The sequence below is a fragment of the Janthinobacterium sp. GW823-FHT01H08 genome (assembly GCF_058797855.1).
Map to the genome: position 1 here is coordinate 2,620,965 of NZ_CM179504.1, position 225,788 is coordinate 2,846,752.

Here is a 225,788-nt window from a genome sequence, read left to right on the forward strand (position 1 = left end):
CGGCGCCCGCGCCGCCGACAAAGTCCACCGCGCCCGAGTTCGATCCCAGCATCTGGTTCCAGATCGGCCGGGACGGCATCGTCACCGTCAATATCGCCAAGGCGGAAATGGGCCAGCACATCGGCACGGCCCTGGCGCGCATCGTTGCCGAAGAACTGGAAGCGGACTGGAGCAAGGTACGCCTGCATTACGTGGACACGGACCCGAAATGGGGCTTGATGGTGACGGGCGGCAGCTGGTCCGTCTGGCAGAACTTCGATCCGCTCAGCCGAGCCGGCGCGGCCGGGCGCCTCGCGCTGGTCGAGGAGGGCGCGCGCCTGCTGCGTGTGCCCGTGTCCGCCTGCCACGCCCGGCTGGGAGTCGTGCATGGCCGGGGACGCTCGATCAGCTATGGCGACATCGTGCGCCGTGGCAAGCTGGCGCGCCAGTACACGCCCGAGCAACTGAAAGCCATCGTGCTGAAAACGCCGCAGCAGCGCAGGCTGATCGGCCAGCAGGTGCAGGCGCTCGATATCCCCGCGAAAATCAATGGCACGGCCGTGTACGGCATCGATGCGCAGGTGGAGGGCATGCTGTACGCGCGTCCGAAGATCCCGCCCACGCGCTACGGTGCCAGGGTGGTCTCCATCGACGACTCGGCGGCAAAGAAAGTGAACGGCTATCTGCGCAGCGTGGCGCTGCAGGACCCCAGCGGCACGGTGCCCGGCTGGGTCATGGTGGTGGCCGAAACGTATGCGGCCGCCATGCGCGCGGCCGACCTGGTGCAGGTGAAATGGCGGGCCGGCGCGGCGGCCCACGTGTCGGAGCAGGATATCATCAGCTATGCGGGCAAGCAGTTGGCCGACGCCAGCCTGGGCGCCCGCGTGGTCGACGATGATGGCGTGGAGCAAGCGTTCAAGGATGCCAGCCTGCAACTGGAACGCCATTACACGACCAGCACCGTGCTGCATTTCCAGCTGGAACCCGTGAACGCGCTGGCGCAGGAAGTCGACGGCGTCTGGCATATCCATGCGGGCAACCAGTGGCAATCGTTGATCCTGCCCGTGCTGGCGCAGGCGTTGAAGGTGCCGGAGAGCAAGGTCATGCTGCATACCTATCTGCTTGGCGGCGGCTTCGGCCGGCGCCTGAACGGCGATTATTGCGTGCCGGCCGCGCTGGCGGCGCAAGCCGTGGGGCGGCCCGTCAAGATGATCTGCACGCGGGCCGACGATGCCCGTTTCGATTCGCCCCGTTCGCCGTCCGTGCAGCACGTGCGCATGGCGTTCGACGAGGCCGGCAAGGTGTCGGCGATGGTGCACGAGGCCAGCGCAGGCTGGCCCACGCAAGCGATGATCCCCGCCTTGCTGGCCAAGGATAAGCAGGGCCATCCGTACGACCCGTTCGCCATCGCCGGCGCCGACCACTGGTATGCGGTGGGCGCGCAGCGCGTGCGGGCCGTGTCGAACGACCTGGCCAACAGCAGTTTCCGCCCCGGCTGGTTGCGCTCCGTGGGGCCGGGCTGGACGAATTGGGCAGTGGAAAGTTTCATGGACGAGGCGGCGCAGGCGGCCAAGGTCGACCCGCTGGCGTTTCGTTTGTCCTTGCTGCAGGCGACGGGGCGCAATGCGGGCAGCGCGCCGAATGCCGTCGGCGGCGCCGCGCGCCTGGCCCACGTGCTGCGGCGGGTGGCGGACAAGGCGGGCTGGGGCACGGCCATGCCGCCCGACACGGGCCTGGGCATCGCCGCCACGTTCGGCCAGGAACGCGACATGCCCACCTGGACGGCCTGCGTTGCCCGGGTGAAAGTGGACCGCAGCACTTGCATGGTGAAAGTCGAAAAGCTGTTCATGGTGATCGACGCGGGCAGCATCGTCGATCCCGATGGCGCGCTGGCGCAGGCGGAAGGGGGCGCTTTGTGGGGCGTGAGCATGGCCTTGCATGAAGGCACGGCTTTTCTCAATGGCGAAGTGAAGGATACCAACCTGAACACTTACACGCCGTTGCGCATGGCCGACGTGCCCGAGCTCGACATCGAATTCGTGGCCAGCACGGCAACGTCGACGGGCATGGGCGAGCCGCCCACGACGGCCGTGGCGCCCGCGATCGGCAACGCCATCTTCGCCGCCGTGGCCTCGCGCGTGCGGCATTTGCCGATCCGTCCGGAAGCCGTGCTGAAGGGATTGGACCGGTACGGCGCCGTCTGATGCGGGCGCAGGGCAAATTTGACGTGCGCCGCGCGCGAACGGACGCAGGCTGGTACACTGGGGCTTGCCGCTCAGGGCGCGCAGGCGGTGCCCGTTCCGGCAAGATCAGCGCAAAATCTGTGCAATAGCAGCTTGATTTCAGCTCGATAGCGGAGGCAGCCATGCAAGAACAATTTGTCAGCATCACGGCCGATGAACTTCAAATGGACGGCGTGCTTGAAATGCCCGAGCGGCCTGTGGGCATCGTCCTGTTTGCCCACGGCGCGGGCGCCGATAGCGACTATCTGGGCGCCTCCAGCCACGCCACTTCCCAGGATTTTTTGCGAGCGGGCATCGCCACCTTGCGCTTCGATCAGGGCGGTATCGAGCCTGGCGGCGGCAGCAATGGCCACGCCTACTTCGTGCGCAGCGATATCGTGCTGCTGGCGCGCCAGCTGGAAAAAGCCCTGAGCTGGCTGCAAATCGACCCGTCCACCCGACGCTTGCCCTGCGGCCTGTATGGCTATGGCACCAGCGCCGCCGTCGTGATGCAGCTGGCGGCCTGGCGCAGCGCGGAGATCGCCGCGCTGGCCGTCTGCGATGGCCAGGTGGAAATGGCGGGCAAGGCGGCGCTGGAAAACGTGCGCGTGCCATCGTTGCTGATCGTGGGCGGGCGCGACCCCGACGTGGCCGGCCTGAACCGCATGGCGTTTGCCACCTTGCGCTGCGACAAGCAGCTGGAACAGATCGCCGCCCCTGGCGGCCCCGACACGCGCCACCAGGCGGCCCTGCTGGCCACGGACTGGTACACGCGCCATTTCAACGGGCATACCAGCACGGCGCAGTAAGGCGGCAGATCAGGCGGCGCGCAGCGTGCGCGCATGGAAGCGCACGTGCTCTTCCATGAAACTGGCGATGAAGTAATAGCCGTGGTCGTAGCCGGCATGGCGGCGCAGCCGCAAGGGCTGGCCGGCGTCGCGGCATGCCGCTTCGAACACCTCGGGGAACAGTTGCTCGGGCAAAAACTTGTCGGCCAGGCCCTGGTCGATCAAGATGCCTTCGGGGAACAGAGGCGGCCGGCCCTGCAGCCCGCGCATCAGCGCGCTGGCGTCGTACGGCTGCCAGCGGGCCGCGTCGCCGCCCAGGTAGCCCGTGAATGCCTTTTTGCCCCAAGGACACTGGCTCGGCGCGGCGATGGGGGCGAAGGCGGAGACGGAGCGGAACAGGTCCGGGTTGCGCAGGGCCAGCACCAGCGCGCCGTGGCCGCCCATCGAATGGCCGAAAATGCCCGTGCGTTGCGCATCGATCGCCAGTTCCTGTTCCAGCAGCGCGCGCAATTCCAGGATGTAGCTGTACATGCGGTAGTGGCGGCTCCAGGGCGCCTCGGTGGCGTCCACGTAAAAGCCGGCGCCCGCGCCGAAATCCCAGGATTCGCTCTCGCCCGCGATGTTGGCGCCACGGGGGCTGGTATCGGGCGCGATCAGGATCAAGCCTTCCTCGGCCGCCACGCGCTGCGCGCCGCCCTTGATCATGAACGTTTCTTCCGTGCAGGTCAGGCCCGCCAGGTAAAACAGGGCGGGGCGTTTGGTGGTGACGGCGCTGCCTGGCGCCATGTCGGGAATGAAGGCCGAGAAACGCATGGGCAAGCCGATGGCTTGCGCGTCGTGGCGATAAAAGCGTTGTACGCCGCCAAAACAGGCGTGTTCACTCAACAGTTCCAGCATGAATTCTCCTCGTTAATTGCACAGTATAGCCAGAGCGGCGCGGGGCCGGCACGGGATCACTCCAGCATGGCCGCTAATGCAGGCAAGATGTCTTGTGCCGGGGCATCGGTCTTGAATGCCAGCAAATGGTCGGCGCGCGTCTTGCCCATGTTGATGGCGGCCACGGGCTTGCCCGTTTCGGCCGCCATGCGGCACAGGCGAAAGCTCGAATACACCATGACGGACGAGCCCACCACCAGCAGGGCGCTGGCCGCGTGCATCTTGCTTTCGGCTTCGGCCGCGCAGGCGGCGGGTACGCCATCGCCGAAAAACACCACGTCGGGCTGCAGGGTGCCGCCGCAGCGGGGGCACACCGGCACGTGGAAGGTGGCCAGCTGGGACGGCTCCAGCAAGGCGTCGCCGTCGGGCGCCGGCGTGGCCGTGGCACCCAGCATCCGGGGATTGTCGCGTTCGAGCTGATCCTGGATCAGGCGGCGCGTATGGCGGGTCCGGCAATCGAGGCAGATCACGCCATGTATGCTGCCGTGCAACTCCGTGACGGCGGCGCTGCCTGCCTGCTGATGCAGGCCATCCACGTTTTGCGTGACCAGGCCGCCGATGCACTGGCGCTGCGCCAGTTGCGCGATGGCCAGGTGGCCCGGGTTCGGCGTGGCGCGCGCCAGGGTCGGCCAGCCCACCATGCTGCGCGCCCAGTAGCGGCGGCGCACGGCTTCCTGGCGGCGAAAATCGGGGCCTTGCACGGGGGCATTGCCGCGCCGCACGCCTTCCGTGTCGCGGTAAGCGGGGATGCCGGACGCCGTGCTGATGCCGGCGCCCGTCAGCAGCAGCACGTCGGGATGGCGCTGCAGGAACTGCGCCAGCTGCTCGAGGGCGTGGTGCGCGCTGGCGGGCTGCTGGCTGGATGAAGGAAAGTTGTGCATGATGCGCCATGCTAACCGAAAAGCGCGGCGCCGTTGCGAGGGCGAGGTTTACTCCAGTTTCATGCCGAAACGTTGCAGCCGTGGCTGCCAATGCTCCTCGATATTGGCCGAGACGAGGATGCGCTCGGCCTTGCCGATCAGCAATGCGCGGGGCACGAAGCCGAAATAGCGCGAGTCGGCGCTGTTGTCGCGGTTATCGCCCAGCATGAGGAAATGGTCAGCCGGCACCGTCACGGGGGCAAAGCTGCGCGCCGCACCGGCGATTTGCGGCAAGACCTGGATGCGGTGCTGCTCGGTCGCGTTGCGCTCGCTGATGCGCTGCGCTGTCAGCTGGCCCACGTGGGCGATGGTTTCGGGCGCCGTGTCGAGCGCCGTGTACTGGGCCGGCTGGCCATTGATGACCAGCTGTTCATTGCGCATTTCCACCGTGTCGCCGGGCAGGGCGATGATGCGCTTGATCAAGCGCGTGCCGTCTTTCGGCGAGGAAAAGGTGACGATGTCGCCCCGTTGCGGTTCACCGAGGCGCTGCAGCACGATATCGGTGAGCGGCACTTTCAGGTTGAAGGCGAGGCGGTTGACGAAGACCACGTCGCCCTCGAGCAGATTGGGGCGCATGGACGCCGACGGGATGGGATTCCAGTCCGCCACGGCCGTGCGGAACACGCCGAACAGCAGGAGAAACATCAAAAAACCTTTGTTGGCGCGCATCCATGTGCTCATGTCGGCTCTTTCGCTGGGCTGTGCCCGTGATGGTGTAGGGAGGCGCCATTGCTGCTGGCGTCCTATGCACGATGCACGGCGAGGCTGAAGCCAGTCTTAAATCCAGCGCATGCGGGGCCGATGGCGTGACCGCTGTTGCGTGCACGCATCACCGTGTCAGCCATCAGGGATGGCGGCACGGCGCTTGCGTGTCGTCGTTGCCGTTCGGCAGGCGCTTGCCATGCATTTCATCCCACAGTTCGCCCAGCGCCACCAGCAGGCCGCCGGCCACGAGGGGGATCGCCACCAGCCATGGAATGCTGTCGAGCCAGGGACCCAGCACGATGGCCGAGGCCACGGCGATGACAAGGGCGCTGCACCAGAAACGGCGCGGATGCCGGAGCGTGAACAGGTAATGAAGGTGCTTCATACATCCTCCTTGGTGAGCATGCGGAACAGCCGGGCGGCCAGGATGCTGCTGACGGCGATGACGATGCAACCGTCCAGGAAAAACAGCACCTTGCCCACCAGGTGCATGCCCTGTATCAGGTAGGCGGGCAATTCCTGCGCTTCCGCCCATTGCGTCATGCGTGCCAGCACGATGGCGGCGGCAAAGATGACGAGGGCCAAGGCCAGCACCAGCAGCACATGTTCGAACAGGCGTAGCCGCAGTTTCATGTTGGACTTGGCAAGGTAGGGAAGATTCCCGGACCTTGACGTTATCAGTCCGATATCGCCGTGCTTTGCGCTGTCACAAAGGCGCGCCCGATAGGATGAAAACGACGTTGGCGCGGGAAAATGGCTTATGTGAAGGCCTTGATGACGGCATCGAGCTTGACCTTCAGCGACTTGTCGTGCGCGTGGATGGCCGGCACGTCGCGCTGCACGCCGAGCAGCTGGTAGACGGCCGTCTGCGCCGCGCGCACCGAGTATTCCACGGTAAACACGACATCGTCGGCGATTTCCACGAACTGGCTCACGAAGGCCAGGTTGACGGAGCCGGCCGGCACGGGCAGCGGGCGGTCGCTTTTTGCGCGGGGCATGAACATGCTGGTGATGTAGGGCATGCGGCAGGGAATGCAGTTGGCCGTGGCCATCATGTCGAGGTCGAAATTCAGATGGCCGCACAGCTCGCGCAGGATTTCCTCGCCGCTGCAGTCGGACATGGGCTTGGCGACGAAGTTGCCGATGCGGTCGGGGTGCAGCGCATAGCCCCAGAACACTTGCACGCCCTCGGGCTGGCCCGCGAAATGGGGCTGGTGCGCCAGCACGATGGACATGAACCAGTTGCTGTCCTTGAAGGTGACGAGGCCGCCCGTGCCCGCGCTGTTGCCCGTGAATTGTTCCATCCTGTCGAAGAAGGCGCTGTCTTTCAGGGTGACCGTGTACGAGGCCCAGTACGATTCGGGAATGCTGCTGTTGAAGGCGGCGGGGCGACCCAGTTGCGGGCGGCCCTCGGCCAGCTTTTCCCACAGGCGCCAGCCGTGGCTGTCGTTCTTCGTGCGCTTGGCCGGCGCGCTGTGCATGCTGCCATAGCTCGATGCATCCGTCATCGAGGCATTCTGGAAAAAGACCAGGTCGCCGGCAGCGACAGGAATCACGTCGGCCATGCCGCGGCGCTGGCAGGCAATGGCGGTGGCGCTCAGGCGGCCTTCGGATTCCTGCACTTCGATATCGGTTACCGCGCAATCCATGATGACGTTCACGCCTTGCTCCTGCAGCCACGCGACCAGCGGACGCACCAGCGAATCGTACTGGTTGTAGACGGTGCGCTTGACGCCGGCCAGCGTCTCGATGCGCGAAAACTCCATCATGAAACGGTGCAGATAGCGCTTGAACTCGACGGCGCTGTGCCAGGGCTGGAAGGCGAACGTGGTGGCCCACATGGTCCAGAACTTGGTGTCGAAAAATGCGGGCGAGAGCCAGTCCGTGATGGCGCTGCTGCCCAGGACGTCTTCATCGGCTTCCGTCAGCTTCAGCAGTTCCAGCCTGTCCTGCATGGAAAAGCCCATGCTGCTGACGTCGACCTTGAAACGGTTGCGGTCAACGAGGCGCGCGCGCGAGTGGGGAATATGCCGTTCGTTGAAGGCGATGGTTTCGTCGTAGACGCTCTGGCCCGCATGCTCGAGCGAGGGGATGCTCTTGAACAAGTCCCACGTGCATTCGTAATTGTCGGTGGTCAGCATGCGCCCGCCGCGCAAGGTGTAGCCATCCTCGGCATTGCCGCCGCCATCGAGGCTGCCGCCCGTCACGGGCGCCGCTTCGAAGATGGTGATGTTGCTGCCTTGCATGCCGCCGTCGCGTATCATGAAGGCGGCCGCGGCCAGCGAGCCGATGCCGCCGCCGACGAGGTAGGCTTTTTTATCTGTATTGTGCATATTGTTCCCTGAATGTGATATTTGCCTATTTTATAACATCAGGGCAGAAGCGGCCTCACAATAGAGCAACTGCTCGGTTTTATTCCATGCCGGCGTGCTCGTTGCGCCGTTCAAAATACAGCAAGTCCGACCAGGCGCCCTGGAAATGCATGGCTTTTTCCGAGCGCCCATACTGGTGAAAGCCGTTGTGCTGCATGACTGCGACCGAGCCCAGGTTTTGCGGCCGCGCCGTCGCTTCCAGGCGCCACAGTTCCAGTGGACCGAACGCTTCTTCCAGCAGCAGGGCCACGACGCGCGTGGCGTAGCCGCGTCCGCCGAATCGTTCGCCGATGCGGTAACCGAGCGCCGCCTTGTTGAAATACGGGCGCGTGACGGCCGTCAGGTTGACCCTGCCGATGATTTGTCCGTCCAGCCTGGCCAGATACTGGTAGGCGCGGTCTTGCTCGCGCTCGCGCTGCGCCTGCTCGATGGCGGCGGCGATGGCCTCCTCGCTATAGTAGGACGGCGCCCGGGCCGTGACCCAGGATTCAAAATAGGCGCGGTTTTCCAGTTCGAAGGCGAGCAAGGCGCAGAGGTCGGCGCTGGTCGGAGGGGACAATTGGAGGCGGTCGATGTCTGGCATGGGATCTGGTCCGAAAGAGATGCGCCATTATAATCAGCTGGCGCATTCCGCCGCACACCCGTTTCTAACCATGAAGGAGCAGCATGCTGTCCCATCTCTGCCTCGGCACCAACGACTTTCCCCGCGCCTACGCCTTCTATACGGCCTTGCTGGGAGAACTCGACCTGATCGAAAAATTTCATGATCCGGCCAAGCCCTGGGCGGGCTGGATGGCGCGGCAGGCGCCGCGTCCCCTGTTCGTGCTGACGGCGCCGCACGACGGCTTGCCGGCTACGTCCGGCAACGGCCAGATGACGGCCTTGCTGGCGGCCAGCCGCGCGCAGGTGGACCGCTGCCACCAGGCCGTGCTGGCGCTGGGCGCCGTGTGCGAGGGGCCGCCAGGCTTGCGCCCCCATTACCACGATAATTACTATGGCGCCTACTTCCGCGACCTCGATGGCAACAAGCTGTGCGTCTGCTGCCACGGCGAGGAGTAACTCAGCGTTCTGCCCACACCTCGTCTTCCGTCCAGCCCAGTTCCAGAAAATCCTGCGCCCGCTCGTCCGCTTCGCCGGCGCAATAGAATTCGTCGAGCTGCGGCGGCGCGATGCGCGTGCCGGCCAGCATGGCGTGCACTTGCCCCCGGTGGTGGATCTGGTGCTGGAACACATGCGCCAGCAGGCGTTGGCGCGTGTCGACTTGCGGCGTGTCGCGCAAGATCGTCACGGGCCGCGCCAGGTCAAGGTCGCACAGACTGCGGCAATGGGCGATCAGGCGCAGGTCCGATGCGCGCTGCGCCGCGTGCAGGGCCGCGCAATCGGTGAACGGTTCATCCTGTGCAAAGAAGACGTAGCAGTCGGCATGGGGCGCTTCGCCGCGCAGCTCGCGCTCGAGCGCGTCGAGATAAAACCAGTCGCATGTGAGGATGTGGTTCAAGGTGAACTGGATGGTGGGAAAAAAACTGACGCGCGTGGCCTGGAACTCGGCCCGGGTCAGCTGCCCGCAAGCTTTCAGCAGGCGGTGGTTGGCCCAGGCGTTGTTGTACGCCTGGCTGGTGATGTAGTGCGCAAGTGGATTGTTCATGATGGATCGCTGGTTAGGCAGGACAGGGGGCATGTCGTGCTACTTTAGCATGTTGCGGCAGGTGGACAAAGCGCTCACGCCCGCCGCACCGGCGCCGCTGTCATCAAGTAAAATCGCGGGGCGGATTTCGCGATAGTGATGCACATAGGGCTGGAAGAATAAAATGGGTTGGATAGGAAAATTACTGAGCGGCGGCGGAGACAAGGCTGCGCACCTCACGGCAGCGGCGGCGCCCGAGGCGGCACGGCAGCCGGCGACCATCACCGAAATCGATGCCATTTACTACCGCTGGCTGGCGGCCGCCGGTTCGGCGCAGGCGCCGGCGGAGGCGGAACAGCAGATTCTGGACGAATTGGCGCGCCTGGTCCGTGAACCGGTCGCTGGCGCTGCGCTGATACCGCGCATTCCGGCCATCATTCCCCAGTTGATGCGTACCTTGCAAGATGAAAACATGAGCGCGGCCAAGCTGTCGGCCCAGCTGGCCCAGGACGTACTGCTGGTCGCCGAGGTCTACCGCGAAGCGAACCGGCCCCGCTACCATTCGCGCTACAACGCCAGCCCGTCGATCAACAACATGGAAGGCGCCATCATGCTGCTCGGGCAAAACGGCATGCGCATGCTGCTCGCCCGCGTCGCCTTCCGTCCCATCGTCAGCATGCAAAGCGGCGGCCTGACCATACGCACGGCGCCGCTGATCTGGCGCCAGTCCGAGAAATGTGCACTGGCGGCCAACCTGGTCGCGCCGGCCATGCAGGCCAACGCCTTCGACGCGTATCTGGCGGGACTGATGGCCAATGTCGGCCTGGTGGTGGCCTTCCGGCTGATCGACCAGATGCATGCGCCCGATGCCTTTCCGCAATCGGACGCCTTCATTGCCCAGGTGTTTGCGCAAGCGCGCATCTTGTCGGTACGGATCGCGGAATTATGGGAGTTTCCCGTGTCCGTCACCCGCGCGATCGCTCAGGTGGGGCAAGCCGATGCCGATCCGCAGGCGCAGGCGCTGGCGCTGGGCGAGCGCTTGAGCAAGCTGCGCATGCTGCTCGATACCGGCCGCTTTCCTGCCGATGATCCCTTCGTGATGACGGGACTGAGCAAGGCCGAGCTGCAGGTGTTTGACAAGCTGGCCGACGACGACGACGAGGACGACGATGAGGAGTGATGGCCGCAGGCCGCTCAACCTCGGCGGCGGCCATGCCGCTCAGCGTGCAAAATACAGCGCATGCAGATGTTCGAGGTCGACATCAACCGCCGCCTGCGACAGCGCCACCTTACCGCTTTGCATCAGGTAGACGTGATCGGCCACGCCGACGGCGCGCGCCGTGTTCTGCTCCACTAAAATGATGGTGCGCTTGCCGTCGTTCAGGCGCGCGAGGATCTCGAACAGCTCGTTGACCACCAGCGGCGCCAGGCCCAGCGACGGCTCGTCGATGATCAATAACGACGGATCCGACATCAGGCCCCGCGCCATCGCCAGCATCTGCGCCTCGCCGCCGGAGAGCGAGCCGGCCAGCTGGCGGCGCCTCTCGTGCAGGCGCGGGAACATGGCGTAGGCTTCGGCCAGGCGCGCCGGCATGTGGCTGCGGTGCTCCTTCGGAAACGCGCCCATGATCAGGTTTTCTTCCACGCTCATGTCGCGAAACGTCATGCGCCCCTCGGGGATCATCGTCACGCGTGCGTCGCTCATCTTCCAGGTGGGCGTGCCGTTGATGGGTGTGCCGTCGAGCGCGATGCTGCCCGCGCCCACGGGCAGCAAACCCATGATGGCGCGCAGCAGGGTCGTCTTGCCGGCCCCGTTCGGGCCGATGATGGTGGTCAGCTTGCCCTTCTGGATCGAGAGCGACACATCCCACAGCACATTGATGGCGCCATAGCCGGCGCGCAGATTACTAATTTCAAGCATCGTTTCAGGCATCGTTTCAGGCATGCGCGGCTCCCGTATAGCTTTCGATGACGGCCGGATCGCGGAAGACGGCATCGGGCGTGCCGTCGGCGATCAGCTGGCCAAAATTGAGCACGGCCACGCGCTGGCACAGATTGCTGATGGTCTCGATGTCGTGCTCGATCATGACGATGCCCACGCCAAAGGCGGCGTGCAAGTCCTTGAGCATGCCCATGAAGCGGCGCTTGCCGTTCGTTTCCAGGCCGGCCAGCACTTCGTCTAACAGCAGCAGTTTCGGATTGGTGGCCAGCGCCTTGGCCACTTCCAGCGCTTTGAGTTCCGTCAGCGCCAGTTCGCTGGCCGCGTCGCGCTGCGCCTTGTCCGCCAGGCTCGTGAAATCGAGGATTTCATCGATCTTGCGCATGTCCACCTTGCCCGTGCCGAAGCGCTGCGCCACGACGAGGTTTTCGCGCACCGTCAATTCATGCATCGGTTGCGGGATCTGGAAGGTGCGGCCCAGCCCCAGGCGCGCGCGCTGGTACATGGGCGTGGCCATGATGTCGCGTCCCTCGAAGCGGATGCTGCCGCCGGTGGGGCGCACCAGGCCGGAAATGGCGTTGAACAGGGTGGTCTTGCCGGCGCCGTTCGCGCCCACCAGGCCGATCACGTCGTGGCTGCCCACTTTTAACGTGACAGAATCGACGGCCGTCAGGCCGCCGAAGCGCACGGACACATTATCGAGTTCAAGCATGTTGTTTCTCCTTCGTTTTGAAGGTGTTTTTCAGCCATTTTTGCAGCAGCGGCAGCAAGCCGTTCGGGCTGAAGACGATCATCGCCACCAGCAGCACGCCCAGCACCAGCTGGTGGCCCGTGGGGATCAGCGACTTGAAAATGAGCTGGTCGACCAGGTAGACCACGACGGCGCCCAGCACGGGGCCGAGTATCGTGCGGTAGCCGCCGAAGATGGCCGCCACGATCGGCAAGGTCACCCACAGGCTGTTGAAGGCGTAGTCGGGCTCGAGGAAGTTGATGTAGTGGGCGTTGAAGGCGCCGAACAGGCCCGCCATGAAGGCCGACACGAGCAGCATCGCGCCTTTCAGCAAGGTGCTGTTGACGCCGACGACGCGCGTGGCGTCCTCGCTGTCGTGCATGGCGCGCAGGGCGATGCCGTAGTGGCTGGCGCGGATGCGGCTGTAGGCAAAGGCGCACGCCACCACCAGGGTCAGCACCACCAGGTAGGCGCCCGTCTTGCTGGCCAGGTCGAAGCCGAAAACGGTGGGTAAGGCCGGGATATTGTTGATGCCGCCGGCGCCGCCCGTCACGGCACTCCATTCCGTGGCCAGGATGCGGAAGATGTGGGCGTAGGCGAGGATGGCCAGCGCAAAATACGGCCCGCGCAGCCGCAGCACGGGCAGCATGATGACGGCGGCGATGGCCGCGCCCGCGCCGCCCAGCAGCATGGCGGCAAACACGGGCAGGCCCAGTTTCACGGTGGCCAGCGCGGAGACATACGCGCCCACGCCGAAGAATGCCGCATGGCCGAAGCTGACCATGCCGCCCAGGTTACCCAGCAGGGCCCAGGACATGGCCACGCCGCCGATGATCAGTGCCGCCACCACCATGCTCATCACATACTGGTTGGCGCCCAGGGCCAGCGGCACGGCGACATACGCGGCCAGCAGCAGGACTGCCGTGGAAATCAAAGTCGAGCGCTTCATCCGCGCCTCCGTTGTGCGCCGAACAGGCCGTTCGGCATGATGAACAGCACCAGCAGGAACAGCACCATGCCCGACAATTCCTGCAGCGCGGAGCTGGCCAGGGTGACGGTCAAGGCTTCTGCCACGCCCAGCAGCACGGCGGCCAGCAGCACGCCGGGAATCGAGCCGATGCCGGCCAGTACCGTGATGATGAAGGCTTTCACCGTCAGCGCGCCGCCGTAGGCAGGCTGGATCACGCCATAGCTGAACAAGGCGACGCCGGCGAAGGCAGCCAGGATGCCGGCGACCAGGAACGACACCAGTTCTGTGCGGCCCGGATCGATGCCCATCAGCTTGGCCGCGTCGCGGTTGCTGGAGACGGCGCGCACGGCGCGGCCATACCAGCTGGTCGACAGCCAGCGCCACAGGGCCGCCATCAGCACCAGGCTGACGCCGAAGAAAATCACTTCACTGCGCATGCTGAAAAACGGGCCGATCTCGAAGCCTTCCTGCAGCCAGCTCGACGAGGTCGAGCGGATGTCGGCCTTCCAGACCAGCAAAATGAAATTGGTGAGGATCACGCCGATGCCGTAGGTGAGGATCAGCGAATTGATTTCGCGGTCTTTCTTGATGCGGCTGACGATCAGGTAGACGCCCACGGACGTCAGACTGACGATCACCAGCGCGATGGGAATGGCGAACATCGGCCCCAGGCCCAGGCCCGATTCCACGCTGTAGGCGATGTAGGCGGCCAGCAGCACCAGTTCGCCGTGCGCCAGGTTGATCACTTTCATGGTGCCGAAGACCAGCGCCAGTCCCAGTGCGATCAGGGCGTAGGAGCCGCCCTGCAGCAAGCCCGAATACAGGGCTTGCAAGATTAATTCTGTCATATCGTCATCCCGTCAGGCGGCCCAGGCGCATCGCGAAGAGGCACCAGGACCGCCGTTCATCGGTGCACGCCCGGCGGGCGCGCGCGTGTGCAGCGGGAGGCTGCTTACCAGGGCAGGGCAGGATAGTTCAGCTTGCCCGTCGCGTGTTCCTTCGGCCAGACAATCACCACTTTCTTGTCCTGGTGCTGCGCCATGCGGTGCACGAAGTTCTGGTTGTCGCCGTTGGCGGCGAACTGCACGCGGCCGATCAGGGTTTCGCGGTCCGTCTTGCGCATCTCGTCGGCCACGCCGCCTTTCTTGAGCGTGCCCTTGTCGGCCGCGCGCGCGATCGCTTCGAACAGCAGCATCGACTGCACATAGCCGAACTGGCCCAGGTAGTCCGGCTCCTTCTTGTACAGCTGCTTGTAGGCGTCGCTGAAGGCCTTGCCGTCGGCCGTCTTGAATTCCGTCGGGAAGGGCAGAAGGGCCGTGCCGAAGACGTTCGGCATCAGGTCGGGGAAGTCGGCCGCCATCTTCGGCGTGGCCAGCGACCACACGCCCACCATGGCCTTGATCTTCGGTTTCAGCACGCGGGCGGCGCGGATGATGCCCACGTAGTCGTTTTCGTAGCCGACCATGGCCACCACTTCCGATTTGTCCTGCAGCTTGATCTTGTTGATGATGGGCTTGAAGTCGGTAATGGCCGGGTCGAACGAGTGCGTCGTCACCTTCACGCCCTTGGCCGCCAGGGCCTTTTCCACGTCCTTGGCCAGGCCCGTGGTGGCATCCTTGGTCGAATACACGATGGAGACGGACTTGGCGCCCACATCCTGCAGCAGTCCCAGCATGGCTTTTTCGTAGCCGGCCGTGTTATTGATGCGGAAAAAATTCTTGCGTCCGCTGGCCACCAGACTGTCGTCCACGCCGCCCGAGGTGATGTAGACCAGTCCCAGTTTATTGGCCGTGTCCGAGGCGGGCGAAATATTGTTCGAGCCATAGCCGCCCGTGATGGCCACCACGCCCTGACTGGCCAGCTTTTCCACGGCGGCGATGGCCTTGGCGGGCGCCGATTCGTCGTCGACGGTGATGATCTTGATGGTGTGCTTGCCGTTGGTCTTGTTGAATACCTCGGCCGCGACCATGATCCCTTCCTGCATGCCGGCGCCGACCCGCGCCAGGTTGCCCGTCAGCGGGATTTCCGCGCCGACCAGGAATTCGTCGGCGCTGGCCTGTGCCATCCAGGCGCTGGCAACCAGCGCTGCCATGGCGATGCGTGTGTAGGTGCGTTTCATCGTGTCTCCTCCGGTGATGTGGCTTGGTTTTATTGTCGGGTCTGCTACTACATGGTCAACTTATCGTGCATTCTGCGCCATTTGCCGCAGCTGCCCCTTTAAAATCTTGCCCGTGGCGGCTGCCGGCAGCGCTTCCATGACGATGATGGCGGACGGGCACTTGTACGGCGACAGGGTCTGCGCCAGCCAGGCCTGCAATTCTGCCACGCTGGCGGGCTGGCGCGGGTCCAGCTCCACATAGGCGATGACGTCCTCGTTGCCATCGGCCAGGGTGCGCCCGACCACGGCCGACTGCACCACGGAAGCGTGGGCGTTCAGGGCCGTTTCCACTTCCAGCGGATACACATTGAAGCCGGAGCGGATGATCAGTTCCTTGGTGCGGCCCACGATGAACAGGGCGCCGTCCGGGTCCTGGCGCGCCATGTCGCCCGTATTGAGCCAGCCGCCGTCGCGCATGGTGGCCGCCGTCATGGCCGGTTCGCGGTAATAGCCGGCCATGATGTTCGGCCCGCGTATCCACAGTTCCCCCGGCTGGCCCGGCGTCACGTCCTGGCCGGCCAGGTCGACCACGCGCACTTCCACGCCGGGGATCGGCATGCCCACGGAATCGTCGCGGCGCGGCGTTTCCAGGCGCGTCTGGCTGATGGTGGGGGCGCTTTCCGTCATGCCGTAGCCATTGTGCAGCGCGGTGCCCAGCAGCTTTTCCACGTCGCGCTTGAGCGACGGCGCCAGCGGCGAGCCGCCCGCATACGCAAAGCGCAGCCGCGTGGGCAGCGGCGTATCGGCGCCGCCCAGGGTTTGCAGCAGCTTGGCGTACATGGCGGGCACGCCCTGCACGATGGTCAGTTCATCGTCCCTCAGTGCCGAGAGCAGGCCGTCGACGGAAAAGCGCGGCACCAGGTACAGTGCGGCGCCCGCATACAGGGTGCCCAGGGCCACCGAGGCCAGGCCGTACACGTGCGAAATCGGCAGCACGCCATAGGCGCGGTCGCTGCTGGTCAGGCCGCGCAGGGTGCTGGAGACGGCGGCGATGAACAGCAGGTTGCGGTGCGTGAGCATCACGCCCTTCGACTGCCCGGTGGTGCCCGTCGTGTAGATCAGCGCGGCAACCTGTTCGTTGCCGGGCACCGTGTCTTCCGCGATGGCCGCCTCGTTCAAGTCGCCCGCCAGCAGCTCGCCCATGCCGTCGACCGCGGCGCTGGCCGCGCCCAGACGTGCCGCATGCGCGGCCGCCTCCGGCGAAGCGCCGGCCAGGAACAGCATCCGCCGCGCCGAACTGTGCGCAGCGATGGTGTCGATCTCGCGCGCCGACAGGCGCGCATTGACGTTGACGATCCACGCGTCGATGCTGGCCGCCGCAAAGATCAGCGCCACCTGCAGCGCGCAGTTCTCGCCCACCACCATCAGGCGGTCGCCGGCGCGCACGTTCAGCTGGCGCAGCAGCTGCGCGGCGCTGTCCACACTGTGCTGCAGCTGGGCGTAGGTCCAGCTGCGCCCACCTTCATGCAGCGCGGGCGCGTCGGGCGCGCGCGTCGCCCAATAGATGGAGATGGCCGACAGGCGCGCCGGCAAGTGGGCCAGCAGGGCGGGAATGTCCATCGCGGCCTCCTTCACTTTTGTGCTGCCTTGATCATGTTGCGGGCGATGACGATCTGCTGGATCTGCGTCGTGCCTTCGTAGATGCGGAACAGGCGCACGTCGCGGTAGAAGCGCTCGGCCGCGTATTCGCTGATGTAGCCGGCGCCGCCGTGGATCTGCACGGAGCGGTCAGCCACGCGGCCGCACATTTCGGAGGCGAACAGCTTGCAGCACGACGCTTCCGTCGAAATGTCTTCCTTGTTGTCGCGCCGCCGCGCGGCGTCCAGCACCATGCTGCGCGCCGCGTAAATCTCGGCCTTGCTGTCGGCCAGCATGGCCTGGATCAGCTGGAACTCGGCGATGGGCTGGCCGAACTGCTGGCGTTCCATCGCGTAGGCGAGGGCGTCGGCCAGCATGCGTTCGGCCGCGCCCACGCAGACGGCGGCGATGTGCAGCCGGCCCTTGTCGAGTACCTTCATGGCTGTCTTGAAACCCACGCCTTCCTTGCCGCCGATGATGTTGGCGGCTGGTACCCGGCAATTTTCGAAGATGACGTCGCAGGTATGCGCGCCTTGCTGGCCCATCTTTTTATCGATTTTTCCCAGCGAGAGGCCCGGCGTGTCCTTTTCCACGATGAAGGCGGAAATGGCCGAGGCGCCCCGCTTGACGGGGTCCGTGCGGGCCATGACGGTAAAGATGCTCGCTTCGGGCGCGTTGGTGATGTAGCGCTTGCTGCCGTTGAGGATGTAAAAGTCGCCGTCGCGCACGGCCGAGGTGCGCAGCGAGGCCGCATCGGAGCCCGATCCCGCTTCCGTCAGCGCGAACGAGCCGATGATCTCGCCGGCCGCCAGCTTGGGCAGATAGTATTGTTTTTGCGCTTCCGTGCCGTCGATCACGATGCCTTGCGAACCGATGCCGTTGTTCGTGCCGATCAGCGAGCGGAAGGCGGGCGAGGTGCGGGCGATTTCAAACGCGACCCGCACTTCCTCTTCCATGCTCAGTTCCAGGCCGCCGTAGGCTTCCGGAATGGACAGGCCGAACAGACCCAGTTCGCGCATCTGCGCCACGATGGCGGGCGGGATCGTGTCCGTTTCAGCCACCAGCGCCTCGTTCGGCACCAGCACTTCGCGCACGAAACGGGCGATGCTGTCGAGCAGGATGTTCAGGGTTTCTTCGTCGCGTATCATCGGGTTCCTCGGCGCTTTGATTTGATCTGTTGTTGAGAGGGGGCGCGCAGTCTAACCGCGGCCCAGGTTTTTTTCCACTGTCTTGACCAGGGCGACCAGGCGCGGTCCCAGGTCCGATTCGAGTTTTTCGCGCGACAGCAAAAAGGCGGGGCCGCCGCAATTGAAGGCCATCACCTGTTCGCCGTCGGCGCCCAGCATGGGCACGCCCACGGCATGCACGTCGTTCTGCCATTCGCCGGCCGAGATGCAAAAGCCCCGGTCCTGGTAATCCTTGAAGCCTTGCTCGATGCCGGCCTTGATGCGCGGCCAGCGTTCCGTCTCGTGCACGCGCGCATGGTCCATCAGGTAGTCGCGCTCGGCCTGCGGCAGGATGCACAGCAGGGCCTTGCCCATGGCGGTCGTCATCAGCGGAATGCGCGAACCGACGTCGAGGCGCAGGGTGACGTTGGCGCTGCTGCGGCACGTTTCCACGTACACCATGCTGAGGCGGTCGCGCGTGCCCAGCGACACGGAGGCCTGCGCATGTTCGGCCAGTTCCTCCATCAGCGGGCGCGCCATCTTGCGCACGTCCAGGTTCGACAGCATGCGGTAGCCGAGGGCCAGCACGCCGGCGCCCAGCTGGTACTTGCCCAGGCTATCCGAATAATTGAGGTAGCCGAGTTTGGTGAGGGTGTAGGTGAGGCGCGAAATGGTGGGCTTGGGGATGCCCGTGCGCTTGGCCATGTCCGCATTCGACAGGAAGACTTCGCCGGGGCGAAAGCACCGCAGCACTTCGAGGCCGCGCGCCAGCGCGTTGACGAACTGGCGGTCCTTGCCTTCTTCGTCATCGCTGAAGACGATGATTTCCGGATCGGCTGCGGCCTGAATATTTGTCATATTTGCATTCATTTGCTGGCTCCCTGGAAATCAGTTTGCCTAGCCGACTCGCGCATGTCAACCGTTTTGTGAAACATTCGTTCGCACAGCGAAATGGTGCGGTGCATGAAAAATCGCCGGAAAATTGACTTGCGCGCCCGTTTTGCCTCTCCCCGCTTGAGCATCGTTATATACATCTGTATATTGCGCTGTTGGATGACGGCCGCCGCACGAGTGGCCGCTTTTTTGCATATCGCTATATAAGGCGATATATAACGGAAGAGAACAAGATGACGATGGTGAAACAGGTAGTGGCAGGCGCCGTGATGCTGGCGCTGGCGCAGCAGGTGGCTGGCAAGGAAGACGTGGATGCGGCGGCGCCGTTCGTGCTGGGCACGGTGAAGGTGATCGGCCAGCGCGAGCAGGGCCAGGTGGAACAGCCGGTGGGTGCGCAGGTGAGCCGCGTTGAGATGCGCCGCTTTAACCGCGACAACGTGGGCGACGCCCTCAATTTGCTGTCCGGCGTGTCGCTGTCGACCAATGCGCGCAATGAGAAAACCGTCGCCATCCGCGGCTTCGATGCGCGCCAGGTGCCGCTGTACATCGACGGCATTCCCGTCTACGTGCCGTATGACGGCTATGTCGATTTCAACCGCTTCACGACCAGCGACCTGGCCGCCATCCAGGTGGCCAAGGGCTTCAGTTCCGTGGCCTACGGCGCCAATACCCTGGGCGGCGCCATCAACCTGGTGTCGCGCAAACCGACGGCTTTGATGGAAGGCGATGCGTCAGTGGGATTCGGTTCGGGCAGCGAGCGCCAGGTGTCGGCCAACGTGGGTACGAATCAGGGCCTGTGGTATCTGCAGGCGGGCGTGTCCTACATCGACAGCGACGGCTTTCCCCTGTCGTCCGACTTCCGCCCCACGGCCACGGAAGACGGCGGCATGCGCAATAACGCCTATCGCAAGGACCATAAGGTGTCGTTCAAGGTGGGTCTGACGCCCGATGGCGCGCACGCGGGCGATGAATATGCGCTCAGCTACTACAAGCAGCATGGCGAAAAGGGCCAGCCGCCATCGACGAACCCCGTCGGCGCGCGCTACTGGCAGTGGCCGTACTGGAACAAGGAAAGCGTGTATCTCGTCTCGCAGACGCGCCTGGGCCAGCAGGAACGCCTGAAACTGCGCCTGTACCACGACAGCTACGACAATGAAATCGCGTCCTACACAAACGGCAGCTACACGACCCTGAAAACCAGCGGCCAGGGCAGCGTCAGCGGCGGGCGCAGCATCTATAACGACCGCACGAACGGCGGCGCGGTGGAACTCGAATCTTTCCGCCTGGCCGCGCATAGCCTGCGCGTCGTGGCCAGCTACAAGGCCGACGAGCACCAGGAACTCGACGCCAGGGGCGTGCGCACCACCTGGTACAAGGATGCCCTGTGGACGCTGGGCGCGGAAGACAGCATCGCCCTCAATGCGGCGACGGAACTGTCGCTGGGCGTGTCGCGCAATGAGCTGCGCCCGGACATGGTGTATAGCGCCGGCAATGCCTACACCTTGCCGGACAATCAATCGGCCACCGACCTGCAGGCGGGATTGTTCCACAAGACCGGTCTTGAATCGCGCGTGTACGCCACGGTGGCGCGCAAGTCGCGCCTGCCGACCCTGAAGGACCGGTACTCGCAGCGCCTGGGCACATATATTGAAAACCCGGCCTTGCGCGCGGAACAGGCGATCAATTATGAGCTGGGGTATCAAGCAACCGTGCGCGGGCTGGCGCTCGATGCCGCCCTGTTCTACAGCGACGTGAAGGACAAGATCCAGAGCGTGGCGAATGTGGCGGGCGTGCGTGCGCAGATGCAGAATGCGGGCAGGGCGCACATCAGCGGCGTGGAACTGGGCGTGCGCGGCCGCGCCGGCGCCTGGCTGGAGGTCGGCGGCAATTACACGTACACGGACATGAAGAACGTCAGCGACCGCGCCATCCGCCTGACGGACGTGCCGCGCCACAAGCTGACGGCGCACGCCGTGCTGCACGCGGCGCGCCAGGTCGACGTGGTGGCCATCGCGGAAGCGAATAGCGGGCGCTGGGTTTCGAACACGCTGGAGCTTGGCGGTTTTACGACAGTGAACCTGAAGGCCGTGTACCGCCCCTTGCCGGCCTTGAGCCTGGAAGCGGGCGTGAGCAATCTGGCTGACCGCAACTATGCGCTGGCCGACGGTTTTCCCGGCGCTGGCCGCACCTGGCTGGCCAATGCGCAATACCAGTTCTGAGTTTTCACTGTCATGAAAGGACACAGCATGTTGAAGAAAATATTCCTTGGTTTGGCTTCGGCCGCACTGCTGGCGGCGGCCCCCGCATGGGCCGACCCGGCGCCGGCGCGCGAGAACATGAGCCGCGCGCTCGCCGTCACGGGCAAGGTGGCAACGCCGTTGACCCTGACGGTAGCCGACCTGCGCCGGCTGCCGCAAGCCAATGGCGGGGACATCGCCGTCACGCGCCACAACGGCGACAAGGCCGAAACCATCACCAGTTACAAGGGCGTGCGCCTGCGCGACATCCTCGACAAGGCGGCGCTCGATGCGCCCGGCCACAACGACGTCAAGAAGCTCGCCATCATCGCCACGGCCACCGATGGCTATGCGGTGGTGTTTTCCTGGGGTGAGCTGTATAACGCGCCGGCCGGCGAGGGCGTGATCGTCTACTACGAAAAGAACGGCAAGGCGCTCGACGACAGCGATGGCGAGATCGCCCTCATCTCGGCGAAGGATATCCGCACGGGTCCGCGCCATGTGAAGTGGCTGAACGGCGTCGAGGTGCGCAAATTGGTGGAATAGAGGCATGCTGGGGTCTGACCCGCCGGGTCAGACCCCAGAATTTTTCTAGTGGACTATTTACGCAAACATGGCACTTTTCATTGCTTGGCCCGCCACGTCGAACAATCCCCGCGCCTTTGGTGCCAAGCCCTGCATGTGTATCGACGCATGGATCATGCCGTCGAGCTGCACGCATTGCGCCGCCACGCCGTCGTCGCGCAAATACCGCGCATAGGCTTCGCCCTCGTCATGCAGCGGGTCGTACTCGCATACCAGCACCGTCGCCGGCGGCAAGTCCTTGAGCGACGTTGCCCGCAGGGGCGCCGCGTAGGCGTTCGCGCCGTCGGCCGGCTCGTTCAGGTAGGCCGACCAGCAAAAGCGCATGGCTTCCCGCGTCAGCGAGTGGCCCTCCGCATAGCGCTGGTAGGACGGCGTGTCGAAGGCAAAATCGAGCGCCGGGTACAGCAGCAGCTGATGCGCCAGCGCGGGACCGGCCTGGTCGCGCGCCATCAGGGCGGCGGCGGCCGCCAGGTTGCCGCCCGCGCTGTCGCCGCCCACGGCCAGCCGTTTCGCATCGATGCCCAGCGCCGCCGCATGTTCGGCGACCCAGCACAACGCGCGGTAAAAGTCGTTCAACGGCACGGGGAACTTGTGCTCGGGCGCCAGCCGGTAGTCGACGGAAACGATCACGCAGCCGGTGGCGTTGGCCAGCGCACGGCAGGGATTGTCGTACAGGTCCAGCGAGCACAGACACCATCCTCCGCCATGCGCAAAGACGATGGCCGGCAGGGGCTGGCTTGTGTCCGCGCCGGCGGGCACGTAGGCGCGCACGGTCAGCGCATGCTCGCCCGGCAGCACGTAATCGGTGATGGATGCGACGTCTTCCAGGGGGCCATGCAGCTGGCGCAACCCCGTTTCCGTGGCCACGCGCAGGTCCGCCAGCGAGGCGGGCGGCGGCGCATCTTTTATCTCTTCCAGCCAGGCGGCAATCAGCGGATCGAGGCTCATGCTGATTTTTCTCCGGCCAGGAAGGGCAGCAGGTGGGCGATGAACGCTTCCGGCTGTTCTTCCATGATGAAGTGGCCGCATTCGGCAACGATGGCGCCTTTCAAATTGTCCGCCTTGCCCTGCATGGTCAGCAGCGGCGCGTCGTTGGTCGCATGGTCGGCGCCGATGGCCAGTACCGGCATGGTCAGGCTGCGTTTTGCCCGTTCCAGATTTTGACGGATGGTTTCGGGTATGGCGCGGTAGTAGGCAAAACCGGCGCGCAGGGCGCCCGGCGTGGCATAGGCATCCGCATACACGTCGACGGCGACCTTGTCGCGGCGGTACGACCAGCGGTCGAAAATGAAGCGGATGTACTCGCGCTCCTTGCCCGCCGTGAGCATTTCCGGCAAATCGAGCACCTGGTTGAACATGAAATGCCACAGGAAGATGTTGTCGGACGGCGCGACGAAAATCGGCGGCGCGGGCGCCAGACCGGGAATCACGGCTTCCGTCAGCGCCAGTTTCGTCACGGCCTGCGGGAAATCGCTGGCCAGCGCATAGCCGACCCACATGCCGATGTCGTGACCGACCACGTCGTATTGCGCGTGGCCCAGGGCCAGCATGGCGCGGTGCAGGGTGGCGGCAACGGCGCCCGTGTCATAGCCGCCGGCCGGGCGGTCCGAGTGGCCGCTGCCCGGTGGATCGATGGCGATGGCCTGGTAGCCGCTGGCGGCCAGCGCCGCCATCACGTGGCGCCATGCATACCAGGTTTGCGGCCAGCCGGGGATCAGCAGCACGGGTTTGCCGGTGCCGGGACCAGCGATGACGCAATGCAGGCGCTGGCCGTCGATGCGGACGTAGTCGTGAATGAAGTCGTTCATATGTTTCCTTGATTAGTGATGCTCGATGCCGAGCAGGGTATTGATCTGTTGTGCGCTGACGGGAGCGCCGGCGAAGTCGTCGAAGATCTTGTCGGTGACGGGAATGATGTGGGCATTGATGAAGGCCACGCCTTCGCGCGCGCCCACCTCCTGATCCTTCAGGCAGCATTCCCATTCCAGCGTCGCCCAGCCCGCGTAATCGTTTTGCGCCATCTTCGAGAAGATGGCCTTGAAATCGACCTGGCCGTCGCCCAGCGAGCGGAAGCGCCCGGCGCGGTTTTCCCACGACTGGTAGCCGCCGTAAATGCCTTGCCGCCCCGTCGGATTGAACTCCGCATCCTTCACATGGAACATGCGGATATGGTCCTTGTAGATATCGATGAATTCCAGGTAGTTCAACTGCTGCAGCACGAAGTGGCTGGGGTCGAACAGCATCTTGCAGCGCGGGTGGCGGCCTACGCGCTCGTAAAACATCTCGAAGCTGATGCCGTCATGCAGGTCTTCGCTGGGGTGGATTTCGTAGCACAGGTTGACGCCCTGTTCCTCGCACACGTCGAGGATGGGCAGCCAGCGGCGTGCCAGTTCGTCGAAGGCCGCCTCGATCAGGCCGGGCGGGCGCTGCGGGAAAGGGAACAGGTAGGGCCAGGCGAACGAACCGGAGAACGTGCCCATGTCGGTCAGGCCCAGGCGTTTCGACGCCATGGCTGCCAGCTTGACCTGCTCGATGGCCCACTCGGTGCGCGCCGCCGGCTGGCCGTGCAGATGTGCCGGGGCGAAGCTGTCGCACAGCGCGTCATAGGCCGGGTGCACGGCCACCAGCTGGCCGAGGATGTGCGTCGTCAGTTCGCTGATGACCAGGCCATGGCCGGCCAGCATGGCAACGAGGTCGTCGCAGTATTGCTGGCTGTGCGCTGCTTGCGCCACGTCGAACAGGCGCGCATCCCAAGCGGGAATCTGCAGGGCCTTGAAGCCCATGCCGGCCGCCCACTCGGCGATGGCGGGCAGGGTGTTGAAGGGCGCCGTGTCGGCGGCGAATTGTGCCAGGTGCAGGCTTGGTCCTTGGATGGTTTTCATATCGGCTCCTATTGTTTGTCGATCGACAAAGAATAGGTGAAATTGTTGGCGCGGTCAAGCCCGTGATGCAAAATAAATGGCGAACGCGGCGCGGGCGCCAGGCGTTATACTGGCCGCCACTTCGCAAGCAGAGGATCAAGATGGCAGGAAGACCGAGGGAATTCGACCGCGCGCTGGCGCTGGCAAAAGCGCGCGACGCGTTCTGGACGCGTGGCTACGAGGGTGTGTCGATGGCGGACCTGGTGGCGGCGCTGGGCATCGCCTCGGCGCGCATCTATGCGGCGTTCGGCTCGAAGGAGCAGCTGTTCCGCGAAGCCGTGGAGCTGTATGAAACGGGAGAGGGCGCGTTTGCCGTGCACGCGCTGGCGGCCAGCCTGAACGTGCGCGATGCGGTGGCGCGCATGCTGGAAGAAGCCGTGCTGCTGTATACGCGCAGCGGCCAGCCGCAAGGCTGCATGGTGGTCACGGCCGCCACCAACACGAGCGCGGAAAACGCGGGCATCGCCGACTGGCTGGCGCAGCACCGCCGCGCGCGCACGCAAGCCGTCATCGAGCGCCTGCGCGCGGCGCAGCTGGCGGGGGAATTAAAGGCGGAGGCGGACGTGCAGGCGCTGGGCGACTACTATGCGGCCTTGCTGCATGGCTTGTCGGTGCAGGCGCGCGACGGCATTCCGGCCGAACGGCTGCTGGCGCTGATTGCGCCGGCGATGGCGCCATTGGCGCTGGAAATGCAAAAGCAAGCTATCTAAGCGCTAGTGACTGTGCTTAAGTCTTGACGTCGATCAGGCTGCCCAGGGCCTGGTCGGCCGCCTTGACGACGTTCGCCGACAGGTTGAAACCGGCCTTGTAGACGAGGTTATCGGTCAGTTCGGAAGCGAGGCCCACGCCGTTCGGCCGGCTTTCGGCCGCCTTGGCCGCATTGGCATTGGCGCCGCTGACGCTTTCGCTGGCGGCCAGCTTGCGCCCCTCGACGGAGAGGGTGACGCCCGTGCCGGCCGGGCTGGCTTCCTGGAACTGGGCTTGCTGCGGCTGGAAGCCCGGCGTATTCGCATTGGCGATATTGTTGGCGGCCACATCCAGCGCGCGCTGGTTGGCGGTCAGCCCCGAGGTACCGGTGGTGAGGGCGGATATGGACATGGCAACTCCTTCAGAATACGCCCAGTTTACTCCCGTCTGCGGAAAAAGTGTGGTGGCGCAAGGCAACAATTTTTCCCGCAGGTGCTTGCCGCAAAAAATATGTACGTCACGTAATTTTTTTATATTGTTCTGTGGCATTTCACTGCCTAGACTGGCAGGGAAGTCATCCACGGAGTGCGCCATTTTCCACCTGTTACGCCCCATTTTTCTGGGTTTGCTGCTCAGCCTGCCTTGCCTGCCCCTGAAAGCCCAGCTTGTTCCCTCCCAGCTACCGCTCGATGCGCGCCTGAACGAGCAAGTCATCATGGTGCCGGCCGGGGACGGCTTGCGCGAGACGCTGGAGACGACGGTGTTTCGTCCCCCCGGCTCCGGCCCGTTTCCCTTGCTGCTGATGAATCACGGCAAGCAGGCCGGCCCGGCCCGGCTGCAGCAGCGCGAGCGCTTCATCTATATGGCCACCGAGTTCGTGCGCCGCGGCTATGCCGTGATGCTGCCCATGCGCGCCGGCTTTGCGCGCTCCACGGGCGCCTACCGCGATTTCGGCTGCGACATGCTGGGCAACGCCCAGGGCCAGGCGCGCGACATGCTTGCCGCGCTGGCGTATGCGCGGCGCCAGAGCTGGGTCGACCCGGAGCGCATCGTCGTCGCGGGCCAGTCGTATGGCGGCATGGCGGCGCTGGCGCTGGCCACCCGGATGGTGCCCGGCGTGCGCGGCGTGCTCAACTTTGCTGGCGGCCTGCGCGTCGACATGCCGGGCTGCGACTGGCAAGGGGCGCTGGCCAAGACGTTCGCCACCCTGGGCGCCTATAACCACATTCCCAGCCTGTGGTTGTATGGCGCGAACGACTCGTATTTTTCGCCGGCGCTGGCACGGCGGTTGTTCAATTCCTTTACCGGTTCAGGCGGCCGGGCACAACTGCTGGCCTATGGCCCGTTCAAGCGCGACGCCCACCTGACCCTGGGCAGCCGCGACGGGGTGGCCGTGTGGCTGCCCGCCACCGAGCGCTTTCTGCAGAAGATAGGCATGCCGGTGCGGCAGGTCTACCGCGTGGCCGATGCGCCGCCGCCGCCCGCCACGCATTTCGCGCCGCAGGACGATATCGCCGCCGTGCCGTATCTGGAAGAGCAGGGGCGCGCGGCCTACCGCGTCTTCCTGGAAAAAACCGCGCCGCGCGCCTTTGCCTTGTCGGCCAGCGGCGCCTGGGGCTGGGCCGAGGAGGGCGAAAGTCCCGATGTGCGCGCACTCGCTTCTTGCCAGCGCCGCAGCAGCATGCCGTGCCAGCTGTATTCGGTCGATGAAAGCGTTGTTTGGCCCGGCGCCAGCGCCGTCGGCGGTACGCAATAGGCCGCCGCGCACGATAGTTGTCGCCGAAACGGGGGATGGGCGAATATACTAGGCGAAAAGGGAGGCGTTGCGCTTCCCGTCCGCCCTTATTATCCAGCGAGAATTCACCCTTATGGCGTCATCCCCAGAAAACCTCAGCATGGCCGTGTTTTGCGACTTCGAGAACGTCGCGCTCGGCGTGCGAGATGCAAATTACGAAAAATTCGATATCAAGCCCATCCTCGAACGCTTGCTGCTCAAGGGCAGCATCGTTGTCAAGAAGGCATATTGCGACTGGGACCGTTATAAAAGTTTCAAGGGCACCATGCACGAAGCGAACTTCGAGCTGATCGAAATTCCCCACGTGCGCCAGTCCGGCAAGAATTCGGCCGACATCCGCCTGGTCGTCGATGCACTGGACCTGTGCTACACCAAGGCCCACGTGAACACCTTCGTCATCATCAGCGGCGATTCCGATTTTTCGCCGCTGGTGTCGAAACTGCGCGAAAACGCCAAGCAGGTGATCGGCGTGGGCGTCAAGCAGTCGACCTCCGATCTGCTGGTGGCCAACTGCGACGAATTCATTTTCTACGATGACCTGGTGCGCGAGAGCCGCCGCACGGCCGCCAAGCGCGACGCGCGCGAAAGCCCGGCTGCCGCTGTCAAGCGCTCGCCCGACGAAGAAGTGCGCCGCAAGGAAAAATACGAGTCGCGCAAGACGGAAGCGATCGACATGGCCGTCGAAACGTTCGACGCGCTGGTGTCCGAACGGGGCGACAGCGGCAAGATCTGGGCTTCGATGCTGAAAGAAGCGATCAAGCGCCGCAAACCGGACTTCAGCGAATCGTATTACGGTTTCCGCACCTTCGGCAACCTGCTGGAAGAAGCGCAGGCGCGCGGCTTGCTGGAATTTGGCCGCGATGAAAAATCGGGCGCCTATGTCTACCGCAGCAGCGGCCTGGTGGCCGTACCGGTTGCAGTGAACGCGGATGTGGCCAGCGAGACAAGCGCCAGTGGCGAGACCGGCGCGACGACGGAAGAGGGCAATCACCGCGATGGCGGCAGCCGCCGCGATTCGCGCCGCAATGGCCGTGGCGGCCGCAAGCAGAACGAGCAACGCCGCGGCGAGTCCGCGCCACAGGCCTTCGTGCCGGTGGCCGAGGCCGAATCGGCTGTCATCGAGCAGTATGCGCCGGCGCCGCAGCCGGAAGTGCTGCACGAGGTGGCCGAAGCCGTGGCAGCGGTGGCCGAAGAGGGCAACGCCAAGCGCGGTTCGCGCCGCAATGGCCGTGGCGGCCGCAAGAATGGCGACGGCGCCCGTGAAGCGCGCGCCGAGGCAGTCGAGGTGGCGGTGTTGGAAACCATGCCAGTGCCTGAACCTGTAGCTGAAGTGATTCTGGAAACCGTCGCCGAAGCGAAGACTAAGGCCAAGGCGCGCACGCCGGCGCGCAAGACTGCCGCGGCGAAAAAGCCGGCCAAGAAGGCGGTTGACGCCGTAGTGGAAGCGGCGCCTGTTGTCGAAGCGGCGCCGGTGGAAGCGGCCGTCGTGGCGGAAGACAAGCCGGCCAAGGCGCCGCGCAAGACGCCTGCGCGCCGTCCCGCGCGCAAGAAGGCGGAAGCGGCTTGATAGTTTGAGCAGGAACAAGCGGGGCGGCATTCGCATGCGCCCCGGCTTTTCCCGGCCCTGCGTTGCGCAAACCGCGCACCCCGATCTCCCCAAGCGTGTAGGATGAGCCTGTTTTTAACGCAGCGGGCGGTCAAGCATGTACCACGGTGAACGGTTCAACAGCATTTCCCATACGGTGGGCGCCGCGCTGGCGGCCATCGGCGGCGTCATCCTGATCGTCGTGGCGGCGCGCACGGGCGACCCCTGGAAAATCGTCAGCTGCAGCGTGTATGCGGCCATGCTGCTGACCCTGTACCTCACTTCCACCCTGTACCACAGCGTGCGCGGCAAGGCCAAGGCCGTGCTGCAGCGGCTCGACCATTGCGCCATCTATCTGCTCATCGCGGGAACCTACACGCCCTTCATGCTGGTGACCTTGCGCGGGCCGTGGGGCTGGTCGCTGTTCGGCGTCGTCTGGGGCCTGGCGCTGTTTGGCATCGTGCAGGAATATGTGTACGCAAAAGGCGCGCGCATCCTGTCGCTGGTGATTTACGTGGCCATGGGCTGGCTGATCGTCATCGGCATCAAGCCGCTGCTGGCGGCGCTCGAGTGGAACGGCTTCCTGTGGCTGGTGGCGGGCGGGCTGTGCTACACGGGCGGCATCGCCTTCTACGCCACCGACCACAAGCTGCGCCATGGACACGGCATCTGGCACCTGTTCGTGCTGGCCGGCAGCAGTTGCCACTTTATCGCCATTTTGTTCTACGTTGCCTGACGTAGCGCGCAGCCGGGCCACCCTCGCTGACTATTGCCTGTAATCCATTATAATGCCCTGATCTGTGAAACAAGGGCAAGAATGGACATCAACTCGGACGACCTGAAAATCTTCGTCACCGTCATCGACAGCGGCACCCTGAGCGCGGCCGCCGTGCACCTGGGACAAACCACCTCCGGCGTCAGCCGCGCGCTGTCGCGGCTCGAAGACAAGCTGGCCACCTCGCTGCTGACGCGCACCACGCGGCGCATGGAACTGACGGAAGAGGGACAGCTGTTCCTCGACAAGGCGCGCGCCATCCTCGCCTCGATGGAAGACGTGGAAGAGTCGATCCGCATCCGCCGCCAGAAGCCGGCCGGGCGGCTGTCCGTCGATGCCGCTTCGCCCTTCATGCTCCACTGCGTGGTGCCCCACGTGGCCGAATTTCGCGCCATGTATCCGGAGATCCGCCTGGAGCTGACCAGCAACGACCAGATCGCTGACCTGCTCGAGCACCGTACCGATATCGCCATCCGCATCGGCGCCCTGGTCGACTCGACCCTGCATGCGCGCGCGCTGACTGCCAGCCCGCTGCACGTGCTGGCCACGCCCGCCTATCTGGCGCGCCACGGCGAACCGGCCACGCCGGAAGCGCTGGCCGGCCATGCGCTGCTGGGCTTTGCCCAGTACGACCTGGGGAATAACTGGCCGCTGCGTCACGAAGCCGGCAACAGCCTGCAGATCGTGCCCGCGCTGGCCGCCTCCAGCGGCGAAACCCTGCGCCAGCTGGCCCTGCACGACCAGGGCATCGTCTGCCTGTCCGACTTCATGACGAAGGACGACATCGCCGCCGGTCGCCTGGTGAAAGTGCTGCAGCCGTTCTACACGGGCTACCGCCAGCAGATCCATGCTGTCTACTACCGCAACACGCAGCTGGCGCAGCGCATCAGCTGCTTTCTCGAATTCCTGCAGCACAAGCTGTAGGCCGGGCATGAACGAGAAGGGCATGCAGTGTCCCACCTGCGGCGAATACGGCGACCTGATTCTTGCGAAAGTCAGAAAAACGGGGCAGGAGGTGGTCGTTTGCACCGAATGCGACAACCTGTGGGCCGAGCCGGGCAGCGCGCCCGACATCGATGCCAGCGAGGGCGTGGCGGAGTTTCTGGCGGCAGCCGGCCTCGCTGACGACTGGGAGGAACTGGCGCTGCTCGCCAGACTGCCGGCCGGCTAGCCTGCGCGCACGCGCGTCAGGCCGCAGCGTTCGCTTCCTTCGTTTCGGCCCGCAGCAGCAGTTCCACCTCGTGCGCAGGCAGCGGGTGACTGAAGTAATAGCCTTGCGCCTCGTCGCAGCCGTGCTGACGCAGGTAATCGAGCTGCTCGGCCGTTTCCACGCCTTCGGCCACCACGCGCAGTTTCAGATTGTGCGCCAGGGCGATGATGGAGACGACGATGGCTGCGTCGTCCGCGTCGCGCGCCACGTCGCCGACGAAACTGCGGTCGATCTTCAGTACGTCGATGGGGAAGGTGCGCAGGTAGGCGAAGCTGGAATAGCCGGTGCCGAAGTCGTCGATCGACAGCTGCACTCCCAGTGCCTTCATGTCGTGCAGCTGGCTGACGGCCAGCGCCACATCGTGCATGAACAGGCTTTCCGTCAGTTCCAGTTCCAGGCAGGCGGGCGGCAGGCCCGTTTCCAGCAGCACTTCGGCGATCGAGGCGACCAGGTTCGGCTCGTTGAACTGGCGCGCCGACAGGTTCACGGCCAGGCGCAGCGTGTCCAGCCCCGCCGCATGCCAGCGTTTCACCTGCGCGCACGCCTCGCGCATGACCCAGGCGCCGATCGGCACGATCAGGCCCGTATCTTCCGCCAGCGCGATGAAGCGCTGCGGCGCCACCATGCCCAGGTCCGGATGCTGCCAGCGCAGCAGCGCTTCCACGCCGACGATGCGCCCGCTGGCCAGGTCCAGCTGCGGCTGGTAATGCAGCACGAACTGTTCGCGCTCCAGGGCGTTGCGCAGCGCCGTCTCGATGCGCAGGCGCTCCAGGGTGGCCTGGTTCATGGCCGTCGTGTAGAACTTGATGTTGTTGCGGCCCTGTTTCTTGGCGCAGTACATGGCGATGTCGGCCTGCTCGATCAGGTTCTGCGTCTCGCCGTTCAGGGTCACGTCGCCGGGAGCGTCGTAGCGCGAGATGTCGTAGACGGCTACGCCGATGCTGCAGGTGACGAAGAATTCCTTGCCATCCAGCAATACCGGCTGGGCCACGGCATCCATCACGCGCTGCACGATGGCGGCGCTGAGCGCTTCGTCGGCCTGTTCGCACAGGATGGCGACGAATTCGTCGCCCGACAGGCGCGCCACCGTATCGGTTTCGCGCAGGCTGGCCTGCAGGCGCGTGGCGATGGTTTTCAGCAGCAGGTCGCCGGCCTTGTGACCGAGGCTGTCGTTGACGAACTTGAAGCGGTCGAGGTCGATCAACAGCACCCACAGCGCGCGGTTCTTGCGGCGAGACAGGGCCATCGCTTGCGCCAGGCGGTCGCGCAGCAGGGCGCGGTTGGGCAAGCCCGTCAGCACGTCGTGGTGGGCGATGTGCTGGATTTGCTGCTCGGCCAGCTTGCGTTCCGTGATTTCGGAACCCGTGCCCCGGTAGCCGCGAAATTCGCCGAACTCGTTGAACAGCGGTTCGCCATTGACGCTGAACCAGCGCAGCTGGCCATTGCGGTCGTGCATCGCATATTCGAGGTTGGAAAAGGGCAGGTGGGCTTCCAGATTGGCGATATGCTGCTTGCCCCAGCGCGAATTGCGCATCTCCGGGTTGTTGTCCCAGCGCGTCATGCCGATGAAGCGTTCCAGCGGCATGTTCGACTTGTCCGTGAAGCCGCTGGTGATGTGGGTGAAGCAGAAGTTGGCGTCCTGCTCCCAGTACCAGTCCGAGGACAAGGCCAGCAGGCGGCGGAAGCGCTTTTCGCTTTCCTGCAGGGCGCGCTCCGTGCGCTGGCGCGCGCGCACGTCGGCGCTGAGCAGCTCGTTGCTGCGCTTGAGGTCGGCAGTGCGCTGCTCCACCAGCAGCTGCACGCGGCGCGAGCGCTGCGTCAGCGATTGCACGAAGGCGGCCGTCAGCAAGCTGAACAGCAAGCCCATGATCACGGTGAATAGCGAGCCCAGGTGGTCGGCCAGGAAGGGCCGCGGATGGGCCACCACGCGCACGTGCCAGGGCCGGCCGGCGGAAAAAAAGGCACGGTCATAATGGCTGTGGTAAGCAAAGTGCAGCCAGCGCGGCAGCACCTCCCAGGTGACGCCCGCTTCGTCGGCAGGCGCCTGGCCGTGCCGGAAGATCAACTGGCGCGGGTCGGCGCCGGCGTCGGCATAGACGCTCAGTTCAAGCTGCGGGTCGCCCAGCAGGTCGGCACCGGCGAGGATTTTCTGCACCAGTTCTCCGGCGCGCACGATGGCCGCCGTATCGCCGATCAGCGCCGCGCGCCGCTGCTGCACCGTTTGCAGGGGCACGCCGTGGCGGTACACGGGCCGTACGATGACGAAGCCCTGCTGCGGTCCCTGCGCCAGGGTCAGCAGGCCTGTGGCGGTGGTCTGGCCGCTGATGATCGATTGTTCCAGCGCGCGCGCCAGCATGCCGCTCGGGCTGACGTTCAGGCCGAAGGCGGGGCGGTTGCCCTGCAAGGGTTCGAGATAGTCGACCACCATGTAGCTGGCCCGCGTCGTCGCGGGCACGATGACGCCGTCGCGCATTTCCATCATGGCGTAGTCGGGCACGATGCGCCGCAGCTCGGCTTCGAATGCCGCGCGCTGCGCATGCGGCACGATGCGGTGGAAATTAAAGGCCTGGATGAACGGGTGGCGCTGCAGCAGCGGCGTGGTGAAGTCGTGGAACTGTTCGCGCGTGACGGGCACGACGGCGGCAAACAGCTGGTTCGTCGTGGTCAGTACCTCGACCGCGTCGTCGAGTCCCTGCTCGATGGCGGCCACCCTGGCGCCGGCGCGTTGCTGCAGGCTCAGGCTCATCTTGTCGTATTCGAGCTGGCTGATGGCGGCGAACAGCACGGCCGTCACGCTGACGCCGCAGGCGAAGGTCAGCGCGGCCGCGGCGGAAATCGACAATGGCAGGCGGCCACGCAGCATGGTTTTTCCTATCTCACTTCATGGACACAATTGCTCGGCAGCACCTGCCGGCCCGCGCAGGCCGTAGTTTGTCATAAACCACATCCATCATGCGAATTTTGTACCAGATCGCTGCTAATAAGCAACAATATAGATGGCCATGGCGGACGACTATCAGTTGTCGCGTGCGCCTGATTGCCGGCGCAAACGCCACAGTTGCCATGCCGGCAGCAGCCGGTTCAGGAAAGCCAGGCCGCATACGCGGCGCCAGCGCACCAGGCGCACGACGCGCACGGCGCGGCCGTCGGCGCCTTGGCCTTGCTCAGGCTTGGCGGCGAAGATGATGCGGTTGTTGCCGGCGATGCCGTCGAAGTGACAGACGGCGCCGCGGAAGGTGAGCATCAGGCGCGCCAGCATGGCGGGATAGTGCTCGTCATAACTGAACAGGTTGGCCGCCAGCACGCCGCCGGGCAGCAGGGCGCGCAGGCAGTCCGCATAGAAGCGCGCGCTGCCGAGGGCGGGCGGCAAGCCCGTTTCGTCGTAGCCGTCGAGCAGTAGCACATCGGCGCAGCCCGGATGCTGGCGGATATAGCTGATGGCATCCGTCTCGATGATGCGCAGGCGTGCATCGTCGGGCGGCAGCATGAACTGCTCGCGCAGGGCGATCACGTCGGCGCGCAGTTCCAGTACCGTGATGCGCGTGTCGGGCAGGTGGCGGTGGCAGAATTTCAGCAGCGAACCGCCGCCCAGGCCCACCATCAGGATGTGCCGCGGGCGCGGCACGAACAGGGTAAAGCACATCATGGCGCGCGCATAGCGCAGCAGCAGATGGTCGGGGCGCGACAGCAGCATTTCGCTCTGGATCATGCCGGGCTGGAATTCCAGGCGGCGCCGGTCGCCACAGGTATGCACCTGCGGGGCAAGTGGGGTGGTGCTTCTGTGTTCCGGCATGGGACGACTTCGCTGAGTGGACTGGGGAAGATGCTTTGTTGCATTCAGAGAAATCTGATAAGCTCCCGTGAGCATACCCGATTAATCCGCGCCGAGCATGCGTATATGCAGATATACGGCGCGCGGCGGCACGGCCGCGCAGTCGGGCACCATGGAGACAAGCATGTTTTTGGATCACCCCATCATTACGGCGACGAACAGTTTTACGGAGCCTGACCGCATCGAGCGGCTGACGCGCGTGTACGGCTACGCGGCGGCGCTGGCGGACCAGGCCGGCAATGTCGGCTTCATTGAAAAAGTGGCGCAGATCCACGACCACAAGGGCACCCTCATCGTGTTCTGGCACGAAGCGCCCAGCGACGTGGAAAAGCAGTATTTCGTGCAGGCGTGGGCCAGCAAGATCGGCGACGGCAGCACCAATGTCGAACACGAAATCTGACACAGCGTGCCGCGGATTCGCGGCGATGGCGTAGCCCATGGATATCAAGACCCTGGTACTGGCCCTGGCGCTCGGCAACCTGAGCCTGTGCGCGGCCCTGTTTTTCTTCGAATACGAGCGCAAAAAGTCGCTCAGCATGTCCACCTGGGCGGTGGCCAAGCAATGCCAGGCCATCGCCTGGTGCCTGCTGTATTTCCGCGGCGTGCTGCCCGATTTCCTCTCCATCCTGCTCGGCAACAGCCTGCTGTTTGCCGGCATGGCGCTCGATGCGGGCGCGCTGTGGCAGGCGGCCGGGCGCGGCGGCTGGCGACGTTATGTCTTGCCGGCGCTGGGCCTGTCGGTGGCCCTGTTTGCCGCCTGCTACCTGTTCGACGTGGCGCCGCTGCTGCGCAGCGCCGGCGGCTCGCTCATCGTGGCCGGCTTTTTCCTCGCCGGCGTGGCCGCCCTGTGCCTGAAATGGCGCGAGGCGAGCATGCTGCGCCGCTTCCTCGTCGTCAGCATGGGCGTGCTGTCCTTGCTGATCGCCGCGCGCGGCGTGCTTGCCGCCACCGTTCCCGGTTTCGATGCGGAGCTGATGCAGCTGGCCGGCTTCGGCGCCCTGTACCTGATGATGCTGACGAACGCCTTCGGCTATCTGCTGCTGTCGCGTGAAAAACTGGGCGGCGAGCTGGCGCGCCTGGAAGTGCTCGACGCGGCCACGGGCGTGCCGAACCGGCGCGGCTTTTACCAGGCGCTGGCGCCGTGGATGGCGCTGGCGCGCCGGCCCGGCTTGCCGACGGCGCTGGTGGTGCTCAATATCGACCACTTCAAAAGAGTCAACGACAGCTATGGACATCCGGTGGGCGACGCGGTGCTCAAAACCATCGTCGACACCTGCCGCCAGCAGCTGCGCGACAGCGACCTGATGGGCCGCCTGGGCGGCGCCGAATTCGCCATCCAGCTGCCGCGCACGACCCTGGCCGATGCGCTGATGGTGGCCGAACGCATCCGCGCCGCCGTCGAAGCGCTGCCCGTCAAGACGGAGCGTGCCGTGCTGCAGCTGACGGCCAGCCTGGGCGTGACCACCATCCGCGCCGAAGACAGCACCGTCAGCCTGTTCAAGCGGGCCGATGAGGCGCTGCAGGCGGCCAAGCAGGCGGGCCGCAACAGGGTGGTGGAAGCGCAGGGCGCCAGCACCCTCGATATCTAAGGCTCTGTTCCCGCTAAGTAGGGGAAGTTCAGGAATCTTCCCCAGCCCCTGCTGTCTGACTGTACATATCAGACAAACGGGAGCCTTTCATGCAGTCAGCCGAATGGAAAACCTTCATCGCCCAGTTCGCCGCACTGAGCCGTCGCCAGCGTTTGGCGAGCACTGCTCTGCTGCGCGGGGCAGGATCGCAGAACGCCGCCGTGGCACTGATCGAAAGCGTGGCCCGGCAGCGGTTACACTGTCCCGCCTGCAACAGCAGCCATGCGCACCGGCACGGTCATGCGCACGGACTGCAGCGCTACCGCTGCGTGCCGTGCGGGCGCACCTTCAATGCGCTCACCGGCACACCGCTGGCCCGCTTGCGCCACAAGACCTTGTGGCTCGACTACGCCGATTGCCTGCTCGAATCGGCTTCCGTGCGCAAGGCGGCAAGCCAGCTGGGCGTGCACCGCAACACCGCCTTTCGCTGGCGCCACCGGTTTTTAAGCCTGGCCAAGACGGACCGGCCCCATTGCCTGCATGGCATCGCCGAAGCGGATGAGCTGTATGTGCTGGAATCGGAAAAGGGCGCGCGGCATCTGACGCGTCCGGCGCGCCGCCGTGGCGGCCATGCCCACAAGCGCGGCATTTCCAGTGAACAAGTCTGCATCCTGGTGGCGCGCGACCGCACGGGACAAACCCGCGATTTCGTCGCGGGAAAAGGGGCGCTGACCAAGGCGCAGCTGCATGCCTGCCTGCCGCCCGTGATCGACAAGGACATCTTGCTGGTCACCGATGACCACGCTGCCTATCGCGCCTTCGCGCGTGAAGCGGGCATCAGTCACCAGGCCGTCAATGTGGGCGCCGGCATCCGCGTGCAGGGCGCCGCCCACGTGCAGAACGTCAACGCGTATCACAGCCGCTTGCGGGCTTGGCTAGGCCCCTTTCACGGCGTGGCGACGCGCTACCTGCCGAATTACCTGGGCTGGCGCTGGATACTCGACGCCGGGCGCATCCGCTCCCCAGAAACATTATTGAAGGCAACACTGGGCGAGTTCCCACATTTGACGGTGACATAGCCATATCTAAACCGGATTATTTTTTGCGCGAGCCCAGCCAGCTGGGTTCCTTGCCGCATTCCTTGGGCAAGAACAGGGCATCGAGGCCCGGATCGCAGCGCCGGTCAGGCGCCTTCATCGGCTCGACGCTGAGCCATTCGCTCTTGGGCAGTATCTTTTCTTCGCGTGGCGCCACGGGCGGCGCGGGCGGCAGGCTGTCTTGCCAGCGTGCCTCCGGGGCAGGCGCGGGCGCAGTGGCCCAGTTGGCGTCAACCTGCGCTGCCTGCGCCGGCGGTGTGTCCGCGTGCGCGGCGGCGCACAGCAGGCTGCCCGCGAAGAAGAACGCGCGCATGGCTGTGCTGTTTATGGAAATCATGGTTTGTCCTTGGTCGGTGCCCGGAAGGCGGACCCTGCATTATGACGGCGGCAGCAAGCAAAAAGACAAGAAAATTGCAACGACATGTTACCAAAGGGACTATAGTTACTGGTAGCAAGCAGGTGCACTGTGGCAAGGTGATTGAAAGGCGGGTCAGGCGCGGGTCGCCGTCACTCGAGATGTGTATTCCCTAACTTGCATTTAAGCTAGGCAAGTTATGCTGTGGCATGCACGCCAGGCTGTCCTTTGCCGTCCGCACCGCGCCCCTCTTTTTTTACTCTTGCCAGGCTCATAATGAAAATGCTCAAATCCCTGCCTGTATGGCCGCTTGCCGCCCCGCTTGCCGGCTGGCTGTTCCTGTTCGGTTCCACCCTCAATCTCGGCGGCGCCTATCAGATCCTGCTGGTGGCTGGCCTGATCGGCAGCGTGCTGGCCGCCGTGTACCACGCGGAAGTGGTCGCGCACCGCATCGGCGAACCGTATGGCACCCTCGTGCTGGCGCTGGCCGTGACCCTGATCGAGGTGGCGCTGATCGTCTCGCTGATGCTGGCCGGCGGACCGGAAACGACGGGGCTGGCGCGCGACACCGTGTTTGCCGCCATCATGATCATTTTGAACGGTATCGTCGGCATCTGCCTGCTGCTGGGCGCCGGGCGCCACCGCGAGCAGACCTTCGGCTTGCTGGGCGTGAGCGCGTCGCTGGCCACCCTGGCGGCCATCGCCATTTTGACGCTGGTGCTGCCGAACTACACGTCGAGCGCCGCCGGCCCTTACTACAATTCCAGCCAGCTCATTTTCATCGCCGTCATCTCGCTGGTCCTGTACGGCACTTTCGTGCTGGTGCAGACGGTACGTCACCGCGATTACTTCCTGCCCAAGGAAGCCGTCGGCGATGAAGAGGTGCATGCGGCGCCGCCCACGCCCACCGTCGCCTGGGTCAGTGCCGGTGCGCTGCTGGTGTGCCTGGGCGCCGTGGTGCTGCTGGCCAAGTCGCTGGCGCCCGCGCTGGAGACGGCCATTGCCGCCATGGGCGCGCCGAAAACCCTGGTCGGCATCGTCATCGCCGCCATCGTGCTGCTGCCCGAAGGCCTGGCTGCCGTGCGCGCCGCGCGCGCGAACCGCCTGCAAACGAGCTTGAACCTGGCGCTCGGCTCCGCGCTGGCCAGCATCGGCCTGACTATTCCGGCCGTGGTGGTGGTGTCGCTGGCCACGGGCCTGACGATTACGCTGGGCCTCGATATCAAGTCGACGGTGCTGTTGCTGCTGTCGCTGATGGTCGCTACCCTGTCTCTGGGCACGGGCCGCACCACGGTCATGCAGGGCACGGTGCACCTGGTGATTTTCGCCGTGTATCTCTTTACCACCATCGTCCCATAAGCTGCCGCACGGCTGCCGTTTTGTCACAATCCTGTCACGCCGCTGTCATACGATGAGGGTAGTGTGGTAGGATTTTTAAATCGTTTAAATGATTTATATAGTTTAGCAACTGAATTTGCCAACTTTTTCAGTTGGCACAGTCATGACAAGACAAGAGGCCAGTATGTATGCAGCGGTGGACCTGGGGTCCAACAGTTTTCGTTTACACGTCGGCAAGCATGATGGCGACACCATCCGCGTGGTCAAGAGCGTGCGCGATCCGATACGCCTGGCCGCAGGCCTGGACGCCAATGGCGACCTGACCGAAGCGGCCATGCAGGGCGCACTGGCCTGCCTGCAGCGCTTTCGCGCCATTCTCGCCGGCTTCGAACTCGATGCCGTGCGCGTGGTGGCCACGTCGGCCATGCGCGTGGCACGCAACGGCGCCGTCTTCCTGCCGCTGGCCGAGCAAGCCATCGGCTACCCGATCGAGATCATCTCGGGCGAGGAAGAGGGCCGCCTGATTTACATGGGCGTGGCCAATGCGCTGGCCATTCCCGGCGAACGCCGGCTGGTGATGGATATCGGCGGCGGTTCGACCGAACTGATACTGGGGCGCGGCAACGATATCGAACGCGTCGAATCCTTCAGCCTGGGCACGGTCAAGCAAAGCTTGTCGTTCTTCATCGGCGGACGCATCGACGCGCCGTCGTTCGAGGCGGCCATTCTGTCGGCGCGCAGCCATTTCGAGGATGCCGCGCCGCCGTACCATCCGCAGCACTGGAAGACGGCTTACGGCTCTTCCGGCACCATCCGCACCATCGCCGACATCATCGCCCGCAACAAGCTTGGTGACGGCTTGCTCACCAGCGTCAGCCTCGATGCGCTGGCGCGCCGCTTCATCGAAATCGGTCATACCAGCCGCATCGACATGCCGGGCTTGCGCCCCGACCGCGCCAGCACCATCGTCGGCGGCCTGGCCATCCTGATCGGCTTGTTCCGCGAACTGGCCATTCCCGCCATGACGCCGATCGAGGCGGGTTTGCGCATGGGCGTGATGTGGGACCTGTACCTGCGTTCGACCAAGCGCGACCGCCGCGAACAGTCGGTGCAGGGCTGCATGGAGAAATTCCATATCGACCAGCAGCGCGCCGGCCGGGTGGCCGAGCAGGCGCTGGCCATGTACGCGCAGCTCAAGCCCACGTCCGATGCCCTCGTGAAATGCCTGCGCTGGAGCAGCCTGCTGCACGAGGTGGGTCTGGCCGTGTCGCAGACGGGCTATCACAAGCACGCATCCTACATCGTGGAAAATGCGGACTTGCCCGGTTTTACCACGCGCGAACAGAAGACCATGAGCCGGCTGATCCTGGCGCAGAAGGGCAACTTGCGCAAGATCGGCGAGGTGCTGTCCGACCCCGATTTCGCCAAGGCCGTGCTGGCGCTGCGCCTGTCGATTCTGCTCATGCATGCGCGCATCGAGGCCGATTTCAGCGAACTGCGCCTGCGCATGAAGAGCCGCATCGAACTCGACATCAAGCGCGGCTGGGTGGCGCACCATCCCACCGTGTCGTTCTGGATCGAGAAGGAGCAGGAATTCTGGGATGAGGTCGGGGTCGATTTCACCATCCGCGCCAGCGCCTAGAAGGTCATGGCATGCGCATGACTTGATGTGCAGCAAGCAAGATTTCAAAAAACAGTATATATTGTTTATATTATTTACTAGATTGGAGAATTCATGACCAAAACCACCCCAGCGAAAAAGGCCGACAGCGCGCCCGTATCGATGTTCCCGACAAGCGCATCGATCAACGCGGCAGCGGCCAAGGCCGCACCGGCTGCCAAGCCTGCAGTGAAGCCCGCCGCGAAGCCGGCAGCCAAGCCGGTGGCCAAGGCCGCCGTCAAGCCAGTGGCCGCCAAACCGGCCGCTGCGAAACCTGTGGCCGCCAAGCCCGCCGCCGCCAAGGCGCCTGCCGCCAAGCCGGCGGCCAAGGCCGTCGTGGCCAAACCTGTCGCCAAGGCCGCTGCCAAGCCGGCCGCCAAGACGGCAGTAAAAACCGTTGCCAAGCCAGCGGCCAAGGTTGCTGCAAAGCCCGCCGCCAAGCCGGCAGCGAAAACCGCCGTCAAACCGGCTGCCAAGGCCGCCGCCAAGCCTGCGCCAGCGAAAAAAACGCCGGTCGCCAAGGTCGCCGTCGTCAAGGAAAAAGCCCGCAAGCCGAAACTGGTGCGTGACAGCTTCACCATGCCGGAAGCAGAATACGAAGTCCTGGGCCAGGTCAAGAAAGCCTGCCTGAAGGCCGGATTCGAGATCAAGAAAAGCGAATTGCTGCGCATCGGCGTGGCGCTGATCAGCCAGATCGACCTGGCCACGCTGCAAAACGTGCTGGCCGGTTTGCCGCAGCTGAAAACGGGCCGTCCGAAGAAGGATTGATGGCGCGGGCAGGGGCCGCCCCCTGCCTGGCCGTTCTGGTTTACCATGGGGCCTGTGATAGTTCCCCATGGTTGCCATGTCAGAAGAAACAGAGATCGAACGCGCCGGCTTCGTCCAGCGCGCCATTGTCCGCCACTGCGGCGGCGAATCCACTGCCGCCATCGACCACGTCGCCGAGGAAATCCCCGTCGCGCTGGTCTTCAATGGCATTTCCCACGTCGTCATGATGGCCACCCCGCGCGACCTGGAAGCGTTTGCCTACGGTTTCGCGCTGACGGAAGGCGTGGTGGCATCGGCTGCCGCCATCTTCGATTGCGAAGTGTTGCTGCGTCCCGATTCCGCCGAAGTGGCTTTGAACATCGCGCAGGAGGATTTCGTGCGCCTGAAGGACCGGCGCCGCCAGCTGACGGGCCGCACGGGCTGCGGCGTATGCGGCATCGACAGCATCGACATGCTCGATTTGCGGCCCGCGGCGCTGCCGCCGTCCCTGATCCGCGTCGACTTGCCCGCCGCGCTGGCGCGCGCATCGGCCGGCTTGCGCGAGCACCAGGCGCTGATGCGGGAAACGGGCGGCGTGCACGCGGCCGCGTGGTGCACGCCCGACGGCGACATCGTGCACGTGTTCGAGGATGTCGGCCGGCACAATGGTCTCGACAAGCTGATTGGCTACCTGGCGCTGCACGATATCGACATGCGGCGCGGCTTCGTCTTCCTGTCCAGCCGTGGCAGCTACGAGCTGGCGCGCAAGGCGGCGCGCATGCAGATACCCTTGCTGGCGACGATTTCCGCCCCCAGTTCGCTGGCCATTTCCATCGCCACGCAGGCCGGCATGAAGCTGGTGGGTTTCTGCCGCCAGGACGCGTACGTGGACTACACGCCGGATATCGTCATCTGAACATTCGCCGCTTGTAGCAGCACCGGCACGGACTTCGACGTCGGCGTGCCGGCGCCGTCGGCCGTGCTGGCCGGCGGCACCAGCGCATTCGTCTCCGGGTAGTAGGCGCCCAGGCAGCCGCGCGGGATGTCATAGGCGACCAGCCGGAAACCGTCGGCCCGGCGTGCCACGCCATCGTCCCAGCCGCCTATCAAATCGACCATGTCGCCATCCGTAAAATCCAGCATGGCGATATCGGCTGCATTGGCGGCGACGGCCTTGGCGCCGTTTTCGCAAATGGCGAACGTGGACGCGTGGTGGCGGTCGGGCCAGGCGCAGCCGGGGCAATCGAAACCGTCCGGCTGGTTTTGCGCCAGCAGCGCCTTCAGATTCCCGGGCGCGACGCGCTCCTGGCGCAGGCTGATGGCCGCGTGTTTCAAGGCGTCCCAGCCGGCGGCAGGCTTGGTGTAGGGCGTGATGTGGACGGCGTCGGTGTCTGTCATGGGCTCTTTCGGCCGGGCGAGTGTGGTAATTATGCACGATCCCCACATGGCATTGCCTTGCGTCATGGAAATGACATTCGGCTGTCATTTTCCTGACATATTAGGCAAGTACGCTGGAGTCGTCTTGATCACAGGGGGATGAAACCATGCAAAACATAATCGCATCAAACGAAGCCAAGGCCCGGCCGGTCCAGCTGGTGCTGAGCCAGGCCTCCACGGCGGCGGAATTGCGCGAAGTCCAGCGTTTGCGTTACAAGGTGTTTATCGAGACGATGGGATTGACGTCGCTGGCCAACGCCGATGGCCTCGACAGCGATGAATTCGACGCGCACTGCGATCACCTGATCGTGCGCGACGCCGACACCCTGAAAGTGGTGGGCACCTACCGCGTGCTGAGCGCGGCCAAGGCGGCCAAGATCGGCCGCCTGTATGCGGAAAACGAGTTCGACCTGAGCCGCCTGAAGAACCTGCGCGGGCGCATGGTCGAAGCGGGCCGCGCCTGCATCCACCCGAAATACCGGGGCGGCAGCGTGATCATGCTGCTGTGGTCGGGCCTGGCCGAATACATGCGCCGCGAGCGCTGCGACTACCTGGTCGGCTGCGCCAGCATCAGCCTGGCCGATGGCGGCCACAACGCCGTCGCCGTGTACCAGGCGCTGGCGGAAAAGCACATGGCCCCAAGCGAGTACCGCGTCACGCCGCACCTGCCTTTCCCCATCCACCAGGTGGAAGCGGCGCACAAGCCGCAAGTGCCGCCGCTGATCAAGGGCTATCTGCGTTCGGGCGCCTGGATTTGCGGCGAACCGGCGTGGGACCCTGATTTCGAAAGCGCCGACATGTTCATGATGATGCCGCTGGCGAATCTGGACGAGCGCTATGCGCGCCATTACGGGGTGGTGCCTGGCTAAGGCTGCCAGGGCTCGCGCCGGGCAGTGAGGCCTGCAGCTGGCTGGCCAGCGCCTGCACGGCGCTGCGCAAGCCGGTCTCCGCGCCGTCGGGCGGCAGCAGTTCGAGCAGGAAGCGCAGCGGCGCCGTGATCGTTTCGGGTTCGCCGATGCTGCCGTGGCGCCGCACGGCGTCGTGGTACAGGGCCAGGAAGGCGGCGCGCGCGGGCGCGTCGAAGGGCTGGCCGTCCGGCGCCTGCCACAGGGCCGCCAGCAGGGCGGCGCGCACGGGGGCGCCGGCGTCGATGGCGCGGTGTTCATCCGCGTGGCGCTGGCGCGCATAGGCGATGGCGTCGTGCAGCAAGTCGCCCAGCTGCGGATCGAGCGCGCGCCAGGCGCCGCCGTCGCCATGGGCTTTCAGCAGCAGGGCGCCCGCCAGCGCCTGGAAAATCAGGTCGCAGTCGGCCGCGCCGCTGCGCCGCCGCGCTTCTTCCAGCGCGGCCAGGCAGGCGTCCGTCATGGCGCGCAGGGCCGATGCGCCGGAGTTTCCTTCGCGGCAGGCCAGGCGCGCCTGCAAGGCCCAGTAGCGTCCCAGCAGGGCCAGGCGCTGCGCCGTGGGCGCCAGCGCCACCAGCAGGTCGATATGCTGTTTTCCATCCTGCAGCAGCTGGCGTCCCTGGGCCGGGTCGGGCACGGCGGGCACTTCGATGCCGGCGCCCGCATCGAGGCCGCACAGGGCCGCGCCCTGGCGTATCTCCAGTTCCGCCCAGTGCGCGAGCGCGCGCAAGCCCACCTTGCCGTCGGCCGCGCTGTGCGCCGCCCGGTAGTGTTCGATGGCGCGCAGGGTGTTCTCCAGTCCACCGAGACCGGCGCGCGTGGCGGCCATGTTTTCGCGGATGTCGGCGCAGCCGAAGAAGCGCGCGCGCACGGCTTCCTCGATGCTGCCCAGCTTTTCCTCGATGGCCGCGCGGCGCGCAGGATCGGCGCCCGCCAGGCGCGCGTGCAGGGTTTCCAGGTCGGCCAGCAAATGGCCGTGGTAGTGGTAATCGGGCGCTTGCCAGGGCCGGCTCTGCGTGTTCGGAAAGCGGTAGCGGTCGTCGCCGTACGCCTGGTAGGCGCCCCAGGTGTTCGAGGCGGGGAACTGCAGATACGCCGCCTCGCGCGCCAGGCGCACGGCGTCGCCGAAGTATTCGCCGCTCAGCATGGCGTGATAAAAGCTGTGCGCGAAGATGCTGGCCGCCTGGTCGTCGATGCGCCAGCCGGCCGCGATCACCGCCTGCGAACCCATTTCAATGAAGGCCGTGGCCAGGCTGGCGGCCAGTTTCGACCATGGCGCGATGGCGTCCGGGCGCATGTCGCCCAGGTGGCAGCAATTGATGAAGACGAATTGCGGCACGCGCTTCAATTTCCCCACCTGCGCCGCCGTCAGCCGCGTCTTCGGTCCCAGCACCAGGCCCGTATGGGCGATGCCGGGGCCGGCCACTTCGCCATGGCCGGCCAGGTGGATGGCGAAATAGCTCTCGTCGAACAGGTGCACCAGCACGCGCTGCGCCTGCGGGCGCAGCAGCTCGCGTACCTGGTAGCCGTACGCGCCGAACATGCGCGCCACGTCCTGCGCCTCGGCCTGCGCGGCGGGCAGCTCGGGCAGGCCGGAATCGGTGTCGCCGATCACCAGCACGCTGTTGCTGGGCGGGCTGACGGCCGGCGGCTGCTCGCGCAGGCTGGCCAGCTGGCGCACCATGCCGATGCGCGTCGACAGGGGGCTTTCCTCGCTGCCCGCCTCGTCGCGCATCAGCTCCCACGGGTAGATGGCGGCGCTCTGGTCGACGGCCAGGATCAGGCCGCGCATCTCGGGGATGGCCGCCTTCAGGCCATTGGGCAGCATCAGTTCGTACAGCGCGCGCGACAGGCCCGGCTGGTCGGTGGTGTTGTCGGTGGCATCCATGATCAGGCCATCGACGGCTTGCCGCTGGTTCGGCTCCTCGTCGACGCTGTTGTGGGCGCGGTCCGTCAGCACGGTGAAGCGCAGGGCGCCGGACAGATCGGCGGCGACGATCTGCACGCGGCGCCAGCCGTTATCGCCGCTCAGGCTGGGCAGAATGCGCCGGTAGCCGCCGGGGCTGTGGCGGATGCGCCGCTCGAACGTGAAGCTGCCCTGGTAGCGCGCCTCGGCCATGATCTGTTCGATGGCCACGGCGGCGGCGATGGCGCGCGCCTCGGACTGTTCGTAGATGGCGATATGGCCGATGCGGCAGGTCATGCCCGCGTCTTCGAGGCGCCGGTTGGCGCTGCGCGCGCCGTCGATCAGGGCCCGCGCGCACAGGGCGATGCTCAAGCCGCCGTAGCCGGAACCGGACAGCAGGCTGGCCACGCGCAAGCCGTGCTCGCCCATCGGCGGCGTGGCCACATGGCCGGCGGCGCGCACCTGCAGGCAGACGCACGCGTATTCGAGCAGGCCGCCGGCAAAGGCGCGCGCCAGTTCGCCCGGCGTCAGCTCGCCCAGCGCGCCCAGGCCGATGACGATGGCGCCGCCGGGCCGGCGCGCCGCATCGGGCTGCAGCACCACGAGGGCGGAGTCGGGACGCTGCGGGAAGCGCCCGAGCGCGTGGATTTCCTGCAGCTTGCCGGCCAGCAGGCGGTCGAGAAAGCTCATGCTGCCGCGCAGCGATTCGGACGCGTAGCAGCCGCTCATGACGGGCGCATCGGCCGAGGCCATGCTGCCGTGGATGACGGATAGGCTCAGCTGCGGCGCGCTGCTTTCCGGCGCGCTGGCGGGGCCGGCGGCGCCGATGGCCGCATCGAGCAGTTCCTGCGGCTGCGGGTACAGCGGCGTGGCGTCGGGCACGTAGGGATGGAAGCGGGGCGGGGCGCCGCCAGGCACGTGCGGCGGGTGCCGGGGCAGGGCGGCGCCCTGGCCGCCGTCGAGCAGCTGCGCGATGGCCGGATAGTATTCTTTTTGCAGCAGCAGGTCGCCATGCGCCACCGGCAGGTAGCAGGCCGCCACGCCGTCCGGCACCGCGCCTTGCCAGGCCGTGCGGCCATCGCCGTCCGGCGACCAGGCCGTCTCGATGGCGCCGTCGCGCAGGCGCAGCGCCACCGGCGTGTCGGCGCAGCCGGCCAGGTAGCTGCAATGGCGCGCGTCGAGCGGGGCCGCTTCCAGCAGCGCCACGGTGGCGCGCGCGGCGGCCAGCGCCGGCGCCTCGGGCGCCTGCCAGCCGCCGGGCAGGCCCGCTTGCGCGTCGCCGGTGGCCAGCTGCGCCCAGGCGCCGGCGTCGAAATAATCGATGCCGCCCGCCTGCGGCCACGGCAGCATGTCGAGCACGCCGGGAAAGGCGCGCACGAAGCCGAGAAACTGGCGCCGCGTGTGCTTCCAGCCGATCCAGCAGGCCAGCATCTGCACCAGCCGGTCACGCCCCAGCAGCACTTGCACCATCGCCTGCGTGCCACGGTTGGCCGTGCCCACCTGCAGCAATCGGCTGCCGGGCAGGGCGCCGAAGCGCTGCCAGCGGTCCTTCAGGGCCAGGCGCGCCACCAGTCCACCCATGCCGTGGGCGACGATGCGCAAGGGCTGGCCGCGCTGTTCGGCATCGCGCATGGCGTCGTCGAGCACGGGCAGGAAGGCGCGGCACGACTCCTGCAGCGACAAGCGCCAGTCATAGGTAAAGGGCCGCACTTCCTGGCTTTGCGCGAGAAAGCGGGCGAACGGTTCATAGCAGGACTCGAGCCAGCCGGCGCTGACGATGTGCGGCTGGCCCACGGCCAGGCGTTCGATGCGCCCTTCGACCAGGTTGACGGGGTCGAACCAGATGCGGTTGCTGCCCACTTGCAGGTGGCTGCCCATGATGTCGGGCAGCAGCAGCACGATGGGCGCGTGCGCGCGCCGTTTCGGCACTTCGCCGCCGCGCGCCAGCGGGCCGTGCTCGATGCCGGGCAGCGGCTGGTAGGCGGTCTCGTCGCCGGCGAGCGCCTGCACGGCGGCCTGGCTCGATGGCGCGCGCTCGAAGTAGTTCAGGTGGTGCGTGTGCGGCCCGCGCAGCAGCAGTTGCCGCACGGGCGTGCTGCGCGTGGCGCCGCCGGCCATCGAGGCGCAATTGACCACCAGGTCGTTCTGCCCGCCGTACAGCTGGTCGTCGAGGCAGTCGCCCAGCCAGCCCAGCAGGCCGTCGCCGCTGCACGCGCCGGCCAGCACGTGCAGCGGACTGGCCACGCGCACGTCGGGCGCGTTGAGCAGCGCCACCAGGGGCGAGTCGGGCATCATCGCTTCCAGTCCCGGCAGGATGCGCGCGTCGCAGCGCTGCTGCACCACGGCCAGCAGGAAGGCCATGGCGCCGTCGGGAACGCCGCCGTGCAGCAGCAGGTTGAACATCACGCTGGCCCAGCGGTCCAGGCGGCCCGACATCAGGGTGGTGCCGCGCGACGGGCAAGCCACGCGCACGAAACGGGCGATGCGGATGGCGCGTGTTTTCAGTTCCACGCTCAATTCGCGCAGGCGCACCGCATCCGCGTCGTAGCCGCCGCGTCCGCCCAGCCGCGCCTGTGCCGTGAAGTGTTCGATATCGTGGCTGTTGAACGCTTCGCCGCCCACCGTGTTTTCGCTCAATCGCTCCAGGCCGTCGCCGGCCAGGTCGACGGCGCCGCGGCTGTCGATGCGCTGCGCCCGGGCCAGCAATTCGCCCACCAGGCCGCCGCGCGAATGGGTCAGCAGGTGCAGCACGGCGCCGTGCGGCAACTGGCGCACGAGGGCCAGCGCGTTCTCGATGGGACTGTCGCTGAGGCTGCGGTGCTCATAGCCGTAGATGCGGTTGCCGTACTGCGCCGCCAGTTGCGGCGCCAGGCCGTTGCGCCACAGGCCGGCAAAGCTGCGCTGGGTCGACGAGGCCGTGCCGTGCAACAGCAGCAGCACCGGTTCCGGCCCGGCGGGCAGGCTGGCGACGGCCGTCATGCCGCCCGCCTCGATGCCGCAGCGGTACAGGCCCAGCCGTTGTTCCAGCTGGCGGTCCTGGAAGGCGCCGGCCGCCGCCAGCGCCGTCATGGCGGCGGCGCCGCAGCGGTACACGCGCACGGCCCGCAGCATCCAGGCGCCCAGGCCGTCGCGGCTGGCGCCGGGCGGCGGGCGCGCCGCCTGCGGGCGCAGGGCCAGCCCCACTTCGATGCTGGCGGGCGCGCCGTCGCGCGCCAGCGTGGCCGGCCCCAGGTAGCGTGGCAGGTCCAGGCTGCCTGCCAGCAGCGAACTGCCGTCGCACAGCAGCAGCTGCACCACGTCGGCCGGGCCGATATCGAGGGCGATGCGGCAGCTGCCGATGCCGCGCGCGCTCGACAGCACGTGGGTTTCGCTGTGCCAGCCGGGCGCGGCGGGGCAATCGCCGGCGCTGGCGAGGGGATCGCGCGTGAGCGTCAGGCGCAGCACGGGCGGCGCAAGGGGATTGCTGGACATGCGGTTGGGATCACTGGTTAAAAGCTGACCTTGATGCCTGCGCGGACTATGCGTGTTGTGTCAGATCAAGTATGTGTGGAAATGCAGGGGGAGAAGCTGGGAGGGCTGGCGCGGCAGGGCAGAGAAACGGTCAGCATGGTTTGGGCTGGGTCTCTTCGCTATCGTGCTCGGATGTTGTGCGGTGAGCGAACTACGCGAATTGTATGGCAAAAGTTCATGGCGCCGGGGACCTGGGTGCCTGGCATGGCATTACAACAGCGGGTGGTTCAATGGACTGGTGTGGCGGACAGTTCCTTCAGTTCGCGGATGGTGATGTCCGATTTTTCATGCATGCGCAATAAAATCGTTGCACCGACCGACAGTTTGCCGTGCCGAATCTTGCTGATGATGGGAGGCTGAACTTCCAGGACGCGGCACAGTTCCGCATCATTTTTCAAGTTCAGCTTCTCGATCAGGGTATCGAGCAGCTTGTTCGGCACAAAACTCGATGGTTCGAGCGCACGCGCCCGGTTCATCGCTTCAATCATTTCCAGCTTCTTTTGTCGAACGTTCATTTACTCCTCCTTCAGGTTATGCAAGGGACGAGACCACTTTATATGGTCCCGGCTATAGTTCGTCATCGCAGTACGGCTGTCTGGGTGACGTGACAACATTCGCGTTACAACATTGATAACCAGGCAAGTGTTTTCAATAATACTACGATAACAAAACTTGTGACAGATGGTCAGTTAAATTAACCGATTGTTTGATCAATTTGGTTGACGGTTGTTGTATTTTGTAAGCCGCTTTTCGTCAGAATCATGGTCCGGTCCGCCATTTCGGCGGCGGCCAGCGAGTGCGTGACCATGATCGCGCAGCTGCCGTTGGCCTTGATTTCGGCGCGCAGCAATTGCAGGATGCTGTGCGCCGTGTCCGGGTCGAGGTTGCCGGTGGGCTCATCGGCCAGCACCAGCGCCGGCTTGTGCACGAGTGCGCGGGCGATGGCCACGCGCTGCATTTCGCCGCCCGACAATTGCTGCGGAAAGTCGCCGCCGCGTCCGCCCAGGCCGACGGCCTCGAGCATGCTGGCGGCACGCTCCTGGGGCAGTCCGTTGAGCAGCAGCGGCAGGGCCACGTTTTGCAGCAGGGTCAGGTGCGGCAAGACGTGGAAAGCCTGGAAGATAAAGCCCATGCGGGCGCGACGCAGCCGGGTGGCGGCGGCGTCATCGAGGCTGGACATGGCAATGCCGTCCACCAGGATAGGGTGCGCTTCGGCACCCGCATCGGGCGTATCGAGGCCGGCGATCAGGTTCAGCAAGGTCGACTTGCCCACGCCCGAATCGCCCATGATGGCGATGAATTCCCCCGCCTTGAAGCGGCAGGAAATGTTGGCCAGCACGGGACGGGCATTGGCATAGGACTTCGACAGATGGCGCAATTCGAGCATGGTGATCTTGATTAATAACGGCTATCGTAAAGGGAGGCACGCGGGGGAGAGGGGGGCCTGGGAACTGCAAGGGGCGCGGATTGTTTGGCCGGCAATGTGTAGTATACGACAGCCTTATCATTTTTGCTGGGTAATACCAATTTTATGTGCATGCCGGCTGTTCGACCTTAAGTTACCTGCCGCACGGCTGGCTTGCGCGGATTCCGCTATGATGGAAAAAAGTCATCGGCAAGGCGCCCGCACACCGCTGCGGCAGGGGCGGCGCGCCCGGTGGCTGACCGTGCAAGCCCTTCGTGAACCTCATATTGACGACGCCAGCCCATGACCATGCCACTCGCGCAACAGCAGTCCGATTTGTATCCCGCCAGCAACGCCAGCGCGGCCAGCGCCACTCCTGTCACGATAGCCGAGATCAGCGCAGGACTGTTGGCGCGCGATGCCTGGACGTCGCCCAAGTACCTATACGACGCGCTCGGCTCGAAACTGTTCGAAGCCATCTGCGCCTTGCCCGAGTACTATCCGACGCGTACCGAGGCGGCCATCTTCGCGCGCCACGGCGCCGAGATCGCGCACGCCGTGGGGCCGGGCAGCACCCTGATCGACCTGGGCGCGGGCAACTGCGCCAAGGCCGCCAGCCTGTTTCCGCTGCTGCATCCGGCTCAATATGTGGCCGTGGATATTTCCTACGATTTTCTCAGTGAATCGCTGAGCCGGCTGCAGCAGCGCTTTCCGCATATCGAGATGACCGGTCTGGGCCTGGATTTCTCCAGCCGCCTGGACTTGCCCGACAGCGTGCGCGAGGCGCGGCGCCTGTTCTTCTATCCCGGCTCGTCCATCGGCAATTTTGCGCCTGAGCAAGCGACCGCTTTTTTGCGCCGCCTGCGCGCGAACGCGGACGGCGATGGCGGCCTGCTGATCGGCGTCGACCTGATCAAGGAGGATGCCATCCTCGACGCCGCCTATGACGACGCGCTGGGCGTCACGGCCGCCTTCAACCTGAACATGCTGCGCCACGTGAACGGCCTGATCGGCGCCGACTTCGACGTGCGCGCGTGGCGGCACCACGGCTTTTTCAACGCCGACGAGCACCGCGTCGAGATGCACCTGGAAGCACGCAGCGAACAAGTTGTCCATTGGAAAGGTGGCCAGCGCCGTTTCGCGAAAGGTGAACGCATCCATACAGAGGACAGCTATAAATATACGCGCCCGGCCTTCGTCGGCTTGCTGGAGCAGGCGGGGTTTTCCACCGTGCAAGTCTGGACGGACCCGCAGCAGTGGTTTGCCGTCATTTATGCGCGCATCATCAGGGACTAAGAAAAAGATGCTGATCGATCATTACAATACAGTGCGCCAGCACTCGCTGCGGCTGGCCGAACCCCTGTCCGACGAGGATTGCGGCGCCCAGTCGATGCCGGACGCCAGTCCCGTCAAATGGCACCTCGCGCATACGACCTGGTTTTTCGAAACGTTTATCCTGGAAAGCATGGAAGCGGCGTTCGCGCCATTCCACCCGGCTTTCCGCGTGCTGTTCAACTCGTATTACAACGGCGTGGGCGAGAAGCACCCGCGCGCCCAGCGGGGCTTGCTGACGCGCCCCGGCATGGCGCAGGTGCGCGCTTACCGGGCCGACGTCGATGCGCGCATCGCGCGCCTGCTGGCGGGCGAACTGGCGCGCGACGAACGCGAACGGCTGACCATGCTGCTGGCGCTGGGCCTGGAACACGAGCAGCAGCACCAGGAATTGCTGTTGACGGACGTCAAACACTTGCTGGCGCAGAGCGCCCTGTTTCCCGCCTATCTAGACGGCGCGGTGGCGCCAGCGCAGGAGCACGCGCAGCCCACGGCCTGGCTCGCCTTCGACGGCGGCCTGGCGCAGATCGGCCATGCGGGCGACGGCTTTTGTTTTGACAATGAATTGCCGCGCCACCCGCAATACGTGGCGCCGTTCGAACTGGCCAGCGCGCTGGTGACGAATGGGGAATTTCTCGCCTTTATCGAGGCGGGCGGCTACCGCACGGCGCATTGGTGGCTGGCTGAAGGCTGGGACTGGGTCCGCACGCAACAGCTGTCCTGCCCGCTGTACTGGCAGTGCGACGAGGCGGGCCGCTGGCAGGAATTCACTTTATCCGGCTTGCGCCCGCTGGACCCGCAGGCGCCGGCCACGCACTTGTCGCTGTTCGAGGCCGATGCGTATGCGCACTGGGCCGGTGCGCGCCTGCCGACGGAAGCGGAGTGGGAAGTGGCGGCGCAGGGCGTCGACATGCAGGTGGGCCAGCTGCATCCGGCGGCCGGCGCGCCGGGAACGGGACTGCGGCAGATGTTCGGCCATTGCTGGCAATGGACCAGCAGCAGCTATGCGCCGTACCCGGGCTACCGCACGGCGCCCGGGGCGCTGGGCGAATACAACGGCAAGTTCATGCTGAACCAGTATGTGCTGCGCGGCTCGTCGTGCGCCACGCCGGCTGGCCATGCGCGCGCCAGTTACCGCAATTTCTTCCCGGCCGGCGCGCGCTGGCAATTTACGGGCATCCGCCTGGCGCGCCAGGTGGAATAAGCAAAGGTGGAATAAGCAACTTAGTGCAGGCGCGGGACGGCGGGCGCGTCAGGGCGGGGCGGTGCCTTGGCGCTGGCGTTCTGCTCGAGCTTGAACTGGCTGACGAGGGTTTCCAGGTCGCCCGCCTGTTCATGCATGGCCGCCGCCGCCGCGGCCGCTTCCTCGACCAGGGCCGCGTTCTGTTGCGTCGTCTGGTCCATCTGCATGATGGCCGCATTGATCTGCTCGATGCCTTCGCTCTGCTCGTGGTTGGCGACGCTGATTTCACCGACGATGGCGCTGACCCGGCCCACGCTGGCCACCACTTCATCCATCGTGGCGCCCGCCTGGCTGACCAGCTGCGCGCCCTGGCCGACCCGCGTGACGGAGTCGGCAATGAGTTCCTTGATCTCTTTAGCCGCCGCCGCCGAGCGCTGCGCCAGGTTGCGCACTTCGGATGCCACGACGGCAAAGCCGCGGCCTTGCTCGCCGGCACGCGCCGCTTCCACGGCCGCATTCAGTGCCAGGATATTCGTCTGGAAAGCGATGCCGTCGATGACGGCGATGATGTCGACGATCTTGCGCGACGAAGCATTGATGGCGTCCATGGTGCCGATCACTTCCGCCATGGCCGAGCCGCCGCGCTGCGCAATGGCCGACGCCGAGCGGGCCAGGCTGTCGGCCTGGCGCGCATTGTCGCTGTTGCTGCGCACGGTGCCCGTCAGTTCAATCATCGACGAGGCGGTCTCTTCCAGCGCGCTGGCCTGCGCCTCGGTGCGGGCCGACAGGTCGGCATTGCCGCTGGCGATCTGGCTCGACGCCACGGCGATCGTACCCGTGCCGCCGCGCACTTGCCCCACGAGGGTGGCCAGGTTGGTGTTCATGTCGCGCAAGGCCTGCAGCAGCTGGGCCGCTTCATCCTTGCCGTCGGCCACGATCTTGCTGCTCAAGTCGCCTCCAGCCACGGCTTGCGCCACGCGCAGTGCATACGCGATCGGCGTGGTGATCGAGCGCGTGACCCGCCAGGCAAAGAGCACGCCCAGCAGCAGGGCGGCCGTGCCCAGGCTGGCCATCAGCACATTCGCCGCGGAAATATTCTGCTGGATTTGCTGGCCGCCATGCACGACCACGCCGCGCTGGATTTCATTCAGGCGGTTCACCGTCTTTTGCAGTTGGTTCAGGGCGGGCAGGGTATCGTCGCGCACGTGCTTGGCCGCTTCCGCGCGCTGCCCCGCCACCAGCAGCTTGTCTGCCTGGCTGAACGAGACGACATAGGCCTTGCGCTGCTGCTTCAGGGTGGCCAGCAGTTCCTTGCCTTCCGGCAGCACGATCAGGCGGTCGAGGATGGCCAGCGCATCGGTGATGGTGGCCTTGTTGGCATCGATTTCGCCATGGATGGCGTTGGCGCGGGCTGGATCTTCATGGATGAACAGTTCCAGCACCAATGCCGCGTTCGAACGCGTCGTGCTGCGGATGGTGGCGATGGCGTCCGCCTTGGCCCAGTCTTTCTCGATGATGGACTCGCTGAGCGCGCCGATCTTGTCCAGCCGGAACAGGCCCGTTCCCACCAGCACTGCCATCAGCAGCAGCACCACGCCAAAGCCGGCACCCAGGCGCGCGCCTATCTTCATATCCGTCAATTTCATACTCATTCACTCATTCCCTCGGTAGCGAAAGTAATCCTCAAGAAATTATTGGCAATTTATAGCGAACAGAAACAGATGTGATGCTAGGCGCGCTCTGCGACGCAGTGCAAGCACTGCTAGCGGAGGGCAACAAAGCAGCACGCTGTTTATGGAAGCTAGAAATGACAAGAATTTATTGGGGGTTACTTTTAAATCTGTCCCCGGTGGTCTTATTATGAGTCGATTATACGGCGCGTGATACTTCTTTTGCAGCAACAATTGCCTTGCGGAAATGAAAAAGCGGCACGGCGATCAAGCCGTACCGCTTTTTTTCCCTGTGCGAGAGGGAATGCAGTCCTTAGACGGCGCTCGCCGCCACGTTGGCCGTTGTTGTTTTTTCGGCTTCCGTCTGCCCGATGCGGCGGTTCACGGCCGACAGCACGGCCTTGAACGAGGCGGTGACGATGTTGCTGTCGATGGCGGCGCCGAACAGGGTCGGGCCGTTATCGAGGCGCAATTCCACGTAGCACGCCGCTTGCGCGTTGGCGCCGGAGCCGATCGAGTGTTCGTGGTAATCCATCAGCTTGATGTCGAGACCGAGCGCATTGACGAAGGCGTCGATGGGGCCGTTGCCGCCGCCTTGCAGGGCCAATGGCGTCTGGCGGTGCGACAGGCTGATGTCGATCTGCACGGACTCGTCGCTGCTGGTGTCTTCCACCATGCGGTGCGAAGCGTAGGCGTACGGCGCCGTTTGCTCCAGGTATTCCTTCTGGAAGATTTCATGGATATCCTGCGCGGCGATTTCGCGGCCCGTGGCGTCGGCCACGGCTTGCACGGCGCGCGAGAATTCGATCTGCAGGCGGCGCGGCAAGACCAGGCCGTATTCCTGTTCCAGCAAGTACGCCATGCCGCCCTTGCCGGACTGGCTGTTGACGCGGATCACGGCATCGTAGCTGCGGCCCAGATCGGCCGGGTCGATCGGCAGGTACGGCACTTCCCAGATGCTGTCCGGTTGTTGCTTGGCGAAACCTTTCTTGATCGCATCCTGGTGCGAGCCGGAGAAGGCCGTAAACACCAGGTCGCCCGCATACGGATGGCGCGGATGGACGGGCAACTGGTTGCATTCTTCCACGCACTTGCGCACGGTATCGATATCGGAGAAATCCAGGCCCGGGTGCACGCCCTGCGTGTACAAGTTCATCGCCAGGGTGACGAGATCGACGTTGCCCGTGCGCTCGCCATTGCCGAACAAGCAGCCTTCGACGCGGTCGGCGCCCGCCATCACGGCCAGCTCGGCCGAGGCGACGGCCGTGCCGCGGTCGTTATGCGGGTGCACGCTGATGATGATGGAATCGCGGCGCGCCAGTTTGCGTGACATCCATTCGATCTGGTCCGCATACACGTTGGGCGTGCTGCATTCCACGGTCGATGGCAGGTTGATGATCATCTTGTTGGCGGGCGTCGGCTTCCAGATGGCGCTGACGGCGTCGCAGATATGCTTGGAGAAATCGAGTTCCGTGGTGGAAAACGATTCCGGCGTGTATTCAAAGCCCCATTCCGTTTCCGGATGCTGGGCCACCAGCTGTTTTACGAGGGTAGTGCCGGTGGTGGCGATAGTCGTGATTTCTTCGCGCGACATGCCGAACACGACCTTGCGGAACACTGGCGCCACGGAGTTGTACAGGTGGACGATGGCGCGTTTGGCGCCGACGACGGATTCCACCGTGCGGCGGATCAATTCTTCGCGCGACTGGGTCAGCACGATGATGGTGACGTCGTCCGGAATGCGGCCTTCATCGACGAGCTTGCGCACGAAATCGAAATCCGTCTGCGATGCCGATGGGAAACCCACTTCGATTTCCTTCAGGCCGATGGCGATCAGCATCTCGAAGAACCGCAGCTTCTTTTCCGCGCTCATCGGCTCGATCAAGGACTGATTGCCGTCGCGCAAGTCGGTGCTCATCCAGATCGGCGGTTTGCTGATGATCTGGTTCGGCCATTGACGGTCGGTCAATTTAACTGGAGGAAAGGCGCGGTATTTGGAAGCTGGGTTTTGCAACATCATGATCGGGTACTCCTGAAGATAGGGGGGAAATCAATGGTTGTGGCGCAAGCTTGCCGGGCGGCCACGCAACACTAGGCCAGGCAAGCGATCGTTAGCGGTAGCAGTGCGGCCGCGATGCCGGCAGGGGCGGTCGCAGCGGGGATTACGTGTACGTATGGGGATGGTGCAAACATCATCAAACCTTCCAGGGTTTTTGAAACACGCCGGCGTGTGGCCAGGCGAAGCAATGCGGCAAACTTATGCGCGTGCTAGTAGTAGTCGCGATAGCGACAGCAGGGAAGGGGAAGAATGTTTGAAGGAGGACATGCACTCAATGTAAGGGATGTCGGGCGGGGCTGTCAAGCGTTTCCGTTTTACATGTAGTGCACGTGTGATGCCCCGTTCGGCATTTCCTGCCGCGCGCGTTCCAGGCAGCGCCGCAACAGGGCCGCATCGCGGGGCAGCCGCGACGCGAGCCCCTGCCAGCCCAGCAGCTCCAGTTGTTGCGGCATGTCCACCAGGCCCGTGATGGCATCCCATAACGCATCCCAGTTCATGCCGTAGAAGGAAGGGAAATCCAGTGCGGCCGCCAGCGCCGCGTGCAACTGGCGCGCGGTGTTGATCTCGCTCAAGTCGATTGTCACCAGCGCCGGTCGATTCACAATATGCCCTTGAGCAAGTTCTGCAGGTTTTGCCGCATGCCGCCCACCACCGCCTCGTGCTGCTCCAGGATGGCGGGCGTATCCTTGAATGGTGCCGGGTCCAGGTACAGGCGCGGCAAGTCGGCCACGGCCACGCCGCGCGGGCCGCCGCGCAGGATCTCGTCCACATGCTTGTTGATCGCGTGGATGGCAGCCTGGACGCGCGGCGTGGAAGATGCCGCCAGGCAGGCGGCCAGCGCGGCGTCGAGTTCGGCGCGCGCGGGCGCCTGCGGCAGCACGGGGGCGGCGATCTGTTCCAGCGGCGACATGTTGACGGCTGGCTTGCGGTAGGCCAGCAGGGTATCGAGCGCCATCAGCCGGTGTGCGCCGCCCCGTTGCAGCCAGTCAACGATTTGCGGCCACGGCGTGTCCAGCAGGGCCGCCGCCACGCCCCATTGCCCCGCCACGGGCGAGCCGATATTGGCGTCGATCCAGGCGATTGCGGCCGGATTGCCCGTGTAGGCCAGCAGGATGGCGTTCGACGAGCGCAGCGCGGGCGCCTGCGTGGCGAGGATGGCGCTCAGCCAGGCGAGGGCGCCGTCGGGCGGCTGCCCCGATAGCTGTTGTGCAAATGGGGCGCTCAGGACGCGGCTGTCGGAAAATTGATATTCGTTGGACATGTTGACTGATTCGGCGAGTGAGAGGCGGTTGGGACGATTCTGCATGCGAGCCAGCTACCCCGCGGGTACTCTTCGCTTGGCCCATGGACCGGACGCTGCTATTGCTCCGATTTTTGGCAGCGTGCGGAAAATGGCAAGGCGGTGCTGTTTTCAAACGGAGAATTGAATTCGCCCTTTACTTGCGTCAAGTTGCCGCTAAAGCGCATGGTCAGCGGGCCGCTGCTTGGTCCCGCGTCATATGTGCAAGACAAGCTGTCGCCGCTTTGCCGGCAATCGTAGAAATTACTCGCTTTGCCGCGCCCGTCAATGATGTGGGTGCCTTGCGCGCCGTGCCGGTCGGGGGCGTCGAAGCTGAGTTCAATCGTGTGCTCCCCCTGATCATTGGGAATCTGTATGTTACCCGTGCAGGTAACGCCCGCCATCCTTTCCGCGATGCTATCTGGGCGCTGCGCCGCGGCGGGGGTGGCGTTGGCGCAGGCTGCGCCGAGCAGGACGGCAACGAGCAAGCATGGGTGCGCGATGAAGCGGAACAGGTCTGTTTTCATAAGCCAGGAGGTGGGGAGGTGGGAAACCAGGCGCCAGTCTAGCAGCCGGCGTGGCGCGCACGGTTCGCAATCTTGTCACTATAAACATTTAAGACCGCCTTCAGTGCGGCCGGCCCCGCTTGCGCTACAATCGGCTCTCCTTTATTGCCACTGCCGCGCGCGGTTCTCTTCTGCCACCATGTTCCCTAAACGCCTGACCCTGCTTGCCCTGGCCGCCTTCGTGCTGGCCGGCTGCGATACCACCGCCCCGAAACCCGTACAAGTATTGACGCCGCCCGAACCCGTCGTCGCTCCCCGCAAGATCAAGATCGGCCTGGCGCTGGGCGGCGGCGCGGCGCGCGGTTTTGCGCACATCGGCGTGATCAAGGCGCTCGAATCGCAGGGTATACATGCCGACATCGTCACCGGCACCAGCGCCGGCAGCGTGGTGGGCGCCCTGTATGCGGCAGGCAATTCCGGCTTCGTCCTGCAAAAGATGGCCTTCGACATGGACGAGGCGGCCATTTCCGACTGGGCCTTGCCCCTGTTCGGCAAGTCGTCCGGCGTGCTGAAAGGCGAAGCGCTGCAAAGCTATGTCAACAAGGCGGTCGGCGGCGTGTCGCTGGAAAAGCTGAAGATTCCGTTTGGCGTGGTGGCGACCGATCTGAAGAATGGCCAGCCGATCCTGTTCCAGCGCGGCAACACCGGCATGGCCGTGCGCGCCTCGTCGGCCGTGCCCGGCGTGTTCCAGCCCGTGACGATCGCCGGCCATACCTATGTCGATGGCGGCCTCGTCGCTCCCGTGCCCGTGCGCTTTGCGCGCGACATGGGCGCCGACTTCATCATCGCCGTGAATATTTCGTCGCAAACGGATACGCAAAAGGCCATCAGTTCGATGGAAGTCATCATGCAAACCTTCGCCATCATGGGTCAGCGCATCAACCAGTTCGAATTGAAAGATGCGGACGTGGTGATCCAGCCCAGCCTGGGCACCATGAAAGGGAACGATTTCAACAGCCGCAACCAGGCCATCCTGGCGGGCGAGCAGGCGACGTTTGCCGTCATGGCGCAACTCAAGCAAAAGCTGAAAGCCAAACGCGAGCAGTAGGCGATGGCGCCGCTGCGCATTTCGTATACAATTTTGTTTCAACATAACAAGGATGCACCATGCAATCGAAACCGATTTTGACCCTGGACGACGTAAAGAAAATCGCTGCCGCCGCCGAAGCGGAAGCGGTCAAGAATAACTGGGCGGTCACGATCGCCATCGTCGACGACGGCGGCCACCTGCTGTGGCTGCAGCGCATGGACGGCGTGGCGCCGATCTCGTCGCACATCGCCCCATCGAAAGCCAAGACGGCCGCGCTGGGCCGCCGCGAATCGCGCATCTATGAAGAGATGATCAACGGCGGCCGCGTGTCGTTCCTGAGCGCGCCGGAAATCGACGGCTTGCTCGAAGGCGGCGTGCCCATCGTGTACGACGGCCACTACGTGGGCGCCGTCGGCGTCTCGGGTGTCAAGTCAGCCGAGGACGCGCAAATTGCCAAAGCGGGCATCGCCGCTTTGACGGCCTAAGTAGTAACCGATATTGCTTTGCAAGCCGCTCCGCGCAAGCCGGGCGGCTTTTTTCATGGGGCGCAGAATTTATGTTGCTGCGCAAAAAAATGCCGGGCTTTCTGAATTTTCTTCCTTGTGGAAAAGCTTCCTTTTGGTTATAATTCAAAGGTTTAGCCAATCACACATATACCGTAGCGACTACCCATCCCCTCATTCAAAATGACCGTTGAAACACCCTGAGTGCATCTGGCTCGGGTATCTAGGCGGTCGGTCTGACGTGGCGCAGCTACGGTAACTTTATCAGGAGTTGCCCTTGCCGCCATTTTTTTCTGGCCCTGCCGTTCCAGCCATATTAGCGCTTGCTGATGGAACGATCTTTAAAGGTTTTTCGATCGGTGCCGCCGGTCATACCACGGGCGAGGTTGTTTTCAACACCTCGATGACCGGGTATCAGGAAATCCTTACCGACCCAAGCTATTGCCGCCAGATGGTCACCCTGACCTATCCGCATATCGGCAATACGGGCGTCAATCCCGAAGACGTCGAGTCTTCCAAGGTACACGCCGCTGGCCTCATCATCCGCGATCTGCCATTGCTGGCATCCAATTTCCGTTCCACGCTCTCCCTGTCCGATTACCTGAAAGCTGAAAATATCGTCGCCATCGCCGGCATCGATACACGCAAGCTCACGCGCATCCTGCGTGAAAAAGGTGCGCAGGGCGGTGCCATCCTCGTCGGTACGCAAGGCAACGAGCCATCTAGCGCCCAAGCGCTGGAACTGGCCCGCTCCTTCCCCGGCCTGGCCGGCATGGACCTGGCCAAGGTCGTCTCGGCCAAGGCGCCGTATGAATACCGCGAAACGGAATGGACCCTGGGCGAAGGCTACGGCCAGCTGGCTGACGCGGACGCGAAATACCACGTGGTCGCCTTCGACTACGGCGTCAAGCGCAACATCCTGCGCATGCTGACGGCGCGCGGCTGCAAAGTCACCGTGCTGCCCGCGCAAGCGACGGCGGCCGACGCCCTGGCACTGAATCCGGACGGCATCTTCCTGTCGAACGGCCCCGGCGACCCGGAACCGTGCGACTACGCCATCGCGGCGACCCGCGAGTTGATCGAGAAGGGTATCCCGACCTTCGGCATCTGCCTTGGCCACCAGATCATGGCGCTCGCTTCCGGCGCGAAAACCTTGAAGATGAAGTTCGGCCACCACGGCGCCAACCACCCGGTGCAAGACCTGGAAACGAAGCAGGTCTTGATTACCTCGCAAAACCACGGTTTCGCGGTCGACGCGGCAACTCTGCCCGCGAATTGCCGCGTGACCCATGAATCGCTGTTCGACGGCTCCCTGCAGGGCTTTGCCCGCACGGACAAGCCGGCCTTCTGCTTCCAGGGCCACCCTGAAGCGTCGCCGGGCCCGATGGATGTTGCTTACCTGTTTGACCGCTTCATCAACTTGATGGCTGCGGAGGAGAAAAAGAAAAATGCCTAAACGTTTAGATATCAAAAGTATTCTGATTATTGGCGCTGGCCCGATCGTGATCGGCCAGGCCTGCGAATTCGATTATTCCGGCGCGCAAGCGTGCAAGGCCCTGCGCGAAGAGGGCTACAAAGTCATCCTGGTCAACAGCAATCCTGCGACCATCATGACGGACCCGGAAATGGCCGACGTGACCTACATCGAACCGATCACCTGGTCGGTTGTCGAGCGCATCATCGCCAAGGAGCGTCCTGACGCGATCCTGCCGACGATGGGCGGCCAGACGGCGCTGAACTGCGCGCTGGACCTGTTCAACAATGGCGTGCTGGCAAAATACAACGTCGAGCTGATCGGCGCGTCGCCGGAAGCCATCGACAAGGCCGAAGACCGCTCGAAGTTCAAGGACGCGATGACCAAGATCGGCCTCGGTTCGGCCCGTTCCGGCGTGGCGCACTCGATGGAAGAATCGTGGGCCGTGCAGCGCACCCTGGGCTTCCCGACCATCATCCGTCCATCGTTCACCATGGGCGGTTCCGGCGGCGGCATCGCCTACAACGAAGAAGAATTCGAAACCATCTGCAAGCGCGGCCTGGAAGCATCGCCGACGAAAGAGCTGCTGATCGAAGAATCGCTGCTGGGCTGGAAAGAGTACGAGATGGAAGTGGTGCGCGACAAGGCGGACAACTGCATCATCATCTGCTCGATCGAAAACCTCGACCCGATGGGCGTGCACACGGGCGACTCGATTACCGTCGCTCCTGCGCAAACGCTGACGGACAAGGAATACCAGATCATGCGCAATGCCAGTCTGGCAGTGCTGCGCGAGATCGGCGTCGACACGGGCGGCTCGAACGTGCAATTCTCGATCAACCCCGTCGATGGCCGCATGATCGTCATCGAGATGAATCCGCGCGTGTCGCGTTCGTCGGCCCTGGCATCGAAAGCGACGGGTTTCCCGATCGCCAAGATCGCCGCCAAGCTGGCCGTCGGTTTCACCCTGGACGAGCTGCGCAATGAAATCACGGGCGGCGCCACGCCGGCATCGTTCGAACCGTCGATCGATTACGTCGTCACCAAGATTCCCCGTTTCACGTTCGAGAAATTCCCGACCGCCGACCACCACCTGACGACGCAGATGAAATCCGTCGGCGAAGTGATGGCCATCGGCCGTACCTTCCAGGAATCGTTCCAGAAAGCCTTGCGCGGCCTGGAAGTGGGCGTGGATGGCATGAACGAGAAGACCAAGGACCGCGAAAAGATCGAAGAAGAACTGGGCGAGCCTGGTCCTGAGCGTATCTGGTACGTGGGCGACGCGTTTGCCCAGGGTTTTACCCTGGAAGAAGTGCACCAGCTGACCAAGATCGATCCATGGTTCCTGATCCAGATCAAGGAAATCGTCGACCTGGAATTGTGGCTGGACACGCAGAAGCTGGAAAACCTGGACAAGAACACCTTGTACAAGTTGAAGCAGAAGGGCTTCTCGGACCGCCGCCTGGGCTTCCTGTTACAGACGACCGACACGGCCGTGCGCCAGCAGCGCCATGCGCTTAACATCCGTCCCGTCTACAAGCGCGTCGACACCTGCGCGGCCGAGTTTTCGACCGACACGGCGTACATGTATTCCACGTACGACGAAGAGTGCGAATCGAACCCGACCGACAAGAAAAAGATCATGGTGCTGGGCGGTGGCCCGAACCGTATCGGCCAGGGTATCGAGTTTGACTATTGCTGCGTCCACGCGGCCCTCGCCATGCGCGAAGACGGCTACGAAACCATCATGGTCAATTGCAACCCGGAAACGGTTTCCACCGACTACGATACTTCGGACCGCCTGTACTTCGAGTCCTTGACCCTGGAAGACGTGCTGGAAATCGTCGCCATCGAAAAACCGGTCGGCGTGATCGTGCAGTACGGCGGCCAGACGCCATTGAAGCTGGCGCTGGACCTGGAAGCGAATGGCGTGCCCATCATCGGCACCTCGCCCGACATGATCGATGCGGCCGAAGACCGCGAGCGTTTCCAGCAGATGCTGCACAAGCTGGAACTGCGCCAGCCGCCTAACCGCACCGCGCGCACGGAAGCCGACGCCCTGGCGCTGGCGCAGGAAATCGGCTACCCGCTGGTCGTGCGTCCATCGTACGTGCTGGGCGGGCGCGCGATGGAAATCGTCCACGAGCAACGCGACCTCGAGCGCTACATGCGCGAAGCCGTCAAGGTTTCGCACGATTCGCCCGTGCTGCTGGACCGCTTCCTGAACGACGCCATCGAGTGCGACGTCGATTGCATCTCCGACGGCGAAACGACCTTCATCGGCGGCGTGATGGAACACATCGAACAGGCTGGCGTCCACTCGGGCGACTCGGCTTGCTCCTTGCCGCCATACTCGCTGGCACCGGAAACCATTGAAGAACTGAAACGCCAGACGGCGCTGATGGCCAAGGGTTTGAACGTGGTCGGCCTGATGAACGTGCAGTTCGCGATCCAGAAACAGGAGATCGATGGCGCAATGAAAGACGTCGTCTTCGTGCTGGAAGTCAATCCACGCGCGTCGCGCACCGTGCCTTTCGTCTCGAAAGCCACCGGTCTGCAACTGGCGAAGATCGCCGCCCGCTGCATGGTCGGCCAATCGCTGGCGTCGCAGGGCATCACGCAGGAAGTCGTGCCGCCATATTTCAGCGTCAAGGAAGCTGTGTTCCCGTTCGTCAAGTTCCCGGGCGTGGACACCATCCTCGGCCCTGAAATGAAATCGACGGGCGAAGTCATGGGCGTAGGCCTGACGTTCGGCGAAGCGTTTGTGAAATCGCAACTGGGCGCCGGCGTCAACCTGCCAAAATCGGGCAAGGTCTTCATCAGCGTGAAAGCGTCGGACAAGCCGCGCGCCGTGCAAGTGGCGCGCGACCTGGTCGAGTCCGGTTTCACAGTGGTCGCCACCAAGGGCACCGCCGCCGTGATCGCTGCTGCCGGCATCGCCGTCACGCCAGTGAACAAGGTGATCGAAGGCCGTCCGCACGTGGTCGACATGATCAAGAACCATGAAATCGTGCTGGTGATCAACACCGTGGAAGAAAAGCGCAGCGCCATCGTCGATTCGCGGGCCATCCGCACCTCGGCCCTGGCCTCGCGCGTGACGACCTACACGACCATCGCGGGCGCGGAAGCGGCCGTCGAAGGCATCCGCCATCTGGATGAGTTGCGTGTGTATGATTTGCAAGGTCTGCACAAGACCTTGAACTAAGTGCGTTTGCAGTGACCGCCGTTAGGCGGTACACTGCATGCTTATCAACCACAGAGTTCCGTGCAGAGCAGCGCGCGGCCTCTGTGGTTTTCACTTGGTAAGTCCGTTAACCGTGGCAAAACACGGACAACGGCGCCGATAACTAGCAGATAGTAGAGATAACATGACCTCAGTCCCATTGACCAAATACGGCGCAGAACTCCTGAAGGAAGAGCTGCATCATTTGAAGACCAAGGAACGCCGCATCGTCATCGATGCGATCGCCGAAGCGCGTTCGCACGGAGATTTGTCGGAAAACGCCGAGTACGATGCCGCCAAGGAACGCCAGGCCTTCGTCGAAGGCCGCATCGCCGAGCTCGAAGGCAAGCTGGGCGCAGCGCAAATCATCGACCCGACCGCGCTCGACGCGGAAGGCCGCGTGGTGTTTGCCTCGACCGTGAACCTGGAAGACCTGGAATCGGGCCAGAAAGTCACGTACCAGATCGTGGGCCTCGATGAAGCCGACCTGAAAATGAACAAGGTGTCCGTGACGTCCCCGATCGCCCGCGCGCTGATCGGCAAGTACGCCGGCGACGTGGTGGAAGTGCAGGCGCCGTCCGGCCCGCGCGAATACGAGATCCTGGAAGTACTGTACATCTGATGCTGGGCCGCGTGCGCTTCCTCGTTGCCACCCTGTGGGCGGGCAGCCTGTGGACCATCGGCTTCATCGTGGCGCCCACCCTGTTCGGCACCCTGAGCGACCGCGTGCTGGCCGGCAATATCGCCGGCAGCATGTTCCGCGCCGAGGCGTGGCTGTCCATCGCCTGCGCGCTGGTACTGCTGGCCTTGCTGCAATGGGCGCCCGGTGCGCTGGAGCGCAAGCGCCGCCGCCTGCTGGGCGCGCTGGTGCTGTCCATGCTGGTGTGCGCGCTGCTCAGCCATTTCGGCATTTCGCCGCTGATGGCCGAACTCAAGGCGCAAGCGCCGTCGGGCATCATGGACGAGGCCATGCGCAGCCGCTTCGGCATGCTGCATGGCGTGTCGACCCTGATCTTTGCCGTGCAAAGCCTGCTGGCGGGCGTGCTGATCTGGAAGCAGCAGTAATTGCTGGTGTTTGTCGGATTACGCGCTGCGCGCTAATCCGACCTACATGACTGATGGTCGATATCGTAGGTCGGATTAGCGGCGCCTTGGCGCCGTGTAATCCGACAAGCGCAATTGCAATAAAAAAGCGGAGCAGGGAATATCCCGTGCTCCGCTTCTTGTTTCAAGCCCGGCCGCCTTGCGATGGCCGGGTGAACAGGCTTACTTGCTGCCCAGTGCGCTTTTCTTGGCGCTTTTCTGACGTGGCTTGGCACGCTTGATGGAACCGCCTTCGGTAACGCGCTCATTGCCCTTGATCATGACTTTCGTCACGCTGGGGCGCTTGGTGCCGCTGGCGCTGGCCTTGACGATGGTCACTTCGCGCATGCCTTTGCCGGCGCTGACCTTCTCCTTAACCACTTCTTTTTTCGGACGGTAGATTACCAGCAGTTTGCCAATATGTTGTACCGGGGCGGCGCCGAGATTGCCGCAAATCGTATCGTACATTCCGACGCGGGCTTCGCGGTCGTCGCCGAACACGCGGACTTTAATCAGGCCGTGCGAATCCAGGCCAAGGTCGATCTCTTTGAGGACAGCAGGTGTCAAGCCCGCTTCGCCAATGATGACGATAGGCTTCAGCGCGTGTGCTTCGGCGCGCAGTGCGCTGCGCTCTACGGGTGTAAGTTTTAGCATAATAATATTTAGTAATTCCCTTAAAAGCAGTATTCTACGCGAATGGCAAAGAAGAAATTAAACAAAAACTGGTTGCACGACCACATAAATGATCCTTATGTGAAGTTGGCGCAAAAAGAGGGCTACCGCGCCCGGGCAGCATACAAGCTCAAAGAAATCGATGAAGACGAGAAACTGATCAAACCTGGCCAGGTGATTGTCGACCTTGGTTGTACTCCCGGCAGCTGGGCCCAGTACACGCGGCGCAAGCTGGCCGGCAAGGATGGCGGCGGGGTCAATGGTACCCTGATTGGCCTGGACATGCTGGAAATGGAGCCGATCGCCGATTTCCACTTCATCCAGGGCGACTTCCGCGAAGCGCGCGTATTGCGCCAGCTGGAAGTGGTGTTGCAAGGCCGCAAGGTCGATCTGGTCCTGTCGGACATGGCGCCCAACCTGTCGGGCATTGCCACGGCGGATGCCGCGCGCATGGAACATCTGATCGACCTGGCCATCGAATTTTCGCAATTGCACCTGAAGCCGTCTGGCGTATTGCTGGTGAAATGCTTTAAAGACATGGGTTTCAGCCAGATCGTGGAGAAATTCCGTGCTGAATTCAAGGTCGTGGTACAGAAAAAGCCGAAGGCCAGCCGCGATAAATCGTCGGAAATCTTCCTGATGGGCCGTGGAATCAAGAATCCGCTGAAAAATGCCGTAGAAGAAGATGATCCCGCCCTTGATATTTAAGAGGGAATCCGCACATGGGAACGAGAAGTGCAGTAGCGTCTGATGGCATAAAAGCCTAAATTGTTTATACTGCATTTTTTTGCGTGAACGCGGTTTTTTCGCGCGCACGGATCGGCGGGCTTTGGCACGGCCCGCTTATTGCGAGTAAAATCGTGTTTCTAGCTATAGGTAAAGAGATGCGCACTGCATCCAAGGAGTCTTCGTGAATAACATGTTTTCCAAATCTGCCATCTGGGTAGTCGTATTGCTGCTGTTGTTCATGCTGTTCAAGCAATTCGACAGTCATGGCGCCACAGGCGGCAGCAAGGCCATCGCTTATTCCGATTTGCTGGATGAAGTCAAAGCCAAGCGCGTCAAGGATGTCGTGATCGAAGGTTCGTCGATCACCGCCAAGCTGATGGACGACACCAAGGTGCGTACCACTGCCACCAGCCTCGACAAGGGCCTGATCGGCGACTTGCGCGACAATGGCGTGCATTTCGATGTGCGTCCGCCCGAGGAAGCGTCTTTCCTGCAAACTATTTTTGTTTCCTGGTTCCCCATGCTGCTGTTGATCGGCGTCTGGGTCTTCTTCATGCGTCAGATGCAAGGCGGCGGCAAGGGCGGGGCATTCTCGTTTGGCAAGTCGAAGGCGCGCATGATGGATGAAGCCAGCAACACCGTCACCTTCGCCGATGTCGCCGGTTGCGACGAAGCGAAAGAAGAAGTCAACGAAGTGGTCGACTTCCTCAAGGATCCGAGCAAATTCCAGAAACTGGGCGGCCGTATTCCCCGCGGCGTGCTGATGGTCGGTCCTCCTGGCACGGGTAAAACCCTGCTGGCGCGCGCCATCGCCGGCGAAGCCAAGGTGCCGTTCTTCTCGATTTCCGGTTCCGACTTCGTGGAAATGTTCGTCGGCGTCGGTGCCAGCCGCGTGCGCGACATGTTCGAAAACGCCAAGAAACACTCGCCGTGCATCATCTTCATCGATGAGATCGACGCTGTCGGCCGTCACCGCGGTGCCGGCATGGGCGGCGGCAATGACGAGCGCGAACAGACCCTGAACCAGTTGCTGGTCGAGATGGACGGTTTTGAAGCGAACTCCGGCGTCATCGTCGTGGCCGCCACCAACCGCGCCGACGTGCTCGACAAAGCCTTGCTGCGTCCGGGCCGCTTCGACCGCCAGGTGTCCGTCGGCTTGCCCGATATCCGCGGCCGCGAACAGATCTTGAACGTGCATATGCGTAAAGTGCCTATCGGTACTGACGTGAAAGCCGATATCCTGGCCCGCGGCACCCCCGGTTTCTCGGGTGCCGACCTGGCCAATCTGGTCAACGAGGCAGCCTTGTTCGCCGCCCGCCGCAGCAAGCGCCTGGTGGAAATGGCTGACTTTGAAGATGCGAAAGACAAGATCTACATGGGTCCCGAGCGTAAATCGATGATCATCCGCGAGGAAGAGCGTCGCAATACGGCTTACCATGAGTCCGGTCACGCCGTCGTCGCCAAGCTGCTGCCGAAGGCTGATCCCGTGCATAAAGTGACGATCATGCCGCGCGGCTGGGCCCTGGGCCTGACCTGGCAGTTGCCGGAACACGACAACTTGTCGGCCTACAAGGACAAGATGCTGGAAGAAATTTCCATCCTGTTCGGTGGCCGTATTGCCGAAGAGATCTTCGTCGGACAGATGTCCACGGGCGCGTCGAACGACTTCTCGCGCGCCACCAAGCTGGCCCGTTCCATGGTGACCCGCTTCGGCATGTCCGACAGCATGGGCGTGATGGTCTACGAAGACAGCGAAAACGAAGGTTTCTTCGGTGGCGCCACCAAGACGATCTCGGAAGCGACCCAGCAAAAGGTCGATGCTGAAATCCGCAACATTCTCGACAAGCAATATGCTTTGGCGCGCACCTTGCTGGAAGGCAACCGCGACAAGGTCGAAATGATGACGAAAGCGTTGCTGGAATGGGAAACCATTGATGCAGAGCAAATCAATGACATCATGGCCGGCCTGGAGCCGCGTCCACCGAAAGTCATTCCGCCACGCCGCAATGCGGGCGACAGCGGCACGGGCGGCATCTCGCCAAACGTGACGGCACCAGCCTGATTAGTGCCGCCCTGACGGGCGGCACGCAAGGGGATGGCAAGAACGAGGGTAAGGAGCAATCCTTGCCCTTTTTCGTTCCAGCAGCAGTTTTTTCCTGACGACTACAAAGATTCACATGCGACACTATTTGCAATTCGGCCGTTTCGGCTTCAACCTGTCCGGCGCGCAGGCGCTGGTGATGGGCATCCTGAACATCACGCCCGACTCGTTTTCCGATGCGGGCCAATACCAGCACCTGGAATTTGCCCTGTCGCGCGCCGAGCAGATGATGCTTGATGGCGCCGACATCATCGATATCGGCGGCGAATCGAGCCGCCCCGGCGCGCCGCCGCTGCCGCTGCACGATGAGTTGCAGCGCGTCATGCCGGTGCTGTACGCCTTGCGCGACTGCGGCAAGCCCTTGTCCGTCGACACGTACAAGCCGGAAGTCATGCGCGAAGCCATCCTGGCGGGCGCCGACATGATCAACGACATCAACGGTTTTCGCGCGCCAGGCGCCATCGAGGCCGTGCGGGACAGCGATTGCGCGCTGTGCATCATGCACATGCAAAACGTGCCAGAAACCATGCAAGCCCAGCCGCAGTACGACGACGTGGTGCGCGAAGTCATCCACTTCCTGCGCGAACGCATCGATATCCTGACGGCCGCCGGCATCGCCCGCGAGCGCCTGTGCGTCGATCCCGGCTTCGGCTTTGGCAAAACGGTGGAACAGAACTACGCTTTATTGCGCGCCACGCGCCAGCTGCGCAGCGAGCTGGACCTGCCTGTGCTGGCGGGCCTGTCGCGCAAGTCGATGATCGGCGCCGTGACGGGACGTCCCGTCGAGCAGCGCCTGGCCGGCAGTGTTGCCGGTGCGCTTGCGGCGGTAGCGCAAGGCGCGGAAATTATTCGTGTGCATGATGTAGCAGAAACCGTCGATGCCCTGAAGGTCTGGCGCATGGCGCACTGAAGCTGTAAGATTCATTATAAACAACAAAAGAGAAATTTATGACGCGTAAATATTTTGGCACCGATGGCATCCGCGGCCTGGTGGGCACCGCTCCGATCACCCCCGATTTCGTCATGCGCCTCGGTTATGCGGCCGGCAAGGTGCTGGCCAAGTCGGAGGGCGGCAAGGCGCGTCCGACGGTACTGATCGGCAAGGACACGCGCATTTCCGGCTACATGCTGGAAGCGGCGCTGGAAGCGGGCCTGTCGGCCGCAGGCGTGGATGTGATGCTGGCCGGCCCCATGCCGACGCCGGCGATCGCTTACCTGACGCGGGCGCTGCGCCTGTCGGCAGGTGTGGTCATTTCCGCCTCGCACAATCCGTATCACGACAATGGCATCAAGTTCTTTTCCGGCCAAGGCACCAAGCTGCCCGACAGCGTGGAACTGGAAATCGAGGCGGCGCTCGACGAGCCCATGGCTTGCGTGGCGTCGGACAAGCTGGGCCGCGCCAAGCGCCTCGACGATGCCCAGGGCCGCTACATCGAATTTTGCAAGAGCACCTTCCCGAACGAGCTGGACTTGCGCGGCCTGAAGATCGTCGTCGATTGCGCGCATGGCGCCGCCTACCATATCGCGCCGCACGTCTTCCATGAGCTGGGCGCGGAAGTCATCGCCATCGGCAACAAGCCCGATGGCTTCAACATCAATGCGGGCTTTGGCGCCACGGCAACCAAGGCCATGGCCGAAGCCGTCGTCGAGCACGGCGCGGACCTGGGCATCGCCCTTGACGGCGATGCCGACCGCCTGATCATGTGCGACGCCACGGGCCGCTTGTACAACGGCGACGAATTGTTGTACGTCATGGTCAAGGACCGTCTGGCGACGGGTCCCGTGGCCGGTGCCGTCGGCACGTTGATGACGAATATGGCGCTGGAAGTGCTGTTCAAGCAGCAGGGCATCGGCTTTGCGCGCGCCAAGGTGGGCGACCGCTACGTGCTGGAAGTCATGAAGGAAAAGGGCTGGATACTGGGCGGCGAGGGCTCGGGCCATTTGCTGTGCCTGGACCGCCACACGACGGGCGACGGCATCGTCTCTGCGCTGCAAGTATTGTCCGCGCTCAAGCGCAGCGGCCAAAGCCTGCAGCAATGCCTGGCCGAACTGGTGCTGTTCCCGCAAACCCTGATCAATCTGCGTGTGGCGCCCGGTTTCGACTGGCAGAAAAATGCCGCCATGGTGGCCGAGAAGGAACTGGTCGAGGCCGAACTGGGCGACACGGGCCGCGTGCTGATCCGCGCTTCGGGCACCGAACCGCTGATCCGCGTGATGGTGGAGGCGAAGGACAAGGAGAAGGCCGAGAGCATGGCGCGCCGCATCGCCGACAAGGTCGCAAGCTGAAAACGCCCAAGGCGGCGTTGCACTGCCTTGCCCTGAACGTTTTCAGCAAGCCTCTTCAAGCAGGCGCGATAGTTATTTCCATCTAATTCGCCTGGGGCAATTGACGAAATTGGGCAGGGGCGTTATTATCTTGTCTTCGGAGTGTGGCGCAGCCCGGTAGCGCACCTGGTTTGGGACCAGGGGGTCCAAGGTTCGAATCCTTGTACTCCGACCAAAGTCATAAGCGGGCTGTCAGAAATGACAGCCCGTTTTCTATTGTGCGACGCCTTGGCATTGCTGGCGCGCATAGACTAAAATGCTGCACCTTTCCGCCCATCGTTCAACGGATAGGACAACGGTCTTCTAAACCGTGAATGGGGGTTCGATTCCCTCTGGGCGGACCAGTTCATGCTGGTCATGCACGCGACAGCCTGTCGCATTGCCATCACTCTTCATCTTTTACCTGCCTGCCGTGTCACGGCTGCGCAAACAGTACCACGCTCAGCAAATATAACAGCGGCGCCGCGCACAGCAGCGCGGATAGTAGCGACCCCATTTTCTTGCTGGCCAGCCGGGCCAGGCGCAGCCGTTCCCGCGCGGGCAAGTGCTGGCGGATCACGCTGCGCGCGCGTGGCTGAAACGGTTGTTCGTGCATGAGATCTCCCTCGTCGATCAGCAGTGGATGCCGTCGAGCATAGCGAGGGGGATCTAAAAATGGTGTAAAAAGCGTGCCTGGCGCCGCAAGCGCGGTGTAAAGATGCGGCTGGCATGGAGGCGGCAGCGGGCGATGTTGCGCCGCTGCCGCTGGTGATGCTTACTTTCCCTGGCGGCGGCGTGCCAGGAAGCCCAGCAGGCCCAGGCCGGCGAGCAGCATGGCATAGGTTTCAGGTTCCGGCACGGCGGAAATGAAGGCCCTGTAGTTGCTCAGGTCCTTGGGCAGGCCCGCCACCGTGAACGTGGTGCCGGCAGCCACTGGCGCGGCCCAGTGGAACACCAGTTCGCCCTGGCCGAAGTGGATGGCCAGATAGTCATAGGCGGCCGCGCTCGTATAGGAATTGACCCCGCCGCTCAGGCCTGCCGTGGTGCCGGCAGTGCAGCCCGAAGTGGCGCTGTCGCAATACGAAACGGCGGCGCCCAGACTGCTGCCGAACACGCCATTGATGTAGCCCTGGATGTCCGAGGGGCTCTGCGGCACCAGATTATCGTCATAATATTTCACCTCCAATGCCGGTGATGGCGAATAGGTGACGGTGCTGCCGGCAATGACGAAACCGCTGGCCGGCCCCACATCAACCCAGGTGGCCGCTTGCGCTGCACTTGCCAGTACGGTCATTGCGGCCAGCATGGATGCCTTGACGGCAATGCTTTTTATGCTTTTCATGAAAATCCCCTTGTGCTTGAGACAGTTGCTACATCGTGTAGGGATACGCCCCTGCCTGCCGGGGAAGTCATCCCATTGCCCGTTTTTAGCTGCTATTTCCTGCGCGTACTGGGTACGCAAATGCAAGCTTACTCTTGATGTAAATTAATACAATTTTAATAATTCTATTGGTTTGCTTGACAACATCGCATACGGCTATGTATGGATGTGCTAGCGATGGCCACCATGACGTTAGGAAATAGCGTGACAAGGCGCGCCAGCTTGTGCTAGCGGCGTTCGGACTTGGGAAAAGGGGAGGCGGGTGCTTCAGTCGCTGTTGTTGCTGACGCCAAACAGGCGATCCTTGGCGTTGAGCAGCTTTTGTACCTTGGCGCCCATTTTCATCAGTTGCGCCATCGATTCGGGCGACAGGCGCTGCAAGTCGTCGAACCAGGTGTTGGCCAGGTCGACCAGTTCATACATTTCGCGCATGCGCTCCTGCGCATATTGATCCACGGGTTCCGTGGCCGGGGCCAGCAGCGCTTCGCGCAGCACCGTCAGGGTCGGGGCCACCTCGCGGCGGCGGCGCTCGGCGGCCACCACGCGGAAGATTTGCCACACGTCGCCCAGCGAGGAAAAATACTCGCGCCGGTCGCCGGGGATGCGCGACTGGCGGATCAAGCCCCAGCCCTGCAATTCCTTCAGGCCGATGCTCACGTTCGAGCGCGAAAAACTCAGGTGCTCCGCGATTTCATCCGCGTGCAAAGGATGCTCCGCGACAAACAACAAGGCGTACACTTGCCCCACCGTGCGGTTAAAGCCCCAGCGGCTGCCCATCTCGCCGAAATGGCTGACGAAGGTCAGGATCAGCGGCGTCATTTGGATATTTTGAGTTTTCATAATTATCTGAATTTTTTCACGCCAAACCGCCAGGGTCAATTGATATATGTCATGTTTCGCAGTATTATACAAAAAATCGAATTTACAGAAAATTCTGAAAACTCAAAAAATATAAGATGACGACCTCGCCACTGTCCTTGCCCCGCTTTATTCTTCCCCGTGCCGCCAGTCTGGCGCAAGGCGGCGCCGCCTTGCTGTGGCTGCCGCAAGCGGCCTTGCTGGCCTGGGCCGTCCAAGCCATGCTCGATGGCGCGCCGTGGCGCGCGGCCCTGTTGCCGGCCGCTGGCGTGCTGCTGCTGGGCATGCTGCGCGCCGGCTGCGAAGCGTGGGGCGCGCGGCGCATGTATGCGGCCGCGCGCGCGCACCTGTCCACCTTGCGCGGGCAAGTGGCGCAGGCGCTGGCGCGCCGTTCGCCGCTGGACCGCCGGCGCGCCCAATCGGGTCAGGCGGCCAGCGTCATCGCCGAGCAGGCCGAAGCCATCGTGCCGTATCTGGTGCGCTACAAACCGGCGCGCTGGAAAGTCATGCTCGTGCCGCTCGTGATCCTCGCCGTGGTGACGCCGCTGTCGTGGATCGCCGCCTTGATCCTGCTCATCGCCGCGCCTCTGATTCCCGTCTTCATGGCCCTCGTGGGCATGGGTGCGCAGGCGGCCAGCCGCGCGCAGATGGTGGAAATGGGCAGCATGAACGCCTTTCTGCTGGACCGCCTGCGCGGCCTGGCCACCTTGCGCGCGCTCGATGCCGTCGATGCCACGGCCGCGCGGCTGGACGCTTCGTCGCAATCCGTGCGCCGGCGCACGATGGTGGTGCTGCGCATCGCCTTTTTGTCGTCCGCCGTGCTGGAACTGTTTTCCGCGCTGGGCGTGGCCATGGTGGCCGCCTTCATCGGCTTCTCGCTGCTGGGCAGCCTCGATTTCGGCACCTGGGGCCGCGAACTGACGTTGGGGCAGGGCTTGTTCATCCTGCTGCTGGCGCCCGCGTTCTTCGAGCCGCTGCGCGAGCTGGCCGCCGTCTGGCACGACAAGGCGGCTGGCGAGGCGGGCCTGGCCGGACTGCACGATCTGGCCGCCGAGGGCGTGCCCCTGCCGGGCTTTGGTGCGGAAGTTGCCGCCGTCTCCGCCGCCGCCATGGCGGTGGCGCCGCCGCCTGCCATTGACATCCATCAACTGCGCTTTGCCCATCCCGGCGAAGCGCCCGTGTTCGACGGCTTGGACTTGAGCGTGCGCGCCGGCGAACACGTGGCCCTGCTGGGCGCCAGCGGCGCTGGCAAGACCACCTTGCTGTCCTTGCTGGCCGGTTTGCTGCCCGCCAGCGGCGGCGACATCCGCATCGGCGGCGTGCGCCTGAATGACGGTACCGTCAATACCGTGCGCCAGCGCATGGCCTGGATGGGCCAGCGTCCGCACCTGTTTGCCGCGTCCGTCAGCCAGAACGTGACACTGGGCCGCGCAGGTGCGAACGCCGCGCACGTGACGCAGGCGCTGCACCTGGCCGACCTGACCAGCGTGGCGCAGGCGCAGCCGGCCGTCATGCTCAGCGATGGCGGCCAGGGCTTGTCCGGCGGCGAAGCCGTGCGCCTGGCCTTGGCCCGCGTGGCCCTGCATCCGCATGCGGACTTGCTGCTGGTCGATGAGCCGACGGCCCACCTGGACAGCGAAACGGCGGCGCGCGTCACGGACGCCTTGCTGGCCCTGGCAAAAGGCAAGACCATGCTTGTCGCCACGCACGACCCCGTGCTGGCTGGCCGGTTGCAGCGCACGGTGCAAGTTGATGCCCAGGCGCATGCGCAGACGCAGAAGGCAGAGGCGCGCGCATGAAAACATCCCTGATATCGCATCCCGTGCTGCGGCAATTGCTGCTGGCCCAGCCCCGCAAGCTGATCGGGGGCGCCGTGCTGGCGGCCCTGACGGCCGTGGCCGGCATGGCCTTATTGGGCTTGTCCGGCTGGTTCATCACGGCCACCTCGATTGCCGGCTTGCATGCGTCCACCGCCATCGTCTTCGACGTGTTCGGCCCGTCGGCCGGCATCCGCCTGCTGGCCATCGGCCGCACGGGCTCGCGCTATGCGGAGCGCCTCGTCACGCACGACGCCACGTTCGCCGCGCTGGCCAGTATCCGCGTGCAGCTGTTTCGCGGCTGGTCGCGCCCGGAAGCGGCCAGCCGCTTGCTGCGCCAGCCCGCCAGGCTGCTGTTCCGCCTGACGGCCGATATCGACGCGCTCGAATCGCTGTATCTGCGCCTGCTGGTGCCCGCCTTCACGGCACTGTGCGTGGCCCTGCTGGCCGGCGTGGCGCTGGGCGTGATGCGGTGGCAGCTGGGCCTGGGCCTGGCCGCGTGGCTGCTGGCCGCCGGCGGCGGCATCAGCTGGCTTCTGGCGCGCGGCGCCCGCCGTCCCGCCATCGTGCGTACACGCGCCATCGAAAAACTGCGTTCCGCCACCATCGACCTGGTGGCGGGCCAGACGGACCTGGTGATGGCGGGGCGCATCGGCGCCCAGTGCGCCGCGCTGGGACAGATCGACCGCTCGCTGGCGCAAGCCGATGTTGCCCTGCTGCGCCTGGAGACGGCGGCCGGCGCCGCGTATGGCGTGGCGGGCAGCGCGACCCTGGCAGGGGTGCTGCTGGCCGTGGCCGCGCTGGTGCAGCAGCAGGCGCTGAACGTGCCGCTGGCGGCCCTGGCCCTGTTGATTGCATTGACAGCCGTGGAACCGTTTGCGGGACTGCGCCGCGGCGCGCTGGAAGCGGGGCGCATGCTGCTGGCCATGCGCCGCCTGGCGCCGCGCCTCGATGCTCAGGAGATCGCAGTGCCGCCGGCTGACGGCGCACCGGGCTTGCGCCTGGAACATGTCAGCGGCGCACATGCGGGCAGTGATGTCGCCATCTTGCACGACGTATCGCTGCACATCGGCGAGGGCGAACGCGTGGCCTTGATCGGCCCCAGCGGCGCGGGCAAGTCGACCTTGCTGGCCATCGCCGCGCGCGAGCTGGCGCCGCTGTCGGGCACGGTGCACGCGGGCCGCGCCTGTTTATTTACCCAGAAGACGGAACTGTTCCAAGACAGCTTGCGCGACAACCTGCGCCTGGCCGACCCGTCCGCCAGCGATGCGCAGCTGTGGGCGGCGCTGCAGGCAGCCGGCCTGGACGACGAGGTGCGGGCCTTCGCGGACGGCCTCGATACCATGCTGGGCGAGGGTGGCCTGGGCTTGTCCGGCGGCCAGGCGCGCCGCTTGGCGCTGGCGCGGCTGTTCCTGCACGCATCGACCTTGTGGCTGCTGGACGAGGCGACGGAAGCGCTCAATGCGCAGACGGCGATCGATGTCCTGCAGCGCCTGGGCGCGCGCAGCGAAGGGCGCAGCTTGCTGATCGCCACCCACTTGCGGCGCGAAGCGGCGCTGGCGGACCGGCTGATCAGCCTGCGCGATGGCCGTATCGTCGGCGACGCGCGCCGTGGCACGCCAGCCTTCGAGGCGGCCCTGGCGGGCCTGCGCGCAGATTAAGGAGTGAAGGGAAGACTGGAGACACAGGCGGTCCGTATGCCAGCGTGAGGGCGGTGGACCAATCGAATCGCATCAGATAGATACCAAGTTTACACACAGTAGGGAAATACCAAGGAAATCATATGGACTTCGATATTGTCGCTTTATCCAGACTGCAGTTCGCGCTGACAGCTCTGTACCACTTTATATTCGTTCCGCTGACGATAGGGCTGTCAGTGATCCTCGCCATCATGGAGACGGTCTACGTGATGACGAACCGCCCCATCTGGCGCGACATGACCAAGTTCTGGGGTGTCTTGTTCGGCATCAACTTCGCCATGGGCGTGGCGACGGGCGTCGTCATGGAATTCCAGTTCGGCATGAACTGGAGCTATTACAGCCATTATGTGGGCGACATTTTCGGCGCGCCGCTGGCCATCGAGGGCTTGATGGCTTTCTTCCTGGAAGCGACCTTCGTCGGCCTGTTCTTCTTCGGCTGGGACAAGCTGTCGAAGCGGGGCCACCTGGTCACCACCTGGCTGGTCGCCATCGGCTCGAACTTCTCGGCCCTGTGGATTTTGATCGCCAACGGCTGGATGCAAAATCCCGTCGGCGCGGCCTTCAATCCGCAGACCATGCGCATGGAAGTGACGGATTTCGGCGCCGTGCTGACGAACCCCGTGGCACAGGCGAAATTCGTGCACACGGTGTCGGCCGGCTATACGGCGGCGGCCATCTTCGTGCTGGGTATTTCCGCCTGGTATCTGCTGAAGGGCCGCCACGTGCAGCTGGCCAAGCGCTCGATGACGGTGGCCGCCTCGTTCGGCCTGGCTGCCACCTTGTCGGTGGTGGTGCTCGGTGACGAAAGCGGCTACCTGTCGTCCGAACACCAGAAAATGAAGCTGGCCGCGATCGAAGCCATGTGGACCACGGAGCCGGCACCCGCCGCCTTCACGGCCATCGGCTTTCCCGACGCGAAAGCGCGCGAGACGCATTACGCCGTGCACATCCCGATGGTGATGGGCTTGATCGGCACGCGTTCGCTGACGACGGAAATCCCCGGCATCGAGCAATTGGTCGACCGCGGCGAGCTGCTGATCCAGGATGGCATCAAGGCGTACGACGCGCTGCAAACCATCCGCAGCGTGGCGCCAGGTGCGCCTGTGCCGCAAGAGGCGAAAGACATGTTTGAGTCGAAAGGCCAGTCCATGGGCTATGCCTTGCTGCTGAAACGCTATGTCGACGATCCGCGCCAGGCCACGCCCGAGCAGATCCGCCAGGCCGCGCTCGACACCGTGCCGCCCGTGGGGCCCTTGTTCTGGTCCTTCCGCGTGATGGTGGGCCTGGGCATGTTCTTTATTTTGCTGACCGGCACCTTCTTCATTCTGTCGACGCGCCGCACCCTGGACAAGCATCGCTGGCTGCTGAAGCTGGCCGTGTTCGCCATCCCGTTGCCGTGGGTGGCCATCGAGGCGGGCTGGATCGTGGCCGAAGTGGGCCGCCAGCCATGGGTCATCGAAGGCGTGCTGCCAACGGCCGTGGCCGTCTCCAACCTGGGGGCGTCGACGCTCCTGATTACCATCGCCGGCTTTGCCGCCATCTACACCGTGCTGTTGATTATCGAGATGAAGCTCATGCTCAAGGCCATCCGCAAGGGGCCGGAAGAGACGCCGCGGGCTCCAGTGCCAGCGGCCGCAGCCATTCATACTCAACGCGCCTGAGGAGGACCAGACCATGATTTTGCATGAAATGATTTCGTATGAAACCCTGCGCCTGATCTGGTGGCTGCTGATCGGCATATTGCTGGTGGGCTTTGCCATCACGGACGGCTTCGACCTGGGCACGGGTATCCTGCTGCCGTTCGCCGGCAAGACGGACCTCGAGCGCCGCGTCATCATCAATAGCATCGGCCCCGTATGGGAGGGCAACCAGGTGTGGCTGATCCTCGGCGGCGGCGCCATCTTTGCCGCCTGGCCGCAGCTGTACGCCGTCTCGTTCTCGGGCTTTTATCTGGCCATGTTCGTCATCCTGGTGGCGCTGATCGTGCGTCCCGTCGCCTTCAAGTTCCGCAGCAAGCGCGAAGACCCGCGCTGGCGCGCCCGCTGGGACGCGGCCCTGTTCGTGGGCGGCTTCGTGCCGGCCCTGATCTGCGGCGTGGCCATCGGCAACGTGCTGCAAGGCGTGCCGTTCCGTTTTTCGCCGGACATGCATATCTTCTATGACGGCAGCTTCTTTGCGCTGCTCAACCCGTTCGCCTTGCTGTGCGGCCTCGTCTCGGTCGCCATGCTGGTGATGCACGGCGCCACCTGGCTGCAAGTGAAAACGGACGGTGCCGTGGCGGAACGTTCGCGCCGTTACGGCAGCGTGGCGGCAATCGCCACGGTCGTGCTGTATGCGGCAGCCGGCGTGGCCCTGTGGCTGTGGGTCGATGGCTACCGCGTCACCAGCGCCGTCGTCGTCGATGGCCCGTCGAACCCGATGCTGAAAACGGCGCAAGTGCACGTGGGCGCCTGGTTCCTCAACTTTGCCGCCCATCCGTGGACCTGGATCGCCCCTGCGGCCGGTTTGCTGGGTCCCTTGCTGGCGTTCGCCTTGCTGCGCGCGCGCCGCGAAGTGCCCGCCTTGCTGGCCAGCGCGGCCAGCATCGCCGGCATCATCCTCAGCGTGGGCGCGGCCATGTTCCCGTTCATCCTGCCATCGTCGATCGACCCGCGCGCCAGCCTGACGGTGTGGGATTCCTCGTCCAGCCACATGACCCTGTTCATCATGCTGGTCGTCACGGCCGTCTTCATTCCCCTCATCGTGGCGTACACGACGTGGGTGTATAAAGTGCTGTGGGGTAAGGTTGACGGCAAAGCCATCGAAGACGACAGCGGTCACGCTTATTGAGAACACCTAACTAAACCTACTGCGCGTCGCCCTTTGCGGCCGGCGATGCTCACCGTACTGGAGTACGGTTGCGCTTCTCGACCACAAATCGCTGCCGCTCACTACGGTTTTGTTAGGTGTCGTTAGTTTGATAGTAAAAACGATCAAGCTGGAATTGAAGAAAGGAAATAATTATGTGGTACTTCGCCTGGATACTGGGTCTTCCGCTGGCGGCGACGTTCGCCGTGCTCAATGCGATGTGGTATGAAGTCGCCGATGGCGACACGACGCCCGAGCAGTACCGCGACACGCCGAACTAGTCGCGCCTGAATTTGATCTGCCCCGCCCGGTGCAATGGTTTTGCCATTGCCGCCCGGCGGGGCATTTTTATGGTTTTTCGCGGATTTCAGTCAAGCAAATCCCGCCATGCCGTGAAAGAGGAAAGATTTGTTGTACGGCCAACACGGTATTCGCCGCCGTACCGGCAGAACTTCACTGAGCCGTGCCGAACGCACGGCTTTTCGTTGCCCGCTCCCTGCATTGTCATCGACGCGACGTACGTCCGCGGATCGAGCCGGTCTGCACAGGCGGAAATTCGCTAACACTTGCCCTTGCACACTTCACATCATTTGATAATAAATTTGTGATTTTTGTTTTGTTTTTGTTGTTTTCATTTATTTTTATTAAATTTACTTTAAATCGCCAAAATTAAGTTGTAAAATAAGTTGCTTCCTATAAATATAGAGTGACGATTTGGCAAGGAAATTGACTTCGAATGATCGCCTCTCACTCATGCGAGAGCAATGTCATCTCGGTAGCTGAACCAGAGGCAAGCATAGTTAATTCAAGGAAAATATTATGAGCATGATAAGGGGACTCAAGCTAACGCACCGTCTGGCTGTACTGATTGTGATCTTTTCGGTCGGTTTCATCCTCTATGGCCTGTGGTCGTTCAAGACTCTGCAAGAATGGAAAGTGAACGGCCCTGTTTATCAGAAAATAGTGCAAAGCAAGGATCTGATTGCGGACGTGTTGCCACCGCCGGAGTACATACTGGAATCCTATCTGGTCAGTTTTCAGCTGCTGGCGACCGAGGATCGTGCCGAACAGGCGCAGTTAATCGCACGATTTAACACGCTCAAACGTGATTACGATGAGCGCCATGCATTCTGGAAGGGCGCGACACTGGATGCCGATATCGCCGGGCTGCTGCTGAACAAGGCGCATGCGCCGGCGCTGGCCTTCTACACGGTTGCACTGCAACAGTTCATCCCCGCAATAGAGGCACAGGACAAGGCCGGCGCCACCGTTGCGATGAAAAAAATGACTATCAGCTACGCCCAGCATCTGCAGGCCATCAAGCAACTGGTCGAGATGACCAGCCAACGCGCGTCGGCGATAGAGGCGGATTCGAGCGCGCGCATCACGGTGGCGGGCAGCTTGCTGTTGGCGATACTGCTGGTCTCGCTGGGCACGGCGATTGGGGTGGCTGTGCTCATTAGCAAGAGTATTACCAAGCCACTGCAGGACGCCGTGCACGTTGCCCGCATTGTCGCTTCCGGTGACCTGCGCAGCCATATCGCGACCGACTATCGCGACGAGCCGGGCGAATTGATGCGTGCTCTGAAAAGCATGACGGAGAGCCTGCGTCATACGGTGGGCCGTGTGCGTGGTGGTACTGAAACCATCTCGACTGCCTCGCAGGAAATTGCTGCTGGCAATTTGGACCTCTCGGCCAGAACCGAGGCTCAGGCCGGTGCACTGGAGCAAACATCGTCGGCGATGCAGCAGTTAACCAGCAATGTGCAGCAGAATGCCGAAAGCGCTCAGCAAGCCAATCAACTGGTCTTGTCGGCTTCAGCGGTAGCGGTGCAGGGCGGGCAGGTGGTCGAACGTGTCGTCGCGACCATGGTATCCATCAAGGACAGCTCGAACCGTATCGTCGAGATTATTTCCGTGATCGACGGCATCGCGTTTCAAACGAATATTCTGGCCCTGAACGCGGCTGTCGAAGCGGCGCGCGCCGGTGAGCTGGGGCGCGGTTTTGCTGTCGTCGCATCGGAGGTGCGCGCCCTGGCGCAACGTTCCGCCACGGCCGCCAAAGAGATCAAGCAGCTGATTGCCGAGTCGGTCGAAAAAGTCGAGCTTGGCAGCAATCTGGCCGATGAAGCGGGCGGCACGATGAAGCAAATCGTCTCCTCTGTCCAGCAAGTCGCCGGCATCATGGGGGAAATCGCCGTCGCCAGCCAGGAACAAAACGATGGCATCAAACAGGTGAATCAGGCCATCGGTCAGATGGATGCGGTGACCCAGCAGAATGCCGCCCTGGTCGAGCAGTCGGCGGCGGCAGCGGCCAGCATGCAGGAGCAGGCGGACAGCATGATGCAGGACATGCGCGTGTTCAAATTGCTGGCGTGACCTTGGTGACCGGCCTTGTGCACCCGGGGCCGCGCCTGGCCGGCCAGGAAAGGCGGGACTCAGGCCGGCGACTTGCTGACCGGTTTTGGGGTGGCAATGGCGATCGGGTCGCTGGCCGGAAAGCTCTCCTTCAGCGCTTCATCGAGCGCTTCCTCGGCATGGCCTTCGCCCGCCGGCGTGGGCGAATCGCGCTCCGGTGGCGGGGCGGGCGTGGTGGCGGCGTTGGTGCTCGAATGCATGGTGATTCCCTCGCGGTGGTGCGCCAGGTAGCCGGGAGGCGATGGCGCGGGCTGATGCTACCAGCCTAGCACATCGCGCAGGAATGGCGCGCAGGATGCGCCTGCCGCAGGGGCGGATGGCGGCGTCTGCTACACTGCGCTCCACTTTGACCGACGGAATTGCCATGACTTCTCTAACCCTGCCATACCGCGCCACCGCACTTGACGCCTGTGCCTGGCTGGCGCAACAGACGGGCACCCCGTGGACCCTGGCGCGCCTGCTCGAGCAGGGCGGCTTGCCGTTTATCTGGCTCGACTACAGCGCAGCCTGGGCCGAGCTGTTCCATGACGGCGTGACGCGCTATGCGGCGCCCGTGGTGTTCATCGAGGACAAGCAGCACCTGGCCGCGGGCGCCGATGATGTCTGGCTGCGTTTTACGCGCGACTCGGGCAATCTCCCCATTGAGCTCAAGGGGCAGGGCTTGCGCGTGCCGCTGGACGGCTTGCACTTCCAGGAGCGCGACCTGTTGCGTTTGCTCAAGGAGTTGCAGCATCCGCAGCCGGCCGACACGGCAGCGGACAAGGCGCCTGTGGTCTTGCCCAGCGCCTTGAAAGGCCTGGGGCGCGAGCAGATTTTGATTGCCTTCGCCGGCGTGGGCAAGGTCGACCTGGACCAAGGCATGGCCAGCGGCGTGGGCATCTTTGGCGACGATGGCGCGCGCGTGCGCAAGAATTCGCGCGGCGGCAAGAACAGCCATTTGTGGCATCCGGTGACCCTGGCGTTCGGCTTGCACGACGTGCACCGCGTGCCGATGGCGCATTTGAAAAAGGCGTTCGCCACGCAACCGTTGCTGCGCGATTGGAAGGCGGACTGGCTGGAATCGCTGCGCCTGCTGGGAGAGTGACCTTATAACTCGATGGGGGCGACGTCCGTGCCGATATCGGGCGCCGCGTAATGCATGCTGAAATACACGAAAGCGCCGATATTGAGGGCGACCGTGATCCAGAACACGATGCGGAACGAGCGCTTGCTGGACTTGTGGCGCAGCCATTGCTGGGCCAGCACGGCGCCCGGCCAGCCGCACAGCAGTCCCAGCAGCAGCAAGGTGCGCTCCGGGGTGCGCCAGCGTCCCCCTTTCGCGGCCGACTTGTCGATCGCATAGGCAACGAAGCATCCCAGGCTCAGCACGCCATATGCGAGGGCAACCAGGGCGGGGATGTGGAAAAAGAAGGTGGCGAGTAAGTACAGTACGACAAAGAACGCGATGACAAGGTAAGGCATAGGATGTGTTGGCTTGAACGGAGGGCGTGAGTATCCCACATGGGGAGCGATGGCGCCGCCTAAAATAAACAGCCTTGCGCCGTATCGACATGCACGGCGCGGCGGCGGGCGTGGCCCGTTTTCAGCGCTTCGCGGTCGCTGGACAGGGCGATGCCTTCCAGCGCCAACAGGGTTTCCTTGGCATGCAGACCGCCCGCAAAGCCCGTCAGCTCGCCCGTGGCACCGACGACGCGGTGGCAGGGGGCGATGATGGAAATGGGATTCTTGCCGTTGGCGGCGCCCACGGCGCGCACGGCGGCGGGGCGGCCGATCTGGCGCGCGATCTCGCCATAGCTGCGCGTCTGGCCATACGGTATCGTCAGCAGCGCACGCCACACTTCCTGCTGAAATGGCGTGCCGGCAAAATCGAGCGGCACCTCAAAATGCTGGCGCGTGCCGGCAAAATATTCATCCAGCTGGCGCGCCGTTTCCTGCAGCACGGCGCAACCGTCATCGACGCGCATGTCGCCCAGGCGCACGCGGTTCGGCTTGTCGTTTTCCCACAGGATGGCGGCCAGGGCTTCCCCGCGCGCCACCAGGGTCAGCTCGCCCACGGGCGAGGGCACCACGATGCAGTCGTATTCCATGTTGGTTCCTTGATCAGATGGCGCCAGTGTAGCAGGCTGGCGGCAGCCTGCGTATTGCGTGTAGGATAGTGTTTTATCGACATGGAGCACCGGCTTTGACGACGATCCCCACCTATGAGACCATTCGCGCGATTGCCCAGCGGCTGGTGCACGAGCGCTATCCCACGGCCGTGGCGGCCATCATCGGCGGCTCCTTCGCCACAGGCCGGCAAACGCCTACTTCCGATATCGACTTGCTGCTGCTGTTCGACCACGTCGATTGCGCCTGGCGCGACACCCTCGTGGCCGAGGGGCGCACGGTGGAACTGTTTGCGCACGACGTGGCCACGTTCACGTATTTTTGCAAGGAAATGGATGCGCCGGGCGGCACGGTGCCGCTGGCGATGATGGTCGTCGAAGGGGAAAACATCGTCGCCGCCGGCGACGCCTACGCGCAGCTGCACGCGCTGGCGCACGCTTTCGACACGGCCGGGCCGCCCGCGCTCGACGCGGAAAACCTGCAGCGCCGGCGCTACGCCATCACCACCGCGCTGGAAGACCTGGTCGACAGCACGCACCCGGGCGAGGCGCTGGCCGTCGCTTGCCAGCTGTACGAAGCGCTGGCCGACCTGCACTTGCGCGCGGCGGGGCAGTGGAGCGGCGGCGGCAAGCACCTGTTCCGCCGCCTGCAGGCCTTCGACGCCCTCATCGCCGGGCAGCTCGATGGCGCGCTGCGCCTGGTCGCCGGCGACTTGCCGGCCGGCCAGCGCGCGTTCGGGCAAGTCGCCGCCGCCGTGCTGGCGCCCGTGGGCGGTCCCTTGCTCGACGGCTTTACCCTGCCGGCGCCCGCGCACTGGCGCGCTTAAAACGTCGTGCGCACGGCCAAGCTGATGTTGCGCGGTTCACCCCAGAAGACGCCGTCGAAGAAGCCCACGTTGCGGTAGTACTTTTTATCGAGCAAGTTATTCACGTTCAGCTGCACGCTGGCGTGGCGGTTGAGCGCATAGCTGGCCATGGCGTTGACCAGCGCGTAGCCCGCTTGCGGAATGTTGGTGATGGTTCCCGATGGCGGGCGGCCGTACCACGATTCGCTGTAGGTGGCGCTTTGCGCCGTCATGCTGGCGCCCGCCCTCAAACCGGCCAGGCGGCCGTCGAAGCGGTAGCTGGTGGCCAGGCGCAGCAAATGGCGCGGCTGCGTGGTGGCGGCGCGGCGGCCATCGGCCTCGGCCGCGTGCAGATAGGTATAGCCGCCGCTCGCTTCCCAGGCGGGCGATAACTGGCCGGAGACGTCGAACTCGACGCCCTTGGCCGTCACGCCGGCGCCATTGGCCACCATGGCCTGGCCGCCGTCGGGCAGCAAGAAGCCGGGCGGCACCGTGCGGTCGAGTTCCGCCATGTTCTTTTTCTTCGTATGGAACAGGGCGGCCGACGCGTTCAGCTTACCTTCATAAAATTCGCCCTTGATACCCAGTTCCGCATTGTCTCCCGTTTCCGGCGCCAGGAACTTGTTGTTGCGGTCCTTGCTCGATTGCGGGTTGAACAGCTGCGTGAAGCTGGCGTAGGCCGAATACTGCTTGTTGATATCGAACACGGCGCCCACATACGGCGTGACTTCATTGCGCGTTTCCACGAAGTCGCTGTTGTCCGTGTGCACGCCTCGTGTATCGTAGTTGCGCGTATCCGTGCGGTAAGTACTGCTGCGCGCGCCGATGATCACATGCAGCGGGTCGGCCAGGCTCAAACGTGTGCCCACATAGCCGCCCGCCAGGCGCGTCACGGTTTCCGTGTGCGAGCCGTCCGGGTGGAACACGGGGCGGGGGATGTTGCCCGTCCAGCTGCGGTAATCGGGGACGACGTTCGGGTAGTTGATTTCCGCCTCGCCGCCCAGCGAGCGGGCGCGCTGGTTGCCGCCGTTCCAGCCGGCGATGGCCGTATGCTTGCGCCCCAGCAAGGTAAACGGGCCGCTGGCGTAGACGTCGAAATTATCGCCCGTGGTCTTGCCCGGGCCATAGGCGCCCGTCCACAGCAGCATGCCTTCGCCCGTGGCCGGATCGGGCTTGCCGCCGCCCGCATAGGCGACGGTGGTGCGGTTCGTGCTTTCCGTGCGCGCATAACCAAGGTGCATGTTCCAGTTGCCGGGCAGGCGCTGGTCCAGCGACGTGAAGATGGTGTGCTGCTTGTTGGCCCAGGTGCTCCAGGGCGTCGTGAGGCTGGTGTTGCGCGGCAAGTTCGCCAGGCTGCCATCCGCATTCCAGTACGGCACGGCACCCCAGGTGGCGCCTGTCGGCTTGTTGTCCTGGAAGTCGACGCCCGCCGTCAGCAGGGTGCCGGGACGCACGTCCGCTTCAAGGATGGCCATGCCCACCGTCTTGCGCTCGTGGTACATGTCCAGGTAGGAATCGCGTTTTTGCCAGGCCAGGGCCGTGCGCGCGCGCACGCTCCCCTCCGCGTTCAGCGGCGTGGACAGGTCGGCTTCGAAGCGCTGGTCATCCCAGCGGCCCATGATGAGACCGGCGCTGGCCTGGAAGTCCTTCGTTGGACGCTTGCGTATCATGTTGATGGTGGCGGACGGGTCGCCCTTGCCGCCCATCAGGCCCGTGGCGCCGCGCACGACCTCGATGCGGTCATACAGGATGGTGTCTTGCAGCGGCGCATTGCCGCCGCGCGCCATGCCGTCGATCTGGAGATTGTTGATGCCGAAGCCGCGCGCATAAAATGTCGTGCGCTCCGTGTCGTTCTGGCCCACCTGGATGCCTGTCGTCTGCGCCAGCGCCTGGTCCAGCCGCACGGCGCCCAGGTCGTCGAGCAGCTGGCGCGTGATGACGCTGACCGATTGCGGCGTCTCGCGCAGCGACAGGTCCATGCGCGTGGCGCTGCGCGCTTCGCCGGCCGTGTACGACTGCGTGCCTTCCGTCGTCGCGGTCGACTGGCCCAGCACGGTGACGGCGGGCATGGTCACGTCGGCCGCGGCGGCGTCGGCGGCCTGTGCCGGCAGGGCCACGCCGGCGGCAAGACTGAGCAGGCTGATGTGTAATACACGGGGGAGGGCGCGCAAGGCGGGCTGGCGCGAAGATGAGAAGGCTGTCGTTGATTGCATTATTTTCCTGGATATTTTTAGTCGTGAGTGTTCCTATCTCGTCTGGCGAGCTGCTCAGTAGCTGGGGGATGGCGTAACGCTGGCCCGTGGTCTGGCTTGGATAGCAGTTCCACCGCAAGGCCCGGCGCGGACGGGCAGTGGAAAAGAAAGGCGCGCGATTCCTGCCACTTTTGTGAATAAGAATCATTATCAATATAGGTGATATTTGCCAAATAATCAAGCGTGTGCACCAAAGGAGTGCAGGCGGGAGTGCCGGCAGACCCGGGGCGGCGCATCGGCTTGCCTTCTGCGATAATGCAGGCGCTGACAAATATTTTCCTTAATGAAAGAAATGCATGCGTACATGGATCGCTTGTGCCGGATGGTTGTGTGTCGTTTCGCTGGGTCAGGCCCAGGAACACGCGCCGCCGCCGGCTGTTCCCGCGCCGCTGCAGAGCGCCAGCGTGCCGCCCGCCGCCGATGCCGTTGCGCCACCGCTTGCGCCGGCCACATCCGCGGCATCAGCACCCAAGGCAACGGCGCCAGCAGAGGAAGCCTTGCCACCGCAAACGGTGACGATCACGGCCACCAGCGATGCCAGGGCGCCGCACGTGCGGTTCACGGCATACCGTGAAAGTTATCTGACGGCCAGGAAAGTGTGGCAAGTGTCGAGCGGCAGCGTGGTCATGGCCCTGCGCCTGATTCCTGCCAAGCTGAGCGCCACCATCGACGATGTGCGCGTGGCCTTGCAAGGCAATGGCGCCCCCATGCCGATCAAGGTGTCGGCCGGCGGCGTGTTTGTCGTGCCGCTCAACGATGATATTGCCGCGCAGGACGGCACGTTTTTGGTGAACAAGGGCAGGGGCGAGCTGACGGCCAATATCGTGCTGCAGCCGTCCGTGGCGCGCGATGCGTGGAACGTCACGCGCGTGGGGCAGGTCTTGCGCGACGCCCGGCGCGCCGTGCGGGCCATCACGCCGTGGTACAAGCGGCCGTTCGCCAGCGACGTGCAATCGCTGGCCTTTTGCGCGGCCGAGCGGGGCAGCGCCTTGCAATTGATGGATGGAGAACAGCTGATCGCGACGCTGCCCATGAACGAGGCGGCCGTCAACGACATCAACCAGCCCGTGTTTTGCAAGATTTTCGACGGCGAAGACAAATACCCGGGACACTACCGCGTGGTCATGCCCGAGCAGGCGACGGTGCTGTTGCTGTAATTAACTGCTAGTTAGGCTGGCGCTGCACCAGTTCCAGCGCCGCCGCCAGGGCCAGGTCCATGGTGGCCTGGTGGAAGATCAGCCACTGCGGCAACAGCGACAGCGCATGGCGGCCCTGTTCCAGGTCGCCTTCATCGACGGCGGCCCAGGCATGGTGCAAGCCGCTGAGCACGCGGGCATGCTGTTCGCGGTGGTTGGCCAGCGAGGGAAAGCCGATTTGCTCCATCAAATCTTCTTCCTCGCGGAAATCGCGTTCGACGGCCGCAATCAGCTCGCGAAACGCCACGCTGAAATGCTGGTCGCTTAATTGCCCCAGCCGTGCCAGCTCCTGAAACAGCGCCTCATGCGCCTCGTCGATGGCGGGAACGCCCAGCGCCATCTCATCTTTCCAATGCGATTTACCCATGCCGATGCCCCCGGTGAAGTCCGTCGCGGCGCGAAGCGGACTGTTCCAGTGTGGACGCAGCGAAGGGCGAAATCCATGATCTGGATCAAAAGTATGGTGAAGAGGGGAAGAGGAAAGCAAGACAAAGACAAATCGACGAAGGGAACAATTCCCCACTCGCAATAAAGCGGTCTTAACGATGCGCCGTGTTACCGAGCGCCGCTGAAAAACGCCGCTGGCAAGGCGTCTTTGACGCAGACAGTACGCTAGTACGGCAAGTCAAAGCAACGCAGCCAGCGACGTTTTCTCAGCCGCGCGTCTTATTGCCGAGGCCAGCGGGCCCACAGAGCTTGCGCATCGACATTCGGCACCTGCAACTGCTGTCCGGCCGACGTCTGCATCGCATCCCTCAGCACGAGGGGCACGAGCATCAGGGCCGACAAGGCAAGGCAGAGCAGCACTTTGAGCGTCAACATGGTCGTCTCCCGGTGTCCCGGCGGCGGCGCGGGGATGCGGCGCCTGCCGGTCACGTCCTATGTACTACCATGCTTGCAGTTTAGTTCATCTGATTGAAACTTCAACTAGTTGCTGTGATGCACTGCACCAGTGACGCCTCTTATTTGGCCTTGCGGCTGCGCCGCGGCTTGCCTGCGGCGGGCAGGAAAGAGTCGAACCACACTTGCGTCAATTGCCGCGTATTTTTCGCCGCTTCGCGCTTGACGGCGGCCGTGGCGTGGCCGCGCGCCGTGTTGGCGACGCGGTTGGCGGCGCTCAGGTACATGCTCATCCAGGGGTTTTTCATGGCTAGCCTCGCAAACAGTGGGTGGGGGCGGCGCGGATATGCCGCCATGCCGCTACTGTAGTCCGATGGCCGGCGCTGACCGTGCGGCGGCCCACATAGCCGGGCGGCGCTGGCAATGTGCTGAGGCAGATCAATACACGTCGCGGCGGTAGCGCCCGGCCGCCAGCAGGGCGTCGAGACCGTCCTGTCCCAGCACTTCTTGCAGTACAGCATCGATTCCCGCCGCCATGCCTTGCAGGCTGCCGCACACGTAGACGATGGCGCCTTGCGCCAGCCAATCGCGCAGCTCGCCGACGTTGGCGCGCAGGCGGTCCTGCACGTATTCGCGTTTGCCGCCCTCGTTGCCGTCGCGCGAAAAAACACGGTCCAGGCGCGCCAGGTGGCCAGCGTCCAGCCAGCCTTGCAACTCTGCGCCGCAGACGCTGTCAACAGCTTGCTGGCGCTCGCCGAACAGCAGCCAGTTACGGGCCAGCCCCGCCCGCTGGCGCGCGCGCAGGTGCGACCGCAGGCCTGCCAGGCCGTAACCGTTGCCGATATAAATGCAGGGCACGTCGACCAGGGCGGGCGCGAAGGCGGGATTGGCTTGCAGGCGCAAACGGATGCCGGCGCCCACTGGCGCGAAGCGCGTGAGCCAGCCGGAACAGAGACCGTACCCGTCGTTTGTGCCGCCCGCGTGGCGCTCCTGGCGCACCAGCAATTGCAGTTCGCCATCGGATGGCAGCGAAGCGAGCGAATAGCTGCGCGGCGCATGCTGGGCACTTTGCGCGTCGCCCTCGCTGCCATCCGCGTTGCAGGCGATGATTTCCGCCAGCGCGCCCGCTTCCCAGGCAGCATCGGCGGGGCCCGTCAAGGTGATTTCATGCAGTTCGCCGCCCAGGCTGCCCGGGTTCAGCAGCACGCGGCGCGTCAGGCGCCATTCGGCGTACGACGCTTCTTCCTGTACGCCGATGGCGTCGATGGCGCTGCCGCTGCAGCTGCAGCTGGCCAGCGCTTGCGACCAGGCGGCCAGGGCGGCGGGGTCATGCTTGTCCACTTCGATCAGCGGGAACATGGGCGTGGCGCCCAGTGCTTGCAATTGTTGCGCCAGCGCATGGCCAAAGCCGCAGAAGGCGCCGTAATGGCGGTCGCCCAGGGCCAGCATGCCGAATTCCAGGCCCGCCAGCGGCGTGCCCGCCGTTTGTTGCAGCAGGCGCGCGAAGCGGCGCGTGCCGTCCGGCGCCTCGCCTTCGCCAAAGGTGCTGGCGACGATCAGGGCCCGTTCGTACTGGCGCAATTGCGCGGGATCGAAACGGTCCAGCGACTGCACGTCGACGGCCACGCCGGCCTGCTGCAAGGCGCGCGCGCTTTCCAACGCCAGGCGCTCGGCCTGTCCCGACTGGCTGGCGTAGGCCACCAGGGTCGGTAAACCTGTGTCCGTCTTGCCCGGCGCGCCGGCGCCCAGCAGAGCGCGCTGCGCTTGCACAGCCCGCTTGGCCTTGCGGCGGCCCAGGTACAGCATCCAGCCCGTGACGGCGAACAGGGGCAGGCCCAGGCTAGCGAGCGTCACGATGACGCGGCCCGGCAAGCCAAAATACGTGCCCATGTGCAGCGGATAAATGATGTTGACGAGGCGTGCACCCAGCGCCTGCTGGCTGTAAGGTTCGTTTTCCGTGAGCGTGCCGTCGGCCGGCGCAATGCTCATGCGGCTGCGCGCCCGTTCGTGCGGCGCATCGCCGGCCAGCCACGTGAATTGCACGGCTTCGCCGGGGCGCACGGGCAGACGCACCGTAGCCAGGGTCCAGCCGGGGGCGTGCTGCTGGAAAACGCTCCAGGCCAGGCCGATGTCGGCGACAGGCGATGGCTCCTGCGGCGCCCCTTTCTTGCCGGGCGCCTGCGCCGTCCGGGGCGGCTTGCCGGCCCAGGCGTCGATATTGTCGCGCACCACGTCATAGCTCCAGTAGATGCCCGTCAGGGTCAGCGCCACATAGACGACCAGGCACCAGGTGCCGGCCACGGCGTGCAGATTCCACAAAAAGGAGCGGCCTTTTAATGCAGGGTCGAAGGTCAGCCAGGTGCGCCAGTCCAGCGGACGGCGGGGCCAGCGCAGGTACAGGCCGGACAGTGCCAGGCCCAGCAGGCACAGGGCCAGCGCGCCCGCCACTTGCCGGCCCGGATCGCGCGGCAGCAGCAGCCAGCGGTGCAAGGACTCCGTCCATTCGAAAAATGCCGCGCCCGCCAGCGCGGGCTGGGTCGCGCCCGTGTACGGGTGCAGATAAATGGATGCGCCGCGCCGTTGGCCATGCTTCGGCGCGAAAAACAGGCGTGGCGCCGCGCCCGCCTGCGCATACATGGTGACCGAGGCCACGCGCTGTCCGTGTTCGGCCGCGGCGATGCTTGCGAGCTGGGCCGGCGTCAGCGGCGCGCGCGTTTCCACGGGGACATGGCGCACGCCGGGGTTCATAACGTCGAGCAATTCATCCTTGAAGGCCAGGGTGGCGCCGCTCAGTCCGATGATCACCAGCACCGTGCCGGCCGTGATGCCGATAAACCAGTGCAATTGAAACCAGACCTGCTTCCAGTTCCAGTGCCAGCGCCGTTGTTGCGGGACGGCAAGCTGACGAGTCTGCGTCGCCTCATCGGCGCCGGCGCGCGGCAGGGGGTGTGGAAGGGAGGAGGTCGTCATGAAGCGGCTTTCGATAGCGCCGCCATGCGGGGCATCAGGCATGGCGGGGAAGAAGGAGGATTGACATAGTAACGAAAACGAGAATCATTCGCAAATGATGACTCCCTGTTGTCGCGGGGTGGTGGCCATTCTCGTTTGCCTGATCGGGCGCTGGAGGCGCTACAATAGGGATACTGTTCACTAGTTCCCATTGCTGCCATGACCACTTCCACACCGAATCTTGTCGTCACCCCATCCGCCCACCCCCTGTCCGACGCCGAGCGCGCCGCGCGCATGGTCAACCCGGCGTTTGGCCGCATCTTCACGGACCACATGGTGGTGATTCCTTACCGCGACGGCAAGTGGCAGCAGGGCGAACTGAAGGCTTACGGTCCTTTGACGCTGGACCCGTCCGCCTCGTCGCTGCACTACGGCCAGGCCATCTTTGAAGGTTACAAGGCGTTTGCCCAGCCCGATGGCAGCATCAAGACCTTCCGTCCGGAACAAAATGCCGAGCGCTTCAACCGCAGCGCCGCGCGCCTGGCCATGCCGGCCATTCCCGTCGAGCTGTTCCTGGAAGCGGGCGATGCGCTGATCGCGCAAGACCGTAACTGGGTGCCGAAGAACACGGGCGAGAGCCTGTACATGCGTCCGCTGATGATCGCCACCGACCCCTACCTGGGCGTGCGTCCATCGGAAGAATACCTGTTCGTGCTGTTCGCCTCGCCGGCCGGCGCCTACTTCCCGAAAGGCGTGAAACCCGTCACCGTGTGGATCAGCGAAGACTTCGTGCGCGCAGCGCCAGGCGGCACGGGTGAAGCCAAGTGCGCGGGCAATTACGCGGCCAGCCTTATGGCCCAGTCGCAAGCGCAAGAGAAGGGCTGCGACCAGGTCGTGTGGCTCGACGCCGTGCACCGCGAGTTCATCGAGGAAATGGGCGGCATGAATCTGTTCTTCGTCTACAAGGATGGCGAGAAAGTCACCGTCGTGACGCCGGAATTGACGGGTACCTTGTTGCCAGGCATCACCCGCCGCAGCCTGCTGGAAATGGCAAAAGACCTCGGCTATGCGACGGAAGAGCGTAAATTGTCCGTCCAGCAATGGCGCGACGACATCGCCTCGGGCCGCATGACCGAAGTGTTCGCCTGCGGCACGGCCGCCGTCATCACGCCCGTGGGCGTGGCCAAGGCCAATGGCTTTGAAATGACCATCAACAACAATGAAAACGGCGCCGTCACCCTGGCCCTGCGCGAAGCGCTGCTGGGCTTGCAGCATGGCACGGCACCGGATACGCACGGCTGGATGCATACCGTCTGCTAAGTTGATGGTGTAATTTCACTACTGCGCCGGCACCCAGTTGCCGGCGTTTTTATATCTTGAAGGAAATACGATGAAAATTCGCTCTATCCTGCCTGCCTTGGCCGCCGTTTTCCTCAGCCTGTCCGCCGGTGCCGCGTACTCAGCCGACGCCACGTGCGCCATTCCCCGCAACGTCAGTTATTACGACTACGACGTCAAGCCGTCGGACGAGAAAAACACCTGCTACAAGCAAAGCACGAACGTGCCCACCGATTACTTCATGCTGGCGCTGTCGTGGTCGCCAGGCTTCTGCGACAGCCAGCGCCGCCGCGGCGCAGTGTCGAAGAAGGCCGCTTTTCAGTGTGCCGAGAGCAATCACTTCGGCTGGATCGTGCATGGCTTGTGGGCGCAGTCGAATAACCCGGGCACGTGCGAAGACATTTCCGTGACGCCGCCGCGCAAGACGGAGCTGCATCCGCGTTATTGCAAGGGCAATTTGCCGAAGCTGGCGCCGTCGGACATCCTGCCGTACATGTGCATGCAGCCCGGCGAAGCCTTGCTGCAGGGTGAATGGGAAAAGCATGGCGCCTGCGATTTCGATACGGCCAAGCAGTATTTCGAGAAGGAACGCGAACTGTTCCAAGCCTTGAAGTTGCCGGATTCCACCATGCCGAAAAACGAGTTGTTCCAGTGGATGAAGCAGCACAACCCGCAGCTGAAAGGCCGCTGGCTCGGCTATGAAAAGCACTCGGGCGAGCTACGCATCTGTTATTCGAAAGATTTTAAAGTGATCGACTGCCAGAAGTGATGTAGGGTGAAATCGGCGGGCCTGCCCGGCAGAGTCCGTCCATCCATGCTAGTGTCTTGGCTGCGGTACCGTATGCCGCCCCGGACGGGCTAGACGAACAGGCAACATGATGAAGCAGAAAAACAAGGCGCAGCCTTTCCTCGTGGGCGAGGACGGCTTGCCGCCCGGCGCCCGTTTATGGGCCATGCTCGCGCTGGCCATCGGCGTGGGCATGGCCTCGCTCGACACGGCGATCGCCAACACGGCCTTGCCGGCCATCGCCAGCGAGCTGCACACGACACCGGCCGCCTCCGTCTGGATCGTGAATGTGTACCAGCTGGCCATGGTGGCGACCTTGCTGCCGTTTTCCGCCCTCGGCGAAATCGCCGGCTACCGGCGGGTGTTTATCTCCGGCATGTTCCTGTTTACTTTGGCGTCGCTCGCCTGCGCGCTGGCCTGGTCCTTGCCCTCGCTGGTGGTGGCGCGCCTGTTCCAGGGCGTCGGCGCCAGTGCCATGATGAGCGTCAACACGGCGCTGCTGCGCGCCCTGTACCCCAAGCATTTGCTGGGCCGCGCGTTCGGCAACAATGCGCTGGTGGTGGCCGTCGCGTTCGCCATCGGGCCCACGGCCGCCTCGCTGATCCTGGCGACGGCGTCGTGGCCATGGCTGTTCGCCATCAACGTGCCGCTGGGCGTGGCCGGCTTTTTCCTGGCCAGCCGCATGTTGCCGGCGACAAAACTGTCCGGCCACACGCTCGATGCGCGCACGGCGCTGTACAACGTGGGCGCCTTCGGCTTGCTCATCTTGCTGTTCGGCGACGCTGCCCATCACGCGGACCTGTCGACCTTGCTGCCGGAACTGGTGGCCGTGGTGGTCTTTTTTATGTTGCTGCTGCGCCGCCAGGCCGGGCATGCGGCACCGATGCTGCCGATCGACCTGTTCCGTCGTCCCCTGTTCTTGCTGTCGTCGCTGACGGCCATCTGCACGTTTGCCGCGCAGGGGCTGGCCTTCGTCTCGCTGCCATTCTATTTTGAAGTCACCCTGGGCCGCTCTCCCGTGGAAACGGGATTCTTGATGACGCCGTGGGCCGTGCTGGTGGCCGTGATGGCACCCGTGGCCGGACGGCTCAGCGACCGGTATTCGCCGGGCGTGCTGGGCGGCATCGGCCTGGCGGCGCTGGCGGGCGGCTTGCTGACCCTCGTGTGGATACCGGCGCATCCGAGTGCGTTCGACATCGGCTGGCGCATGGCCTTGTGCGGCATCGGTTTCGGCTTTTTCCAGGCGCCCAATCTGAAAGCCATCATGGGCAGCGCGCCGCCCGAGCGGGCAGGCGGCGCCAGCGGCGTGGTCGCCACGTCGCGTTTGATCGGCCAGGCCACGGGCGCGGCGCTGGTCGCCTACTGCTTTACGGTGTCGGCTGCCAAGGGCACGACGTATGCGCTGTGCCTGGCGGCAGGGTTCGCCGCCGTGGCCAGCATCGCCAGCTTTGCGCGCCTGGCGGTGGCGCAGCCGGCGTGGCTGGCTGGCAAGGACAATTAAGCGTCTAGACGTCGATGGCCTTGTCCGAATGCATGCGCTTGCGCAATTCGAACTTCTGGATCTTGCCCGTCGATGTGCGGGGCAGGGGGCCGAAATAAATGGCTTTCGGCACCTTGAAGCCCGCCAGGTTGTTCTTGCAGAAGGCGATCAATTCCGCTTCCGTCACCGTCGCCCCTTCGCGCAGTTCGACGAAGGCGCACGGCGTTTCGCCCCATTTCTCGTCGGGCTGGGCGATGACGGCGGCGGCCAGCACTTGCGGGTGGTGGTACAGCGCGTCTTCCACTTCCACGCTGGAAATGTTTTCTCCGCCCGAGATGATGATGTCCTTGCTGCGGTCCTTCAGTTTGATGTAACCGTCCGGATACATCACGCCGAGGTCGCCCGTGTGGAACCAGCCGCCCGCGAACGCTTCCTGCGTCGCCTTTTCATTCTTTAAATAACCCTTCATGCAGATGTTGCCACGGAACATGATCTCGCCGATCTGTTCGCCATCGGCCGCCACCGGTTCCATGGTTTCCGGGTCCAGCACGGCCACGGCGCTTTGCAAGTGGTAGCGCACGCCCTGGCGCGATTTCAATACGGCCCGCTCTTCCTGGCTCAAGGCCGCCCACTCGTCCTGCTCGGCGCAGATGGCGGCGGGGCCGTAGACTTCCGTCAAGCCATACGAGTGGATCAAATCAAAACCCATGGCTTCGATCTTCGCCACCATGGCCGCCGGCGGCGGCGCGCCGGCCACCATGCCGCGCACGGTCCAGTCGATTCCCTCGCGCCAGTTGGCGGGCGCGTTGGCCAGCGCCGCATGCACGATGGGCGCCGCGCAATAGTGGGTGATGCGCAATTCGCGCATCAGGTCGAACACGAGCTTCGGTTCGAACTTGCGCAGGCACACGTTGACGCCCGCGCGGGCGGCTACGGTCCACGGGAAGCACCAGCCGTTGCAGTGGAACATCGGCAAGGTCCACAGGTAGACGGCATGCTTGGGCATGTCCCACTCTAATATGTTCGACAGGGCATTCAAGGCCGCGCCGCGGTGGTGGTAGACGACGCCTTTCGGGTCGCCCGTGGTGCCGGACGTGTAGTTCAATGCGATGGCGTCCCATTCATCGGCCGGCGGTTGCCAGTCGTAATCGGGGTCGCCGCTGGCCAGCAAGGCTTCATAGTCGAGGTCGGAAAACGCGTCCACTTCCGGTCCCAGCACGTCGTTGACCTGGATCACGCGCAAGCCGGGAATCTGCGCCGCCATCTGGCGCGCCAGTTCGGCAAATTCCGTATCGGCCAGCAAGACTTTCGCCTGGCCGTGGCGCAGCATGAAGGTCAAGGAGGCCAGGTCGAGGCGGATGTTCAGCGCATTGAGGACGGCGCCGGCCATGGGAACGCCAAAGCTCGCTTCGACCATGGCGGGCGTGTTCGGCAGCATCACGGCCACCGTATCGCCCGTGCCCACGCCCAGCTTGATCAAGCCGGAGGCCAGGCGGCGCGTGCGCGCATACGTTTCGCGCCACGTCTGGCGCAGGCTGCCATGTGCAATTGCCAGGCGATTGCCATATACTGCGGCTGCCCTGGCGATATAGTCGAGCGGGGTGAGGGCGGCGTAGTTGGCGCTGTTTTTGCCGAGGCCGGTGTTGAAATCAGCAGTCATGCTTGTCTCCTGTTAAATAAAATTCTGTAGCTCCCTGTTTCGGGATTGATACCGGTTAGCATAGCACCGGCGCTGGAAAATCACTGTCATCTTAGTGACAGGTCTGAAGGATGGAATGGATAGCAACGATAGTGTAGACCTTGCAATGCTGGAACTTGACAGCCACGACTGGTTCGCGGCCCTCGACGCGCGGCATCAGACCCTGTTGCGCACCGGCAGCGTGCTCCGGCATTTCGAGGCGGGCGCCTTCATCACGCGGCGCGGCGAACCGTCGGCGCACTGGATCGGCGTACACACGGGCTTGATCAAGCTGGCCGTCTACAACGCCGATGGGCGCGGCGCCACGTTTTCCGGCGTGCCGGCCGGCGGCTGGAGCGGCGAGGGCAGCGTGCTCAAGCGCGAATTGCGCCGCTACGACGTGGTGGCCGTGCGCGCATCGAGCATCATCCTCGTGCCCGTGGACCTGTTTCATCTGCTGCTGGCCGAGAGCCTTTCCTTCAATGCCTTCGTCATCCGCCAGCTGAACGAGCGCATGGGGCAATTCATCGCCACCATCCAGAACCAGCGCCTGCTGGCCGTCGACGCGCAGGTGGCGCAAGCGATCGCGCAGCTGTTCCACCCCATGTTATATCCGCGCACCTCCAGCGTGCTTGAGCTGTCGCAGGAAGAAATCGGCTTGCTGACCGGCATTTCGCGCCAGCGCGTGAACCAGGCGCTGGGCCATCTGGCCGAGCTCAAGCTGATCAGCATCGCCTATCAATCGATCCGGGTCGTCGACCTCGATGGCTTGCGCCGTTATGGCGTAGCGTCGCTGTGATGACAGACTGGGCGCGCGATGTATGGCATGCTGGCGGCTGGCTTATGACATTGAATTGACGCATGGCACTCGTTTCCGATCATCCTCTGCACTTGCTGGGCTTGCGCTTTCCGCTCCGGCTGCGCGTTACCGTGCGCCAGGGTTTTGTCACCTTGCATAATGAAATCGCCACCAAGAAACTGGGCAGCGGCGACAGCTTCGTCGTGCCCGCGTTCTTGCGCTTTGCCTGCGACGTGATGCCGGGGCGGGGCAAGCCTGCCGTGTTCACCTTGGCGCTGGAAGGCGATGAACCCGATGGCGGCCACGGCGGCGGCAAGCGCTGGAGCCAGGCGCTGGCGCAGCACATCTTTGATACGCCGCAAGGCAAATGGACGGCGGCGCGCCTGGCGGCCCTGTGGCAAGTGACGCCGCACAAGGCGCGCGCGCGCCTGTTTGCCGAGGGCGAGGCATTGCTCAGCCTGGTGCGCGAACAGCGTCTGGCGCACGCGCTGCACACGGCGGCGCAAGCGGGCGCCGACGGGGACGACGGCGAGCGCGACCTGGCGCAGGTGGCGGCCGGTTCCGGCTTTGCCTCGATCCCCGCGTTTTGCGACGCCTGCGTGGACGTGGCGGGTGTGCGCCCCAGCCTGTTCCTGCGGGGACAGGCGCCCGGATAGCCAGACTCCGTTATAATCGGGGCCATGGGATCTTTATTGAAACGCAAACAGTGGCATATGTGGTTCGCCTGCCTGGCGATACTGCTCAATGCGCTGTCGCCGTCCCTGTCGTATGCGTTTGCCTCGCTGCACGCGAACGCGAACAATGCCGCCGTCGAAATCTGTTCGGCCAGCGGCGCCGTCTATACGCAGGCGGACCTGGCGCCAGCCGCCAGATCCACCACCGATTCCGTGCTGCACCACATCGAACATTGCCCGTTCTGCATGAGCCATGCGGGCAGCGTGGGCTTGCCGCCGTCCTCATCCTCGCCGCTGGCCGTCATCACGGGCCACGACCACTATCCGCCATTGTTTTACCAGGCGCCCAAAGCGCCGTTCGCGTGGCTGGCCGCCAGCCCGCGCGGCCCGCCTTCGGCTGCCTGAACGCAGCAGTCATACCTTCCACGTCTTAACCGTCTCCACTACGCCCATAGGGCCAGAATGCCATGAAACGTCGTCTTTTCCTTCTCGCCGGCACGGCGGGATTGCTCACGCTTGCCGCTTGCGAACAAGCGCCGAAACCCCATTACAACGGCCTCGACCTGACGGGAGGCGATTACAAACCCGACTTCAAGTTGAGCGGCCCCGACGGCAAGGTCTACACCCTGGCCGACTTCAAGGGCAAGTATGTGATGGTCTTCTTTGGCTTCACGCAATGCCCGGACGTGTGCCCGACAGCCCTGTCGCGCGCGCTGGAAATCCGCCAGAAACTGGGCGCCGATGGCGATAAACTGCAAGTGATCTTCATCAGCATCGATCCCGAGCGTGACACGCCCGAGTTGCTGGGCGAGTACATGCGCGCCTTCGACCCCAGCTTCCTCGGCTTGCGCACGGATCCGAAGAACACGGCGCAGACGGCCTTCAACTACAAGGTCTTCTACCGCCGCGTGCCGAGCGGCAGTTCGTACACGATGGACCACACGGCCATCAGCTACGTGCTCGACACCGAGGGGCGCATGCGCCTGGGCCTGAAGCACCAGTTGACGGGCGATGAGTGCGTGCAGGACATCAAGACCCTGATGAAATCGAAATACACCTTATAACTACCGAGGAAATAATCATGACCCATCTGAAAAACCTGCTGGCCACGGCCCTGACCGTGCTGTCCTTCTCCGCCGCTGCCCAGACTTCCGTGCAGATCACCGACCCGTGGGTGCGCGCCACCGTACCGCAGCAAAAAGCCACGGGTGCCTTCATGCAGATCACGGCGCCGAAAGCCATGCGGCTGCTGGAAGTGCGCTCGCCCGTGGCCGGCGTGGCGGAAATCCATGAAATGAGCATGACGGACAATATGATGCGCATGCGCCAGGTCAAGGAAATCGCCTTGCCAGCCGGCAAAGCCGTCGAACTGAAACCGGGCGGCTACCACGTCATGTTGCTGGAACTCAAAGGGCAGGTGAAGGCGGGCGACAAGATCCCGCTGACCCTGGTCGTCGAAGGCGAGGACAAGCGCCGCGAAACCATCGAAGTCAATGCCGTGGCCCGTCCGCTGGGCGCCACCTCGACGTCAACTGCGATGCCGGCGATGAAGCACTAAGCTACGGCAATGCCCTTGCAAAGCCCGGTTCGCCGGGCTTTTTTGCGTCCATTTGAAAATTAAACAGCTGTTTGATACAATGCCGGATAATATTAAACAGATGTTTAAATGACGGGAATGGCATGACAGAAGAAGTCGAAACGGCGCGCACGCGCATCCTGCAGGCGGCGGTCCAGCTGTTTGCCGACGAAGGCTACAAGCTCGCGTCCGTGCGCAGGATCTGCGAGGCGGCCCACGTCAACGTGGCGATGGTTAACTATTATTTTCATGGCAAGGAAGAGCTGTATCTGGCCGCCTTTGACCATGCGCGCGAACTGGCGCGCGCCTCGGCTGCGGACGTGGCCGCCGCCAGCGCGCAGGCGCAGCTGCCGCCCGTGGAACAGTTGCGCCTGGCGATAGAATCGATGGTCTTCGACATGCTGCGCCCGGGAGCGGCTTCGCTGTTCAGCCGCCTGGTGGCGCGTGAATTGATCGAACCCACGTCCGCCATCCACATGCTGGCAGACCGCGATGTGCGCGCGCACCACGCCCTGTTTACAGGCTTGATCCGTGGCGTGGTGGGCGAGGCCATGCCGGCGGACGTGGTGCAGAAATGCGTGTTCAGCGTGATTGGCCAGGCTGTGTTCTATGCCCGTTCGCGCATCGTGCATGAACTGGTGGCGCCGGAGATCACCTATGACGAGGCGGGTATCGCCGATATCGCCCGGCATATTGCCGCCTTCTCGCTGGCGGCCCTCGACGGCTTGCGCCGCCAATATGCTGCGCAGGCGGGCGCATGAAGGCGCGCAACCTGACCCTGGTGCTGGCCGGTCTGGCCATGCTGGGCCCGTTCGCCACCGATACCTTCCTGCCGTCGTTTCCCGCGATCGGCACGCATTTCGACGTCAGCAGCGTGCTGGTGCAGCAAACCCTGAGCGTCTACCTGGCCGCCTATGCCTTCATGACCTTGTTCTACGGCACCTTGTCCGACTCGTTCGGCCGCCGTCCCGTGATCCTGGCATCCTTGCTGATCTTTGCCGTGGGCTCCATCGGCGCCGCCTTCGCCCCCAGCTTTGGCTGGCTGCTGTTCTTCCGCGGCATGCAGGGTGCCTCGGCCGGCGCGGGCAGGGTGATCGGGCAAGCGATCGTGCGCGACAGTCTGTCGGGCGCGGCCGCGCAAAAGATGCTGGCCAACATCATGATGGTGTTCGGCATCGCCCCCGCCATCGCCCCCATCATCGGCGGCTGGCTGCACGTGGCCTACGGCTGGCAATCGACGTTCGTGTTCACCTTTGCCGTCACCGTGCTGCTGGCGCTCGCCTGCCTGAAAGGCTTGCCGGAAAGTTTAGCCGTCGAGCAACGTCAGCCTTTCCATCCAGGCAATATCGCGCGCAATTACTGGCTGGCCTTGCGCCACCGGGCTTTCCTCTTGCGTTCGCTGGCCGTGGCCTTCGCCTTTGGCGGCTTTGCCCTGTACATCGCCTCGGCCCCGCATTTTATTTTGGAATTGCTGCATCTGCCGGAAACGGCGTTTGGCTGGATGTTCATTCCCATGGTGGCCGGTTTGGTGCTGGGCTCGGCGCTGTCGGGCAAGCTGGCCCACGTGGTGAAAAGCACCGTGCTGGTGCGCTGGGGCTTGCTGGCCATGGCGGCCACGGGGGCGATCAATATTGCTTACAACCACTGGTTTTCGGCCAGCATCCCGTTCGCCGTCGTGCCCGTGATGCTGTACGCGTTCGGCATGTCGCTGGCCTTGCCGGGCATGACCATGTCGACGCTCGATATCTTCCCGCAGATGCGGGGTCTGGCCGCGTCCCTGCAAAACTTCGTGCAAATGCTGGTGTTTGCGCTGGTGTCCGGTTTTGTCGCACCGTTGCTGTTCGACAGCGCATTCAAACTGGCGCTGGGACAGGCTTCGGCCGTCGTACTGGCCGCCGCATTCTGGTGGCTGGGCAGCCGGCAAGGGGCGGGGAAGGGCGTGGCAGGGGTTGTCAAAACAATATGACGAGCCCTGGAAAAGGATGGCATGCATTCTGCTTTGTTACACTGTGACAATCAGACCCCCGCCGCAGGCAGCACAGCACGCGCGCGGGTCTAAGCAGTTTTGCAACTTTACCTTTGGCTATCATGCACTTGATCAACTCCAGTTTGAACCACGCCTTGCGCGTGCCGCTGGCTGCGGAAATCCACTCGCGGCCGTTTTTGCAGCTCGATGCCCCCGAGCTGATCACCCATCTTGCCGTTTATAAAGATGACAGCGCGGCGCCAGGTGCGTCGAATATGGCGACCCAGCACGCCACCCTGGCGGCCCTGTGCACGCATTTCGGCGTCACGCCGCCCGCTGCCGAAGCCAAGTATTTTTATTACGACTTTGGCCGCTTCCGCCTGAAATGGGAATGCCACACGGAATTTGCCACGTTTACCTTCGCCGAACATCCGGGCGCCGCCTTGCCACTGGAGCAGGCGTTCGAGCGCATGCCCCTGGAACAGTTGCCGCAACAATGGCTGGTGGGCTTGAAGGGCAAGCTGATGGTGGCCGCCCACGTGGTGCTCGAGCAGGCGACGGAGCCGGCCGAGATCTTCATGCAAGGTTTGTCGCGCGTGTTCGAGGGCAATACCCTGGCCGGCAGCAAGGTGCTGCAGGGCGGCGAATTGTGGACGGATTTCACCATCCAGTCCGACGGCTTCAGCCGTTTCGTCATCCGCGATGCGGGCATGCGCTCGCAGCAGTCGGGCCGATTGGTGCAGCGCGTGCTGGAAATCGAAACCTACCGCATGATGGCCTTGTTGGGCTTGCCCTACGCCATGCAGGCGGCGCCATCGTTGAATGCCATCGAGAACGAACTGGCGACCCTGGCCGCCGCCATGGTCGATACGGACGACGCCCCAGGAGCCGGCGATGAGGGCGTCTCCGAGCAAGCCTTGCTCGACCGCATCACGCGCCTGGCGGCCCGCATAGAAAAGCTGTCGCTCGACAATAGCTACCGTTTTTCCGCCTCGAAAGCCTATATGGGCCTCGTCAAGGCGCGCATCGACGAGCTGCGCGAAGTGCGCATCGAGGGCATCCCCACGGTCGAGGAATTCATGGACCGCCGTTTGACGCCCGCCATGAATACGTGTGAAGCGATGTCCAGCCGCCAGGAAGCGATGGCGCAGCGCATTGCCAACACGAACGATTTGCTGCGCACGCGCGTGGGCATCGTGCAGGAGTTGCAAAACCGGCAAATCCTGCAATCGATGAACGCCCGCGCGGCGCAGCAGCTGCGCTTGCAGCAAGCGGTGGAAGGCTTGTCCGTGGCCGCCATTTCGTATTACGTGATCGGCCTGTTCAGCTACACGGGCAAGGCGGCCAAGGTGCTGGGGCTGCCCGTGAATCCGGAAATCCTCGTCGGCGCCCTGGTACCGTTCGTGGCGGCCGCCGTCTGGCTGGGCTTGCGCCGCATGCATCACAAGCTGCACGCGGACTGACCAGGGCAGGCACTCAGGCGGTGCGTACGCCGCGCGCCGCCAATCTTTGCTATCGTGCTGGCCTCATTGTTTGCTACAAGGAAATCAGCGTGCTTGCCAAGGTTGGAGATATCTACAGTGTGTTTTCGCACAGGCTGCAGCAGTATGTGGCTTGCCAGGTCACGGCCATCGACGATGCCGCGTCCGGCAGCGCCCCGCTGGCCGCCATTTTGCAGCTGGACTGGACGGGCGACACCTTGCCCGATGCGCACGCCGTGCAGGCGATGCGCCCCCTGGTGTGCGATTACTATTTCTGGAACAAGCGCCACGACCACAGCTTTGCCAGCGCGACGGTGCCGCGCCACTACAGCCTGGTGGTCAATGTGGCGCCGCTGGTCGAGACGGCAGTGAAAAGCTACAGCGGCGGCTGGCACATGGGCGACAGCGTGTACCGCCAGCGCCGCTGGGAGCAGGTCGACCCGGCCCGGCGCCAGCGCTTCAAGGCGGCATCGAGCGAGGAAGTGATGGTCGGCGGCCAGGCCGTGCGCCAGAAGACGAGCCGCATCGGCGACGATATCCTGCAGGCGCTCGGCGACCTGTCCGAACTGGACCAGCTGCCTTGCCTGACGACCATCGAGACGCGCCACGGCAGCGCGGCGCTGGCCGCCTACATCAACGGCAACCCCATCATCAACGAAGTGCACTGGCAATCCTCGACGGAGAGCGAACTCGACTTGCGCAACAGCAATGTCAGCCGTCTCGTCGTGCATGGCGCAGGCTTGCGCTCGCTGCGCCTGAACGAGGGTTTGAGCACCCTGATACTGAATGGCGCGCCGTCGTCCGCGCTGCGCATCGACGACCCGCATGCAGGGCGCTTCCTGCGCCTGCAGTGTTCCGGCGCCCTGACGCCATTCCACGGCCTCGACCAGCTGGCGCGCCTGTCGCTGAGCGCCATGCCGGCCGTGGATTTCGACATGGTGGCGCAGCGTTTCCCCTTGCTGACGGACCTGACCGTGTGGGGCAAGCCGGGGCTGGCGTCAAACGTGGCCAGCATCGCCAGACTGGACCGTTTGCGCTCCTTCACCGCGTATGAACTGTTCGGCTACGGTGCCGACGACTTCCCCGCGCCGGCGCAGTTGCCGGCCTTGTCCAGCCTGTGCCTGACCAGCCTGCCGGCCGACGCCGCCAAGGCCATCAAGGCCAGTTATAAAAAGGCGGCGGTGCTGGGTCTGGACCTGTCGGTGACGCGGCCGCGCAAGCCGGAATGGCTGGCGGAAAACCTGGACAATCCGTTCCGCGACTGGGATGGCCGCGCGCACATTGCGGCGGCGTATGCCAAAAAAGCCGCGCAGGCGTATAAAAAGCTGCTGGCCACGGCGCGCACGCTCGACGGCGCGAACGATGCCGGGACGGCGCAAGCCGTGGCGCAGGAGATGGTCACCGCCTATGTCGGCGTGTTCAACCAGATCGAGCGGCGTTCCAGCGTCATCGAAACGGTGGAGCGCGATGAAATCTATGTGGCGCTGGAGCAGGTGCTGGCGCAAGTGCCGCTGCCGGATGTGGCGGCGCTGTATGCCTTGTTTGACCGCTTGCGCGATTTTTAGTCAGACATGCGCTAGAAAAAAAGTTCTAGACATGGCGTTCTAGAATCGGTATTCTAGCGTCATGTTAAAAAATACCTCCACTCCCCATCCCACGGCCGCCGAACTGGATCTGCTGCGCATCCTGTGGCAGCGCGGTCCGTCCGACGCGCGCGCCGTGTACGACGCCCTGGCCGAAGAGCGTGCCGACGCCAGTTACGCCACCGTGCTGCGCCAGTTGCAGCTGATGCATGGCAAGGGCTTGCTGAGCCGCGACGAAAGCCAGCGACCGCAGCTGTATGCGGCCGTCGACGCGCAGGAAAAACTGCAGACCAGCTTGCTCAAGGACTTGATCGGCAAGGTGTTTTCCGGTTCCGGCAAGGCGCTCGTGCTGACGGCGCTGCGCGAGCACGTGAGCGACGCGGAACGCCTGGAAATTGAAAAAATCCTGCGCAGCAAGGATGGCAAACAGCCATGAATGTGGACATGCGCCTGGGCATCGAGTTGGGCAAGCTGGTCCCTGCGCTGGGCTGGGTCTTGCTGTATTTCGTCTGGCAGGGCTTGATCGTGGGTGCCGTGTCCGCCGTCCTGCTCTGCTTGCTGCGCCAGGCCAGCGCGCGCTGGCGCTATGCCGTCTGCGCGCTGGCGCTGCTGCTGTGCCTGTGTATTCCCGCCGTCCATCTGCTTTCTCTGCTTTCCGGCATATCTCCTGCCCAACTGCCGGTGGCCGCGCCGCCCGCCTGGCGCGCCGCGCTGCAAGCGTGGATGCCGGCCCTGGTGCTGGCCTGGAGCGCCGGTGTCGCCCTGATGAGCTTGCGCCTGTGCCTGGGCCTGGCCTGGGTCGGCAAGCTGCGCCGTCAGGCCGTCGCTGCGCCGGCCATCTGGCAGGCGCGCCTCGATGCGCTGGCCTTGCGCATGGACTTGCACGGCAGTCGGAAAGTGCCGCTGAAGCTGCACGGAGGATTGTCCAGCCCCGTCACGGTGGGTTTCTGGCGCCCCGTCATCCTGCTGCCGGCCGCCTTGCTGAGCGGCATGCCCGTCGCCTTGCTCGAAGCGCTGTTGGCGCATGAACTGGCGCACGTGCGGCGCTGGGATTACCTGGTCAACCTGCTGCAAAGCGTGGCCGAGGCGCTGCTGTTTTTTCACCCCGTCGTCTGGTGGCTGTCGGCGCGTATGCGGGCCGAGCGGGAGCAGGTGGCCGATGCGCTGGCTGCGCAGGCGCTGCAAGACCCGCAGCAGCTGGCCACGGCGCTGCATGCCTTGTCCTTGCACGCTGCCGCGCCGCAACATGCCGGCTTGCTGATGTCGGCCCGGGGCGGGGCGCTGCTGACGCGCATCGAACGGCTGATGGCGCCGGGCGCCGACACGGCCGGCTGGAAACTGGCCGTGCCCGCCTTGCTGCTAGCCTGCGCCACCTTGCTGCTGCAGGTGCAGGGCAAGCCTGCCGTCAACGGAACGATGCTGGCCGATGCCGCCGCCGCGATGCTGGACTTGCCCGTCAGCGCGAAACACATGCTGGTATTTGACGACAGCACGGGCCAGGTGCTGATGGCGAAAGATGCGGACGCCGTCGTGCCCATCGCCTCGATCACCAAGCTGATGACGGCCATGGTGGTGCTCGACGCGGCCCTCGACCCGGACGAACAGCTGCGCATCGTGCGCGCCGATGGCGATGCATCCTTGCAGCGCCGCAGCCTGCTGGCCGATGGCGTGGCCGTGTCGCGCGGCGCGCTGTTGCAACTGGCGTTGCTGCCATCCGAAAACCGCGCCGCCGCCGCGCTGGCGCGCACTTATCCCGGCGGCAACGCGGCTTTTCAGCAAGCCTTGCAAGCGAAGATCCGCCAGCTGGGCTTGCGCCGCACCACCCTGACGGACCCTGTCGGCAGTTCGCCCGCGAATACGTCGACGGCCAGCGAGGTGGCAAAGATCGTCGCGGCGGCCGCGCGCTATCCGGACATTGCGCGCATCACCAGCCATCCGCAAGCGAGCGTGGCCGTCAATGGCAAGGTCCGCACCCTGCGCAACACCAATCCGTTGGTCGGCGGCAAGGGCTGGGACATTGTATTGTCCAAGACGGGCAGCAGCCACGAGGCGGGCAGCTGCCTGACCATGCGCATGCGCAGCGGCGGCAAGCACGTCACCGTGGTGCTGCTCGATGCCGACGGCGCGCAGCGGCGCTCGCTCGACGCCGGCCACATCCGCGACACCCTGGCCGGGAGCCCAGGCCGCATGCATTGATACCCCCCCCCCCCCCCGGGCGCGCCAGTGCGGGCGCCCTTCTTTTTACACTCTGGAGATGACAATGACACTATTGGCGAAGTTGATGCTGGCTACGGTTGCGACCATGGCGGCAGGCACGGTGCAGGCAAAGACGCCGGCCCCGGTGCAGGATAAACCTGTTAATTGCGACAATTGCAAGGAATGGAATGCGCCCGTCAAGCCGTTCAATATCTATGGCAATAGCTGGTATGTGGGCACGGCGGGCCTGTCCGCCGTGCTGGTGACAAGCCCGCAGGGCCATATCCTGCTCGACGGCGCGCTGCCGCAATCGGCGCCCCTGATCATCGCGAACATCCAGGCGCTGGGCTTTCGCATCGAGGATGTGAAAGTCATCCTCAATTCGCACGCCCATTGGGACCATGCGGGCGGCATCGCCGCGCTGCAACGGGCGAGCGGCGCCACCGTGATGGCCAGCGCCTCGGGCGCCCTGGGCCTGCAAAGCGGCACGAATGGCAAGGATGACCCGCAATACCAGGCCAATCCCGTCGTGCATGTGGCCAAGGTAAGCAAGGTTAGCCTCGTGGGCGAGGGCGATACCGTCAAGGTTGGACCGTTGAGCTTGACGGCCCACATGACACCGGGCCACACGCCTGGCGGCACGACGTGGACCTGGACCTCATGCGAAGATGCGCGCTGCCTGAACGTGGTGTACGCGGACAGCCTGAACCCGTATGCGAGCGGCGATTTCCGCTATACGGGCAAGGGCGCGGGCAAGGGCAGGACGCCGGACGTATCGGCCGCGTTCGAAGCGAGCATCGCCAAGGTGGCGGCCTTGCCATGCGACATCATCATCCCCGTGCATCCGGGCACGACGGACGTGCTGGGCAAGGCGGCCAGGCGCAGCGGCACGGACAATCCCCTGATCGACGCCAACGCCTGCCGCGCCTATGCGGCCGAAGCGGGCGGCTTGCTGGCCAAGCGCCTGGCGAAGGAACGGGACGTCGCCTTGCCTCTTGACGCGAAGGGCGCGGCGCACGCGCACTAAGCCGTTTTTACTGTGCCGCCTGCCGCTGTTTTTGCAGGCGTTTCAGGAATACCGTCATTTCCTTGACGGCTTGCAGGTCGCCTTGCTGCTGGGCGACTGTGACGCCCGTGGTCCAGGCAGCCTGCGCTTCATCCAGCCTGTCCAGCTGGAGCAGGGCCTTGCCCAGCAGTTTCCAGGCGGCGGAATAGCTTGTTTGCTGTTGCGTCGCCTGCGCCAGGTGGATGACGGCTTGCTCGGCGTCATTGTCTTTCAGGCAGGCGTCGCCCAGGCCAAAGCGCAGCAGGGCGCTGTCGCGGCCCTGCGCCAGCAGTTTTTCCAGTTGTTCACGCAGCATTTTCGCCTCACCTCAATATGCAAGTTAATTCTTGCATATTAGCGCTTGCGCGCTTGAGAAACAAGCCTGTCTTCAATCCGCCACATCCACCACCAGCTTGCCGCGCGCGCTGCCGTCCATCTGCGCCACATGCGCCTCGTGTGCCGTGCGCAAGCTAAAGCGGCGTGGATCGAGCCGCACCCGCAGCTTGCCCGCCTCTATTAATTTGTTGGCTTCGCGCAGGATCGCGCCATGGCGCGCGTGATGCTCGCCGCTCAACAGGGGCAGCAGGGTGAACACGCCCGAGTAAGTCGCCGCGCGCGCCGTCAGCGGGCTCAGGGCGAACGTGCCCCAGCCCAGGCAGCTGACGACGTGGCCGCCATACATGCGTGCCGCCTTGAAACTGGCGTCCAGGGTGGTGCCGCCCACCGTGTCGTAGACGATGTCGAAGCCGGCGCCGCCCGTATGCTCGGCCACGTAGTCATCGACCGTACTGGTGCGGTAATCGATGAAGCGCGCGCCCAGCGCCTCGATGGTGGCGCGGCTGGCGGCGCTGCCCGTGGCAGACACCTTCGCGCCCAGGGCGACGGCGAGCTGCACGGCCATGTGGCCCACGCCGCCCGCGCCTCCATGCACGAGCACGGTGTCGCCCGCCTTCACGTGGGCGCGGTCGACCAGCCCTTCCCAGGCCGTGATGAAGACGAGGGGCAGGGCCGCCGCCTCGCGCATGCTCAATCCTTGCGGCACAGGCGCCAGCAGGGCGGAATCGAAGACGGCGTACTCGGCCAGCGAGCCCTGGATGCCGGCGATGCCGCCCGCCATGCCATACACTGTTGCGCCAACGTGAAAAGTCGTCACGCCTTCGCCCACGGCCGCCACCGTGCCGGCCACGTCGATGCCAAGGATGGCGGGCAGGCTGGGCCGGGCGTGCGGCGCGGCGCCGGCGGCGATTTTCGTGTCCAGCGGATTGACGCCGCTGGCGGCGATGCGCACGAGGACTTGCCCGGGGCCGGGCTGCGGCACGGGCAGGTGTTCGATGCTCATGGGTGTGGAAAAGGTGTTGAGGACGAGGGCTTGCATGGGGTTCTCCTGTGGTTGATGCCCCCAGTCTAGGCGGGAAGGGAATAAAGAAAAACCGGGCGCGGCCCGATGCACTATTTCAGTATCGTGGATAATCATAGGCAAAAAGGAGGGAAATACATGGACAGGCTGGAAGCGATGAAGGTGTTTTGCGCCGTGGTCGAGGCGGGCGGCTTCAGCAAGGCGGCGCAGCGCCTGGGCATTTCCACCTCGTCCGTGACGAACCAGGTGGCGGCGCTGGAAAAGCATTTCGGCGTGCGCCTGTTGCAGCGTACCACGCGCAGCATGTCGCTCACGGCCGAAGGCCAGCAGTGCCATGCGCAGGCGCGCCAGATGCTGGCCGGCATGGCGGCGCTGGAATCCAGCCTGGAACAGGCGGCCGGGAAACCCTCGGGCAGCCTGCGCGTGGATATGCCCAGCAGCATCAGCCGCAATCTGGTGGCGCCCGCCTTGCCCCGCTTTACCGCCGCCTATCCCGACATTTCCCTGCGCCTGACGGTCAGCGACCGCCTGGTCGACATGGTGGAAGAGGGCATCGACGTGATGCTGCGCATCGGCGAACCGCAGGATTCGTCGCTGGTGGCGCGCAGCGTGCTGACCATGGATTATCTGTGCTGCGCTTCCCCCGCCTTCATCGCCCGGCATGGCATGCCGCAGTCGCCGCAGGAACTGGATCAGTTTGCCTGCCTGCATTTCCTGTATCCGAAAGCGCGCCAGGTGCGGCCCTGGCTGTTTCAGGATGGGGAAGCAGGCGAGCCGTACGCCCACACGCCCGCTGCCGCCTTGTCTTTCGACCATATCGAATCGATGATCGCCGCCGCCCAGGCCGGTTGCGGCATCGTGCAGGCGCTGTCCGTTTCCGTGCTACAGCCTTTGCGCGAGGGCAGCCTCGTGCCAGTGTTGCAGCCGTTCCGCACGCGGGGGCCGGACTTGTGGGCGCTGTTCCACCCGCGCCAGCTGCGCGCCGCCAAGGTGCAGGTGTTCGTGGATTTTTTGGCGCAGATTTTTGATGACAGCTTTAATGAGAATTGATTATCAATTATAATGCAAGCCTATTGCATTGATTTGCGCCTTCGTCAGGAATTCCATGCCCGTGTTTTTACGCCGCCCCGTGGCGCTGTTACTTGCCGCTGCCAGCCCCTGGTCACTGGCAATCGATGATGTGCAGGCCGGCGATGTCGTCACCGTCAAGGCCGAGCGCCAGCACTACCGCAGCCTGTCCGCCACGGGCGCCACCAAGACGGACGCTTTATTGATGGACTTGCCGCAAAGCGTGCGCGTGCTCACAAGCGACCTGCTGCGCGACGCCGGCGTGACGACTTTGGCCGGCGCGCTGGACCTGGCCAGCGGTATTTCAAAACAAAGTCCGCTGGGCGGCCTGTGGGACAGCTATGCCATGCGCGGCTTCACGGGCGACCCGAATTTCGGTTCCGACTACATGGTCAACGGCTTCAGTTCCAGCCGCGGCTACAACGGCATGCGCGACGGCGGCAATACGCAGAATGTGGAAGTGCTCAAAGGCCCCGCGTCGGCCCTGTACGGCCGGGGCGAGCCGGGCGGCACGGTGAACATCGCGACGAAAAAGCCGAAGTTCGCGCCGGAATACAGCGTCGATGTTGCGCTGGGCAGCTTCCGCACGCGCCGCGCCGCCGTCGACTTGACGGGACCGTTGAGCGACACCGTCGCCTACCGCTTGAACGCCGCGCACGAGGAAGGGCACAGCTTCCGCGATACGGTGAAAGTCGAGCGCAGCCTGTTTTCTCCCTCGTTTATCTGGCTGGCGGGCGAGCACACGACCGTCTCGTATGAAATCGAAGCGGTGCGCCAGCGCGCGCCGTTCGACCGGGGCGTGGTGGCCGTGAACGGCAAGCTGGGGGCCGTGCCCGTGTCGCGTTTCCTGGGCGAACCGGGCGACGGCCCCATGACGGTCAAGTCGCTGGGGCAGCAGCTGTTTATCCACCATGCGCTGTCCGACGACTGGACGCTGCAGGCGGGCGCTTCCTGGCGCGACAGCGAATTGCGCGGTTATTCGACCGAGGCGAACAAGCTGCTGGCCGATGGCCGCACCCTGAACCGGCAGCGCCGCCACCGCGATTTCTCGGCCACCGACGTCTCCGCCCGCGTCGAGTTGCTGGGCAAGTTCAAAACGGGCGCGCTGGCGCACGAGGTGCTGGCCGGCGTGGACGCCTACCATTTCGACGACCACCGGGTGCAGCTGCGGCGCAACCCCAGCGCCGCGAATGCCTATGCCATCGACATTTTCAATCCCGTGTATGGCGGCAAGGCCGCGCCGCTGGCCCTGTCCATCGACACGCAGGAAGGGCAACGGGCGCGCGGCCTGTACGCGCAGGACCAGATCGACCTGGGCGCCCAATGGAAGGCGCTCGTTGGCGTGCGCCGCGACAGCTACACGCAGGATGTGGCGAACCATCGCCTGAACGTGAGCAACCGCCAGTCGCTGTCGGCCACCAGCCCGCGCGCGGGCCTCGTCTACCAGCCGTCGACAATGTGGTCGCTGTACGCGAGCGCGGCGAAGGGCTTCCGGCCCAACAGCGGCATCAGCCTCGATAACCAGGCTTTCCCGGCCGAGCGCAGCCGCTCGTATGAACTGGGCGCGAAGCTGGAAACGGGCAAGCTGACGGGGACGGTGGCCGTGTATGACATCCGCAAGAGCAATGTGCTGACGACCAATCCCGCCAACACGGATTTCGCCATCGCGGCGGGCGAGGTGGGCAGCCGGGGCCTGGAGCTCGATGTGTCGGGCGAACTGGCGCGCGGCTTGCGCGTCTCGGGCGCGTATGCGTACACCAACGCCACCGTCACGCGCGGCGACAATACGATCGTGACGGGCAGCCGCTTCGCCAACGTGCCGCGCCACAGCGCCAACCTGCTGGCCACGCAGCAGTTCGCGCTGGGCACGGGCACGGCCAGCGTGGGCGGCGGTTTTCAGTATGTGGGCGAGCGCCTGGGCGACGTGGCCGTCAGCAGCCAATTTACCCTGCCGGCCTATACGACGGCCAGATTGCTGGCGTCGTATGCGCCCAACGCCAGACTGCGATTGGCTTTGAGCGTGGAAAACCTGTTCAACCGCAGCTACTATGCGAGTTCCTACAGCCAACTGTGGGTGGCGCCGGGGGCGGAGCGCACGGTGAACTTGAATGCCCATTACCGGTTTTAACTGTGGGGCTCTGTACATGCCACATCATTGTTCGAACCCAGCAGCATAAAGCCGGGGTCAGACCCGGCGGGTCTGACCCCAGATTTTGCTGGTGGGGTGAAATAACACTGCCGACTCACTAAAGTTTTTATAAATCAACCAATGACTGTTCCACTGACTTCCTCCGCCACCCTGCGCACCCGCATCGCCGTCATCGACGTGCTGCGCGGCCTCGTCATGCTGATCATGCTGTTCGACCATGTGCGCGAGACCGTCTTTTTACATCACCAGGTCAGCGACCCCATGGATGCGGCCCACGTCGATCCGGCCCTGTTCTTCACGCGCCTGGCCGCCCACGTCTGCGCGCCCATGTTCGTTTTCCTGACGGGACTGTCCGCCTGGTTGTACGCGCATCCGGCCGCCGGTCCTCGCAGTGCTAGCGGTTTCCTGTTCAAGCGGGGCTTGCTGCTGGTCGTGCTGGAACTGGTGTTCGTCAATTTCGCGTGGAGCGGGGCGTTTCCGCCCGCCGTGCTGTACCTGCAGGTGATCTGGGTCATCGGCCTGGCCATGATGGCGCTGGCCGTGCTGCACAAGCTGCCCTTGAAAGTGCTGCTCGTGCTCGGTGTGGCGATGATCGCGGGCCAGCATTTGATGACCGGCTTGCGCGCGGAACAGGGCAGCCTTGGCTATTACGCTCTGACGCTGCTGCTGCAACGCGGTTACCTGGTGGCGGACGGCGCGATGAAAATCAAGGTCAGCTATCCGTTGCTGCCATGGATAGGCGTGATCGTGCTCGGTTATGCGGCCGGGCCCCTGTATGCGCGCGCATTTTCTGCCACGGCACGGCGGCGCTGGCTGCTGGTGCTGGGCGCGGGCAGCTTGCTCCTGCTGGGCCTGCTGCGCGGCTTCAATCTGTATGGTGAAACCCTGCCGTGGGTGGCGGGCGACACGGCCTTGCGCACGGCCATGAGCGTGCTGAACTTCACGAAATATCCGCCGTCGCTGGACTTTTTGCTGTTCACCCTGGGCCTGGGCTTGTTGGGCCTGGCCTGGCTGGAAAGCGTCGATAACGGGTTCACGCGGGCTTGCGCCACCTTTGGCGGCGCGCCCATGTTCTATTACTTGCTGCATCTGTATCTGCTGCTGGCCATCGGTCTGACCTTGACGTCCGTGCTGGGCGCCAATCACGGCACCCGCTACGGCGTCGAACATATCTGGCAAGTCTGGCTGCTGGCCTTGCTGCTGATGCCCGTGCTGTACTTTCCCTGCCGCGCGTTTGCCAATTACAAGCGCACGTCGCAGCAGGCGTGGGTGCGTTACTTCTGAATCAAGCCTATTCTATTTGCAGTACAGCCTGTCAATGCTGTGGCTGGACGCCAGGTAATGCCGCGTCTGCCAACCGATGGCCACCCTGTAGGCGCACGGCGGGTCCAGCGCCACGTTGACGGGGAAGCCGCCATTGTTGCCTGACAGGTGAGGCCCGCCTGCGCCGCCGCGGAACAGATAATTGCTGGGCGGTGGAGGCGGCGTGAAACTGGCGGCCGGCAGCGGTGGCGGCGGATGCTGGATGCCGTTGTTGTTGGAAATCGTGATATTGAAAAAGCGCAAATGCGGATGGTCTATCGTGTACAGGATATGCACGAGGCCGCCCGCGATGGGATTGCAGGCATTGCTGCGCAATTCTTCCAGGTCCAGCGCCACGATGACGGGCGAGTTGTCGAAGACGATGGAGTCGAGCCCGTCCGTGGCCACGAGCGCCAGGGTATTTCCGTCACGCACTTCGAAACCCAGGCGGTAGCGGCGTATCGGTTCGCTTTCGGCCGCCGTCAGGCTGCGGCCCGCGTCGAGGATGGGCAAGCCGCCCGGCAGCTTGGCCGGATGCAGGCTGGTGATGGCGGGCGTATTCACGGTGAGCAAATCGAAGGTGCGCAGGAAGATGTTGGGCGCCACGTTGACGACGGCCGTCGTGCCGTCGCGCATGTCCACGGTGACGGGCTTGCCGTCCACGCGTATCCAGCCGCCCGGTTTCAAGTCGCCCGCGTCGACGATCACCTGCGCCGAGTCGGCCAGGCCCAGTCCGTTTGTATAGAACACATAGCCGACGAGCGTGCCGAGCACTTGCGTGAGCGGCGCCAGGCTGGCCGGCGGCACCGTCGGGATGGCTGTCGGGTCGTCCGTGCCGCCCGGCCACGTCCATTCGCCGATCAGGAAACGGTATTCGAGCGGATTGGCGGGAATGGCGCTGTTGCGCAGCGGGCAATTGCCTTTCAACGTGACGCCGCCGGCGAACACGTACGAGGCGCCGGGGCCGCCCGCATAGCCTTGCGCGGAAAAGCCCGCCAGCGAAGGGAAGGGGTGGATGTCGAACACTTCCACCTGCTGCCAGTGGGGAACGCCTTCCACATCGGGCGGTAGCACTTCTTTCGAGCACAATTCGACGCAGAAACAGTGGCCCACGTTTTCGCGCCCCGGCTGGCGGCCGTTGGCTTGCGTTTCCGACAGGATGGTGACGCTGCCCAGCTGCGCCGTGAAGTACACGTCGGGTCCGCTGGCAAATTCCACGTTGATGAACGGCGAGAATGGCGTGAGCGTGAAGTCCGACGTCAGGTAGTCGATGCGGAAGCGCCCGCTGGTGTCCGTCACCGCAACGCCCAGCGCATCGTCCTGCAGCCAGTCCGCGTCGAACGCGCGCACGGTGGCGCCCGCGATCGGCGTGTGCGGCGCATCGCAGGTGCGCAGGCGGCCGCAGATGGTCCAGGCGCCGAAGCGGGCGCGCACCAGGCACCAGAAGCGTTGCGGCAGGCAGTAATCCCAGATGGCGACGAAATCGTTGTCGACCTGGCGCCAGCGGGGCTGGATGGTGGTGATGGAAAACTGCAGCGGCACGGGGTCTTTCGATCCCGGCTTCAAATGGGGCACGGTGGGGCACAGGATATCGACCTCCACAGCCTCGCCCTGGTAATCGCCTTCCAGGGTGAAACTGTAGTTGCCGTCGTCATCGGTGCGCGCTTCGGCCAGCAGGAAGGGGGCTTTCGCCTGCACTTCCTCGTCAGAGAGGATGGCGAAGGTTTCCTTGGCGCTGGCCACGGCCAGGGCCGTGACGTTTTGCGTGTCGCGCGGCCGGTACAGGCGCACGATGACGTGCGACAACGGTTCCGGACATTCGGCACAGATCAAGCCGCACAGCTTGCCCCGCAGGATATAGGCCATGATGGTTCTCCAGCTCGGTTGGACAGTTGCGCCGTTCAAGATGGCGACGCTGTTACCAAGCTAGCAAACGGGCAGCCGATGGGTTTGATCCTGCGTAAAGGAGTGCCTATTTGATCAGCGCCAATACCTCGCGGAAACGCGGGTGCTTGCAGTCGCGTAGCCATTCAAAGGCCAGCATTTCCACCGTCACCAGCTGCGCGCCCAGCTTGCCCAGGCGCGCCAGCGCCGCGTCGCGGCTGGCGGCCTGGCGCGAACCGACGGCGTCGATGGCGATGATGACGTCATACCCGAGCTCGAGCAGGCCGATGGCCGTCTGCAGCATGCACACATGGGCTTCGCAACCCGTGACGACGATCTGTTTGCGTCCGGGCGGCAAGATCGCCTGCAAGCCGTCGGCACAGGCGCCGAAATGCGTCTTGTGCAAGGTCCGTTCGCACAGGGCGGCGATCTCCTCCACGTTCGGCCCCAGTCCCTGGCGGTTCTGTTCCGTGCCCAGCACGGGCACGTCGAGCAGGCGGGCGATCTTTGCCAGGCGCAGGTTTTGCGCCAGCACCAGGCCGGCGTCGTGGATGGCCGGCATCAAACGGCCTTGCAGGTCGACAATGACCAAAACGGCCTGGTTTGCATCCATCAGCATGGCATTATCCTAATTAGTATGTGGCGACAGGATAGTGTAGCGCGCAGTCAGCTTGGCCAGCTGGGCACGGCCGTCTCGCCCATCAGGTAGGCGTGATTGAGGTCGATGGCGCCGCGCAGGTAGTTCCACAGGGCGCTGACCCGGGCGATGTTGCGCCGTTCGCTGGGCGAGATCATCCAGAAGGCGCGCAGCAGGTCGATCTCGCCGTCGAGCACGGGCACCAGTTCGTTCGACTGCTGCGCCACGAAGCAGGGCAGGATCGCCAGCGCCTGGCCCGCGCGCGCCGCGTGGTACTGGGCGATGACGCTGGTGCTGCGAAACGCGCGCAGGGAATCGGGTGCCACGTTGTCCATGTAGCGCAGCTCCGAACTGAAGACCAGGTCGTCCACGTAGCCGATGATCGGGTGCTGCGCCAGCTGCGCCACGCTGGTGATCGGCGCGTGGCGCGCCAGGTAGGCCGGCGTGGCGTACAGCTTCAGCCGGTAATCGGACAATTTCGTCACCACGTACGGGCCGGACAGCGGGCGCTCGATGGAAATGGCCACGTCCGCCTCGCGCTTGGACAGGCTGACGAAGCGGGGCACGGCGATCAGGTCCACGCTGATGTGCGGGTATCGTCCGCAAAACTGCGCCAGGTGGGGCGCCAGCACGATGGCGCCGAAACCTTCCGTGGCACCCAGGCGCACCTGGCCCGACAGCAATCGGTTGTGTTCGCCCAATTCCTCGGTGGCGGCAAACACCGTGCTTTCCATGGTTTCCGCGTATTCCATCAGGCGGTGGCCTTCAGGCGTCAGCTGGTAGCCCACGTAATTGCGGTCGAACAGCTGCGTGCCCACCTGCTCCTCGAACTTGCGCATGCGTCGCGACACGGTGGAATGGTCGATGCCCAGTTTTTTTGCTGCGTCGACGAGTCCCGCGCTGCGCGTCAGTTCCAGGAAGACCCGTACATTGTCCCAATCGAGCACTTTGTTCTCCTTGTGCATTTTTGCAAAGGAATTATGCATTAATTCCACTTGAACGCATATTTTTACACATGCAGAATGCATCTATACCTATAAGAAAACCCGTTCACCTGGAGACACGCATGAAAAAAACCGTTCTGGCCATGGGCGCGCTGGCGCTTTCCCTGTCTTTCACCGGCGCGCACGCGCAGATTTCCGATGGCGTCGTCAAGGTCGGCATCCTGACCGACATGTCCGGCCCGTATTCGGCCATGGGCGGGCGCGGCTCCGTCGTCGCCAGCCAGATGGCCGTCGAGGATTGTCTGAAGGCTGAATGCAAGGGCATGAAGATCGAAATCCTCTCGGCCGATCACCTGAACAAGGCTGACATCGCCGCCTCCAAGGCGCGCGAATGGATAGACCGCGACAAGGTCGACGCCATCGCCGATCTGACCAATTCCTCGGTGGCCCTGTCCGTGCAAAAACTGATGAAAGAGAAGGGCGGCATCGCCATGTTCAGCGGCCCGGCCACGGGGCGCCTGACGAACGAGGATTGCTCGCCGAACGGCTTCCACTGGATGTTCGACACGTATTCGCAGGCGGCCGGCACGGCGGCGGCGCTGACCAAGCTGGGACAGAAGTCGTGGTATTTCGTCACCGTTGATTATGCCTTCGGCCACTCGCTGGAAAAGGACGCCAGCGAAGTCGTCAAGCGCAATGGCGGCACGGTGCTGGGCGCCGTGCGCCATCCGCTGAACGCGTCGGATTTCTCGTCCTTCCTGGTGCAGGCGCAAGGGTCGAAAGCACAGGTGATCGGCCTGGCCAACGGCGGCGCGGACACCGTCTCCGCCATCAAGCAGGCGCGCGAGTTCCGCATCGGCAGCGGCAAGGACCAGCGCCTGGCCGCCTTGCTCGTGTTCCTCTCCGACGTGCACGCGCTGGGGCTGGAAACGGCCCAGGGCCTCGTCTACGCGGACGGCTTTTACTGGGATTTCGATGACCGCAGCCGCGCGTTTGCCAAGCGTTTCGAGGCGCTCAACAAGGGTGCCAAGCCGACCATGGTGCAGGCGGGCGTGTATTCGAGCGTCTACCACTACCTGAAATCGGTGGCGGCCGCGAAAAGCGACGACTCGAAGATCGTCGCCCAGAAAATGCGCGAGCTGCCGATCAAGGACGCCGTCATGAACAACGCCTCGATCCGCCCCGACGGCCGCGTCATCCACGACATGTACCTGGTGCAGGTCAAAACCCCGGCCGAATCGAAAGGCGCGTGGGATTACCTGAAAGTGCTGTCCACCATCCCCGCCGACCAGGCGTTCAAGCCGATGGATGGGGCGGCATGCAATCTCGTTAAAAAATAATTCCGGGGTCAGACCCGTCGGGTCTGACCCCAGCTTTACGCCGTTGGGTTTAGCTGAACAAACATCGCACACCCGGAGCCTCAATCATGAACCAAGCCCTCACCTCAGTCCCCGCCATCCCCCTGCACATCGCCGGCAAGCATCACGCCTCGGCCAGCACGGAATGGCGCGACGTCGTCAACCCGGCCACGCAGGACATCGTCGCCAGGGTGCCGTTTTCCACGCCCGACGAAGTCAATCTGGCCGTCGCCACGGCCAAGGAAGCGTTTAAAACCTGGCGTAATACCCCGCTGGCGGCGCGCATGCGCATCATGCTCAAGTACCAGCAGCTGATCCGTGAAAACATCGGCGCCCTGGCCGAACTGATCACCCGCGAACATGGCAAGACCCTGCCGGACGCGGAAGGGGAAGTGATGCGCGGTCTGGAAGTGGTGGAGCACGCGTGCTCGATCGCCACCCTGCAGCTGGGCGAAATCGCGGAAAACGCGGCCACGGGCGTCGATGTCTACAATATCTACCAGCCGCTGGGCGTGGGCGCCGGCATCACGGCCTTCAATTTCCCCGTCATGCTGCCATGCTTCATGTTCCCCATCGCTATCGCCTGCGGCAATACTTTTGTCCTGAAACCGTCGGAGCAGGACCCGTCATCGACCATGTACCTGGTCGAACTGATGTACCAGGCGGGCTTGCCGGCCGGCGTGCTGAACGTCGTGCATGGCGGCGCCGACGTCGTCAACTTGCTGTGCGACCATCCCGACATCAAGGCCGTGTCCTTCATCGGCTCCACCCATGTGGGCACGCATGTCTACCGCCGCGCCAGCGAATCGGGCAAGCGCGCACAATCGATGATGGGCGCGAAAAACCATTGCGTGGTGCTGGCCGACGCCAACAAGGAACAGGCGATCAATAACCTGATCGGCGCCGCGTTCGGCGCGGCCGGCCAGCGCTGCATGGCCAATTCCGTCGTCGTGCTGGTGGGTGAGGCCCGCTCCTGGCTGCCGGAAATCGTTGCCCGCTCGCAAGCGCTGAAAGTGGGACCTGGCAGCGACCGCACGGCCGACCTGGGTCCGATGGTGTCCAAGGCGGCCATGCAGCGCGCGGAAAAACTGATCCAGGCGGGCGTGGATGAAGGCGCGCAGCTGCTGCTCGACGGCCGCGGCCACAAGGTGGCCGGCTACGAGGGCGGCAACTTCATGGGCCCGACGATTTTCTCGAAGGTGGCTGCGTCGAACGCCGTCTACACGCAGGAAATCTTCGGCCCCGCCATGTGCGTGGTCGAGACGGAGACGCTCGACGAAGCGATCGCCTTCATCAACGCCAACCCGAACGGCAACGGCACCTCGATCTTCACCTCGTCCGGCTGGGCGGGGCGCAAGTTCCAGAACGAGATCGACGTGGGGCAGGTGGGCATCAACGTGGCCATCCCCGTGCCCGTGGCCTATTTCAGCTTCACGGGCTCGCGCGCGTCGAAACTGGGCGACCTGGGCCCGAACGGCAAGCAGGCGCTGTATTTCTGGACGCAGACCAAGACCGTCACGGCGCGCTGGTTCGCCCCGGACGATGGCGGCAGCGGCGTCAATACCACCATTGCGATGAAATAAGGAGGCGGCGATGAGCACCAATATCGTTTTCATCGGCCTGGGCAACATGGGGCTGCCCATGGCGCAAAACCTGGTGCGGGCCGGCCATGCGGTGACGGGTTTCGACTTGCTGCCGGCCAGCGTGCAGCAGTTTGCCGACGGCGGCGGCCTCGTCTCCGGCGACCAGGGCGCGGCGATAGGCCAGGCCGACATCGTCATCACCATGCTGCCGGCCAGCCGCCACGTGCTGGGCGCTTATTTGGGTAACCCTTTGGGCGACGCGGGCATCCTGGCGCAGGCGCGGCCCGGCACTCTGCTGATCGACTGTTCGACGATTTCCACCGAGGCGGCGCGCCAGGTGGGCCGCGCGGCCGAGGAGAAGGGCATGCCCATGCTGGACGCGCCGGTGTCGGGCGGCACGGCGGGCGCCACCAACGGCACCTTGACGTTCATGGTGGGCGGCGAAGAATCCGCGCTGGCGGCGGCGCGCCCCTACCTGGACGTCATGGGCAAGGCCATCTTCCATGCGGGCGGCTCGGGTTGCGGGCAGACGGTCAAGATCTGCAACAACATGCTGCTGGGGATTTTGATGATCGGCACCAGCGAGGCGATACGCCTGGGCGTGGCCAATGGCCTCGATCCGAAAGTGGTGTCGGACGTGATGGCGAAAAGCTCGGGCCGCAACTGGACCCTGGAGGTGTACAACCCGTGTCCCGGCGTGGCCGAGAACGTGCCCGCGTCGCGCGGCTACACGGGCGGCTTTGGCGTCGACCTGATGCTGAAAGACCTGGGCCTGGCCGTGGAAAGCGCGCTGGCCAGCGGCGCCTCGGTACCGCTGGGCGCCTTGTCGCGCAATCTATACAGTTTGCACAGCAAGGCGGGGGCGGGCGCGATGGATTTTTCCAGCATTTATCAGCTGCTGGGAGAGAAAGCCTAAGGCTGCTGCGCCTGCAGGGCGGCCAGTTCCGCCCTGGCTTTTTCCAGCTTGCCTTCCAGCTTGGCGATCTTCTTCGGCTCTTTATTCGCTTCCTGGGCCAGGCGCAGCGAGCGCTCCGTCTGGTTCACCTTGGCCTGCGCCTTGACGATTTTCTTGTTGTGGCGTTCGATCAGGGTACTGTCGCGGCAGTGGGCGTTGACCTCGTCGAGCGCGCGCGTCAGGCCCGCGACCTTGTCGGACAGGCCCTGTTCCTGCGCCTGCTGCAATTCGCTGCGGATGCTTTCTCGCTTGGCGGCGCAGCCGGCCAGCTGGGTGTCTGCGGCGCTGGCGCCCATGGAGGCGGCGGCGAACAGCAGGGTCAAGGCGGTTTTCGATAGAAGGTTCATGGCATTCCTGTGTCAGTGGTGGGCCCGTGCAATGTAAGCCTGCCGGCGTGCCCTGTCAAACTTCGCCTACCGTGCGCGCCTGTCCCGCATGGCATCGGCTACCATGCGTATTTTCTTCTTGTCGACACCGCCGCATGCCCACGAAATTACTATTGCTGATCCCTTTGCTATTGCCGCTGCCCGTCCTTGCCCAGACCTCGCCCACCTTGCTCGATCTGCAGCTGATCGCCATCAAGGCACGGGCCGATGCGGCCAGCCATAGCCCGGAAAGCATCGCCGAGTTTGCCGAGACCCGGCGTATGGCTGAAACGGGCGACGTGGAGGCGCAGCTGGAGCTGGCGCGCATGCTGCAGCTGGGCGTCGGCACGCCGCAAGACACGGCGCACTCGATGGCCTGGATACGCAAGTCGGCCGAAGGCGGCTACGCGCCGGCGCAATCGGCCTTGGGCCTGGCCTACACCGTGGGCGGCAAGGTGCAGATCGACCGCGTGCAGGGAGAGTACTGGCTGCGCAAGGGCGTGGCGCAGGGCGACGCGCTGGCGCAAACCATCCTGGCGCTGGAATTCATCGATGGCAGCAGCCCTGCCGAAGAACAGGCGCTGGCCATCGCATGGCTGAAGAAGGCCGCGCTCGAAGGACACTTTATTCCTGCCTATAACGCGCTCGGTGAACACCTGATGCGCGCAGCCGCCGATGAGCAGGAGCGCGGCGAGGCCTTCCGCTGGTATGACAGATCGGCGCGTGAAAAGGAGCCGGCCGGCATGCGCAACCTGGCCCGCTCGCACGAGCTGGGTCTGGGCGTGGCGCAGTCGGACAAGCTGGCCCTGGTCTGGTACGAGCGGGCGGGATGGAGCGGCGACCTGCCCGCCATGCGGCGCATGCTCGAGGTGTACGTGAAGGGTGAACTGGGACAGGCGGCGAATGCCGGAGACGCCGCCGAATGGCGCGCCAGGCTGGCGGAAAGCGAGAAGAAATGAAGACCATCGTATTGTTATTGACCCTGGCGCTGGCGCAGCCCGTGCTGGCGCAGCCTGCGCCCTCCAAAGAACCGCGCCAGCATCCGGCGCTGGCCGAATTCGATATGTCCGGCCTCGACGACATGCGCGCGAAGGTGCAGGCCGTGGTCAACCGCCCGGCCGACCTGTCGCCGGAAAAAATCGCCGCCTACGAAAAGACGCGCCGCGCCGCGCAAAAGGGCGATGCGGCCGCCCAGCTGGAGCTGGCGCAGATGCTGCACGAAGGCGAGGGCACGCCGCGCGACGTTGACGCCGGCCTGGCGTGGATGCGGAAATCGGCCGAAGGCGGCTATGGCCCGGCGCAGGCATTCCTGGGCGTCGCCTATACGCTGGGGCAGGGCATGGCGGTGGACCGCAAGCTGGGCGAATACTGGTCGCGCAAGGGCGCAGCGCAAGGCGTGGAACTGGCCAACTTCATGGTGGCCCAGCACTTTGAAAACATCCACAGCAGCCCGGCAGAACAGGCGCACGCGCTGCACTGGCTGAAGTTCTATGCCGAAAACGGCTTCATTCCCGCCTACAATGAAATCGGCTACCGGCTGATGATGACGGCGCACGATGACGCGCAGCGCAGGGAAGCGTTCGGCTGGTACATGCAGGCGGCCAAGGCGCTCGATCCGCCGGGCTTGAACAATGTGGCCTACTCGTATGAAGTGGGACAGGGCGTGCCGCAGAGCGACGAGGCGGCGCTGGGCTGGTATGAAATGGCGGCCATCGCGAAAAGCCCGCCGGGCCAGACGGGTTTTGCGCGCCTGCTGGAGCAGGGTCGCGGCGGTCCCACGCGTCAAGGGCCGGCACCCCAGCCCTTCGAGTTGTACCTGCTGGCGGCGAAGCAGGGCGACGCGGAAGCCATCGAGCGGCTGGTCAAGGTGTACGATAAGGGCGAGTTGGGGCAGGCGGCCGACCCGGCCAAGGCGGCGCTGTGGCGTGAAAAGCGCAAGTCAGCCACGCCCCCTTAAGTGGACGAGACGGGGCGGAAACGGCATGCTATCATCATTGTTATCGATAACAATATCATGAGAGACCCATGAATCCCGATTTTCGCTCCAGGGCTATGCTTGAAAAGCACATCCTGCACACGATGCATTTCTACCACCCGCGCGCGTTTGACCCGAGCGGCGGCTTTTATCACTTCTTCCTCGACGACGGCACCGTGTACGACGCTGCCACGCGCCACCTGGTCAGCAGCACGCGCTTCATCTTCAATTACGCCATGGCTTACCGCCATTTCGGCGGCGACGATTACCAGGCGGCGCTGCGCCATGGCGTGGCATTTTTGCGCGACGTGCACCGCGACCCGGACACGGGCGGCTACGCCTGGCAACTGTCGTGGAAAGACGGCGTCAAGACTGTGGAAGACGGCGCCAATCACTGCTACGGCCTGGCCTTCGTGCTGCTCGCGTATGCGCATGCCTTGCAAGCCGGCGTGACGGAAGCGCGCGCCTACCTGGACGAGACCTTCGAACTGATGGAGCAGCGCTTCTGGCTGCCCGAACACGGCCTGTATGCGGACGTGGCCAGCGCCGACTGGTCGACGCTGGACGGCTACCGTGGCCAGAACGCGAACATGCATGCGTGCGAAGCCATGCTGGCCGCGTTCGAGGCGACGGGCGAGGCGCGCTACCTGCACCGCGCGGAAACCCTGGCACACAACATCACCGTGCGCCAGGCGGGTCTGGCCAACGGCATGATCTGGGAACACTACAAGAGCGACTGGGCTATCGACTGGGATTACAACCTGCACGACAAGAGCAATATCTTCCGTCCCTGGGGCTACCAGCCCGGCCACTTCACGGAATGGGCCAAGCTGCTGTTGATCATGGAGCGCCACGCCAGGTTCATGGCCGGTCCGTCCGGCTGGCTGCTGCCGCGTGCGCGCGAACTGTACGACACGGCGCTGGCCAAGGCCTGGGATGGCGCGCATGGCGGCATCCACTACGGTTTCGGCCCGCATGGTGAAATCTGCGACGGCGACAAATATTTTTGGGTGCAGGCGGAAAGCTTCGCGGCCGCCGCCGTGTTGGCCGCGCGCACGGGCGACGACGCCTACTGGCAAAGCTACGACAAGATATGGGACTACAGCTGGAAGCATTTCGTCGACCACGAACACGGCGCCTGGTACCGCATCCTGACACCCGACAATCAGAAAATCAGCAAGGAGAAAAGCCCCGCCGGCAAGGTCGATTACCACACGATGGGCGCCTGCTATGAAGTGCTGAACGTGATCGGCGGTGCCGTATGAGCGCCGCCTTCCCGCGCGAATTTCCACAATTCGTGTCGGCCGGCGAGGCGCTGACGGACATGCTGCGCACGGGCGCGGACGCCTGGAGCAGCCAGGTGGGCGGCTCGACCTGGAACGTGGCGCGCGTGATGGCGCGCCTGGGCGTGCCCAGCGCCTTTGCCGGCGCCGTCAGCCTCGATGTCTTCGGCGACGCGCTGGCGCAAGCGACCGACGCAGCGGGCCTGGACATGCGCTTTTTGCAGCGCCGCGCGAAGTCGCCGCTGCTGGCCATCGTGCATGAACTGCATCCGCCCACCTATTACTTCATCGGCGACGACAGCGCCGACCTGCATTTCGACGCGGCGCAACTGCCTGCCGGCTGGATGCAGGGCGCGCAATGGGTGCATTTCGGCGGCATCAGCCTGGCGCGCGAACCGCTGGCGGGCAAGCTGGTGGCGTTGGCGCAGGAACTCAAGGCGGCCGGCGTGAAAATCAGCTACGACCCGAACTTCCGCATCATGATGGATGCGCGCTATGACGCCACCCTGCGCCGCATGACGGAGCTGGCCGACGTGATCAAGGTGTCCGATGAAGATCTGGCGGGCTTGTTCCGCCACGACGACATCGATGGCGCGTTTGCCATGCTGCGCGGCTGGAATCCCCACGCCACGTATTTGTATACGCGCGGGTCGCAGGGTGCGGCGCTGTACCGGGGCGAGCAGACATGGCAGGCGGCCCCGCCCGCCATCGAGGTGGTCGACTCGGTGGGTGCGGGCGACGCCAGCATCGGCGGCTTGCTGTACAGCCTGATGTACCGGCCCGATGCGGACGGCGGCCAGCACTTGCGCTTTGCCGTCGCTGCGGGCGCGGGCGCCTGCCTGGCGGCCGGCGGCTCGCCGCCTTCGGTGGACCTGGTGGAATCGCTGGCGCAGCGCACGCAGCTGCGTTAAGTCGTATGGCGCGGTGCGCCGGCAGGCAGGCGCACCACGCATATTTTTTACGCAATGCAAAAATTTATCATGGTCAGCTTGATCTGCATCGAAACGCGTTGACCTTCCCGCCAGGACTACCTTGACGTTGGCAATCCTCCTACATGCACGCCGCATGGCCCTGTCTAGAATGGGGACTTCATTGCACACCTGGAGAAAACATCATGGCCACCCAATCCCATCAGGCAGCGTCCGTTTCCCAGCAAAATGCCGGTATGCAAGACATGGATGCGATCGAACTGCTGACGCAAGATCATCAGACAGTGAAGGACTTGTTCGAACAGTACGAGGGCCTCAGCGACAGGTCGCTCGCCAGCAAACGCAAGCTGGCGCTGAAAATCTGCGAGGAATTGAGCAAGCATGCGATGGCGGAAGAGGAAATCTTTTATCCGGCCGTGCGCGACGCCAGCCGCCTGAATGAGGACCTGATCGACGAAGCCATCGTCGAACATGCCTCGGCCAAGGAATTGATCGCGCAAATCGTCGCCATGGCGCCCGGCGAAGACTTGTACGACGCCAAGGTCAAGGTCTTGTCCAGGCAGATCGATCAGCACGTACAGGAAGAGGAGGGCGAGATTTTTCCGCGCGCGCGCGAGGCGCAACTCGATCTGCTGGCCATGGGCGGCCAGATCGCGGCGCGCAAGGCGGAAATGCAAGTGCCCGGGATGCAGCCCTGAGCCTGCCTGGCCGCGTCTGACTAGCGCGCTGGCCCTGGCGACGCCCGTTACATCAAGGTAAGCGCCATCAGAGGATGCGTGGCGGGCGCCTGCTGGCGGCAGGCGGTTCGCCGCCAGCGGTGCAAGTGGTGGAATCGTTGCTGGAGCGTACGATATGGCGATGATGTGGGGATGGCGTGTCTATTCAGCGGCGCCAGGGCGCCCTTTTTGCGAGAATAGGCGTAAGATTTGCTCTCTTGCCATGTCAAGAGCCTGTTCTGGGAGTGTATTCATCCGGGGATAGGTTCGAAGTCATGCGCTGACCGATATGCCGTGCTTCCCATTGCCATGCATGGCGCCACTTGGCCGGGTCCGTGCGCTTTACAGAGCACGGGCGCTGAGAAGGAAGTCCGCATGCATATGATCTGGAAGTTTTTCAATCCCCGGAGCTTCAAATTCAAGATGACTGTGCTCGTGGGCGTACTGGTGCTGTGCGCAACGGGTTCTGTTGCGCTCACATCGCTGTCTGTCGCGCAAGGGCAGATGGTATCCGTCATCGGCAATCAGCAATATGCCTTGCTGACCAGTGCCGCGGCATATATCGACGAAGACTTGAATGCCAAGAAAGCGCTGCTCAAGGTGCTGGCGGAAGGGCTGCCTGCGGATGTGTATGAACATCCGCAGCGGATGCAGGCATTTATAGAAAATCATCCAACTCTGCGCGAGGAATTTTTCAATCTCGTCGCCTTTGATGCTACCGGGAAACTGATTGCCAGCATGAATGACCGGCGCGCGGCTGGCAAGCTCAATTTCGCTGCGCGCGAATATTTTATCGATACCGTGAAGCTCAGGGAAGGCGTGATATCGCGTCCATTCAAGAGCCAGCTGTCGGGCAAGCCCGTTGTGCTGGTAACCGAACCGATCTATGACAAAGCCGGAAAATTGCTGTATGTAATCGCTGGCGGTCTGAATTTGCAAAGCCCGACATTTTTTGGCCAGTGGGAGCAGCTCAAGCCGGGCAAGAGCGGTTATCTGTTCATGTTGACCGACGACGGCACGATACTCCACCATCCGGACCCGGCGCGCGTCCTGAAGCGGGTGCATGATGAAACGGGCGGCGCAACCCCTTCCACCTTGGCCGCATTGCGGGGATTCGACGGTTGGACGCAAGGTAAAACCAAGCTGGGCGTGCAGGCAATTATGACGTACAAGCATTTGCGCGCTGCAGATTGGATCATCGGCGCCGTCTATCCTGAAAGCGAGGCATTCACGCCGGTCACCGATATGTATGCCAAAGTCATCATTGCTTCGTCAGGCGTGGCCTTTCTGGCCAGTTGTGCCGGCTGGATCGCGGTGATGCTGCTCTTGCGTCCCTTGGGCGATCTGGGCCGGCATGTGGCGAGCATACGCTCAGGCAATGCCGATATTGCGGTGTTTGATATCGCCCGTAAAGACGAGTTTGGAAAGCTGAGCCGTGCATTCTATGCGCTGTCGCTGCAGAGGGAAGCGGCGGAAAACAACCTCGCCGCTCTGGCGCGTACTGACATGCTGACGGGCCTGCACAACAGGCGCATGTTTGACGAGGCGCTGGCCGCGGCATTGACGCGTGCGCGGCGCGCTGGCACGGGCCTGGCGCTGGCGTATCTGGATATCGACTATTTCAAAAAAATAAATGATACATATGGGCATGGTATCGGCGATCTGGTATTGATTGAATTTGCCAAACGGCTCAAAGCTTGCGTCCGGGCCTCCGACACGGTGGCCCGCCTTGCCGGCGACGAGTTTGTCATTATTTTTGAACAACTGACGGAGCAGTCCGAGCTCGCGGTACTGGGCAAGAAAATCGTGCAAGGGATGGCCGTGCACTTTGATTGCGGCGGTATCGGTCTGCATGTCACCACCAGTGTCGGCTTGGCGTTCTGCACCCGCGGCGATACGACGGCGGGGGCATTCTTGACGGCGGCCGATACGGCGCTCTACAAGGCAAAAAGCGCTGGCCGCAACGGTTATGCCGTCACTTCCATCGGCAGCCCCGCCTTGACCGAGGCGCTGTAGGGCCGGGTGCGCCGGAATGGCGGGTGGTGGCATCGCCTGTTCCGGCAGCGTCAAGGCCTGCGCTGGCCCTGTGCCGTCGGCGGCGCATAGCTGCCCGACGATGCGCGCTCTACCAGGGTAAATTCCATCAAGTGATGCGTGGCGGGCGCCGTTTCCCCGGCGCGGCGCTGGCGTATCTCGTCGATGACGAGCTTGACGGCGGCGCGCGCCATGTCGGCGATGGGCTGGTGGATGGTGGTCAGCTCGGGCCAGACGGTGCTGGCGACGGGCGTGTCGTCGAAGCCGCACACGCTTAATTGCGCCGGCACCTGCAAGCCCATGCCGTGCGCCACGGCCAGGGTAGCGGCGGCCATGTCGTCGTTGCTGGCGAAGATGGCGCTGGGATGCGGTTCGTGCGCCAGCAGCCGGCGCGCCGCGTCCAGCCCCGAACGGTACGTAAAATAGCCTTGCTCCACCCTGTGCGGCGGCACCTGCAAGCCCGCTTCCCGCATGGCGTCCTCGAAGGCCTGGCGGCGCAGCAGGGCGGGCGTGTGCGCCGGGTCGCCTTCGATGAAGCCGATGTCGCGGTGGCCCAGTGAGATCAAATGGCGCGTCATGGCCAGCGCGCCCTCGTAGTCGTCGATGCGCACGGCCGAGACGCCGGGCGAGGGGCGCGCCGTGGCCACGGCGATGGCGGGGATACCCATGGTATTGAGCTGCGCCAGCACTTCCGGTGAATCGCACAGGGGCGGCGGCACGAGGATGCCGTCCACGCCGGCCGCCACCAGGCAATCGATGCCGGCGCGCTGGCTATCGAGGTCTTCGCAGCGTTCGAGCAGCAGCTGGCCGCCGCCCTGGCGGCACTGGTCCATGGCGCCGACGAGAAATTCACTGAGGAAGGCCGCGCTGGGGTTGCTGTACAGCAAGCCGATGCGCAAGGTGCCCGTGCGGGCGGCACGGGCCGCCAGGTTGGGCTGGTAACGCAGGCTGGCGATGGCCGCCTCGACCTTGTCGCGCGTGGCCGCGCTGACGCTGGCGCGCCCGTTGATGACGCGCGATACCGTCATGGCCGAGACGCCGGCCAGGCGCGCCACGTCGTGCACGGTGGCGCCGCTGGCCGTGTCGGCGGTGGCGTGGGCGGCATGCGCCGCCTTATTCGAGGTGGCCACCGAATTTCAGCTTGCCGCTGATGCGCATGCCGTGCAGTTGGCCTTCTTCCAGTTCGGCGGCGCTGGTGCGCTGCGCCGTGTCGCGCCGCGCCAGTCCCACCGACAGGATATCGAGCATCATCAGCTGCAGCAGGCGCACGATCATGGGCACGAAATTGAGGTTGCCTTCCGGGTGGTTCAGGGTCAGCAGCACGTCGGCCAGCTTGGCCAATGGCGAACCGCTGGCCGTGATCGCCAGCACGCGGGCGCCGCAGCCCTGCGCCACCTTGACGGTACGCAGCAGGTCGGGCAGGGCGCCCGAGCGGGAAATGACCAGCGCCACGTCGCCCGGCTTAAGCATGGCGGCGCTCATTTCCTGCGCCTGCGGATCGGCAAAGAAGCTGCTGACGATGCCCAGATTGAGCAGCTTGTGCTGCATGTCGTCGGCCACCACGCGGGCGCTGCCCACGGCCAGCAATTCCACGCGCTGCGCGCCGCGCAGCAGTTCGATGGCCGCCGTCAGCGCCTTCACGTCGAGCATGTCGCGCATGGCCAGCGCGGCCGAGGCGTTATTGCCCAGCACCTTGCGCGCCAGTTCCGCGTCGGAGTCCGAAATCTCCACGTGGCAGTGCGCCACCGTGATGGCGCCGCCCGTCAGGCCGGAAGCGAGTTTTAATTTGAAATCGGCCAGGCCCTGCACGCCGATCGAGCGGCAAAAGCGCATCACGGTCGGCTGGCTCACGCCGACCCGCTGGGCGATTTCGGCGATCGGCAGGGTCAGCATGGCGTTCGGCTCTTTCAATACCCAGTCGGCCACCTTGCATTCCGATGGACTCATGCGCCCGCGCGCCTGGCGCACGGATTCGAGCACGGGCGCGCCGGTATGGGCGCGCTTGAGCTTTTGCGCCAGGATGGCGGCGATGCCCAGAAAAGTAGGCAGTTCGGCCGTGATCAGAAACGTGGGGATCTGCGCCAGGTATTCGTTCAGGCGGCCCTTTTGCTCGAAGCGGGCGCGGAACTGCGACCGTTCGAACAAAGGCCCCAGGCGCGGCACGATGCCCCCGCCTATATAGATGCCGCCCAGGGCGCCCAGGGTCATGGCCACGTTGCCGGCGATGGAGCCGAGGATGGCGCAGAAGCAGTCGACCGCTTCCAGGCACACGTCGCATTCATTGTTCAGGGCGCGGCTGGTGATGTCGGCCGCCAGCAGCGGCGGCACGTCATGCCGGCCAGCCCGGTCGGACAGGGCGCGGTAGATCAGTTCCAGCCCGCGCCCGGAGGCGAGGCGCTCGGCCGAGACGTGCGACAGTTCGCGCCAGGCGAAGGACAGCACGTCCATCTCGCGCTGGTCGCAGGGGGCGAAGCTGACGTGGCCGCCTTCGCTGCCCAGCGCGATCCAGCGGTCTTCCGCGGGGATCATGCCCGACACGCCCAGGCCCGTGCCCGAACCGAGCAAACCGATGACGCTGTCGGCGCGCGCCATGCCGCCGCCGATCTGCTGGCGCTGGTCGGGCCGCAGATAGGGCAGGGCCATGGCCAGCGCCGTGAAGTCGTTCACCACCAGCAAGGTGTCGAGGCCCAGTGCGGCGCGCATCGCCTCGATCGAGAAGAACCAGTGATGGTTCATCATGCGGATATTGTCGTCGTCGATGGGATTGGCGATGGCGATGGCCGCATGGCGCACGCGTGCCGAACCGGCGGCGCGCGCCTCGCTGCTATCCATATATGCGGTGATGGCGTCGAGCAGCGACGCGTAGTCGTCGCAGGGCAGCACGGCGACCGCTTCCAGGTGGCCCTGGCGCGTTTCCAGCACGAAGCGGGCATTGGTGCCGCCGATGTCTGCCAGCAGGCGCGGGCCTTCACTGAAACGCTCCGCTGGATCGCTGCCTGCTACTTCCATTTTTTCATCAATTTTCATGGCGGTGCTTTGTCTCGTCTGCGTGCGTGGTCGTGGCCGCGCACTGTCGTTATGGGCAAAAACCAAGGATTTTAATTCGTATACGTGCCGCGTGCCGAAAAATGCGGGATGCCTGCGCAAATGCCTGTCCAAGGTGCCAGATGCGGTGGCGCCAGCGGGAAAAACAGGGCAGTCAACTCGCCTGTCGGTACGCAAATAAAGTGTCGCAGAGTAGTCGTAGGATTACAACATAATATGTTGATATTTGTTCGTAGTATAGTTACTATGTCCCTGCTGGAAAGAATTCTGGCCAGTACATTCGGCCACGAATGACTAGATAAAAAATAACTACTGAGGAGACTTACCATGCTGCATCGCAACATGTTGAAGGCCGTGTTGAAGACACTGCCAGCTGCCATCGTCTTGGCCATCGCCAGCGGTTCCGCTGCCGCCGACCCTATGTACCCATCCGATTCCGAAGGCTTCCATGGCTACCTGCGCGCTGGCGCCGGCAGCAATACCTCGGGCGGCGGCGGTTCGCAAGGCTGCTTCGGTCTGGGCGGCAATACCATGAAATATCGTCTGGGCAATGAGTGCGACGCCTACACGGAATTCGGCTATACCAAGTCCGTCGCCCAGTCCGGCGGCGTGAACTACCTGGCCACCATCTGGGTCAACGCTTACGCGCCAAATTCCGATTTCGGCGACAACAAACTGGGCATCGTCAAGGCCTATGTCGAAGCACAGGGACTCGATTTCCTGAACGGCGGCACGGCCTGGATCGGCAAGCGCTTCTACTACCGTCCTGACATCCACATGCTGGACTTGCAGTACATCAACATGAACGGCACGGGCGCCGGCCTGGACCGCATTCCTGCCGGCCCCGGTAAATTCTCGTACGCTTTCTTCAAGGACAACGACATCAACACCGTGTCGAAGACCGGCGTCGTCAGCACCAAATCGGCCGTGCGCCAGAACTTCATCTACGGCGAGATTCCCGTCAATGAAAACGGCACCCTGGACCTGGCCGCGACCTACATCATCGGCGAAGGCAAGGACAACGACGCTTACGGCCAGAAGCACAATGGCTGGCAATTGTCGGCCTTCCACCGCCAGGCGAAAGTGTTCGGCGGCGGCAATACCTTCGGCGTGCAGTACGGCGTCGGTCCCGGCACCGGCAAGGGCGCGCAGTTCGGCGCGTCGGGCGACACCAATTTCGGTTCGGACGTGAAACGCACGCGCATCTTCAATGACATGGCGATCCAGCCGATGGCCAACTTCGGCATGGAATTCGTCGCCCTGTGGCAAAAAGACGAATCGAACGCCAACGGTTCCTCGACCTGGACCTCGGTCGGCGTGCGCCCGGTGTACGCGTTCACCAACAACTTCAAGCTGGTGGGCGAACTGGGCACGGACCGCGTGACGCAAGCGGGCGGCCTGCCGGCCAAGCGCCTGACCAAGCTGACCATCGCCCCGACGATCTCGGCCGGCCCTGGCCTGTGGTCGCGTCCTGAACTGCGCGCTTTCGTGACCTACGGCAAATGGAACGATGCGGCCACCGCCTCGGTCAATGCGTCGAACAACGGCGGCCCGATTTACAACAACAATACCAGCGGCACCTCCTACGGTTTCCAGGTGGAAACCTGGTTCTAAGTTTGCAGGCGTTGTCAGTCTAGATCAACCTGGCGCATCCTTCGCGGATGCGTTTTTGGCGCCGTCCCGTGATATAAATGCAATGTAGTCATGTCATGGATCACGGCGCCGTCTTTTCACTGAAGATGATGCCCGTTTGCAAGCGGGTCTGAGCACAAGAGCGCCGGTACAGGCGCAGATTTCACCTTTTTCGGCCCCGTATGCCGAAGCCCCCTAAAAGCTTGATCAAAAAAGGAATGTGGAGATGAAACTGAAATTCAAGATTACCCAACTGGCCGCATTGACCACCCTGGCATTTGCCGGCAGCGCCTTTGCGACCGACGTGGAAGTGTTGCACTACTGGACCTCCGGCGGCGAAGCGAAGTCCGTGGGCCAGTTGCAGCAAATCGTGAAGGAAAGCGGCTTCGGCTGGAAAGACTTCGCCGTGGCTGGCGGCGCTGGCGAAAACGCCGCGACCGCGCTGAAAACCCGCGTCATTTCCGGCAACCCGCCGACGGCTGCCCAGATCAAGGGCCCATCGATCCAGGAGTGGGGCGCCGAAGGCGTGCTGGCCAATATCGATGATGCCGCCATTCCAGGCAAATGGGATGCCGTGCTGCCGAAAGTCGTCGCCGACATCATGAAATACAAGGGCCACTATGTTGCCGCTCCCGTCAACGTCCACCGCGTCAACTGGATGTGGGTCAATCCGGAAGTGCTGAAAAAAGCCGGCGTGGCCACCACCCCGACCACCTGGGATGCGTTCTTCGACGCGGCCGAGAAGATCAAGAAATCGGGCGGCATCGCGATCGCCCACGGCGGCCAGCCTTGGCAGGACGCCACCGTGTTTGAATCCGTCGCGCTGGGCGTGGGCGGCACGGAGTTCTACAAGAAAGCCATCCTCAAGCTGGATCAGAAGGAATTGACCGGTCCGACCATGCTCAAGGTGTTCGACACCCTGGGCAAGGTGAAGACCTACATCGACAAGGATGCGGCTGGCCGCGACTGGAACCTGGCGACCGCCATGGTCATCAACAACAAGGCCGGCTTCCAGTTCATGGGCGACTGGGCCAAGGGCGAGTTCACGGCCGCCGGCAAGGTGCCGGGCAAGGACTACCTGTGCGTGGCAGCGCCTGGCACGGACAAGGCTTACACCTTCAACATCGATTCGTTTGCCATGTTCACGCAAAAGGATGCAAATGCGAAGAAAGGGCAGATCGCCCTGGCCAACGCTATCATGAATCCGAAGTTCCAGTCGATCTTCAACCTGAACAAGGGTTCCATCCCCGTGCGTTCCGGCGTATCGAAGGACAAGTTTGACGCTTGTGCCCTGAAATCGATGGAAGACATGGACGCCACCAACAAGACCGGCGGCCTGGTGCCATCGTTCGCCCACGGCATGGCCCTGCCATCGGCCACGCAAGGCGCCGTGACCGACGTCATCGCCAAGTTCATGAATACCAACATGAGCTCGAAAGACGCGGTTGCCGCGCTGGCCAAAGCGGCAAAAGTGAAGTAATCACGACGGCGCCGGCACTCCCGCCGGCGCCCGCTGCATCGCATGCATCGCAGGCGTCCGCCCTGGTTTCGGCCAGGCCGGCGCCACACGCAGTTTTTACTTCTACGGCTGTCCTATGTCCATACGCAAGCAATTCGACCGATGGATACCGCAGATGGTGCTGGGCCCCACGCTCATCGCCAGCTTGGTATTCGTCTATGGTTTTATCTTTTTGACCGGTTGGCTGTCGCTGACCGAATCGCGGCTGATGCCGAACTACGAGTTCGCCGGCCTGGTGCAATACGTCGAGCTGTTCGACAACGAGCGCTGGTGGACCTCGCTCAAGAACCTCGGCATCTTCGGTGTCCTGTTCATCGGTTGCAGCATCGCCATCGGCCTGTTCCTGGCCATCCTGCTGGACCAGAAAATCCGCGCCGAAGGCGCGCTGCGCGCCATCTACCTGTATCCGATGGCGCTGTCCTTCATCGTCACCGGCACGGCCTGGAAATGGATGCTCAATCCCAGCCTGGGCCTGGAAAAGGTCATGCACGACTGGGGCTGGACGTCGTTTACCTTCGACTGGCTGGTGAACTCCGACATGGCCATCTACACGGTGGTGATCGCCGGCGTATGGCAGTCGTCGGGCTTTGTCATGGCCCTGTTCCTGGCCGGCCTGCGCGGCATCGATGACGAAATCATCAAGGCGGCGCAAGTCGATGGCGCGTCCTTGCCGACGATCTACTGGCGCATCGTGATTCCCGCCATGCGTCCCGTGTTCTTCAGCGTGCTGCTGATCCTCGCACATATCGCCATCAAGAGCTTCGACCTGGTCATCGCATTGACGGCTGGCGGACCTGGCAATTCGTCGTCCGTGCCGGCCATCTTCATGTACCAGTTTTCCTTCACCCGCGGCCAGCTGGGCCTGGGCTCGGCATCGGCAATGATGATGCTGGCCACCATCGTGGCCGTGCTCGTGCCGCTGATGTACCTGGAAACGCGCAGCGCAAAGGCGATGAGATGACACCTACCCGCAATAATCGACTCACCCTCGGACGGGTGGTGGTATACCTGCTGCTGATTTTGTTCGCGGTGTACTACATCGTGCCCCTGTACGTGACCCTGTCGACGTCGTTCAAGTCGCTCGACGAGATCCGCAGCGGCAACCTGCTGGCACTGCCGCACGTGTGGCAGTTCGATTCCTGGGCCAAGGCCTGGTCGTCGGCCTGCACGGGCGTCACCTGCGACGGCATGCAGCCGTTCTTCTGGAACTCGATCAAGATGGTGATTCCCGCCGTGCTGATCTCGACCTTCCTGGGCGCCTTCAACGGCTATGTGTTCGCGCACTGGCGCTTCCGTGGTTCGGAAATCCTGTTTGCCGCCTTGCTGGTGGGCTGCTTCATTCCATTCCAGGTGGTGATCCTGCCGATGGCGCGTTTGCTCGGCGAATTCGGCCTGGCCAATACGACGACCGGCCTCGTTTTCGTGCACGTGGTGTACGGCACGGCCTTCACGACCCTGTTCTTCCGCAACTACTACATCGGCGTGCCGGAAGAACTGATCAAGGCGGCGCGCATCGACGGCGCCGGCTTCTTCCTGATCTTCCGCAAGATCGTGCTGCCGATTTCGGGTCCGATTTTCGTCGTCTGCATCATCTGGCAATTCACGCAGATCTGGAACGACTTCCTGTTCGGCATCGTCTTCGCCAGCGGCGATTCGCAGCCGATCACGGTGGGCTTGAACAACCTGGTCAACACGTCCACGGGCGTGAAGGAATACAACGTCAACATGGCCGCCGCGGTGATTGCCGCGCTGCCGACCCTGCTGGTCTATCTGGTCGCAGGCCGTTATTTTGTGCGCGGTCTGACCGCAGGCGCAGTCAAAGGTTAAGGAAAGAATATGTCCAGTTTATCGATACGCAGCATCCGCAAGGTGTACACGAATGGCGTCGAAGTCCTCAAGGGCATCGACATCGAGATCAAGGATGGCCAGTTCCTGATCCTCGTCGGCGGCTCCGGCTCCGGCAAGTCGACCCTGCTCAACATGGTGGCCGGCCTGGAAAGCGTCACCTCGGGCGAAATCCTCATCGACGGCAAGGTGGTCAACGACCTGCCGCCGAAGGACCGCGACATCGCCATGGTGTTCCAGTCCTACGCGCTGTACCCGTCGATGACGGTGCGCGAAAACATCGCGTTCGGCCTGAACGTGAAAAAGGTACCGAAGGCGGAGCAGGAAGAAATCGTCTCGCGCGTGGCCGAAACGCTGCAGATCACGCACTTGCTGGACCGCCGCCCGGCGCAGCTGTCGGGCGGCCAGCGTCAGCGCGTGGCCATGGGCCGCGCCATCTCGCGCAAGCCCTCGCTGTTCCTGTTCGACGAACCGCTGTCGAACCTGGACGCCAAGCTGCGCGTGGAAATGCGCGCCGAGATCAAGCTGCTGCACCAGCGCCTGAAAGCCACCATCGTCTACGTCACGCATGACCAGATCGAGGCGATGACGATGGGCGACCTGATCGCCGTCATGAAGGATGGGGTGGTGCAGCAACTGGGCACGCCGCAGGAAATCTACGACAACCCGGCGAATCTGTTCGTGGCCGGTTTCATCGGCTCGCCGTCGATGAACTTCATCACCGTCAAGCCTGTCATCGAGGGCAACGACGTGTTTGTCGCCATCGAGAACGCGGGCAAGAGCATGCGCCTGGCGCTGCCGTTCGCCGCCGACAAGCTGCGCAGCTATGCGGGCCGCGACGTGATCCTGGGCGTGCGCCCGGAGCAGATCACGGACATGAGCAGCGCGCACGGCGACGTGGGCCAGGAACTCGGTTGCCTGATCGACCTCGTCGAGCCGACCGGTCCCGATACCTTGCTGACGACGCGCCTGAACGGCGCCGCCGTGACTTGCCGCACGCATCCGCGCGAAGCGGTGCTGCCGGGGCAGACCATGCAGCTGTCGTTCAACCTGTCGAAAGCGGCCCTGTTCGACCCGGCCAACGGCGAGCGTATCGCGTAAGCGCCACCTGCCATGAAAAACGGCCCGCTTGTCCAGGTGACAGGCGGGCCGTTGTCGTTTACGCCGCCGCGCTTATTGCGCCAGCGATTTTTTATAGGCGATGGCGTGGCGCAGCTTGCCCTTTTCGCCGATCAGCTCATCGAACGCTTCCCCGTTGACTTCCCGCAGGGCGCCCAGTTCGCGCGCGCTCTTGCCGCCGCTGACGCTGTCGCCGGGCCGCAGCGCCGCCATTGCCTGCGCGGCCAGCAGGATCGCATTGGCATACGCGACCGGATCGCGCAGGTCGACACGCGCCAGGTCCAGCGCGGGCATGCGGCGCAGCCAGTCGGCCCAGTAAAACTCGAGAAATTCCGTGGCGTGCTCTGGCGGCTCGTAGCCGATCCCGCGCGTAAAATAGACGAGCGAGCGGTACGGGTCGTCGCCCAGCGATGCGAGACCGATGGCGGGCGGCAGCTGCTGCGGCGTGATGGCCTGGTTGCGGCCGTTCTTCAGCCAGACCTTGTTTTCTGCGCGCATGCGGGTCCAGAAGGCCGCGTCGTCCAGCGCGCTGAAATTGTCGCTGACCTTGACCCAGACCTGCAATTGCTGATTGCGTCCGCCATCGGCTTCCCGGAAGGCGGAAAACGTGTGGTGGCCATCGGTCAGGTACACGATGCCGCGCGGGCCGATGACGACGGTCTTCATGTCGTCCGGGCGACTGCCCACGGCCGCCTTGCAGCGGTAGCCGGCCGGCGGCGCGGCCAGGGTGGCGCCGGCCACGTTGGCCGTGCCGGGCAAGACGTCGCCCTGGCCATTGGCCTCGCACAGGTCGGCAAATTTCCTGGGCTTGGCGATGTCCGCGATGTGCTTTTCTTCGGCCGCATAGCGTCCCAGCTTGTAGTACACCTGGTCGTAGCCGATGGCCGGTTGGGTCGGATGCAGTTCATCGAGGCGCACCTGCAGGATGCGCGGATGGGCGGCGCTGCCCGCCACGGTGGACATCAGCGCCTGCTGGCGCGCGCTGAGGGCGGGCGCGACGGCGGCATCGCGGGACCATGCCATGCTGGCGAAAGACAGGGCCAGCGCGGCGGCGGCCCGGGGGAATGCGGCGTGCATGCGACCTCCGAAGTGAGCGGTATGGCGTGCAGCATAGCGCGGCACGCGATTTCGCACAGTCCGACAGGCGCATGCACTGCGCCAGATCAAGCCAGTTTCTTAAAACCACGTCTCCACTTGCAGGCCGAACGAGGTGCCGCTGGTGGCGTTGCCGTATACGGGACCGGACTCGTTGGCCTTGTTGACGGCGGCCGTGGCGGCGTCGTTCCATTTGCCGTAGGTGACGAAGGCGCGCAACTCGGGACGCGACCAGTAACCCTTGCCCGCCGTCAGGGTGGGCGCGAAGGTCAGCTTGGTCAGGCGCTGGGCGGCGCCGCCCGTGGGCGAGGTCACGCGGTCCGTGCCCAGCTCGAACTGCAGCTTGAAGTTGTCGTTGACGGCATACACGGGGCGCACGCCCACGGTGGTCCAGGTCGAGCTGCCGCCCGAGACGTTGGACTTGTCGCGCTGCACGATGGCCACCATTTCCGCGCTCCATTCGGGAGTCGGCTGTATCCACAGCGAATTGAAGATGCGCAGGCGCGTCACGTCGCTGCCGTTGCGGATCGAGCCCGTGGTGCCCATGCGGTCGCAGCACTGGCCGCCGGCGCCCGTGCCCGGCCCCACGCCGTACTGGATGCCGAAGGTGTTGGCGCCGCCCCACACTTTATCCTGCTTGTGCAGCACGGTGGCCTGCCAGCCGCTGTGCGAGGTGCTGTCCTTCTTGTCGGGCGTGATGAGGGTGGTCAGCACTTCCAGCGTGCCATCCTGGTTGACGGGGATGCCCTGATAGACGAGGTTTTGCCGGATGGCCGAGTTGCCGGGCTTGTCGTTATCCTTGAAGAAGCCATAGCTGATGCGGCCCGGTCCCAGCTTGTACTGGTCGATGCCGCCGCCCGTGCCGTTCATATTGATATATTGCAAGTCCAGCATGTGAATGTCGGGACGCATGTAGTAGCGCTTGCCGATCCAGGCCGTGCCGCCGTTGAGCGTGGGTATGTTTTTCGCTTCCACGTACATCTTCGACATGCTCAGGTCCGAATCGCTGACGGCGGAGCTGGGCGTGTAGGCTGCCACCATGATATGGCCGACGAAGCTGACGCCGTTGGGCGACTTGGCCATTTCCTTCTGGTATTCGAATTCGCCATAGGTGTCGCATTCGTTGCCGAGCCGGTAGCGCATGGTGTTGCCGCCCAGGCCGTAGCAGCTTTGCGGGCCGCGGCTGTCCGTGCTCGAGCCGAGGCCCGCGCGGAAGTAGCCATGGTATTCGCCTTCGGCATCGCTGGCGTGGGCGGCGCCGCAGGCCAGCAGCATGGTGCAGGCGAGGGCCAGCGAGGTCTTGATCGGGTGTTGCATACAATCTCCTTGTCGTTATTAAAATGCGTGCTTGGGCACGTCGTCTACCGGATCGCTGCCGATCCAATCGGGGGGGCTGCCTGGGCGGAAAGGCTCAGGCGGCCAGATTCTGTTTCGAGGAAATCAGGTTGCCGGGCTGGCGCCGCGTGCGCGCCACGCCCTGCGCGTCGAACAGGTGGAAGGCGCTGCTGGCGGCCGAGACGGTGAATGGCTGGCCCAGCGGCACGCGGTTGTTGCCGTCGCCGCGTATCACCAGTTCCTGGCCGTTGTCCAGGCTCAGGTAGATGAAGTTGGCTTCGCCCAGGTGTTCCACCAGGCTGACGACGCCCTGGAAGCGGGCGCTGCCGCCGCCGTTTTCCAGGATATGTTCGGCCCGCAGGCCCGCCGTGACGGCGTCGCCCGCCTGCAGGCCGGCCGGATCGACGAGGGCCGTGATTTCCTGGCCGCTGGCCAGGGCCACGCGCACGCCATCTTCCTCGGCCGCAATGACTGTGCCCTCGAAGAAATTCATCATGGGCGCGCCGATGAAGCCGGCCACGAAGCGGTTCGCCGGCTGCTGGTACAGCTCCAGCGGCGTGCCGGCCTGCTGGATATGGCCGCCATGCATGACGACGATCTTGTCGCCCAGGGTCATCGCCTCGACCTGGTCGTGCGTCACATACACGATGGTGGCGTTCAGCTGGCGGTGCAGCTTGGCGATTTCCAGCCGCGTCTGCACGCGCAGGGCCGCGTCGAGGTTCGACAGCGGCTCGTCGAACAGGAACAGCTGCGGTTCGCGCACGATGGCGCGGCCGATGGCCACCCTCTGGCGCTGGCCGCCCGACAGCTCGCGCGGCAGGCGTTCGAGCAGGTGGTCGATCTTCAGGATGGCGGCCGCGTGGCGCACGCGCCGGGCGATGTCATCCTTGCCGGCGCCGGCGATCTTCAGGCCGAACGCCATGTTGCGGAGCACGCTCATGTGCGGATACAGCGCATAGCTCTGGAAGACCATGGCGATGCCTCGCTCGGCGGGCGGCAAGTCGTTGACGACCTTGCCGCCGATGGAGAGGGTGCCGTGCGAAATGCTTTCCAGACCGCACAGCATGCGCAGCAAGGTCGATTTGCCGCAGCCTGAAGGGCCCACCAGCACGACGAATTCACCGTCGCGGATGTCGAGGTCGATGCCGGCCAGCACGTTCGTGCGGCCGTCGTAGGATTTGCTCAGTTGTTGCAGGCTTACATGGGCCATGGTGCACCTATTATTTGACCGCGCCGGACGTCAGGCCGCGGATCAGTTGACGAGAGAAAATGACGTACATGACGAGCACGGGAATGACGGCCAGCGACAGCGCCGCCAGCACGGAGTTCCAGTCGGTCACGTATTGCCCGATGAATTGCTGTACGCCCAGGGTGACGGTCTTGGTGCGGTCCGACGGCGCCAGGATCAGCGGGAACCACAGGTCGTTCCAGGCGGGAATCATGGTGAACACGGCCACCGTGGCGATGGCGGGGCGGATCAGGGGCAGGATCACCTGGAAGAAGATGGCGAATTCGCCCACGCCGTCGCAGCGCGCCGCATCCTTCAGTTCGCGCGGCACCTGGCGCACGAATTCGGACAGGATCATCACGGCCAGCGGCAAGCCCTGCGCCGTGTACACGAGCACCAGCGCCGTCAGGGTGTTGATCAGGTCCAGCCGCACCACCAGTTCCAGGATGGACACCGTGCCCAGGCGGATGGGGATCATGATGCCCAGCGCCAGGTACAGGGTCAGCAGGCGGTTGCCCGTGAACGTGTATTCGGACAGTGCCCAGGCCGCCATGGCGCCGAACAGCACGATCAGCAGCAGCGATAGCAGGGTGACGAACAGGCTGTTGCCGAAATACAGCAGGAAGTCCGAATTGGCCAGCACCTTGTGAAAGCCCACGAGGGAAAAGGTGGCGGGCGTGGGCAGGGCCAGCGGATTGTCGAAGATGGCGGCCCGCGTCTTGACTGAGTTGATCAGGATCAAGACGATGGGGAACAGCGCGATCAGGGTGTAGCCGGCCAGGATCACGTGCACGGCGGCGCGGCCCAGGGGGCGGGTGGAAACGTTGCGCATGGCGGCCCTTACAGTTCGTAGCGTGTCAGCTTGCGCTGCACGAAAAAGAAATACACGCCCACGCCCACGAGGATCACGAGGAACATCATGGTGGCCACGGCCGCGCCCATGGTGGGGCTGCCCAGCTGGGCCTGGTAACCGAAGAAGGTGCGGTAGAAGAAGGTGCCGAGGATGTCGGTGGCGTAGTTCGGCCCCGCCAGCGCGCCTTTCACGGAGTACACGAGGTCGAAGGCATTGAAGTTGGCGACAAACGTCAGGATGGTCACCAGTCCCAGGGTGGGCCAGATCAGCGGCAGCTTGATTTGCCAGAAGATGCGCATGGCGCTGGCGCCTTCCGCGTGGGCCGCCTCGATGATTTCCTCGGGCACGGCCAGCAGGGCCGCATAGATCAGCATCATGGGAATGCCGATGTATTGCCAAACAGAAATGAGCGCGATGGTCAGCAGGGCCGTCGATTCCTGGCCCAGCCATGGCGCGAAATAGCTGCCGATGCCCACGCCATCCATCAGCGACTGGCCCACGCCCCACAGCGGCGACAGGATCAGCTGCCAGATGAAGCCGATGATCACCACGGACAATAAGGTGGGCAGGAAGATCAGGGTGCGGTAGCTGCGCTCGCCCTTCAGCCCCTTGAGGCTGAAGAGGGTGGCCAGCAGCAGGCCGATGGGATTTTGCAGCAGCATGTGGATGAGAAAAAACTTGCAGTTGTTCCACATTGCATTCCAGAAACTTTGCGACCATTGCGGGTCGAACAGGATGGTGGCGTAATTGGCCAGACCGGCAAAATGGTGCTGGCCGCCCTCATCGGTCGTGTACAGGCCCAGGCGCAGGGTATCGGCCAGGGGCAGGGCGCTGAACAGCGAGTAGATGAGCAGCGCCGGCGCCAGGAACACGGCCACGTGCCACGGGAAAGCTTTCTTCACGGCGAAACTCCAGACGAATAAAAGCACCGGCGGCGGGGCCGCCGGCAAAACCGCGCCACCGGGCCGCTGCATCGCATTGCTCAGGCCGGTTGCGGGGGGAGGATGGGGGGATTACTGCTGCGGCTTGTACCACTTGGCAAAGCCGGCCTGGATCTGACGCGCCGCGTCCTTCGGCGCCAGCTTGCCGTTCAGGACCTGGGCATTGACGTTCCACAGCTCGTTTTCCATGCTCGGCTCGCCCCGGTTGAGGATTTGCGCGTTCAGGCGGATGGTCGAGGCGCAACTGGCGCGCCAGCCGTTCATCTGCTTGGCCAGCGGGTCCTTGATGGAAATCAAATGGTTCGACAGCGAGAAGAAGCCCGTCACCTTGTTGGTGTAGATGTCGGCGAATTCCTGCGAACCGAGCCAGGCGAGGAATTTGTAGGCGTCTTCCTTGTTCTTCGACTTCTTGTTGACGCTCATGCCGATGTCCGTGTGGTCGGAGATATAGCACTTGTCGCCGGCCTTGCGCACGGGCGGGTTGAAGGCGCCCAGTTCCAGCTCCGGGTCCTGCTTGAAGTAGGCGATGTCCCAGGAGCCGGACGGGTAGATGGCGGCCTTGCCCAGCGCGAACTGGTTCTGGCTGTCGCCATAGGTTTGCGCGCTGGCGCCCTTGGACAGATAGCTGCCCAGCCGGGCTTCATATTCCCAGGCGGCGACGAATTGCGGATCGGTAAACCTGGCCTTGCCCGCGATCAGCGCCTTGCGGCCATCCTCGCCCTTCCAGTAATTGGCGCCGATGCTGGTAAACACCACCTGGTTCGCTTCCCACTGGTCGGCCGTGCCCAGCGCCAGCGGCGCATACTTGCCGCTCTTCTTGACCGTTTCGAGCACCTTGAAGAATTCCTCTTCCGTGGCGGGCGGCTGCAGTTTCAGTTCGCGGAAGATTTTCTTGTTGTACAGGAAACCATGCATGACGGAGGCGATCGGCATGCAGAAGGTGTCCTTGCCATCGTCCGTCTGCCACGCCACCTTGGCCGAGGCGGGAAAATTCTCCATGCCGGCCTTGCCGTCGAGCTTTTCCAGCTGGCCCCGTTTGTACAGGGCCAGCGAGACGTCGAACGGGCGGCAAGCGAGCAAGTCGCCTGCCGTGCCGCCGCTCAGGCGCGCGTTCAGCGTGGAATCGTATTCGGTGGGGGCCGTGGGCGAAAACTTGATTTCGATGCCAGGATGCTTTTTCTGGAAGGCGGGGATGAGCACCGTTTCCCACAGGGTCTTGTCGTCCACGCGCCAGCTTTCGATGGTGAGCGTGCCCGCTTGCGCCGTGCCGCTGGCCAGCAGCAGGGCCAGCAATGTGTTGCGCGCGGCCACGCCGCCTTGTGCATGCAATCGCATGATGTCTCCTTGTTGGTGTTGGTCTTGTTTGGCTGCCTGATACGCTGCAGTTGGCGGACAGTAGCATCGGGGGAAATGTGACGCCAGCTCCCGGCATTGCGCTGACGATCATTTCTTATCTTGTTGATTTAAAAGGATAATATTGAAATGCGCAGGTGCGCTTGCTTACCTTTCCTTACCATTGGCCGCTGCCGTGGCGCGCCGTGCGGGGCGTCGGGCGGGCGGGACGCCCCGGGCGCCGTGCAAGATGGCGCAACAAAAGCTCACGTTTCTTTACAAATCAGGTGACTAAATTACCAACCTGCTGTTTTGTAGTTGGGCTATAGTTTGTCGCGACAAGAACAAGGGGACAGCATTGAAGACGCCACCGCGCAGCACCGCCGACCGCCATGCCGGGGCCGCCCGCCGTCGCGGCGTGGCGGCACTGGCACTGCTCTCACTGATGTGGACCGGCGTGCCCGTGCGGGCCGAGCCGCTGCAAGTGCTGCACTGGTGGACCTCGACCGGCGAGCGCCGCGCGGCCGACGTGCTGGTGGCGCGCCTGGCGCAGGAAGGCGTCGAGTGGCGCGACGCGGGTATCGCGGGCGGCGCCGGCGTCGGCGCGGGCAAGGTGCTGAAGAGCCGCGTGCTGGCCGGCAATTCGCCGGAAGTCATGCAGCTGATCGGCTACACCCTGGGCGAGTGGAGCGACCTGGGCCTGCTGCTGCAGCTCGACAGCGTTGCCGCCAGCAACAACTGGCGCGCGACCATGTATCCGACCGTGTGGGGCCTGCTGCAGAACCGCGGCCATACGATGGGCGTGCCGGCCGGCATCCACCGCATCAATACGCTGTTTTACAACCGCAAGATTTTCCAGCGCCTGGGCCTGGCCGTGCCGCGCAGCTGGAGCGACTTCGAGCGCGTGGCCGCCACGCTGCGCCAGGCCGGCATCACGCCGCTGGCGCAAAGCAGCGAGGCGTGGCAAGTGGCCACCCTGTTCGAGACGCTGGTGCTGGCCGAATCGGGACCTGCCTACTACCGCGCCCTGTTTGTCGACAAGAAAGCCGAGGCGTATGCGGACCCCCGCCTGCGGCACGCCTTGCAGCGCTTGAGGTCGCTCAAGCAATGGATGGCGGCGCCGCTGCGCGAACAGAGCTGGCCCGAGATGGCGCGCCAGGTCGGTGATGGCGAGGCGGCCATGTATATCATGGGCGACTGGGCAAAGGGCGAGCTGAACGCCTGGGGCCGCGCCACGGACGAGGTCTTCGGCTGCGCCGCCGCGCCCGACACGGGCGAATATCACCTGTACAGCATCGATACGCTGGCCATGTTCGCTTCGGACTACACGCACCAGGGCGCGCAGGAAAAGCTGGCGCAGGTGGTCGCTTCGCCGTCCGTGCAGCTCGAGTACAGCCAGGTAAAGGGTTCGATTCCCGCCTTGCGCCAGGCCGATCTGTCGCGCCTGGACAGCTGTGGGCGCGCCTCGGCGCAGGCGTTCGCGCGCGGCGCCGCCTTCCAGGCGCCCAGTCTCGTGCACCGCATGGCCACCGATGAAACCAGCAAGGACGCCATCATCGCCGAGGTGCACCGCTATTTCCTGGACGAGACGATCAGCGCGGCCGACGCCCAGCGCCGCATCGGCAGCATGTTGCAGGCGCTGAATAAAAAAGGACGAGACCATGTCACGCAAAATCCTGGTCGTTGACGACGATCAAAAGACCCGCATGCTGTTGAAGGCATATTTGGAAAAGAATCAATATGAGGTCAGCCTGGCGCACGATGGCGCCACCTTCCTGGCCGAATTCCACCGCCACGTCGACAGCCTGTCGCTGGTGATCCTCGACGTGATGCTGCCCGACACGGACGGCTTTGCCCTGTGCAAGGTGGTGCGCGCCCGCTCGAACGTGCCCATCATCATGCTGACGGCCAGCTCCGACGAGACGGACCGGGTGGTGGGCCTGGAGCTGGGCGCCGACGACTACATCGCCAAGCCCTACAGTCCGCGTGAATTGCTGGCGCGCATCAAGGCCATCCACCGCCGCACGGGCATCGACGCGGCGGCGCCGCCCCGCTACTACCGCTTCGTGGGATTTACGCTCGACACGCTGGAACGCACGGTGACGGATGCCGATGGCGAGGCGCTGCAACTGACGGGCCTCGATTTCCAGCTGCTGCGCTATTTTGTCGAGCATCCGGGCGACATCCTCGACCGCAGCGTGCTGTGCGAACAGACGCGGGGGCGCGACGCGGGGCCGCTCGACCGCTCGCTCGACGTGCAGGTGAGCCGGCTGCGGCTGCGCCTGAAGGATGATGGCAAGCAACCCGTGCTGATCAAGACGGTGCGCGGCGCCGGCTATGTGTTTTCGGCCGACGTGAGCAGTGCGCATGCCTGAGCGGGGCGCGCGCCGCCTGCTCGAGCGCCTGCTGCCGCCATCGCTGCTGGGCCGCCTGTCCGTCGTGATGGTGGCCGGCGTGCTGGCCACGCAACTGGTGGGTAACCTGATCTGGGCCGCGCAACTGCGCCGCGACTCGGCCGTGGAAGCGCGCATGGCTTCGCAGCACCTGGCCCGCAGCGCCAGCAGCACCATCCGCTTCTTTCTCAGCCTGCCCGCCAATTACCGGCCCATCCTGATCCAGCAATTCCGCGAGATGGGCGGCACGCGCTTCTTTGTCAACGTCACCCAGGGCCCGCTGGCCATCCGCGAAATCGCACCGCACGCACTGGCCGACACGGTGGTGGCGACCGTGGGTGCGGCGCTGAAGAGCGACTTGCCGCAGCTGGCCGGCTACCGCGTGGGCTTCGCCTGGCCGGCCGACCTGATGGTGGCCGACAGCGGCGCGCGCATCGGCGACTTGCCGGAAAACTGGGTCCAGCATATCTTGCTGCTGAAACCGAATCCGGCCCCCGTGCTGGTGATCCAGGCCGAGCTGGAACCGGGCAACTGGCTGTACCTGGCGGCGCTGATGCCGAATCCATATTTCTTACAAAGCAGCAACCCTTGGACCCTGGACCGGGTACTGCTGCAGGCGCTGTCGCTGGCGGCCGTGCTGCTGCTGTCCATCCTCGTCGTGCGCTGGACCACGCGGCCGCTGGCGGCCCTGTCGGATGCGGCCGAAGCGTTTGGCCGCGGCGAGACGCCGCCGCCCCTGCCGCAGACGGGCAGCCGCGAGTTCGTGCAGACGGCGCGCGCCTTTGGCGCCATGCGCGAGCGCATCCAGCGTTATCTGGAAGACCGCGAACGCCTGTTCGTGTCGATTTCGCACGACCTGCGCACGCCCATCACGCGTTTGAAACTGCGCACGGAACTGCTCGACGACGATGTGCAGCGCAATGAATTCCACGACGACCTCGACGAGCTGGACATGATGGTCAAGGGGGCGCTGCAATGCGTGAAGGATAGCGACATCCATGAAAATGCCACCGAGGTGCGGCTCGACGCCTTGCTGCAGCGCATGGTGCGCGGCGCCCAGCTGGCCGGCCACGAAGTGCATTACGTGGAGACGGGTCTGAGCGTGACGGCCAAGCCCCTGGCGCTCAAGCGCGCCATCGGCAACTTGCTCGACAATGCCTTGTTTTACGGCAAGACGGCGCACCTGTCCGCGCGCCGCGAAGGCGAGCACATCGTCATCCGCATCCGCGACGACGGCCCCGGCGTGGCCGAAGAGGCGTTCGCCAGCCTGTTCCAGCCCTATGTGCGCCTGGAACATGGCCGCGAGCAGAATGCGCACGGCATGGGGCTGGGGCTCGGTATTGCGCGCAGCATCGTGCAGGCCCACGGCGGCGAGCTGAGCCTGGCCAACCACCGCGAGGGCGGCCTGGAAGCGACCATCCGCCTGCCGGCGCAGTAAGGCGCCGGCGGCAGCGTCAGGCCAGCAGCGCGCTGGGCACGCGCGGCGAGGACATCAGGTCGCGGAAGGCGGCCCAATGCGCGGCACGCGTCGCGCCCTGGCGCTCGACATAGGCTTTTGCCATGTCCTGGCCCAGGTTGTAATTGATGACGTACGCGCCCATGGCATCGTAGAACTGCAGGCGCTGCGCGGATTTCTCGGCCGGATACAGGCGCACGTTGACCAGCCATTCCAGCGCTTCTTCGCGCGTGATGCTGCCTTCGAGGTACTGGCGCGCGATGTCGTTGTCGGCGTAGCTCAGTTTGGCCAGCAAGGCATTGAGTTGCGCATAGCGGGGCGCCAGCGCCGGGTCCAGGCCGGCCAGCGGGTACAGCACCTGCTGTTCGAAGTCCAGCCGTTCCGCATCCGTGAAACTCAGTTCGATGCCGTAATTGGCCGTACCTTCGGCGATCAAGGATTGCGGCGAATACAGCGGGTAGATGCAGTATTCCATCCAGCCCTTGCCGCGCACCAGGTCGCGTTCCAGCAGCACGTTGTAGACGTGGTGGCCCGGATACGCTTCGTGGCAGCCGAGGTCGACGGCGCGATCGATGTACACAGGCAAGTCCGTATTGATCTGGATCACACTCTGGTAGTTACCCTTGTACCAGTTGTAGCCGCTCCAGGGCTTGTCGGTGACGAATTCCAATACAAAATCTTCACCGTCGGGCAGCGCGATGTAGCGCAAGGTGCGCTCGCGGCCTGCGCGGATGGCCGCCTCCATGACGGCGCGCAGCTTGTCTGCGGGAATGACGAGTTGCGCGCGCAAGGCGTTGACACGCGCGCTGACCGTGCCGGGACCGGGCAGCAGGGCGTCGATCTGCGCCACCAGGTCTTCGTAGTACGCACGGCTGTGATGGGGCGAGACGGCGTCGTACAGGCGCGCACTTTCCGTATCGAAATCGAGGCGTGCGCCTTGCAGCATGTCCGCGCGCGCCAGCACGGCGTGCAACTGCTTGCGCAGGTTAAGGGCGCGCAGGCAAGGTTCGTCGGCCAGCAGGGCCAGCGCCTTGTCAGTCGCGGCTTTGATGTCGCTCAAACTCAATTGCTGTTCTACCGCTTCCTGTTGCCATGCGGGCGGGCCGTAATAGGCGTCCACGTACGACGCATCGTGCTGGCCCATGGCCAGGACCAGCTTGACGTAGCGTTCGGCCACGTCGGCAAGGGGAGGGGAGTTGCTATCGTTATTCGTCATGGCGGCAGGGTTTTTCGCGGTTGGGCAGCGCTTATTGTATAGCGCAATCGGATGCGCGTGAGGCGTGTACGCGCCACATCATTTCTCTACAGTAACTGGGGAAACGCATCTTGATATACATCAGTGATCCCGGCATTCGGCACCTGCGTCATGCGGTTTCGCCGCAAGATGACGTGTCTTCTTTTTTATGCAACCACGTGATTTTCTCCTTGATCTTTCTTCGTTTATGGACGAATATGATGTACGAGATCCGGCACTATCTGACATCATCGGGCAGGGATTTATATATGGAATGGCTGAAACGCCAGCGCGATACTACGGCCAGGGTGGCCATAGCCCGGCGCGTGTTGCGTATGATTCCCGGCAATTTTGGCGACCACAAGTTCTGCCACGATGGTGTGTGGGAGTTACGGATCGATGTGGGAGCCGGTTACCGTATCTATTACGCCATTGCCGGGGAGCAGATCATTTTATTGCTGTGCGGAGGCGACAAGCGCACGCAGCCGAAAGATATCGAATACGCCTGTGCCTGCTGGCACGACTGGAAGGAGAGAGGACATGAAAGAGGAACCAAGCAAACCACCGAGAGACCGCTCGCATGACGAAGCGATGGCCGAACTGTACCGCGACGACCCCGCTCTCGCCCTTGAACTGATTAACAATATCCTCGTCGATGGCGACCATGGCGAACTGCTGGCCGTGCTGCGCCAGCTGACGCGCGCCTTTGGCGGCGTGCCCGCCGTGGCGCAGGCGGCCAAGCTCAATCCTACCCAGCTGTACCGTACCTTGTCGCCCGAGGGCAATCCATCGCTGAGCACCTTGGCGGCCATCCTCGATGCCATGGGCTTGCGGCTGGCCGTGGAGCCCAGGCAGCCCGAACGTCCATTTCCCGCGCCGGCCGCCTGAGTCCCCGCCTTTGGTTTAAAACTCGACGGGCCGCGCTTCGCGCATCGCTTGCGTCATGGCCAGGCCGATGCGCGTCGCTTCCGTTGCGTCGTGCAAGGTCAGTGACAAGGTGCGCCGGCCCAGCGCCGCATCCGTGAACTCCTGCGCTTCGATCAAAAAGGCATCGGCGAAGCGGGCATAGAAGTCCGGCGTGCATTCGTTGCGCACACCGTGCGCATCGGAAATTTCTACCCTGTTCAGGCGCGGATTGCTGCCCACGGCCAGGCGGCCGCCCGTGCCGAACACTTCCGTCAGGGTTTCATGGCCGTGCGCCATGGTGCGCGAAGCCATGAAGCTGGCCATGCTGCCGTCGCTGAACTCGACCGTCGCCAGGCCGTTGTCGACGTCGCCGAACGCTTGCAAGCCCGTGTGGATGGCGTTGGTGCCGCTCGCATACACGCGTTTGGGCACGGGATTGCCCAGCAGCCAGCGCGCCAGGTCGATATCGTGCACGCTGCAATCGAGGAAGATGCCGCCGCTGGTGGGGGCGAAGCGCATGAAGGCGCCGCTGGGGTCGTTCTGGTCGCAGGTTTGCGAACGCACGAGATACGGCTTGCCGATGAGCCCTAGTGCGATCTTTTGCTGTGCGTCATGATAGCTGGTGTCGAAACGCCGCACGAAGCCGATCATGACGGTCAGTTGCGGGTGGCGCGCCGCTTCCGCTTCCACCTTCAGGCAGTCGGCCAGGTCCAGCGATAGCGGTTTTTCGCAAAACACGTGCTTGCCGGCGCGCAAGGCGGCGATGATCTGGTCCGCATGCAGCGAGGTGGGCGTGACGAGGAAGACGGCGTCCAGGCCCGGGTGGGCCAGCAGCGCATCGTAGTCGGCATAGCCGGTGGTGATACCGAGCTGGCTGGCGGCCCAGTCCAGTTCGGCCGGCACGGGACTGCAGGCGGCCACGACTTCGGCGTTGGGCACGCGCTGCGCCAGGTTGATGGCGTGGCGCTGGCCCAGCCGGCCCAGGCCGACGATGCCGACTTTTAATGTTGGGGATGACATGGTGTCTCCAGGTATTTTTTTATTGGTTTATACAGTGACGACGCGCTGTTCGCGCCACGACAGCGTGGCCGCCTCGGCCAGTTCCAGTGCCTTCAAGCCATCGTGGACGGTGGTGCGCAGCGGCGTGCCGTGGGTGAGGGCGTCAAAGAAGTGCGCCATTTCCTGCGCGTAAGCCACGCGGTAGCGTTCCAGGAAGAAATCTTCCGGCTTGTCCACGCTGACGTTCACCGAGCCATACGCCGTCACTTCCGTCGGCTTGTGGTTGCCCGCCTGCAGCATGCCGGCGCTGCCCAGCACTTCGAAACGCTGGTCGTAGCCGTAGGCGGCGCGGCGCGAGGCATTGATCTGGCACAAGCGGCCCTTGGCCGTGCGGATGGTGACGACGGCCGTATCGAGGTCGCCCGCTTCGCCGATGGCAGGATCGACGAGGCAGCTGCCCGTGGCGTGCACGCTGACGGCTTCATCGTCGAGTATCCAGCGGAAGATGTCGAAATCGTGGATCAGCATATCCTTGAAGATGCCGCCCGACACCTTGATGTAGCTCACGGGCGGCGGACCGGGATCGCGGCTGGTGACGACCAGCAATTCCGGCGTGCCGATTTCTCCCGCTTCAATCCGTGTCTTGACGGCATTGAAGGTGGGGTCGTAACGGCGCTGGAAGCCCAGCATGCACAGCACCTTGGCTTCCTTGACGGCAGCGGCGCAGGCGCGCGCGCGGTCGATGGTCAGATCGACGGGCTTTTCGCAAAAGATGGCCTTGCCGGCAGCGGCCGAGCGCAGGATCAGGTCCGCGTGCGTATCCGTGCTCGAGGCGATGACGACGGCCTTGACGGCCGGGTCGGCCAATGCCGCTTCCACCGTGGCGCTGCTGCCGCCATGCAAGCCGGCCAGCGCGGCCGCCGCTTCCTGGTTGACGTCGACCACGTACTTGAACTGCACGCCGGGGTGAAAGGCCAGGTTGGCCGCGTGGATTTTGCCGATGCGTCCGGCGCCGAACAACGCTACTTCAATCATCATGTTCTCCTGGGGTGTGGATTTCTTCGATGTCGAGCTCTAATTTGTATGCCAGCGCGATGAACAGCGCCTGGCACAGGCAGATGGTGCTGGTCAGCGAGCGGAAGGCGAAGGCGCTGCCCTCGGTGACGGTCAACAACGCGTCGGCGGCCCGCGCGAGCGGCGCCAGTTTGCTGTCGGTAATCACCAGGACCTTGGCGCCCTTGTCTTGCGCCGCCTTGATGCACTGCTGGGTTTCCTTGCCGTAAGGCGAGAAACTGATGGCGATCGCCACATCGCGTTCGCGCACGCTGCGCATCTGTTCGCGGTGCATGCCGCCCAGTCCGCTAATCAGGTGCACGCGCTTGTCCGTGTGTTCGAGCGCGTAGGCGATGTAGGAGGCGATCGGGAAGGACCGGCGCACGCCGATCACATAGATGTTTTCCGCCTTGAGCAACAGGTTGACGGCCGCTTCCAGTTGCGCGTCGTCGAGTCCGGCGGCCAGGTCGTCGAGGCCGGCGCGGCTGGCGCCGACGAACTCGCGCGTCAGGTCGCCCGCGCTGAGGGCCGCGTCGCGCGTGGAAATGAGCTTGCGGATGCGCTGCTGGTAGTCGGGCGTGGCGCCGGCCTGGTCCGTGTACGCCTGGCGGAACACATCTTGCATTTCGGAAAAGCCCGTGTAGCCGAAGCGCTGCGCGAAACGCACGATGGCCGACGGCTGCACGTCGCAGGCGGCGGCGATGTCGCTGATGCGCTCGAGCATCAGGCTGGCCCGGTGCTTTTCAATGTATTGCGCGATGACTTTCAACTGGCGCGACAGGTTGTCGTACTCGGCGGCAATGTGCTGCATCAGCTGTTCGATGGGGGCGGTGGCTGCCATGGTTTTTTTCCTCGGTGTGCTTGCTGGGCCGCGATGACGTATCAATTCCGTGCGGCTGGTTCTGGCGAGAATTATAGGAGGGAATCTTGAAAATAGAAACGAATTTCTATTTAAATTTATTTTGAAAATTTTATTGCATTTGTCTTTTTTGTGGCCTAAGCTGTGCGCAGTGCATCGGTTCGTGTGCCGCAAGGCCAGGCCGGTGACACCCTTCATAAAAGCTCGCAACTATAAAAATTAATCCGTCTAGGAGACATTCATGCATAGCAATAAAAGCAAGGGTTTGATGAAGTGCCTGGCCATCGCCAGCCTGGGCCTGAGCCTGGGTTTGAGCACGGGCGCCAGCCATGCTGCCGGCGAGAAATTCGTCATGGTCAGCCATGCGCCGGACTCCGATTCCTGGTGGAATACCATCAAGAACGCCATCAAGCAAGCCGGTGAAGATTTCAACGTGTCCGTCGACTACCGCAATCCGCCGAATGGCGACCTGGCCGACATGGCGCGCCTGATCGAGCAATCGGCCGCGCGCAACTATGATGGCTTGATCGCCGACATCGCCGACTTCAGCGTGCTGCAAAAGCCGCTGGGCACGGTCGTGGCCAAGAAAATCATGCTCGTGACCATCAATTCGGGCACCCTGGCGCAAAGCGAACAGTTGAAAGCCATCATGCACGTGGGCCAGCCCGAGTATGACGCGGGCCTGGGCGCCGGCAAGCGCGCCAAGGAAGCGGGCATCAAATCGTTCGTGTGCGTGAATCACTATGCGATGAATGCATCGTCGTTCGAACGCTGCCGCGGTTTTGCCGATGCGCTCGGCGTCGACTTCAAATCGTCCACGCTCGACACCAATGGCGTCGACCCTGGCGTGATCGAGAGCAAGGTCAGCGCCTATCTGCGCAGCAATCCGAAGACCCAGGCCGTGCTGGCGCTGGGACCGGATTCGGCGCCGGCCGCCATGCGCGCCGTCGAGAAGCTGGGTCTGAAAGGCAAGATGTACTTCGCCAGCTTCGACTTGTCGGAAGAAATCGCCAAGGGCATCAAGGATGGCAGCATCCAGTTCGCCATCGACCAGCAGCCCTACCTGCAAGGCTACATTCCCGTCGCCGTGATGGCCATCATGAAACAGCAAAAAATCACTGACCTGGCCAAGGTCAAGGAAATCCTGATCGCCAATCCGAAATACCAGGCGCGCCTGGCCGAATACGGTCTGACGCCCATCTACGGCCCGCGCCACATCAGCTCCGGCCCCGGTTTCGTGACCAAGGAAAACATCGCCAAGGTCGAAAAATACGCCGGTCAATACCGCTAATCCACACAGTCGCCACCAGGAGTTGCCCAGCGCCGCACCGCCTCCCGCGGGCGGCGCATGGGAGGAACACGCCTGGCGCCAGCGATGCTGGCAGGAAAGTAATCGGAATTGGTAACAAGTATCACTGAAAGGACTTCGTATGACTGCGCTCAAATCCAGCCTGGCTAGCCCCGGCATGAATCCTCCTCCGCCTCCCGGCGCCTCCAGCAAGCCAGTTGCCGCCGCCGACGAGCGCGTGGGCACGACCAGCTGGGTCAAACGGTTTTTCGGCCGCCCCGAGTTCGCCTCGATTTCCGGCGCGGTGCTCGTGTTTGCCTTCTTCGTCATCACGGCCGGCGATTCCGGCATGTTCAACCTCGATGGCGTCGTCAACTGGATGCAAGTGGCGTCCTACCTGGGCATCATCGCCATCGGCGCCTGCCTGTTGATGATCGCCGGTGAATTCGACCTGTCGATCGGCTCCATGATCGGCTTTGCCGGCATGATGATCGCCATCCCGACGATTTATTTCCACTGGCCATTGTGGGCCGCGATCCTGTTCGCCTTCGCCGGTTCCATGGCGCTGGGCTGGCTCAACGGCTACATCGTCATCAAGACGCGCTTGCCATCGTTCATCGTGACCCTGGCATTCCTGTTCATCCTGCGCGGCCTGACCCTGGCCCTGTCGATCATGTTCGCCAACCGCACCATCGTCAGCGGCGTGGGCGACCTGGCGGCGCAGGACTGGCTGGCCAGCCTGCTGTTCCACGGCAACGTCGCCACCGGCCTGTTCCAGTGGCTGGGCGCGCATGGCTGGATCGCCGTGCTCGACGACGGCTCGCCGCTGGTGAAAGGCGTGCCGAAAGTCATCGCCTGGTGGCTGGTGCTGGCCGCCGGCGCCGCGTTCGTGTTGTCGCGTACCCGCTTCGGCAACTGGATGTTCGCCGTCGGCGGCGACGCCAACGCGGCCAAGAACGTGGGCGTGCCGGTGCGCAAAGTGAAAATTTCGCTGTTCGTCTTCACGGCCTTCTGCGCCTGCCTGTTTGCCACCTTGCAAGTCTGCGACGTGGGTTCGGCCGCCGCCGACCGCGGCATGCAAAAGGAATTCGAAGCCATCATCGCGGCCGTCATCGGCGGCGCCTTGCTGACGGGCGGCTACGGTTCCGTCGTCGGCGCCTGCTTTGGCGCGCTGATCTTCGGCGTGGTGCAGATCGGCATCACTTATACCAACATCAATTCGGACTGGTTCCGCGTATTCCTCGGCGTGATGCTGCTGATCGCGGTGCTGTTCAATAACTTTGTACGCTCACGCGTCACGGAAGCGAGATAAATCATGAGCGAATATATTCTTGCCCTGGAAAATGTCAGCAAGCGCTTCGGCTCCGTGCTGGCCTTGCAAAACATCACCATGCGGTTGCGCGAGGGGGAGGTTCATTGTTTGCTGGGCGATAACGGCGCCGGCAAGTCCACCCTGATCAAGACCCTGGCCGGCGTGCACAAGCCCACCGATGGCCAATACCTGGTCGATGGCAAGCCCGTCGTCTTCAATTCGCCCAGCGAAGCGCTGGACATGGGCGTGGCCACCGTCTACCAGGATCTGGCGCTGGTGCCGCTGTTGTCCGTGGCGCGCAATTTCTTCATGGGCCGCGAGCCGATGAAAAAACTGCTGGGCCTGGTCCCCGTGATGGATATCGATTATGCGGCCGAGACGGCGCGCGACAAGCTGGCCGAGATGGGCATCATGGTGCGCGACCCGCACCAGGCCATCGGCACCATGTCGGGCGGCGAAAAGCAGTGCCTGGCCATCGCCCGCGCCATCCACTTCGGCGCCCGCGTGCTGATCCTCGACGAACCGACGGCCGCCCTGGGCGTCAAGCAATCGTTCAATGTGCTGAAACTGATTTACAAGGCGCGCGAGCGGGGCATTTCCGTGATCTTTATTACGCATAATGTGCACCATGCGTATCCGGTCGGCGACTCGTTCACGTTGTTGAACCGGGGCAAGTCGCTGGGCACCTTTACCAAGGATACGGTAAGCAAGGATGCCTTGCTGGACATGATGGCGGGCGGTGCGGAAATGCAAACGCTGATGAGTGAACTCGACGGTGTCACGATTTAAGGATAGCCATGAATAATTCCACACAATTTGCCCAGGGTAGGGCGCTGGACGTGATCTGCCTGGGCCGCCTGGCGGTGGACCTGTACGCGCAGCAGATCGGCAGCCCCCTGGAAGACGCGACGAGCTTTGCCAAATACCTGGGCGGCTCGTCGGCGAATATCGCCTTCGGCACGGCCCGGCTGGGCTTGAAGTCGGCCATGCTGTCGAAAGTGGGCGACGATCACATGGGCCGTTTCCTCACCGACACCTTGGCGCAGGAGGGCTGCGACGTCAGCCACGTCGGCATCGACCGCGAGCGGCTCACGGCGCTGGTGATGCTGGGCATCAAGGACAAGAACACCTTCCCGCTGATCTTTTACCGTGAAAATTGCGCCGACATGGCCATCGACGCATCCTTGGTGGATGCGGCTTTCATTGCGTCGAGCAAAGCGTTATTAATCACCGGCACGCATTTCTCGACTAGCGCCATGCACGCCGTCAGCACGCAGGCATTGCAGCTGGCGCGCGCCAATAATGTGCGCACCGTGCTCGACATCGATTACCGGCCCGTGCTGTGGGGTTTGTCGGGCAAGGCCGATGGCGAAACGCGGTTCGTCTCGAACGACGGCGTCACCAGCCATCTGCAGGCGATCCTGCCGCAGTTCGACCTGATCGTCGGCACGGAAGAGGAATTCATGATCGCCGGCGGCGGTGCCGACATCATGGCGTCCCTGCGCGCCGTGCGGGCCGCCACCCTGGCGACCCTCGTCGTCAAGCGTGGGCCGCTGGGCAGCGCCGTCATCGACAATGTGGTGCCGGCCAGCCTCGATGACGCGTATAACTACCGCGGCGTGCGCGTGGAAGTGCTCAATGTGCTCGGCGCGGGCGACGCTTTTCTTTCCGGTTTCCTGAAAGGCTGGCTGCGCGGCGAGGATTACGAGGCGTGCTGCCGCTATGCGAACGGCTGCGGCGCCCTCGTCGTGTCGCGCCATGGCTGCGCGCCGGCCATGCCGTCGCCCGTCGAGCTCGACTATTTCCTGGCTAATGCGGCCAAACTCACGCAGCCGGACCAGGATGCGACCTTGTCGCGCCTGCACCGCACGACGGTGGCGCGCAAACAGTGGAATGAGTTGTGCGTGTTCGCGTTCGATCACCGCACGCAATTTTTTGAGCTGGCGCAACAAACCGGCGCGCCCGAAGCAGCCATTGCGGCCTTGAAGCAATTGATGGTGCAAGCCGTGGCGCAGACGGAAACGGCCTTGCAACTGGCCGGCAAGACAGGCGTGCTGATCGATGGCCGCTATGGCGTTGACGCGCTCAACGATGCGACGGGGCGCGGCTGGTGGATAGGCCGTCCCGTGGAATTGCCGGGATCGAACCCGCTGCAATTCGACTGGGGCCGCTCCATCGGTTCACACCTGCTCAGCTGGCCGAAGGAACACGTGATCAAGTGCCTGGTGCAGCTGCATCCGGACGACGCCGTGGAAAACCGCCTGGAACAGGAAGCGCAGATCAAGGCCTTGTACGATGCGGCGCAAGTGAGCGGTCACGAACTGTTGCTCGAAGTCATACCGTCGGAAGCCTTGCCGCACAGTGACGATACCGTCTTGCGCGCCGTCAAGCGCCTGTACAACCTCGGCATCTACCCTGAATGGTGGAAACTGGAAAGCATGTCGGCCCAGCAATGGCAAGCCATCGATGCCCTCGTGCACGAGCGCGATCCGTATTGCCGTGGCGTGGTATTACTGGGCTTGAACGCGCCCATCGCCGCGCTGGCCGCCAGCTTTGAACAGGCCAGTGCCAGCACCACTTGCCGCGGCTTCATGGTGGGCCGCACCATCTTCCAGGAACCGAGCCGCCGCTGGCTGGCCGGCGAACTCGACGATGCGGGCCTGATCGCCGCCGTGCGCGCCAATTTCGAGCAGCTGATCAGCTTGTGGCAACGCACGCGCAACCGCCTGGAGCGTGCCGCATGAGCGCCACGATCAGATTGACCATGGCGCAGGCCCTGGTGCGCTACCTGGCTGCCTTGCGCACCGAGGACGGCGAACCTTTGTTCGGTGGCGCCTTCGCCATCTTTGGCCACGGCAACGTGGCGGGCCTGGGCGAGGCGCTGTACCAGTACCGCGAGCAATTTCCCACCTACCGCGCCCACAATGAACAGGCGATGGCGCACTCTGCCATCGCCTATGCGAAAGCCCACATGCGCCGGCGCATGATGGCCGTCACCAGCTCCATCGGTCCGGGTGCGACGAATCTGCTCACCGCCGCCGCCTTGGCGCACGTCAACCGCTTGCCCGTCCTGCTCCTGCCCGGCGACGTGTTCGTCTCGCGTGCGCCGGATCCGGTCTTGCAGCAGCTGGAAGATGGCACGGACGGCAGCGTCTCGGTCAACGATGCCTTCAAACCGCTGTCGCGCTACTTTGACCGCATCGTGTATCCGGAGCAATTGATCACGGCCTTGCCGCGCGCGATTGCCGCCTTGACGGACCCGGCCGCTTGCGGTCCCGTCACCTTGTCCCTGCCGCAAGACGTGCAGACGATGGCATATGACTACCCGGAAGAATTCTTTGCGCCGAGGACCGTGCGTTTCCGCGCCGTGCCGCCCGTCGAGCAGGAACTGGAAGAGGCGGCGGAATTGCTGAAAAACGCGAAGCAGCCCCTGATCGTCGCCGGCGGCGGCGTGCTGTACGGCCAGGCCGGCGCCGCCTTGCAGGCGTTTGCCGAGCGCCACGGCATTCCCGTGGCGGAAACCCAGGCGGGCAAGAGTTCTTTGCCGTGGGACCATCCTTTGCAGCTGGGCGCCATCGGCGTCACCGGTTCGCCCGCCGCCAACGCGCTGGCGGCGGACGCGGACGTGGTGCTGGCCGTCGGCACGCGCCTGCAGGATTTCACGACCGGGTCCAACTCCCTGTTTGCGCAGGCGCAGCTGCTCAGCCTGAACGTCAACAGCTTTGATGCGCTGAAACGCCGGGGCCTGGGCCTGCAGGCGGACGCGACCCTGGGCTTGCAGGGCCTGTCGCGCCTGCTGGGCAACTGGAGCAGCGCGGGCCAGTGGCAGGAGCGCGCGCAGCAGGCGGCGCATGCCTGGCGCGCCACCGTGCTGGCGATCACCGGCAAACGCGAGGTGGCCGGCTTGCCGTATGACGGCGAAGTCATCGGCGCCGTGCAGCGTTCCGCACCGGATTCTACTGTGCGCGACATCGTCGTCTGCGCGGCCGGGACTCTGCCGGCCGAGCTGCATAAACTGTGGAGAACATCGACGCCGGGCGGCTACCACATGGAGTACGGCTATTCGTGCATGGGCTATGAGATCGCCGGCGGCCTCGGTGTCAAGATGGCCAAGCCGGAAGCCGAAGTCATCGTCATGGTGGGCGACGGCAGCTACCTGATGATGAATTCGGAAATCGCCACTTCCGTCATGCTGGACAAAAAACTCATCATCGTCGTGCTCGACAACCGGGGCTACGGCTGCATCAACCGCCTGCAGCAGGCCTGCGGCAATGCCTCGTTCAACAATATGTTGCCCGACAGCGCACCGCGCATCGACTTCGCCCTGCATGCGCAAGCCCTGGGCGCGCTGTCCGAACATGTGGCCAACATCGCCGAGCTGGAACAGGCGATGCTGCGCGCCCGCGAAGCTGGCCGCACCTACCTGATCTGCATCGACACGGATGCCACGCGCACGACCGAGGAGGGGGGCTGCTGGTGGGAAGTGGCCGTGCCCGAGGTCTCCATCCAGCCCGGCGTGCAGCTTGCCCGCGCCCGTTATGACAACGATCGCCTGAAACAAAGGAATTGAAATGACTACCTGGAATGTACGTATCGGCATCAACCCGATCTCGTGGATGAACGACGATTTACCGAGCCTGGGCGGCGAAACGCCCCTGGAAACGGCGCTGAAGGAAGGCGCCGAGATCGGCTATGTGGGTTTTGAACTGGGCAACAAGTTTCCGAAAGATGCCCCGGCCCTGAACGCCGTGCTGGGCAAATATGGTCTGGCGTGCGTCTCGGGCTGGTATTCGGGCCGCCTGGCGCACCGCTCGGTGGAAGAAGAGATCGCCTCCGTCGGCCCGCACTTGCGGCTGCTGGCCGACAGCGGCGCCACCGTCATGGTCTACGGCGAAGTGGCCGACGCCATCCAGGGCGAAGCGCGCCCGCTGTATAAACGCCCGCGTTTCCAGACGCAGCAGCAATGGCAGGACTACGCCGACAAGTTGACGGCCTTTGCCGCCCACCTGCTGGCGCACGGCGTGCGCCTGGCCTATCACCACCACATGGGCGCCTATGTGGAAACGCCGGCCGATGTGGACCAATTGATGGCCCTGACGGGGCCGGAAGTGGGCTTGTTGTTTGATACGGGTCATATCACCTTTGCCGGCGGCGACGCGTTGGCGGTACTCAATAAACATATCGACAGGATTTGCCACGTGCATTGCAAGGACGTGCGCCCCAACGTGGTGAAACTGGCCCGTAATGGCCACTGGAGTTTTTTGCAGGCGGTGATCAATGGCGCCTTCAGCGTGCCGGGCGACGGCTGCATCGACTTTCCGGCCATTTTGACGCGGCTGTATCTGCACGGCTATGCGGGCTGGCTGGTGGTGGAAGCGGAGCAGGACCCGGCCGTCGCCCCCAGCTACGCATACGCGAAGATGGGCCACGATTACCTGGCGCGCCTGGTCGAGGCAATCCCGCGCCTGGGCCGGGAGGCGGCATGAGCCCGCTGTTAGTCAAAGCAGGCAAGGCCGGCGGCAAGATTGTGGAAGTCACGCCCGCATCGGCCGGCTGGACGCACGTGGGCTTTGCCGCGCACCGCCTGGCGGCGGGCGAATCGCTGAGCCTGGAGACGGGCCGCCGCGAACTGTGCCTCGTCGTGCTGACGGGCACGGTCACGGTGCGGGCGGGCGGCCAGAGCTGGGAAGGCATCGGCAAGCGCGCCAGCGTCTTCGAGGACGTCTCGCCCTATGCCGTGTATGTGCCGCTGGAAACCACGGTCCGCATCACGGCCGTGAGCGCCGCCGAGGTGGCCCTGTGCAGCGCCCCGGCCACGACTAAGCGCCCGGCGCGCCTGATCGAGCCATCGAGCATGACGCGCTCCGTGCGCGGCAAGGGCGCCAACACGCGCTATGTGTGCGACATCCTGCCGCAGACGGCCGAGGCGGACGGCTTGCTGGTGGTGGAAGTCGTCACGCCGTCCGGCCATTCGTCCAGCTATCCGCCCCATAAGCACGACAGCGACAATATTCCAACCGAAAGTTCGCTGGAAGAAACCTATTACCATCGATTGAACCCCGAACAGGGCTTTGCCTACCAGCGCGTCTACACGGATGACCGCTCCATTGACGAAGCCATGGCCGTGGAAAACCACGACGTGGTGATGGTGCCGCGCGGCTACCACCCCGTGACCGTGCCGTATGGCTACGACGGCTATTACCTGAACGTGATGGCCGGCCCGAAACGCGTGTGGCATTTTAAAAACGACCCGGCCCATGACTGGCTGATGACGAAATAACCAAGGACAAGACAATGACGACCCCGATGATCGGCCACTTTATTGGTGGCAACCCCATGGCTTCGCGCACCGAGCGCACGAGCGATGTGTTCAATCCCGCCACGGGCGCCGTGACGGCCAAGGTGGCGCTGGCCACGCCTGCCGAACTGAACGCGGCCGTGGCTGCCGCCCATGCGGCCTTTCCCGCCTGGTCGCAAACCTCGCCCCTGCGCCGCGCCCGCGTCATGTTCAAATTCAAGGAGTTGCTGGAGCAAAACGCCGACAAGCTGGCCGCCCTGATTACGGCCGAACACGGCAAAGTCTTCACGGATGCGAAAGGCGAAGTGACGCGCGGCATCGAAGTGGTGGAGTTTGCCTGCGGCATCCCGCAGATGATGAAGGGAGAGTATTCGGAACAGGTGGCCGGCGGCATCGACGCCTGGTCGATCCGCCAGGCGCTCGGTGTCTGTGTCGGCATCACGCCGTTCAACTTTCCCGTGATGGTGCCGATGTGGATGTTCCCGATGGCGATTGCCTGCGGCAATACCTTCGTATTAAAACCGTCCGAGCGCGACCCGTCGGCCAGCCTGCTCCTGGCGCAGCTGCTGACGGACGCGGGCTTGCCGGACGGCGTCTTCAACGTGGTACAGGGAGATAAAGAAGCCGTCGACGGCTTGCTGCACCACCCGGACGTGCGCGCCGTCAGCTTCGTCGGTTCCACGCCGATCGCCGAGTATATCTATGCGACGGGCTGCGCGCAGGGCAAGCGCGTGCAGGCGCTCGGTGGCGCGAAAAACCACATGGTCGTCATGCCGGACGCGGACATTCCCCAGACGGTCGATGCCCTGATGGGCGCCGCGTTCGGCTCGGCCGGCGAGCGCTGCATGGCCATTTCCGTCGTCGTGGCGGTGGGCAATGTGGCGGACCAATTGGTGGAAGCCCTGGTGCCGCGCATCGCGGCATTAAAGATCACGCAGGGCATGGATCTGTCGGCCGAGATGGGACCCGTGGTGACGCAGGTGCACAAGGAGAAGATCGCCGGCTATATCGCGCAAGGTGTGGAAGAGGGCGCCAAGCTTATCTGCGACGGGCGCGGCTTCGTCCTGCCAGGCCACGAGAAAGGTTTTTTCCTCGCCGGCAGCCTGTTCGACCACGTCACGCCCGAGATGACGATCTACAAGGAAGAAATCTTCGGCCCCGTGCTGTGCATCGTGCGCGTGCCCGATTTCACGGCGGCGCTGGACCTGGTCAACGCGCATGAATACGGCAACGGCACGGCCATCTACACGCGCGACGGCAACACGGCGCGCGAATACACGCACCGGGTGCAGGTCGGCATGGTCGGCGTGAACGTGCCGATCCCCGTGCCGATGGCCTTCCACAGCTTCGGCGGCTGGAAGCGCAGCCTGTTCGGCGACCACCATGCGCACGGCCCGGAATCGGTGCGTTTCTATACGAAGCAGAAGGCGGTGACGCAGCGCTGGCCGGCCTCGACGGCGGCCGGGGCGGAGTTTGCCATGCCGACCCTGAAGTAATTCCGCTGTAAAACCGGCTGGTTCGCTTCTTGCTTACTGCAATGGTTGTGTTTAGCCATTGCAGATCGCTCCCATGACGTCCAGCCGTACCCAGCCTTTGCGCATCGTCGTCGTCAACACTATTGTCGAGCACGGCGTGCACGAGAATGCGGCCTTGGCTGCCCAAGTGCAGCGCGGCAATGCCTTGCGCATCGGCTTGCTGGAATCGGGCTACGACATCGTCGCCTCCCTGCCAGCCGACCTCTACCTTCCTGAGCGCATCGCCCAACTGCAGCCTGATCTCATCATCATCGACGCGGAATCGGATGCGCGCGACGTGCTCGAGCACATCGTCATCGCCACGCGCGACGAGCGCCGCCCCATCGTGCTGTTTACGGAAGACGGCGCCACGGCCAGCATCGACGCGGCCATGGCGGCCGGCGTCTCCGCCTACATCGTCGCCGGCTTGCATGCCGAGCGCATCTTGCCCGTGCTGAACGTGGCGCTCGCGCGCTTTCGCCAGGAAGAAAAATTGCGCGCCGAATTGCTCGACACGCGGCACAAGTTGCTGGAGCGCAAGGTGATCGAGCGGGCCAAGGGCCTGTTGATGACGCACCACGGCTTGACGGAAGAGCAGGCATACCAGCGCCTGCGCAGCATGGCCATGAACAAGAAACTCAAGCTGGCAGAGATTGCCCAGCGCATTCTCGACGTGGAGGACTTGTTGGGATGAATCGTCCATTTCCTGACACATGCTGGTGCAGCGCACCATTGCGGTGCGTTTCCAGCCGCCATGAAGCGGGCAGGTACGGGCACGCTCCTTGCTGCTGGAAGGTGAGAGCCTTGCCCACAGCGGCACGGCAAAACAGTATTTATCGGCAAGGAATGGTATGACAGAGAAAATGGCAGACAGTGCCCAGGTGATGCGGACCCTGCAGCCGGAAAGACAGACGATACGCATCGGCTACCTGCCGCTGACCGATTGCGCCTCGCTGGTGATGGCGTCGAAGCTGGGTCTCGATGAAAAATACGGCATCAAGATCGAACTGAGCCGCGAGATGTCGTGGGCCGGCGTGCGCGATAAACTGAACAATGGCGAACTCGATGCGGCCCACGTGCTGTACGGCCTTGTGTATGGCGTGCAGATGGGCATCGGCGGGCAGCAGCGCGACATGGCCGTGCTGATGAATCTCAATCACAGCGGCCAGGCTGTCACCGTGTCGGCGGCGCTGGCGCGCGAGGGCGCCCACGATGGTCCCACCCTGGCGCGGCATATGCGCGCCACGGCGCGGCCGTTTGCGTTCGCGCATACTTTTCCGACCGGCAACCACGCGATGCTGCTGCAATACTGGCTGGCCGCGCAGGGCATCGATCCGCTGCGCGACGCGCGCGTGATGACGGTGCCGCCGTCGCAGATGGTGGCCGCCTTGCGCGCCGGCCAGATGGACGGCTTTTGCGCGGGCGAACCGTGGGGCTACAAGGCCATCGTCGATGGCGTGGGCGTGACGGCCGTCACCAGCGGCGCCATCTGGCCCGACCATCCGGGCAAGGTGCTGGGCACCAGCGCCGCGTTTGCACAGCAGCATCCGAACAGCTGCCGCGCCCTGATCGGCGCCGTGCTCGAGGCGGGACGCTGGATCGATGCCAGCGATACCAACCGGCTGGCCATGGCGGCCACCCTGGCAGAGCCCGCGTACCTGAACACGCCGCAGGAAACGCTGGCGCCGCGCATTCTCGGCCATTACCAGGATGGCCTGGGCAAGACCTGGGACGAGGCGCACGGTTTGAAGTTCTACGGCGATGGCGCCGTCAATTTCCCGTATCTGTCCGACGGCATGTGGTTCATGACCCAGCACCGGCGCTGGGGCTTGCTGCGCGACGAACCCGATTATCTGGCGGTGGCAAGGCAAGTCAACCGCATTGACCTGTACCGCCAGGCGGCGGAGATGACGGCCACGCCCGTGCCAAAAGCCCCCATGCGCAGCTCGACCCTGTGCGACGGCGTCGTGTGGGACGGCAGCGCGCCGGAAGCGTACGCGGCATCGTTTGCCATCGGCCATTTTTTCTGACTGGAGAGTGCATCATGACGCAATGTGGAAGCGTAACCCTGGTCGGCGCCGGTCCCGGCGACCCGGACCTGTTGACGATCAAGGCAGTAAAGGCCATCGCGCGGGCCGACGTGGTGCTGATCGACGACCTCGTCAATCCGGCCGTCCTTGCCCATGCGGCACAAGGCGTGCGCGTGGTCGAGGTGGGCAAGCGGGGCGGCTGCGCTTCCACGCCGCAAGCGTTCATCGAACGGCTGATGCTGGCCGAAGCGCGCGCCGGCCTGCACGTGGTGCGGCTGAAAGGGGGCGACCCGTATCTGTTCGGGCGCGGCGGCGAAGAGCGCGCCTATTTGCGCAGTCATGGCGTGGCCGTCGAGGTGATCCCCGGCATCAGCAGCGGCCTGGCTGCGCCGTCCGGTATCGGCGTGCCGCTCACGCATCGCGCCTGGAGCCAGGGCGCCATCTTCGTCACGGGCCACGGCAAGGATAGCGCCTCGGAGCCGAACTGGGCGGCCCTGGCGCAGAGCAAGCTCACCCTCGTCATCTACATGGGCGTGGCCAGGGTGACGGCCATCCAGGCCGGCTTGCTGGCCGGCGGCATGGCGCCCGGCACGCCCGTGGCCGTGGTGCAATCGGCCAGCCTGCCGGCCCAGTGCCAGTTGCTGAGCACCTTGCAGGAGCTGCCCGACGACTTGCAGGCCAGCGGCCTGGGCAGTCCCAGCATCATCGTCGTGGGCGACGTGGTGCGCTGCGCCGATGCCTGGGATGAGCATGGCGCACAGGGCTTGCACGCCGCCTGCGTCTGAGCCTGTCCGCGCCTAGCGGATCGGCAGGGCCACGGGACGGATGGGCGCCGCGTCGCCGCCACGGAATTTCAACGAGGCGCCGATGAAGGCGAACTGGTACACCTTGTCGCGCGACAGCGCTTCCAGGTCGACCAGTTCCAGGATGGGCGTGCCCTGCTGCGCCAGCAGATAGGTGTGCACGGGCAGGTAATTGTTCGCCACTTCGGACGGAAACGCCTCGAAACTGAGGTTGTCCGCGCCCACCACCATGGCGCCGCCATCTTCCACGAGGAATTTCGCCGCATCGAGCGACAGGCCCGGCGGATTGGCCATGTAGGTGTGCGCCTGCTCATAATGCTGCATGCGGCCCGTGCGTATCAGCACCACGTCGCCCTTTTCCAGCGTGACCTTCTGTTGCGCCAGCGCCGCGCGCAAGTCTTGCCGCGTCACCCGGTAATTATCGGGCAGTTGTTTGAGACCCTTGGCCACGGCCACGTCGATCAGCACGCCGCGCGCCACGATCGGCGGCAATTTCTCCGCGCCCGTCACGGTCCAGCCCCGGTCGCCCAGGTATTGTTCCTCCGTAAAGCCATTCCAGATCTTGCCGTTCAGGCCGAAGTGGTTCAGGGCGTCGATATGCGTGCCCATGTGCGCATACATGGACACGGCCGAGCCCGTGTAGCTGACGTGGCGGTTCATCTGTTCGCCCACCTGCATGGAATCGGCCACCACGTTGCCTTTCGGCGTGTGCGTCATCCACATCTGGTAGGGCGGGTCGCCGGCCGCCTGCCAGCTGGGCATGCCGATATAGAAATCGACGGCCAGATCATAGCTCTTGCCGCCGTCGATGCGCGCCAGGATGGCGGCACGCGAGGCCGGCGTCATCAGGTTCAGGCGGCCGATCTCGTCTTTCGGGCCCCAGGGGCTGATGCCCACTTCGGGCAGGGCGGCCTGCACTGTCCCTCCGAGCAGGGCCAGCAGCAGGGCAGTCAGGGTGGCGGATGGTTTGAACATGGGGTACTCCTTGCGTGACATGAATAAAGAAGCCGCCATCATATTGTTTTCCATTTCAATGATAATCAGCGATAAAATAATAAGATATTCAACTGTAGAGAAATAATAATGGATGTCCTGGCGCACATGCGCGTGTTTCGCAAGGTGGTCGAGCGCGACAGCTTCAGCAAGGCGGCGCAGGATTTGAATCAGTCGGCGGCGGCCATCAGCAAGCAGGTGCGCCAGCTCGAAGCGCGCCTGGGCACACTGCTGCTGGTGCGCACGACGCGGCGCATGAGCTTGTCGGACGGCGGGCGTGCCTACTATCTCGAATGCTGCCGCCTGCTCGACGAGGTCGATGCGCTGGAACTGGCCACGCGCGGCTGTACCGGCAAGGTGGCCGGGCGGCTGCGCGTGAATGCGCCGCTGTCATTCGGCCTGAAGGTGCTGTCGCCGCTGCTGCCCGACTTCATGGCCCGCTATCCGGACGTCAAGATCGAGATGACCCTGGACGACCGCCTGCGCGACGTGGTGGGCGAGGGCTATGACGTGTCGCTGCGCATCCGCGTCTCGCTGGCCGATTCGTCCCTGGTGGCGCGCCGCCTGGGCGACGTCGAGCAGATGATTTGCGCAGCGCCAGCCTATCTGGCGCGGCGCGGCACGCCGCGCCAGGCGCAGGATTTGCGCGGCCACGATTGCCTCGCTTACCGCCTGGCCGACAGTCCCGGCGTCTGGCAGCTGGCCGGCCCGGAGGGGCCGAGCAGCATCGTGCTGCCCGTGCGCTTTTCCGCCGACAGCAGCCTGCTGCTGGCCGATATGCTGGTGGCGGGCATCGGCGTGGGGGCGCTGCCGTCGTTCGTCGCCGCGCCGCTGCTGGCCAGCGGCGCCCTGGTACGCGTACTGCCGTCGCACGGCATGGCCAGGCGCGGCGTGTATGCCTTGACGCCCGATGGACGCCACGTGCAGGAAAAGGTGCGCGCCTTTTGCGACTTCCTGGCCGGGGCGCTGCAGGGGGGCTAGGCACCCGGTGTTTTCCAGTGCAACCATCCTGCGCGCTTTTTTTCTTGCACAAGCGCGTCGGGCATGAGCTTTGATAGTATCCTCGTACTTGCTGGGCGGCCGGAGCGCCGCACATTCGAGGAAACCGGAATAAGCGATCGACAATGCACACTTTGAGCAAGGGCGGGGCGGTATCGGGCTTCAGGATATGGGCGGGCGGCCTGCTGCTGGCCCTGGCTGTGGGCGGTGCCCTGTATGCGGGCGCGGCGCGCACGGTCAATGACGACGCCGAACAGCGTTTCGACAATCTCACGCATGGCGCCCAGCATAGCCTGATCACGCGCGTAAAAAGCTATTCCGACCTGTTGCGCGGCCTCGAGGCCCTGTTCCGCACCAGCGAGCACCTGACGCGCCGCCAGTTCCACGATTACGTGGCCGGCCTCGATATCGTGCGCCAGTTCCCGGCCATCGAATCGGTCAACTACGCGGCGGCCGTCCCGTCGGCGCAGCGCCCCGCCTTCATCGAGGCCGTGCGCCGTGACGCCAGCCTGGCGCCGCGCGGCTATCCCGCTTTCACCATCCGGCCTGCGGGCGAGCGGCCTGAATACACGGTGCTCACCTACCTGGAGCCCGATTCCCTGCTGGCCGAACGCATGGGCATCGATATCGGCGCCAACCCGCTGGTGGCGCAGTCGCTGGCGCAGGCCCGCGACAGCGGCCAGGTCAGCGCATCGGGGCAGGTGATCATGATCAAGGGGCCGCCCGCGCATATCGGCCTGGGCATGCGCCTGCCCGTGTACCGCAATGGCATGCCGCAGGGCAGCGTGGCCGAGCGCCGCGCCGCCTACCAGGGCTCCGTCGGCATCGGCTTTGGCGTGGCGCAGCTGGTGCACAGCGCGCTCGAACGCAGCGCCCTGGAACCGCTGCACCTGACCCTGTACAGCGCGGCCGACCCTTTGACGGCCAGCGGGTCCCTGTCCATCACGCCGCAGGACCGCCTGCTGTTCAACGATGACGGCGACCTGGCGGCGGCGCCGCCGCAACCGGGCAGCGATGCCGACTATTTCGACCAGGTGCTGCCCGTCGCTTACCAGGGCGGCCTGTGGAAAGCCCATTTCCGCGTGCGCAAGGCGGAGCTGTACAGCCCCTTCGACCGCTATTTTCCATGGCTGGCGCTGGGCGTCGGCGTGGCCGGCACCCTGCTCATTTACGGCTATATCTTTACCTTGTACCGGTCGCGCCGCAGCGCGGTGGCGCAGCGCACCCTGCTCGATACGGTGCTCGACAGCGTCGACGCCTACGTCTACATGAAGGATGCCGACCTGCGCTACCGCTACGTCAATGCGCGCACGGCAACCATCCTCGGCCGTCCCGTGGAGCAGCTGATCGGCCGCCAGGATGGCGAGTTGATGCTCGGCGATGCGGCGGCCGCCGCGCAGCTGACGGAGCGCCAGGTCTTCGACAGCGGCGCCAAGTTCGTCGGCGAGGAGCGCTTCGTCGATGCTCAGGGCCAGGTGCATCACCTGTGGAGCGTGAAGGTGCCGCTGGGCTTGCCCGGTCCCGTCACGGGCCTGATCGGCCTGTCCACCGACGTGACGGAACTGCACCGCCTGAAAGAGCAGGCCGACGCGGCCAGCCAGGCCAAGAGCGACTTCCTGTCGAACATGAGCCATGAAATCCGCACGCCGATGAACAGCATTATCGGCATGGCGCACCTGGCGCTGAAATCGGTGGCCGATGCGCGCCAGCGCGACTATCTGCAGAAAATCTTCCATTCGGGCCAGCATTTGCTGGGCCTGATCAACGACATCCTCGATTTTTCCAAGATCGAGGCGGGCAAACTGGAGCTGGAGGTGCTGGACTTCCGTCTCGACACCCTGCTGGCGAACATCGCCAGCCAGCTGGGCGACGCGGCCGCCGTCAAGGGCCTGGTGCTGCAGTTCGATATCGCGTCCGAGCTGCCGCAGCGCTGGCGCGGCGACCCGCTGCGCCTGGAGCAGGTCTTGCTGAACCTGACCAGCAACGCCATCAAGTTTTCCGACAATGGCAGCATCTTCGTGCGCGTGCGCCAGTCCGAGGAGCGCGCCAGCCATGCCATGCTGCGCTTCGAGGTGCAGGACCGGGGCATCGGCATGAACCAGGAAGAGGTGGCGCAGTTGTTCCGCTCCTTCCACCAGGCCGACCCGTCGACCACGCGCAAGTATGGCGGCAGCGGCCTGGGGCTGGTGATCAGCAAGCAGCTGGTGGAGCTCATGGGCGGCAAGGTGGGCGTGTACAGCCAGCCGGGCCTGGGCAGCACCTTCTGGTTCACGGCGCGCCTGGAGAAGAGCGCGCAGGGGGCCGACGAGCGCATCGCCGAAGTGGAGCCGGAAGTGCTGGGGGTGATCCGCGGCGCCTCCATCCTGCTGGTGGAAGACAACATCTTCAGCCAGCAGGTGGGCTGCGAGCTGCTGGAAGACGCGGGCGCCACCGTTTGCGTCGCCTGCAATGGCCGCGAGGCGCTGGAATTGCTGGCCCGCCAGCGCTACGACTGCGTGCTGATGGACGTACAGATGCCGGAGATGGATGGCTTCGAGGCGACGCGCCGCATCCGCGCCGATGCGAAACTTGCCGGCCTGCTGGTGATCGCCATGACGGCCAACGCGGGCAGCGAAGACCGCGCCCGCTGCCTGGAGGCGGGCATGGATGAATTCGTGACCAAGCCGATCGCCCCGAATCTGCTGTTTCACCTGCTGGCGAAATGGTTTCGCCTGCGTGGCGGCATTGGCGGCATCGGCCGCGACAGGCTGTCGGCGGCACCGACACCGCCGACAGCGCCGCCATCGGACGCCGCGCCGGAATCGCGCGACACGGCCATCCTCGATCTGGCCACCCTGGCGCTCACGTTCAGCAATGACGCCGTGAAGATGCGCAAGTACACCCAGCTGTTTCTCGACACGGCGCGCGACGGCATCGCCGAAATGGAGCAAGCCATGGCGCTGGAAGACCTGGGGCGCCTGGCCGACCTGGGCCACCGCAGCAAATCGTCGGCGCTGGCCGTGGGCGCGCACGCTTTCGCCGCCCTGTGCCTGTCGATCGAAGGCTTGCGCCTGGGCGGCGACATGCAGCAGGCGCGCGCCTTGCTGGCGGCGCTCGGGCCGGCGCTGGCGCAGGTGGCGGAACAAATTTCCATGGAATTTGCCGCCAGCGACGCCCCTTGAGGCAGGCAGCGGCGATAATAGGCGTTTGACGTCTCCGGTCACCCGGCCGGAGACGCGGCAACCCATCGGATCAGCATGCATACACCCGTCACGCCCGGCCTCCTCATCCTGCATGGCAACCAGCTGGAACAGCTGCGCGCCGCCGTCTTCCAGTGGCTGCGCCAGCATCCGCTGGCGCCGCTGGAAACGGATATCTTCCTGGTGCAGTCGAACGGCGTGGCCGAATGGCTGAAGATCGCCCTGGCCGAGGAGATGAAAGTGTGCGCCGCCACGCGCATCGCGCTGCCGGCGCGCCTGCTGTGGGAAAGCTACCGGGGCATGCTGGGCCGCGAGCGCGTCCCGCGCGTGTCGCCTTTCGATAAATCCCCGCTGACCTGGCGTTTGATGCGCCTGTTGCCGTCGCTGCTGGCCGACCCGGTGTTTGCGCCGCTGCGCTACTTCCTGGCCGATGGCGATTGCGAACGCCGGCTGCAGCTGGCCGAGCGCCTGGCCGACTTGTTCGACCAGTACCAGGTCTACCGCGCCGACTGGCTGGCCGACTGGGCGGCCGGGCGCGACCAGTTGCGCACGGCGCGCGGGGAAGCCATCGTCTTGAAGGAAGACCAGCGCTGGCAGGCACAGTTGTGGCGCGCCGTGGGCCAGGACGTCGAGGCCTTGGAGCGCGATACGGGCCGCGCCGACATCCATGAGGCCTTCCTGGCGGCGATCGCCGCCGGCGATGCGCCGCTTGGCAAGCTGCCGCGCAGGGTGGTGCTGTTCGGCGTGTCGGCCTTGCCGTACCAGACCTTGCAGGCGCTCGCTGCGCTGGCGCGCCACACGCAGGTGGTGCTGGCCGTGCCCAATCCATGCCAGTTCTACTGGGGCGACATCATCGACGGGCGCGACTTGCTGCGCGCGGAAAACAAGCGCCAGCGGCAGCGCAACGGCACCGACCTGGCGCACATTCCGCTGGAAGAATTGCATGCGCACAGCCATCCGCTGCTGGCCAGCTGGGGCAGGCAAGGGCGCGATTTCATCCGCATGCTCGACGAATTCGACGAACACGCGCAAGCCGAAGGGCGTGACGACAGCCTGCGCATCGACCTGTTCGGCGAGGAGACGGGCGAAACCCTGCTGCAGCAGGTGCAGGTGGCCATCCGCGAACTGCGCCCGCTGGCCGAGCATGAGCAGGTGCCGCCCGAGGCAGGCGACCGCTCGATCGAATTTCACGTGGCGCACAGCGTGCAGCGCGAAGTGGAAGTGCTGCACGACCAGCTGCTGGCCATGTTCGCGCACAGCGCCGAGACGCTCTTGCGTCCGCGCGACGTGGTCGTGATGGTGCCCGATATCGACACGTTTACGGCCGCCATCCACGCCGTTTTCGGCCAGTACCGGCGCAACGACGAGCGTTTCATTCCGTTCGAGATCGGCGACGTGAAGGACCGCAGCGTCAATCCGCTGCTCGTCGCGCTCGAGTGGCTGCTGCAGCTGCCGCAGCAGCGCTGCCGCCAGAGCGAAGTGCGCGACCTGCTCGACGTGCCGGCGCTGGCGGCACGTTTTGGCCTGCAGCCGGACGACCTGGCCACGCTGGGCGCCTGGATCGAAGGGGCGGGCGTACGCTGGGGCCTGGACCAGGAACACCGCGCCGGCCTGGGGCTGGGCGCGGCCGGGGAACAGAATGCGTGGATCTTCGGCGTGCGGCGCATGCTGCTCGGCTATGCCAGCGGCAGTGGCGCCAGCTTCGGCGGCATCGAGCCGTATGCGGAAGTGGGCGGCCTCGATGCGGCGCTGGCAGGGTCTTTGGCGCAGCTGGTCGAGGCGTTGCTGCACTGGCGCACCGTGCTGGCCGGCGCGCGCACGCCCGCCGAGTGGGGCGCGCAGGCGCGCGCGCTGCTGGCCGCCTTTTTCGATGCGGACGACGAGGGCGACCGCCTGACCCTGGCGCAGCTCGAGGGCGCCTTGCAGGGCTGGCTGGAAACCTGCGGGCATGCGGGCTTTGTCGAGGCGGTGCCGCTGTCCGTGCTGCGCGTGGCGTGGCTGGGCGCGCTGGACGAACCGACCCTGAACCACCAGTTCGTCTCCGGCGGCGTGACTTTCTGTACCCTGATGCCGATGCGCGCCGTGCCGTTTCGCGTCGTGTGCCTGCTGGGCATGAACGATGGCGATTTCCCGCGCCGCGCGCAGAAGGCCGATTTCGACCTGCTGGCGCTGCCCGGCATGGCGCGTCCGGGCGACCGCTCGCGCCGCGACGACGACCGCTACCTGATGCTCGAAGCCTTGCTGGCCGCGCGCGACAAACTGTACGTGAGCTGGGTGGGGCGCAATGTGCGCGACAATTCCGAGCAGCCGCCGTCCGTGCTGGTGTCGCAGCTGCGCGACTACCTGGCCGCCGGCTGGTCGCTGGACCGGCACCTGGTATCGCTGACCACCGAGCACGCGCTGCAGCCGTTCAGCCGCCGCTATTTCGAGGCCAATGGCTTGCTGACCTATGCGCGCGAATGGCGCGTGGTCCATACCGATGCCGATGCGCAGGCCGCCGCGCTGCCGCTGGGCCCTTACGAACTCGATCCCGGCACGCGTCTGAAGCTGGGCGAGCTGGCCAGCTTCTTGCGCCAGCCCGTCAAGTACTTCTTTCGCCGCCGCTTGAGCGTGTATTTCGCCGACGCGGCGATGCTGGGCGAGGATGAGGAGCCGTTCGGCCTGAACGCGCTCGAGCGCTATCTGCTGGAAGACACCATGCTGGACGACGGCGGCGCCGTGGAAGATATCGACGACGTGCGCGCCAGCCTGGAGGCGCGCGCGGCACGCCTGGCGCGCGAAGGCGTGCTGCCCATCGGCCTGATCGGCCGGCAGGTGCAGGCGCAGCTGGTCGAGGCGCTCGTGCCCGTGCGCAGCGCGTGGCTGTCCTTGCGCGCCTCGTTCCCGCTGGCGGCCGACAAGCGCGCCATCAACCTGCCCTACGGCGAGGTGCAGATCGACGACTGGCTCGACAGATTGTGCAGCAACGGGCAGGAGACGGCCTGGCTGATGCAGATTTCCTCGAAGGTGACGGACAAGGGCGGCCAGGCGCGCGGCGACAAGCTGATGCTGATGTGGCTGCGCCAGCTGGCCGCCGCCGCCCTCGGCTTTCCCGTCACCGGCTATCTGGTGGCGCGCGATGCCATCGTCAGCATGGCGCCGCTCGATCCGGCCACGTCGCGCGACGCGCTGGCGACCCTGCTGGCGCTGTGGCGCGAAGGCATGAACCATCCGCTGCCCACGGCCTGCAAGACGGGCCTGGCGCTGGTGCAGCAGGGCGACCCGCGCGCCGTGTATGACGGCGGCTTCGACATCTCGGGCGAGCGCGAAGAACTGTGCCTGGCGCGCCTGTGGCCCGAGTTTTCCGCGCTGGCCGCCGAGGAAGCGTGGCAGGACTGCACGCGCGAGCTGTATGGCCCGCTGGCCGACTGGCTGCAGCAACACATCACGATTGACCCGATCAGCGCGCCCGATGATGGCGCGGGAGAAGAACCATGACGAGCCATCTGCTCAACCCCCTGGCGTTTCCGCTGCACGGCTCGCGCCTGATCGAGGCGTCCGCCGGCACCGGCAAGACCTGGACCATCGCCGCGCTGTACGTGCGCCTCGTGCTGGGCCACGGCGACGATGACAGCCGCTTTACCCGCCCGCTGCTGCCGGCCGACATTTTGGTAATGACGTTTACGCGCGCCGCCACGCGTGAATTGTCGAACCGCGTGCGCGAGCGCCTGATCGAGGCGGCCGCTTATTTTCGGCACGAATCCGGCATTGAATCCGGCGGCGGCGACCCGTTTCTCGACGCCCTGCTCGAGTCCTGTCCGGACGAGAGCGAACGGCAAAAGGCCGCGCACCGGCTGATGCTGGCCGCCGAGACGATGGATGAAGCGGCCATTTTCACCATCGACGCCTGGTGCCAGCGCATGCTGCGCGAGCACGCGTTCGACAGCGGCAGCCTGTTCGACGAAGAACTGGTCAGCGACGAGCAAGCGCTGTTCGAGGATGCGGCCCACGATTACTGGCGCCAGCAAGTCTATCCCTTGCCGCCGCAGGCGCTCGACGTGCTGCTGGCATGCTGGCCCGACGTGGCAGCGCTGAAGAAGGGCGCGCGCGAGCTGGCGCGCCGCGCCGACATCATGGGCATGGCGGACGAAGAACCGTTGTCCACCCTGATCGCGCGCGAACAGCGGGCGCTGGCCGCGCAGCTGGCCACCCTGAAGGCGGGTTGGGTCGAGCGCGTGGACCTGATGGCCGCCTGGATCAACGACCACCGCGCCATCAATCCCAAATGTTTTAACGGTGTCAAGATGAAACCGGAGAACCTGGCGAAGTGGTTCGACGGCTTGCGCCGCTGGGCGCAGGATCCGCTCCTGCTGCTGCCCGCCATCACGGCCAAGGGGTGGGAACGATTGACGCCGTTCGGCATCGAGGATGCGTTTGCCAAGAGTTTCACGGCCCAGGTGCCCGAGTGCTTCCAGCATACGGAGGCGCTGGGCATCGCCCTGGCGGCCATCACGCCGCTGGCGCACAAGCTGCACCTGCATGCGGCGGCGGCCATCGCGCGGCGCATGGATCAGTTAAAACGCCAGTCGCGCCAGTTCGGCTTTGCCGACATGCTGCAACGCCTGCACGACGCGCTGGCCGGCGAGAATGGTCCGGCCCTGCGCCAGCGCATCATCGACCAGTACCCGCTGGCGATGGTCGATGAATTCCAGGATACGGCGCCCGCGCAGTACCAGATCTTCAATTTGCTGTACCGCATCGCCGACAACGATCCGGCGCTGGGCCTGTTCCTGATCGGCGACCCGAAACAGTCGATCTACGGCTTTCGCGGCGCGGACATCCAGAGCTACCTGGCGGCGCGGCGCGCCACGGCAGGGCGCCACTACCAGCTGGGCACCAACTACCGCTCGACGGCGCCCCTGGTGGCGGCCGTCAACCAGCTGTTCCTGCACGCCGAGCGCGCCGAGGTGCCGGCCGGTGCCTTCCGCTACCGCAAAAACGGCGAGAATCCGCTGCCGTTCGAGGCCGTCGACGCCAAGGGCCGCGACGAGTACCTGGTGAACGCGGGCGGCCCCCTGCCGGCCCTGCTGGCCGCCTGCGCCAGCGATGAAGGATTGCGCGGCGACGGCTACCGCGAGTATTTCGCGCAGCACTGCGCGGAGCACATCGTCGCCATGCTGGGCGATGCGCAAGCCGGTTTCGCTGGCCCCGACGGTTTTACGCGCCTGCAGCCGGCCGACGTGGCCGTGCTCGTGCGCGACCGCAAGGAAGCGGCGGCCATCCGCCGCGCGCTGGCGCGCCGCCGGGTCGCCAGCGTCTACCTGTCCGACAAGGATTCCGTCATCGACAGCGAGGAGGCGCAAGACGTGCTGCGCTGGCTGGCCGCGCTGGCCAACCCGCTCGACGGGGGGCTGGCGCGCGCCGCCTTTGCCACGCGCACGATCGGCCTGTCGCTGGGCGAGCTGGCGCGTCTGTCGAGCGATGAACTGGAATGGGAACGCCGGGTCGAGCAGCTGAAGGCCCTGCACCTGATCTGGCAGCGCCAGGGCGTGCTGGCCATGCTGCGCCGCTTCATCCACGAACTGCAATTGCCCGCCATGCTGCTGCAGCAGACGGGCGGCGAGCGGCGCCTGACGAATCTGCTGCACCTGGCCGAACTGCTGCAATCGGCCAGCCGCCAGCTCGATGGCGAGCAGGCGCTGATACGCTGGCTGGCCGAGCAGATCGCCGGCGAGGGCGACAACGGCGACGAGCGCGTGCTGCGCCTGGAAAGCGATGCGGAGCTGGTGAAAGTCATCACCGTGCACAAATCCAAGGGCCTCGAATATCCGCTCGTGTATCTGCCGTTCGCCGTCACGGCGCGCAAGGTGGATAAACGCAACCGCAGCTTCTTCGACTATGCGGGCGACGATGGCGAACGCCGCCTCGACCTGTCCTTGTCCGACGAAGCGATGGCGTTTGTGGAAGAGGCGCGCATCGAGGAAGACTTGCGCCTGCTGTACGTGGCCCTGACGCGCGCGCGCCACTTCCTGTGGCTGGGCGTGGCCGCCCAGGCGGCGCGCAAGGCGGGCGAGAACACCCTGCACGAATCGGCGCTGGGCTACCTGCTGACGGGCGGCGACAAGCTGCCGGCGGAACAATTGCTGCTGCGCTGGCAACAGGTGGCGGGCAGCTGCGACGCCATCTATGTGAGTTCCCTGGCGCAGCCCGACGCCTGCACGGTGCTCGACCGCATCGAGCGCCGTCCCGAATTGCGGCCCGCACCCGTGTTCGTGGGCGAATTCGAGCGTGACTGGTCGGTGGGCAGCTTTACGTCGCTGACGCGCCAGATCGGCGCCGTGGCGGCAGCGCACGTGCCGCAGCGGGCGCTGGAAGAGACCTTGCTGGAAGATGGCACGGCCGTGGCCGTGGCCGCGCCGACGCAAATGGGCGACGCGCCGTGGCACCGCTTCCCGCGCGGTTCCGTGCCCGGCAATTTCCTGCATGAGCAGCTCGAGTGGATGGGCGGCGAAGGCTTTGACGGCGTCCACGATGCCAATTTCGATGCGCGCCTGGCCGCGCGCTGCGAACGGGCGGGCTGGGGCCACCGCCAGGAAGACGCCATCGCCTGGCTCCGGGAAATCGCCGTCACGCCGCTGCCGCTGCTCGATGCCTCGCTGTCGCAGCTGGACAGCACCCTGTCCGAGATGGAGTTCTGGTTCCCCAGCGAGCATTTGTCCACCGAAGCGCTGGATAAACTGTGCACGCGCTTGCTGCTCGACGGCGCGCCGCGTCCCGCGCTGCCGCGGCGCCAGCTGCACGGCATGCTGAAAGGCTTTGCCGATCTGGTCATCGAACGGGAGGGGCGCTACTGGGTGCTCGACTACAAGTCGAACGCGCTCGGCGCCAACGACGCCGCCTACCACACGCAGGCGCTGGCGGCCGGCATGGCGCAGCACCGCTACGATATCCAGGGCGCCATCTACATGCTGGCCCTGCACCGGCTGCTGAAAAGCCGGCTTGGCGACGCCTACGACCCGGCAGAACACCTGGGCGGCGCCATCTTCCTGTTCCTGCGCGGCATAGCGAATGCGGACACGCATGGCTGCTACTGGCTGGCGCCGCAGCTGGAGCTGCTGGACGGCCTCGATCAACTGTTAGAAGAAACGGAACACCATGCAGCATAACGCGCAGATGGACGCTTTGTTTACCCATGTCGACGGCGTCGCGGAGGCGGGCCATCTGCGCCGCCTGAGCGCCGCCTTTGCCCGCTTCATCGCCAGTCTGGACGGGCAGGTGCCGCATGCGCCCGCCGTGGCCGTGGCCTGTGTGGTCCTGTCCGAACTGGAAGGGCGGGGCCACAGCTGTTTGATGCTGGCGGACCTGGCCAGCGAACCGTCGCAGCTGCTGGGCTGGAGCGAGGAGCTGTGGCATGACGTGCTGGCCGTTGCCGGCCCGCTGCCGGACAGCGCCGCCGGCTGGCGCGCGCTGCTGGCCGGCGCGCCGCAGGTGTGGCAGGTGGGGGCGCCCGATGTGAAACAGCCGCTGGTGCTCGACGGCGACCGTTTGTACCTGCGCCGCTACTGGCGCGACGAAACCCTGGTGGGCGAGAAAATCGCCCTCCGCGCGCAGGACTTGAGCGAGCCGCCGCTGGCGCAGGTGCGGCAATGGCTTGACATCCTGTTCGACCAGCCCACGCAGGACGGTGGCCCGGACTGGCAAAAGGTGGCGTGCGCCGTCGCCTTGCGCGGCAAGGTGGCCATCATCACGGGCGGCCCGGGCACGGGCAAGACGTACACGGTGGCCAGTTTGCTGACGTTGCTGTTTGCCGTCTCGCCGCAGCCGGAGCAGCTGCGCATCGCGCTGGCCGCGCCCACGGGCAAGGCGGCCGCGCGATTAAAACAGTCGATCGACAAGGCGCTCGAAGGGCTGGCGGCGAAGGCCGGCGACGCGCTGCCTCTGCTGGAACTGGCGCGGCGCATGGGCGCGGCGCGCACCCTGCATAGCTTGCTGGGCGCGCGGCCCGATACGCGCGCCTTTGCCCACCACGCGGGCAATCCGCTCGACGTCGACGTGCTGATCGTCGATGAAGCGTCGATGGTGCACCTGGAGATGATGGCGTCCGTGCTCGACGCCTTGCCGCCCACGGCGATATTGATCCTGCTCGGCGACAAGGACCAGTTGGCGTCCGTGGAAGCGGGCGCCGTGCTGGGCGACTTGTGCCACGATGCGCAGGCGGGCGGCTACACGGACGCCACCATCGCCTATGCGCAGGCGGCCAGCGGCGTGGCCATTCCCGCGCAGTTTGCCGGTAACGCCGGCGCGCTGGCGCAGCAGACGGTGATGCTGCGCCACAGCCACCGCTTCAGCGGCCCGATCGGCGAGCTGGCGCTGGCCGTGAATGCCGGCAGGCCCGACCTGGCCAGGGCGTGCTTCGCCGCCGACAGCGGCGGCCAGCTGGCGTGGAGCGTGCCGGCGCAGCAGGAAGACGTGCTGCGCCTGGCCTTGCGCGGGCGGGTGGACGCGCAGGGCGGCTATCAGCCTTACCTGGCGCTGGTGAACGCGGGCGAGGCCGCGTACGCGCAGCATGACGACTGGGTGCGCGCCGTGCTGCATGCTTTTGAAGCGTTCCGCATCCTGTGCGCCGTGCGCGAAGGCGAGTGGGGCGTGGCGGGCCTGAACACGGCCATCGAACTGCGGCTGGAAAAGGAGGGGCTGATACGCCGCAGCGAATGGTATGTGGGCCGGCCCGTGATGGTCACGCGCAACGATTACGGTACGGGCGTGTTCAATGGCGATATCGGCCTGACCCTGCGCGACCCTGCGCGGCCCGGCTCCCTGCGCGTGTACTTCCTGGAAGGGGATAATGTGCGCAGCGTGCTGGCCACGCGTTTGCGCCACGTGGAGACGGCGTTTGCCATGACGGTACATAAGTCGCAGGGCTCGGAATTTCGCCACACGGTGCTGGTGCTGCCGCAGGAAGGCGGCGCCATGCTGGCGCGCGAGCTGGTCTACACGGGCATCACGCGCGCGCGCGACTTCTTTACCCTGGTCTCGCCCACGCAGGCCGTACTGTTCGACGCGATTTTGCGCCGCACGCAGCGCGCCAGCGGGCTGAGAGGGTTGATCGGCTGAGGGCTTGATGGGAGGGGGTGCATTTCCTTACGGAAATATATGTGTTGTATTCCGAATATTGACGATAATTGTTCCGTTTTTTGTGTGAGAATGCTTGCGTAGGTGAAGTAGTGCAAAAGCACTGTTTCACGCCAATCAAATCGAAACGAGGAGTCCATCATGTTGTCTTCCCTTCGCACGCGCCTGGTGCTCATTTGCGTGGCCATCGTCGTCCTGTCCATGCTGGCCTTGTCGGTCGCCAATTACGTCACCACGCGCAGCAGCATGCTGGCGTCGTCGGACCAGCAGATGCAGCAGCTGCTGCAAAGCCAGTCCGCCGTGCTGGCGCAATGGGTCGATGGCAAGAAGAAAGTCATGGCCTCCGTCGTCATGTCGGCCGAGACGCCCGATCCGCTGCGCGCCTTCCAGATCGCGGAAAAGGCCGGCGATTTTGCGGAAGTGTTCATCGGCTACGCGGACAAGCGTTCCGTGTTTACCCATCCGGGCCGCCCGGCCGATTTCGATCCGACGGCGCGCGCCTGGTACACGGACACCGTCAAGGCGGGCGTGCCGATGCTCACGCCGCCGTACGTGGACGCGGCCAGCCACAAGCTGGTGGTGTCGTTCACGGCGCCCGTCGGGCCGAAAGAGGCGCTGCTGGGCGTGGCGGGCGCGGACGTGCTGCTCGATACGGTGATTGCCAACGTGGTGGCGATCAAGCCGACGCCGCACAGCTTTGCCTTCCTCGTCGACCAGAGCGGCACCATCATCGCCCACGCGGACAAGGAACTGAGCCTGCAGCCGGTGACGAAACTCGATGCGGCGCTGTCGGCCGCACAGGTCAACCGCCTGGAAAGCTCGCGCGCGAGCGAGGCCGTGCGCCTCAATGAGCGCGACGGCAAGCTGTACGTGACGCGCGTGGCGGGCACCGACTGGCTGCTGGCCGTGGTGCTCGACCAGCAGGAAGCCATGCAAGCCTTGCAGACGATGCTGACGACGGCCACCGTCACGGCCGCGCTGCTGACCGGGCTGGCGGCGCTGCTGCTGTCGCTGCTGGTGTTCAAAATGCTCAAGCGCCTGGAACTGGTGCGTGACGCGCTCGACGACATCGCCTCGGGCGAGGGCGATTTGACGCGCCGCCTCGACGCTTCCGGCGTGGATGAACTGGCGCAGATCGCGGGCGCCTTCAACCGCTTCATCGACAAGATCGCCGTCGTTCTGGTGAAGATCCGCACGGCCAGCGAATCGGTCAAGGTATCGTCGTCGGAAATCGCCGCCGGCAACCAGGACCTGTCGTCGCGCACGGAACAGCAGGCGAGCTCGCTGGAGGAAACGGCCGCCTCGATGGAAGAGTTGACCAGTACCGTGAAACAGAACGCGGACAATGCGCGCCAGGCCAACCAGATGGCGCAATCGGCGTCCGGCGTGGCCAGCAAGGGCGGGCAGGTGGTGGCGCAGGTGGTCGACACCATGGCCTCGATCAATGACTCGTCGAAGAAGATCGTCGACATCATCAGCGTCATCGACGGCATCGCCTTCCAGACGAATATCCTGGCCCTGAATGCGGCAGTCGAAGCGGCGCGCGCGGGCGAGCAGGGACGCGGCTTTGCCGTGGTGGCGACGGAAGTGCGCAGCCTGGCGCAACGCTCCGCTGGCGCAGCGAAGGAAATCAAGCTGCTGATCGACGATTCGGTGGGCAAGGTCGATTCGGGCGCGCGCCTGGTCGACGAGGCGGGGGCGACGATGCAGGAAATCGTCGACAGCGTGCGCCGCGTCACCGACATCATGGGCGAGATCACGGCCGCCAGCGTCGAGCAAAGCTCGGGCATCGAACAGGTGAACCAGGCGATTGCACAGATGGACCAGGTGACGCAGCAGAATGCGGCGCTGGTGGAAGAGGCGGCGGCTGCGGCCGAAAGCCTGCAGGACCAGGCCAGCACCCTGGCGCAGGTGGTGGGCGTGTTCAAGCTCGATGACGGGCCGGTCGCCGTGCAGCCGCCGGCCAGGCCCGTGGCGCGCGCGCCCATCGCGCCGCGCATCGCCAGCCGCCCGGTAGCGAAGGCCGCCGCCAAGCCCGAGCGCAGCGACGAGTGGGAAACGTTCTAAGCAGCGTTCAGGCGCGCCGGGGCGCCAGGGTCGGCGCCATCTGCTTTGCGACTTCAAAAAAAGCGTTGGTGGCCGGCGTGTTCTGGCGCCGGTCGCGCACGGCCAGGCCCACCTTGCGGCTGACGGGCGGGTTCAAGGGCAGGGCGACCAGCTCCGGATACTGTTCGCGCAGCCGCTGCGGCAGGGCCAGTTCGGCCACGATGGAGACGCCGTCGCCGCGGCTGACCATGTCGAGGATGGTGATCACCTGGCTGATGCGGTAGGGAACATGTGGCTGCAGCCCCGCGTTGGCGAACAGGGGCTCGATCAGGCAGGCGCAGCCCGCCTCGGACATGATGAACGGCCCTTCGCACAGCTGCGCCAGGGTGATGGCCGTTTCGCTGGCCAGCGGGTGGCTGCGCGGCACCAGCGCCATCATCTGGTCTTCCACCAGCGGCGCCGTGTCGAAACGCTCGTCGGGCAGCACGACGAAGCCCACGTCGACCCTGCGTTCGCGTATCCACTGCACCACTTCATGGTCGGCGCCTTCGTCGATGCGCAGAGCGATGCCCGGATAGCGCAGGCGGAATTGCGCCGTGATGGCCGGCAGCAGGTTGAGGGACGAAGTAGGGCCGAAGGAGCCGATGCGCAGGCTGCCCTGGCGCTGGCCCAGCACGTCGGCCGCTTCCTGGCGCATCGCTTCCGACAAACCGAGGATTTCGCGCGCGCGCACGAGCAGCTGGCGGCCCACGTCCGTCAGCTCGGCCGACGCCTGGTGGCGCACGATGAGGTCCACGCCCATTTCCTTTTCCAGCGCTTTTAACGCATGCGAGACGGCCGACTGGCTGATGCCCAGTTGCGCGGCGGCGGCGGAAAAACCGTGCAGTTCGGCCACCAGGGTAAAGATTTCCAGTTGCGTGAAGGTCATGCTGTGGTTTTCCTGTTATATGAGTATTTACTCATTATTTCATGAGTTGATATTAGTATTAATATATAAGTGTACAGCATGTACGCCACCCGCCGCGCAAGCGGCTTTACAGGAACTCCCATGTCTTCTTCCGCCGTACCTTCAGCCGCCTTGCCTGCCGCGCAATCGCCGCTCGTCTATCTGAAACTGATCTGCGTCGCCCTGTTCTGGGGCGGCACCTTCATCGCGGGCCGCGTGCTGGCGCAGCAGATGCCGCCCATGACGGCCGCCAGCGGGCGCTTCGGCGTGGCCGTGTTGCTGCTCGTCGTGCTGGCGTGGAAACTGGAAGGGGGCTTGCCGCGCCTGGACCGCAAGCAGCTGATGACGACGGCGGCGCTGGGCCTGACGGGCATCTTTTTATACAACCTGTGCTTCCTGGCGGCCCTGTCGCGCATGCCGGCCGGACGCACGGCCCTGTTCGTGGCCTTGAATCCCATCGTCACGGCGCTGGCCTCGGCCATGCTGTTCCGCGAGCGGCTCGGATCGTTCAAATGGCTGGGCATCATGCTGGCATTCTGCGGCACGGCCATCGTCATCACGCGCGGCGACCTGGCCGGCGTGCTGCACGGCACGGGCGGCGGTATCGGCATGGGCGAAGTGTTCATGTTTTGCGGCATTTCCAGCTGGGCCGCCTATACCCTGATCGGCCGGGTCGCGCTGAAGGGCCTCTCGCCCATCGCCGCCACCACGTACGCGTCGATGTGGGGCCTGGCCTTCCTGCTGGTCGGGGCGGCCGTCGAATTCCCGACCGTGCCGTGGCACAGCTTCGGCTGGCAAGTGTGGGCCGCCATCGGCTACCTGGGCGTGTTCGGCACGGTGATCGGCTTTGTCTGGTATTACGAGGGGGTGAAGGCGCTGGGCCCGTCGCGCACGGCCGTGTTCAACAACCTCGTGCCCGTGTTCGGCATCGTGCTGGCGGCGGGACTGCTGGGCGAGCCGGTGCTCGCCTCCATGCTGGTGGGCGGCGCGGTGACGATTGCCGGCGTGGTGATGACCAACCGCCAGGGGAAATAGTTATGGGGTCAGACCCGTCGGGTCTGACCCCGGCATTCAGCCGTGCTTAGCGGGCGCGGCGGCGCTTCGATGGCTTGGCCGGCGCCTTCTTGTGCCGGCTGACGGAAGCGCGCATCACCTTCGGCTCTTCGATGCCGTTCTCGGCCGCCAGCATGCGGCGGATGTTGACGGCGTCCATGGCGCGCACGGAATTGGCGCGCGCGTTGAGCAGGATCATGGTGGCGAACTTGCCGGCCGACTTGATGCGCATGATCAGGCAGCGGCCCGCTTCATTCGTGTAGCCCGTCTTCGACAGACCGATATCCCAGCCCTTGGCGCCCACCAGGCGGTTCGTGTTGTGGTATTCCACGTCGCGGCCCTTGATCTGAATGACGTCCTTCGAATCGGTGGTGATGCGGCTGATTTCCGGGTAGCGCGAGGCCGCCACGGCCATCTTGACGAGGTCGGCGGCCGTCGACTGGTTATTCGGCGACAAGCCCGTCGGTTCCTCGATGACGGTCTGGCGCATGCCCAGGGCCTTGATCTTGGCGTTGACGGCCACGGCAAACGCCGTCGGGCCGCCGGGGAAGGTGCGCGCCAGCGAGGCGGCGGCGCGGTTGTCGGACGACATCAGCGCCAGTTGCAGCACGTCGTGGCGGCTCAGGGTGGCCCCCACGGGCACGCGCGAAGTGCTGTGTTTCAAGGTGTCGACGTCCTCGCGGTCGATGCTGATCTCTTCCTGCATATTCGCCTTGGAGTCGAGCACGACCATGGCTGTCATGAGTTTGGTCAGCGAGGCGATCGGCACCACCACGTTGGAATTTTTTTCAAGCAAGACTTTGCCTGTGCCGTCTTCGACCACCAGTATCGACTGGGAACCGAAGGGCACGGCGATGGCCGCTGTCGAAAGCGTCATCAGCACCGCGGCGAACATTTTTTTGAGCATGGGATTGTATGTGGGAAAGCAGTTTTGGGGCGCCATCGTGGGCGCTGCGCGCAAATCCGGAACAGGGCCGCGCGGGGACGCGGCGTGTATCTCGGAGGCAATATTTGCCAAGCTTAAACAATACCATTAAAGATCAAGCGATGTCTACGGTACAAGCCCGCGACAAGCGGCTTTGCGGGCAATTTCGCAAATAAATGGGACTATTCTTGCCGTAGTGAAAATTGTTCCGCACTTATTGATTTCATCTTGGAAACTTCGTATGAATTAAGCAATATTGGCAGTCTGATCCGGAAGGCGCCGTGAGCTTCGCCGTTGATGCCTGTTCCTTCGCGCTTCGTTGCCCCGCGCTAGGCCCCGCAAGCGGGGCGCCGTAGGCATGCGTTCATGCTTGCATCGCGGACTGCAGAGAACGCATCGTGCTAAAAAATATACGGCCTGGTACCGTAGCATCGACGCCGGGGCGCATGCAGGTGCCGGTACGCGAACTGGCCCAGCGCGGCGTGAGCTTTCGCGTCTGCAATAACACCTTGCAAGGACGCAATATCGACCGCCAGCGCGTGCTGCCCGAAGCCGTCATCGTGCCCTCGGGCGTGGCCGAGCTGAGCCGCTTGCAGTGGCAGCAAGGCCATGCGTATATCCAGCCCTGACGCACGCGCCGCTGCCGGACGGCAAGGGCGCGGCGTGAAAGGGGGGCAACGCTTACTGGATCTTGGCGATCGACACTTCCGTCGATTTGACCAGCGCAATGACTTCGCTGCCCACTTTCAGGTCCAGGTCCTTGATCGAGCGCGAGGTGATCACCGAGGTGACGATGCCGTGCGGTGTTTCCACGTCCACTTCGGATACCACGGGGCCAAAGATGATTTCCTTGATCTTGCCGCGAAACTGGTTGCGTACATTCACTTCCGAGATAGCCATGATATTTCCTTTATGCCCGTAATACGCCGTGCGGCGCGACATGGCCAGAGTACGGCGCGCGCACGCTTTTGACCACGAATCGATGCGCATATCGATATGCGCAAACAGCTGCGGACATGAAAAAACCGGGACAAGTCCCGGTTTCTCGTTGATGCAGATCAGATTACTTCTGATAAATCTTGTCGAATTCGCCGCCGTCGTCAAAGTGTTTCTTTTGTGCCTGTTTCCAGCCGCCAAACACCTCATCGATGGTGAACAGGGTGATCGGTTTGAAGCTGGCTGCGTATTTCTTTGCTACCGCTGGCGAACGGGGGCGCAGATAGTGCTTGGCGACCAGTTCCTGGCCCGGTTCCGAGTACAGGTATTGCAGGTAGGCCGTGGCTTCCTTGCGGATGCCGCGGCGGTCGACGACCTTGTCGACGACGGCCACCGGCGACTCGGCCAGGATGGAGATGCTTGGATACACTACTTCGAAGTTGTCGCCGAATTCGGCGCGCACCAGTTGTACTTCATTTTCAAACGTCACCAGCACGTCGCCGATTTCGCGCTGCGTGAAGGTGGTGGTGGCGCCGCGGCCGCCGCCGTCGAGCACGGGCACGTTCTTGAACAGCTTGGCCACCAGGTCGCGCGCCTGCGCTTCGCTGCCGCCTTTTTTCACGGCATAGCCCCAGGCTGCCAGGTAGGTGTAGCGGCCGTTGCCCGAGGTTTTCGGGTTCGGCACGATGACCTTGATGCCGGGCTTGGCCAGATCGTCCCAATCCTTGATATGTTTCGGGTTGCCTTTGCGCACCAGATATACCATGGTGGAATAGAACGGCGCCGCATTGTTCGGGAATTTCTTGGCCCAGTCGGCCACCACGAGGCCGCGGTCGACGAGGATATCGATGTCATTGGCCTGGTTCATGGTCACGACGGACGCTTCCAGGCCGTCGGCCACGGAGCGCGCCTGCTTGCTCGAACCGCCGTGCGACTGCTTGATGGTGATGGTTTCGCCCGTTTTGGCTTTCCAATCAGCAATAAACGCGGGATTCACATCCTTGAACAGTTCGCGCATCACGTCGTACGAGGCGTTCAGCAAGACCACGGGTTCGGCGGCGGACACGCTCATGGGCAGGCTCATGGCGGCAGCGGAAGCGGCCAGGGCGCTGGCCAGGAACCAGCGGCGCGAGCGTTGGGTGAGTGTCGCTGCGGCAGTCGATACGGCGTTGGAATGGGTCATGTTGAACTCTTGTTGTGAGAATAGACAGACATAGTCTAAAATTCCGGCCGGAAAAGAAACGAATTTTTCGTAATATGCTTAGATACGATTCCCGTTTGCGCTAAAAAACAGATATCGATTTTTGGAAACATTCGTGGGCAAGGCGCGCATCAGCACTTAGTCTGCAGGCATGGCGCCATAGGCAAAACCAGCGCGTGGCGTGCGGCAAAAAACCCGATTGCGCCGCTTGGTGTATAGTCGAATCGCACGATACAGGGGTAAAACCGTCTGCATCGGCAACTGGAATATTTTGTGAGCGTACATGAGTCTTGAAATTCGTATTGCAACATCGACCGACGCTTTCGAGGCGTGCAACGTATTACGACGTTCCATCGTCGAATGCTGCAGCCTCGATCATCGGGACGATCCGGCCATTCTGGAAGCCTGGCTGGGCAATAAAACACCGCAGATGGTGGCGTGCTGGTTTGCGTCGCCCACCAATTTCTCGCTGGTCGCAGTCGATCAGGGCGCCGTCGTCGGCGTCGGCTTGCTGACGCGCGCCGGCAAGCTGGCCCTGTGCTATCTGCTGCCCGAGGCACAGGGCCGCGGCGCCGGCAAGGCGCTGGTGGAGCAGCTGGAAGCGCAGGCGCGCGAGTGGGGCATCAAGGCCCTGCAACTGCACAGCACGGCCAGCAGCCAGGCCTTTTTCGTCAAGCAGGGCTACATCGAGGCGGGCAATGTACGTTCGCCGTATGGCGTGGAAACGATTTTTTGCTGGAAACAGATTGACCCCGCAGGCATCGCCAGCGGCGACCCCAAGCGCAAGCGCTTCTGCAACTGCAATTCGGCCTGACGGCCCGCCAGCACTTCAGCCCGCCCATCCGGCGGCGGGCCTTCCCTCCCTTTGAATCTTTCCCTTTAGTTTCCCTTCAGTAACTGATCTGGACATACACGCCTTGCGGCGCTGCATCGTTTGCGGGCAGCAAGGTGCCGCCGGCAAACAGTTTCAGTTCGCCGGGCGCGAACGCCAGCCAGTCCTCGTTCTGCGTCAATGGATGCGTGGCGATGACGGCGATGCGGTCGTCCAGATGGTTGTGCTGGCGAAAATCGATGCTGCGCTCGCAGTCGATCAGTTGCGCCACGGAGAACGGGTATTCGCGGATCACATAGTGCAGATGCGTGGAACAGTGGGCAAACAGCAGTTCGCCGTCCGACAGGATGAAATTGAAGGTGCCGTGCGCGGCGATGTCCTTGGCGACCTCGGCGATGGCGGCGCGCAGGACGGCGCGCGCGGGCTCACCGGCGTGAAACTGCGCGCGCAAGCGGGCCAGCAGGTGGCAGAACGCCTGTTCGCTGTCCGTGTCGCCGCTGGCCTGGTAGTGCGCATTGGCGGGCGCGCGCCATGTTTTGAGGTCGCCATTGTGGGCGAAGGACCAGGTCTTGCCCCACAGTTCGCGGGCGAACGGGTGCGTGTTTTCCGGCGCGATGCGGCCCTGCGTGGCCTTGCGGATGTGCGCGACGATGTTTTTCGCCTTCACGGGATGTTGCTGCACCTGGGTGGCCAGCGGCGAATCGATCGCCGCCAGGTGATCGGTCAGCAAGGTGCAGCCGCTACCGGAATGATAGGCAATGCCCCAGCCGTCGCGGTGCTCGTCCGTGCGGCCGCCCCGCTCGGCAAAGCCGGCAAAGGAAAATCCCAGCGCGGCCGGCTTGCTGCTGTTCATTGCGAGTAACTGGCACATGGCGGCCCTTCCTGGTGGTATCGGTACACGCCCACAGTAAAGGCCAGGGCAGGGCGCTGGAACGAATGTTTCCGACTATCGATATGCGCCGTCCGTTGTGTCGTCCATATTTGCTGCGCGCATATCAAATGGCGAAACCATTCGTTCTCCTTTGGTTGGCGCGGCCTTACTCTGCACACTTTGGCGCCGTCCTCCCCATGCGGGACGACGGCGCAGTCCGATGAAGGAGCATGTATGCCATTTCCCGTCCTGAAGAACTACCTGGCCCGTCTGTCGCATCAAACCCAGGCCGGCACCAGTGTCTGGCTCGACGGCGAAGGCAGGGCGCTGGGGCGCTTCTTCAATTGCACCATGACCAGCGCCTTCCAGCCGCTGCGCGAACTCGACAGCGGCAAGCTGGTGGCGTTCGAGGGCTTGGCACGCAGCGTGTCGAAGGCGGACGAGGGCTTGTCGCTGTGGCGTTTGCTCGACCACGCGGCCAGCGACGACGAATCCGTGGAACTGGACCGGCTGTGCCGTATGCTGCATGCCATTAATTTTTTCCGCCAGAGCGAAGCGGAGCAGTCGGACCTCTACCTGAACGTGCACGACCGCCTGCTCAGCGCCGTCAGCAGCAACCATGGCCACGCCTTCCAGCGCATCCTCGACGCGCTGGGCTTGCCCATCGAGCGCATCGTGCTGCAATTGCCGACGGTGACGCCGAACCAGGGCTGGCTGCTCAACTACGTGGCCGACAATTACCGGCGCAACGGTTTCCGTCTGGCTATCAACGTGGCCAGCGTGCACGAGGCCGCGGGCATGCTGGAGCGCTTGCACCCGCATGCGTTCAAGCTGGACGCGGGCAACCTCAGCGACGAGCAAGCCGTCGCCAGCTTCGTCACCGTATGCCATGCGGCGAAGATACGCGTCATCTTCAAGCGCCTCGACACGCCGGCGGCGCTGGCCGCGCTGCAGCGCGTCGCCGCCGTCACGGGCTTGCCCATCGTGGCCCAGGGCTATTTATTGGATAAACCGTTGACGGCGCTGGCGCTGGCAAACCGCGACGTCGCGGCCAGTGCGGCCGCCGTGTAGGATGCCGAATCCTGAAATGAGGGCGGCACGATAGGCATTGAGGGTTTTTCTTCGTAGCACAATACGCTATAGTATTCCCATCGTTACATTGGACTGACTATGGCATCGCGCAGAAATTTTCTACATCACGGTATGGGCCTGGCCGCGCTGGGCCTGGTAGCCACCCCACTCATCGGCTGCGCCTCGCGCACGGCCGCTCCCGCCTCGGCTTCGGCCAGCGCCAAGCCGCGTGCGCCGCGCACGGGCGTGCCGCCCCAGCCGACGCAACTGGCCAGCGTCGACCGCTCGATCACCTCGCAGTCGCGCCAGGCGATCACGGAGATGGAGCCGCCACCCGACATCTTCGATGCGCAGGCACTGGACCTGGAATTCTGGCTCAAGCCCCGCACCCTGGAAGTGGTGCGCCCGGCCAGCAATGAAAAGGCGAAACTGCTGTACTGGAAAGATGGCGAAGTCATCGATTCGGCCTACCAGGAACTGTGCCACTTGCTGCGCGACGTGAACGGCAAGAAGACGGCGCCCATCGACCCGAAACTGCTGGAAACCCTGTGGGGCACGCAAGCGTTCGTGGCCCGCTACGGCATCGAGCAGCCGCTGGAAATCCTGTCGGGCTACCGCACGGCCGAATCGAACGGCAAGCTGCGCGAAGCGGGCGTGCCGGCCGCGCGCCAGTCGCTGCACATCTCGGGCCGCGCCGCCGATATCCGCGTGGCGAATCTGAACGCGGAAGTGCTCGGTTCGCTCGTGCGCAGCTTCAAGCAGGGCGGCGTGGGCTTCTATTACCGCTCCGGCCCCCGTGGTGGCTGGATCCATGCGGATACGGGATTGCAGCGCGTCTGGAAAGGCTAAACACCTGACCAAACCCACTGCGCGGCGCGCTTTGCGGCCTGTGATGCTCGCCGTACCTTGGTACGGCTGCGCGTCTCGACCACAAATCACTGTCGCTCGCTACGGTTTTGTCAGGCGTTTGTTTGATCAGTCGTAGTGATACGGCGGCTCCGGCACACTATCGGTGCCGGCGCGCCGCCATTCGTCGAAGTTCACGGGGCGCTCCCAGAAAATGCGCCAGCCCAGGCGCTGGCTGGCCCGCACCTCAGGGTGCGCCTGCAGAAAGCCGTCGATGAAACGGGTAAAGTCCGATACGTAACCGCTGCGGCGGTAGGGAAGTCGATGCGGCATGGCTGCTCCTTTCTTGCCTGGCCTGGCTTTTGACCTCTGGCGCACGCAAAAGTGCCGCGCTCTCTTCCATGAAACTCTCCAGCCATAACATCGAACTGTTCCTGGCCGTCGTCGACGGCGGCTCGTTCTCGGCCGCCGCGCGCGCCTTGCGCCGGGCGCCGTCGGCCGTCAGCATGGCGATGGCCAACATCGAGGCGGAACTGGGTATCGCCCTGTTCGACCGGGGCGCGCGCGAAGCCGTGCCCACGCCGGCCGCGATGGCGCTGCTGCCCCACGCGCGCCTGATCGCCGAGCAGCTGAAGCAGTTGCACCTGCATGTGCAGGAATTGTCGCAGGGACTGGAAAGCCGCATTTCGCTCGGTATCGCGGCCGAACTCGACCATGCGCCTTTTCTCGCCGCCGTGCGCGCGCTGTCGCAGCGCCATCCGCTGCTCGACATCGAAGTGCTGACGGCGCCGCAGGACGATGTGCTCGACATGCTGCACCGGGGCCGCATCAGCGCGTGCATGGCCTTTGCCGGCGGGCGCATCAACCACGAGGAACAGTTCCAGCTGGTGGGCAGCGATGCCTTGCTGGCGATTATTTCTACCCAGCATCCACCCGACGTGGCGGGCCGGCCCCTGTATATCGAGGAATTGGTGAATTTGCGCCAGATTATCGTGGCCAGCCGCGAACTCGACCTGGCCGATGCGCGCCCCGTGGTGGGGCTGTCCTACTGGCGCACCGACAGTTTGCCGATGGCGCTGGCGATGGTGGAGGCGGGACTGGGCTGGGGCAACTTCGCCGCCTCGGCCATCAAGGACTCGCTGGCGGCAGGGCGGGTACGCTGCGTGGCGTTCAAGAATACGGGCAATGGCCTGGTCGTGCCCATCCACCTCGTGTGGATGAAGGACCGGCCGCTGGGCATGGCGGCGCGGTCCTTTCTTCAGTTGCTCAGCGAAGCGGCCTGAGCATCATTGGGCTCTTCCTTCGGCTGCTGTGCCGACAGGGGCACGCCGAACAGGCCGTCGAAGAAGTAATTGAAGATGAAGCTGTAGCACGGGATGATCAGCATCAGCGCGAAGTCCAGCACGAACGCTTGCCACAGGCTGATGTCGAGCCACCAGGCGATCAGCGGGATCAGATAGATGACAAGCGTGATCTGGAAGCCGATCGCATGCAGGATGCGGCGCCAGACGGTGCGCGTGCGCGATACTTGCCGGATTTCCCAGTATTCGAACGCCGTGTTGTAGAGCAGGTTCCAGATCACGGCGATGGTGGTGATCATGATGGCCAGCGGGCCCGTGCTGGTGGGCGACTCGCCTGAAAGGAGGGTCAGCCAGGCCGTGGAAATGGCCATGCCGATGATTTCAAAGGCGGTGACGTAGACGATTTTGCGTTTGATGCCTTGCATGTAAAACCTGTAAAGAAGAGATGGCGCGTATTTTAAGTCAGCCATGCTGATGCTAAAAGTTGATGGCTATCAGTTTTTCTGATGGATGTGGCGTGGAATTACCATGCTTGCCGCGAACGAGGGATAATGGCGGCTGGCGGGCAAACGCTCCCCTGCATCACGGCAGCACATCACCGCAGTACATCACCGCAGAAAAGGTCAACGAGCATGCAAGGCGCAGCAGACAGCAACATTCCCGATATCCCGGATTCCCCCGCCAGCGCGGACGAACGTCCCCGTTTCCGCCCCCGTCCGTGGGAGCACCTGGAAACGCCATATGACGTGGAAGTGTGGATCGAGGAACATAATCGCAGCATGCAGGACAATATCCGCGCCACGGAAACGGGCGTGGGCATCTGCTTTACCCTGGCCGAAGGGGGCGACATCTATATGCAGACGAGCGCCGACGGCGCCGTCGTGCTCGACGTGACGCCGGACGCGGCGTGGGTGACTCCCCTGATCAGCGCCGCCACGGGCTGCGAGACGCCCGTTTCGTCCTTGTGGATATTGCCTGACGATAAGCTGATCCAGCTGATCGTGGGGCTATCGAGCCTGGTGGCCAGCACCTTGCTGGTGGTGGGCCATGATTTCGGCTTGCGCCGGCACCGCATGGGTCGCTGAATCGGCCTTGTTGCGGAAACGTTATCTGCGGCAGGCATGGCTCGACACTGCGCGTGACGCGTGCTAGTCTCGCTACTGCACCCACCTGTTTGCCAAGGCGGCCGTGCAAAGGACAGCCATGGATACAGCACCGCAAGCGGTACCTGCTCTGGATTCCTCCCCGCTCGGCCGCGACGGCGTGCCGCGCCATGTCGCGCCCCTGCTTGACGATGGCGTCTTCAGTCCGGAACGGATGAAGGCCGAACGCGAACAAGCTTATTTCAACGATTTATATCTGCTGGCGCCCGTCGCCTATTTCGTGCTCGGTCTCGATGGCGTGATCCTGCAGGTCAACCTGGTGGCGGCCGAACTGTTCGGCCTGACGCGCGGACATCCCGGCCACGTGCTGTTCCGCTCCTATGTGCACGAGGCATTCCGCCACGATTACGACCAGTTCGTGCAGCGCGTGCTCAACAGTAGCGAGCCCGAGCGCATCCAGCTGCAGGTGCAGCTGCCGCCGCCGCGTCCCGGCGCGCGCGAGGCCGGCTTGCCCGTCAGCCTGCTGGGCAGCGCCGATCCGAACGGCCAGGCGCTGCGCCTGGTGCTGGAGCAGGCCGAAGGCAAGCTGGCCGCGCTCGAACGCAGCGAAGAGCGTTTCCGGCGCATCGTGCACAGCGCCGAGGAGGGCATCTGGGAAATCGATGCGCAGGCGCTGACGAGCTTTGTCAATCCGAAGATGGCGCAGATGCTCGATTGCCAGATCGAGGATATGCTGGGCCAGCCGCTGGCCGCCTTCATGGATGAGGAGGGGCGCGCCATCCTGGAGCGCAATATTGCGCGGCGGCAGGACGGCATCGTCGAGCGCCACGAATTCAAGTTCCTGCGGCGTGACGGCAGCACCTTGTGGGCCACCCTGGCCACCAATCCCATCTTCGACTCCGCCGGCACCTACCTGGGCGCGCTGGCGCTGGTCAGCGACATCACGGCGCAGCGCGCGGCGTCCGAGCGCATCTGGCGGCAAGCCAATTTCGACCAGTTGACAGGCTTGCCGAACCGCCACATGTTTCTCGACCGCTTGCAGCACGAGGCGGCCCATGCCAAACGCGAAGGCGCTTGCCTGGCCCTGCTGTTCATCGACCTCGACCATTTCAAGCAGGTGAATGACCGCCTCGGTCACGAGAAGGGCGACATGCTGCTGCGCCAGGCGGCGCACCGCATCAGCGAGCGCGTGCGCGCCACCGATACGGTGGCACGCCTGGGCGGCGACGAATTCACCGTCATCCTGGCCGGCGTGGGGCAGCTGGGCGGCATCGAGCGCGTGCTGCAGGAGCTGACGGCCGCGCTGGCCCTGCCGTTCATGCTCGACGGCGACATGGCGCAAGTGTCGGCCAGTGTGGGCGTGGCCCTGTATCCGGCCGACGCCGAGGCGCCGGACACCTTGCTGCGGCATGCGGACCAGGCCATGTACGCGGCCAAGAGTGCGGGGCGCAACGGCTACAGCTATTTCACGCCGGCCTTGCAGCAGGCGGCCGAATTGCGCCGCAGCACGGTGCGCGAGATGCGCCTGGCGCTGGCGCAGGACCAGTTCGAAGTGCATTACCAGCCCATCGTCCGCCTGCGCGATGGCGCCATCGAGCGGGCCGAGGCGCTGCTGCGCTGGCGACATCCGCTGCGCGGCTTGCTGGTGCCCGCCGATTTCATCGCCTTTGCCGAGGCGAACGGTCTGATCATCGATATCGGCGAGTGGGTGTTTCGCCAGGTCGTGCGCCAGGCGCGCAAGTGGCAGGACGAGCATGGCGCTCCGTTCCAGATCAGCATCAACAAGTCGGCCATGGAATTCCGCTGCGACGCCGCGCTGTACCAGGACTGGGGCGGGCATCTGGCGCGCCAGGGGCTGGCGCCGGGTGCCATCGTCATCGAGACGAGGGAAGCGGTGCTGCTCGACGAGGGGCGCCAGGTGGTCGACCGCCTGCGCCAGTTCCGCGCCATGGGCCTGGCCCTGGCGCTCGATGATTTCGGCAGCGGACAGGTGTCGCTCGCGTGCATCAAGAAGGCCGACATCGATTTTCTCAAGATCGGCCGTTCCCTGGTTGGCGAGCTGGGGCGCGATGGCGACGGGCAGGGCCTGTGCGAGGCGATCATCGCGCTGGCGCAGCGGCTGGGGCTGAAAGTCGTGGCCGAAGGCGTGGAGACGGCGTCGCAGCGCGACCTGCTGCGCGCCGCCGGCTGCGACTATGCGCAAGGGTACTTTTTTTCGCGCGCGCTGCCGGCGGGGCAGATGGACCGCCTGCTGGCGTCTCAGCCGGCGGCCTGAAGCGTTTCCTGCGCCTGCCCGCCGCCTTCCATCAGCTCTTCCACGGCGGCCAGCGTCTCGGCGGCGCTGACCGAGGCCAGCGTCAGGCCCGGCGCCAGAATGACGCGGTAATGGCGGCTGGCCGGATAGAACCAGCGGTAGTTGTCGGTGCGGATGTAGTAGCCGACGATTTTCTTGTCGTATGCCGAGGCGATGTGGATCACCGACGTGTCGGGCGACAGCACCAGTTCGCAGCGGCGGATCAGGGCCGCCAGCTCCAGGATGTGGCCGGTGGGTGGCGCGCTCATCACGTTGGCATGGCCGGCGCCGCGCACGATTTCGGCGGCGCGCGCCTCGGTGCCCGGCGCGGCGATCACCAGCAGCGCATGGCGCGGATAGCGTGCCGCCAGGGCCGCGCAGCAGCGCTGGGCGTCGGCCACGCTGACCGTGCGCTGCGCATTGCTGCCCTGGAAATTGAGGCAGAACAAGCCCTCATGCGTGCGCAGCAAGGTGTCGCAGGCGGCGTCGACCCGTGCCGCGTGCGCGTCCACGCCGAACAGTTCATAGCGTATATCGATGTCGCGCAAGCCAAATTGTTCGAAGGTGGCGAAAAAGCTGTGCAGGATGTGGCGGCTGCGGTCGCAAGGCACGGTATGGTCGAACATGCCCAGCTTTGCCGTCGAGGTGCCGTACTTGGGAATGGCAAAGCCCGTCAGATAGCGCGCACCGAGCCATTTGATACGCAGCAGCAGGGGAATCGAAAAGCGGTTGTAGGGATTGAAGATGACGTCGTAGCGGCGCCGGCGCAGCTCGGCGATGGTGCTGCGCAAGTCGCGCAGCAGCGGCTGCTTGTCCCAGATCAGGATCTCGTTCACATGCGGGTTGTCGGCGATGACATCGCGGTTGGCGCTGCTGGCGGCCACGTCGATCTGCCAATGCGGATAGTTTTTCTTCAGCTCGCGCAGCAGGGCCGAGGTGACGATCATGTCGCCGATCTTGTCGTTGCGCAAAATCAGTACCTTGCGCACCTTGGCGATATCGAGGGGCTGCTTGCCGGATTTGCCCAGCAGGGCATAGCTGATCAGCCGGGCGGCGGTTTTTATCAAGGAAACTCCGGAAGTAGATGGCGACAGCAGCATCTTACGGATTGGCTATGTCACCGTCAAATGTGGGAACTCGCCCAATGTTGCCTTCAATAATGTTTCCGGGGAGCGGATGCGCCCGGCGTCCAGTATCCAGCGCCACCCCAGGTAATTCGGCAGATAACGGCTGGCCACCCCCTGGAAGATGCGCAGCCAGCCGCGCAAGCGGCTGTGATACGCGTTGACGTTCTGCACGTGGGCAGCGCCCTGCACGCGGATGCCGGCGCGCACATTGACGGCCTGGTGGCTGATCCCCGCTTCCTTGGCAAAGGCGCGATAGGCAGCGTGGCCGTCGGTGACCAGCAAGATGTCCTTGTCGATCACCGGTGGCAGGCAAGCATGCAGCTGCGCCTTGGTCAGCGCCCCTTTTCCCGCGACGAAATCGCGGGTTTGTCCCGTGCGGTCGCGCGCCACCAGGATGCAGACCTGCTCATTGGAAATGCCGCGCTTGTGGGCATGGCTGCCACGGCGGCGCGCCGGACGGGTCAGATGCCGCGATCCCTTTTCCGATTCCAGCACATACAGCTCATCCGCTTCGGCGATGCCATGCAGGCAATGGGGCCGGTCCGTCTTGGCCAGGCTTAAAAACCGGTGGCGCCAGCGAAAGGCGGTGTTGCGGTGCACGCCCAGCTGGCTTGCCGCCTTGCGCACGGAAGCCGATTCGAGCAGGCAATCGGCGTAGTCGAGCCACAAGGTCTTGTGGCGCAAGCGCGCCAGCGGCGTGCCGGTGAGCGCATTGAAGGTGCGCCCGCACGGCACGCAGCGGTAGCGCTGCAGTCCGTGCGCATGACCGTGCCGGTGCGCATGGCTGCTGTTGCAGGCGGGACAGTGTAACCGCTGCCGGGCCACGCTTTCGATCAGTGCCACGGCGGCGTTCTGCGATCCTGCCCCGCGCAGCAGAGCAGTGCTCGCCAAACGCTGGCGACGGCTCAGTGCGGCAAACTGGGTGATGAAGGTTTTCCATTCGGCTGGCTGCATGGATGGCTCCCGTTTGTCTGCGATGCACAGTCAGACAGCCGGGCCTGGGGAAGATTCCTTGAGTTCCCCTATTTGTCGGGGACAGAGCCTACGGATTTCCACCGTCCTGAGCTAGGGGGCGTGCCCCATTATTGCCGCGTGCGCCAGGGCGGCGCACGCGCGGGGAGCGATTATTCGAGGCCCAGCAGGGCGACGACTCTCTCGCGGCTGATGCCGACCAATGCCGAGCTGATCGCCAGCAGCGATTCATAGCCGGGCTCGCTGGCCTTTTGCGTGAAGTTTTCCGCCAGGGTATCCATGCTGACGTGCACCTGCACCGGTTGCGCGCGGGCAACTCGTCCCGTCGCTTGCGCCAGGGCCAGACTGACGGAGCTGCGCGCCGCCTGCAACTGCGCCAGCGCCTGCACCACTTGCTGCAAGGTGGCGCGCAGGGCTTCCACGTCGCCGGTATGCCATTCTTCCGGCGCGATGGCGGCCGGTTCCGCATCCGTGCGCACGCGGCTCATCTGACCGGTCGGATAGCGAATGCCGCTGCCGCGCACGGACAGGCTGTCGCGCACGTTGGCCCAGGCCGCTTCCGACGTGCTGAACACCAGTTCGCCATTCTCGCCCAGTTTGACGCCGATACCCGATGGCATCAAGGCGCGGTCGAAGCGCGAGACGATTTCGTTCGCGCTCAGGCCAGGTTCGATATTGACCGAGCGCAATGCCTGGTTCGCGCCGCCGACGGAAAACGCCAGCACTTCCTGCGGGCCTTCCTGCAGGCTGGCCATGGTCAGGCCGCGGATGCTGAAGTTTTGCTGTGCCGCGCGCGGGCTGGTATAGCTGAGTTGTGCGTCGAGCGTGCCGCCCGAGGCGCTGGCGCGCTGGCGCCAGGTATTGCTGAACTGGCGTACTCTCGCTTCGACTTGCCCTTCGCGGCCTTGGCGCGCGGCCAGCTTGGCCGCCAGCTCGCTTTTCAGCGCTTGCAACTGGCTGCTGCTGCGTTCCAGGTAGTCGAGCGTTTGCTGCGCGTTGGAAATCTCCCCCTGCAGCTGGTGATCCCAGTTGCTCAGGCCGCGTTGCAGGCTCGCCGTCGACCTCTTCGCCGCCGGCGCATCGCTGCGCGCGCTGGCGCTGCCGTTGATGGCGGCGGACGCGTCATCAACGACGCGGGCTGTGCCGGCGCCTTTGGCATTGACGCCGGAAGAGGAGGGAGTCTGAACGATTTGCATGATGGTCAGAGAAGATCAAACAGGGAAATGGTGCCAACCTTGGCGTATGCCTTGTATGTTGCCTGCAGGGCTGTCTGGTAGCCGGTCAGTTCGATGGCCGCCGCGCCCATGTCGGTCTTTTTCAGGTCCAGCAGGGCCGAATCGTTCGACAGCGAGACATTGGCCAGGTTGCCGGACAAGGTGGACAGAATGTTCTGCGCGCCGCCGAAGATGGCGATCTTGCCCGAGAGCAGATCCATGCCGTCATCCGTGCCATTCAGACCTGCGCCCACCACGGCCCGCACGGCCGGGTCATTCGGGCTGACGCCCGGCGTGCCGAGGGTGGTGATGACCTGGTCGATCTTGTTGAGCCATACTTCCAGATTCTTCACGTCGACGTTGGCCGCCTGCGTCACGCCATTGCCCACCACCACGGTCTGCGTGTCGGTATTGCCGATGTAGCTGTAGCGCGAACCGGCAGCCGCCGTCGCGTCGTACTTGATCGCCGGCTGGTCGGTGGCGGTGCCGGAAAACATGTAGCGGCCTTCCTGGTCCTTCAGGTTGGCCGTGTACAGCACGCTGTCGCGCATGGCGACCAGCGATTGCGTCATCGCATTCAGGTCGTCGGGGGCGTTGCTGCCGTCGGCCGCCCACACGAGCAGGTCGCGCGCCTGGCCCATGTCGGTAACCATGCTCGACAGGTAGTTTTCGTTTTTCAGCAGGCGCACTTTGACTGTGGCGATATTGTCCTGGTACTGGGTGACCATGGCTTGCTCGCGCGTCAGGCGCGAAATGCGCACGTTGCCGATCGGGTCATCCGACGGCAGCTGGATGCGCAAGCCCGAGGCCATCTGCTGGGTCAGGTAATTGATACGTTCTTGATTTTGCTGAAGAGAAATATTAATCAGCGATTGGTACTGGCTACTGGCAACACGCATGATCTTCTCCTTAACCCATCATTTGCAAAGTGGCGTCAAACAAGGTATTCGCCACGGAAATGACTTTCATGTTTGCCTGGTACATATTCTGAAATTCGACCAGGTTCATCGCTTCTTCGTCCTTGTTCACGCCGCTCGTGGATTTCCAGTCGTCGATCGCTTGCGCGCGCACCGTGCTGGCCGTTTTCAGCAGGGCCTGATTCTGCTGGCTGTAGATCGCCAGCTTGCCGACCAGCTGCGTATCCGCGTCGCTCATCAGGACGGAACCCACCCAGCTGACGTTGATCGGTTGATTCTTGATGTCGATCAATTTCTGCAAGTTGCCGCTGTCGCCGGCCTGGCCCGTCAGCGACAGGGCCAGGTCCTTGGCGTTGAAGCCAGGGGTAATGCTCAGCTTGCCATTCGCGTAGGCCAGCAGGGGACCGCCGGCCGTACCGGCCATGGTTGTTCCCAGCGCCAATTGCGCGTTGACCTTGCTGGTCAACTGGGTGGCCATGTCCTGCAGCGACTGCTGCAGCGGTTTCAGGGTATTTTTTTCGAATTCGCCCAGGCCGCCCATCTGGCCGCCGATGGCGACCAGATCGAGCGTGTACGAGGACTTGGCGAAATCGAGGCTCAGCGTCTGGTCGCCCGTGTTCGTCATGGTGCTGCTCAGGGTGCCGGCCAGGCTGCCGATGACCAGAGGCTGGCCCGACTTCAGCGAGACATTGCGCGAGCCGTCCGGCTGGTCGAGCACCTCGATGCCCATTTGCGAGGCCAGGCCATCGATCAGCTGGTCGCGCGCATCCATCAGCGACGACACGTTCGTGCCCGACGCCGTGGAGGTGCTGATACGCTGGTTCAACGCGGCGATATTGGCCAGGGTGGTATTGGCTTGCGGCACAATCGCTGCCCGTTGTTGCTGGACCGACAGCAACTGGTTGCCCATGACGGTGCTGATGCTGTTGAAGCGCTGCGCCATGGCGTCGGCGGAAGTGACGATCTGCTGGCGCAGCGGCGTCGACGTCGGGTCGACGGCGGCCGCGTTCAGGGCCTTGAAGAAACCGTCGATGCCATTGCTGATGCTCGACGCATCGTCGCCCATCACGCGCTCGAGCTGGGTCAGGTAAGGCTGGGTCTGCGAGCGGGCGCCCTGGTCGGACGCGGCACGCCACATTTGCTGGCTCTTGTAAGCATCGGCAAAACGCAGCAAGGCGGACACTTCCACGCCATTGCCGGCTGAACGCACGCCGGCGGTGGCGCCAAGCGATGACAGCAGCACACCCTGGCGCGTATAGCCCGCCGTTTGCAGGTTGGCGATGTTCTGGCTGGCCGCATTGAGTGCGGCCTGGGCGGCGATGCTGCCTGACAATGCATTGCTGATGATGCTCATTGGGCAAGTTTCTTTCGTGAAGAGTGTGGCGCGTGCGGGTGGGCAGGCACTGAATCGTTGTTACCTTGTACAGGCGACGCTTCAGACGGATTTATTAAGCGGCGCTGCAATATTGTCGGTCTTGACAGCGCCACGGGCTGTCACCGGGGCGCCGGCGGGCGGCAGCAGCTGGCGCAGGATGGCGTCGGCGATGCCGAAGGCGCGCTGGCCGGCCATCTTGTCGGCCACCAGGTTATCAGCCATTTCCAGCATGTCGCTGTTGACCGGGTCCTTGAAGACGCTGTCTTCGCCCGCCATCTCGCGCGTGCCCGAACGCATCTGGCGCAGCATGTGCGAGATGAAGAAGGCTTCGAACTTGACGGCCGCCTCGGTGGCCTTGGCCGCATAACGGGGATCGGCCGGCGTGGCCGCGGCGGGCGTCTTGTCGTCGAGGGCCGAGGGCAGGGCGCCGCTGCTGTCGTTGATATTCATCATATGACCACCAGTTCGCCTTCGATGGCCCCTGCTTGGTCCAGGGCTTGCAGAATTGCCATGATGTCATCGGGCGAGGCGCCCAGGCTGTTGACCACGTCGATAATCGACTGCAGCTTGGCACCGGCCGGCCATTTGAACATATTGCCATTGCCCTGGTCGACGGACACTTTCGACTGCGGCGTAACGGTGGTCTGGCCGCGGCCGAACGGCGCCGGCTGGCTGACGGCCGAACTTTCGGAAATGACGACCTTGAGCGAGCCGTGCGTGACGGCGGCCGCCTTGACGCGCAAGCCTTCGGCGATGACCACGGTGCCGGTGCGCGAATTGAAGACCACTTTCGGCGTATCGACGCCGACATCGACGGAGAGCGCTTCGAGCTTGGCCATGAAGGCCACGCGCTGGGTCGGGTTTTCCGGCGCCAGTACTTCCACGCTGGTGGCGTCGCGCGTGGTGGCGACGGCGCCAAAGCGGCGGTTGACGGCTTCGACGATATTGATGGCCGTCTCGAAATGCGGGTGGCGCAAGTTCAGGGTGACGGTCGGCTTGGTCGAGAAATCGCTGAGGATTTCGCGTTCGATGTTGGCGCCGTTGGGAATGCGGCCCGAGGTCGGCGTGTTGACCGTGACGGACGAGCCGCTCTTGCCGGTGGCGTTCAAGCCGCCGACGACGACGTTGCCTTGTGCCAGCGCATACGTTTCGTTGTCGGCCGCGCGCAATTGCGTCAGCAACAAGGTGCCGCCGCGCAAGCTCTTCGCATCACCCAGGGACGAGACGGTGACATCGATGGCCTGGCCACGGCGGTATCCTGGGGGAAACACGGCACTGACCATGACGGTGGCGACGTTCTTGCTTTTTGCTTCGGCGCCGTCGGGCATCTTCACGCCGAATTGCTTGAGCATGTTGACCACGGACTGGCTGGAAAACTTCACCTGGGTGGTGTCGCCGCTGCCGTTCAGGCCCACGACGAGGCCGTAGCCGACCAGCGGGTTGTCGCGCACGCCCTCGATACTGACCAGGTTGCGCAGCACTTGCGCGGCGCTGGCGGGCAGGGCAAAGCCGGAGAGCGCGGCCAGCATGGCTGCCAGGGGCAGGGCGGAACGAAATTTCATGAGCTCACCTTAAAACGGCATCCATGGGCCGACGAAGAAGCGCGTCAGCCAGCCTGGTGTATTGGCTTCGGCCAGGGTGCCCTGGCCGGAATAGGCGATCTGTGCATTGGCGATGCGCAGGGACGAGACCTGGTTGTTCGAATCGATGTCGGCCGCGCGCAGGTAGCCGCGCAGGCGCACGAATTCCTCGCCCTGGTTCAGGGTCAGCGTTTTCTCGCCCTGCACGCGCAGCAAGCCGTTCGGCAGCACTTCCTGCACGATCACGGTGATGGCGCCGGACAGCGCATTTTGCTGCGTGCTGGTCGAGTCGCCGGCGAAGTTGCGGTCGGCCGACAGGTCGATGCCCGTCTTGGGGAAGGTCTTGCCGAGGATGTTGGCCGCATTCACGCCGACGGACGAACCCTTGTTGAACGAGGTGCCGGCCTTCTTGCTCGCCTGCGTGGTTTCCTGCAGGGCCACCGTGACAACATCGCCGACGCGGAAGGCGCGGCTGTCCGAGATCAGGTCCAGGCCCGCGTCGGGATTGAAAACGCCGCCGCCCACGCCGCCGCGCGCAGCGCTGCGCGGCGCCACGGGCAGCGGCGTATCGGAAAAGCTGGGCGCCACCGGCGCGGCCGGCTGGCTGGCGCAACCGGCCATCAACACCAGCAGCATGGCTGCCGTGGCTTTCATGGCGATTCTCATCAGCGTGCCGCTTGCGCCAGGTATTGCAGCATATTGTCGGCGGCCGACAGCACCTTGGTGTTCATTTCATAGGTGCGCTGGGCAGCGATCATGTCGACCATCTCTTCGACCACCTGCACGTTCGAGCCTTCCAGCGCGAACTGTTTCAGCTTGCCCAGTGCGCCTTCGCCGGGACGGCCTTCCGTCGGCGTGCCGCTCGATGCCGTTTCCTGGAACAGGTTTTCGCCCAGTGCCAGCAGGCCCGTCGGGTTGACGAAGCTGGTCAGGTTCAGCTGGCCCAGCTGGGTGCCGTTGACATTGCCCGGCACGGTGGCCGTGACCATGCCGTTTTCACCGATGGTGATCGCCGTCGCATTGTTCGGCACGGTGATCTGCGGCACCAGCGGCAAGCCCTGGGCATTGACCATCACGCCGTTTTCATTGATGCCGAGCTGGCCGGCGCGCGTGTAGGCCGCTTCGCCGTTCGGGCGCAGCACTTGCAGGAAGCCGTTGCCGGTGATGGCGACGTCGAATTCGCGGCTCGTCGTTTGCAGGCTGCCGGTGGTAAACACCTTTTGCGTGCCGACCATGTGCGTACCGTTACCCAGCTGCACGCCCGATGGCGACAGGGTATTGTCGGCGCGCTGCGTGCCCGGCTGCTGTTCGACCTGGTAAAACAGGTCTTCGAAGACGACGCGGTCGCGCTTGAAGCCAACGGTATTGACGTTGGCCAGGTTGTTCGCGATGGCTTGCAGCTTGGCGTCTTGTGCCTGCACGCCGGTCTTGCTGATCCACATTGCTGGATTCATGATTTACTCCTGGTAATTGGTTGGCGTTGGGCTCAGGCGCCCAGCAGGCGGTTGCCGGACTCGGTCATCGCGTCGCTGGCCTTGAAAATTTTCATTTGCATTTCGAAACTGCGGTTCAGGCTCATGGTGGCGACCATTTCCTCGACGGCCGACACGTTGCTGCCTTCCAGGTGACGGTCGCGCAGGCGCACCGCCGGGTCGGCCTGCAAGTCTTCGCCGCTGCGTGCCACGATCAGGCCCGCCTCGTTCTTCGTCAACTCGCCCGATTCCGCATTGACCAGCTTGAGCTTGTCGACGGTCTGCATTTGCGCCGTTCCTGGCACCTGGATGGAAATCGTGCCATCGGCGCCGATCGACAGGCTGGTGTGCTCGGGAATCGTGATCGGACCGCCTTCGCCCAGCACGGGCCGGCCGTTGATGGTCAGCGCGCCCGTTTCATCGAGGTCCATGGCGCCGGCGCGCGTGTAGGCTTCACCGTTTTGCCATTGCACAGCGAGAAAGCCGGGGCCCGTGACGGCCACGTCGAGTTCGCGTCCCGTTTCCTTGATGGCGCCCGTGCGCGTGCCGACGGCGCTCGACTGCGTCTGCGTCATGTGGCGGTCGTCGTAGCCATAGCCGTTTTGCAGCGGCTGGGCAGTGGACACTTCCAGGTTGGCGCGAAAGCCGCCCGTCTCGATATTGGCCAGGTTGTTGGCGTGTACCTGCTGTGCCCGCAGGGCACGGTCGGCCCCGCTCATGGCGGTATAAATCAGCGCATCCATTGCTTTTTACCTTTGCGTATCGTGGATTACAGCGCTTGCATCAGCGATTGCAGCATGGCGTTCTCGGTCGAGATGACCTTCGAGTTCGCCTGGTAGTTGCGCTGCGACGTCATCAGGCCCACCAGTTCGGAGGTGATGTCGACGTTCGACTGTTCCAGCGAGCTCGTCACCAGTTTGCCGGCCATGCCGACGCCCGGACGGTCATAGATGGCGGTGCCGGAGGTGGTCGAGGCGACCCAGCTGGTATCGTTGACGGCCGTCAGCCCGCCTTCGTCAGGGAAGGTGGCCAGGGCGATCACGCCGATGCTTTGCTTCTGGCCGTTCGTGTATTTGGCCACGACGGAGCCGTCGTCGGCCAATTCCACGCCCGTGTAGGTGCCCGAGGCATAGCCGTCGGCGCGGTCGGTCGAGGTGGTCGCTTCACCGGCGAACTGGGTCGTGCCCGTGTAGTCGATGGCAATCGACAGCGCTGCGGCGCCAGGCGGCGTCGGGAACACCGGCGTGGCGGTCGTTCCGGTCACCAGCTTGCCGTTCGTGTCGAAGGTCATGCTCGTCACCGGCGTCACATCGGTATTGTCAAAGGTGTAGTGCACGTCCACGCCCGTCGCCGTCTTGACGAAGTACTGGCCCAGCGAGTGCTTGGCGCCCAGCGAATCGTAGACGATCGAGGACTTGGCGCTGTTGTAGCTCAGTTCGTTGGTCTTGTTGAAAGGCACGGCCTTGATGGTCCATTCGGACGACATGTTGGCGGCATATGCCAGCTTGGTCGATGCCACGGCGGGAATCTGGCCCGTCGGAATGTTCATGTCGCCCATGGTGCCCAGGGTGGTGCTGCCTTTGACGGCGGCATAGCCCTGTACCAGGCGGCCGTTCGAGTCGATCAGCTTGCCATCGCTGCTGGCCGAAAAGATGCCGACCCGGCTGTAGCTCATGGTGTTTTGCGCATCGCGCGCGACGAAAAAGCCGCGGCCGTCGATGGCCGCGTCGAGCGCGCGGCCCGTGTTCAGCACGCCGCCAGTGAGCGACATGCTTTGCGTGATCGAGCCGATTTCCGTGCCCGTGGCGCGCGAACCGGCATACATGGCCGAAAAGTTGGCGCGGCTGCTCTTGAAGCCGTAGGTGCCGGCATTGGCGATATTGTTACTGGTGCTGTTCAACTGTTGGTTGATGGACTGGATACCGGACAGCGCGATGTCGAAACTCATGTTGACTTCCTTTAGTGAAGGACGAGATTAGTGTTCAGGAAACGAAGGGGCGAGCGGATCAGGCCGTCTTGCCGTTGAAGCCGGTGATCGCGCCAGGGTTGACTTCGCCCAGGTTCGACACGCTCAAAATCATGCTGCCGCCGGACGACAGGCGCACGCTGTTGAGCTTGCCCGCGATGTCGACCGATGGTTTTTCGGTGCCATTGGTGGTGACCGCCATGGTGTACGTGCCTGCAGGCAAGCCCAATGCGACGGGATCGATGGTGAACGGCACCGTGCCGGCCGACTTGGCGCCCAGTTCGATCTTGTATTCCTTGTCGTCGATGCCTTTCAGGGTCACGGTGGTCTTGGTGGTGCCGGCCGCCAGCGCGATGCTGCCGCTGACCTTGCTCTTGTCGAGCTGCACCGTTTCGCTGTTGACCATGACTTCGGAGCCTACCTGCGCGCCCAGGGCCAGCACCTGCATCGATTGCAGCACGCTGGCATTGGCGCTGGTCAGCGTTGACAGGTTTTGCATCGCTTCCGTCTGCGCCTGCTGCGTCAATTGATTGACGAACTGGCTCGGATCGGTCGGCGCCAGGGGATCCTGGTTCTTGATCTGCGCGACCAGCAACTTGGTGAACATATCCTGGGTGGCATTGTTTTGCGATTTGACGGCATTGTTGTTGCTGCCGCTGCCGCTGCCGCTGGTGTTGTTTGTAAAGAGATTGGTTTCCATGGATTATGCTTCACCTAATTTGAGGAGCGATTGCTGCATCGACTTGATGCGGCCCAGAACTTCGACATTGGTTTCAAACGCGCGCGAGGCCGACATCATGTCGGTCATCTCGGCTACCTGGTTGACGTTGGGGTAGAACACCATGCCGTCGGCATTGGCCATCGGGTGGCCCGGTTCATACACCTTGCGCAGCGGCTCATCGCTTTGCACCACGTCGAGCACCTGAACGCGTCCGCCGGCGCCGCTGGCGCCCGGGCCATCCATCACGGCCGCAAACACGGGTTTGCGCGCGCGGTAGGTTTCGCCTTCGGAACCGGCAACGGAATCGGCATTGGCCAGGTTGCTGGCGATGGTATTGAGGCGCACGGTCTGCGCCGCCATCGCCGAACCGGCGATCTTGGAAATATCCTGGAAGCTCATGCTGATCCTTATTGTCCGGAAATGGCCTTGGACAGACCCTTCAGTTTCATGTTGACGAAAGTGAGGCTGGTCTGGAAGTCGGTGGCATTCTGCGAGAACGCCGCCTGCTCGACGCCAATTTCGACGGTATTGCCGTCGCGGCTGGGGTGGTAGGGTACGCGGTACAGGGCACTGGCATCGTCATCGGTCGACAGCAGGCCGGCCTCGTTATCCTGCAATTGTTGCAGGGCGCTGCCGAAATCCATGTCCATGGCCTGGAAGCCGGGCGTGTTTTCATTGGCGATGTTGGCCGCCAGCACGCGTGTACGGTCGGCACGCAGTGCGAGTGCATCGGCATGCACGCCCAGCGCATCCTTGAAATTAATCCCCATGGTCATCCTTTGTGTTGAATTCGATCGTGCTTTTTGCGGTTTGGTCCAGAAAATAAGTGGTGCAGAGGTAAAATCCCAGCCAAGTCATGTTGACGCATGGTAAGGTCATGCCGCTTCAGTATCTTTGATTAAGGTTAGCAATGATTTACTTTGAGAACTATTCCGTGATGTGGAACAAGGCGCAATGTCGTCACATACTGCTGCCAAGCCTATTTTTACTGACCAGCCTATATAGTAGTGCAGGTCGCGCAGAATTGCCAGCCGACAATATATTTTCACGTGTGGAACAGCTAGCTCGCGAGCAATTGACACAGCAGGCGGCCACGGCGGGACTGCTGGAACCCCAGTTTCAGGTGACCGTCGTGAAAAGCACGCGCCCCATGCCGGCGTGCGCCGCGCCCGTTGCGCTGGAAACGGCGGACAGCCGCTCGGCGCAGCGCATGCGCTTTGTCGCAGTGTGTCCTGGAAGCAACGGATGGCGTTACGAAATGCTGGCGCGCGGCAGCATCACGGCGCAAGTGGCCGTCACCAGCGCCCCCGTCACGGCCAATACGCCGTTGCAATCGGGTGACGTGGTGCTGGCGCGGCGCGACGTGACGATGGTGCCGGACAGTATTTCTGCCTTGCCTGGCGCGATTGGCCTGTCGAGCCGGCGCAGCTTGCGTGCCGGCGAAGTGCTGCGCCAGGGACAGCTGGCCTCGCCCGTGCTGATCAAGCGGGGCAGTGCGGTCAACATCGTGGCGCGCAAGGAGCAGGTGGAAGTGAGCATGGCCGGCGAGGCGATGGATCCGGGCGCGCTTGGCGAGCTGATCCGCGTGCGCAACGCCACCAGCGGCACGGTGATACGCGCCAGGGTGGTCGATGCGGGCGTGGTGGAGCCGGCCGAACTTCCCGGCCGTTAAAGGGAACTTACTCGGCGGCGGCCGTGCGCTGCAGACGTGTCGCCAGCTGGGTCAGCTTGGCGGCATAGTTGGGGTCGGTGGCATAGCCGCCGCGCGCCAAACCCTGCGCGAAGGCGCCCGCGTCGGCGCCCGTGTTGAGGGCGGCGCGGTAGCGTGGATTGTCGAGCAGCACTTGCGCATAGTCGCGGAAGGCGCTGGCCTGGTCCGGGTAGCTGCGGAAGCGCTCGGTTTTCTTCAGCGCCGTGCCGCTGCCGGCCTCGTATTCGGTCGTCAGGTTGCTGGCCACGTCGCCCTGCCATTTGCCGCCGGCCTTGATGCCGAACAGATTATTGGTGTCCGCGCCCGTGCCCTGGCGCAGCGGACGCTGGCCCCAGCCCGATTCCAGCGCCGCGTGGGCGGCGACGATTTCCGGCGCCACGCCCAGGCGCGCGCCCGTTTCTTCCGTCCATGGCTTGATCGAGGCGAGGAATTGCTGCTGCGTTTCGCCGATCTCGCCGCCCTGGCTGATGGCGCCCAGCACATTGACGGGCTGGCTTTGCTCCAGGTAGGCGCGTCCTTGCGGGCTCAGGTTGGTGGCGTTGCCGCCGCCCTGTTCGATGAAGCGGGCCACTTCGCCCTGTACTTGCCGGAACACGCTGCCAAAGCCGCCGCTGGAGGCCGTGGATTCGGTGGCGCGCATATTGCTCTGCACGGCATGGGTCGCCGCCGTCGATGGCGTCGCCGCCGTGGCGCGGGTGGTCAGGAAATCAGCCTGGCGCATACGTATCTTCCTCGCCATGCAGCACGCGCTGCATGATGCTGTACTGCTCTGTTAATAAATCGCTGTTGCGGGCATTCAGGCGCTTGCATTCGAGCACCATCTGCTCGAGCGCGGCCCAGTCGCGCTGGGCGGTGGCACGCGCGTCTTCTTGTAACAGCGCAAACAATTGGGGCATGTCGCCTTGCGGGCCCAGCAGGGCGGTGACGAGACTGACACGCTGGCGGCGGCGTGCGTCGAGTGGCTCGACGGCGGCGACGACCTGGTCGGCCAGCGCCGTCAGCCGGGTGCTCTGGTGGTGCAAGGTGGCCTGAAATTGCTCTTCCAATAAGGTTTGCAGCGCGGCATAGCCGGCGCGGTCATCCGTCATGCCTTGCAGCACGCGGCGCACGGCTTCCTGGCGCGTGATGCCCTTGCGCGGCGCGGTCACGATTCGCCGCCGTGGAAACGCTGGATCAGGCCCGCCAGTTTCGATGGATCGAACGGCAACTCGCCCTTGGCCAGCGCATCGCGCAGCATGGCCACTCTTTCATGGTCGATCTCGGGCATGGCGCGCAGGGCGGCCATGGCCGGCTGCAGCACGGCCGATTGCAGTTCCGCCCCGGCCGACGAGCCGCCCATGGCGCCGGCGGCGCCCGCGTTTTCGGCGATCGCCTCGGCCGGCGCGACGGCGCTGCTGCGCACGGCAGCACCGGTGTTGCCGGAGGAGATTTTCATACGTTGTCCCTTGCCCTTAATTTGCATGCTCTTCCCGATCTTTCTTTGCGGGCAGGCCCAGTTTTTCGCGCAGGCGTTGCAGGGTTCCGGAGTCCGGTTCACCCACCTGCAGCTCGTCGCCTTGCGGCTTTTGTCCGGCCATGCCGAACATGGCGGCGATGCTGTCGGCCTGGCCACGCGTCAATATTAACAGTTCGATGCGGCGATTGATGCCGGCGCTGGCATTTTTCACGTCCAGCGGCGCGCGGTCGGCCATGCCGACCACTTGCAGCACGCTGTCCGGACTCATGCTGCCGATCAGCAATTGCGCGCGCGCCGACATGGCGCGGTTGGCCGACAGGGTCCAGTTCGAGAAGCCTTCATAGCCGGTATTGGCGTATTGCATCGAGTCCGTATGGCCGACGATCAGCATCTGGTTCTCCATTTGCGCAAACACGGGCCCCATCTGGCGCAGCAGCTTGCGGAAACGGTCGGTCGGCACGGCGCTGCCGCGCACGAACATGCCTTGCTTGTCCGTATCGTGCAGCATGACGCGCAAGCCGTATGGCGTGATCACCGATTGCAGGTTGCTCTTCAGTCCCGCCTCGTCGCTGAGCTTGTCGAGCGCGCGCGACAGGGACAGCAAATCTTCCGGCGACTGGTAGCTGACCTTGGTCTGGTTTTGCGGCGCCGCGCCAGCCTTGCCGTCCTGCGTTTGCTTGCCTTCCGTGCGCGTGTCGCCGGTGCCCTTGCGGGGCATGGGGAAGCGCTCGATCAGGCTGCCGCGCGGGCCGCCTTTCTGTTCCGGCATGACGCCCTGGCCTTCGCCCTGGCGGCTGCCTGCCGACGCGTCCATCATGATTTCCTTCATCGCCTGCTGCTCGCGCGCGGCCATCAGCCACAGCACGAGGAACAGCGACAGCAGGGCCAGGCAAAAGTCGGCGAACGCTACTTTCCAGGCGCCGCCATGGCCATCGTCGTCATGCTTGCGGCCGGCACGCTTGATGATGGCCTGTTCATGTTTCTCATGCGGCTTTAGCACGGCGGCCTCCCCGGCCTTGGCCTTGCTCTTGTTCGGCGCCGCCATCTTCCAGCGCATTGATCCAGCTTTCCAGCTGGGCGAAGCTCGGTTTGATGTTCAGCTGCACCAGGCGGCGGCCCGCATCGATGGCCAGCAGCGGCGGTTTGCCCGCCACGTGCGTGACCAGCACGACCTTCACGCATTCCATGGTCGAGCCTTCCTCGCCCACCAGCTGTTTCATCATGTTGCACATCGGATCGAGCACGCCGTAGCAAAAGAAGATGCCGATGAAGGTACCGACCATGGCGGCGCCCACTTTTTCCGAAATTTCCGCCGCGTCCGCGCCGTCGGCCACGGAATTCATGGCCATCACGATGCCGAGCACGGCGGCCAGAATACCGAAGCCGGGCATGGCTTCGGCGATCTTGTGCAGGGACTTCGACGGCTGCAGCAATTCGTCGTGGATGGCTTCGAGTTCCTGCTCCAGCACGCCTTCGAGTTCATGCGCGTTGATCTTGCCCATCGCCATCAAACGGAAGTTGTCGACGATAAAGGCCAGCAGCTTCGGCTCTTCCAGCACCAGCGGATAGCGCTGGAACAGGGCGCTTTCGCGCGGCGCCTCGACGTGGGCGTCCAGCGCCTTCAGGCCGCCGGCGGCCGTTTGCAGCAGTTCATACATCAGCAGCAGCAACTGGCGCTGGAATTCCGAGCCTTGCTTCTTGTGCGTGACGATCTTGCGCATCTGGTGCAGCATTTCACCGAGTACATGCTTCGGGTTGCCCAGCACCAGGGCGCCGACGGCGGCGCCGATGATGATGATCAACTCGACCGGTTGCCAGATCGCGTGGACGGTGCCGCCCATCAGGGCGAAGCCTCCGAATACACACCCCATCACGATTAAGATACCGATAATTACCATGTCAACTGCCTTTCTGCGTCATTGTGCTGCGTCAATTTGATGGATAGTGCTGAAACTTATGCGTCTTGCAGCATGGCTTTCATCTTGCCCAGCGCCGTCTTGTTGAGCTGGCAGACGCGGGCGTCGCTCAGGTCCAGTACGGCGGCTATTTCCTTGTAGCTCAGTTCGAATTCGTAATACATCTGGATCACGCGCTGCTCGCGTTCGTCGAGCGCGCGCAGCGCCTGCTCCAGGCTGCGCCGCACCATCAATTGCTCTTCCGGGCTCGGTGCGCTGTCGGCCTGTCCCAGGCTTTCCTGCAGCACTTCATCGAAACTGGCGATCAGCTCGGCGTTTTCCGCCAACTGGTATTCCTGGAAAGCTTCGGGCGTCAGCTTCAGCGCCGCCATGATTTCCGCGTCCAGCGGCTCGCGTCCGAGGCGGCGGGTCAGGGCGCGCACGCTGTCGCGCAGACGGTGGCTTTCCTGGCGCACGGCGCGCGGGCGCCAGTCCTGGCGTCGCAGTTCATCGAGGATGGCGCCACGGATGCGCAGGCTGGCATAGCTGCCGAAAGACTGGTCCGGCACGCCGTAGCGGCGCAAGGCTTCGAGCAGGCCCATCAGGCCGATCTGTTCCATGTCGTCGCGGTCGATGGCGCCCGACACCTGCGAATTGAGCTGGCGCACGATGCGTTTCACCAAAGGGGAGTACGCCACCAGATGTTGTTGCTCTTCAGCAACGCTGAGCACGGCCGCGCAAGCGCTGGCGGCCGCATATTCGCCGGCGCCATACGCTTCCTGGTATTGCTCTACATAGGCCAAGGGATCTCCCACTAGGTCGGCTGGCGTGTTGGCTTATTCAATGATCAGCTTGCCGACCATGACTTCGGTGAACGGTTTTTCCATCTGTTCACGCTCGTAGCTGACATTGAAGGCTTTGTTGATCTGCTCGGCATATTGTTCCACGGTCATGGTCTGCGCCTTGTCCAGCGGAAAACTCGACAGGGTGCTGACGGCGATCGAGCGCATCAGCGGCAAGTGATCCTTGGTCAGCTTTTCCTTTTCCTCGGTGGTGGCGATCACCAGGTCGGCCGACAGATAATGCGTTTCGCCTTCGCCGGGGCCGCGGCGCAACATCACGATGACTTTGTCCAGCGTGAGGAACTTGCGCGCCTTCTTGCCCGTGGCGGGCGGTGGCGGAGCTTTCGCTTCGGCAACATCGGCATGGCCGGCGACCGGCTTGGCCAAATACCAGATGGCGCCGCCAGCGGCGCCGGCAGCCAGCACGGCCACGCCGACAAAGCCGGCTATCAGTTTCATTTTCATATTCATCAGGCGGTCTCTCGCTCGTGGCTGGCGTATGTGGTAGCGGCGGTGCTGCCGTCGGACAGGGCGCGTCCCGGCTCGGCGTCGTCCTGCTGGCGGCCCGGCTGACGCTGGCCGCGCGCATCGCCATCGGCGAACGCCTGGGCAGCGGGGCTGCGCGGGGTGGCGCTGATATTGACGGCCACGTCGGTGTACTGGCGCTGCGCCAGGTCGCTGCGCATGTTCTCGCCGATGCCTTGCAACTGGCGCAATACTTCCGAATTCGACGCCGTGACGTTCACCTGCAGCGCGCCGGCCGTATGGCGGATGGAAATTTCAATGCGTCCCAGCATGGGCGGCTCGAGGCGGATCGTCGCGTGTTCGCTGTTGCGCCCGATCTGCGTCTGCAGGCGTTCGCCCAGCGCTTCGCGCAGCGGTTCCTGCCATTGCTGGGCTGGGCCGTTGAGCTTGATGGTGTCGCCGGCCGGGGCCGCTGTGGCCGTATTGCCGACCGCGCCCGTCAGGCCCAGGTTGGGCGTGGCCGGTGCCGGGGTCGCGGCGCCACGTTCGCCTTCGCGCGCGGCAACGGCAGGCGCGGCGACGGCGGTCGCCGGAGCGCTTTGCTGCAGCAGCGATTCGAACGGCTGTGCCGGCGCGCCGCCCTTGGCGACCGTCGCCGGGTTGGCGGCGGCCAGCGGCTCGCGCGTGTCGCGGCCTGGCGCTGGCGCCGTTGCCGGCGCGTTCAGGGTGACCGCCGACGGATGCAGGCTGATGTTGAGTGCCGGATTGGCTTGCGCCGCATTCGCCTGCACCTGTGTCTGCGCTTGTGTCTGTACTTGCGCCTGGGCGGCGGCACGCGCCTCGGCTGCGGCCGCGTCCGTTGGCGGCAGCATGGTCACCGGCAAGCCGATAACGGGGGCGGCCATGGCCGGCAGGCTGCTGTCGGCCTGGCTGTCGCTGTCGCTCTCCTTCGCGGGAGCGGGCGTGTCGGCGTCGGCCGTTTCCACGCCCGTCACGTCAAGCACCTGCGCAAACAGGGGCAGGGCGGAGGGCACGGCGCCAGTAGCGGCATAGCCTGGTGTGCCGGGCAAGGCGGCGGCCTGTGACGGCGCTGCCGCCGGTGCTGGTGCAGACGCCGCAGGGGTCGCCGGTGCCGGAGCGGCCGGCGCCGTGTTGAAGTTCATGATCATGCTTGATTCCCGTCCGAGTCGTATTCGCCGAGCGCGGCGTAGGCGACCCAACCTTCCTTATTTGCCTGTAATGCACCCAGGTGTTGACCCAGGCGTTCTTTTTCCTCAGAGCAAATTTTAACCGCTTGCGCGTGATTTTTGCGCAATTGCAACAATTCTGTTTGTTCCAGCGCACTCCATGCGCCCCGTTCGGCCAGCAAGGGGATGTTTTTCGCCAGGCTGGCGGACAGTTTTCCCATTGCTTCCCAATCCGCTTGCGCGATGGCGGCGCTCAATTGCCGGTTCAGCTGTTGCAGGATGCCGCGCCTAGGCATTGTTGGCCTGGACGCCCACCCAGCCGCGCTTGATGGTGGTCATCAGGGTCGTCACCTCGTCGATCAGGGTCGGGTCGAGCTTGATGCCGGCCGTGTACAGGCGCGCCACGCAATAGTCGTACAGGCGGGCCAGGTTGACGACCACTTCGCCGCCATTGTCGAAATCGAGCGAGCTCGACAGACCGTTGATGATCTGCGTGCATTTATCCAGGCTGATGGCCTTTTGCTCGTAGCGCTTGCCTACGATATGCCCGCGCGCGCGCGCCAGTTCTTCCAGCAGGCCGTCCGTCAGCACCAGTACCAGCTCGACCGGTGTGGCGCGGGCGGTCTGGGCATCCAGGTTGACGGCATGGTAGTTGCCGTAAGCTTCATTGTTTAACATGTCTTATTTCTCACTGTCTAAACTTGCGGCGGCGCGGCAGGCACGCTCGCCTTAGGATTTGTCGTTGCCAAACATGGCGTCGAACATGTCGACCGTCTTGTACATCTGTTCCTGCATGACTTGCAGGCGCGTATATTGATCCAGGAAACGCTTGTAGGCCGTGTTGTACTGGCTCGTCAGCAGGTCGGTGCTTTTGCTCAGCGACTTCTGCAAGCTGGTATTCGCATCGAGACGCTGCACCAGCTGGCCCTTGGTGATATTGCTCCATTGGCCCAACGCCTTGTCCAGGCCGCCTAACACGCCCGATGGGGCCGACAGGCTGTTGTTGCCGAACAACTTGTCCAGGTCGCCAGGGTTCGATGCCAGCTTGGCGGTCAGCTTGGCCGTATTCAGGCTCAGCGTGCCGTCGCGGTTGGCGGTCACGCCGTAGGAGACCAGCGAGACGCCGCCGACGCTCTGGCGCAGCAGATTGTTCAAATTGCTGCGCAGGGCGTTCAGGCCGGAATCGTGGGCAAAGATGCCGGCCGCGACGTTCTTGTCCGGGTCGCCGGAACTGGCCAGGCCGTCCAGCACGCTTTTCAGCTTGTTGTAGGCATCGACGAATGCCTGCACATTGGTTGCCGTGCCGCCGCTGTCGGTTGCCACCGTGACCGTCACGGGCGCGTCGCCCGTGTTCATGGTCTTGGTGAAGGTCATTTTCACGCCCGTCACGTTGGTAAAGGTATTCGACGCCTGCGTGATTTGCGTGCCGGTGTCCTTTGCGCCCAGCCAGACGATCGCGTCCTGCGCCTTGACGACTTCCTTGATGTTGGTGGCCGCGTCCGTCACCAGGGCCTTGGTCAGCGCGGTATTCGTCACGCTCGACGCGTCCAGCGTGACGGCGTTTTCCTTGCCCGTCAGGTTCGATGTCAATACCAGCTGCGCCTGGTTGCCGATGGTGACGATGGAAGCCGTCACGCGCGAGTTGTTCTTGCTGTTGCCATTGATGGCGGCGGCGATTTCCTGCGGCGTCAGGTTGCCGTCGGCATCCTTGTCGGCGGCGCTCAGGTCGATGTCAAAGCTGTTGTCTGCGGTGACGGGGGCCAGCGGATCGCCGATCCGCACGGCTAGCGTGCCGCTGCCGGCGGCGGGGCTGCTGGCGAGGCCGCTGTACGAAGTCTGGCTGGCTGTGGCCAGTTGCTGCACGAAAAAGGAATAGCTGCCGGCAACTGCCGTGGCATCGGCCGTGCCGCTGCCATAGGCGGTATTGCTGAAGGTGGCGGACTGGCTCAGCAGCGACTTGCTGCTGCTGCTCATGGTCGTCATCGTACTTTGGAAGGCGCTCATGGCCAGCTTCAGGTTGTTCAGCGCCGCGGCCGTGGTGTTGGCCAGTGCGGTTTGCTTAGTCAATTTGTCCTGCTGCGCCGCGACCGACTTGGTAGCCAGGTTTTTTGCAGTGACGAGCGGATCGTATTGCGGTGCAGTAATTACGTTTGCCATGCCAGACTCCTGAATAAAGGGATATACCGGTACAAGGCGACCCCCATTCCCGTTTTGTGAAGTTTTCCTGAAAGAAACTTACACCAACCTCATTTTACCTGTCCGCGGAACCAGAATTGCGTCGCCAGCTCGTCTTGCCGCTTGGCATCGACACGTTGTTGCTCATTTGCAACATGTTTTTGTTTTTGCGTCAGCACCTGGTCCAGCACTTCGCGCTTGGCCCAGGCCGTATTGAGCGCGCGTTGCGAAACGGCCATGTTGGCTTCGTGCAAATGCAGGTCGGTACGGTGCTGGTCGGCCATCTGCATGACGGCTTGCTTGAAGTTGCCGCAGTTGACGGACAGGGCCAGGGGCAGGGCGCCGCTGGGGCCGCTATCCGTGTACAGGCCCGTCAGGCGCTCCAGGTTTTTCTGGTAGCGCTCGCGCACGGCCGTCTGCGCCGCCATTTCGCCTTGCAGGCGTTCGACTTCGGTGCTGCGCAGGCCGACCAGGGTGGTCAGGTTGCGGATGGTATGCGCGTCGCTCACGTATGCTCCTAGGCCATGATCTGTTCAAGTTGTTCGATGCACGGCCCCATCGGCGCCTCTTCCTTGGTGCCTTGGCACAGGAAGGCTTCGATGGGCGCGTGCAACTGCACGGCGCGGTCGGTGATCGGGTCGGCGCCGGGCACGTAGGCGCCCAGCGGGATCAGGTCGCGCACGCGCGCATGGCGCGCCATCGACGCTTTCAGCGCGCGCGCCGCCTGCATGTGGGGGGGCGTGATCACCTGCGCCATGCAGCGGCTGATCGAGGCGGCGATATCGATGGCGGGGTAGTGGCCCCGCTCGGCCAGTTCGCGCGTGAGCACGATGTGGCCGTCGAGAATCGCGCGCGCCGTATCGACCACGGGGTCCTGCTGGTCGTCGCCTTCGGCCAGCACCGTGTAGATGGCGCTCATGCTGCCTTCCGGGTGGGCGCCGTTGCCGGCGCTTTCCACCAGTTGCGGCAGGTTCGAAAACACGGACGGCGGGTAGCCGCGCGTCGCCGGCGGTTCGCCCAGGGCCAGCGCCACTTCGCGCAAGGCCATCGCATAGCGCGTGAGCGAATCGACCAGCAGCAGCACGTGCTTGCCCTGGTCGCGGTAATGGGCGGCGATCGAATGGCACAGTTCGGTGGCCATGATGCGCATCAAGGGCGATTCGTCGGCCGGCGCGATCACCAGCACGGCTTTTTTCAAGCCTTCGGCGCCCAGCGATTTTTCCACGAATTCGCGCACTTCGCGGCCCCGCTCGCCGATCAGGCCGACGACGACGACATCGGCCACGGTCTGGCGCGTGATCAGGCCCAGCAGCACGCTCTTGCCCACGCCGGAGCCGGCCATCAGGCCCACGCGCTGGCCCTTGCCCAGGGTCAGCATGCTGTTAATCGCCCGCACGCCCACGTCCAGCGGTTCGACCACCGGTTGTTTCTTCAGGGGATTGATCTTCGGCGGCGTCACTTCCAGGATGTGTTCGCCGCCGAGGCGGCCCAGGTCGTCGATCGGCTCGCCCAGGCCATTGACCATGCGGCCCAGCCACGACGGGCCGATCTGCAGGCTGGCCTTGTCGGGCAGGGGCAGGACTCTGGCGCCCGTGGTCAGGCCCGTCGCCTTCTTGAACGGCATTAAATACGACAGTTTTTCGCGGAAGCCGACGACTTGCGCATCGAGCCATTCGCCATTGACTGTTTCAATTTGACAACGCTGGCCCGTGTGCAGGCGGCAGCCGGCGCTTTCCAGCAGCAGGCCGGAGGCGCCGACCAGGCGGCCGGTGGGGGTCGCGACCGGGATGTCGCCGATCTCGAAGCTGCGCAGCGTGTCGGCGATCATGCAGGCGCGCCGTGGTCTGCGTGTTCGGCGGCCAGCGCCAGGTGGCTGCTGACCTGCTCCATGCAGGCCGACAGGCGCTGATGGCAGCCCGCATCGACTTCATTGTCGCCGGCCTTGATGCGGCATTCGCCCGCGTCGAGGCGCGCGTCGGCGATCAGGTTCCAGCGCTTGGCGCGCTTCGGATCGAGTTCGCTGATGCGTTTGAGTTCTTCCGGATTGAGGAAGACGTCGATTTCCTCGCGCGTGGGCGGCATCGAGGCCAGGGTCTCGTCGACCAGGGCCAGCAATTGCACCGGCTGCAGCGCCAGTTCCGCGCGGATCACCTGGCGCGCCACCTTGGCCACCAGGTCGACCACTTCCTTGCGCTGCGCTTCGCGATAATCGGCGCGCACTTTCTTCAGGTCGCGCAGGATGGCATCGACGGGGCGCGCCAGGCGGTCCAGCGCCACCAGCGTTTCATTGCGGCCTTCTTCGCGGCCCTGCGCCATGCCGTCGCTGCGCCCGGCGTCGTAGCCATCCTGCTGGCCTTGCACCAGGCCCACTTCGTAGCCGTCGCGCTGGCCCTGCTCGAAACCTTCCGAGACGGACGCCTGCCACTGGCCATCCGTGTCCTCGTTGGAGGCACGCTGGCCGGCGGCGATGAATTGCGACAGCGGCGGGAAACGATACGAGCGGAAGTGTTTCATTCGATCACCGCTTCGGCAAACAGTTGCACTTCGATCTCGCCCGCATCGGCGAGGCCCTTGACGGTGGCCATGATTTCCTGGCGCGTCTGTTCGATGCGCGACAGGGGCACGGGGCCGGAGCGGCGCATCATGTCTTCGAAACTCTGCGCCTGGCGGCGCGGCATGGTTTTCAGCACGGCGTCGCGGATCGACGGTTCCGCGCCCTTCAGTGCAATCGCCCACTGTTCCATCGGCACGTCTTCCAGGATGCGCGTGAGCGTGACATCGCTCTGTGTGGCCAGGATCAGGAAGTCGTACATGCTCAGTTCGATTTCCGATACGACGTCCGGGTCGTGCGCGCGCAGCAGTTCGACCAGCGCGGCGCGGTTGCCCGGCATGCGGTTGAGAATCTCGGCCGCCTGGCGGATGCCTTCGACGCTGGTGCTTTGCGTGTCGAGCGCGCCCAGGCAGCGGCCCACCAGTTCGTCGAGCTCGACCAGCAGGTCGCGGTCGATCTCGTCCAGGCGCGCCAGGTTCAGCAAGACCAGGTCGCGGCCTTCGGCGGGCAGGGCGTCGAGGATCTGGCCGGCCAGCGCGGGCGGCAGGAAGGCCAGGAACACGGCTTGCATCTGCACGTGCTCGTTGACGATGTATTCGGCCAGCCATTTTGGCGAGGCCCATTGCAGGCGCGCCATTTTGGGACGGATGGCGTCGCCGTAAATGTTGTTGAGCACGCTATTTGCGATATCGCTGCCCAGCGCCATGTCCAGCGAGCGCTTCAGGTAGCTGCGCGAGGCGCCGTGCACGCCGCTTTGCTGGCGGTAGTCGTCGAAGAAGGTCTGCATGGCCGTTTTCACGGATTCGACCTTGATGCCGCTCATGCGCGACATCACTTGCGTGACTTCCAGCAATTCTTCGCGCGACAGGCAGCGCAGCACATTGGCGGCCTGTTCTTCGCCGATGCTCAGCAGCACGATGGCGGCCTGTTCCACTGGGTTCAGGCTGGCGCTTTCGTATTCGGCGCCGTCGGAGGGATTACTGTTGTTGAGTTCGGCCATTTTTCTGCATCCATTGTTTGACGACTTCGGCGACACGCTCGGGTTCTTTTTCCGCCAGCACTTTCAGGTGGTCGACCATCACGTCGACCGCCGAGCCTGGTGGCGGCAAGTCATAATTTTCCAGCAGCGGCACGACCGGCATGGCGTTGCCGGCGGCGGCCTCGCCCTCGAGCGCCAGCGGGCTGCCATTCACGCCCAAGGCCGGCGCGCTGGCGGCGGTCACGCCATTGGCGCCGGCGGCGGCGTTGCTGCCGCCCAGCGCCAGGGCCGGATCGAGCTGTTTCAGTGCCGGCGGCGCCAGGCGCGTGGTCAGCAGGCGCAGCAGCGGACGCAGAATCAGGAAGTAGCCGAGCACGGCGCCCAGGGCGTACAGCAGCCAGCTGCTGAAATCGACGACGGTGTCGCGCTCTTCCCACCACTGCGCCACGGGCGGCTTGGCAGGGAAGGGCAGCGCCGTCAGGCTCAGGCTGTCGCCGCGCTGGGCGTTGATGCCCAGGCCGCTGTTGAGCATTTTTTCGATATTGCCCAGTTCGGCTGGTGTCCAGCCCGTTTTCGGGTTCGGTGCGGCGGCGCTGTTGAGGACGACGGCGACGCTGAGTTTTTCCAGGCGGCCACGGCTGCGCTTGATTTGCGTGATGCTGCGGTCATACGCGTACTGGCGCGTGGTGGCGTTCTTGCGGGCCGTGCCGTCGTCGGACGGCTTCGGCGCGCCATCGGCGGGCGCGGCGCCGGCGGCGTCGGCCGGTGCCGGCACGGCGGCCGCTGGCGGACGGTTCGACAGGCTGCCGGGAATGCCGGCCACGGTGCGGTTGCGTTCCTGCTCTTCGCGCATCGCTTCGCTCGTCACTTTCGGCGCTTCGCCGTATTTTTCCAGCGTTTCGTCCACGCGGTCGTTGTTCACGGCGGCCGTCACGCTGAGCTTGAAGTTGTCTTCGCCGATGACGGGACCGAGCAAGCCCGTGACGTTGCGGCGGATTTCATCCTGAAAGCGTTTCGCGCCTTCATTGCCGGCGGCCGACGCATCGAAACCGTCCGTCAGGTCGACGTGCGAGGACAGCAGGTTGCCGCCCTGGTCGACCAGGCTCACGCGCGTGGGCGCCAGGCTGGCGACGCTGCCGGCCACCATGTTGATGACGGCGGCGATCTGTTCCGGCGCCAGGGTGCGGCCCGGTTTCAGCGCCACGACGATGGAAGCCGACGATTTGTCGCCGTCGCTGGCGACGAACGACGTCGACTTGGCAATCGACAGATGGACGCGCGCCGAAGCGATCGCGTCCATCGTCATGATGCTTTGCGCCAGCTCGCCTTCCAGGCCGCGGCGGAAGCGCACGTCCTGCACGAATTGCGATACGCCCAGCGGGTCATTCTTGTCCATCAGTTCCAGGCCGGCCGGCAGCTGCGCCGTCACGCCCTTCGAGGCGAGCAGCATGCGTACCTTGCCCAGCATGGCGTCGGGCACCAGCACCTGGCCGCTGTCCGGATGCAAACGGTAGGGGATGTGTTCGGCGTCCAGGGTGGCCATCATGTCCGTCACGGCCACTTTTTCGCGCGCGCCAAACACCGGCTTGTAGTTGGCCTGGTCGCGCCAGGCATACATGGTCACCATGGCGGTGATGCCGATGGCCAGCACGACGATGGGAACCAGGTTTTTCAGCAGGGCGGGCGGGATGGCGGGCTGGGCGCCAGGGCGCCAGCGCGCAAATGCGGACTTCATGGTGGTAATCACTTGGGGTAACTTTCGCTGGGAGGCTGGGCGTGGATCAGGACGTGAAGATTACAGAGGCAGTTTGATGAGTTCGTCGACCGCGCCCATGACCTTGTTGCGCACTTGCATCAACATGGAAAAGGACAGGCTCGCTTCCTGGCTGGCCAGCATGGCGCCGACCATGTCGTCGCTCTTGCCGCTGTCGACGTCGCTCATTTTTTGTGCAGCCATGCGGTCATCGCCGTTGACCTTGCCGATGGCGTCTTTCATGCTTTGCGCAAACGAGAAGCCGGATTGTTCCGGTGCGCCGAACTGGGCGGCCGGCGCGATGCTGGCGCCCAGGGCGCGCGCGTCATTGCTCAGTGCTGCCAGATCGGCCTTGATCAGACCTGCGAGTTCGTTGCTCATCTTGCCCTCTACTTTCAATATGCGGTGACGTATCAATCAGAAATTACTGGTGTTGCCATTCCGGCAGGCATTACATCCAATGCCATCTTGCCCGGCCCAATTGACAGGGCCCATCAGTTTTATCAGTTGCCACACCATCCGCTCAAGCAGATTCAACAAACCCGGCAGAACCGCGCCGAATGATTTACATGGCCATGATAACTAATAATTATCTGATAAAAGTTTCTTCTGGTGGCAATAAGAGGGGCTGGAAACTGCCATAAAAACCGGAATCAGGTAAGCGGAATGGCGCACTGCAAATCACTTTTTTCTCGCTATAAGCTTACCTCGAGGCAACTATAAAGTAAAGAGAGGATTGCCTCAAGGAATATTGATACATGGCAATATTTTGCTTTTTCATGTATTGTTCAGCACCGTAGTCATCCAGCATGCGATACGATGCGCAATCGTTTGCTCGCCGGCCGGTTGGCAAGGCCAAGATGATGCTGTATTTAATTTCGGGCGATCCGTATAATTTGTTCTGCCACCGCAATACCGACATGACCACTACATGACAATCATTACCAAGACAGATCAAACTGCGCGCCATCAAGTCCTCGATTCCTGTCTGCTTGGACGTCCTGTCCATTTGCTGCATGTATTCGGCGCCCAGCTGCGCGACGACCTGGCCGTGGCCCTGCGCCAGCCGATGAGCCGGCGCTACTGGGGCAATTTCCAGATCGATGCCGTGACCTTGTCGCGCGTGGAGAGCGAGGACAGCGCGAATCGCTGGCTGAGTTTTTCCACGCCGGCCGGTCAGCCGGGCTTTGCGCTCGAACGGCAGATCCTCTTGAGCGTGCTGAACTATCGCTACGGTAGTGCCGGCGCCAAGGGCGCGCTGCCCGATCCGGCGCAAGTGCGCGTGACGGCCACGGAAGAGCGCCTCGCTGTGGTGCTGGGACAACAGTTGGTGAACAGTTTGTTCACGCGCATCCACAAGAATCTGCAAACCCTGGGCAAGAGCAGCGACATCGACACCAGTGCCGAGGTGGCCGTGCAGTCCGGCGTGCACCCGGCGCGCGGCAGCTGGATCGTCACCGTGTCGCTCAGCGACGTCGAGGCGGGGCAGAGCGGCCAGTTCTGGTTCTCGCTGGACAAGCGCCTGATGGCCGATGTGTTGCGCG

207 protein-coding genes and 2 tRNA genes (2 of these 209 cut by a window edge) are annotated in these 225,788 nt (G+C 64.2%); 107 read left to right on the plus strand and 102 right to left on the minus strand.

What is annotated here, in order from left to right:
• Both AC3RCG_RS11785 and AC3RCG_RS11790 read left to right on the plus strand, forming a co-directional pair.
• Positions 1-2,183: the 3' portion of a xanthine dehydrogenase family protein molybdopterin-binding subunit gene (locus AC3RCG_RS11785; RefSeq protein ID WP_492403911.1), read on the plus strand. 136 nt of this gene lie to the left of the window's left edge; the window shows 2,183 of its 2,319 coding nt (coding positions 137-2,319); its start codon lies off the left edge, out of view; it ends in the stop codon at positions 2,181-2,183.
• Between the two features lie 161 nt (positions 2,184-2,344).
• Positions 2,345-3,010: a dienelactone hydrolase family protein gene (locus AC3RCG_RS11790; RefSeq protein WP_070218228.1), complete on the plus strand. Its 666-nt coding sequence runs from the start codon at positions 2,345-2,347 to the stop codon at positions 3,008-3,010.
• A gap of 9 nt (positions 3,011-3,019) precedes the next feature.
• Here the strand turns inward: AC3RCG_RS11790 and fghA are convergent, their stop codons facing one another.
• The 7 genes from fghA to AC3RCG_RS11825 form a co-directional block, all read right to left on the minus strand.
• Complete coding sequence (gene fghA / locus AC3RCG_RS11795; RefSeq protein WP_070311465.1) at positions 3,020-3,886, minus strand: S-formylglutathione hydrolase; 867 nt, start codon at positions 3,884-3,886, stop codon at positions 3,020-3,022.
• 56 nt (positions 3,887-3,942) lie between these two features.
• Positions 3,943-4,806 carry an NAD-dependent protein deacetylase gene (locus AC3RCG_RS11800; RefSeq protein WP_492403908.1) on the minus strand — a complete coding sequence of 288 codons (864 nt, stop codon included), beginning with the start codon at positions 4,804-4,806 and terminating at the stop codon, positions 3,943-3,945.
• 48 nt (positions 4,807-4,854) lie between these two features.
• Positions 4,855-5,526 (minus strand): signal peptidase I, encoded by a 672-nt coding sequence (gene lepB / locus AC3RCG_RS11805; RefSeq protein WP_492403906.1) that lies wholly within the window; start codon positions 5,524-5,526, stop codon positions 4,855-4,857.
• A 163-nt stretch (positions 5,527-5,689) separates the two neighbouring features.
• Positions 5,690-5,935 (minus strand): hypothetical protein, encoded by a 246-nt coding sequence (locus tag AC3RCG_RS11810; RefSeq protein ID WP_070289693.1) that lies wholly within the window; start codon positions 5,933-5,935, stop codon positions 5,690-5,692.
• The gene (locus AC3RCG_RS11815) at positions 5,932-6,183 is read right to left on the minus strand and encodes a hypothetical protein (protein WP_070218223.1); all 252 of its coding nucleotides are present in this window, start codon (positions 6,181-6,183) and stop codon (positions 5,932-5,934) included. The genes AC3RCG_RS11810 and AC3RCG_RS11815 overlap by 4 nt, the downstream gene beginning before the upstream one ends.
• A gap of 125 nt (positions 6,184-6,308) precedes the next feature.
• Entirely contained in the window at positions 6,309-7,883 is a 1,575-nt protein-coding gene (locus AC3RCG_RS11820) for an oleate hydratase (RefSeq protein WP_070218222.1), read from the minus strand.
• A 79-nt stretch (positions 7,884-7,962) separates the two neighbouring features.
• Positions 7,963-8,505, minus strand: coding sequence for a GNAT family N-acetyltransferase (locus AC3RCG_RS11825; protein WP_492403903.1), 543 nt, complete (start codon positions 8,503-8,505; stop codon positions 7,963-7,965).
• A gap of 83 nt (positions 8,506-8,588) precedes the next feature.
• Here AC3RCG_RS11825 and AC3RCG_RS11830 point away from each other — a divergent pair, with 83 nt between their 5' ends.
• Positions 8,589-8,981, plus strand: a complete 393-nt coding sequence (locus AC3RCG_RS11830) for a VOC family protein (RefSeq protein WP_070218220.1) — start codon at positions 8,589-8,591, stop codon at positions 8,979-8,981.
• Position 8,982: 1 nt separating this feature from the next.
• Here AC3RCG_RS11830 and AC3RCG_RS11835 read toward each other — a convergent pair whose 3' ends face one another.
• Entirely contained in the window at positions 8,983-9,567 is a 585-nt protein-coding gene (locus AC3RCG_RS11835) for a DinB family protein (RefSeq protein ID WP_070218219.1), read from the minus strand.
• A gap of 163 nt (positions 9,568-9,730) precedes the next feature.
• Between AC3RCG_RS11835 and AC3RCG_RS11840 the strand changes: the two genes are divergently transcribed.
• On the plus strand, positions 9,731-10,726 hold the full coding sequence (locus AC3RCG_RS11840; protein ID WP_070311462.1) for an HDOD domain-containing protein: 996 nt from the start codon (positions 9,731-9,733) through the stop codon (positions 10,724-10,726).
• Between the two features lie 39 nt (positions 10,727-10,765).
• Here the strand turns inward: AC3RCG_RS11840 and AC3RCG_RS11845 are convergent, their stop codons facing one another.
• The 8 genes from AC3RCG_RS11845 to AC3RCG_RS11880 all read right to left on the minus strand — a co-directional run bounded on the left by AC3RCG_RS11845 (position 10,766) and on the right by AC3RCG_RS11880 (position 18,945).
• Entirely contained in the window at positions 10,766-11,467 is a 702-nt protein-coding gene (locus AC3RCG_RS11845) for an ABC transporter ATP-binding protein (RefSeq protein WP_121669114.1), read from the minus strand.
• 16 nt (positions 11,468-11,483) lie between these two features.
• Positions 11,484-12,197 carry an ABC transporter ATP-binding protein gene (locus tag AC3RCG_RS11850; RefSeq protein WP_099408673.1) on the minus strand — a complete coding sequence of 238 codons (714 nt, stop codon included), beginning with the start codon at positions 12,195-12,197 and terminating at the stop codon, positions 11,484-11,486.
• On the minus strand, positions 12,190-13,164 hold the full coding sequence (locus AC3RCG_RS11855; RefSeq protein WP_492403900.1) for a branched-chain amino acid ABC transporter permease: 975 nt from the start codon (positions 13,162-13,164) through the stop codon (positions 12,190-12,192). Before AC3RCG_RS11855 ends, AC3RCG_RS11850 begins: the two co-directional genes overlap by 8 nt.
• Positions 13,161-14,033, minus strand: a complete 873-nt coding sequence (locus AC3RCG_RS11860) for a branched-chain amino acid ABC transporter permease (RefSeq protein ID WP_035817692.1) — start codon at positions 14,031-14,033, stop codon at positions 13,161-13,163. Before AC3RCG_RS11860 ends, AC3RCG_RS11855 begins: the two co-directional genes overlap by 4 nt.
• A 104-nt stretch (positions 14,034-14,137) precedes the next feature.
• Positions 14,138-15,304 carry an ABC transporter substrate-binding protein gene (locus tag AC3RCG_RS11865; protein ID WP_070218214.1) on the minus strand — a complete coding sequence of 389 codons (1,167 nt, stop codon included), beginning with the start codon at positions 15,302-15,304 and terminating at the stop codon, positions 14,138-14,140.
• 60 nt (positions 15,305-15,364) lie between these two features.
• Positions 15,365-16,903, minus strand: coding sequence for a class I adenylate-forming enzyme family protein (locus AC3RCG_RS11870; protein WP_492403897.1), 1,539 nt, complete (start codon positions 16,901-16,903; stop codon positions 15,365-15,367).
• An 11-nt stretch (positions 16,904-16,914) separates the two neighbouring features.
• Complete coding sequence (locus AC3RCG_RS11875) at positions 16,915-18,069, minus strand: acyl-CoA dehydrogenase family protein (RefSeq protein ID WP_492403895.1); 1,155 nt, start codon at positions 18,067-18,069, stop codon at positions 16,915-16,917.
• Positions 18,070-18,120: 51 nt separating this feature from the next.
• Positions 18,121-18,945 (minus strand): IclR family transcriptional regulator, encoded by an 825-nt coding sequence (locus tag AC3RCG_RS11880; RefSeq protein ID WP_070218312.1) that lies wholly within the window; start codon positions 18,943-18,945, stop codon positions 18,121-18,123.
• 269 nt (positions 18,946-19,214) lie between these two features.
• Between AC3RCG_RS11880 and AC3RCG_RS11885 the strand changes: the two genes are divergently transcribed.
• Together AC3RCG_RS11885 and AC3RCG_RS11890 are read left to right on the plus strand one after the other, a co-directional pair.
• The gene (locus AC3RCG_RS11885; protein ID WP_492403894.1) at positions 19,215-21,200 is read left to right on the plus strand and encodes a TonB-dependent receptor plug domain-containing protein; all 1,986 of its coding nucleotides are present in this window, start codon (positions 19,215-19,217) and stop codon (positions 21,198-21,200) included.
• Between the two features lie 27 nt (positions 21,201-21,227).
• Complete coding sequence (locus tag AC3RCG_RS11890; RefSeq protein WP_409026643.1) at positions 21,228-21,764, plus strand: molybdopterin-dependent oxidoreductase; 537 nt, start codon at positions 21,228-21,230, stop codon at positions 21,762-21,764.
• A gap of 57 nt (positions 21,765-21,821) precedes the next feature.
• Here AC3RCG_RS11890 and lipP1 read toward each other — a convergent pair whose 3' ends face one another.
• Genes lipP1 through AC3RCG_RS11905 form a run of 3 tightly spaced genes read right to left on the minus strand, consistent with a single transcriptional unit; the run spans position 21,822 to position 24,685 of the window.
• A complete protein-coding gene (gene lipP1 / locus AC3RCG_RS11895) occupies positions 21,822-22,751 on the minus strand; it encodes a LipP1 family hormone-sensitive lipase (protein ID WP_492403892.1) in 930 nt (309 codons plus the stop codon).
• On the minus strand, positions 22,748-23,611 hold the full coding sequence (locus AC3RCG_RS11900) for an alpha/beta fold hydrolase (protein ID WP_492403890.1): 864 nt from the start codon (positions 23,609-23,611) through the stop codon (positions 22,748-22,750). Before AC3RCG_RS11900 ends, lipP1 begins: the two co-directional genes overlap by 4 nt.
• 12 nt (positions 23,612-23,623) lie before the next feature.
• The gene (locus AC3RCG_RS11905; protein WP_409026641.1) at positions 23,624-24,685 is read right to left on the minus strand and encodes a sugar phosphate isomerase/epimerase family protein; all 1,062 of its coding nucleotides are present in this window, start codon (positions 24,683-24,685) and stop codon (positions 23,624-23,626) included.
• A 140-nt stretch (positions 24,686-24,825) separates the two neighbouring features.
• On the opposite strand from AC3RCG_RS11905, the gene AC3RCG_RS11910 reads away from it, so the two are divergent.
• Entirely contained in the window at positions 24,826-25,434 is a 609-nt protein-coding gene (locus AC3RCG_RS11910; protein ID WP_070311457.1) for a TetR/AcrR family transcriptional regulator, read from the plus strand.
• A gap of 16 nt (positions 25,435-25,450) precedes the next feature.
• Here the strand turns inward: AC3RCG_RS11910 and AC3RCG_RS11915 are convergent, their stop codons facing one another.
• The gene (locus AC3RCG_RS11915; protein WP_034757354.1) at positions 25,451-25,822 is read right to left on the minus strand and encodes a flagellar basal body protein; all 372 of its coding nucleotides are present in this window, start codon (positions 25,820-25,822) and stop codon (positions 25,451-25,453) included.
• Positions 25,823-26,036: 214 nt separating this feature from the next.
• Between AC3RCG_RS11915 and AC3RCG_RS11920 the strand changes: the two genes are divergently transcribed.
• The 5 genes from AC3RCG_RS11920 to AC3RCG_RS11940 all read left to right on the plus strand — a co-directional run bounded on the left by AC3RCG_RS11920 (position 26,037) and on the right by AC3RCG_RS11940 (position 30,737).
• Positions 26,037-27,167 (plus strand): dienelactone hydrolase family protein, encoded by a 1,131-nt coding sequence (locus AC3RCG_RS11920; RefSeq protein WP_492403888.1) that lies wholly within the window; start codon positions 26,037-26,039, stop codon positions 27,165-27,167.
• Between the two features lie 112 nt (positions 27,168-27,279).
• Positions 27,280-28,773, plus strand: coding sequence for an NYN domain-containing protein (locus AC3RCG_RS11925; RefSeq protein WP_492403887.1), 1,494 nt, complete (start codon positions 27,280-27,282; stop codon positions 28,771-28,773).
• Between the two features lie 136 nt (positions 28,774-28,909).
• Positions 28,910-29,527 carry a PAQR family membrane homeostasis protein TrhA gene (gene trhA, locus AC3RCG_RS11930; protein ID WP_492403885.1) on the plus strand — a complete coding sequence of 206 codons (618 nt, stop codon included), beginning with the start codon at positions 28,910-28,912 and terminating at the stop codon, positions 29,525-29,527.
• Between the two features lie 81 nt (positions 29,528-29,608).
• Positions 29,609-30,490, plus strand: coding sequence for a LysR substrate-binding domain-containing protein (locus tag AC3RCG_RS11935; RefSeq protein WP_492403884.1), 882 nt, complete (start codon positions 29,609-29,611; stop codon positions 30,488-30,490).
• Positions 30,491-30,512: 22 nt separating this feature from the next.
• Complete coding sequence (locus AC3RCG_RS11940) at positions 30,513-30,737, plus strand: hypothetical protein (RefSeq protein ID WP_070289679.1); 225 nt, start codon at positions 30,513-30,515, stop codon at positions 30,735-30,737.
• A gap of 16 nt (positions 30,738-30,753) precedes the next feature.
• Here AC3RCG_RS11940 and AC3RCG_RS11945 read toward each other — a convergent pair whose 3' ends face one another.
• Positions 30,754-33,639 carry a bifunctional diguanylate cyclase/phosphodiesterase gene (locus AC3RCG_RS11945; RefSeq protein ID WP_492403883.1) on the minus strand — a complete coding sequence of 962 codons (2,886 nt, stop codon included), beginning with the start codon at positions 33,637-33,639 and terminating at the stop codon, positions 30,754-30,756.
• Between the two features lie 153 nt (positions 33,640-33,792).
• Positions 33,793-34,569 (minus strand): spermine/spermidine synthase domain-containing protein, encoded by a 777-nt coding sequence (locus AC3RCG_RS11950; RefSeq protein WP_492403882.1) that lies wholly within the window; start codon positions 34,567-34,569, stop codon positions 33,793-33,795.
• A 163-nt stretch (positions 34,570-34,732) separates the two neighbouring features.
• On the opposite strand from AC3RCG_RS11950, the gene AC3RCG_RS11955 reads away from it, so the two are divergent.
• The 3 genes from AC3RCG_RS11955 to AC3RCG_RS11965 all read left to right on the plus strand — a co-directional run bounded on the left by AC3RCG_RS11955 (position 34,733) and on the right by AC3RCG_RS11965 (position 37,255).
• The gene (locus AC3RCG_RS11955; protein ID WP_070222980.1) at positions 34,733-35,008 is read left to right on the plus strand and encodes a hypothetical protein; all 276 of its coding nucleotides are present in this window, start codon (positions 34,733-34,735) and stop codon (positions 35,006-35,008) included.
• 37 nt (positions 35,009-35,045) lie between these two features.
• A complete protein-coding gene (locus tag AC3RCG_RS11960; RefSeq protein ID WP_070222978.1) occupies positions 35,046-36,197 on the plus strand; it encodes a GGDEF domain-containing protein in 1,152 nt (383 codons plus the stop codon).
• A gap of 89 nt (positions 36,198-36,286) precedes the next feature.
• Positions 36,287-37,255: an IS1595 family transposase gene (locus tag AC3RCG_RS11965; protein ID WP_492403881.1), complete on the plus strand. Its 969-nt coding sequence runs from the start codon at positions 36,287-36,289 to the stop codon at positions 37,253-37,255.
• 16 nt (positions 37,256-37,271) lie between these two features.
• Here AC3RCG_RS11965 and AC3RCG_RS11970 read toward each other — a convergent pair whose 3' ends face one another.
• Entirely contained in the window at positions 37,272-37,610 is a 339-nt protein-coding gene (locus AC3RCG_RS11970) for a hypothetical protein (protein ID WP_121669128.1), read from the minus strand.
• A 294-nt stretch (positions 37,611-37,904) separates the two neighbouring features.
• On the opposite strand from AC3RCG_RS11970, the gene AC3RCG_RS11975 reads away from it, so the two are divergent.
• The 4 genes from AC3RCG_RS11975 (at position 37,905) to fdhD (ending at position 42,289) form a co-directional block, all read left to right on the plus strand.
• Positions 37,905-38,987: a calcium:cation antiporter gene (locus AC3RCG_RS11975; protein ID WP_070219547.1), complete on the plus strand. Its 1,083-nt coding sequence runs from the start codon at positions 37,905-37,907 to the stop codon at positions 38,985-38,987.
• A 163-nt stretch (positions 38,988-39,150) separates the two neighbouring features.
• Entirely contained in the window at positions 39,151-40,608 is a 1,458-nt protein-coding gene (locus AC3RCG_RS11980) for a Ppx/GppA phosphatase family protein (protein WP_492404025.1), read from the plus strand.
• Between the two features lie 93 nt (positions 40,609-40,701).
• A complete protein-coding gene (locus tag AC3RCG_RS11985) occupies positions 40,702-41,394 on the plus strand; it encodes a hypothetical protein (protein ID WP_492403879.1) in 693 nt (230 codons plus the stop codon).
• A 76-nt stretch (positions 41,395-41,470) separates the two neighbouring features.
• Positions 41,471-42,289 carry a formate dehydrogenase accessory sulfurtransferase FdhD gene (gene fdhD, locus AC3RCG_RS11990; protein WP_492403877.1) on the plus strand — a complete coding sequence of 273 codons (819 nt, stop codon included), beginning with the start codon at positions 41,471-41,473 and terminating at the stop codon, positions 42,287-42,289.
• Here the strand turns inward: fdhD and AC3RCG_RS11995 are convergent.
• Entirely contained in the window at positions 42,265-42,771 is a 507-nt protein-coding gene (locus tag AC3RCG_RS11995) for a hypothetical protein (protein ID WP_492403875.1), read from the minus strand. The two genes, fdhD and AC3RCG_RS11995, sit on opposite strands and share 25 nt — an antisense overlap.
• A gap of 146 nt (positions 42,772-42,917) precedes the next feature.
• Here AC3RCG_RS11995 and AC3RCG_RS12000 point away from each other — a divergent pair, with 146 nt between their 5' ends.
• Positions 42,918-43,679, plus strand: coding sequence for a GNAT family N-acetyltransferase (locus AC3RCG_RS12000; protein ID WP_070219538.1), 762 nt, complete (start codon positions 42,918-42,920; stop codon positions 43,677-43,679).
• Here the strand turns inward: AC3RCG_RS12000 and AC3RCG_RS12005 are convergent.
• The 3 genes from AC3RCG_RS12005 to AC3RCG_RS12015 form a co-directional block, all read right to left on the minus strand.
• The gene (locus tag AC3RCG_RS12005) at positions 43,612-49,089 is read right to left on the minus strand and encodes a CHAT domain-containing protein (RefSeq protein WP_492403873.1); all 5,478 of its coding nucleotides are present in this window, start codon (positions 49,087-49,089) and stop codon (positions 43,612-43,614) included. The genes AC3RCG_RS12000 and AC3RCG_RS12005 overlap by 68 nt on opposite strands.
• A 266-nt stretch (positions 49,090-49,355) precedes the next feature.
• Entirely contained in the window at positions 49,356-49,643 is a 288-nt protein-coding gene (locus tag AC3RCG_RS12010) for a hypothetical protein (RefSeq protein WP_034757399.1), read from the minus strand.
• A 179-nt stretch (positions 49,644-49,822) separates the two neighbouring features.
• Complete coding sequence (locus AC3RCG_RS12015) at positions 49,823-50,515, minus strand: ABC transporter ATP-binding protein (protein WP_492403871.1); 693 nt, start codon at positions 50,513-50,515, stop codon at positions 49,823-49,825.
• Positions 50,516-50,836: 321 nt separating this feature from the next.
• On the opposite strand from AC3RCG_RS12015, the gene egtD reads away from it, so the two are divergent.
• Positions 50,837-51,829 (plus strand): L-histidine N(alpha)-methyltransferase, encoded by a 993-nt coding sequence (gene egtD / locus AC3RCG_RS12020; protein WP_083293744.1) that lies wholly within the window; start codon positions 50,837-50,839, stop codon positions 51,827-51,829.
• 7 nt (positions 51,830-51,836) lie between these two features.
• On the plus strand, positions 51,837-53,069 hold the full coding sequence (egtB, locus tag AC3RCG_RS12025) for an ergothioneine biosynthesis protein EgtB (protein ID WP_492403869.1): 1,233 nt from the start codon (positions 51,837-51,839) through the stop codon (positions 53,067-53,069).
• Positions 53,070-53,089: 20 nt separating this feature from the next.
• Here the strand turns inward: egtB and AC3RCG_RS12030 are convergent, their stop codons facing one another.
• The 5 genes from AC3RCG_RS12030 to AC3RCG_RS12050 all read right to left on the minus strand — a co-directional run bounded on the left by AC3RCG_RS12030 (position 53,090) and on the right by AC3RCG_RS12050 (position 58,583).
• The gene (locus tag AC3RCG_RS12030) at positions 53,090-54,694 is read right to left on the minus strand and encodes a methyl-accepting chemotaxis protein (RefSeq protein ID WP_492404023.1); all 1,605 of its coding nucleotides are present in this window, start codon (positions 54,692-54,694) and stop codon (positions 53,090-53,092) included.
• A 337-nt stretch (positions 54,695-55,031) separates the two neighbouring features.
• Positions 55,032-56,738 carry a 2-isopropylmalate synthase gene (gene leuA, locus AC3RCG_RS12035; RefSeq protein WP_070219528.1) on the minus strand — a complete coding sequence of 569 codons (1,707 nt, stop codon included), beginning with the start codon at positions 56,736-56,738 and terminating at the stop codon, positions 55,032-55,034.
• Positions 56,739-57,091: 353 nt separating this feature from the next.
• The gene (locus tag AC3RCG_RS12040) at positions 57,092-57,361 is read right to left on the minus strand and encodes a barstar family protein (protein WP_492403866.1); all 270 of its coding nucleotides are present in this window, start codon (positions 57,359-57,361) and stop codon (positions 57,092-57,094) included.
• Positions 57,362-57,375: 14 nt separating this feature from the next.
• A complete protein-coding gene (locus AC3RCG_RS12045) occupies positions 57,376-58,038 on the minus strand; it encodes a hypothetical protein (protein ID WP_492403864.1) in 663 nt (220 codons plus the stop codon).
• 98 nt (positions 58,039-58,136) lie between these two features.
• Positions 58,137-58,583, minus strand: a complete 447-nt coding sequence (locus tag AC3RCG_RS12050) for a hypothetical protein (protein WP_099408648.1) — start codon at positions 58,581-58,583, stop codon at positions 58,137-58,139.
• A 178-nt stretch (positions 58,584-58,761) separates the two neighbouring features.
• Here AC3RCG_RS12050 and AC3RCG_RS12055 point away from each other — a divergent pair, with 178 nt between their 5' ends.
• The 6 genes from AC3RCG_RS12055 to AC3RCG_RS12080 all read left to right on the plus strand — a co-directional run bounded on the left by AC3RCG_RS12055 (position 58,762) and on the right by AC3RCG_RS12080 (position 65,917).
• The gene (locus AC3RCG_RS12055; RefSeq protein ID WP_099408647.1) at positions 58,762-59,670 is read left to right on the plus strand and encodes a patatin-like phospholipase family protein; all 909 of its coding nucleotides are present in this window, start codon (positions 58,762-58,764) and stop codon (positions 59,668-59,670) included.
• 59 nt (positions 59,671-59,729) lie between these two features.
• A complete protein-coding gene (locus tag AC3RCG_RS12060; RefSeq protein WP_070291679.1) occupies positions 59,730-60,137 on the plus strand; it encodes a GlcG/HbpS family heme-binding protein in 408 nt (135 codons plus the stop codon).
• A 295-nt stretch (positions 60,138-60,432) separates the two neighbouring features.
• The gene (gene carA / locus AC3RCG_RS12065) at positions 60,433-61,611 is read left to right on the plus strand and encodes a glutamine-hydrolyzing carbamoyl-phosphate synthase small subunit (protein WP_070219520.1); all 1,179 of its coding nucleotides are present in this window, start codon (positions 60,433-60,435) and stop codon (positions 61,609-61,611) included.
• Entirely contained in the window at positions 61,604-64,834 is a 3,231-nt protein-coding gene (gene carB / locus AC3RCG_RS12070; protein ID WP_070219519.1) for a carbamoyl-phosphate synthase large subunit, read from the plus strand. Before carA ends, carB begins: the two co-directional genes overlap by 8 nt.
• Before the next feature lie 163 nt (positions 64,835-64,997).
• Positions 64,998-65,474: a transcription elongation factor GreA gene (gene greA / locus AC3RCG_RS12075; RefSeq protein ID WP_034757428.1), complete on the plus strand. Its 477-nt coding sequence runs from the start codon at positions 64,998-65,000 to the stop codon at positions 65,472-65,474.
• Positions 65,474-65,917 (plus strand): DUF4149 domain-containing protein, encoded by a 444-nt coding sequence (locus AC3RCG_RS12080; protein WP_409026623.1) that lies wholly within the window; start codon positions 65,474-65,476, stop codon positions 65,915-65,917. The genes greA and AC3RCG_RS12080 overlap by 1 nt, the downstream gene beginning before the upstream one ends.
• Before the next feature lie 201 nt (positions 65,918-66,118).
• Here the strand turns inward: AC3RCG_RS12080 and AC3RCG_RS12085 are convergent, their stop codons facing one another.
• Positions 66,119-66,589, minus strand: coding sequence for a YhbY family RNA-binding protein (locus tag AC3RCG_RS12085; protein ID WP_010397237.1), 471 nt, complete (start codon positions 66,587-66,589; stop codon positions 66,119-66,121).
• A 42-nt stretch (positions 66,590-66,631) separates the two neighbouring features.
• Here AC3RCG_RS12085 and AC3RCG_RS12090 point away from each other — a divergent pair, with 42 nt between their 5' ends.
• The 6 genes from AC3RCG_RS12090 to AC3RCG_RS12115 all read left to right on the plus strand — a co-directional run bounded on the left by AC3RCG_RS12090 (position 66,632) and on the right by AC3RCG_RS12115 (position 72,106).
• Entirely contained in the window at positions 66,632-67,315 is a 684-nt protein-coding gene (locus tag AC3RCG_RS12090) for an RlmE family RNA methyltransferase (protein WP_070219517.1), read from the plus strand.
• A 202-nt stretch (positions 67,316-67,517) separates the two neighbouring features.
• Entirely contained in the window at positions 67,518-69,398 is a 1,881-nt protein-coding gene (gene ftsH / locus AC3RCG_RS12095; protein ID WP_035817778.1) for an ATP-dependent zinc metalloprotease FtsH, read from the plus strand.
• 115 nt (positions 69,399-69,513) lie between these two features.
• On the plus strand, positions 69,514-70,347 hold the full coding sequence (gene folP / locus AC3RCG_RS12100; protein WP_492403857.1) for a dihydropteroate synthase: 834 nt from the start codon (positions 69,514-69,516) through the stop codon (positions 70,345-70,347).
• 38 nt (positions 70,348-70,385) lie between these two features.
• Entirely contained in the window at positions 70,386-71,723 is a 1,338-nt protein-coding gene (gene glmM / locus AC3RCG_RS12105; RefSeq protein ID WP_099408642.1) for a phosphoglucosamine mutase, read from the plus strand.
• A gap of 137 nt (positions 71,724-71,860) precedes the next feature.
• A tRNA-Pro gene (locus AC3RCG_RS12110) sits at positions 71,861-71,937 on the plus strand.
• Positions 71,938-72,031: 94 nt separating this feature from the next.
• Positions 72,032-72,106 (plus strand) — tRNA-Arg (locus AC3RCG_RS12115).
• A 71-nt stretch (positions 72,107-72,177) separates the two neighbouring features.
• Here the strand turns inward: AC3RCG_RS12115 and AC3RCG_RS12120 are convergent.
• From AC3RCG_RS12120 to AC3RCG_RS12130, 3 genes are all read right to left on the minus strand, one after another.
• The gene (locus AC3RCG_RS12120; protein ID WP_070219514.1) at positions 72,178-72,357 is read right to left on the minus strand and encodes a hypothetical protein; all 180 of its coding nucleotides are present in this window, start codon (positions 72,355-72,357) and stop codon (positions 72,178-72,180) included.
• A 159-nt stretch (positions 72,358-72,516) separates the two neighbouring features.
• A complete protein-coding gene (locus tag AC3RCG_RS12125) occupies positions 72,517-73,083 on the minus strand; it encodes a PEP-CTERM sorting domain-containing protein (RefSeq protein WP_230505431.1) in 567 nt (188 codons plus the stop codon).
• 306 nt (positions 73,084-73,389) lie between these two features.
• Positions 73,390-73,941 (minus strand): GbsR/MarR family transcriptional regulator, encoded by a 552-nt coding sequence (locus tag AC3RCG_RS12130; protein ID WP_175444744.1) that lies wholly within the window; start codon positions 73,939-73,941, stop codon positions 73,390-73,392.
• A gap of 137 nt (positions 73,942-74,078) precedes the next feature.
• On the opposite strand from AC3RCG_RS12130, the gene cydD reads away from it, so the two are divergent.
• From cydD to AC3RCG_RS12160, 6 genes are all read left to right on the plus strand, one after another.
• Entirely contained in the window at positions 74,079-75,779 is a 1,701-nt protein-coding gene (gene cydD, locus AC3RCG_RS12135) for a thiol reductant ABC exporter subunit CydD (RefSeq protein WP_492403854.1), read from the plus strand.
• Positions 75,776-77,458, plus strand: coding sequence for an amino acid ABC transporter ATP-binding/permease protein (locus AC3RCG_RS12140; RefSeq protein WP_492403852.1), 1,683 nt, complete (start codon positions 75,776-75,778; stop codon positions 77,456-77,458). The genes cydD and AC3RCG_RS12140 overlap by 4 nt, the downstream gene beginning before the upstream one ends.
• A gap of 122 nt (positions 77,459-77,580) precedes the next feature.
• Positions 77,581-79,158 carry a cytochrome ubiquinol oxidase subunit I gene (locus AC3RCG_RS12145; RefSeq protein ID WP_489627974.1) on the plus strand — a complete coding sequence of 526 codons (1,578 nt, stop codon included), beginning with the start codon at positions 77,581-77,583 and terminating at the stop codon, positions 79,156-79,158.
• Between the two features lie 13 nt (positions 79,159-79,171).
• Positions 79,172-80,326: a cytochrome d ubiquinol oxidase subunit II gene (cydB, locus tag AC3RCG_RS12150; protein ID WP_070222087.1), complete on the plus strand. Its 1,155-nt coding sequence runs from the start codon at positions 79,172-79,174 to the stop codon at positions 80,324-80,326.
• A 173-nt stretch (positions 80,327-80,499) separates the two neighbouring features.
• Positions 80,500-80,625, plus strand: coding sequence for a cytochrome bd-I oxidase subunit CydX (gene cydX / locus AC3RCG_RS12155; RefSeq protein ID WP_070222085.1), 126 nt, complete (start codon positions 80,500-80,502; stop codon positions 80,623-80,625).
• A 538-nt stretch (positions 80,626-81,163) separates the two neighbouring features.
• On the plus strand, positions 81,164-82,723 hold the full coding sequence (locus AC3RCG_RS12160) for a methyl-accepting chemotaxis protein (protein WP_275528111.1): 1,560 nt from the start codon (positions 81,164-81,166) through the stop codon (positions 82,721-82,723).
• 59 nt (positions 82,724-82,782) lie between these two features.
• Here the strand turns inward: AC3RCG_RS12160 and AC3RCG_RS12165 are convergent, their stop codons facing one another.
• Positions 82,783-82,962: a hypothetical protein gene (locus AC3RCG_RS12165; protein ID WP_070291689.1), complete on the minus strand. Its 180-nt coding sequence runs from the start codon at positions 82,960-82,962 to the stop codon at positions 82,783-82,785.
• Between the two features lie 164 nt (positions 82,963-83,126).
• Between AC3RCG_RS12165 and AC3RCG_RS12170 the strand changes: the two genes are divergently transcribed.
• On the plus strand, positions 83,127-83,846 hold the full coding sequence (locus AC3RCG_RS12170) for a hypothetical protein (protein WP_492403849.1): 720 nt from the start codon (positions 83,127-83,129) through the stop codon (positions 83,844-83,846).
• A gap of 2 nt (positions 83,847-83,848) precedes the next feature.
• On the opposite strand, the gene AC3RCG_RS12175 is transcribed toward AC3RCG_RS12170, so the two are convergent.
• On the minus strand, positions 83,849-84,223 hold the full coding sequence (locus AC3RCG_RS12175) for a DUF1294 domain-containing protein (RefSeq protein WP_070291691.1): 375 nt from the start codon (positions 84,221-84,223) through the stop codon (positions 83,849-83,851).
• A 59-nt stretch (positions 84,224-84,282) separates the two neighbouring features.
• Complete coding sequence (locus tag AC3RCG_RS12180; RefSeq protein WP_070291692.1) at positions 84,283-84,849, minus strand: methylated-DNA--[protein]-cysteine S-methyltransferase; 567 nt, start codon at positions 84,847-84,849, stop codon at positions 84,283-84,285.
• A 95-nt stretch (positions 84,850-84,944) separates the two neighbouring features.
• On the opposite strand from AC3RCG_RS12180, the gene AC3RCG_RS12185 reads away from it, so the two are divergent.
• Positions 84,945-85,694 (plus strand): nucleotidyltransferase domain-containing protein, encoded by a 750-nt coding sequence (locus tag AC3RCG_RS12185; RefSeq protein WP_492403846.1) that lies wholly within the window; start codon positions 84,945-84,947, stop codon positions 85,692-85,694.
• Here AC3RCG_RS12185 and AC3RCG_RS12190 read toward each other — a convergent pair.
• Complete coding sequence (locus tag AC3RCG_RS12190; RefSeq protein WP_492403844.1) at positions 85,691-87,925, minus strand: TonB-dependent siderophore receptor; 2,235 nt, start codon at positions 87,923-87,925, stop codon at positions 85,691-85,693. The two genes, AC3RCG_RS12185 and AC3RCG_RS12190, sit on opposite strands and share 4 nt — an antisense overlap.
• 335 nt (positions 87,926-88,260) lie before the next feature.
• Between AC3RCG_RS12190 and AC3RCG_RS12195 the strand changes: the two genes are divergently transcribed.
• A complete protein-coding gene (locus AC3RCG_RS12195) occupies positions 88,261-89,121 on the plus strand; it encodes a hypothetical protein (protein ID WP_492403842.1) in 861 nt (286 codons plus the stop codon).
• A gap of 7 nt (positions 89,122-89,128) precedes the next feature.
• Here AC3RCG_RS12195 and AC3RCG_RS12200 read toward each other — a convergent pair whose 3' ends face one another.
• The 4 genes from AC3RCG_RS12200 to AC3RCG_RS12215 form a co-directional block, all read right to left on the minus strand.
• A complete protein-coding gene (locus AC3RCG_RS12200; protein ID WP_070222077.1) occupies positions 89,129-89,527 on the minus strand; it encodes a bacteriohemerythrin in 399 nt (132 codons plus the stop codon).
• Between the two features lie 299 nt (positions 89,528-89,826).
• Entirely contained in the window at positions 89,827-89,982 is a 156-nt protein-coding gene (locus AC3RCG_RS12205; protein ID WP_162995620.1) for a hypothetical protein, read from the minus strand.
• Positions 89,983-90,122: 140 nt separating this feature from the next.
• Positions 90,123-90,308, minus strand: a complete 186-nt coding sequence (locus AC3RCG_RS12210; RefSeq protein WP_099408630.1) for a hypothetical protein — start codon at positions 90,306-90,308, stop codon at positions 90,123-90,125.
• Positions 90,309-90,438: 130 nt separating this feature from the next.
• Complete coding sequence (locus tag AC3RCG_RS12215) at positions 90,439-92,970, minus strand: PepSY domain-containing protein (protein ID WP_492403840.1); 2,532 nt, start codon at positions 92,968-92,970, stop codon at positions 90,439-90,441.
• 198 nt (positions 92,971-93,168) lie between these two features.
• On the opposite strand from AC3RCG_RS12215, the gene AC3RCG_RS12220 reads away from it, so the two are divergent.
• From AC3RCG_RS12220 to AC3RCG_RS12230, 3 genes are all read left to right on the plus strand, one after another.
• Positions 93,169-94,269, plus strand: coding sequence for a branched-chain amino acid aminotransferase (locus tag AC3RCG_RS12220; protein ID WP_121669144.1), 1,101 nt, complete (start codon positions 93,169-93,171; stop codon positions 94,267-94,269).
• A gap of 70 nt (positions 94,270-94,339) precedes the next feature.
• On the plus strand, positions 94,340-95,056 hold the full coding sequence (locus AC3RCG_RS12225) for a ribonuclease T2 family protein (protein WP_409026610.1): 717 nt from the start codon (positions 94,340-94,342) through the stop codon (positions 95,054-95,056).
• Between the two features lie 106 nt (positions 95,057-95,162).
• A complete protein-coding gene (locus AC3RCG_RS12230) occupies positions 95,163-96,575 on the plus strand; it encodes an MFS transporter (protein WP_070310913.1) in 1,413 nt (470 codons plus the stop codon).
• 4 nt (positions 96,576-96,579) lie between these two features.
• Here the strand turns inward: AC3RCG_RS12230 and AC3RCG_RS12235 are convergent, their stop codons facing one another.
• Entirely contained in the window at positions 96,580-98,214 is a 1,635-nt protein-coding gene (locus AC3RCG_RS12235; RefSeq protein WP_070310911.1) for an acyl-CoA synthetase, read from the minus strand.
• Positions 98,215-98,359: 145 nt separating this feature from the next.
• On the opposite strand from AC3RCG_RS12235, the gene AC3RCG_RS12240 reads away from it, so the two are divergent.
• The 12 genes from AC3RCG_RS12240 to bla all read left to right on the plus strand — a co-directional run bounded on the left by AC3RCG_RS12240 (position 98,360) and on the right by bla (position 109,534).
• Positions 98,360-99,031: a Crp/Fnr family transcriptional regulator gene (locus AC3RCG_RS12240; RefSeq protein WP_492403836.1), complete on the plus strand. Its 672-nt coding sequence runs from the start codon at positions 98,360-98,362 to the stop codon at positions 99,029-99,031.
• Between the two features lie 62 nt (positions 99,032-99,093).
• Positions 99,094-99,687 carry a helix-turn-helix domain-containing protein gene (locus tag AC3RCG_RS12245; protein ID WP_492403834.1) on the plus strand — a complete coding sequence of 198 codons (594 nt, stop codon included), beginning with the start codon at positions 99,094-99,096 and terminating at the stop codon, positions 99,685-99,687.
• A 36-nt stretch (positions 99,688-99,723) separates the two neighbouring features.
• A complete protein-coding gene (locus tag AC3RCG_RS12250; protein WP_230505463.1) occupies positions 99,724-100,110 on the plus strand; it encodes a DUF2946 domain-containing protein in 387 nt (128 codons plus the stop codon).
• Positions 100,111-100,172: 62 nt separating this feature from the next.
• Complete coding sequence (locus tag AC3RCG_RS12255; protein ID WP_070222056.1) at positions 100,173-100,769, plus strand: SCO family protein; 597 nt, start codon at positions 100,173-100,175, stop codon at positions 100,767-100,769.
• Between the two features lie 17 nt (positions 100,770-100,786).
• Positions 100,787-101,263, plus strand: a complete 477-nt coding sequence (locus AC3RCG_RS12260; RefSeq protein WP_492403831.1) for a copper chaperone PCu(A)C — start codon at positions 100,787-100,789, stop codon at positions 101,261-101,263.
• A gap of 122 nt (positions 101,264-101,385) precedes the next feature.
• Complete coding sequence (locus tag AC3RCG_RS12265) at positions 101,386-102,042, plus strand: TetR/AcrR family transcriptional regulator (RefSeq protein ID WP_492403829.1); 657 nt, start codon at positions 101,386-101,388, stop codon at positions 102,040-102,042.
• Positions 102,039-103,247 carry a multidrug effflux MFS transporter gene (locus AC3RCG_RS12270; protein ID WP_492403827.1) on the plus strand — a complete coding sequence of 403 codons (1,209 nt, stop codon included), beginning with the start codon at positions 102,039-102,041 and terminating at the stop codon, positions 103,245-103,247. The genes AC3RCG_RS12265 and AC3RCG_RS12270 overlap by 4 nt, the downstream gene beginning before the upstream one ends.
• Before the next feature lie 122 nt (positions 103,248-103,369).
• Positions 103,370-104,710 (plus strand): DUF3422 family protein, encoded by a 1,341-nt coding sequence (locus AC3RCG_RS12275; protein WP_492403825.1) that lies wholly within the window; start codon positions 103,370-103,372, stop codon positions 104,708-104,710.
• 89 nt (positions 104,711-104,799) lie between these two features.
• The gene (locus tag AC3RCG_RS12280; RefSeq protein ID WP_492403823.1) at positions 104,800-106,293 is read left to right on the plus strand and encodes a hypothetical protein; all 1,494 of its coding nucleotides are present in this window, start codon (positions 104,800-104,802) and stop codon (positions 106,291-106,293) included.
• Positions 106,294-106,354: 61 nt separating this feature from the next.
• On the plus strand, positions 106,355-106,747 hold the full coding sequence (locus AC3RCG_RS12285; RefSeq protein WP_492403821.1) for a BlaI/MecI/CopY family transcriptional regulator: 393 nt from the start codon (positions 106,355-106,357) through the stop codon (positions 106,745-106,747).
• On the plus strand, positions 106,744-108,507 hold the full coding sequence (locus tag AC3RCG_RS12290) for a M56 family metallopeptidase (protein WP_492403819.1): 1,764 nt from the start codon (positions 106,744-106,746) through the stop codon (positions 108,505-108,507). The genes AC3RCG_RS12285 and AC3RCG_RS12290 overlap by 4 nt, the downstream gene beginning before the upstream one ends.
• Positions 108,508-108,592: 85 nt before the next feature.
• Positions 108,593-109,534: a subclass B3 metallo-beta-lactamase gene (gene bla, locus AC3RCG_RS12295; RefSeq protein ID WP_409026603.1), complete on the plus strand. Its 942-nt coding sequence runs from the start codon at positions 108,593-108,595 to the stop codon at positions 109,532-109,534.
• Between the two features lie 7 nt (positions 109,535-109,541).
• Here the strand turns inward: bla and AC3RCG_RS12300 are convergent, their stop codons facing one another.
• Positions 109,542-109,868, minus strand: coding sequence for a hypothetical protein (locus tag AC3RCG_RS12300; RefSeq protein ID WP_409026602.1), 327 nt, complete (start codon positions 109,866-109,868; stop codon positions 109,542-109,544).
• Between the two features lie 72 nt (positions 109,869-109,940).
• Positions 109,941-110,927 carry a zinc-dependent alcohol dehydrogenase family protein gene (locus AC3RCG_RS12305; RefSeq protein WP_492403817.1) on the minus strand — a complete coding sequence of 329 codons (987 nt, stop codon included), beginning with the start codon at positions 110,925-110,927 and terminating at the stop codon, positions 109,941-109,943.
• Between the two features lie 120 nt (positions 110,928-111,047).
• Here AC3RCG_RS12305 and AC3RCG_RS12310 point away from each other — a divergent pair, with 120 nt between their 5' ends.
• From AC3RCG_RS12310 to AC3RCG_RS12320, 3 genes are all read left to right on the plus strand, one after another.
• On the plus strand, positions 111,048-111,959 hold the full coding sequence (locus tag AC3RCG_RS12310; RefSeq protein WP_492403815.1) for a LysR family transcriptional regulator: 912 nt from the start codon (positions 111,048-111,050) through the stop codon (positions 111,957-111,959).
• A 55-nt stretch (positions 111,960-112,014) separates the two neighbouring features.
• Positions 112,015-114,105, plus strand: a complete 2,091-nt coding sequence (locus AC3RCG_RS12315) for a TonB-dependent siderophore receptor (protein WP_492403813.1) — start codon at positions 112,015-112,017, stop codon at positions 114,103-114,105.
• 141 nt (positions 114,106-114,246) lie between these two features.
• A complete protein-coding gene (locus tag AC3RCG_RS12320; RefSeq protein ID WP_492403811.1) occupies positions 114,247-115,410 on the plus strand; it encodes an acetyltransferase domain-containing protein in 1,164 nt (387 codons plus the stop codon).
• Positions 115,411-115,422: 12 nt separating this feature from the next.
• Here the strand turns inward: AC3RCG_RS12320 and AC3RCG_RS12325 are convergent, their stop codons facing one another.
• The 3 genes from AC3RCG_RS12325 to AC3RCG_RS12335 all read right to left on the minus strand — a co-directional run bounded on the left by AC3RCG_RS12325 (position 115,423) and on the right by AC3RCG_RS12335 (position 118,896).
• On the minus strand, positions 115,423-117,294 hold the full coding sequence (locus AC3RCG_RS12325; protein ID WP_492403809.1) for a carboxypeptidase-like regulatory domain-containing protein: 1,872 nt from the start codon (positions 117,292-117,294) through the stop codon (positions 115,423-115,425).
• 106 nt (positions 117,295-117,400) lie between these two features.
• A complete protein-coding gene (locus AC3RCG_RS12330) occupies positions 117,401-117,931 on the minus strand; it encodes an isochorismatase family protein (RefSeq protein ID WP_492403807.1) in 531 nt (176 codons plus the stop codon).
• Positions 117,932-117,978: 47 nt separating this feature from the next.
• Positions 117,979-118,896: a LysR family transcriptional regulator gene (locus tag AC3RCG_RS12335; protein WP_492404021.1), complete on the minus strand. Its 918-nt coding sequence runs from the start codon at positions 118,894-118,896 to the stop codon at positions 117,979-117,981.
• A gap of 119 nt (positions 118,897-119,015) precedes the next feature.
• On the opposite strand from AC3RCG_RS12335, the gene AC3RCG_RS12340 reads away from it, so the two are divergent.
• From AC3RCG_RS12340 to mmsB, 3 genes are all read left to right on the plus strand, one after another.
• The gene (locus AC3RCG_RS12340; RefSeq protein WP_070222031.1) at positions 119,016-120,233 is read left to right on the plus strand and encodes an ABC transporter substrate-binding protein; all 1,218 of its coding nucleotides are present in this window, start codon (positions 119,016-119,018) and stop codon (positions 120,231-120,233) included.
• 86 nt (positions 120,234-120,319) lie between these two features.
• Positions 120,320-121,834, plus strand: a complete 1,515-nt coding sequence (locus AC3RCG_RS12345; RefSeq protein ID WP_121669160.1) for a CoA-acylating methylmalonate-semialdehyde dehydrogenase — start codon at positions 120,320-120,322, stop codon at positions 121,832-121,834.
• Between the two features lie 10 nt (positions 121,835-121,844).
• Entirely contained in the window at positions 121,845-122,750 is a 906-nt protein-coding gene (gene mmsB, locus AC3RCG_RS12350) for a 3-hydroxyisobutyrate dehydrogenase (RefSeq protein ID WP_099408611.1), read from the plus strand.
• Here the strand turns inward: mmsB and AC3RCG_RS12355 are convergent.
• Positions 122,747-123,136: a DUF1090 family protein gene (locus AC3RCG_RS12355; RefSeq protein WP_099408610.1), complete on the minus strand. Its 390-nt coding sequence runs from the start codon at positions 123,134-123,136 to the stop codon at positions 122,747-122,749. The two genes, mmsB and AC3RCG_RS12355, sit on opposite strands and share 4 nt — an antisense overlap.
• A 134-nt stretch (positions 123,137-123,270) precedes the next feature.
• Here AC3RCG_RS12355 and AC3RCG_RS12360 point away from each other — a divergent pair, with 134 nt between their 5' ends.
• The 6 genes from AC3RCG_RS12360 (at position 123,271) to AC3RCG_RS12385 (ending at position 130,073) form a co-directional block, all read left to right on the plus strand.
• Positions 123,271-124,113: a tetratricopeptide repeat protein gene (locus AC3RCG_RS12360; protein ID WP_492403804.1), complete on the plus strand. Its 843-nt coding sequence runs from the start codon at positions 123,271-123,273 to the stop codon at positions 124,111-124,113.
• A complete protein-coding gene (locus AC3RCG_RS12365; protein ID WP_492403802.1) occupies positions 124,110-125,111 on the plus strand; it encodes a tetratricopeptide repeat protein in 1,002 nt (333 codons plus the stop codon). The genes AC3RCG_RS12360 and AC3RCG_RS12365 overlap by 4 nt, the downstream gene beginning before the upstream one ends.
• A 68-nt stretch (positions 125,112-125,179) precedes the next feature.
• Positions 125,180-126,394: an AGE family epimerase/isomerase gene (locus AC3RCG_RS12370; protein ID WP_492403800.1), complete on the plus strand. Its 1,215-nt coding sequence runs from the start codon at positions 125,180-125,182 to the stop codon at positions 126,392-126,394.
• Positions 126,391-127,323, plus strand: a complete 933-nt coding sequence (locus AC3RCG_RS12375) for a carbohydrate kinase family protein (RefSeq protein ID WP_492403798.1) — start codon at positions 126,391-126,393, stop codon at positions 127,321-127,323. Before AC3RCG_RS12370 ends, AC3RCG_RS12375 begins: the two co-directional genes overlap by 4 nt.
• Positions 127,324-127,586: 263 nt before the next feature.
• Positions 127,587-128,039, plus strand: coding sequence for a hemerythrin domain-containing protein (locus tag AC3RCG_RS12380; RefSeq protein WP_492404020.1), 453 nt, complete (start codon positions 127,587-127,589; stop codon positions 128,037-128,039).
• Positions 128,040-128,432: 393 nt separating this feature from the next.
• Positions 128,433-130,073, plus strand: a complete 1,641-nt coding sequence (locus tag AC3RCG_RS12385) for a diguanylate cyclase domain-containing protein (protein WP_492403796.1) — start codon at positions 128,433-128,435, stop codon at positions 130,071-130,073.
• Positions 130,074-130,123: 50 nt separating this feature from the next.
• On the opposite strand, the gene AC3RCG_RS12390 is transcribed toward AC3RCG_RS12385, so the two are convergent.
• Together AC3RCG_RS12390 and AC3RCG_RS12395 are read right to left on the minus strand one after the other, a co-directional pair.
• Positions 130,124-131,221, minus strand: a complete 1,098-nt coding sequence (locus AC3RCG_RS12390) for a LacI family DNA-binding transcriptional regulator (RefSeq protein ID WP_492403794.1) — start codon at positions 131,219-131,221, stop codon at positions 130,124-130,126.
• The gene (locus tag AC3RCG_RS12395; protein WP_326457350.1) at positions 131,205-133,118 is read right to left on the minus strand and encodes a glucokinase; all 1,914 of its coding nucleotides are present in this window, start codon (positions 133,116-133,118) and stop codon (positions 131,205-131,207) included. Before AC3RCG_RS12395 ends, AC3RCG_RS12390 begins: the two co-directional genes overlap by 17 nt.
• 345 nt (positions 133,119-133,463) lie before the next feature.
• Between AC3RCG_RS12395 and AC3RCG_RS12400 the strand changes: the two genes are divergently transcribed.
• The 5 genes from AC3RCG_RS12400 to AC3RCG_RS12420 all read left to right on the plus strand — a co-directional run bounded on the left by AC3RCG_RS12400 (position 133,464) and on the right by AC3RCG_RS12420 (position 139,233).
• Positions 133,464-134,750: a maltoporin gene (locus AC3RCG_RS12400; RefSeq protein WP_083287142.1), complete on the plus strand. Its 1,287-nt coding sequence runs from the start codon at positions 133,464-133,466 to the stop codon at positions 134,748-134,750.
• A gap of 244 nt (positions 134,751-134,994) precedes the next feature.
• Entirely contained in the window at positions 134,995-136,248 is a 1,254-nt protein-coding gene (locus tag AC3RCG_RS12405; protein WP_035817882.1) for an ABC transporter substrate-binding protein, read from the plus strand.
• Positions 136,249-136,363: 115 nt separating this feature from the next.
• Complete coding sequence (locus AC3RCG_RS12410) at positions 136,364-137,248, plus strand: carbohydrate ABC transporter permease (RefSeq protein WP_010397323.1); 885 nt, start codon at positions 136,364-136,366, stop codon at positions 137,246-137,248.
• The gene (locus tag AC3RCG_RS12415) at positions 137,245-138,114 is read left to right on the plus strand and encodes a carbohydrate ABC transporter permease (RefSeq protein ID WP_070290751.1); all 870 of its coding nucleotides are present in this window, start codon (positions 137,245-137,247) and stop codon (positions 138,112-138,114) included. The genes AC3RCG_RS12410 and AC3RCG_RS12415 overlap by 4 nt, the downstream gene beginning before the upstream one ends.
• A 9-nt stretch (positions 138,115-138,123) precedes the next feature.
• Complete coding sequence (locus tag AC3RCG_RS12420; protein WP_070218108.1) at positions 138,124-139,233, plus strand: ABC transporter ATP-binding protein; 1,110 nt, start codon at positions 138,124-138,126, stop codon at positions 139,231-139,233.
• A 72-nt stretch (positions 139,234-139,305) separates the two neighbouring features.
• On the opposite strand, the gene AC3RCG_RS12425 is transcribed toward AC3RCG_RS12420, so the two are convergent.
• From AC3RCG_RS12425 to AC3RCG_RS12450, 6 genes are all read right to left on the minus strand, one after another.
• Positions 139,306-140,328: a ParB/Srx family N-terminal domain-containing protein gene (locus AC3RCG_RS12425; RefSeq protein ID WP_139143656.1), complete on the minus strand. Its 1,023-nt coding sequence runs from the start codon at positions 140,326-140,328 to the stop codon at positions 139,306-139,308.
• A 99-nt stretch (positions 140,329-140,427) separates the two neighbouring features.
• Entirely contained in the window at positions 140,428-141,663 is a 1,236-nt protein-coding gene (locus tag AC3RCG_RS12430) for a maltoporin (protein WP_070218107.1), read from the minus strand.
• Between the two features lie 94 nt (positions 141,664-141,757).
• Complete coding sequence (locus AC3RCG_RS12435) at positions 141,758-142,891, minus strand: ABC transporter ATP-binding protein (RefSeq protein WP_070218106.1); 1,134 nt, start codon at positions 142,889-142,891, stop codon at positions 141,758-141,760.
• A gap of 10 nt (positions 142,892-142,901) precedes the next feature.
• Positions 142,902-143,741 carry a carbohydrate ABC transporter permease gene (locus tag AC3RCG_RS12440; protein WP_070218105.1) on the minus strand — a complete coding sequence of 280 codons (840 nt, stop codon included), beginning with the start codon at positions 143,739-143,741 and terminating at the stop codon, positions 142,902-142,904.
• Between the two features lie 8 nt (positions 143,742-143,749).
• Entirely contained in the window at positions 143,750-144,664 is a 915-nt protein-coding gene (locus tag AC3RCG_RS12445) for a carbohydrate ABC transporter permease (RefSeq protein ID WP_492403789.1), read from the minus strand.
• A gap of 111 nt (positions 144,665-144,775) precedes the next feature.
• Positions 144,776-146,038, minus strand: coding sequence for an ABC transporter substrate-binding protein (locus tag AC3RCG_RS12450; RefSeq protein ID WP_070290747.1), 1,263 nt, complete (start codon positions 146,036-146,038; stop codon positions 144,776-144,778).
• 355 nt (positions 146,039-146,393) lie between these two features.
• Here AC3RCG_RS12450 and AC3RCG_RS12455 point away from each other — a divergent pair, with 355 nt between their 5' ends.
• Genes AC3RCG_RS12455 through AC3RCG_RS12465 form a run of 3 tightly spaced genes read left to right on the plus strand, consistent with a single transcriptional unit; the run spans position 146,394 to position 149,866 of the window.
• Positions 146,394-147,722, plus strand: coding sequence for an ABC transporter substrate-binding protein (locus tag AC3RCG_RS12455; protein WP_492403786.1), 1,329 nt, complete (start codon positions 146,394-146,396; stop codon positions 147,720-147,722).
• Positions 147,697-148,410, plus strand: a complete 714-nt coding sequence (locus tag AC3RCG_RS12460) for a response regulator (RefSeq protein ID WP_070290746.1) — start codon at positions 147,697-147,699, stop codon at positions 148,408-148,410. Before AC3RCG_RS12455 ends, AC3RCG_RS12460 begins: the two co-directional genes overlap by 26 nt.
• Positions 148,403-149,866 (plus strand): ATP-binding protein, encoded by a 1,464-nt coding sequence (locus tag AC3RCG_RS12465; protein ID WP_492403784.1) that lies wholly within the window; start codon positions 148,403-148,405, stop codon positions 149,864-149,866. The genes AC3RCG_RS12460 and AC3RCG_RS12465 overlap by 8 nt, the downstream gene beginning before the upstream one ends.
• Before the next feature lie 16 nt (positions 149,867-149,882).
• Here AC3RCG_RS12465 and AC3RCG_RS12470 read toward each other — a convergent pair whose 3' ends face one another.
• Entirely contained in the window at positions 149,883-151,100 is a 1,218-nt protein-coding gene (locus AC3RCG_RS12470) for a hypothetical protein (protein ID WP_492403782.1), read from the minus strand.
• A 110-nt stretch (positions 151,101-151,210) separates the two neighbouring features.
• Between AC3RCG_RS12470 and AC3RCG_RS12475 the strand changes: the two genes are divergently transcribed.
• Together AC3RCG_RS12475 and AC3RCG_RS12480 are read left to right on the plus strand one after the other, a co-directional pair.
• Complete coding sequence (locus AC3RCG_RS12475; protein WP_492403780.1) at positions 151,211-151,702, plus strand: type II toxin-antitoxin system RelE/ParE family toxin; 492 nt, start codon at positions 151,211-151,213, stop codon at positions 151,700-151,702.
• The gene (locus AC3RCG_RS12480; protein ID WP_492403778.1) at positions 151,659-152,006 is read left to right on the plus strand and encodes a helix-turn-helix domain-containing transcriptional regulator; all 348 of its coding nucleotides are present in this window, start codon (positions 151,659-151,661) and stop codon (positions 152,004-152,006) included. Before AC3RCG_RS12475 ends, AC3RCG_RS12480 begins: the two co-directional genes overlap by 44 nt.
• Positions 152,007-152,021: 15 nt before the next feature.
• Here AC3RCG_RS12480 and AC3RCG_RS12485 read toward each other — a convergent pair whose 3' ends face one another.
• The 3 genes from AC3RCG_RS12485 to AC3RCG_RS12495 are packed head-to-tail and all read right to left on the minus strand — an operon-like array spanning position 152,022 to position 154,917.
• Complete coding sequence (locus AC3RCG_RS12485) at positions 152,022-153,044, minus strand: Gfo/Idh/MocA family oxidoreductase (RefSeq protein WP_492403776.1); 1,023 nt, start codon at positions 153,042-153,044, stop codon at positions 152,022-152,024.
• Positions 153,045-153,071: 27 nt separating this feature from the next.
• Entirely contained in the window at positions 153,072-154,058 is a 987-nt protein-coding gene (gene iolG, locus AC3RCG_RS12490) for an inositol 2-dehydrogenase (protein WP_492404018.1), read from the minus strand.
• Entirely contained in the window at positions 154,051-154,917 is an 867-nt protein-coding gene (locus AC3RCG_RS12495; protein WP_034757651.1) for a MurR/RpiR family transcriptional regulator, read from the minus strand. Before AC3RCG_RS12495 ends, iolG begins: the two co-directional genes overlap by 8 nt.
• A gap of 259 nt (positions 154,918-155,176) precedes the next feature.
• Between AC3RCG_RS12495 and AC3RCG_RS12500 the strand changes: the two genes are divergently transcribed.
• From AC3RCG_RS12500 to cobA, 11 genes are all read left to right on the plus strand, one after another.
• Positions 155,177-156,226, plus strand: coding sequence for a sugar ABC transporter substrate-binding protein (locus tag AC3RCG_RS12500; protein ID WP_070290740.1), 1,050 nt, complete (start codon positions 155,177-155,179; stop codon positions 156,224-156,226).
• Positions 156,227-156,401: 175 nt separating this feature from the next.
• Complete coding sequence (locus AC3RCG_RS12505; protein ID WP_492404016.1) at positions 156,402-157,535, plus strand: ABC transporter permease; 1,134 nt, start codon at positions 156,402-156,404, stop codon at positions 157,533-157,535.
• A 3-nt stretch (positions 157,536-157,538) separates the two neighbouring features.
• A complete protein-coding gene (locus AC3RCG_RS12510) occupies positions 157,539-158,324 on the plus strand; it encodes an ATP-binding cassette domain-containing protein (RefSeq protein WP_121669170.1) in 786 nt (261 codons plus the stop codon).
• Between the two features lie 8 nt (positions 158,325-158,332).
• On the plus strand, positions 158,333-160,279 hold the full coding sequence (locus AC3RCG_RS12515) for a bifunctional 5-dehydro-2-deoxygluconokinase/5-dehydro-2-deoxyphosphogluconate aldolase (protein ID WP_492403773.1): 1,947 nt from the start codon (positions 158,333-158,335) through the stop codon (positions 160,277-160,279).
• Positions 160,276-162,105 carry a 3D-(3,5/4)-trihydroxycyclohexane-1,2-dione acylhydrolase (decyclizing) gene (gene iolD, locus AC3RCG_RS12520; RefSeq protein ID WP_492490437.1) on the plus strand — a complete coding sequence of 610 codons (1,830 nt, stop codon included), beginning with the start codon at positions 160,276-160,278 and terminating at the stop codon, positions 162,103-162,105. The genes AC3RCG_RS12515 and iolD overlap by 4 nt, the downstream gene beginning before the upstream one ends.
• Position 162,106: 1 nt before the next feature.
• Positions 162,107-163,021 (plus strand): myo-inosose-2 dehydratase, encoded by a 915-nt coding sequence (gene iolE / locus AC3RCG_RS12525; RefSeq protein ID WP_492490439.1) that lies wholly within the window; start codon positions 162,107-162,109, stop codon positions 163,019-163,021.
• Positions 163,018-163,815: a 5-deoxy-glucuronate isomerase gene (iolB, locus tag AC3RCG_RS12530; protein ID WP_492404736.1), complete on the plus strand. Its 798-nt coding sequence runs from the start codon at positions 163,018-163,020 to the stop codon at positions 163,813-163,815. The genes iolE and iolB overlap by 4 nt, the downstream gene beginning before the upstream one ends.
• A 14-nt stretch (positions 163,816-163,829) precedes the next feature.
• Positions 163,830-165,329, plus strand: a complete 1,500-nt coding sequence (locus AC3RCG_RS12535; protein WP_409026575.1) for a CoA-acylating methylmalonate-semialdehyde dehydrogenase — start codon at positions 163,830-163,832, stop codon at positions 165,327-165,329.
• 73 nt (positions 165,330-165,402) lie between these two features.
• On the plus strand, positions 165,403-166,041 hold the full coding sequence (locus tag AC3RCG_RS12540) for an ANTAR domain-containing response regulator (protein WP_409026574.1): 639 nt from the start codon (positions 165,403-165,405) through the stop codon (positions 166,039-166,041).
• 157 nt (positions 166,042-166,198) lie between these two features.
• Positions 166,199-167,377 (plus strand): CmpA/NrtA family ABC transporter substrate-binding protein, encoded by a 1,179-nt coding sequence (locus AC3RCG_RS12545; protein ID WP_492404739.1) that lies wholly within the window; start codon positions 166,199-166,201, stop codon positions 167,375-167,377.
• 14 nt (positions 167,378-167,391) lie between these two features.
• Positions 167,392-168,162, plus strand: a complete 771-nt coding sequence (gene cobA, locus AC3RCG_RS12550; RefSeq protein WP_492404741.1) for a uroporphyrinogen-III C-methyltransferase — start codon at positions 167,392-167,394, stop codon at positions 168,160-168,162.
• 12 nt (positions 168,163-168,174) lie between these two features.
• On the opposite strand, the gene AC3RCG_RS12555 is transcribed toward cobA, so the two are convergent.
• Positions 168,175-169,155 carry a cyclase family protein gene (locus AC3RCG_RS12555; RefSeq protein WP_099411560.1) on the minus strand — a complete coding sequence of 327 codons (981 nt, stop codon included), beginning with the start codon at positions 169,153-169,155 and terminating at the stop codon, positions 168,175-168,177.
• A 108-nt stretch (positions 169,156-169,263) separates the two neighbouring features.
• On the opposite strand from AC3RCG_RS12555, the gene AC3RCG_RS12560 reads away from it, so the two are divergent.
• From AC3RCG_RS12560 to AC3RCG_RS12585, 6 genes are all read left to right on the plus strand, one after another.
• On the plus strand, positions 169,264-170,154 hold the full coding sequence (locus tag AC3RCG_RS12560) for a LysR family transcriptional regulator (RefSeq protein ID WP_099411556.1): 891 nt from the start codon (positions 169,264-169,266) through the stop codon (positions 170,152-170,154).
• Positions 170,155-170,297: 143 nt separating this feature from the next.
• Positions 170,298-173,333, plus strand: a complete 3,036-nt coding sequence (locus AC3RCG_RS12565; protein ID WP_492404744.1) for a CHASE domain-containing protein — start codon at positions 170,298-170,300, stop codon at positions 173,331-173,333.
• 75 nt (positions 173,334-173,408) lie between these two features.
• Positions 173,409-176,828: an exodeoxyribonuclease V subunit gamma gene (recC, locus tag AC3RCG_RS12570; RefSeq protein ID WP_492404746.1), complete on the plus strand. Its 3,420-nt coding sequence runs from the start codon at positions 173,409-173,411 to the stop codon at positions 176,826-176,828.
• Positions 176,825-180,496, plus strand: a complete 3,672-nt coding sequence (recB, locus tag AC3RCG_RS12575; protein ID WP_492404748.1) for an exodeoxyribonuclease V subunit beta — start codon at positions 176,825-176,827, stop codon at positions 180,494-180,496. Before recC ends, recB begins: the two co-directional genes overlap by 4 nt.
• Complete coding sequence (recD, locus tag AC3RCG_RS12580) at positions 180,486-182,444, plus strand: exodeoxyribonuclease V subunit alpha (RefSeq protein WP_492404750.1); 1,959 nt, start codon at positions 180,486-180,488, stop codon at positions 182,442-182,444. The genes recB and recD overlap by 11 nt, the downstream gene beginning before the upstream one ends.
• Before the next feature lie 159 nt (positions 182,445-182,603).
• Positions 182,604-184,529, plus strand: coding sequence for a methyl-accepting chemotaxis protein (locus AC3RCG_RS12585; RefSeq protein WP_492404752.1), 1,926 nt, complete (start codon positions 182,604-182,606; stop codon positions 184,527-184,529).
• Between the two features lie 7 nt (positions 184,530-184,536).
• Here the strand turns inward: AC3RCG_RS12585 and AC3RCG_RS12590 are convergent, their stop codons facing one another.
• Positions 184,537-185,436: a LysR family transcriptional regulator gene (locus AC3RCG_RS12590; RefSeq protein WP_409026565.1), complete on the minus strand. Its 900-nt coding sequence runs from the start codon at positions 185,434-185,436 to the stop codon at positions 184,537-184,539.
• Positions 185,437-185,556: 120 nt separating this feature from the next.
• Here AC3RCG_RS12590 and AC3RCG_RS12595 point away from each other — a divergent pair, with 120 nt between their 5' ends.
• Positions 185,557-186,489, plus strand: coding sequence for a DMT family transporter (locus AC3RCG_RS12595; RefSeq protein ID WP_492404754.1), 933 nt, complete (start codon positions 185,557-185,559; stop codon positions 186,487-186,489).
• A gap of 46 nt (positions 186,490-186,535) precedes the next feature.
• Here AC3RCG_RS12595 and AC3RCG_RS12600 read toward each other — a convergent pair whose 3' ends face one another.
• On the minus strand, positions 186,536-187,414 hold the full coding sequence (locus AC3RCG_RS12600; protein WP_034778183.1) for a serine hydrolase: 879 nt from the start codon (positions 187,412-187,414) through the stop codon (positions 186,536-186,538).
• Positions 187,415-187,830: 416 nt separating this feature from the next.
• On the opposite strand from AC3RCG_RS12600, the gene AC3RCG_RS12605 reads away from it, so the two are divergent.
• Entirely contained in the window at positions 187,831-188,061 is a 231-nt protein-coding gene (locus AC3RCG_RS12605; RefSeq protein WP_492404757.1) for a DsrE family protein, read from the plus strand.
• Positions 188,062-188,113: 52 nt separating this feature from the next.
• Here AC3RCG_RS12605 and AC3RCG_RS12610 read toward each other — a convergent pair whose 3' ends face one another.
• Both AC3RCG_RS12610 and AC3RCG_RS12615 read right to left on the minus strand, forming a co-directional pair.
• Positions 188,114-188,332, minus strand: coding sequence for a TOBE domain-containing protein (locus tag AC3RCG_RS12610; protein WP_034757699.1), 219 nt, complete (start codon positions 188,330-188,332; stop codon positions 188,114-188,116).
• A gap of 163 nt (positions 188,333-188,495) precedes the next feature.
• Positions 188,496-189,551 carry a sulfate ABC transporter substrate-binding protein gene (locus tag AC3RCG_RS12615; RefSeq protein WP_139143118.1) on the minus strand — a complete coding sequence of 352 codons (1,056 nt, stop codon included), beginning with the start codon at positions 189,549-189,551 and terminating at the stop codon, positions 188,496-188,498.
• 301 nt (positions 189,552-189,852) lie between these two features.
• On the opposite strand from AC3RCG_RS12615, the gene AC3RCG_RS12620 reads away from it, so the two are divergent.
• On the plus strand, positions 189,853-190,383 hold the full coding sequence (locus AC3RCG_RS12620) for a GNAT family N-acetyltransferase (protein ID WP_070224833.1): 531 nt from the start codon (positions 189,853-189,855) through the stop codon (positions 190,381-190,383).
• A 76-nt stretch (positions 190,384-190,459) separates the two neighbouring features.
• Here AC3RCG_RS12620 and AC3RCG_RS12625 read toward each other — a convergent pair whose 3' ends face one another.
• Positions 190,460-191,272 (minus strand): class II glutamine amidotransferase, encoded by an 813-nt coding sequence (locus tag AC3RCG_RS12625; protein ID WP_492404760.1) that lies wholly within the window; start codon positions 191,270-191,272, stop codon positions 190,460-190,462.
• Positions 191,273-191,506: 234 nt separating this feature from the next.
• On the opposite strand from AC3RCG_RS12625, the gene AC3RCG_RS12630 reads away from it, so the two are divergent.
• On the plus strand, positions 191,507-192,343 hold the full coding sequence (locus AC3RCG_RS12630; RefSeq protein ID WP_492404762.1) for an EAL domain-containing protein: 837 nt from the start codon (positions 191,507-191,509) through the stop codon (positions 192,341-192,343).
• Between the two features lie 99 nt (positions 192,344-192,442).
• Positions 192,443-193,192, plus strand: coding sequence for a YcbK family protein (locus AC3RCG_RS12635; RefSeq protein WP_373633025.1), 750 nt, complete (start codon positions 192,443-192,445; stop codon positions 193,190-193,192).
• A 126-nt stretch (positions 193,193-193,318) separates the two neighbouring features.
• On the opposite strand, the gene AC3RCG_RS12640 is transcribed toward AC3RCG_RS12635, so the two are convergent.
• Positions 193,319-193,522 carry a DUF3460 family protein gene (locus tag AC3RCG_RS12640; RefSeq protein WP_070291263.1) on the minus strand — a complete coding sequence of 68 codons (204 nt, stop codon included), beginning with the start codon at positions 193,520-193,522 and terminating at the stop codon, positions 193,319-193,321.
• A gap of 68 nt (positions 193,523-193,590) precedes the next feature.
• Between AC3RCG_RS12640 and AC3RCG_RS12645 the strand changes: the two genes are divergently transcribed.
• Positions 193,591-194,472, plus strand: a complete 882-nt coding sequence (locus tag AC3RCG_RS12645; RefSeq protein ID WP_070310684.1) for a LysR family transcriptional regulator — start codon at positions 193,591-193,593, stop codon at positions 194,470-194,472.
• On the opposite strand, the gene AC3RCG_RS12650 is transcribed toward AC3RCG_RS12645, so the two are convergent.
• On the minus strand, positions 194,448-194,915 hold the full coding sequence (locus tag AC3RCG_RS12650) for a PACE efflux transporter (protein ID WP_070224839.1): 468 nt from the start codon (positions 194,913-194,915) through the stop codon (positions 194,448-194,450). The two genes, AC3RCG_RS12645 and AC3RCG_RS12650, sit on opposite strands and share 25 nt — an antisense overlap.
• Positions 194,916-195,122: 207 nt before the next feature.
• Here AC3RCG_RS12650 and AC3RCG_RS12655 point away from each other — a divergent pair, with 207 nt between their 5' ends.
• Together AC3RCG_RS12655 and AC3RCG_RS12660 are read left to right on the plus strand one after the other, a co-directional pair.
• Positions 195,123-195,575: a hypothetical protein gene (locus AC3RCG_RS12655; RefSeq protein ID WP_070224840.1), complete on the plus strand. Its 453-nt coding sequence runs from the start codon at positions 195,123-195,125 to the stop codon at positions 195,573-195,575.
• A gap of 118 nt (positions 195,576-195,693) precedes the next feature.
• On the plus strand, positions 195,694-197,868 hold the full coding sequence (locus AC3RCG_RS12660) for a putative bifunctional diguanylate cyclase/phosphodiesterase (RefSeq protein ID WP_492404766.1): 2,175 nt from the start codon (positions 195,694-195,696) through the stop codon (positions 197,866-197,868).
• On the opposite strand, the gene AC3RCG_RS12665 is transcribed toward AC3RCG_RS12660, so the two are convergent.
• The 14 genes from AC3RCG_RS12665 to flgB all read right to left on the minus strand — a co-directional run bounded on the left by AC3RCG_RS12665 (position 197,853) and on the right by flgB (position 210,000).
• Positions 197,853-198,953: a glycosyltransferase family 9 protein gene (locus AC3RCG_RS12665; protein WP_492404768.1), complete on the minus strand. Its 1,101-nt coding sequence runs from the start codon at positions 198,951-198,953 to the stop codon at positions 197,853-197,855. The two genes, AC3RCG_RS12660 and AC3RCG_RS12665, sit on opposite strands and share 16 nt — an antisense overlap.
• A gap of 45 nt (positions 198,954-198,998) precedes the next feature.
• Positions 198,999-199,967: an IS1595 family transposase gene (locus AC3RCG_RS12670; protein ID WP_070308439.1), complete on the minus strand. Its 969-nt coding sequence runs from the start codon at positions 199,965-199,967 to the stop codon at positions 198,999-199,001.
• Positions 199,968-200,137: 170 nt separating this feature from the next.
• Complete coding sequence (locus AC3RCG_RS12675; protein ID WP_070219884.1) at positions 200,138-201,181, minus strand: hypothetical protein; 1,044 nt, start codon at positions 201,179-201,181, stop codon at positions 200,138-200,140.
• A gap of 5 nt (positions 201,182-201,186) precedes the next feature.
• Positions 201,187-202,098, minus strand: a complete 912-nt coding sequence (flgL, locus tag AC3RCG_RS12680; RefSeq protein ID WP_070219886.1) for a flagellar hook-associated protein FlgL — start codon at positions 202,096-202,098, stop codon at positions 201,187-201,189.
• A 10-nt stretch (positions 202,099-202,108) separates the two neighbouring features.
• A complete protein-coding gene (gene flgK / locus AC3RCG_RS12685) occupies positions 202,109-203,470 on the minus strand; it encodes a flagellar hook-associated protein FlgK (protein ID WP_070219888.1) in 1,362 nt (453 codons plus the stop codon).
• An 81-nt stretch (positions 203,471-203,551) separates the two neighbouring features.
• The gene (locus AC3RCG_RS12690; RefSeq protein WP_373633016.1) at positions 203,552-203,944 is read right to left on the minus strand and encodes a flagellar biosynthesis protein FlgJ; all 393 of its coding nucleotides are present in this window, start codon (positions 203,942-203,944) and stop codon (positions 203,552-203,554) included.
• The gene (locus AC3RCG_RS12695) at positions 203,941-205,053 is read right to left on the minus strand and encodes a flagellar basal body P-ring protein FlgI (RefSeq protein ID WP_070219890.1); all 1,113 of its coding nucleotides are present in this window, start codon (positions 205,051-205,053) and stop codon (positions 203,941-203,943) included. The genes AC3RCG_RS12690 and AC3RCG_RS12695 overlap by 4 nt, the downstream gene beginning before the upstream one ends.
• Positions 205,054-205,062: 9 nt before the next feature.
• Positions 205,063-205,725, minus strand: a complete 663-nt coding sequence (gene flgH / locus AC3RCG_RS12700; protein WP_046685514.1) for a flagellar basal body L-ring protein FlgH — start codon at positions 205,723-205,725, stop codon at positions 205,063-205,065.
• Between the two features lie 11 nt (positions 205,726-205,736).
• Positions 205,737-206,525, minus strand: coding sequence for a flagellar basal-body rod protein FlgG (flgG, locus tag AC3RCG_RS12705; protein WP_170909686.1), 789 nt, complete (start codon positions 206,523-206,525; stop codon positions 205,737-205,739).
• Between the two features lie 32 nt (positions 206,526-206,557).
• Complete coding sequence (locus AC3RCG_RS12710) at positions 206,558-207,286, minus strand: flagellar basal body rod protein FlgF (protein ID WP_070219896.1); 729 nt, start codon at positions 207,284-207,286, stop codon at positions 206,558-206,560.
• Positions 207,287-207,312: 26 nt separating this feature from the next.
• Complete coding sequence (locus AC3RCG_RS12715; RefSeq protein WP_070219903.1) at positions 207,313-208,491, minus strand: flagellar hook protein FlgE; 1,179 nt, start codon at positions 208,489-208,491, stop codon at positions 207,313-207,315.
• A gap of 58 nt (positions 208,492-208,549) precedes the next feature.
• On the minus strand, positions 208,550-209,209 hold the full coding sequence (locus AC3RCG_RS12720) for a flagellar hook capping FlgD N-terminal domain-containing protein (protein WP_492404773.1): 660 nt from the start codon (positions 209,207-209,209) through the stop codon (positions 208,550-208,552).
• A gap of 3 nt (positions 209,210-209,212) precedes the next feature.
• On the minus strand, positions 209,213-209,629 hold the full coding sequence (flgC, locus tag AC3RCG_RS12725; RefSeq protein WP_034757795.1) for a flagellar basal body rod protein FlgC: 417 nt from the start codon (positions 209,627-209,629) through the stop codon (positions 209,213-209,215).
• A gap of 8 nt (positions 209,630-209,637) precedes the next feature.
• Complete coding sequence (gene flgB / locus AC3RCG_RS12730; protein WP_034758109.1) at positions 209,638-210,000, minus strand: flagellar basal body rod protein FlgB; 363 nt, start codon at positions 209,998-210,000, stop codon at positions 209,638-209,640.
• Positions 210,001-210,281: 281 nt separating this feature from the next.
• Here flgB and flgA point away from each other — a divergent pair, with 281 nt between their 5' ends.
• The gene (gene flgA / locus AC3RCG_RS12735; RefSeq protein WP_227742151.1) at positions 210,282-210,902 is read left to right on the plus strand and encodes a flagellar basal body P-ring formation chaperone FlgA; all 621 of its coding nucleotides are present in this window, start codon (positions 210,282-210,284) and stop codon (positions 210,900-210,902) included.
• Positions 210,903-210,909: 7 nt separating this feature from the next.
• On the opposite strand, the gene AC3RCG_RS12740 is transcribed toward flgA, so the two are convergent.
• The 17 genes from AC3RCG_RS12740 to fliE form a co-directional block, all read right to left on the minus strand.
• Positions 210,910-211,662 (minus strand): glycoside hydrolase family 73 protein, encoded by a 753-nt coding sequence (locus AC3RCG_RS12740; RefSeq protein WP_070219908.1) that lies wholly within the window; start codon positions 211,660-211,662, stop codon positions 210,910-210,912.
• Positions 211,649-212,089 (minus strand): flagellar export chaperone FlgN, encoded by a 441-nt coding sequence (flgN, locus tag AC3RCG_RS12745; RefSeq protein WP_083287147.1) that lies wholly within the window; start codon positions 212,087-212,089, stop codon positions 211,649-211,651. The genes AC3RCG_RS12740 and flgN overlap by 14 nt, the downstream gene beginning before the upstream one ends.
• Positions 212,086-212,376 (minus strand): flagellar biosynthesis anti-sigma factor FlgM, encoded by a 291-nt coding sequence (flgM, locus tag AC3RCG_RS12750; RefSeq protein ID WP_034757812.1) that lies wholly within the window; start codon positions 212,374-212,376, stop codon positions 212,086-212,088. The genes flgN and flgM overlap by 4 nt, the downstream gene beginning before the upstream one ends.
• 16 nt (positions 212,377-212,392) lie before the next feature.
• A complete protein-coding gene (locus AC3RCG_RS12755) occupies positions 212,393-213,454 on the minus strand; it encodes a flagellar motor protein MotB (protein ID WP_070219910.1) in 1,062 nt (353 codons plus the stop codon).
• On the minus strand, positions 213,381-214,295 hold the full coding sequence (gene motA, locus AC3RCG_RS12760) for a flagellar motor stator protein MotA (protein WP_034757817.1): 915 nt from the start codon (positions 214,293-214,295) through the stop codon (positions 213,381-213,383). The genes AC3RCG_RS12755 and motA overlap by 74 nt, the downstream gene beginning before the upstream one ends.
• Positions 214,296-214,351: 56 nt before the next feature.
• Entirely contained in the window at positions 214,352-215,095 is a 744-nt protein-coding gene (locus AC3RCG_RS12765; protein ID WP_046684903.1) for a FliA/WhiG family RNA polymerase sigma factor, read from the minus strand.
• A gap of 33 nt (positions 215,096-215,128) precedes the next feature.
• The gene (locus AC3RCG_RS12770) at positions 215,129-215,593 is read right to left on the minus strand and encodes a flagellar basal body-associated FliL family protein (protein WP_306798497.1); all 465 of its coding nucleotides are present in this window, start codon (positions 215,591-215,593) and stop codon (positions 215,129-215,131) included.
• 11 nt (positions 215,594-215,604) lie between these two features.
• The gene (locus tag AC3RCG_RS12775) at positions 215,605-216,768 is read right to left on the minus strand and encodes a flagellar hook-length control protein FliK (protein ID WP_492404779.1); all 1,164 of its coding nucleotides are present in this window, start codon (positions 216,766-216,768) and stop codon (positions 215,605-215,607) included.
• Positions 216,765-217,043 carry a hypothetical protein gene (locus AC3RCG_RS12780; RefSeq protein ID WP_227742152.1) on the minus strand — a complete coding sequence of 93 codons (279 nt, stop codon included), beginning with the start codon at positions 217,041-217,043 and terminating at the stop codon, positions 216,765-216,767. The genes AC3RCG_RS12775 and AC3RCG_RS12780 overlap by 4 nt, the downstream gene beginning before the upstream one ends.
• 31 nt (positions 217,044-217,074) lie before the next feature.
• Complete coding sequence (gene fliS / locus AC3RCG_RS12785) at positions 217,075-217,464, minus strand: flagellar export chaperone FliS (protein WP_070219791.1); 390 nt, start codon at positions 217,462-217,464, stop codon at positions 217,075-217,077.
• Positions 217,465-217,515: 51 nt separating this feature from the next.
• Positions 217,516-218,943, minus strand: coding sequence for a flagellar filament capping protein FliD (gene fliD, locus AC3RCG_RS12790; RefSeq protein WP_492404782.1), 1,428 nt, complete (start codon positions 218,941-218,943; stop codon positions 217,516-217,518).
• An 89-nt stretch (positions 218,944-219,032) separates the two neighbouring features.
• Entirely contained in the window at positions 219,033-219,470 is a 438-nt protein-coding gene (locus AC3RCG_RS12795; protein WP_070289072.1) for a flagellar export protein FliJ, read from the minus strand.
• Between the two features lie 8 nt (positions 219,471-219,478).
• A complete protein-coding gene (gene fliI / locus AC3RCG_RS12800; RefSeq protein ID WP_070219797.1) occupies positions 219,479-220,789 on the minus strand; it encodes a flagellar protein export ATPase FliI in 1,311 nt (436 codons plus the stop codon).
• Positions 220,786-221,475, minus strand: a complete 690-nt coding sequence (gene fliH / locus AC3RCG_RS12805) for a flagellar assembly protein FliH (protein WP_070219799.1) — start codon at positions 221,473-221,475, stop codon at positions 220,786-220,788. The genes fliI and fliH overlap by 4 nt, the downstream gene beginning before the upstream one ends.
• Positions 221,472-222,512, minus strand: a complete 1,041-nt coding sequence (locus tag AC3RCG_RS12810) for a flagellar motor switch protein FliG (RefSeq protein WP_070289073.1) — start codon at positions 222,510-222,512, stop codon at positions 221,472-221,474. The genes fliH and AC3RCG_RS12810 overlap by 4 nt, the downstream gene beginning before the upstream one ends.
• Positions 222,490-224,226: a flagellar basal-body MS-ring/collar protein FliF gene (gene fliF / locus AC3RCG_RS12815; protein ID WP_492404785.1), complete on the minus strand. Its 1,737-nt coding sequence runs from the start codon at positions 224,224-224,226 to the stop codon at positions 222,490-222,492. Before fliF ends, AC3RCG_RS12810 begins: the two co-directional genes overlap by 23 nt.
• Before the next feature lie 60 nt (positions 224,227-224,286).
• Positions 224,287-224,625, minus strand: a complete 339-nt coding sequence (gene fliE, locus AC3RCG_RS12820) for a flagellar hook-basal body complex protein FliE (RefSeq protein WP_034787870.1) — start codon at positions 224,623-224,625, stop codon at positions 224,287-224,289.
• 550 nt (positions 224,626-225,175) lie between these two features.
• On the opposite strand from fliE, the gene AC3RCG_RS12825 reads away from it, so the two are divergent.
• On the plus strand, positions 225,176-225,788 hold the 5' portion of the coding sequence (locus tag AC3RCG_RS12825) for a FliM/FliN family flagellar motor switch protein (protein ID WP_180279164.1). The gene runs 266 nt beyond the window's last position; the window shows 613 of its 879 coding nt (coding positions 1-613); the start codon lies at positions 225,176-225,178; its stop codon lies beyond the right edge, outside the window.

Bases quoted from the DNA above. Each gene is read 5' to 3' on its own strand.
- AC3RCG_RS11925 (WP_492403887.1), top strand. From the start codon at position 27,280: ATGGCGTCATCCCCAGAAAACCTCAGCATGGCCGTGTTTTGCGACTTC.
- flgG (WP_170909686.1), bottom strand. From the start codon at position 206,525: ATGAATCCAGCAATGTGGATCAGCAAGACCGGCGTGCAGGCACAAGAC.
- AC3RCG_RS12000 (WP_070219538.1), top strand. From the start codon at position 42,918: ATGCAAAACATAATCGCATCAAACGAAGCCAAGGCCCGGCCGGTCCAG.
- AC3RCG_RS11905 (WP_409026641.1), bottom strand. From the start codon at position 24,685: ATGAAAACCATCCAAGGACCAAGCCTGCACCTGGCACAATTCGCCGCC.
- AC3RCG_RS11850 (WP_099408673.1), bottom strand. From the start codon at position 12,197: ATGCTTGAACTCGATAATGTGTCCGTGCGCTTCGGCGGCCTGACGGCC.
- AC3RCG_RS12310 (WP_492403815.1), top strand. From the start codon at position 111,048: ATGGACAGGCTGGAAGCGATGAAGGTGTTTTGCGCCGTGGTCGAGGCG.
- AC3RCG_RS12460 (WP_070290746.1), top strand. From the start codon at position 147,697: ATGTCACGCAAAATCCTGGTCGTTGACGACGATCAAAAGACCCGCATG.
- AC3RCG_RS12650 (WP_070224839.1), bottom strand. From the start codon at position 194,915: ATGCAAGGCATCAAACGCAAAATCGTCTACGTCACCGCCTTTGAAATC.
- AC3RCG_RS12120 (WP_070219514.1), bottom strand. From the start codon at position 72,357: ATGCACGAACAACCGTTTCAGCCACGCGCGCGCAGCGTGATCCGCCAG.
- iolE (WP_492490439.1), top strand. From the start codon at position 162,107: ATGACTACCTGGAATGTACGTATCGGCATCAACCCGATCTCGTGGATG.
- flgL (WP_070219886.1), bottom strand. From the start codon at position 202,098: ATGCGTGTTGCCAGTAGCCAGTACCAATCGCTGATTAATATTTCTCTT.
- AC3RCG_RS11965 (WP_492403881.1), top strand. From the start codon at position 36,287: ATGCAGTCAGCCGAATGGAAAACCTTCATCGCCCAGTTCGCCGCACTG.
- AC3RCG_RS11940 (WP_070289679.1), top strand. From the start codon at position 30,513: ATGCAGTGTCCCACCTGCGGCGAATACGGCGACCTGATTCTTGCGAAA.
- AC3RCG_RS11800 (WP_492403908.1), bottom strand. From the start codon at position 4,806: ATGCACAACTTTCCTTCATCCAGCCAGCAGCCCGCCAGCGCGCACCAC.
- AC3RCG_RS12260 (WP_492403831.1), top strand. From the start codon at position 100,787: ATGACCCATCTGAAAAACCTGCTGGCCACGGCCCTGACCGTGCTGTCC.
- AC3RCG_RS12775 (WP_492404779.1), bottom strand. From the start codon at position 216,768: ATGATCATGAACTTCAACACGGCGCCGGCCGCTCCGGCACCGGCGACC.
- AC3RCG_RS12355 (WP_099408610.1), bottom strand. From the start codon at position 123,136: ATGAACCTTCTATCGAAAACCGCCTTGACCCTGCTGTTCGCCGCCGCC.
- cydD (WP_492403854.1), top strand. From the start codon at position 74,079: ATGACGACCTCGCCACTGTCCTTGCCCCGCTTTATTCTTCCCCGTGCC.
- AC3RCG_RS12220 (WP_121669144.1), top strand. From the start codon at position 93,169: ATGACCACTTCCACACCGAATCTTGTCGTCACCCCATCCGCCCACCCC.
- flgC (WP_034757795.1), bottom strand. From the start codon at position 209,629: ATGAGCTTCCAGGATATTTCCAAGATCGCCGGTTCGGCGATGGCGGCG.
- AC3RCG_RS12230 (WP_070310913.1), top strand. From the start codon at position 95,163: ATGATGAAGCAGAAAAACAAGGCGCAGCCTTTCCTCGTGGGCGAGGAC.
- AC3RCG_RS11900 (WP_492403890.1), bottom strand. From the start codon at position 23,611: ATGAACGACTTCATTCACGACTACGTCCGCATCGACGGCCAGCGCCTG.
- lipP1 (WP_492403892.1), bottom strand. From the start codon at position 22,751: ATGAGCCTCGATCCGCTGATTGCCGCCTGGCTGGAAGAGATAAAAGAT.
- glmM (WP_099408642.1), top strand. From the start codon at position 70,386: ATGACGCGTAAATATTTTGGCACCGATGGCATCCGCGGCCTGGTGGGC.
- AC3RCG_RS12225 (WP_409026610.1), top strand. From the start codon at position 94,340: ATGAAAATTCGCTCTATCCTGCCTGCCTTGGCCGCCGTTTTCCTCAGC.
- AC3RCG_RS12205 (WP_162995620.1), bottom strand. From the start codon at position 89,982: ATGTTGACGCTCAAAGTGCTGCTCTGCCTTGCCTTGTCGGCCCTGATG.
- iolB (WP_492404736.1), top strand. From the start codon at position 163,018: ATGAGCCCGCTGTTAGTCAAAGCAGGCAAGGCCGGCGGCAAGATTGTG.
- recC (WP_492404746.1), top strand. From the start codon at position 173,409: ATGCATACACCCGTCACGCCCGGCCTCCTCATCCTGCATGGCAACCAG.
- AC3RCG_RS12595 (WP_492404754.1), top strand. From the start codon at position 185,557: ATGTCTTCTTCCGCCGTACCTTCAGCCGCCTTGCCTGCCGCGCAATCG.
- AC3RCG_RS12175 (WP_070291691.1), bottom strand. From the start codon at position 84,223: ATGCCTTACCTTGTCATCGCGTTCTTTGTCGTACTGTACTTACTCGCC.
- AC3RCG_RS11890 (WP_409026643.1), top strand. From the start codon at position 21,228: ATGTTGAAGAAAATATTCCTTGGTTTGGCTTCGGCCGCACTGCTGGCG.
- AC3RCG_RS12030 (WP_492404023.1), bottom strand. From the start codon at position 54,694: ATGAAATTGACGGATATGAAGATAGGCGCGCGCCTGGGTGCCGGCTTT.
- AC3RCG_RS12385 (WP_492403796.1), top strand. From the start codon at position 128,433: ATGCATATGATCTGGAAGTTTTTCAATCCCCGGAGCTTCAAATTCAAG.
- lepB (WP_492403906.1), bottom strand. From the start codon at position 5,526: ATGAGCACATGGATGCGCGCCAACAAAGGTTTTTTGATGTTTCTCCTG.
- AC3RCG_RS12365 (WP_492403802.1), top strand. From the start codon at position 124,110: ATGAAGACCATCGTATTGTTATTGACCCTGGCGCTGGCGCAGCCCGTG.
- flgK (WP_070219888.1), bottom strand. From the start codon at position 203,470: ATGAGCATCATCAGCAATGCATTGTCAGGCAGCATCGCCGCCCAGGCC.
- fliH (WP_070219799.1), bottom strand. From the start codon at position 221,475: ATGAAACACTTCCGCTCGTATCGTTTCCCGCCGCTGTCGCAATTCATC.
- AC3RCG_RS12090 (WP_070219517.1), top strand. From the start codon at position 66,632: ATGGCAAAGAAGAAATTAAACAAAAACTGGTTGCACGACCACATAAAT.
- AC3RCG_RS12330 (WP_492403807.1), bottom strand. From the start codon at position 117,931: ATGCTGATGGATGCAAACCAGGCCGTTTTGGTCATTGTCGACCTGCAA.
- AC3RCG_RS12655 (WP_070224840.1), top strand. From the start codon at position 195,123: ATGCAAGGCGCAGCAGACAGCAACATTCCCGATATCCCGGATTCCCCC.
- AC3RCG_RS11950 (WP_492403882.1), bottom strand. From the start codon at position 34,569: ATGCCGGAACACAGAAGCACCACCCCACTTGCCCCGCAGGTGCATACC.
- AC3RCG_RS11790 (WP_070218228.1), top strand. From the start codon at position 2,345: ATGCAAGAACAATTTGTCAGCATCACGGCCGATGAACTTCAAATGGAC.
- AC3RCG_RS12585 (WP_492404752.1), top strand. From the start codon at position 182,604: ATGTTGTCTTCCCTTCGCACGCGCCTGGTGCTCATTTGCGTGGCCATC.
- AC3RCG_RS12255 (WP_070222056.1), top strand. From the start codon at position 100,173: ATGAAACGTCGTCTTTTCCTTCTCGCCGGCACGGCGGGATTGCTCACG.
- AC3RCG_RS12125 (WP_230505431.1), bottom strand. From the start codon at position 73,083: ATGAAAAGCATAAAAAGCATTGCCGTCAAGGCATCCATGCTGGCCGCA.
- AC3RCG_RS12285 (WP_492403821.1), top strand. From the start codon at position 106,355: ATGTTAAAAAATACCTCCACTCCCCATCCCACGGCCGCCGAACTGGAT.
- AC3RCG_RS12210 (WP_099408630.1), bottom strand. From the start codon at position 90,308: ATGAAAAACCCCTGGATGAGCATGTACCTGAGCGCCGCCAACCGCGTC.
- AC3RCG_RS12590 (WP_409026565.1), bottom strand. From the start codon at position 185,436: ATGACCTTCACGCAACTGGAAATCTTTACCCTGGTGGCCGAACTGCAC.
- AC3RCG_RS11825 (WP_492403903.1), bottom strand. From the start codon at position 8,505: ATGCCAGACATCGACCGCCTCCAATTGTCCCCTCCGACCAGCGCCGAC.
- AC3RCG_RS12240 (WP_492403836.1), top strand. From the start codon at position 98,360: ATGCTGGAACTTGACAGCCACGACTGGTTCGCGGCCCTCGACGCGCGG.
- fliS (WP_070219791.1), bottom strand. From the start codon at position 217,464: ATGTTAAACAATGAAGCTTACGGCAACTACCATGCCGTCAACCTGGAT.
- egtB (WP_492403869.1), top strand. From the start codon at position 51,837: ATGCTGATCGATCATTACAATACAGTGCGCCAGCACTCGCTGCGGCTG.
- AC3RCG_RS11880 (WP_070218312.1), bottom strand. From the start codon at position 18,945: ATGACAAATATTCAGGCCGCAGCCGATCCGGAAATCATCGTCTTCAGC.
- AC3RCG_RS11865 (WP_070218214.1), bottom strand. From the start codon at position 15,304: ATGAAACGCACCTACACACGCATCGCCATGGCAGCGCTGGTTGCCAGC.
- AC3RCG_RS12470 (WP_492403782.1), bottom strand. From the start codon at position 151,100: ATGACGAATAACGATAGCAACTCCCCTCCCCTTGCCGACGTGGCCGAA.
- AC3RCG_RS12275 (WP_492403825.1), top strand. From the start codon at position 103,370: ATGCACTTGATCAACTCCAGTTTGAACCACGCCTTGCGCGTGCCGCTG.
- AC3RCG_RS11875 (WP_492403895.1), bottom strand. From the start codon at position 18,069: ATGATACGCGACGAAGAAACCCTGAACATCCTGCTCGACAGCATCGCC.
- AC3RCG_RS12005 (WP_492403873.1), bottom strand. From the start codon at position 49,089: ATGTCCAGCAATCCCCTTGCGCCGCCCGTGCTGCGCCTGACGCTCACG.
- AC3RCG_RS12140 (WP_492403852.1), top strand. From the start codon at position 75,776: ATGAAAACATCCCTGATATCGCATCCCGTGCTGCGGCAATTGCTGCTG.
- AC3RCG_RS11845 (WP_121669114.1), bottom strand. From the start codon at position 11,467: ATGCTTGAAATTAGTAATCTGCGCGCCGGCTATGGCGCCATCAATGTG.
- AC3RCG_RS12715 (WP_070219903.1), bottom strand. From the start codon at position 208,491: ATGAGTTTCGACATCGCGCTGTCCGGTATCCAGTCCATCAACCAACAG.
- AC3RCG_RS12130 (WP_175444744.1), bottom strand. From the start codon at position 73,941: ATGACGCCGCTGATCCTGACCTTCGTCAGCCATTTCGGCGAGATGGGC.
- AC3RCG_RS12425 (WP_139143656.1), bottom strand. From the start codon at position 140,328: ATGCACGCCGCATTCCCCCGGGCCGCCGCCGCGCTGGCCCTGTCTTTC.
- AC3RCG_RS12015 (WP_492403871.1), bottom strand. From the start codon at position 50,515: ATGCTCGAATTGCGCCATCTGTCGAAGTCCTATGCCAATGCCCGTCCC.
- AC3RCG_RS12405 (WP_035817882.1), top strand. From the start codon at position 134,995: ATGAAACTGAAATTCAAGATTACCCAACTGGCCGCATTGACCACCCTG.
- AC3RCG_RS12305 (WP_492403817.1), bottom strand. From the start codon at position 110,927: ATGCAAGCCCTCGTCCTCAACACCTTTTCCACACCCATGAGCATCGAA.
- AC3RCG_RS12055 (WP_099408647.1), top strand. From the start codon at position 58,762: ATGTTCCCTAAACGCCTGACCCTGCTTGCCCTGGCCGCCTTCGTGCTG.
- AC3RCG_RS12215 (WP_492403840.1), bottom strand. From the start codon at position 92,970: ATGACGACCTCCTCCCTTCCACACCCCCTGCCGCGCGCCGGCGCCGAT.
- fghA (WP_070311465.1), bottom strand. From the start codon at position 3,886: ATGCTGGAACTGTTGAGTGAACACGCCTGTTTTGGCGGCGTACAACGC.
- AC3RCG_RS12440 (WP_070218105.1), bottom strand. From the start codon at position 143,741: ATGCGCAACGTTTCCACCCGCCCCCTGGGCCGCGCCGCCGTGCACGTG.
- AC3RCG_RS12485 (WP_492403776.1), bottom strand. From the start codon at position 153,044: ATGTCATCCCCAACATTAAAAGTCGGCATCGTCGGCCTGGGCCGGCTG.
- AC3RCG_RS12320 (WP_492403811.1), top strand. From the start codon at position 114,247: ATGACTGTTCCACTGACTTCCTCCGCCACCCTGCGCACCCGCATCGCC.
- AC3RCG_RS11915 (WP_034757354.1), bottom strand. From the start codon at position 25,822: ATGTCCATATCCGCCCTCACCACCGGTACCTCGGGGCTGACCGCCAAC.
- AC3RCG_RS12360 (WP_492403804.1), top strand. From the start codon at position 123,271: ATGCCCACGAAATTACTATTGCTGATCCCTTTGCTATTGCCGCTGCCC.
- AC3RCG_RS12200 (WP_070222077.1), bottom strand. From the start codon at position 89,527: ATGGGTAAATCGCATTGGAAAGATGAGATGGCGCTGGGCGTTCCCGCC.
- AC3RCG_RS12085 (WP_010397237.1), bottom strand. From the start codon at position 66,589: ATGCTAAAACTTACACCCGTAGAGCGCAGCGCACTGCGCGCCGAAGCA.
- AC3RCG_RS12430 (WP_070218107.1), bottom strand. From the start codon at position 141,663: ATGCAACACCCGATCAAGACCTCGCTGGCCCTCGCCTGCACCATGCTG.
- AC3RCG_RS11830 (WP_070218220.1), top strand. From the start codon at position 8,589: ATGCTGTCCCATCTCTGCCTCGGCACCAACGACTTTCCCCGCGCCTAC.
- AC3RCG_RS12060 (WP_070291679.1), top strand. From the start codon at position 59,730: ATGCAATCGAAACCGATTTTGACCCTGGACGACGTAAAGAAAATCGCT.
- AC3RCG_RS12235 (WP_070310911.1), bottom strand. From the start codon at position 98,214: ATGACTGCTGATTTCAACACCGGCCTCGGCAAAAACAGCGCCAACTAC.
- leuA (WP_070219528.1), bottom strand. From the start codon at position 56,738: ATGATGTTGCAAAACCCAGCTTCCAAATACCGCGCCTTTCCTCCAGTT.
- AC3RCG_RS12345 (WP_121669160.1), top strand. From the start codon at position 120,320: ATGAACCAAGCCCTCACCTCAGTCCCCGCCATCCCCCTGCACATCGCC.
- flgB (WP_034758109.1), bottom strand. From the start codon at position 210,000: ATGGGGATTAATTTCAAGGATGCGCTGGGCGTGCATGCCGATGCACTC.
- AC3RCG_RS12495 (WP_034757651.1), bottom strand. From the start codon at position 154,917: ATGGCAGCCACCGCCCCCATCGAACAGCTGATGCAGCACATTGCCGCC.
- AC3RCG_RS12600 (WP_034778183.1), bottom strand. From the start codon at position 187,414: ATGCTCAAAAAAATGTTCGCCGCGGTGCTGATGACGCTTTCGACAGCG.
- carB (WP_070219519.1), top strand. From the start codon at position 61,604: ATGCCTAAACGTTTAGATATCAAAAGTATTCTGATTATTGGCGCTGGC.
- fliF (WP_492404785.1), bottom strand. From the start codon at position 224,226: ATGAAGTCCGCATTTGCGCGCTGGCGCCCTGGCGCCCAGCCCGCCATC.
- AC3RCG_RS12245 (WP_492403834.1), top strand. From the start codon at position 99,094: ATGGCACTCGTTTCCGATCATCCTCTGCACTTGCTGGGCTTGCGCTTT.
- AC3RCG_RS12810 (WP_070289073.1), bottom strand. From the start codon at position 222,512: ATGGCCGAACTCAACAACAGTAATCCCTCCGACGGCGCCGAATACGAA.
- AC3RCG_RS12290 (WP_492403819.1), top strand. From the start codon at position 106,744: ATGAATGTGGACATGCGCCTGGGCATCGAGTTGGGCAAGCTGGTCCCT.
- AC3RCG_RS12610 (WP_034757699.1), bottom strand. From the start codon at position 188,332: ATGGCTATCTCGGAAGTGAATGTACGCAACCAGTTTCGCGGCAAGATC.
- AC3RCG_RS12435 (WP_070218106.1), bottom strand. From the start codon at position 142,891: ATGGCCCATGTAAGCCTGCAACAACTGAGCAAATCCTACGACGGCCGC.
- fliD (WP_492404782.1), bottom strand. From the start codon at position 218,943: ATGGCAAACGTAATTACTGCACCGCAATACGATCCGCTCGTCACTGCA.
- motA (WP_034757817.1), bottom strand. From the start codon at position 214,295: ATGGTAATTATCGGTATCTTAATCGTGATGGGGTGTGTATTCGGAGGC.
- AC3RCG_RS12045 (WP_492403864.1), bottom strand. From the start codon at position 58,038: ATGTCCAACGAATATCAATTTTCCGACAGCCGCGTCCTGAGCGCCCCA.
- bla (WP_409026603.1), top strand. From the start codon at position 108,593: ATGCTGGCTACGGTTGCGACCATGGCGGCAGGCACGGTGCAGGCAAAG.
- AC3RCG_RS12565 (WP_492404744.1), top strand. From the start codon at position 170,298: ATGCACACTTTGAGCAAGGGCGGGGCGGTATCGGGCTTCAGGATATGG.
- mmsB (WP_099408611.1), top strand. From the start codon at position 121,845: ATGAGCACCAATATCGTTTTCATCGGCCTGGGCAACATGGGGCTGCCC.
- AC3RCG_RS12415 (WP_070290751.1), top strand. From the start codon at position 137,245: ATGACACCTACCCGCAATAATCGACTCACCCTCGGACGGGTGGTGGTA.
- AC3RCG_RS12380 (WP_492404020.1), top strand. From the start codon at position 127,587: ATGGATGCGATCGAACTGCTGACGCAAGATCATCAGACAGTGAAGGAC.
- AC3RCG_RS12010 (WP_034757399.1), bottom strand. From the start codon at position 49,643: ATGAACGTTCGACAAAAGAAGCTGGAAATGATTGAAGCGATGAACCGG.
- AC3RCG_RS11840 (WP_070311462.1), top strand. From the start codon at position 9,731: ATGGGTTGGATAGGAAAATTACTGAGCGGCGGCGGAGACAAGGCTGCG.
- AC3RCG_RS12510 (WP_121669170.1), top strand. From the start codon at position 157,539: ATGAGCGAATATATTCTTGCCCTGGAAAATGTCAGCAAGCGCTTCGGC.
- AC3RCG_RS12180 (WP_070291692.1), bottom strand. From the start codon at position 84,849: ATGGAATACGACTGCATCGTGGTGCCCTCGCCCGTGGGCGAGCTGACC.
- AC3RCG_RS12170 (WP_492403849.1), top strand. From the start codon at position 83,127: ATGACTTCTCTAACCCTGCCATACCGCGCCACCGCACTTGACGCCTGT.
- flgH (WP_046685514.1), bottom strand. From the start codon at position 205,725: ATGAAAGCCACGGCAGCCATGCTGCTGGTGTTGATGGCCGGTTGCGCC.
- AC3RCG_RS12325 (WP_492403809.1), bottom strand. From the start codon at position 117,294: ATGGCCTATATCCTGCGGGGCAAGCTGTGCGGCTTGATCTGTGCCGAA.
- AC3RCG_RS11935 (WP_492403884.1), top strand. From the start codon at position 29,609: ATGGACATCAACTCGGACGACCTGAAAATCTTCGTCACCGTCATCGAC.
- fliI (WP_070219797.1), bottom strand. From the start codon at position 220,789: ATGATCGCCGACACGCTGCGCAGCTTCGAGATCGGCGACATCCCGGTC.
- AC3RCG_RS11955 (WP_070222980.1), top strand. From the start codon at position 34,733: ATGTTTTTGGATCACCCCATCATTACGGCGACGAACAGTTTTACGGAG.
- AC3RCG_RS12670 (WP_070308439.1), bottom strand. From the start codon at position 199,967: ATGCAGCCAGCCGAATGGAAAACCTTCATCACCCAGTTTGCCGCACTG.
- iolG (WP_492404018.1), bottom strand. From the start codon at position 154,058: ATGATTGAAGTAGCGTTGTTCGGCGCCGGACGCATCGGCAAAATCCAC.
- cobA (WP_492404741.1), top strand. From the start codon at position 167,392: ATGACGCAATGTGGAAGCGTAACCCTGGTCGGCGCCGGTCCCGGCGAC.
- AC3RCG_RS12265 (WP_492403829.1), top strand. From the start codon at position 101,386: ATGACAGAAGAAGTCGAAACGGCGCGCACGCGCATCCTGCAGGCGGCG.
- AC3RCG_RS11945 (WP_492403883.1), bottom strand. From the start codon at position 33,639: ATGCTGCGTGGCCGCCTGCCATTGTCGATTTCCGCCGCGGCCGCGCTG.
- AC3RCG_RS11975 (WP_070219547.1), top strand. From the start codon at position 37,905: ATGAAAATGCTCAAATCCCTGCCTGTATGGCCGCTTGCCGCCCCGCTT.
- AC3RCG_RS12500 (WP_070290740.1), top strand. From the start codon at position 155,177: ATGCATAGCAATAAAAGCAAGGGTTTGATGAAGTGCCTGGCCATCGCC.
- AC3RCG_RS12545 (WP_492404739.1), top strand. From the start codon at position 166,199: ATGACAGAGAAAATGGCAGACAGTGCCCAGGTGATGCGGACCCTGCAG.
- AC3RCG_RS12410 (WP_010397323.1), top strand. From the start codon at position 136,364: ATGTCCATACGCAAGCAATTCGACCGATGGATACCGCAGATGGTGCTG.
- AC3RCG_RS11870 (WP_492403897.1), bottom strand. From the start codon at position 16,903: ATGGACATTCCCGCCCTGCTGGCCCACTTGCCGGCGCGCCTGTCGGCC.
- AC3RCG_RS12160 (WP_275528111.1), top strand. From the start codon at position 81,164: ATGAGCATGATAAGGGGACTCAAGCTAACGCACCGTCTGGCTGTACTG.
- AC3RCG_RS12050 (WP_099408648.1), bottom strand. From the start codon at position 58,583: ATGAAAACAGACCTGTTCCGCTTCATCGCGCACCCATGCTTGCTCGTT.
- recD (WP_492404750.1), top strand. From the start codon at position 180,486: ATGCAGCATAACGCGCAGATGGACGCTTTGTTTACCCATGTCGACGGC.
- AC3RCG_RS12505 (WP_492404016.1), top strand. From the start codon at position 156,402: ATGAATCCTCCTCCGCCTCCCGGCGCCTCCAGCAAGCCAGTTGCCGCC.
- AC3RCG_RS12635 (WP_373633025.1), top strand. From the start codon at position 192,443: ATGGCATCGCGCAGAAATTTTCTACATCACGGTATGGGCCTGGCCGCG.
- AC3RCG_RS11860 (WP_035817692.1), bottom strand. From the start codon at position 14,033: ATGACAGAATTAATCTTGCAAGCCCTGTATTCGGGCTTGCTGCAGGGC.
- AC3RCG_RS12195 (WP_492403842.1), top strand. From the start codon at position 88,261: ATGCGTACATGGATCGCTTGTGCCGGATGGTTGTGTGTCGTTTCGCTG.
- AC3RCG_RS11970 (WP_121669128.1), bottom strand. From the start codon at position 37,610: ATGATTTCCATAAACAGCACAGCCATGCGCGCGTTCTTCTTCGCGGGC.
- cydB (WP_070222087.1), top strand. From the start codon at position 79,172: ATGATTTTGCATGAAATGATTTCGTATGAAACCCTGCGCCTGATCTGG.
- AC3RCG_RS11810 (WP_070289693.1), bottom strand. From the start codon at position 5,935: ATGAAGCACCTTCATTACCTGTTCACGCTCCGGCATCCGCGCCGTTTC.
- AC3RCG_RS12395 (WP_326457350.1), bottom strand. From the start codon at position 133,118: ATGAAAATTGATGAAAAAATGGAAGTAGCAGGCAGCGATCCAGCGGAG.
- AC3RCG_RS12535 (WP_409026575.1), top strand. From the start codon at position 163,830: ATGACGACCCCGATGATCGGCCACTTTATTGGTGGCAACCCCATGGCT.
- AC3RCG_RS12620 (WP_070224833.1), top strand. From the start codon at position 189,853: ATGAGTCTTGAAATTCGTATTGCAACATCGACCGACGCTTTCGAGGCG.
- AC3RCG_RS11885 (WP_492403894.1), top strand. From the start codon at position 19,215: ATGACGATGGTGAAACAGGTAGTGGCAGGCGCCGTGATGCTGGCGCTG.
- folP (WP_492403857.1), top strand. From the start codon at position 69,514: ATGCGACACTATTTGCAATTCGGCCGTTTCGGCTTCAACCTGTCCGGC.
- AC3RCG_RS12340 (WP_070222031.1), top strand. From the start codon at position 119,016: ATGAAAAAAACCGTTCTGGCCATGGGCGCGCTGGCGCTTTCCCTGTCT.
- AC3RCG_RS11985 (WP_492403879.1), top strand. From the start codon at position 40,702: ATGACCAAAACCACCCCAGCGAAAAAGGCCGACAGCGCGCCCGTATCG.
- AC3RCG_RS11835 (WP_070218219.1), bottom strand. From the start codon at position 9,567: ATGAACAATCCACTTGCGCACTACATCACCAGCCAGGCGTACAACAAC.
- AC3RCG_RS12615 (WP_139143118.1), bottom strand. From the start codon at position 189,551: ATGACCCATTCCAACGCCGTATCGACTGCCGCAGCGACACTCACCCAA.
- AC3RCG_RS12770 (WP_306798497.1), bottom strand. From the start codon at position 215,593: ATGAAACTGATAGCCGGCTTTGTCGGCGTGGCCGTGCTGGCTGCCGGC.
- flgM (WP_034757812.1), bottom strand. From the start codon at position 212,376: ATGAAAATCTCCTCCGGCAACACCGGTGCTGCCGTGCGCAGCAGCGCC.
- AC3RCG_RS12420 (WP_070218108.1), top strand. From the start codon at position 138,124: ATGTCCAGTTTATCGATACGCAGCATCCGCAAGGTGTACACGAATGGC.
- AC3RCG_RS11995 (WP_492403875.1), bottom strand. From the start codon at position 42,771: ATGACAGACACCGACGCCGTCCACATCACGCCCTACACCAAGCCTGCC.
- AC3RCG_RS12695 (WP_070219890.1), bottom strand. From the start codon at position 205,053: ATGAAATTTCGTTCCGCCCTGCCCCTGGCAGCCATGCTGGCCGCGCTC.
- AC3RCG_RS12300 (WP_409026602.1), bottom strand. From the start codon at position 109,868: ATGCTGCGTGAACAACTGGAAAAACTGCTGGCGCAGGGCCGCGACAGC.
- AC3RCG_RS12720 (WP_492404773.1), bottom strand. From the start codon at position 209,209: ATGGAAACCAATCTCTTTACAAACAACACCAGCGGCAGCGGCAGCGGC.
- AC3RCG_RS12540 (WP_409026574.1), top strand. From the start codon at position 165,403: ATGACGTCCAGCCGTACCCAGCCTTTGCGCATCGTCGTCGTCAACACT.
- AC3RCG_RS12555 (WP_099411560.1), bottom strand. From the start codon at position 169,155: ATGTTCAAACCATCCGCCACCCTGACTGCCCTGCTGCTGGCCCTGCTC.
- AC3RCG_RS12660 (WP_492404766.1), top strand. From the start codon at position 195,694: ATGGATACAGCACCGCAAGCGGTACCTGCTCTGGATTCCTCCCCGCTC.
- AC3RCG_RS11815 (WP_070218223.1), bottom strand. From the start codon at position 6,183: ATGAAACTGCGGCTACGCCTGTTCGAACATGTGCTGCTGGTGCTGGCC.
- AC3RCG_RS12710 (WP_070219896.1), bottom strand. From the start codon at position 207,286: ATGGATGCGCTGATTTATACCGCCATGAGCGGGGCCGACCGTGCCCTG.
- AC3RCG_RS11910 (WP_070311457.1), top strand. From the start codon at position 24,826: ATGGCAGGAAGACCGAGGGAATTCGACCGCGCGCTGGCGCTGGCAAAA.
- AC3RCG_RS12740 (WP_070219908.1), bottom strand. From the start codon at position 211,662: ATGCGCCAGGCTGATTTCCTGACCACCCGCGCCACGGCGGCGACGCCA.
- recB (WP_492404748.1), top strand. From the start codon at position 176,825: ATGACGAGCCATCTGCTCAACCCCCTGGCGTTTCCGCTGCACGGCTCG.
- AC3RCG_RS12625 (WP_492404760.1), bottom strand. From the start codon at position 191,272: ATGTGCCAGTTACTCGCAATGAACAGCAGCAAGCCGGCCGCGCTGGGA.
- iolD (WP_492490437.1), top strand. From the start codon at position 160,276: ATGAGCGCCACGATCAGATTGACCATGGCGCAGGCCCTGGTGCGCTAC.
- greA (WP_034757428.1), top strand. From the start codon at position 64,998: ATGACCTCAGTCCCATTGACCAAATACGGCGCAGAACTCCTGAAGGAA.
- AC3RCG_RS12370 (WP_492403800.1), top strand. From the start codon at position 125,180: ATGAATCCCGATTTTCGCTCCAGGGCTATGCTTGAAAAGCACATCCTG.
- AC3RCG_RS12450 (WP_070290747.1), bottom strand. From the start codon at position 146,038: ATGCGATTGCATGCACAAGGCGGCGTGGCCGCGCGCAACACATTGCTG.
- AC3RCG_RS11820 (WP_070218222.1), bottom strand. From the start codon at position 7,883: ATGCACAATACAGATAAAAAAGCCTACCTCGTCGGCGGCGGCATCGGC.
- AC3RCG_RS11960 (WP_070222978.1), top strand. From the start codon at position 35,046: ATGGATATCAAGACCCTGGTACTGGCCCTGGCGCTCGGCAACCTGAGC.
- AC3RCG_RS12400 (WP_083287142.1), top strand. From the start codon at position 133,464: ATGCTGCATCGCAACATGTTGAAGGCCGTGTTGAAGACACTGCCAGCT.
- AC3RCG_RS12145 (WP_489627974.1), top strand. From the start codon at position 77,581: ATGGACTTCGATATTGTCGCTTTATCCAGACTGCAGTTCGCGCTGACA.
- AC3RCG_RS12755 (WP_070219910.1), bottom strand. From the start codon at position 213,454: ATGCGCTGGAAGATGGCGGCGCCGAACAAGAGCAAGGCCAAGGCCGGG.
- AC3RCG_RS12630 (WP_492404762.1), top strand. From the start codon at position 191,507: ATGCCATTTCCCGTCCTGAAGAACTACCTGGCCCGTCTGTCGCATCAA.
- fliE (WP_034787870.1), bottom strand. From the start codon at position 224,625: ATGAGCAACGAACTCGCAGGTCTGATCAAGGCCGATCTGGCAGCACTG.
- AC3RCG_RS12690 (WP_373633016.1), bottom strand. From the start codon at position 203,944: ATGATGAATATCAACGACAGCAGCGGCGCCCTGCCCTCGGCCCTCGAC.
- AC3RCG_RS12480 (WP_492403778.1), top strand. From the start codon at position 151,659: ATGAAAGAGGAACCAAGCAAACCACCGAGAGACCGCTCGCATGACGAA.
- trhA (WP_492403885.1), top strand. From the start codon at position 28,910: ATGTACCACGGTGAACGGTTCAACAGCATTTCCCATACGGTGGGCGCC.
- AC3RCG_RS12675 (WP_070219884.1), bottom strand. From the start codon at position 201,181: ATGCAAATCGTTCAGACTCCCTCCTCTTCCGGCGTCAATGCCAAAGGC.
- AC3RCG_RS12465 (WP_492403784.1), top strand. From the start codon at position 148,403: ATGCCTGAGCGGGGCGCGCGCCGCCTGCTCGAGCGCCTGCTGCCGCCA.
- fdhD (WP_492403877.1), top strand. From the start codon at position 41,471: ATGTCAGAAGAAACAGAGATCGAACGCGCCGGCTTCGTCCAGCGCGCC.
- AC3RCG_RS12190 (WP_492403844.1), bottom strand. From the start codon at position 87,925: ATGCAATCAACGACAGCCTTCTCATCTTCGCGCCAGCCCGCCTTGCGC.
- cydX (WP_070222085.1), top strand. From the start codon at position 80,500: ATGTGGTACTTCGCCTGGATACTGGGTCTTCCGCTGGCGGCGACGTTC.
- AC3RCG_RS12515 (WP_492403773.1), top strand. From the start codon at position 158,333: ATGAATAATTCCACACAATTTGCCCAGGGTAGGGCGCTGGACGTGATC.
- AC3RCG_RS11855 (WP_492403900.1), bottom strand. From the start codon at position 13,164: ATGAAGCGCTCGACTTTGATTTCCACGGCAGTCCTGCTGCTGGCCGCG.
- AC3RCG_RS12375 (WP_492403798.1), top strand. From the start codon at position 126,391: ATGAGCGCCGCCTTCCCGCGCGAATTTCCACAATTCGTGTCGGCCGGC.
- egtD (WP_083293744.1), top strand. From the start codon at position 50,837: ATGACCATGCCACTCGCGCAACAGCAGTCCGATTTGTATCCCGCCAGC.
- AC3RCG_RS12640 (WP_070291263.1), bottom strand. From the start codon at position 193,522: ATGCCGCATCGACTTCCCTACCGCCGCAGCGGTTACGTATCGGACTTT.
- AC3RCG_RS12165 (WP_070291689.1), bottom strand. From the start codon at position 82,962: ATGCATTCGAGCACCAACGCCGCCACCACGCCCGCCCCGCCACCGGAG.
- AC3RCG_RS12080 (WP_409026623.1), top strand. From the start codon at position 65,474: ATGCTGGGCCGCGTGCGCTTCCTCGTTGCCACCCTGTGGGCGGGCAGC.
- AC3RCG_RS12560 (WP_099411556.1), top strand. From the start codon at position 169,264: ATGGATGTCCTGGCGCACATGCGCGTGTTTCGCAAGGTGGTCGAGCGC.
- AC3RCG_RS12270 (WP_492403827.1), top strand. From the start codon at position 102,039: ATGAAGGCGCGCAACCTGACCCTGGTGCTGGCCGGTCTGGCCATGCTG.
- AC3RCG_RS12645 (WP_070310684.1), top strand. From the start codon at position 193,591: ATGAAACTCTCCAGCCATAACATCGAACTGTTCCTGGCCGTCGTCGAC.
- AC3RCG_RS12315 (WP_492403813.1), top strand. From the start codon at position 112,015: ATGCCCGTGTTTTTACGCCGCCCCGTGGCGCTGTTACTTGCCGCTGCC.
- AC3RCG_RS11980 (WP_492404025.1), top strand. From the start codon at position 39,151: ATGTATGCAGCGGTGGACCTGGGGTCCAACAGTTTTCGTTTACACGTC.